This window comes from Bacteroides sp. Phil13 (genome assembly GCF_001940965.1).
Lineage (GTDB): Bacteria > Bacteroidota > Bacteroidia > Bacteroidales > Bacteroidaceae > Bacteroides > Bacteroides intestinalis.
Genome location: NZ_MSHA01000103.1, coordinates 288864 through 458791 on the forward strand (window position 1 = coordinate 288864; position 169928 = coordinate 458791).

The window sequence follows — 169928 nt, forward strand, 5'->3', positions numbered from 1 at the left end:
GGAGTTGGATTGTGTTCATAACCCTGCAAAAAGCGTGCATATCTGGCGGATATATATTAGGAAAAGAACAGGAGTTAAATGCATTTTCTCTCGAAGCGTTAACCTTAAACAAGCCCACTCTTCGAGAGAAAGGATTTTACAAGCTTATTCCACAGCCTTTTTATAACGCAACAATGCTTCTAAGAAATAATAATCGGCATAAGAAAGCGGTACATCTACTTCGCTATTTTCCGGAAGATTACCGACACTATGCTTTAGAATAAAATTACAGTTAGTTCCCGGTTCAGCAAGATAATGAGGTGAAGCTAGAGTTCGAAGTTGTTTTTCAGCTATTGAGAGATAATTTTGTCCTGTTTTCTCATCTGTAACAAAACCACTCAGCTCTACAAAAGCAGAGGCCATTATTGCACCGGCTGAAGCATCGCGATATTCATTACCGTTAGGAGCATCAAAGTCCCAATAAGGAATACCATCAACCGGAAGACGTGAAAGAAGCATATCGGCAATATTTTCTGCGTGTTCCAAATACTTTTCATCTCCGGTCATGCGAAACATCATTGTATAGCCATAAAGTGCCCAGGCTTGCCCTCTCCCCCATGATGATTCATTGGCATAACCCTGTACTGTTTGCTGGCTACGCACATGTCCATCTTCAGGATCATAATCTACCAGATGATAAGAAGAATAATCTTTACGGAAATGATTTTTAAGGGTAGTATTTGCATGTGTACGAGCTATATATTCCAAAGTATCATTATCAAAGGTTTTCGATGCAAACATCAGCAATTCCAAATTCATCATATTATCAATGATAACAGGGTATTTCCAACCACGGCGCAAGAAATCCCAGCTTCGGGTTACTCCAGTTACAGAACTAAAGCGGGTCGCCAATGATTGTGCCCCTTGATAAAGAACTTTCTTATAATCTTCATTTCCCGTGAGACGAAAACCATTACCATAACTACAATTTAACTGGAAACCTACATCATGGTCATTGGTTACGTATTGAATAGGATCCAGTTTCAACGTATTCTTTTCGGCCAATGTCTTCACGGCTTCATTTTGAGTATACTCATAAATATACCAGAGTGAACCGGGATAAAACCCGCTACACCACCAATAAATTGTCGAAGATTTGAATGTACTGTCCGGAGCTATAGACTGCGGTAAAGTAGTACTTTCCAAACGAGTATCCATTGTCAAATACTGCTGTTCAGCAACGGTAAATACACGTGCCGTCAATGCATCCATTGATTCCTGTTTCGAACACGAAACAAGGAAACCAATTAAACTTAATAAGAGCCATTTCTTTTTCATAAATCCTTTTTATAATTTAATTAACAAATAATTCATCTGATAAGATTTAATGTCACTTTCAACAAATTCTTCCGGTTTGCAGGAAGATAAGTTTCAAAACCTACACGCATACTTCCCGGATTAGGTTCATCAAAAACATGGAGGGGGGCATTTGACCAAAGTTTCATTTCAACATCATCCGGTGCAGCCACGGTAAGCAACATTCGGTGTCCATCCTTAGCCAATTCTATTTGATTCTTACCGATGATTTTTGCTTCAGTCGGTGTTACCATAATCCAAGTTACCAAAGCCTCTTTTTCTCCCGTAACCAGTTCATCTTTCACAATCAGATCATCTTCTTCATTCAGATAAATGATGCGAACAACTTTTTCCATATCATCAGCAAAAACGCTTGTAAGATTTACTTCTGCCCCTTTCCTATCTTCACTTTTATATATTCTGCTTATGGGAGCATAACTATTCACTAAATGCCGCTTATTATTTATCGTAAGCGTATTATGTGCCATATTACCAAGACGGAACACTTCCCACCGTTGGCCTTCTTGAGACTGATCCCATAAATTTACTCCTCTACTCTCCAGACTTAAATAATTTTGCATACCGAGATCTATCCCCCAGCGTATTCCCTCCCTTTCATAAATAAACGAACCGGCATCCATATGCGCATGAGAAGTTAAGGGAGAACCTCCTTTTACGGCCAGATAGCTATCCTTTTTACTATTCCATCCGCCACGATAAATAAAAACCGGTGTCTTTCCACCATTATGCCAAAAACGACAGGAAGGCGGTTGTATATTACTCAAATCCTGATGAGCACAAAAAATCAACAGACAGGGCAATAAACGATCTTCTGCAAAACTAACTGAAGGATCCTCTAAATATTGATTTTCTAACCATAGTAAAGATAAATCCCCCATTTTCTTAGCAAACCAAAACATCATCATATTACATCTCACTCCATTAACAGCATCCGAAAAATTAAAGTATTCGCCACTTGGAGCTGTCATAAATTCCATAAAGCGAGCTGATTCCAAAAAACCGGGATATTCGGATAGCCCGGCATCTGTCCCCAATGCACTTTCAAGGGCAGCAATAAGTAACACCTGAAAACTGGGTACCATATCCCCAATAATGAAAGCCCTCCGGATATCCTCCATCCGGTCCATAAGCCACTAAAACTTTAGGATTAGTCAACAAGCACTTCTCTATAATTTTTTTTGCCTTATCCGGCACATCCTCAAAAACTGCAAGCGCACCACACAATAAACCACCATTACAAACAGAATTCCAGTTAGATACCGCCCTGTAAAACCATTCATCAGGAGCAGCGGCATCCAGACCTTTTTCTACAATTGCGTCACGTACTATAGAACGTATTTCCGGTTCCAAATACTCATAAAGCCAATCATAACCTATGGATAATGCTAACACCATTTCTCCCACGTCCAAAAAGTGAGATGGATTCCAATCTGGAAAACGGCTTACCGAAAGCATTTCTTGTGTCGCACGATAAGCATACTTTTCTTCCTTCGTCATGCGATAGGCATATGAAAGATAGAAAATCCGTTTTAATGCCAAACGGGAAACACCCAGCAACCGCTTCCCTTCCATAACTCGTTCCGCCATTTGTTGGATGAGTATCTCATCAGATTCTTTCAAAATACGCTCATGAACCTTCAATAACGATGGGAAGCTTGTTATTGACCTCTTCACAGCTTCTTCTCCTCCTTGCGTTAATAATAAACGAGGATGAGGGTTCATTCTTTCATAATCCAAAGACTGCGCACACAGCACTAAAGAATAAAAAACTAAAACTGACAATAAGATTGTTCGCTGTAGACGAGGTTTACAAAAAAGGAATAAATATATCATCATATTAATTACTTAAAAGTTCAACAACATGACAAATATCACAATATTATAGAATAATATAGAATCATTATCTGCAAAATCGACGGGAACGTTTTCCTTAACTAAAGCTAACCATCTTTCTGTGCAAGGTATGCAAAAGTATGTTTTTACATAGGAATAATCAACTATATAACAAGCTATTAACATTAAAAAACTACAAAATCGTTCCCGATGATTTTCATCATTCTTTGCATAAGTTATCATATTATTTCAGAGATTTGCATGTGTAACTCAATATATAACATAAAACAAATCTAAAATGAGCAGAATAGAAACAACATTATTATCCAGCAATTTTGAGGTTGAAAATCATAAAGTTGCAATCAGTAAAAGCCTAATAAATATCTAAATACTAATTATTATTCAGTTATATGAAAAACAATTTATCACATCCATGCATGTGGCAGCAAGGTCACACACGATGCTATCGTCTGGCCCAATCAGTAGTTCTGACTGCTTTGTTGGGCATTGGCACAGTACAAGCTGGTCAGCCCTTCATTACGACATCCCTTTCAACGCAGATTCATAGTGTTGCTTCGGAACAACAAACGGGCAATATATCAATAAAAGGGCATGTAGTAGATAACAAGGGAGAAATCCTTATTGGCGTTACTGTCATGGTAAAAGGTACCAATAACGGTGTCATCACAGATATGAATGGTAACTTTACCATTACCGCAAAAAACGGCCAAACACTGGTTCTTTCTTATATCGGATACAAAGATGTGGAAGTCAAAGTGCAGCAAAGCAATCTGAACATTACAATGCAGGAAGACGCTCAAGCACTCGACGAAGTTGTAGTTATCGGATATGGTACAGCTAAAAAGAAGGATTTAACCGGTGCTATTTCAAACATTCGTCCGACCGACTTAAAAGCAGAAATGCCCCGTAATATGCACGACTTATTGCGTGCTAATGCTGCCGGTCTGAACATCTCAGTCAACAACGAAGCAAAAGGTGGCGGCGACTTCCTTATACGTGGTAAAGGTACTTTAAAAGCCGGTTCACAACCGTTACTTGTTGTAGACGGAGTTATTTATAATGGCGAACTTAGCGAATTGAACCCCAACGACATCATTTCAATCGACGTACTGAAAGATGCCAGTTCTGCTGCTGTATATGGTGCAAAAGCAGCAAACGGAGTCATTGCTATCACTACACAGAAAGGTATAGCAGGCAGCAAGCCAGTGATTAACGTCAATACAAGTTGGGGATTAGTCACTCCTATTAAGAGCCGCAAACTCAGAAACGCCGAGCAATTTCTTGATTTCCGTCAAGCATACGAAATCGGTAGGCAAACGGATGAATACCTTGAACAATATCCGGGAATGTATATCGATCCAAGGAAGCTTAATGGAATAGATAAAGTAGACTGGTACAATTATGACCAGAAGGATAAAGTTACGTCTGTATCAGAAGAAGAACTAATAACGAAATGGTTGTCACGTCTGGACCTATCTACCCCTGAAATCAATAATTATTTCAATGGTAAACTAACCAATTGGCAAGATTTGATGTTAAACAATGCAGTACAACAAAACTACAACGTCAGCATTAGCAAAAAAGGTGAAGATTACCAATACTATTGGTCCATTGGCTATATGGACAATGAAGGTATCAAAGATGGTGATGCGTTTAGCCGTTTCACTACCCGCCTGAATCTGGAATCCAATGTCAGCAAGTATATCACAGTGGGATTGAATATGAACTTCTCCAGCCGTGACGAAAGTGCTATTGCTGTCGATACTAAAGCTTTGACATGGTTTTCTCCGTATTGTAGTAATGATGTTAACAATCCAGAAAGTGCTAACCAGCACTATCCTAATGGTTCAAACACCATCGCCAACCCATTCTATGACCGTAAATATACAGATAAGAAACAGGTATACATGAATCTGGACGGAACTATCTACGGACGCCTGAATTTACCATTCGGTTTCTCTTACCAGATGAACTTTACTCCGCGCTTGGCCTGGAACGAAAGTTTTGAGCACAAATCAGCCAAGAATGATGCTTGGGCAGGAGAAGGAGGCTCTTCCTTCCGCCAGCATAATAAAGCTTTCAACTGGCAGGTAGACAATGTCTTCAACTGGAAATATGAGTTCTTCGATAAACATAAAGTAGAAGCTACTTTCCTAGTCAACGCCGAAAAATCACAAAGTTGGATGACTAAGAGTACTAACAAGGGATACAATCCGAGTGACGCATTAGGCTATCATGGTATCCACTTGGGCAACAATCCTACTGCATTGAGTACTGACCAATACACTACCGGTGATGCTTTAATGGGACGTCTATTCTACTCCTTTAGCAATAAATATATGTTGACTGCTTCTGTTCGTCGTGACGGTTACTCAGCTTTCGGTATGATGAACCCACGTGCTACATTCCCTGCCGTTGCTTTGGCATGGGTATTCACAGAAGAAAAATTCATGAAGAAAACCTCCTCATGGCTAAGTTATGGTAAATTACGCTTCTCTTGGGGTGAAAATGGAAATAGAGACATTGGTATCTATGCCGCTCTCGCGGAACTGACTTCTAATCCGACTTGTTGGATCGATGGAAGTGGTAAGTTTTATACCACAACTTATACGTTGAACCAAAAAATGCCCAATAGCAAGTTAAAATGGGAACGTGCTAAATCATATAATATAGGTTTGGACTTCGGACTCTTCGGAGATATCTTAAGCGGTTCTATCGAAGTATACAAGAAAATGACCAATGATTTGCTCATGGACCGTGCAATCCCACCCATCACCGGCTTCAGCAAAGTATTGAGTAATATGGGACAACTCCAGAATACAGGTTTTGAATTGACATTGAATGCCAACATCATGAGACGCAAAAACTTTGAATGGAGTGCTACAGGCAACTTTTCACTCAACCGCCGTAAGATTAAGCACTTGTACGGTAACATGAAGAATATTCTTGATGCTGACGGTAATATCATCGGTCAGGTGGAAGACGATGATATCACTAACAAATGGTTTATTGGTGAGGACCCAGACCGCATTTGGGATTATGTAGGAGATGGTGTATGGCAACAAGATGAAGCTGAAGAAGCTGCAAAATATGGTTGTCAGCCGGGTGACTTTAAATATCTGGACCTCAATGAAAATGGGAAATTGGATCAGGATGACAAGAGACATCAGAAATATACGACTCCCCGCTTCCGCTGGACATTACGTAACAATTTCCAATTGTTCAACGATTTGGATGTTTCATTCATGTTGTACTCTTTATGGGGACACCATGGTTCATATGCTGATGCCGCCAACAATAACTTCGATGCTTCTATCAGTTGCGGTTACGATCAGCCTTACTGGACACCGGAAAATCCGATTAATGACTATGCACGTATCGGTTCAAAGAATTTAGGAACACATTATGTAAACAAGTCATTTATCCGTTTGGACAATATCACAGTTTCATATCGCCTGCCACAAAAATGGACAAAAGTTGTGGGTATCCAAGATTTACGCTTCAACGCATCCATTCATAATGTAGCAGTCTTTGCTCCTCATTACGACGGCTGGGATCCTGAATCAAACAGCCCAATGGGAAGAACATTCAATTTCGGTATTAACTTTACACTCTAATTTGAAAGAACAATGAAAAAGAACAGAATATTCAAAACTATCAGTGGTGCCGCTTTATGTACGGCACTACTAACCGGATGTAGCGAAAGCTGGTTGGAACCTAAACCCCTCTCTTTCCTCACTCCTGAAAATGCATACGTTGATGCTGACGGTCTGCTCACTTCTCTGGCAGCAGCCGAGCGTTCCATGCGTCATGAATACTTTGGAAACGGAAGTGGATATACTTGTGAACTTATCTTCTCCGACCTCTGCATCAGCGGAACGACTGATAAAGCAGGACCCTTGCAGGATATGGATCGCCAATTAATGCCGGATGCGAACTTTAATAATGCAGAAAACTCCTATTTGACATCACATAACTGGGATGAGAACTGGAATCAAATAAAATATACGAATGTAGTACTTTCACGTATGAAAGATACAAAATTCGTGAATGAAGCTGAAAAGAACAAAGTATTAGGTACAGGTTACTTCCAACGTTGTTACAGATACTGGCGACTAATCAACCAGTTCGGGGATGTCCCCTTCATTGATGTCGAAGTCACATACCCACGGTATGATTTTAATACATGTGACCGTTGGAGCATCTTGCGTCGTATGAAAAAAGAACTGGAATTTGCATACCAATGGGTACCCGAACAAGTAGACCGTGGACACACCACAAAATCGGCCTGTGGCGTACTGTTGATGAAAGTCTATATGTCATTGGGAGAATTCGACAATGCTATCAAAGTTGGAAATGCAATCGTAGCTAAACACCCACTGATGGTCAACCGTTTTACTTCCACTAAAAACAATCATCCCAACCTGATGTTTGATCTGCATAGCGTAGAAGCCAAAAGTGATCCGGCCAACACAGAAGGTATATTATATGGTGTATCCGAACCGAATAATGCCAGTGGCACAGGTTCTGCAAAAACAGAAATCATGGCTAACTGTGTTCCTATGTGGAATAATAACGTAGTAAAAACTCCGAGTGGTAAAACTGGTTTCGCCGTCACTCCCGACAGCAAAGACGTTACAGCCGGCATTGTGGAAGACGTGAACAAAACATATGGACGAGGCATTGCCCGTGTACGCCCCACCAACTACTTCCAATATACCATCTGGACAGAGAAAGAGAAAAATGACTTACGTGGCCGCTACAACCACGATAGCTGGAGACGTATGGAAGACCTAATTTATAATGACCCGGCCCTGAAGAAAGCTAATGATCCCTGGTATGGAAAGAAGGCAGTAAAACCAGTGAATATGTCTTGCGGTGATTCAATCCGCTGCTGGTTTTCATGGCCGCACTACAAAGTTTATATTCCGGATCCGACAGCAGGTAGCGGTCAATGGAAAGGTGGTTCAAGCCCTATTTACCTGATGCGTAGTGCCGAAGTTTACCTGATGCTTGCCGAATGCTATTATTGGAAAGATAATCTGAGTGAAGCAGCCAATATGCTGAATATAGTCCGTAACCGTGCAGGCGCCAATCCGCTGACTGCTCAAAACATCAATATCGGTGAAATTCTGAACGAACGTGCACGTGAACTTTATTACGAAGAACATCGTCACATTACATTGGTTCGTATCGCTTATACATACGCACTGACAGGTAAACCTTGTGAAATATTCAACGGACGTACCTACAAAATGGAAAACTTATGTGGTCCAAAGGGAGCCAGCAACTTGAAAGATGCCGGATACAATTTCTGGTTCGACTGGATCAGTCAACATAACAATTTCTATAACAAAGGTGTAAAGAACAGATTTGCTGAATACACCATGAGTGTTCATCACATGTTATGGCCTATTCCTAACAAAGATATCAGAGCCAACACCAATGGGCACATTAATCAAAATAATGGTTATTTAGGTTGTGAAAATAATGTAACTCCCTTGCAGGTACCCGAAGAAGGCCAGTTCATGAAAGATTAATCGTGGATATCCACTTTTATGAAAAATTGCCCCTGCCACATAATATTTGTAGCAGGGGTAAATTTTATAATTTACAAAGAATAAAGATATGTATAAGCTTTTATATAACATTTCATTTGCCGAATTGAAAAGAGAATGGTTACTATTGTTAATAATCAATTTCTGTATAGCACCCATAGAAATGCTGGCAAACTATAAGATTGAATCCTCCAATTATATTTTAAGAATAGCATCCAAAGATAAAGGAAGGTTGTTGTTGCAAAACAAACAATCGGAGACATTGGTGCAACTCGGTGAGCTGAAGTTTGGTCGGTGGTCTCAACAGAAACTCGAAAACAATTGTAAATATGAAATAACTGAGGTGAATGGGGCAAGTGCCATTCGTATCCATTATTTTTTTCCTCCATCAGTACCGACTTCGATGAAACTTACAGGTACATTCATAGTGCATCAAGACCGGGTGGACGTACAGTATTTGCTTTCAGGAGTTCCCGAAAAGTACAAGGCTGACTGGAAAGGATGGCAGTTCCGTTTTTGCCTGCCCGAAAACGCCGGTACTCAAAAACTTCCGGAAGCCAAATTGGGGATATGGCAGCGGGATGCTAAAGGAGGACTTCCGTTAGAAACAGCCGATGCCAAAATATTCCCGTTTTTGATAAAAAACCGCTTGCTTTGCCTTACTTATGGAGCCGATAACAAAGTCGACTCAAATTGGCAAAGCGAGGACTACAGACATACGATTCTATCTCGTCAAGAAGACGGCAACTATTTCACTCAGTTCTCAATCCTATTTCCTCCTTATGGATGGCCTTACGAAGCTATCAGTGCAAAATGGCAGAAACGTCCATTTGCCTTAACACTCACCACAGAGAAAGTCTATAACTGGTGGGAGGACGCAACTGCTCCAATCGGCGTACAAGCTAAAATCATCAATACGTCACCAGTTCCACAAAAATGCATACTTAAGTATTGGATTCGTGACTATGACGGAAATTACATAGTGAATGACTCCAAAAAATACTTCTTAGAAACAGGAGAAGTACAAGTTCACCCCATTGAATTTACAGCAGACACAGAACGGGAAATTTATTTTGTAGAAGTCTCCGTTGAAGATGAAAACGGAAAAGAACAGATTTTCTCGAGGACAAGTCTGGCTATATTGCCTCCTCATGAGTTTAAAGCCACACCCGATGAAAACATTATGGGGCTTTCAGCCTATTGGGCCATTCCCGATTCCATGAATCTAAAACGTTTATTAAACCGGATGGGAGTCCGATGGGTACGTAACGGAATCACCAGCAGTTTCAAAAACATAGAAGCCACATTTCACAATAACATAGACTGGAAGAAGAAATGGAAAGATACAGAGCGGGAAGAATTGATACGTTCCTTTTTCCGAAAGATTGTGAAGAATGGGAACAAAATATGGGAATTTGGCAATGAACTGAACATGAGTTCACCGGACATTGCCGGTGCCGGTGAAGGCATTGGTAAGGCTAGTTTGGCCGAAGCATATATAGAGTGGTTGAAAGCCATACGCAAAGTTCAAAAAGAAAAAACTGAATGGCAGAACATTCAGATTATCTCATTCGGAATAGCAGGTGCAGATGAGGTCTTCCTGGAAAAGATTGTAGAATTAGGAGGATGGGACTTACTGGACGGAATCGCATTGCATCCGGGCAGAGGTAATTTTACACCTGATTTTCCGGTAATCGCTCCTTGGGAAGATTTCAAGAAGCCCGCTTTCGGATATCAATACTGGAATTATTACGGTTCTATCCGAGTAGTCAAGAACTTCATACAAAAGCATGGAGGCGACAAAGATTTGTACCTCACCGAAATATATGCGCTTGATTATCCCAATCATTCATGGAATGACACTCCTCGCGAGGCGGCGGAGAATTTATTATTATCATATGCGCTTGCAGCGGCAGAGGGAGTAAAGAATGCACTTTACTATCAGCTATTTAACTCCGTATGGTTCGACCATTTAGGAGTAAATGCCACTAACCGGGAGTATTTCTTTGGGATGATCAACCGAGATTTAAGCTTCAAGCCTTCTTTGATGGCCTTTTGCAACACGGCTGAAGTATTGGATAAAGCCACATTCAAAGGCTGGATACGGATGGACGAAAAGCATCCGTTCAGCAGAGGAATTTTATTTGATACTCCTCGGGGAAGCATGGCTGTACTTTGGGACAGGACAGAAGGAAATATCCTGACTCATCCCAACGGAGATATTTTTCCGGAACCTTGGGTAAGCTCATGGAAAACAAAAAAGAGACTGACATTGCCAAGCAATGTTCCAGAGGTCACCTTACTGAATGCCATCGGACAAAAACAGATAGTCCCTACTACCAATAATCAGGTAACTATAGAATTGACTGGTGCTCCTTGCGTAATATACGGAATAGATGCATCACGAATTCAGCTTTATCATTAATCAAGGATACCATAAAGTTTAAAAGATTAAGAATAATATAAACTATTTACTATGAATACTCAAAAAAAGATTACAGGAATATTGTGCTTCTTACAGTGTTTTGTACTTACGGTGTTGGCTGAAAGTCTTCCTAAAGACACTATCTTCAGATATCTTGCTTCTAAAGCAAATTATGAAGAAGAAAACATTCCGAATTACGACCTACCTAATCCATTGATAATGAAAAACGGAAGCACTATAAATACCCTGAAACAATGGAACCAAAAACGCAGGCCGGAACTACTCCGGCTCTTCGAAACGGAAATGTTCGGCAAAGCACCTAAACATCCGAAAGATATGCACTTCAAAATTCTGACAGAAGACAAAAATGCGTTAGGCGGTATAGCTACACGTAAGGAAGTTTCGGTTTACCTGACAAAAAGTGACAAACACTACTTTACAGTCCTCATATATATTCCAAACAAGCGTTCAGGAGCAGTTCCTCTATTCTTCGGATTAAACTTCAAAGGTAACCATACCATCAGCCTAGATCCCGGTATATCCTATCCAACTCCCGAAAAACAAAAAGAATTTTTATGGAAGAGACTGCCTCCCCGAGGCATTGCAGCTGCCCGATGGCCCATTGAGATGCTAATGGAAAACGGATACGCCCTTGCCACAATCTATCGCGGAGACATTGACCCCGATTTTGATGATGCATTTAAAAATGGAGTTCACCCTCTATTCTACAAAAAAGGACAACATCATCCGGCTAACGACGAATGGGGAACCATAGCCGCGTGGGCATGGGCCATGAGCTGTGCGATGAACTATTTCGAAACAGACAAAGATATCAACACATCCCAAGTAGCCGTGTTCGGACATTCACGGCATGGTAAAGCCGCCTTATGGGCAGGAGCCACAGACCAACGTTTTGCTATGATTATCTCCAATTGCTCCGGTTGCGGAGGGGCCGCCCTTTCCCGACGTGCAATCGGAGAAACCATTCAAGCCATCAACCAACAGTTTCCCCATTGGTTTTGTCGCAACTTCCGGAAATACAACAGCAAAGAGAACACGCTTCCTTTTGACCAGCATGAGTTAATAGCTCTTTTAGCCCCACGTCCAGTTTATATTGCCAGCGCCACCGAAGACCAATGGGCCGACCCTAAAGGAGAATTCCTATCCGGAGTACATGCTAGTCCGATATATGAGTTTATATTCGGAGCAAAGGGGCTAGATGCCCAAGAGATGCCTCCAAGCGATACTCCTCTACAAGACGGTAGTATCGCCTACCACATTCGTTCTGGCAGGCACGACATCACTCTATATGACTGGAAACAGTATGTGAAGTTTGCAGATAAATGGTTCAGAAAGTGACCTAACACCGAGGCATATGGGGCATGGCTCGCAAGATAGATAGAAATGTTACCCAAGCAAAAAGATTGCTTTGTGTAACACTTCTATCTTAAGGATAATATAAACTGTCCTATTGTTTGATAATCTTCTTGGTTATGCGTTCGACACCATTTATGTCGAAGACTGCGTAATAGATTCCTGCATTGATTCCAGTCACGTTTATGCTGTGTTCCAAGGCATTACCTGATACCGGAATTGATTGACTTACAATCTGCTGCCCGATTACATTATAAATATAGAGATGCATTTGCTCGATGTCCGACTGAAAATTAGCTTTGATGAACAATCGATCCTTTACTGGATTGGGACTTATTTGTATATCTTTCCCGTTGACGTAAAGATTCTCTACGCCGGTCGGTGCATCTCCGTGAAGCTGTATCTGAGAGGCATCCATGCCGTAAATAATAACAGGAGCTCCGGTTAGAGTTATTGTAGCTTTATGGTCTTTCACCGGGATTGATTCTTTTTGTCCGATGGCATTCAATACCGTAATGCTTTCTTCTTTGCAGGGCAAAGTCAGTTCCGTTTGTATATTCCATGAACTGATCCAAGGTTCCGGAGAACTGTTCCCATTGGGACGTGGAAGTATATCGCCTTCTATTCTATCCCAAATAATACTCATAGGACCTTTAGGCGTATCGAACATGATTCCTTTGCTGAAAGGATTATTTTCACTAAACTTGATCCATCCTTTGAAACGAGCCCCATCCAACGCTTCGGATATATTGCAGTAGGCCATGAGGGAAGGCTTGAAACTTAGATCGCGGTTGATTAGACCAAAGAAATATTCACGGTTGTCTTCTCTCACGCCTAATTGATTGTTCCATACTGAATTGAATAGCTGGTAATAGAGTGCATTCTTTACTCCTTCAGCAGCGGCAAGTGCAAATGAGAGGACCACGTTCTCGGCTGATTCGCGGGGAGTGTCATTCCATGAATGGTTCGGAAAGTCAAGTGCGTAGACTTCCGTCAGGTATAAATCTTTATCATTTCCATGTGCTTTGATGAAGTTTTTGAGAATACGGATGGAACCGTAGTAATTCCAGTATTGATATCCTGAAGAAGGTTTCTCAAATTCATTCCATGGAACTGTTACAGGATAATCGGGAGTAAAGTTACCTCTTCCTGGATGAAGTGCTATTCCATCCAGCAATTCCCAACCTCCTAGTGTGACGAGTTTTTCCAGGAATACTTCGTCAGTACCGGCAAAACCGAAAGATATAATTTTAATTTTTTGCCATTCCGTTTTTTCTGACTGTATCTTGCGGATAGCTTTTAACCATTTCACATAAGACTCGGCCAATAGTGCTTTTCCGATACCTTCACCGGCTCCACCTATATCAGGAGAACTCATATTCAATTCATTGCCAAACTCCCAAATTTTGTTTCCGTTCTTCACTATTTCTTGGAAGCAGGTTCGGATTTGTTTATCTCGTTCTATATCACTCCACTTTTTTGTCCAGTCGATATTGTTATGATACATTGCTTCGATATTCTTGAAACTGCTGTTAATTCCGTTTCTTACCCATCTGACCCCCATTCTGTTGAGTAACCGTTTCAATTCTGTTGAGTCGGGGATAGCCCAGTAAGCGGAAAGTCCCATGATGTTTTCATCAGAAGTAGATGTGAATTCGTGTGGAGGGAGGAGCCCTATATTCGTTCTGTGAAATACTTGCTCCTTGCCAGTTTCATCCTCGATGGAAGCCTCTACAAAGTAGATTTCTCTTTCGCTTTCGGGGGTGAACTCAATGGGATAGACCTGTAGCTGACCGGCTTCTAAAGTAAGTGAACGGCTTTCATTGACAACATAATTTCCGGCATAGTCTCTGATCCAATATTTGAGTGTACAATTTTTCTTCTCTTGGGAAGTGTTGGCCAGATTTACTTTTACGCTTAATGTTCCGGATGCATTTTCCCACCAATTGTAAGGTTTATCGGTGCTGAGAGTTAATGCAAAGGGACGTCCTTTCCATTGGGCACAGATGGCTTCGTACGGCCAGTCCGAAGAAGCCACCAGTACGGAGAACTTCGTGGAATAGGAACCGTCTTTATTATCAATTAAGACGGTATGCCTGTACCAGTCGTCCTTCCAACTGGAATTAGCCTTATTCTCAGGACCATAGGCCAGACATATTATTTTATCTTTTATGAGGAATGGGAAGAAATTGGAATCTGCGGCTTCAATGGGCAATCCTCCTTGTGCATCCCGTTGCCATAAGCCGAGTTTGGCCTCTGGCAATATTTGGGTATTTGCCTTGTTGGAGAGTATGAAGCGAAATTGTGAGCCTCCCCAGTTGGTGACATATCCGGTAGGAACACCGGAAACCCAATATTGGACGTCTACCCGGTCGGGACGTGCAATGAAGGTTCCGGTCAGTGTAATGGAAGAAGGTACAGATGAAGGAAAAGTGTAGGTGGCGCGGATGGCCTGATATCCGTTTACTTCAATGATTTCATAACTGCATGTATTTTCCATTGTGATGGCAGGTGTCCATCCGAACTTTAGTTTTCCGAGTTGAATCAGGTTTTCAGATTCCTTGTTTTTGATGTACAAAGTCTCTGTGTTTGTGCCTGATGCTTGCAGGATGTAATTGGGCATCTCAATTTTGTATAAAGTTTGCGCATTTAATGGTGCAATGCACAGACTTATCAAACATAATATCCAAATTCGTTTTAATTTGTGAACTGATTGAGGGAGTAGTGTCTTTTTCTGCATAAATTTTAGTAATTTAGTGATTATACAATTACAGCCGGAAACTGGCTGGCAAGACAAAACTAAGGATTTGAAACAGGTTGTTCAAAGAAACAGGGATAAATCATCGGAAACGATTTCATGAGAAAATGCAAGGATAAAAAAAAGAGGATGCATTTCTGTCTGCGCGTTTTCAACCAGGCAATGCTATATTTTTTTCATAAGTATTATGTATGAATTCAACAACATTGCAAATACCGAATCTTTACCAAACCCAATAATTTACAACTAAATCATCGGGAGCGTTTTCTGAAATACAGATTTGCAAAATATATCAAAAAGAAAGCAATTCAATAAACAATGCAATCTTCTTTTATGTACTTTTGTATGTACTACTGCCACATAGAAGCAGACATTACAAACTTGAACATTCCATAAGTATGAAAAAAATAATTCTAACCAGCATCTTACTTTTGTTGTATGGAACACTTCTTCCGGCACAAGACATCGAACAAAATGTAGAAGAACGGCTACAAGCTTTCTTTAAAGAATATACCACCAATACGATAAATATAGGTACTTGCAAGTTGGACAGTTTCCGTATCGACTTCCGAAAAAAGAGGTTGCTCATCTATACAAACGAACGCTTTGCCTACCAGCCCTTACGACCAGTAACAGTAGATGCCATTTATCGGCATTTGGGACAAATCTTGCCAGGACCGGTAAGTTATTTCAAAATAACCCTTTTTGCAAACGGACGAAGCATTGAAGACCTCATTCCAAATCTTTACCGGAAAGGGAAGGAAGACAAAACACGTCTATTTAATAAGCTGGAATACAAAAGCAATCCGTGGGTAACCCGCATCTCACGTCCATACGAAATTACCCGTGGATTGGAAAGAAGACATATCGCCCTTTGGCAAAGTCATGGAAAATATTATATCAACGACAAAAATACATGGGGATGGCAACGTCCACGCCTGTTTTGTACAACAGAAGACCAGTTCACACAATCATTCATTTTACCCTACCTCATACCCATGCTGGAAAATGCCGGAGCCAATGTATTCACCCCCCGTGAACGGGATACACAAAAACAGGAAGTCATCGTCGACAATGACGGAAGCCTGAATGGATATGGCGGACAAGGCTCCCTCTATTTAGAAGTCAAAAGCCGGAAAGCACGTTGGCAACAGACAAACCAACCAGGATTTGCCCAACAGAAAAGAGTATATCAAGATAACGAAAATCCTTTCATTACCGGGACAGCCCGCTATGCCCAAACCGAAAAGAAAAAGGACAAGGCTTTTGTCGAATGGGTGCCTGACATTCCTGAAACGGGGGAATATGCCGTATATGTGTCTTATCAAACTCTGCCAAACAGTGTAAGCGATGCCAAATATCTCGTATTTCACAACGGAGGTGTCACTGAATTCAAAGTGAACCAGCAAATCGGCGGAGGCACCTGGGTATATCTTGGAACATTTGCTTTTGATAAAGGCAAAAACGATTACGGCATGGTAGTACTAAGTAATGAAAGCAAAGAAAAAGGCGTTGTCTGTGCCGATGCCGTACGTTTTGGCGGAGGAATGGGAAATATCGCACGTGGTGGAGAAACCAGCGGACTACCCCGATATCTGGAAGGCTCCCGCTATTTTGCACAATGGGCAGGTATGCCCTACCGCGTTTATAGTGGACGTGAAGGGAAAGATGATATGTCCGATGATATAAACTCTCGTTCCAAAATGATTAATTATCTGTCGGGAGGTTCCATCTTCAACCCAGAAGAGCAAGGACTGGGAGTACCCTTCGAAATGGCAATGGCATTACACAGCGATGCCGGTACCAACAAAGAAGACAAAATTGTCGGAACACTCGGCATCTATACTACCAAATTCAATAAAGGATTGCTTGCCGGTGGTACCAATCGGTATGCCTCGCGTGATCTTTCCGATATCATACTCACCCAACTCCAGCGCGATATCCGCTCCAACTATGCCATAGACTGGACACGCCGCAGCTTATGGGACCGTAATTATAGTGAAACCCGCCTTCCGGCAGTGCCTTCTACTATCATCGAACTGCTTTCACATCAGAACTTTGCAGATATGCGCCTCGGTCACGACCCCAACTTTAAGTTCACCGTAGGACGTTCCATTTATAAAGCTATTCTGCAATACCTTTGCAATCAGCATGGTAAGGATTATGTGGTGCAACCACTTCCCGTAAGCAACTTTTCCATCCGCTTCGGCGATAAAAAGAATACATTGGAACTCTCCTGGAAGGGTGAGGAGGATCAACTGGAACCTACAGCCAAACCACGTGAGTACATTGTTTATACCCGAATCGGACGCGGAGGATTTGATAATGGCGTACGTGTCAGCAGCCCTTCTTATACAGCCAAAATAGAACCGGGTATTGTCTACTCTTTTAAAGTAACCGCAGCCAATCGGGGGGGAGAAAGTTTTCCGTCCGAGATTCTTGCTGCTTATAAAGCCAAGAAGGAAAAAGGACGTATACTGATTGTCAACGGCTTCGACCGTATCAGTGGACCAGCAGTCATCGATACTCCTATTGAAGCCGGATTTGATTTAACAAAAGATCCGGGCGTACCTTATCTATATGACATTTCTCTTTGCGGCGCTCAAACCGAATTCTCCCGCAAGCAAACGGAAAAGGAGTTGGGACGCAGCAGCGACGAGTGGGAAGGATTAAAAATTGCCGGAAATACCTTCGACTACTCTTTCATACACGGAAAAGCAATACAGGCAGCCGGTAATTATAGCTTTGTATCATGCAGCGATGAAGCTGTAGAAAACGGGCGCGTCCCATTGGAGGTTTATAATATTGTGGATTACATTCTTGGACTAGAGAAAGAAGATCGTCAAAGTAACCCGGCTCGTAACACGTATTATAAAACCTTTTCTTCCCCCATGCAACGCGCATTGACATCATACTGTCAGTCCGGTGGTAATCTACTTATTAGCGGTTCCTACATCGGTAGCGATATGAATAACTCGCAAGGCGACCGGGAGTTTACACAGAATCTTTTGAAATACGCCTACGGCCAATCTATCACTGACAGCTATTCAGGAAATATCAGTGGGTTGGGACGTACATTCAGTATCCCCCGCCTGCCCAACGAATATGCTTATCCCGTAACTGCTCCGGAATGTATTCTTCCTACAGGTGGTGCTTTCCCCGTATTCACGTATAATTCCGGCAATCAAAGTGCTGCCATTGCTTATCAGGGCAATTACCGCACCTTCGTCATGGGATTTCCTTTTGAAAGTATCGAGAAGGAAACGGATCGTAATGCTATCATGGCCTCTATCCTGCAATTCCTCACCACAGATTCACGCAAATAAAAATAAAAAAAGGAAGAATAATCAATGAAAGTATGCATAATCTGTGGTGAAAAACTTATCTTTGCTCTCAGAGTATAAACCTTTAAAACATAAAAAAACTATGTACACTATACAAGCAAACCCCAGCGGTACCCGCAGTTTAGAAATATCCGAAGAAAATCTGGCTACTATTGAGAAATACGGCCTTTTCCGTCATCTTATTGACAGTAACGGCATTGTAGACGAGTCTGTTCTGGAGAAACTGAGACTGAATATCCGCTCCCTCATCGCATCACAAGAGGAGGACAGCAAAGATCTGCTCGACCTCTGCATCGACGTGATATACCACAACAACATGAAAGCCTTCGGATTACAACAGTTGATCAAGCTCTATCTGGAATGGCTTTCCAAGCAGGAACCCATAGAAGAGGAATCATGAAATGAAAACAATCGATACCTGTGGTCAAAAACTTTACAGTCCTCTCATCCCGGCAGTCAAAGCTATGTGCGAAACCGCGCCGGGTGAGAGGTTGGAAATTATTATGAATAACGCTGAGGCTTTCCAGGATTTGAAGGAATACCTCGCGGAACAGAGCATTGGTTTCCGAGAAATATACGACGAAGAACGGATGATCTTGCAGTTCAAGATGTAATAGTTAATCCGCAACTTTTTTCATAAAAGAAATTTCAATGCCCCTATACAAACACAGACGGGATACATTGCAGTGATGTTTCCCGTCTTTTTTATTCGACTATACTTCAAGCTAATACATCAGAAACATGAAAACACTCTATTTTTTCCTTCCACTCCTGATAATAATTGTAGCCACCCCATTAAGCGCACAAGATATTCCCGAATGGCATCTTGCCAAGATGGACAAATTAGGATTTATAGCTTCTTTTTATCAAACTCCTACAGCAAGTACGCTGACTGAAGGAGAATCTACGTGTTATAGCTTTGAAAATATTATAAACGAAAAAGATCATCCTAATAAATTATATCAAATCACGGTGTGGGAATCCTCTAACCCGACTGACAGTACTTATGCTGAATACAAAGAAGAAGAACTGACAACTCTTAAACTTCATAGTCAAGGATTGCGACTCATAGAAAAAGATATCATGCAAGGAAGAATGATTCCATTCAATTGCTATGTACTGCAAAGTAAGACCGGAGAATACACTCATTTTTACATAGGATCGGGTAAGAACAAAGTTTACACACTAGAAGTTATATGCAAAAAAGATGAAAAATATAATGCTGACTTGATACAATTCATACGCAGTTTCCAGATAACTCTTTATAATAATCAGATCAAAAGCATCAGTACCGACAGCCTAAGCTATACCATGAACTTTCCCTTCACCCCTAAGATTCAAAAAACAGATTCTCCGGAAGCTGGAATCAAATATCATGTAGTAGTTTCTGGCGAAGCCCCAAAGAAATCCGAAACAGGATATATGGGAGAACTGGAGGTAATCTCTCAGGTAAGTGTATCTCCTATAGAGGTATATGAAATATCTGAAATATGTTACAATACAGACCAACTGCCAGAAGAAATATCTTCCGAACAAAAAGAGTATTTCTGGAGAGAATTGATGCACATGATTATCAATGCCACTTCCCAAGGTAAACTACTCAAAAAAGAAGAAATGAAATCCGGAAATCCCGAAGGCATAGCTTTTACTTACACCGGAATAAACGGGATTAATTACCGTACATTTCTTTGCCGTGCATTTTATATCAAACGCAAATTATATATTCTTCAGGTTCTACTTCGATACAGGGACGAAGCTAATCACCCGGATGTTATCAATTTTTTGGATTCCTTCCGCATAAAGTAAATAGTAGGCCCTATCGCATAAGCAAAGGCACTTCAAACCAAAATGTAGACCCTTTGTTTACCTCAGATTCCAACCCTACCTTGCCTCCCAGGCTTCGAATGATAGTTTGCGAAAGCGTCAAGTCTAAACCTGTTCCCGGCACTTCATGATCCAACTTCTTAAAGCTGGTAAATACTTCTTGTTGCTCTTCTTCCGGTATTCCAATCCCGGTGTCGGACACATAAAAATGAACGGTATCCGTTTCCTTACATGTGGCAACCAAAGCGTATTTCACCTGATTTGGTAAACTTAATCGCATTATGAATTAGGTTTGCCATTACCTGAATGATGCGCTGATGTTCAGAATACATGATAATAGGTTGCAAGGAGGCTTCACAGATCAAATCAACTGAAGGGTTATTGGACAGTTTCACTTTAAACATGCCTTCCAGTTCTCTCAACAAGTCAATTATAGTCTTTTACACGGTGGAAAACAAGCGTTTCCTGCAGGAGAAACAAGCGTTCCCATTAAGGGAAACGCGAGTTTCCATGAGGGGAAACTGCCGTTCCCCGTAGCGGAAACGGATCTAAATATAGGAGGGGTGCGGCTGAAAAAAGGGCTACACCATTTGCCCAAAAGGGTGTAACCATGTACCCCAAAGGGTGTAGCTATATGCCTAAAAGGGTGTAGCCCTACCGGATAAAAGGTTATTTTACCCGAAATATGAGCGTAAGTTTCCTCTGAAAAAGGTTTTATCCGCTACTTTCCGGTATATTCCGTTCGTTTCCGAAAAGTCTATTTGATTGAAAACGCACCTTAAACGGATATTTTGAATCTTTTATAAGAGCATCACTACGCAATATCCTTTTTATTTTCCACATACGCTTTCTATTTGCATTTTCCTAATAAGGATTCCTTGCATTCTTTTTCATCAAGCACCGCACGATGGGGAAATCTCAATCCAGACATCATTATCTCATATCTCTGCACAAAACGATAACTGACAAATAAATTCTACTAATGGAAGTAAATATGGAGAACAAACAGCAGATTTTAAAGCTACGCTATGTTTGGTGGAAGATAAGTTATCTGATGTACCAACTTATTTTTCTAAGTAGATATTCATTATTAGTTTGTACTATAAATGGGCATTTAGCGGTGTGAATTGATACGCGGACTACGCGGAATAGACAGACGAACACGAATCCTAATTTTTCATCCGCAGATGACTTGTACAGCATAGCACTTAACTCCGCGTTAGTCTGCTTTATCCGCGTAATCCGCGTATCAATTCACGCCCCTAAATTATCATTTAATTATGATACAGTACTTAATATAATAACACATAAAATGTAAAAATTGCACATTTTCTGGTTGAACCTCATTTTATGCGTATCTTTGCAGCATGAAAGAATATCGACTGACTGATTGGTTGCCCACAACCAAAAAAGAAGTGGAATTGCGCGGATGGAACGAACTGGACGTTATTCTGTTCAGCGGAGATGCTTATGTGGACCATCCTTCTTTCGGGGCTGCCGTCGTGGGACGCATCCTCGAAGCGGAAGGCTTGCGCATAGCGATTGTGCCTCAACCCAATTGGCGAGACGATTTACGTGACTTTAAAAAGTTGGGACGTCCCCGCCTATTCTTCGGTATCAGTGCCGGCTGCATGGACTCTATGGTCAATAAATATACGGCAAACAAGCGTCTTCGTAGTGATGATGCCTATACACCGGATGCCCGCCCGGATATGCGACCGGAATATCCGTCCATCGTTTATACCCAAGTCCTGAAAAAACTCTATCCCGACATTCCGGTTGTTTTGGGAGGCATTGAGGCAAGTATGCGCCGATTGACGCACTACGATTACTGGCAGGATAAAGTACGCAAAAGCATCCTCATAGATAGTGGAGCCGACTTACTGATCTATGGAATGGGAGAAAAGCCACTTGTGGAACTGGCAAAAAGAATGCAGCAGCAGGCTGATACCGGCTTGCCCCTGCAATATGACATCTCACAAATAGCCTATCTTTGCAAGACAGCGGAATTTGTGCCGGAAGAAGGAGATATCCGCCTTTACTCTCACGAAGAGTGTCTGAAAGATAAGAAAAAACAAGCTGCCAACTTCCGCCATATTGAAGAAGAGAGCAATAAATATGCAGCCTCACGCATTACACAGGAAGTGGATGACCTGACCATCGTTGTCAATCCGCCTTATCCTCCGCTGACGGAAGCAGAACTTGACCACTCCTTCGACTTGCCCTATACCCGGTTGCCTCACCCCAAATACAAAGGCAAACGTATTCCGGCTTATGACATGATCAAGTTTTCCGTTAATATCCACCGCGGCTGCTTCGGTGGCTGTGCTTTCTGTACTATCTCGGCGCATCAGGGAAAATTCATTGTCAGCCGTAGTAAAGAGAGTATCTTGAAAGAGGTGAAAGCATTAATGGAACTCCCTGACTTTAAGGGATACCTGAGCGACCTTGGAGGCCCTTCGGCCAACATGTACCACATGAGGGGGAATGATGAAGCCCTTTGTAAGAAGTGCAAGCGTCCGTCATGTATTCATCCCAAAGTATGCCCGAATCTGAACAGTAGTCATCGCCCATTACTTGATATTTACCATGCTGTGGATGCACTGCCCGGCATCAAGAAGTCATTTATCGGAAGTGGTGTACGCTATGACTTGTTATTGCATCGGAGCAAAGATCCGGAAACCAATAAAAGCACTGCTGAATATACCCGTGAATTGATAGCCCGACACGTCAGTGGACGTCTGAAAATAGCTCCAGAGCATACCAGCGAACGAGTGTTGAGCATCATGCGCAAACCCTCATTCAGCCTGTTCCAGGAATTCAAAAAGATATTCGACCGCATCAATCGCGAAGAAGGATTGCGGCAACAGCTCATCCCTTACTTCATCTCCAGCCATCCCGGCTGCCGGGAAGAAGATATGGCAGAACTGGCCGTCATTACCAAACGTCTTGACTTCCAACTGGAACAGGTACAAGACTTTACCCCTACCCCAATGACTGTGGCCACCGAAGCATGGTACACCGGCTTCCACCCTTATACTCTGGAACCTGTATTTAGTGCCAAAACTCCACGGGAAAAGTTAGCTCAACGTCAGTTCTTCTTCTGGTATAAACCGGAAGAACGGAAGAATATCATCAACGAATTGCGACGCATCGGACGGCAAGATTTGATTGACAAACTATATGTAAAACGATAAATACGAATCAGGCATGAAAAAATTCATCATTTTCCTTATTGTCTCCCTGAGTTGCACAAACTCACTCTTGCAAGCACAAGATCTTTTACCGCAAGAATTTAGTGTATCATTGGGAGGAGGACTGACCTTGCCGTATGTAGATGGAAATCGTAATGACTTCTTTAACAAAAACGGAAATCGTGCGGGATATAACCTAACGACTGAAGGACGCTATTACTTCATGCCGAATTTCGCTTTGGGACTTCAGTATGATTACCTGAGAATTGCTCATTCTCCGGATAAGATGCATTTACATTACATACATCCCAACATCACCTACCGTTACTTATGGAGTAATGGCAATCAAGGTGTTTTCCTTTCATTCGGTATCGGTTATATGAACTACGAGGAGCGTACATACCAGAGAAATACCAAGAAAGGATTTCTTTTCAATAGAGGATATTGCGGCCTGTCAATCGGCATGGGTTACGAATTCTATATTTCGAAAAAAATATCCGGAGTGTTTCGTGCCGATATTCTGACGGCAGACTGGTTTGCCAATCCGGATGCCCGACTTTACAATCCGGATGATTATGATGACGGAATAGATCACAGTTGGTTCAAGAACAATATTACGTTCTTCAATATAGGTTTCGCCATACAGTTCGGACGATAACAGAATCTCCCGCCAACACATAAGAAAAAAATCCCCTTCCACATCCATATAGTTCTATTAATAGAGAAACGTATGGGCATGGAAGGGGATTCTATTACTTAATCAGTTTGTATAATTCGCTGCCAGCCAATAGGAAAGCACCTACACCATATACATCAGTAGCATCACGTCCTGCAGCCTTGGGAGCAGCCCCTACAGGTTGTATATATCCCAACTTACCATCTGTATGTACGGCTTTGACTAATGACTTCCAACCTTTTTCAAGCACAGGCTTATAAGTACGTTTTGCCAGGTATTCATTTCTGAGTCCCCACGCAATTCCATAGCACATAAAAGCAGAACAACTATTTTCAGGCATATCGTAAGAATCCGGATCCAGCAAGCTTGTGCGCCAGTCACCGCCCTCGCATTGGGTTTTACGTACAGCCTCAGCCATTTTCACAAACAGTTGAATATAGTAGTTACGCGAGTCACAATCTATTGGGAGATTATCTATAATCAAAGGAAGTCCGGCAAACACCCAACCGTTACCACGTCCCCAAAATTGTTTGGCTCCGTTCTTCTCACGCATAGGAATCCGCTTATTGTCCCTATAAAAAAGTGAATATTCTTCATCATACAATGAATCTACACATTCTTTATATTCACTATTCATATAATTCAAATAAACATCATCCCCTGTCATTGTATACAGAGCCGCATATACCGGCGGTGCCATGAACAATGCATCCGCCCAAGACCAGCGTTCCAAAGTTCCCACTGCATCCGTTTTCAACAAAGGGGCTTTCGAAGGATGAGTTGCCACATAATATGCCCGCTCCATCACCGGCTGCAACATCCGTTTATCTCCCAGTTTGCGGTACATTTCAATAAATGCCTGTCCCACACAAATATCGTCTGCATGATAAACACGATCCCACATATTCCAATTGTATTTCTCACCAATTTCACGTACAAAGTCATAACATGTCTCATTGCCGGAGATCTTCCCCCATTCGGTCATCCCCCGGTATAATGCACCGTTTGTCCAATCCAAGGGATGATGTTTCACCTCTTTTTGATGATTGATCTGCCATTTGGCTACTGCATCGCAGACTTTCATAATATCAGTTTTCTTCATGTCAGCTGAAAACTGCTGAGCATATAAGCTACAACCTACTGAAAACAAAAACAGAACTAAAATTTTCTTCATGGTTTTAAATAATTTATTATTCAACTTCAAGCGCCGGTACATTCTGATCGGCTCCCGGATATCCTAAATTCTGATTTATACGACCTCTGGAGTTAGAAGCAATCGCATTCTCCGGTACAGGCCATAATATATGATAAGGCTTAATGGTATAAATATTGATGCCATTATGATTGATCTTTTCACGGAAGAAGTTATTATATCTCATCATTCGGTCATAGTAATAATTCTTCTCTGGAATATCGCTAAGTGAATACCCATTCAATCCCTTTTCTGCCATGATAAAAGCCACACGAGTCAATTCCGTCTTCCGAGGCTCTTCAAAAAACAATTCTCTAGCACGCTCATCCAGTATATATTCAATAGTTACTTGCTGAGAGTTCGTTAGCTCTTTTGCATTAGCACGCATCCGGATTTTATTAATATCATTCATGGCTGCATCCATATTTCCTTTCCAATAATAAGCTTCTGCTCTCAGTAAATAGGTCTCGGCCAAACGGAATACATACCAATCTGTATATCCTCCCTGAGGAGTATCAGGCTTATTATCTTCAGGTACAAAAGTCTTGTAATGCATCATAGGACTCCAAGCATAGATAGTATCTACACAATACTTTTTTTGTAAAGGTTGACCATAATATTTAGATGCCGGATTATTATAGACCATATCCTCCATATTCAACCAATTTGGAGCTGTATGGCGATAATCTTCTTTGGAGTCCCAAATTTCATAGTTAAAATAATTAGTCGTCCTGATTCTACCGATTCCGCGTCCCACTTGTCCTATTTGGGGTTGCCCTGCCGCTTTATCCATTGTGCCACGTTTACCATCCGGATCATTGTTAGTATTTGCATTCCACCAGCAAGGTACAAGATCTCTCATCCGATAAGACCCGGTAGAGGTTCCCCCTTCCGTCAATCGTTTATCCTCAACCAGGAAGATGCCTTCCAGATTTTCAGAAGAATTGATATTCTCCCGATTAAAAAGATCACTTATTATATTATATTGAGCATCCGATATATTGACCCCGAATCTTTTTTCCATCAGTTTATGTTGACTATGATCTATGACAGCAGTAGTAGCAGCGACAGCTCCGTCAAAATCACAACATGCCAAACATATTTTAGCTAGCAGATGATTTCCTGCTGCCTTGGAAACAGCACCATGAGGAGCACTCTCCGGCAGATAGCGGGTGGCAAACATCATATCCTCTCGTAAACGTTTCAAAATACTACTACGTGTATGCGAATAGAAATCTAATTTAGGAGTTGTGACTTCTTTATCAATAAAGGGTACATCTCCAAACTGATTCACCAGTTTATAATACCAATAAGACCTATGAAAATACCCTTCAGCCAGAATTGTATTTTTATCATTTTCAGTTATCTCATCCGCAGCCTGTACACGAGATATTATTGTATTTGCTTTCTGAATAGCACTATAGCCTTTACTCCAGAAAGTACCAATCTGAGAATCTCCATAAGCACCCGGCTTTAGCTGAATTTCAAAGTTTTTTAAAGTTTGAGCAACGATATTACCAGCTACAGCAACATCAGAAGTCATCAACTCTGTGCAGGCATAAGAATTATTGCCTATAAACTCCGGACGTATCATTGCACGACAAGACACCAAAGCGCCCTCTAATCCTTCTTTCGTCACATAGGTATTTTCAGGAGAATAGAATGACAAAGGTTCCGGCTTTAGCCAATCATTACAAGAAACCAAACATGCAGTACACAAAAATGCAGAGAATGCATAATGTACCTTCCTTAATATTATTTGTGTTTTCATATCTATACTTTTATAATGAGAAATTAATACCAAAAGTAAACGTACGCGGTGCCGGAGATAAGGATTCCGGATCCCAATAATTCCATCCTGTTATCAATAAAGGATTAGAAACGTTTATATAAACACGAGCATTAGAGACGCTCCATTTAGAAGATATTTTATTAGGTATTCTATAAGCTAACGAAACTTCTTGCAAACGTACATACGAACGGTTTTTATAAACATTGAATGACGGAGATTTTGTATTCGAACCTAAGCGTGCAAATTCATTGGTAGGATTCTCCGGAGTCCAATAATCATATTTATAAGCATTTACGCGGTCATAATAATAATCTGTTGGATGAGAATAATGACTATTAGAAGACTTATGTCCAAGATCTGAGCGAATAAAGAATGAAAAGTCCACGCATTTAAAGAACTCCATCGTATTACCAATACCGAATGAAAAACGAGGACGCTTATATCCTTGAAATACTTTATCATCTTCCGGAAGATATTCTCCGTCATTATTTACATCCCATATTTTAAAATCACCCGGCTCTTTACCATACTTGGCAGCCTCTTCACGTTCATTTTCTTGCCATACTCCCAAAACTTTATAATCATAAATTTCATCTAAAGCATGTCCAATATACCATCCATTCTGAATATCATCATCTTCTCTCTGTCCTATTACATTTCCATCTTTATCCAGCACATCTACCATTTCCCCATACAAATGGGCAATTTCATTCCGGTTAAGAGAAGCAATGAAAGAAGAAGACCATCTGAAATTCTTATGATCGATATTAACTGAATTTAAAGACAATTCAAAACCCTTATTACGAACTTCTCCCAAATTAGTTGTTACTCCGGAAAAACCAATAATATCCGGCAAAGAGCGAGTTAACAGCAAATCTTTTGTAGACATATAATAAGCCTCCACTGTTCCATTCAAACGATTACCCAGAATTGCAAAGTCAAAACCTATATTATATGCTTCAGTCTTCTCCCATTTCAAGTTTTCATTGGGAAGACGAGTGGCATAAATCCCAATAACTGTACTTCCGTTATGCAGATATTTCTCCGAATCCAAATTTGCCAAAGCAGCATAACGTCCGATGCTCCGGTTTCCATTGATACCCCAAGATAAACGAAGTTTCAAATTATCAATCCACGAAATCGCTTTCATGAAGTTTTCCTCATTCATTCTCCAACCAAATGCAAATGCAGGAAAATTAGCATATGGATTATTAGAACCAAAAGCCGAATAACCATCACGTCGGAAAGAAGCGGTAAACAAATAGCGATCCATTAAATTATAGTTCAGTCTTGCCATCATAGCATTTCCCGTATCTACTGTATCATCACTCCCTACAACCGGATTCGTACCATTTGCAACAGCATGCCAGCCCAGCACCTCAGAAGGAGTAAGATTGGAATTTTCTGCTTTATCAGACCAAGTTTCATTTTTTTCAAGATTAAACAATAGAGTCAAATCAAGCTTATGAATTTTATTGAATGTATGGTTCCACCTCAAAATATTGTCAAGCATCCAGGAATGTGCGCTATTATTACGCCGCACGGCATGCCCCTTATACTTTTCACCAGCCATGCTGGTAGACGGATCAAAATAATGATTTTTTTGCCAATTGTTATAGTCCGAATAGCTCATTTCATAAACAAATCCCCATGGCAATGTAATCTTTGCATTCAATGTAGCATTGAATGTCTGAGTCACATTGAAACGATCACGCTGTTCATAATTAGCGAAAGGATTCGTACTCATGTTATCGTCATTAGGATAGAACTTCAAAGAACCATTCTCTTCATATTTGCTGCCCCAAGGACTAGCTTGAATAGCTTCTTCCCAATCAACTTCATCTACACTTTCATTACGAGTGGCATAATGTGCTTGCAAGCCGACCTGAAGCCAATCTGTAACATTTACTTTCAAATTTAAACGCGAACGGATAGTCTTATATTGGTCTCCTACTACAATACCTTGATTATTAATGCTTCCTAATGACCAATAGTAAGAAACTCTGTCATTCTTTCCAGAAATACTTACATTGTAATCCTGACGCAAAGCGTTTTGAAAAGAAGCATCATACCAATCCGTTTCTCTACCTGCCAGATAATTATCTATTTCTGTAGTAGAAAAGGCCAAACGATTCAACCAAATCTCTGCCAGATTTGAATCTGCCGAAGCCCCTGTATACGATAACCAGGTATTCAGATCAATTCCTTGCGGCAAATTGTCCGGATTGTGGAAGTATCCCAAAGGACGAGATGGATTGCTCCGGATTTTTTCATCCCTTCTCATAACCATATATTCCTGCCCATTAAAAGGACGCTGATTACGAGTCAAATTCTGCATACCTATCTTCATATCAAAATTGATGACCGGCTTTCCTTCATTACCCTGTTTTGTTGATATGACGACCACCCCCGAAGCCGCACGTGATCCGTAAACAGCTGCAGAACTACCATCTTTCAAAATATCAATCGTTTCAATATCACTGGGATTGATATCCACCAAATCGCCATTAAAGATAACTCCGTCCAATACAATCAGAGGAGAATTACTGGCATTAATGGATTTCTCACCACGAATCAGCATAGAACCACCCCCTTTGGCAGAAGTTCCGAACCCTGCAGAAAATCCTGCCACCGTACCACGCAGCATTTCAGCTACACTAGTTACCGACTGCGTCGTATTTTCTGTAGAGATACGGGTTATTGCTCCAGTGAGATCTTTTTTTCTCATCGTTCCATAACCAACAACAACAACCTCTTCCAATTGAGCGACATCTTCTTCCAGTTCCACGTTAATCACATTCTTTCCATTAACTGTAACCTCTTTAGACTGATAACCAATAAATGAAAAAACGAGAGTCTCCTTGGAATTTTCCAATGTTAACCGATAGTTACCATCAATATCAGTGATAGTACCAGCTATTTTCCCTTTCACTTGCACAGTTGCTCCTATGACGCTTTCGCCATTGGATGTTACTTTTCCGGTAACTACAAAATTTTGCGCATAAACACCTGTTGACCAACTGATTAAGCTAAAAAACAGGCACAATTTCATAAACAATTTGTGTTTCACATGCATAGTTATTAATATTTAAATGGTTAATACTAAAACCCTGTGGTTATTTTATACTGTATCACATTCTTGTCAGATTCAAAATAAGCGATATCCGCATATCCATTTCTATAGGGAATTCGTTTCTGCTTCCTCTGTATGGTAGCATTTTGAGGTGATATGGCCTGAAAACAAATTTGACCATCACGAGACTGCAATATCACTTTCCCATTTTGAAAATCAATTTTAGTTTCTTCCATACCATCATTTATTAACATGGGGTAACATGCCCGCACCTTTTTCACATTCCCTTTCAGAATATCACGCACAGTAATTCCGGTATGATCAATATAAACACGTTGCGAAATCTGAGTAACTCCATCAAATCTACCAGTATAAACGACTTCAAATGCAACTCCGTCTACAGATTGTCTAACATTCCTCACATCTATTTCAGGAAGTTTACTGCCTTTGTATGCAGAAAAGTAAGATGTATCCGGAAATAATATGTTAGTATATTCCGCTAAGCGATATACTCCACCCGTAGCATCATGCCATTCAGGTCCAACTGCATACAGTTCTCCACCTAAATCCTGCTTCTTCTTGTTATCCCATTTATGAGGAATTCCATCCGAAGGACCTAACTGTGGATTTGAATTCTTCAGATGTATTCTGATGAGTCCTGTTGCATTATAACGAGGATCTCCACTGAGCTCATACTCAACATAGTTTCCGCCAGAATTAGCAAAAACCTTATGGAACACGTCTTTCATAACCAAAACATATCCACCGATATCGGCCGGAGACGGAGATTCTTTAATAGAATTATCAGTATATAAATAGGCAACACACATTAGCCAGCATGCCAACAGATTATACTGTGATTGCGCTGAATAACTTTCATACCCATGCATCACTTCGATAGGAAAACGGTTTTTCACAATAAATCCGCTTCCATCTTCTCTTATCCATCTTCCGATGCTCCTAAGTGCTAAATGCGCAGCTCGTTTAAAGGCGCCTGCTTCCTGCTCTTTTCCTAAAGCTGCATATTGTGAAGCGTAAATCTCATAAGTCACGGTTGCCGCTGCTTCATTCCAGATATGTTGAGCACTTCTGCCGCCTGTCGGCACCTCTCCATAAGGCGATTGCATGAAAAGAGAAGTCCATGCTCCCAAACATAATTTGCGGGAATAAAAATCAAAAAACGTTCCGTTATATCCTTCCGCCAAAATAGAAGCCATAAACTGCCTCGTAAACTCATCATACACCATTGGCGGATTAGTCTTATTATCTATATACAAGCCAAACTCAGACATATATTGCTGCTGGTGTTCCAGATGAATATGAAAGAAATCTTTGTGATCGTTAATCCCTTTTTTTAACCGTAAATATTCACCAGCTAAAGCCACAACATTGTGATTATAACAGATTTTCTTACGCTTCAAGTTATCCCGATATAGCACATACGGATCAATTTCAGCCATTTTTTCGTGCCAGACAATCATTTGTGCTTCAGAAACCAATCCTTTATAAAGATCCATCGCCAGCATGATAGGCTGAATAAAGAATTCACCATGGTGATGGGCACACCTGTTCTCATGCATCTCACTCACTGAACAATCCAAAGCCTTTATTCCACTCTTTACCAAGGCATCATCTTTCAAGTATCCCGTTTGAGCCAGTAACCCTATAGACAGAGCATAGCAAGGAGTCGAGTATTGCCATTCGATTTTATAGACCGGATCAATAATTGCTCCCGTCACTTTATCCTGACAAGACGCAAATGCACGAACCTGGCATTCTATCAATCTCAAATATTCATTATTATCTAATCCTGATGATTGAAAATCAACTACCCGCTTCTGATTCTTCAAAAAAGTTTCTACCAACTGCCCTAATTGAGGATTATCTTCCCGAATATTTTGTTCAGCCAATAACATATTATTTATATCTCTTAATGAAGCAGCATCTACCTTCGATGCGAATATCAAAAGACATAAACTGCCCCAAATGATTTTATATAAAAGCTCCGTTTTCATGGTTTTATAGCTTTATCAAGTTTCACATCTGGATTTCCACACCATATCTTCTTTCCAGTCCATTCGGCATACGAAGTATTCCAAAATTCATCAATAGTAGAAAGTCCCAATGCCGCAAAAGCTGCTGTACACAGATAGAGACTTCCCGTAGATATATATCTTTCAGCTATTTGTGGTTGATGACCTGCAAATCCTAATGTCAGCCATCCATCTGCATCAAAATTCCCTTTAACCGACATGTGTTTCTTTATAACAGCTGTCAGAGCACATCTAACCTGTGCCTTTGTAACCGATACCGGCAACAAATCTTTCAATGCAGCTTGGGATAGTACATGAAACGTCCCGAACCTATAAGCTATTGACCGGCCTATCACCGGATAAGCTCCATCCGGAGAAATCATTCTTTCTTGTTGTTCTGCATATCTGGAAAAGCGCTTTTTCTCCAACTGATAAAATTCTTCTTCACCTTTTGCATACTTTTGCATTACTTCCAGCACATCCAATAACATAGGATGGATCACATAGCTATTATAATAATCCATATGTAAATCTACCCCATCTCCATACCATCCATCACCTTTATACCATTCCTTGAAACGCATAATGGCATAGTTAACAGGTTCCATATTACATTCTCCTGTTAATTCCAGTAAAGTAGCTTCTACCATGGCTGAAAATAATAACCAATTACTCTCTATCGGTTTTATCTTACGTATCTGCTGCAATGCGTTCAATACGTTCTGCCGAGTCTTGTCCGAAAGATTTCCCCAAATTTGTTTAGGGGCACGTAATATCCCCTGACAGAAAAAAGCAGCATCCACCAACGGTTGTCGTGTCACCACAAAGTTTAAATAATCAGGAGACTCGGGATTGAAACCATTATCTATGGAGAGAAGCATCAGACGTATATACTTATTTCTCAATCTTCCCTCTTCTGTTTCATCAGGGCCAAGTTCCAGCCAGGGAGCCATACCAACTAACAAACGCCCCAAAGCTTCTAAATGAGTAGTACGTGTATTGGGAGGATTCAATGCACCGGATATAGTTTCTACCGGCATATTCTTCTTCAGTTCTCCCTTACTCATATTTTCTAATACCGGGTCCGCTATTTTTGTCAATACAGTAACCCAATAAGCACGATCCTCCAAGCCTGATGGATTTTGTGAATAACCACATAAGCTTATTAACAGGAACAATGCACAAGTAAGAATATTCTTTTTCATGATTCTATAGTATATTGATTATGGTTTCATAAATTTATCAATGGGAAACTCTTCCCCGGAAAAGGCTTTAATGCTGGTCCACGGGGAAAGAGGAGCTGTCCAGAAAACATCATCTGCCGGCAAACCTAGAGGAAGAAAACCTAAAGAACAGAGATAGACACAAGGAGTTGATAAATAAGAATCACCTAATTCTGGCTGTTCACCACACACTCCAATCGTTAACCAACCATTTTTATCAAAGGTACCCGGCTGTTCAAATAAACGCTTCAACATGGCAGTCATTGCCCCCCGTACTTGGCCCACTTTTAAACTTGATGGAAGTTGATGAAATAATGCACTGGCTCCCAGAACTTGAAAAGCTGCCGAACGATAACTTACTGAACGTCCCAATACCGGATAACTTCCATCCGGTGCAATCATGCGTTCCTGAATTTCCGCATATCTAACGAAACGTTTCCACTCTTTGTCTAAAAGTGTCTGATAAGATGAATCATATTTCACTACAACCTTTAAAACCTGTAACAACATAGGATGAATGACATAACTATTGTAATAATCCAAATGAAAATTCTCCCCATCTCCATAAACTCCGTCTCCCTTATACCATTGTTCGTGTGATGAAATAGCCTTCTCTATAACTTCAAAATTCCATTCATTACCGAAACTTTTCAATCCACATTCCACCATCGCAGAAAACAATAGCCAATTATTATTTCCCGGCTTCATTGTACGTGTCGATTTCCATTGTTCTATTAAACGTTGTTGAGTCTTATCATCAAGATTTCCCCATAACTGAGTGGGTGCCTGTAACAATCCTTGTATCAAAAAGGCACTATTCACCAAAATCTGCCGTGTGGCTGTGCTATTAAAATAATCATCAGCATGAGGGTTTACAGAATTCTTCAACCCCTTACAGACCATTTTAATATATTTATCACGCAATTGTCCTTCTGCTGTTTTATCTGGTCCCAATTCCAACCATGGTGCTATTCCTGCTATTGTTCGTCCCACCGACTCCATATGTGTAACAAACTCCCTGCTACTAGCTTTCGCAGATGAAGAACGTCCAACAGGAATATTCTTTTTTAACTGGTCCTTACTCAAATTACTCAAAACCGGATCTGCTATCTTTAATAGCGTATGTACCCAATATTCTCTATCACTTTGGGAAGCACCTTGCCCTTGTACAGCAGAAATTGCCATAAAAGAAAAGAAAAGAGCTGATGCAAATTTAATCAGTTGATGTGTCATAGCTTTATTTTTAGATTATAACTCGTGGTTACAAAACTATGGAAAAAAACAAATTTCAAATAAGATAGAAATTCTAATATATATCCATTTCATCCACAAAATCCCTCCTCCACTAAAAAGGACAATATTGCTATTATTTGAACGATTGTATTATCGAATCTAAAAGCGAAGCATTATTTTTGTACCACAATCAGTAATAAATATACTATGAGAAACGTCATACTGTTAACACTTTACATACTAATAGGAAATATATCCGGTACATCTCTTTATGCAAATAACAGCATAAAATTACATGCATCGCATATATCCATTAATAAAGGAATGCATCAGTCGACAATTCATGCCATGTATCAGGATGAGTTTGGAATGATATGGTTTGGTACCAAAAGAGGATTAGTAAGATACGATGGAACTCAAATGAAATTCATACAAAAACTTTATAATGACATTCCTGATGCAGAAGAGTTGGTACGTTCCATTACGGGGGATCAAAATGGCAATATTTATATAGAGACACGTTCAGGCATTATAGAGTATAACATAAAAAAAGATCATTTCCGTAAAATAACCCCTTATTCACAATGCATGTACTATTCGGACTCTTGCTTATGGATAGGGTATAAAAATACAATCTACCAATGGAAGAACAATATATTAAAACTGCATTTGCAGTTACCAAAGGAATCTTGCATTATAGATTGCATCACTGAAACATCTCAAGGAAATCTGTACATAGGCACCAGAGACGACGGTATATTCCTCATCAGAAGGAATAAAGACACAAAACAGATGTTGGCTAATATCAACCAGATACGCCAATTATACATTGATTCAGAACAAAAGATATGGGTCGCTACCCGAAGGAACGGATTATTCCTCATAGATAGTGATGAAAATATCAAAAATTTTAATTATTCAGAAAACAGCAATAATTGCATATCAAGTGACATTGTACGATCTATATGCGAAGACAATGCAGGTAACTTATGGATTGCCACTTTCAATGGATTAAATAAATATGATAAAAAAGAAAGAAAGTTCCTCCAATATGAGTTTATTAACGAAAATGCCTATACCCTAAATGATGCATCTATCTATTGCTTAATGAAAGATCAACAAGGAACTATTTGGAGCGGTTCGTTTTATGGTGAAATAAATTGCTTTCACCCGGAGCACAGTACATTCTCCTATCATTTTGTCACTAAAGATATAATGCCATCCTCCCCATCTAAACATGCAATCTTCGGAAAAACAGTAGAAGATAATGAAGGGAATTTATGGATGGCAACAGAACGAGACGGATTATATTTTTTCAATACACACACCAAAGCTTTGAAAAAGCTACCATTCACAGACAACGTGCAAACCTTATATCTGGATAAACCCAAAAACATCCTATGGATCGGAACATTACTTGGCGGACTAAAAAAATATGATCTGCAAACTCAATCCACTCAGGTATTTCTCAGAAACGTATTACACAACAATAGCATCAGAGAAATTATCCCTTATAATGATTCCCTAATCATAGCTACGCATAACGGCATCAGTATATTTGATACTCATACAAATAAAAGTACCATCCTCTCTTCAGAACAGATAGATTTACAGAGAATGTCTGTGACAACCATCCTATTAGACTCCCAAAAACAACTATGGATTGCTGTTCAGAATCAATTACTTTGCTATAACCTACTCAATAAATCATGGCAGCATATTTGTATTCGTAAATCAGAGAACTGTATAGTCAACAAGATTATTGAGAATCGGAATGGAGATATCTTAATAGGAACCTCCAGACATGGAATATTTCGGAAAAGAAAAGGAGAAGCAGAATTAGAACCTTTTGCCACAGATGCCATCTTGATGAAAGACATTATAGATATGTGTGAAGATAAGTATGGTGGTATTCTTATTGTTACCAATGAAGGACTCATTTATATAGATAATGAAGAAGAAATTACCAATATTGATAAAAACCGATTCTTATCTACTTTCCAGGTAAATAGCAACTGCTTATTTCTGGACCGAAACAATAATGTCTATTTAGGAGGAATCAATATGTTCTGTTCATTCCCTTTAAAGCAAATTTTCAACAAACCAGAACATTATCAAGTAGGTATATCTGAATTCTCCGTCAATGATACTCCCTTGGAGGTAGACTCAACCGGAAAAACACTTAAGCAATCCATTCTTTACACTAACAGGATTGAATTGCCTTACGATCAGCATGCCATAGGAATCAGAGCATATACCAATAACTATGCCGCCTCTTTTACCTGTGGCATTAAATATAAACTGGAACCTTTTGACAAAGAATGGAAACGCACCAATAGTTTAAATGAAATAAGCTATACCAATTTATCACCAGATAAATACATATTACATATTCAAGGAGATGTAGCCTTAGCCAACGGAGAATTTCCGGAGCGCAAACTCGATATCATAATAAATCCTCCTTTTTATCAAACCCCTCTTGCTTACATATTATATATTCTATTAACCATTCTATTACTATACGAAGCATACCAAGTAATCATCTTACGTTCATCTCTAAAAATAGAAAAGGAACAGAAGCGAAATATGGAACAACTCAATCAAAGCAAACTACGTTTCTTCACTAACATATCTCATGAATTCAAAACACCCTTAACACTTATATCCAATCAAGTCGAACTATTATTACAGAGTAAAAATATACCTCCAAAGCTAAATACTAAGTTACTAAATATTTGGAGAAACATCACCAGATTAAATCAACTCATCATAGAGCTGATGGAATTCAGAAAACAAGAACAGGGTTTCACTCCTTTAAAGGTAAACTGTTATAATTTAATAGACATAGTGAATAATGTGGTAGACTCTTTCAAAGAGTATGCACAAACAAGAAAAATAAACCTAACTTTACTTGCCGGACAAGATGATATTTCTTTTTATTTTGATAAACAGTTAATTGAAAAAGCACTGTTTAATTTGTTATCCAATGCTTTTAAATTTACTCCAGAAAATGGCAGTATTTTCGTACGAGTAAAATATGAAAGCATGAAAGTTTCATTGGAAATCTCAGATACAGGTGTAGGCATTAATACCAGAGAGCTAGAAAATATATTCATCCGGTTTTACCAAACAGATAATACTTGTTTCACTAATAATATCGGAACTGGAATCGGCTTGGCCTACACAAAAAATATAGTAGAGGCCCATAAAGGAGTAATCACAGTTAAAAGTATTAAAGGAAAAGGTAGTTGTTTCACTATACAACTGCCTACTGATATACAATATCCTCCCAGCAATATTCAGGAAAATTTGCCTATCATAGAAGATTACAACCTCAATGCAGTTGGTTTCATCTCCACAGATACACTGGAAGGAGCAGAAGAAGAAAGAAAGGAAAATAGTGAAAAGTATTATAAGCTATTAATTATAGAAGATAACCAGGAACTCAGGCAACTACTCACAGAAGTATTTTCTGACCTCTACAATGTCGAAACAGCAGAGAATGGTAAAAAAGGATATGAAAAAGCTCTCTCTGTTATACCCGACATCATTATCAGTGATGTTGTTATGCCGGAGATGTCCGGAACAGAGTTATGTCAGAAACTAAAAAACAATATAAAGACTTCTCACATTCCCATCATTTTATTAACATCACAAACAGCTTCTGAATACATTATTGAAGGTTTGAAAATTGGAGCAGACGACTATATCTGCAAGCCTTTCAGCATTAAACAATTGATTGTCAGATGTAATAACTTAATCAATCTACGCAGAACATTACAACAAAAATATGCTAAAGAAAGCAATTCCAGCAGTGAATTAATTGCCACATCTACATTAGATCAGACTTTATTAGATAAATCTATCGAGTTAATAGAAAATAACCTAGAGAATCCCGTGTTCAGTGTTGATTTCCTAGCACAAGAGCTCTGTATAGGACGTACCAAATACTTCACGAAGATAAAAGCAATCACAGGTATGACACCTAACGAATTTATTATAAACATCAAACTTAAATTAGCTTACCGGAGTATTGAACAACAACCGGATATCTCTATTACAGAACTCGCTATGCAATTGGGGTTCAGTTCTACCAGCTATTTCATCAAACGATTTAAAGAATTTTCCGGAATGACACCTAATCAGTACAAGCAAAAGATAAATGAGAATGGCACAGCATAGCAAATTATCCTTCCTCCACCTGCATCGCCACAATCTCCTGTAAAACGCCAACAGCCGTTTCTACATTCTTCACATCTTTTACCAGCATACTGCGACGGGTATTCTGCTCACGCAGATCGCAACGGCGGGTATATTTCATCATATAAGCAATGACTTTACCAAACGCCTGACTCTGATAGTACGGACTATCCGGATTAGAAACAAAGAACAATGACATACGTCCTCCCTTGAGAAAAACCTTCTCTGCACCAAGACGTGCAGCAAGGCGGCGTAAAGGTACAATCCGTAGTAGTTCTTCCGTTTCTGACGGGATAGGACCAAACCGGTCTATAAGACGGGTACGGAAATCCTCCACATCTTTATCCAACGTCAGACTATCTAATTCGCGGTAAAGCAACATACGTTCGCTACTACCTGTAACATAAGTGGCAGGAAGCAACAATTCCAGGTCACTCTCTACCTGACATTCATCTACAAATTGCTCTCCACTGATGACGCCACCCTCCGCTTTCAGTTCTTCGGCATAAAGTTCTGCAAATTCGTCCGTCTTCAGTTCATGTACAGCTTCCGACAGTATCTTCTGATAGGTTTCATAACCCAGATCGGCAATAAAGCCACTCTGTTCCGCACCGAGCATATTGCCTGCACCACGAATATCGAGATCCTGCATGGCTATGTGAATTCCACTGCCCAAGTCACTGAAATTCTCAATAGCTTGCAGACGACGCCTTGCTTCAGGAGTCAGGGAAGAAAGCGGAGGAGCCAACAAATAGCAGAATGCTTTCTTATTGCTTCGTCCTACACGACCACGCATCTGATGCAAGTCACTCAGTCCGAAATTCTGTGCCTGATTGATGATAATGGTATTGGCATTCGGAATATCAATGCCGCTCTCTATAATTGTAGTGGCTATCAGCACATCATAATCATAATTGACAAAGCCGAAAATAATCTTTTCCAATTCGGTTGGCTCCATTTGTCCATGCCCGATGGCTATACGGCAATCCGGAATATGCCGTTCAATCATCGCTTTTAATTCAGGCAAATTAGAAATACGGTTGTTTACAAGAAAGACCTGTCCGTTCCGGCTCATTTCAAAGTTAATAGCATCCACTATAACTTCCTCATTAAAGGTATGCACTTCAGTCTGAATAGGATAACGGTTTGGAGGAGGCGTTTGAATAACGCTCAGGTCACGTGCCCCCATTAATGAGAACTGCAATGTACGTGGAATAGGCGTGGCCGTCATGGTCAAGGTGTCTACATTGACCTTCAACTGGCGCAACTTCTCCTTAACGGATACACCGAACTTCTGTTCTTCATCAATAATCAGCAACCCCAAGTCCTTGAATTGTATGTCCTTACCCAAAATCCGATGTGTACCGATAAGTATATTCACATCACCTGCCGCCAGTCCTTTTACGACCGCTTTTGCCTGAGCTGCCGTACGGGCACGACTCAGGTACTCCACCCTACAAGGCAAATCTTTCAAACGCTCTTTAAACGTCTGGAAATGTTGGTAAGCCAACACGGTGGTAGGTACCAGAACCGCTACCTGTTTATTGTCCGCCACAGCTTTAAAAGCAGCACGAACTGCCACTTCTGTTTTACCAAACCCTACGTCTCCACAAACCAGACGATCCATAGGACGGTTACTTTCCATATCCGCTTTTACATCCGCCGTTGCTTTACTTTGGTCTGGTGTATCTTCGTAAATAAAAGATGCTTCCAGTTCCCGTTGCAAGAAACTATCCACACTGAACTGAAAACCTTTTTCCTCACGACGCTGAGAATACAATTTTATGAGGTCACGGGCAATATCCTTAATTTTGGTCTTAGTACGCTCTTTAAGTTTCTCCCAGGCTCCCGTACCCAATTTATTCAAACGGGGAGCTTCACCATCTTTTCCTTTGTACTTTGAAACTTTATGTAATGAATGGATAGAAACAAAAACTACATCTTCATTCTGATAAACCAGTTTCATCACTTCCTGCGTTGTATCACCGTTAGGAATACGCACCAATCCGGAAAAGCGCCCCACACCATGATCGGTATGTACCACGTAATCTCCCGGTGTAAACTGATTCAACTCTTTCAGACTCAGAGCAACCTTGCCACTACGTGCTTTATCACTTTTGAGATTATATTTATGAAAACGGTCGAATAACTGATGATCCGTAAAAATGCAAAGCCGCAAGGCATTATCGGCAAAACCTTCATGCAACGTGCGCTCTACAGCTGTAAAAGCAATCTCTTCTCCCCTGTCTTCAAAAATGGCACGAATACGGTCAGTCTGCTTCATGCTGTCACTACAAATGTAAAGCGCATACCCTTTCTCCATATACTCTTTGAAGCTTTCGGCCACCATATCAAAGTTTTTATGGAATATAGGCTGGGCAGATGTATCGAATGTCACCGTAGCATCCGGAGTTCCGGTTGGTTTGTTACCGAACTCCATACGGCAAAAGTCCAACGCACGAAGCGTAAACTCACTCCCATCAATCAGCTTTCCATCCAAAGTAATACAACCACTTTCTTCCGCTTCGCGGGCTGCAATCGCTTGTGGGGTAAGTGTTTCATCGTGTACAGTCTGGATACGTTCACGTAGCCAAAGCAGATCACGCATTGCCAATACAGTATTCGCCGAGAGAAAATCCAGGAAGGAAACCATACCGCTTGCATCCCCCTGTTCCAAACTACGGCTCAAATCCGGCACGATAACAATACTGTCTTTCTTTTCTTTAGAAAGTTGCGTTTCTACTTCAAACGTACGGATACTTTCTACTTCATCACCAAAAAAGTCTATACGATATGGAAATTCGGAAGAGAAAGAAAATACATCGATAATACTACCACGTACAGCATACTGCCCCGGCTCATAGACATAGTCCACATACTCAAAACCATAGCTACGCAAGACTTCCGTAATAAAATTCGTATCCACATTTTCCCCTGTATGTAATTTCAGAGTTTTATCTCCCAGTTCCTTCCGGGAAACCACCTTTTCTGCCAAAGCATCGGGATAAGTCACAACACAAAGTCCTTCCTCTCCTTTTTGTAAGCGGCTCAACACTTCTGTACGCAGAATTTCGTTGGCCGCATCTTTCTGCCCGTATTTTATTGCCCTACGAAATGAAGAAGGAAAGAACAAAACTTTCTCAGTCCCCAGTACTTGTGTTAAATCATGGTAAAAATATCCCGCCTCTTCCAGATCGCCCAGAATAAAAACAAAAGGAAACTCTCCGCGTTGCACCAGCACGGACGAAAATAATGAAGCGGCAGAGGCACACAGCCCCCCACAAAAAAGGGTGCGGACAGACGGATTCTTCAGCAGGCCACTTATTGCTTCCACATTGGGGTGAGTGGCATATCGTTGTTGTAGCTCGGTAATTGTCATCATAACGGGCGCGAAATTACTAAATAATCCTTAGATTTATTCGTATGTGGCAGAAAACACTTAACTTTGTTCCCAATTAGAACCCCCTTTTATGAATATGCAGACATCGGACAGCATCGTTATCATTCCCACATACAACGAACGGGAAAACATCGAAAACATTATCCGCGCCGTTTTCGCCTTGGAAAAAGTATTCCATATCCTTATCATTGAAGATGGCTCGCCTGACGGCACTGCCAGCATCGTCAAAACGTTGCAGCAAGAGTTTCCCGAACGCTTATTCATGATAGAGCGGAAAGGAAAATTAGGATTAGGTACCGCCTACATTGCCGGGTTCAAATGGTCTCTAGAACATAATTACGAATACATCTTCGAAATGGATGCTGATTTCAGCCACAATCCAGCCGACCTTCCCCGTCTTTATAAAGCTTGTGCCGAAGAAGGCGCCGATGTTGCCATCGGTTCGCGATATATCAGCGGAGTCAATGTGGTAAATTGGCCCATGGGACGTGTATTGATGTCTTATTTTGCCTCCAAGTATGTGCGCCTTATTACGGGTATCCCTGTACAAGATACAACTGCCGGGTTCAAATGCTACCGCCGCAGGGTTCTGGAAACGATTGATCTCGACGGTATCCGTTTCAAAGGTTATGCTTTCCAGATTGAAATGAAATTCACTGCCTATAAATGCGGCTTCAAGATAGTAGAAGTCCCGGTTATCTTTATCAACCGTGAACTGGGTACTTCAAAGATGAACAGTAGTATCTTTGGAGAAGCTGTCTTCGGGGTTATCAAATTGAAAGTACATAGCTGGTTCCACAAGTACCCGAAAGCTGTGAAAAACGGTTAGTGATTAACGATAAATGATTAGTAGAAAATGAAAAGAACTCTGATACATAACGCTACAATAGTTAACGAGGGACGTTCTGTGCAAGGTTCCGTAGTAATTGAAAACGGAAAGATTGCCGAGGTATTGACTTATGGCAAAGAACTGTCCGCCCCTTGTGATGAAACAATAGATGCCACCGGCTGCTGTCTGCTTCCGGGTATCATTGACGACCATGTACATTTCCGTGATCCGGGACTGACCCATAAAGCGGACATCTTTACCGAAAGCCGTGCAGCTGCTGCCGGTGGTGTCACTTCCATCATGGACATGCCGAACACACAGCCATTGACTACCACGCTCGATGCACTTGAACAGAAATTCGATCTTCTGAATGAGAAGTGTATTGTCAACCATTCCTGCTACTTCGGTGCCACCAATAATAATTACACAGAGTTCAGCAAGCTGGACAAGCATCGGGTATGCGGCATCAAACTCTTTATGGGTTCTAGCACCGGTAATATGTTGGTAGACAAAAGTAACAGTCTGCTGAACATTTTCAACGGAACAGATATGCTGATCGCAACTCATTGCGAGAGCCAGGAGATTATCAAAAAGAATACTGAATATTACAAGGAAATGTTCCGTAACGCACCGGGAATCCCAATCAGCAAACATCTCAACATACGTTCTGCAGCAGCGTGTTATTCCTCATCGCAACTTGCTGTACGTATGGCAAGCCTGGCCGGTGCACGCTTGCATGTGCTGCATGTTTCTACTGCAAAAGAATTGCAACTGTTCAGTGATGCTCCATTGGAAGATAAACATATTACAGCCGAAGCCTGCATTGCCCATCTGCTATATCGCCAACAGGATTATAAAGAACTGGGAACCCGCATCAAATGCAATCCTTCCATCAAGAAACAAGCTGACCGCGATGCCTTACGAAATGCAGTCAACACCGGAGTTATCGATGTCATTGCTACCGACCATGCACCTCACCTGCTCAGCGAGAAAGAAGGGGATGCCCTGAAAGCAATGTCGGGTATGCCAATGATCCAATTCTCCCTGGTCAGTATGCTTGAACTGGCGGAAAAAGGCATTTTTTCTATCGAAACCATTGTTGAGAAGATGTGTCATGCCCCTGCCCAGATATATGGTATCTGCAATCGCGGTTATATTCGCGAAGGCTATCAGGCCGACCTCGTACTTGTCAGTCATGGCGAACGTTGGGAAGTCAATACTGAGAATATACTCAGCAAATGCGGCTGGAGTCCGCTCGAAGGTAATTCTTTCCGTTGGAAAGTAGAAAAGACATTTGCGAACGGGCATCTGATATATAGTGACGGTCAAGTAGATGATACTTACCGCGGTGAAGAACTGAGATTCGATTATTAATACTAAAATTTAGCGATGAATAATTCAGTGGATAAGGTATTGACGTATACCATTCACGAGGTTGTTCCATATATCAACTGGATATATTTCTTTCATGCATGGGGTTTCCAACACAAGGAAAAAGAACGTGCCAAAGCGGCTGAAGCCATGCAGCTGTTTAAGGAAGCAAACCAGATGCTCAACCAACTGGATGAAAATTACCATGTCCACACCATTTTTCGTCTATGTGAAGCCAATGCCGATGGAGATAACCTGATACTGGATGGAAAGCTTTTTCCTCTACTCCGCCAGCAGATCCCACATCCGGATGGCAGTCCCTTTCTTTGTCTTAGCGACTTTGTACGTCCGCTATCTTCAGGTATTCCAGATACGGTAGGTATTTTCGCTGCATCGTGTGACGGAGAAGTGGAACTTCTATACGAAAACGATCCCTACAAACGCATGTTGGTACAGACACTTGCCGACCGGCTTGCCGAAGCAGCAACAGAGAAAATGCACGAATACATACGCAAGGTTGCCTGGGGATATGCTAAAGATGAGAACCTTTCTATTCCGGATTTGTTGAAAGAAAAGTTCCAAGGCATACGACCTGCCGTAGGCTACCCCTCCCTGCCCGACCAGTCTGTCAATTTCCTATTAAACGACTTGCTTCATATGGAGCAAATAGGTATTACTCTGACTGAGAATGGAGCTATGCGTCCGCATGCCACAGTCTGTGGACTGATATTGGCACATCCGGCTGCACGCTATTTCGCTGTTGGCAAGATAGGTAATGACCAACTGGAAGATTATGCACGACGCAAGAAGATGTCCGTAGAGGAAATCAGAAAATTTTTGGCTGCAAACCTGTGATTATCCGACTTCCTTTGCGACTAACAGTACAAAAGCAATTCAAGAAGCAAGAAAAAGACGATGGAGAATGTAGAACAAGAGTTCCTGTCCGTAATACGGGAGTATGAACGCGTCATATACAAAGTGTGCTATTTGTATACTACGCCGAATGCTACCCTGAACGATCTATACCAGGACGTTGTGCTCAATTTGTGGAGGGCCTATCCCAAGTTCCGACGGGAGTGTAAAGTCTCCACATGGATTTACCGCATCGCTTTAAATACTTGTATCAGCTTTATCCGTAAAGAAAAGAACATCCCTGAAATCGTGACCTTGAGTCAAGATTCCGACCGGATGGAAGAATTGGACGAGACACAAAACATGTTAAAGCAACTCTATCGGATGATCAACCGATTGGGACAACTGGAAAAATCCATAATTCTGCTTTACCTGGAAGAAAAAAGCTACGAAGAAATTGCTGAAATTACCGGTCTGACAATAACAAACGTCGCTACCAAAATCAGCCGGATTAAGGACAAACTTAGAAAAATGAACAAGGAGGAATAATATGGAACTGGATGAACTGAAGAAATCTTGGAACGCGCTGGACGAGCAATTGAAGAAAGAGCCGATTGCCGACGAAAAGCAGATTGCGGGCATGATTGCCGAATATAAGGCAAATGCACGCAAAAGCATAGGGCGTCTTACGGGTTGGCAGCGCTTCTCCATAGGCATCGGAGTAGTAGGGCTTGCTCTCCTTCTGGTTATTTGGTTATTGCCATCCATTTTTCAAATCACCGAAGAATGGCAACCTAAGATTAATACACTCGTAATCTTTGTTGGAATCAGTATTCTGATAGGTATCTGGTGGGATCATAAAAACTATCGCTGGATAAGGAACACAAGGATTGACGAAATGCCCGTAGCTATTGTCAGTAAGCGCATGGCCAGTTTCCGCCGATGGACAAGGTATGAGATTATCGCCATTACCGTATGGGTAATTATATTCAATGTTCTTAATTATTGGGTGATGGGATATTATAAGGCATCCTTTGGCGTCCAGGCTACCCTAATCGCATTCTTTGTGCTCTGCGATGTTGCCATCATTTACCTGTTATACAAGAAAGTAGCTTATAAACATCTTAACGATATCAAGAAGAATATAGAAGAATTAGAAGATATATGCACAGAATAACCTTACTCCTTATCCTTTTTCTACTGATCCCTGATGCGTACATCTATTTTATGTACATTATCCGGAAAACCAAAAACATCTGGTTACGTATTATCCACTGGATACCTACCCTCTTATTAATTTCAGGTTACTTTCTGTTGATGCAAGGCATAGGTGAAAATGCAATGGCACACCATGCCCAGGCCATTGGAAGACTGGCAATTGCCATTTTCCTGTTTGCCATCCCCAAAACGATATTTATGATATGCTCACTGGTGGGATTACCTTTCCATTATCTACTGCGCTGGCCCCGTTCGCCATTTACAGCCGTAGGATTGGTGCTGGGAGTAGTCAGTTTCTTCAATATCCTCTATGGCACACTGGTAGGCATCAGTAAGTTTGAAGTAAAAGAAATAGAATTCCATCATCCGAACCTGCCTAAAGCATTCGACGGATACCGCATCGTACAGTTATCTGATATACATATCGGCAGCTGGATAGAGAATGAAAAGCCTATCCATGAATTGGTAAAATTGGTCAATGAGCAAGAACCTGATTTAATTGTGTTCACCGGTGACCTGGTGAATCAACGCAGCTGTGAGCTGGAAGGTTTTCAAAATATTCTGTCGCAACTGCATGCCAAAGATGGAGTATATTCTATTTTGGGTAACCATGACTACGGAAGTTACTACCGTTGGAAAAACCTGAAAGAACAAGTGAATAACCTCGACAACCTGGTGCATATGGAAAAGGCAATGGGATGGAAACTACTGAATAATGAACATACTACATTATACCATCAGGGAGATAGTATAGCCCTTATTGGTGTGGAAAATGATGGAGAACCACCTTTCTCTCAATTTGCCAACTTAAAGAAGGCTTCTGAAGGAACAGACGGTATGTTTCGTGTTTTGTTGAGCCACAATCCTACCCATTGGTGGCGGGAAGTATTGCCGGACACAGACATTGAGCTAATGCTTGCCGGACATACTCATGCAATGCAGGCCATTATGTTCGGTCATTCACTCGCGTCACTGATTTATCCCGAATGGGGAGGAATGTATACAGAAGGAGACCGAGGACTATACGTCAATATAGGTATCGGCTATGTCGGATTGCCATTCCGCTTTGGAGCATGGCCCGAAATTACGGTGCTGACGTTGCGTAACTAATACGTAATAAGATTTTCATTCATACCCAACAAAACGTTGCTTACCTTCTTCAATATAGAAGACTTGTTCTTCTTTGCCCCGAGTAAGATTACGCAACCACAATAAAGCTCCATCCGGTATATTCGTATAAATCAATTCATAGGTAGTAGCTGTCTGTTTGCCAAGTGATTTCCAGCCCATCACACCATCTTGATAAAAAAGTTCATAGCTATTACCGGGCGTAATAAAATTATCGTCATTACGGGGAACAAACAATATTTTCCTGATCCAAGTAGGATCTTGTAAATCAAACGTTACTGTGCCATTTGCTTCCTCAGAAAAGAAAAATGTAAGCCAGTCACCATCATTCGCTTTATCCATAGCATGTGCAGGATTGCCATCAACAGGAGGACAACCTAATATAGCCTTTGAAGAAATTGCCACATCATCATGAATATTCTCATAAAAAGCCAACTCTGCAACCTCCGCACGCCAACCATCACGGGGAACAAAACGTACATAACGGTAAGGGCGTGAAGGATGGGATGGATAAAAGTTTACATTCACCCGAGGTGTATCCGCAATACAATACAAAATTTCCTTATTGCGGAAATTTATATCATTGCTTCCTTCTATTTTAGAACCGGTCATCCACGACATATACTCAAGAATATGATTCTGCAATGGATACTTTCGTTTAATAGACAGAGAAACATTCTTGTCCATATCCGGGACAAAAGTCCGTACCGTATCATCCTTTATCATAAACGGATAACCACATGGCTGGAAAAGCCCTTTCTCATTGCACAAAGGCTGGTAGATGACTCCCGGCTCAATATTCCTCACAATAGCCTGATCACCATCCCGCAAAGCTACGTCCACCGGAACATAACCGAAAGGTGTAAAAATTCCTAAAGCCACAAATTTACTTTTAACCTTCCCATCTATTCTAACTGGATACTCATTGCTCCCGAAATATTCTTCTGTCACGTCTTTCAACAAAGGATTCCGAACCACTGAAGGAGTACTATTATCCTTATATACTCCCTGATATTTCTCCTCTTGAACTCCATACTGCATACGATAAACCTTCCCCTTTTTACGCCCATCAGTCATCCCGACTGCCAGATCCCGGGAATCCATGTACCAAAATGAAAGGGTTTTCCCATCCGTATTTTTAAGTATATTCCAGACATGTGAATTCTGATTGGAAGGAGAATACAGATATTCGTCTATCCCCACAGGAAAACCCAACGACCGGAATATATATACTGTATGATCCGTCGTCTCCTTACAAGTGCCCAACCTGTATTTCAACAGATATTTAGCACCCAAATGCGGTAAATCAAAATCTGAATTAGGAGAAAAAGGGGTTTCATACTTCAAGAATTTATTCAAAGCATCGGCAGCTTCGAGGATATTCTCACCCTGATAAAGAGAATCCAGTATAGGATGGTAATGATCATAATAAGCCTTCCGCCAACTTTCCAAGGGCTCATCTCCCACACGATAAGGTAATATCCATTCACAAAAATCATCAAACGAATAGTATTTAGCCCAAGGTACCCTATTCCAAGTTTCGAAGGCTACGTCTATATTCTCTATCAAAAGAGCGGCTGTCATTCGCTGTACATCCTGTAATATGGACAATGATTTATAATTAAAAGACTTCCACTTTCTTTTCCTTTCACTATCCGGAATATACCCATCTCGCAACGGAGCAGTAGCCAGTACAGCCTTCACACTATCCAGCCGTGCATCCTCATAACCATAATGGTAAGGCATATTCTCAATCAGAAAGCATGCTGCTTTATACTTAAGACTATCATCTTTATAGTATTGGAGTACCTTTTCCAACTCGGTTCTATTTTCACCAGCCAAGGTCAAAGCCCATTCCAAACGATCTACAGTACCCATACATGAAAAAAGAGATAAAACTACAACTATCAGAAAAAAGTTCCTATGCATAATTCTGTCATTACTTAGATAATAATATAGAGGTTTCAATCGATATAAAAGTCTCAATGCCGCTGTATATATTCATCAAAACTATCTGTACCCGATAAAGACAGCTTCATCTTGATACGCTGCTTTGCTTTCAGTACAGACTTTGGAGTAATATTGAAAAGAAGAGAAATAGCCTTATTGGTTAACCGAGCACGCACCAGATAACACAACTTCAATTCTTGCTGGCTCAAATGGTTAGTCTCCAGATCAACCGGAAGCCAATTATCACCATAAAGCAAATCAATCACTGCAAATAAATTCTGCCATTCGTATTCATTCCTTATAATTCCATAGGCAGGAGTCAGATGCAGCTTGAGTAGTTGACTCAAAGCCAACATACGCGAAGAAGAACCGGACAAAGCGGAAAAGTCCTCAAAACGTTTTAATTCTTTAGTCAGTTGTTTATTCCTGAACAACAAGCAAGAACACCAGTTATCGTTGTATGTATCCATAGCTCATTTCATTTTTGTTATTTCACATTTATCTTTTCTAATATCTCCCTGACTTCACTACGCATTTCATCTATGGCAGTTGAGTGCACCTTAGGTTCTTTAGTCAGTACGCTGTCTGCCACTTCTTTCAGCTTGTCGGGTTTATAAAAATCCGGTTCTGCATAAAGTTTAGCTAATAGATAATAGGGGTAAATCCTACTTGGCAAGCGATGAACAGCCCTGTAAAAGAAATTCTCCGCCTGTTCATAACAATGTTGTTCCTGATAATTTTTGCCCATGACGTTCAGTATCATGGGATCAACGCTATGTTTACAAGCCTCTTTTAAATATTTATTGGACTCACTGTACAGAAACGACTTATGCAAACTGTGACCATACTCAAACAGAAATGCCCCTCGGTCTTTCAATATTGAATAGAGTTTCCCATAAGCCTCATTGGCAGCTTTATATGCACCCGAATGATAAAACATCCGCGCATACGTCCACTTTTGGCAAGCATTCTCTGTCTGTTGCCACTTTTCCATACAACCGCCTGCCCACACAATAAGGCAGATACATAAAACAAGAGGTTTACCTATAATATCTCCTACTCCACAAGCAAGAAGCAGACCTAGGCCAGCCACCACAAATGCCGGGAAATGCATTGGATAAGAAGAGAAAGAGAAAACAAGTAAAGACAAGATAGCGCCGCAAATGCCATAGCGCCCACGCTTTACTCCCATCCATAAACATATTCCAATGATTACCAAAACCACGACACAAACTATAATCCCTTCCATCAGTGCCAGTGACAGATATTCATTAAACGCATACTCCGGACTACCCGCTACTCGTTCTTCCCATTCAGCGTAATTCCCTTGTGCAAAATAATTTTCCTGTGCCTCTCCATAAGCAGAGACAAATCCCTTATCACTGCCCCAAGGATGGTTCATTATCGCCTGACAGGTTATTTTCCACATAAACAAACGTCCCAATGCAGAATCAAGTTTCAGAATAAAGGCTCCGCCCCCTCCTAATGCCACTATAAAAAGTACTCCCATGCTCCATAAAACATAACGTTTCCTATACCTTTTCCACAAAATACGCCATCTCCGCCTATCACGATGCATATACGACACCCAGCCGCATCCCATAACCGCTGCAATCCAAGCAGAGCGGCTCATTGTAGCAGGTAGTACACAAAGTATAAGGATACCAATTATGGCAGCAATCCCTCTCTTCAAATTGCGAATCACTGTTTTTTCTTTATAAGTGCATAAGTACAAATGCAGGCAGAGCGGCAACACCATTGCCAGATAACCCGCATACGGTCCCGGATTGAAAAAAGAACCCGTAAGTGCATAGCGGGAATGACCGGAAGCAGCAAAACCATACAGCTGACGCAATCCCCAAATAGCCTCAACAGCACCGCAGAATAAAATCCCCCATGAAACATAAACGGAAAAACCAGAAAACCATAATACATGTTTTCGGCTATCCTTTACCATCAACTGTAACAAGACTGCAATAAGAATACAGCTGCCCGAAAGCAATAGTGCTTTTCCCAACCATACCCACTGTCCCACATTCTCTTCAGCCGGAAGTTCAGGCGTGGTTATACATACTACACTCAGTAACAAAACAAGTGCTATAAAAAAAAATGTTTTATTTACAATATCCACTACCAACAACATAAAATACTAATCCATATAATATTTCATCAAAATAGAATGCAAATATTCATCAGTCAATTGTGGATCCTCTTTTTGTGGAATAAACATATTATTTATTCTTTTACTTAAAGTAGAATAGACAAATAGATATGGCATTCCGATATCAACCAATACAGAATCTAAAGCTTCATCAATATTATAGATGCCAAATGGAATCCTATTTATTTTCTTAAATCTTCTCATATAGCCAAAATTCTGTGAAGTAGTAAGCAACACTATATTTTGTAATCCTATAGAATCTTTATAAACATTCAACCGCTTCACTATACTATCAACACAAACTTCACAATGCATTTCTGAGTAACGTAATATCAAGGTATTATCCGAAATAACTTCAGATATTTTTTTCTTATTTTCCCCAATGTCCACCACGTTAAAATCTGCACTCATTTTGGTACCATTCAAAATGACCTCGTTAAATCTATATTCCTTCAATGCTTCTATCCGTCCAATCTGATTATCAGATTTTTGCTTTAATTCATTAAAAAATAGTCGAAACTCACACATTTTTTGTGATTGCATATAACCATAAAAGGTACTAAGAGCTAAAAATACAGCGAATAAACCGAACAATATATATTCAATCTTTTTCATATTCTACTTATTTTTAAAATGACATTTAAATAATACAGGATTAGCATCTTCATTTAAAGAGGCAACTATCGCATCCATTTTATTTTTAAAATGTTCATTCGTACTTTTTGCCCGCGTTAACTTCCAATTAGATGATAATACAGCTGCATACTGAATAAAATAAAGTTGATTATCAGTAGTAGTATAAAAGTCACTAAAAATTAATTCACTAAGTGAACCTATTTTCAACCATTGCCCAACACGGATATTGGAATTTCGTTTATTGTATACAAAATATTTAAAGCCATTATCAATATAATAGCCCAGCATATAATTTTGAGAATTTTGCATAAACTCCCATCCTTTCAGATATTTATTTTCATGAACATACCTATAGATATTTTCCTTACTAACATTCACTTCACTTGGAAGATTCCTTGAAGTATAATGTATTACATAAGAAGGAAACACTGTTTCTTTATTCAACGTATAGACAGTATCATTCAATGGATAAATAAGCATAGCTGTGCTATCACTTTTACTTGCATATCTCTTTAAACCATAACTAGATTTATCAATTCCGTCTTCTCCAAAAGGTACTTCCAAAGAAAGCACTTCAGAGGTATTTAAATTGAATCGAAAAAGATTATAATCTCCGTATTTCGAGTGTGAATAATTAGAAATAAAATAAGCTATCTCATCAAATGATACTACTTCCAAATGAAGCATATCATATGAGATTTCTCTAAATGCATTACTATATAAATCATAAACAATGTATTTATTGCGAGAACGATCTTGAACAACAACAGAATCTCCTTTTAATGTAAAATCACCCAAAAAAGAGTATTCACCAGGTCCTTGTCCTTGTTTTCCAATACTTTTCAAATACTTTCCTTCGGAAGTAAATACAAAAATCTTTACATTCGCTTTATCAGAGACTAATATCTTATCTTTATAAAACTCAATTCGAACAATTTGGGATATCAAACATTCTTCTTTCATTTCCAAAGGAATCACTTCTACCGAATCATCCAGGATCTCTGATAAGTCCAGAAAAGTTTCAAATTTATCAGGGTCAATTAAAATTTCTCTTATCTCATTAGTATGAGCGACTTTTTGGGTCCCTGTGTAGCACCCACAAAAAGTATAAACAATTAAAAGCAAAAGCAAATATTTCATAGTAATATTCAAATTTAAGAAGTGGGGCTGTTCTTTATTCAGCCCCATTCCTATTAATAATATCTAGTGCAATCGTACGGAGTACAATCTCCTATTGAACCAGCACAATAACCACTTTCTCCTGGATATGGAACCTCCTGAATTACAGGATTGCCATCCGAATCATATCCCATTATCGTTTTTTCTATTATTGTACATCCATATTGATAAAGAGGACCCAGATTACTGCCATGAGATTCATCAAAAGCCAATGCTTCTATTTTTAGAGAAGACAAACCTATAATTTCATTCCTATTGTACAAATTAAAAAAGACATTAACAGCTGCAACAACAGCAATAATACCAACAAGTACTTTTTTCATAATTTTCTCTTTAATATTAATAAATTTATTATTCATCCTCTATTTTCGGAAAGGACTTCCGCAGAATGAACAAATATATTACTTGCTCATCCGAAATATATTATTTTTTCATTCGATAACACCTCCTTTACTTTATCACTCTATCTTTTTAAATATCCTGTTCCACCTTATTTTATCCGTATTCCTATCTACAGACTTCCATATCCTGACAGCTTTCCCTACAATAAAAGGTTCGGGCAACAAGCCCCAATAGCGGGAATCCTGAGAGTTCATCACCTTATCACCTGCCACAAAATAATAATTCTCCTTGAAACGGTATGTGTGTATTACACTATCGTTCAACAAAACCGTATCTCCACGTAACAAAAGTTTCTTTTTCTGTTCCCATTCTATTGCATTCCGATACAAAGCAACATGTTTGGAAGTCATCCCTATCACATCGCCTTTTGCCGGGAGATATAAAGGACCAAAATTCATTATATCCCAATCCACAATATCACTATAAGGATAACCCCTCATCACAATTCCATAGTCCACTTCCCGACCACGCTCAACAATCCGCATCAAATTATCCTGTGACTCCACATTGCCCAATTCTGAGATATAGCCATGTACTTTATAATGCCCCCTACTTATTTCAAATGTATCACCGGGCAAAGCAACACAACGCTTCACATAATATTTCATTACCCTGAATGCGATACTGTCCCAACGTTGCTCCAAGTAGGGGAAATTAAAAACCAATACATCATTTCTTTTTACCTTGCCCAATCCGGGTAAACGGCATATGTCTGTTTCCTTATTGTCCAAAGCATCCCACACATTGAACAGACGCCCTCCCATCACGCATTTATTCACCAGAATATTATCGCCTGCGAGTAAGGCAGGCTCCATAGAGTCCGAAGGAATCTTGAATGAGGCAATGCTAGTTATTTGAAGTAATATCCCAAGTAAGACCACTCCGCAAATGATTAAGAATAAATTCATAAGTTTATCAACAAACCATTTCAAATTCTTTTTTTTATCAGAACAATCATTATTATTCATTCTTTTGACTTCCTATTAGCATTCAATCATGAAACACATTTACTCGATATCTCACTTTATTCTCTGATTTATCTCCAGATATGTGAATTGTGAGATACTATTGCGCATTTCCTTTTATTTCTAATAAGACAGGAGAATCTTCCGTATTACAAAATACGTTTATTTCTCTATAGAAGCTTTCCGGTTGTTCCGCCTGATAAGTGACAAGCACTTCAGTCTCTTCACCCGCAGCTATAGGATCTTTGGTAAATGTCGCTGTTGTACAACTACATGAAGTGGTAACATCTTGTATTACTAAAGGATTATCGCCACTATTCTTTAGCAGAAATTTCACGACTTTCTTATCCTTCCAATCGAAATTTCCTAATAAGATACAATTCTGATTTATCGTAACTTTGGTATGTTTTATTCCCTTGTCTTTATTCGTAACGATATTCCCCTTTTGAATGATACTCAAATACAATTCCCTGATATTAGGATTATGAATAGGATTTCCAACAAGCATAACCTTGTCATCTCTATCCAACAAGAATGTGCGAAAAGCATCTCCTTCCGGAAAGCAATTAAGTTGATTTAGAGAATCTTTTTCATCAATATATACATAATGCTTAAATTTATTGATCTTCAATGATTTTAACAACTCCTTCTTTCTCATAGGAAAGAAAGAAATTAAACAGTTAACATTATGATTACTAATCGAATCCAACTCTCCTATCAATTTATTCCATTCTGACAATCGAAGTTTACAGCTAACACAACCTATAGTATCTACATAATGTAATATCGTATATTCTTTCTTAATCTCACCAAATTTCACAACATTAGTGGTATCAAGATAAGATATTAGGTTCATAGCTTGTGGAAAACGAATCGTTTTTCCATTCCATTCATTAAGCAAATGAATAATTTTTTCTTCTCTCGTATCCTTACACGAAAATAACAAGGCAACAAGAAACAAGATTATGACAACAAGCTTTCTCATCGTTTCAAATAATATTTTATAATAACAGGATTATCATCTTCCTTCAACCGCTCCATTTTTGCAATCTCTTTTTCCGTCATGAATTGACAATCTACATATTGCGGTAATTCGGTAGGCTGACAAATGGCAAGCAAAACATTATCATCGATGCCAAAGCAATCATACATGCAAAAAGGAACATCTATTTTAATTAAGTATCCCTTTTTTTTCACCCGATTATAAATATAATGCCGTCCATATCGTTCTTGCCCTTTCACAATAAATATATATATATAATTTTCACTAAGGAGCGTTTGCATAGGGATAAAATGCGTAGTGGATTCTCTTAAAAAATTATGTCTGGCAGAAAAATCATCTGCAATTTTCATTCTTTCCTTATCATTGTCTGTTCTTTTTCCAGAAGCCCGTCCGGGTAATCCATCTTCTTTTATTTCTGCTTCTCCAAAATCAAGATAAATGATAGGGAAAATTTCTTTCTTCAAGGTATCAATCTGATAAATATTATAGTTAACGCCTCGTGGTATAAAATAAAAACGATCTCCAACTTTATGAAAATATTGATGTTTTAATCCATTACCCTCTGATATTGTTCCTTGATACTTTGCATTGACTGTATTACCGGTTTCAATATTAACAAACGCAACTTCTTGATCTGTCCAAATGAAAGGAAAAGTGAATGCGTAATTATTGGTGTCCAAAGCCATAAAATGATTAACAGGAAATTCCGGTTTAAAATTACGACGTGCCAATAATTCAAATGTTGGGCTATATGTATATATAATCCCATAAGGGTTCAGCAAGTCTATACCATTTAAGAAATGATTAAATTTCATATCTAATATCATAGAATATTCGTCCGGTCCCTGTCCTCTTTTTTTTGTTGAATTACCAATAGCCTTCCCTTCACCCGTAAATGTAAAAACATCCATTCGACTGGTAACAGCATACATATTAGTATTTTTATCATATATAACTTCTGAAGGATAATTAAATAGAACAGAATCGTTAGTCTCTAACGGCACTATTTCTATCTTTTCCAAAAAAGTACTTGCATCAGTAGTGGCGTCATCTACATTGACCGGAATTCGCAGTAAACCATCATGAACTTCTTGTATATTTCCACATGCTATACAAACAAGCAACAGTATGGTTAATGGTACTAGCTTTCTCATTTTGAATAATAGTTTAATAAAAGTGTGCCAATTTCTCGACACACCTTGAATTCTTAATATTATTAAAGGTTACAGATTGTAGTACAATACATATATTGATAACCTGTAAATTCACAATCTCTATAATACTGTCCCAACCTTCTACAATCTCCCAATTCTTTCCAACATTGTCCAGGTGAGGTATATTCATGTTGATTACAGGTTATTGTTACATCCGGTAGTTCATACCGCGCCAGCGCCTCAGCATTTGCTAAAACAAGTTCAGATATTTGGAGTTCATCCTTTTGTGACTGATAAATGCCAAAAGCAGCAATAGCGGAAAATACAGTAACAAAAGCAATTTTTACAAATTTGTTCATCCTATAAATTATTAAAAAAAACAAAACTCATTCAATCATCAATATCAAGCACACTATTATGCAGTCGAGAATTAAGATACAATATATCTTACTAAGCCCATCGTCCATACTGTCCTATCGTCACAGCTGAACCCAATTTCCGTTTTCGTTTAAAAATTCATATCTTTGCCAGGCTTCTAATTTTTAGGGGTTACGGAGCATTCGGTATTCTATTGCACCAACAAGTTGTTTACCGTCTGCTCCTTTAATAATTTAACTATCACTCTACATACAGTTTATACTGTATTCTATTATCGGTTCATCCTTATTCACATCTGTAGCTATGATAATTCCTTTCTGCTCATTTACCGAAATTCCATGAATATAATGATCTAAGACATACTTCCGAAGCGGTTCGCCTTTCAGACTGAATACATAGATATATTGTCCACCATCCGGTAATTTGTGTCCCTGCTTGGCGCTCTCCATAATATCCTTGAAGCTTTTCCCTTGGAAAACAGCATAAATAGCATTATCCGTCACTTGTACATCACCAAAACCCATAATCCCTGTCGGTATACCATAGCCCTCTGCGACCTGAAACTCCGGTTCGCCATGCGGACCGATGCAGACAACATGCGTGCTGTCTTTCAAGTTATAGATTTCCAGAACCTCACCCAACTGGGTAGCAGCAACCAACACACCCTTACGAGGGTTGTAGTCAATAAAACTACGCCAAGCCTGTGCCAATGCAGGACGGGAGTTCGCCAAAGCTTCTTCGTTGGCAGAAGGGATTGCCCCGAACTTCCGTAACAACTTTCCTTCTGAACTAACTTGACAGAAACGGTTATCGCCTGTATAGTCAGGAATGATAAAAGTGGAGTCCTCATATATTATAAAATCTAAAGCCCGGAGGATATCTTTATCCAGCTTCACCACTTCTTGGCGAAGTAATGTGTCGCCGGATAAAGCAAACCCTAACTCTGTTAATTCCGACTTATTTGCATCCAATGTCCACAAGCATTTTTCACCCCATCGGAAGTTTTCTGTCGAAAGCATTTCTTCGGGGGTATCTCCCCTCTTACCAAAGGAAGACAAATAATGAAACTCCGGATAACTGAATGCATGAAAATAATGATCCGTTCCATGCAAATCCAGCACCACAGCTCTATTGTCCCAAGCATGCACCCGGAAAGGGTAACGGAACAAGGCTGTATCCAATTGTATCGTCTTTGCCTTTAGTTCCCAGACTTCGGGGAAATCAACATATCCATTATTTATAGAGACAGTTGATTGGGAAGTACAGGAAAGAAGAAAAAAGAGGATACTAATAAAGTAAGCTATACGGAACATAATAAGAATCTACTTTGATATTATTAAACGGACAATCGACAGTTCCAATACCGAAACAATAAACCCCATCATACTCTCCCCTCGCCAAAGCTTCCACATTTTCTAAAAATAAATGAGACACCTCAAATGATGGCTGACTTTTTACAATATATCCACTTACAATAGCAACTACTATTAATACAATTACCAGATTTTTTTTAATTCTGTTTTTCATAAATCATACTTTTTATTGATTTTTCAATGTGGCAAATATAAAGATTACACAAATATTTCATATATGTTTCATTGATTTTATAACGCCTTAAGGGGGTAAGAAAATTCTTACCCCCTTAAAACGCCTTTTTTAATTAAAAATTAAGGATTTATTTATTTTGTGACCAACAAAACAAAGCCAACTTCATCTTTTTCATTTCGCATACGGACAATATTCACGCGCGAATTATCACTTTCAAGTAATCCCCGAAGCTTGGACATAGCAGTTTTTCTTTTACCTTCCAAACCAATATCATCCAAATTCCAATCACAAATTTCAGCGATTCTACCATCCGACAAAAAATGGTCTTTAGCATGGATAAAAGCAGATAATAACTTATACGGCTGCTTAGAACATTGTTTCACCTGCCCTTTATAAGTTATGGCCATTTCCTTTTCATCAAAAAGAATCTCACGTAGTTGGTATTTAGCATTACCAAGGCTACAAACTATCTCATCATCTGATACAATCGTATCAGCAGATAAAATTGCATCAGATAATAAAAATTCATCATGCTGGACAAGAACATCGGGTGACAGAACATCCACTTTATCATTTGGAACCCTATTCCTATTATATATAAGTAGAAATACCAAGATGCATATTCCTAATATTAACCCTCCAACGTATAAAACAAGATCCATACGCCTCCAGTCTGCACACCACCACACAGACGGTACAGATAAATAGGCTTTCACTTCAAGAAAGTACATATTATCCAAATAATAATCTCCGAGTTTATTTTCAGGCAGACAAAGGGTAGGATTTCCAGCAAGAGTTCGTTTCAGATTCTCTCCATTATTAGGCATTTGAGGTATGAATTCAAAAGCTGAATAATAATGAGGTAAACTCGCATTCAATTTCTTTTGCCATTGCTCATTCAATCCATCAATAGACGAAACACCAGACATAAGCAAATAACGAGCCATAGAAGCCAAAAAATCCGAAGAAAGCAATCTCTTTATTTCTTTTACAGAATCAATCTCTACAATTAATGTTCCTGTTGCTGTTACAATGCGACGTTTGGAAATCTTCTCTTCACTACTACCGCCTGCTGAATAAAATGGTACTCTTTGTTGTTCAAGCTCCTGACTCACCCAGGCTGTTGCTGCATCCTTCAACAGCATTTCAGCAGTCATTTTATCTTTCCTCTGATTTTCCACTCCACTTAGGTACAGCGAGTACACAAGCAAGCCTACAGTAGTCAGCAGCAATCCGCACAATATGTATAATGTTTGTTTATAGTATTTCATGGCATTTATAAATGTGTATGCCACAAAAGTACATAAAAAGAAGCCCATCATCAAGCAATTATACCGCAAAGTCACTACAGATTTAAAGACATCTTCTGAATATAGCCAGACATCATTTATGTGCGCTCAAGAAATCCCCTTTCAGACTACAGTTATAAAGTTTTTTCAGCCAGCAAATATAAAGAATACACTCTAATATTCCCTGAAAGACATACATCATTTAATTTAATAAACAGGAGTTTCAAACAGCTATTACCCACTGATTATCAATATATTAAAAATTTACAAATAAAAAACTAAGAGGCCAATTTAGGGTCAGGGTCACTTATAGCCCCGTATTTTAGCCAAATGAAGGAAGTGATTCTATTCCATGTCAAGAAAAATAGCATTCAAAAGCAATAGATAATGCGGATATGAACACAATCCAACTCCTGATCCGCATAAATAATATTAAGTTTCAGAGATTAAGCCGCTGCATCGCCACTTTTATCCCTTTTCGCTGCGACGGTTAAGGAAAATTGTAGTAGGTACTTATTCTTTCCACCATGGAGAAAGTTGCTTTCCATCACGGGGAAACTTTCTTTCCACCATGGTGGAAAGAAAGAAACTCCACGGTGGAAAGAATAAACGTTCGGATGGAAAAGGCTAACCGTTGGAAGGGAAAAAGCATAGGAATGCCTAAGAACGGAGTTAGCTATTGCATTTAGTTCATTGTATGTACCATTAAAAGTGCCATTGCCGGGTAGTATATCTAAATCAAAATATATATCTTTGCAGCAATAAAAATCCAACACCTATGAAGATATTCTATTATATCTACCAAATATGTTTTGCATTGCCAATTCTGCTGGTATTGACTATTCTTACGGCCTTGGTCACGATTGTCGGCTCACTGATAGGCGGTGCACACATCTGGGGATATTATCCCGGAAAAATATGGTCACAACTAATTTGCGTTTTCCTGCTGATCCCTGTTAAGGTGCGCGGTCGGGAAAAGATACATAAACATACATCGTACGTATTCGTGCCCAACCATCAGGGTGCATTCGACATCTTCCTGATCTACGGATTCCTGGGACGCAACTTCAAGTGGATGATGAAGAAGAGCCTGCGGAAATTACCTTTCGTAGGAAAAGCCTGTGAAAGCGCAGGACACATCTTTGTCGACCGTTCAGGCCCTAAGAAAGTACTGGAAACCATTCGTCAGGCAAAGGCGTCACTGAAAGATGGCGTATCATTGGTGGTATTCCCGGAAGGAGCACGTACTTTTACAGGACACATGGGATACTTCAAGAAAGGCGCTTTCCAGTTGGCAGACGAATTGCAATTGGAAGTAGTACCTGTCACTATCGACGGCTCATTCCAAATCCTACCCCGCACCGGTAAGTGGATACATCGCCATCGCATGATACTGACCATTCACGACCCTATCCCACCCAAAGGGCAAGGTATAGAAAACATCAAGGCGACGATGGCCGAAGCCTACGCCGCCGTAGAAAGTGCTTTACCGGAAGAATACAAGGGAATGGTGAAAAACGAGGATCAGTGATTGCTCTCCTCCATGCGTTGATGTTCCTCTATTAATTTCATATTCTCTTTGGCTTTATCGAGGAATTCCCTCACCAAAGGAGTACTCTTGAAAGACTGGGGAGCCGTACGGATAATATCCTCTATCTGTGGGGTCATGATGGGATAAGGCAGCGTGCTGCACATCATCATGAATACACTGGGACCAAGGACATTCTCATAATTGGCAGAAATAAACTCCTTTATATAGTCATTCATTTCTTTTATCAAGGCCTCTCCCTCCTGAGTCAGTTGCTCATGGATGTCATCCAATGCGGCGCCATCCAGAACCATACGTGCCTCTTTCTTTTCCAGTTCTTCAATCTTCAGCTCAAGCGCATTGCGCTTTTCGATGAATTCATACAAAGCATTGTTTAGCGGTGTACCTTTAGCGGTGAGTTGAGAGTTGGATATGGAGACTTCAACTTTACCGTTCTCAAGTACAAGAGGCATGATAGCCTCATCATTCATGTAGAGCGTCACCATCATTACAGAGTCTGACGGGCCACTCGTTGAGAACAAACCGTGTACCACTTCGGCAGAGTCAATTGTTATCCATTGCCCGTCGCGGAGCGTTTTCAGGTATAACATCTTACCGTCGAGACTGGTCACCGATGACACACCCTCCACTTTATACTTGCGACTGCACGAAGCAAAAAGCACGAGCAAAAGCATTAAGGGCAAAATACGGTTCACATTCATTCTAATCATGCAGGAAACGATTTTTAAGAAATACGATACAAAGGTACAACCTATTCGCGCTGTAAAGAAACTTTTTATCAATATTTAAATTTTGCTCTCTTTTTTCCATTAATAATCCTTATAAGGAGGGAGAAAAGAAAGGATATTTCATTTAGTTTACTTATTTTTGCAGTGATAAGTAACAAAATGTAAACCCTATTACTGAAACAAGATAGTCTCCTATGTCAACTTATGCTCCTTTTGCCAAGCCACTCTACGTCATGCTGAAACCGGTAGGGGCCGTTTGCAACCTTGCATGCGACTACTGTTACTACCTGGAAAAGAGCAAACTATACCAGAACAACCCCAAGCATGTAATGAGCGAAGAGTTGCTGGAAAAATTTATTGAAGAGTATATTAATTCGCAAACCATGCCGCAGGTAATGTTCACCTGGCATGGCGGGGAAACCCTGATGCGCCCGTTGTCTTTCTACAAAAAGGCGATGGAGCTGCAAAAGAAATATGCACGCGGACGCACCATAGACAACAGCATACAAACCAACGGAACCATGCTGACGGATGAATGGTGCGAATTCTTCCGTGAAAACAACTGGCTGGTGGGAGTTTCTATCGACGGGCCGCAGGAGTTTCATGACGAATATCGAAAAAACAAGCAGGGAAAGCCCTCTTTCGTAAAGGTGATGCAAGGCATCAATTTATTGAAGAAGCATGGTGTAGAATGGAACGGAATGGCGGTAGTGAATGACTACAATGCCGATTATCCGCTGGAATTTTACAACTTCTTCAAGGAAATAGGCTGCCACTACATACAGTTTGCCCCCATCGTAGAGCGAGTATTCGGACATCAGGACGGACGACACCTCGCCTCACTCGCCGACCGGGAAGAGGTGGCCGAACTGGCGGACTTCTCCGTCAGCCCGGAACAATGGGGCAATTTCCTCTGTACTCTCTTCGACGAATGGGTGAAAAAGGATGTAGGCACATATTACATTCAGTTGTTTGACTCTACCCTGGCAAACTGGATAGGCGAACAGCCGGGGGTATGCACCATGGCAAAGACCTGCGGGCATGCCGGAGTAATGGAATTCAACGGAGATGTATATTCCTGCGACCATTTTGTATTCCCCGAATATAAGTTGGGAAACATTTACCAGAAGACACTGGTGGAAATGATGTACAGTGAAAAGCAACAGGCTTTCGGGCAGATGAAACAGCAATCATTGCCCACTCAGTGCCGTGAATGTGAGTGGCTGTTTGCCTGCAACGGCGAATGTCCCAAGAACCGTTTTGCACGGACGGCAAGCGGAGAACCGGGATTGAACTATCTATGTAAAGGGTATCACCGTTTCTTCAGTCATGTGGCTCCGTATATGGACTTCATGAAGAACGAGCTGATGAATCAGCGCCCGCCTGCCAATGTGATGGATTTCATAAAAACAAAATCATAATAATCAAGTAAGAATGAAAATTAAGACCTATTTAGTGGCGCTCTCTGCGCTGGCGTTCGGTTCTGCAATGCGTGCCGACGAAGGAATGTGGTTGTTGCAGTTGATGAAACAGCAGAACTCCATTGAGTTAATGAAAAAGCAAGGGCTGAAACTGGAAGCAGACGACTTGTACAATCCGGGCGGAGTCTCACTGAAAGATGCGGTAGGTATCTTCGGAGGAGGCTGTACGGGTGAGATTATCTCACCGGAAGGTCTGATCCTGACTAACCACCACTGTGGCTATGCTTCTATCCAACAACACAGTAGTGTGGAACACGACTATCTGACAGATGGTTTCTGGGCTAAAAACCGTAGCGAGGAATTGCCTACTCCGGGATTGAAGTTCCAGTTCGTGGACCGTATTGAAGATATCACGGACATCGTAAACCAGAAAATCGCTGCCGGCGAAGTGACGGAAGTGAATGCAATGACTCGCCCGTTCCTCAACAAACTGGCTAAGGAATTATTCGAAAAAAGCGATCTGAAGGACAAGAAGGGCATCGAAGTACAAGCATTGCCATTCTATGCCGGTAACAAATATTACCTGTTCTACAAGAAAGTATACACAGACGTACGCATGGTAGCTGCTCCCCCCTCCTCTATCGGTAAATTCGGTGGAGAGACGGACAACTGGATGTGGCCACGCCACACGGGAGACTTCTCCATGTTCCGCATTTATGCTGACGCTAATGGTGATCCCGCAGAATATTCAGCATCAAACGTGCCCCTGAAAACTCCGAAATACCTGCCCATCTCAATCAAGGGGCTGGAGGAAGGTGATTATGCCATGATTATGGGGTTCCCCGGAAGCACAAGCCGCTACCTCACCGTATCGGAAGTAAAAGAACGTATGGAGGCACAGAACCAGCCACGTATCACCATCCGTGGCGCACGTCTTGCCGTACTGAAAGAAGTGATGGCTGCCAGTGATAAGACTCGCATACAATATGCCAACAAATATGCCGGCAGCAGCAACTACTGGAAAAATTCTATCGGCATGAACAAAGCGATCATTGATAATGATGTGCTGGGTACGAAAGCAGAACAAGAGAAAAGATTCGCAGAATTTGCCAAAGGCAAGCCGGAATACGAAGGTGTAGTAGAGAAGATCGATGCCATTGTAAACCAAACGATGCCATTAACCACTCAGTATTATTATCTGATGGAAGCATTCAGCGGCGCCATTGAATTCGGTAGCCCGTACATGGTTATGGACAACCTGAAAAAAGGTCTGGAAGAAAAGAATGACTCTCTGATCAATAAATCCATAGAACAGTTGAAAGAAGTTTTTGCTGATATCCACAACAAAGACTACGACCATGAAGTAGACCGTAAAGTGGCTAAAGCTATCTTCCCGGTATATGCTGAAATCATTCCGGCAGAACAGCGTCCGGCTTTCTATCAGACTATCGAAAAGGAATTCAAAGGTGATTACAATGCATACATCGATGCTATGTATGACAACTCCATTCTGGCCAATCAGGCTAACTTCGACAAGTTCTTAAAGAAACCTACGGTAAAAGCTATCGAGAAGGATATTGCAACCCAATATTCACATGCCAAGATTGAAAAGATGATGGCATTGGCAAAAGATCTGAACAGCACTTCCAAAGAACTGGCCTTGCTGCACAAAGCATATATCCGTGGTCTGGGCGAAATGAAAGAGCCTGTTCCATCTTATCCGGATGCCAACTTTACAATCCGTCTGACCTACGGAAATGTAAAATCTTACAATCCGCGTGATGCCGTACACTATAAATACTATACCACTACAGACGGTATTCTGGAAAAAGAAAACCCCGAAGACCGTGAGTTCGTAGTTCCTGCCAAATTGAAAGAACTGATTCAGAAGAAGGATTTCGGACGCTATGCATTGCCGAACGGTGATATGCCGGTTTGCTTCCTGAGCACGAACGATATTACCGGTGGTAACTCCGGTAGCCCTGTACTGAATGCAAACGGTGAACTGATCGGATGTGCTTTCGACGGTAACTGGGAGTCTCTGAGTGGTGACATCAATTTCGATAACAACTTGCAACGTTGCATCAATCTGGATATCCGTTATGTACTGTTCATCCTCGAAAAACTGGGAGGATGCGAGCATCTGATCAATGAAATGACAATTGTTGAATAACTGATCTATCTCCCCCTATTACAATATGAAGAAAGCTCTAATAACAACACTGGCTTTAGCTCTCACCCTTCCGAGTATTGCCGACGAAGGTATGTGGATGCTGACCGACCTGCAGAAGCAGAACGAAGTGGCTATGACAGAACTGGGATTACTAATCCCAGCTAACCAGATTTATAACCCCGACGGCATTGCACTGAAAGACGCAGTGATCCACTTCGGTGGGGGGTGTACAGGTGAAGTCATCTCTGCCGAAGGATTGGTATTGACCAACCACCACTGTGGCTATGGTTCTATCCAACAACACAGTACGGTGGAACACGACTATCTGACGGATGGTTTCTGGGCCATGAGCCGTGAAGAAGAACTTCCCTGCAAGGGACTTACCATCACTTATATTGATGAGATACTGGATGTGACTGATTACGTCAACGAACAGTTGAAGATAGATCCGGACCCGAATGGTACCAATTATCTCTCTCCCAAGTACCTGAAAGAAGTGGCCGAACGTTTTTCTTCCGAACAAGGCATTGCCCTGACTCCGGGACGCAAACTGGAGCTGAAAGCTTTCTATGGCGGAAACCGTTACTATCTGTTCATCAAGACTACGTATAGTGATATCCGCATGGTAGGTGCACCTCCTTCTTCCATAGGTAAGTTTGGTGCAGATACCGACAACTGGATGTGGCCGCGCCATACAGGTGACTTCTCCCTGTTCCGCATTTATGCCGATAAGGATGGAAAACCTGCGGAATACTCCAAAGATAATGTACCCTTGAAGGTAAAGAAACACCTTACGATCAGCCTTGCAGGCTACAAGGAAGGTGACTTCACGTTCGTTATGGGATTCCCCGGACGCAACTGGCGTTATATGATCTCCGACGAAGTGGAAGAACGTATGGAAACTACGAATTTCATGCGCCATCATGTACGCGGTGTGCGCCAAGAAGCATTAATGGAACAGATGCAGAAAGACCCCGCCGTACGTATTCACTACGCCAGCAAGTATGCTTCATCTGCCAACTATTGGAAGAATGCCATCGGTATGAACGAAGGACTTGTCCGCCTGAAAGTGCTGGATACTAAACGGGCACAACAGGAGCAACTCCTCGCCCGCGGACGCGAACAGGGTGACGACTCTTATCAGAAAGCATTCGACCAGATACGGGACATCGTCGCGCATCGCCGCCCTGCCCTTTATCACCAGCAAGCCATTCAGGAAGCATTGGTAACGGGATTGGACTTCATGCGCATTCCTAATACTTCTGCCATGCTGGCTGCTTTGAAGAACAAAGACAAAGCGCAGATTAAAACTGCCACAGATAGCTTGAAGATTGCCGCAGACAAGTATTTTGCCTCCGTACCTTTCCCCGAAGTGGAACGTATTGTTGCCAAAAAAATGCTGCAGACTTACATGCAATATATCCCCGCAGAACAACGTATCAGTATCTTTGAAGTGATCGATAAGCGTTTCAAGGGGAATAGTGATGCTTTTGTGGACGCTTGCTTCGACCACTCTATTTTTGGTAATAAAGAGAACTTCGAGAAGTTTATCCGCAAGCCGGGCTCTTATAAACTGGGCTTCGACTGGATGGTGTTGTTCAAGCATTCCATCACCGATGGTTTGTTGCAGACCGCCATCGCCATGGCAGAGGCCAACAAGAACTATAATGCCGCACATAAAGTGTGGGTAAAGGGAATGATGGATATGAAACGCAGTGCAGGCACTCCGATCTATCCGGACGCCAACTCTACCCTGCGTCTCACTTACGGACAAGTGTTACCGTATGAACCTGCGGACGGAGTGGAATATGGCTATTACACCACACTCAAAGGTGCCATGGAAAAGGAAGATCCCAATAACTGGGAATTCGTGATTCCTGCAAAACTGAAACAGTTGTATCAGGCAAAAGACTTCGGTCGCTATGCCATGCCGAACGGTGAAATGCCTATCTGTTTCATCGTGAACACGGATAATACCGGTGGTAACTCCGGCAGTCCGGTATTCAATGCCAAAGGTGAACTGATCGGTACAGGTTTCGACCGTAATTATGAAGGGCTTACAGGAGACATCGCTTTCCGCCCCTCATCACAACGTGCCGCCTGTGTAGATATCCGCTATACTTTATTCATCATAGAGAAGTATGCCGGAGCTTCACACATCATTAAGGAATTGACGATTGCGGAATAAAAGCAACTAAAAGTCCCTACGGACTTCCGATAATTCACCCCTACAAGTATCTGCATAGTACCTGTAGGGGTGTTTCTTTTAAGAAATCATTTCCATAGGAAAATGTTTCATTATAACAAGTATTCTAAAAAATAGCCAAAATATGCTCAAAACGGCCATAAAGGATAAAAGGGCGTGAACAATACATATCCGAAACTGTTTCTAACTACAGACAATAACACTAATTTTGTAGTAATAAAAAAACTTGTAGTACTAACAGAAAGGAAAAGATTATGGAAAAATTTGAAGAACTTATACAGTCAGAAAAACCCGTTTTAGTAGATTTCTTTGCTACCTGGTGTGGTCCATGTAAGGCTATGCACCCTGTATTGGAAGAGTTGAAAGGTCAAATTGGTGAAGCTGCCCGCATCGTAAAAATCGATGTTGACCAGCACGAAGAACTGGCTGCCAAGTATCGCATACAGGCAGTACCTACTTTTATTATATTCAAGAAAGGGGAAGCTGTTTGGCGCCATTCCGGAGTAATCAAAGGCAGCGAACTGAAAACTGTCATCGAACAAAATTCATAAGAAATAAAAAACATGAAGAAAATCTTAACAGTTGCCATTCTGCTATTTGCAAGTGTACTGACGTATGCCTGCACAGACAAGGCTCAGGCACAGCAAAAAGAACCGGAAAAAAAGGAAGCTAAGAGCGGGGAGGTCATCGTAATGAACAAGGATATGTTCATTAAGGATGTATTCGACTATGGGAAATCCCAGGATTGGAAATATAAAGGTGATAAACCTGCCATCATTGACTTGTATGCCGACTGGTGTGGTCCCTGTCGTATGACAGCACCGATCATGAAGGAACTGGCAAAAGAATACGCCGGCAAGATCGTGATTTACAAGGTAAATGTGGATAAGGAACGCGAACTTGCCGCATTATTCAATGCAAGCAGTATTCCTCTCTTTGTCTTCATTCCGATGGAAGGAGAACCGCAGCTTTTCCGCGGTGCAGCAGATAAAGCTACCTATCAAAAAGCCATTGAAGATTTTTTATTGAAAAAGAAATAGTAAAAGTCACAGGAGTCATGTATGAATGATGAGAGGCATATCTTTCCACTCATTATTGTACATCTCCGTGACAGTGTGATAACCGGACGCTTGCAGGACCGCCAAGGCTTGCAGGCGTCCGTTGTTTATACGCTCCGGGTAATGGGAATCACTGTTCACCTGCACGCGGATCCCCTTCTCCAGCAATACAGGGAAGTAGCGTTCGTTGGGATAGAAAGTACCCAATTCAAGATATGATTTCGTATTGACCTCTACAATATACCCCCTACGGGCAATGGCATCCAAATATTCTTGTATCAAATCATCGTACCAAGGCTCATCCAGCAGACCGGGACGGTAAGCAGCAGCATTATAATGCATTTTATCGGCATGCCCCACAACGTCAAATCCACCTAATTCTACCATACGCATCAGGCGTTCGTAATAGAGATGTACCACTCGTACCAAATTACCTCCGAACTCTTCGTCCACCAGTTTACGGAATTTATCCGCTGTAACATCTACATCCACAACCTCTCCTTTATCATTGTAAAGCAGGTGTACCGAGCCAATGCGATAATCCAATGGCAATTCTCGGAAACGAGCAACAGAAGGATTACTTTCTTCATTCAGATAGTCGATCTCCAAACCTATATACAATTCTATCTGTCCGGCATATTTAGCTTTCAGCCGACGAAATTCTGTCAAGTAATCATCCATGCAATCCCACTCCATGGTCCAGGCAGTAGGGAACGGCAACGGGGCATGAGATGAAAAGCCGTAAGACGTAAATCCTTCGCTCAGGGCAAAGCGGATGAAGTCTTCCATATTAGCACGTCCGTCACAATACAAGCTATGACTATGATAGTTAGTTAAATTTCCAGTTCTATTGCTCATAATCTTATCATTCTTCTATCTCACTAAGTTCCAGCCAACGCATGGTCTTCTCATCAATCAGATCGGTTACCTCAGGCAGACGTTTGGATTTCTCTGTCAGCTCGTCTACAGACAGGGTACCACTGCATAAAGCAGTTTCAATACTGGCCTTTTCTTCTTCCAAGGCAGCAATTTCCTGTTCCAGCTGTTCGAACTCTCTCTTCTCCTTAAAGGACATCCGTCGCTTTTCATTCAGACGTACTTTAGAAGTTTTGTCTTCCTGCGGTTTAGCAGCCTCTTTCTCTTTTTCTTTCTCTTGGCGGGCTTTTTCTTCTTTCCAGCTACGATACTGCGTATAGTTTCCGGGGAAATCACGAATGTCCGCCTGCCCATTGAACACCAACAAGTGGTCTACGACTTTATCCATAAAGTAACGGTCATGGCTAACCACAATCACACAGCCCTTGAAATTCTGCAAATACTCTTCCAGCACATTCAGAGTGATAATATCCAAGTCGTTGGTAGGCTCATCCAATACAAGGAAGTTAGGATTGCGCATCAGTACCGTACACAAGTACAGGCGGCGGCGTTCTCCACCACTCAATTTATAGACATAGCTATGTTGGGTTTCGGGGGTGAAAAGGAAATGCTGCAGAAATTGGGAAGCAGTCAGCTTCTTGCCATTACCCATTTCTATGACTTCGGCAATATCCTGCACCACATCAATGACCTTCATCTGTTCATCAAACTGCAAGCCATCCTGCGAGTAATAACCGAAACGCACCGTCTCACCAATATCGATTGTCCCACTGTCTGCCTTTACTTCTCCCATCAGGATTTTGATAAAAGTAGATTTACCGGTACCATTATTTCCCACAATACCCATCTTTTCATAACGGGCAAAGATATAAGAGAAATCTTCCAATATCTTCAGGTCACCGAATGATTTGTACACATGGTCCGCCTCGAATATCTTACTGCCGATATAGGACGCTTTCACATCCAGCTTCACATTGTCGTTATTGAAACGCTGCTTGGCTACTTTCTCCAATTCGTAGAAAGCCTCTTCACGATAGCGGGCTTTATGTCCGCGGGCTTGCGGCATACGGCGCATCCATTCCAGTTCTGTACGATACAGGTTGTTGGCGCGGGTGATCTCGACATTCGTTGCATCAATGCGTTCCTGCCGTTTCTCCAGATAATAACTATAGTTTCCTTTGTATTGATAAATCTGACGATTGTCTATTTCAATGATTTCGGTGCAGACACGATCCAGAAAATAGCGGTCGTGCGTCACCATAAGCAGGCTGAGGTTGGTGCGGCGCAAATAATCTTCCAGCCATTCAGTCATATCAAGATCGAGGTGGTTGGTAGGCTCATCCAGAATCAGAAAATCCGGTTCAGTGATAAGGGTATTGGCAAGTGCCACACGCTTCAGCTGACCACCGGAAAGGTGCTTTACTTGCTGGTCGAAATTACGTATCTTCAATTGAGACAGAATTTGCTTGGCCTTCTGCTCATAATCCCATGCTTTTTCATGGTCCATGCGTATCAGGATTTCATCGAGTCCCGGATGCCCTTCCGTCTCCATGCAACGTTCGTATTCCTTAATCAGTTCTACAGTACTGTTGCCATGATGAAAACAGGCTTCCAATACAGTCAGGTTTTCCGGATATTGCGGGTCTTGTTCCAAATACCCCACCCGGAGGTCACGGCGGAAAGATATATTCCCACTGTCATATCCCTCTTTTCCGGCAATGATATTCAGTAAGGTAGTTTTACCGCTACCATTCTTGGCAATCAATCCGATACGTTGTCCTTCTGCTACACCAAGAGCAACATTCTCAAGCAATACCAAATCACCAAACGATTTGGTCAAATTCTCTATCTGAAGATAACTAATCACAATTTAAGATTTATGATTTATAATTTATAGTTGGTGGGCGGATAATCAGAGCAAGGCTTTATAGGTTTCTGCCAAGTTGCAAGGCTCCCCTGCCTTCACTTTGCTCCACACTAATTTCATGGGGTCAATCCATTCTCCGGTAATAAGATTCTGTAGCACAGGAGCTTCACGATTACCATCTATCAGGGTCATCCACTCCAGGCCATCTACTTCATTGGCAAGAATCACACAGATGACAATACCGAAAGAGAGCCACGCTTCTTTCTTCTTCGGCCCGATAGTTCCACCATCGATGATCTGCTGCATACTGTCCAAATCTTCTTCCATTCCCTGGAAGTCTTTTTTCAGTTGCTCCTTCACAGTGGTTGTCACCCACTCAAAAGCTTCATTAATCTGATAGATTTCGGACAAACGGACAGGAATAATCTCTTCCGGATATTTCACTCCCTCTTTGCGTATTTCCAATGAAGCAATAACCGCCTCGGCTTCTGCCGCAGATGAACCCTTACTGACAGTAAAAGAACATTCGAAAGCAACATCGCCCATACCAGTAATCCAAAGGTGGGAAGTATAATAAGCTCCATCTTCCTCAAACATCTCTTTACTGTAAGCACATTCCATATTTCCTATCCTTACGGAAACAGCCGAAGGATTGTCTTTCAGTTCCTGCCGGATTACTTCCCTGGCATACGTCGCACTGCCTTTGTATGCAGAGATACGGAAATTTCCGGTCCATTCATTAGGATTATAGAAGAGAAAAGAGCCTTCTCCATCTTCAAATTCATTCCAGTCTGCGGGATACATCATGGAAAACCATGCCCCCGGAGAGATAAACTTCTTGCTTTGTGCCATTGTTATTCAGAGGTTAAAAACGAGGCCACCTGACCTCGTCCGGCAAAAGTAACACTACCGCCGTTGATATGCAAACAAACAGAAACAAAAAACAGCCGATTCTCACGAACCGACTGTCCCAATCATCATCTATGAATGAAGACCATTATAGTCTTCAATATCTTATTAAATCTCTATCAAATTTCAATGAAAATCATATTCTTGTTTTCGAGCGCAAAGATAATCAATGAAATACATCAGTTCCCAATATTTTAAGATATTTAAAATAACATTCTATAAACAAAGGAATTTTATAGACCAGTACAGCAAAAAAACAGCCGATTCTCACGAACCAGCTGCTTCAATCATCATTTATGAATGAAGACTCTTACTGTCTTCATTATATTAGCGGCTATCTAATATAACCGTAATATTCATCGTCTGTAGCACAATCCCACCAAATAGGATAGCACCAAATATTTGTTTCAAAAGCCTTTGAGTTGGCAGCTCCGGCATTCGTTGCATTATACTGTAATTCCAACGTGGCGGGCAACCTCCAACGACGCATCCAGTACATGGGGTCAGTAGGTGAAGTTCCGGTTATTTCCGCCTGTCCGGCAAATAGCGGTCCACGCTGATAACCGGGATATACAACACCGAAATTACCGATATTACCGGCACTGTAATTAAAACGACGCATATCATTCCAATTTTCAGCACTGCATCCCATTGCTAAGTACTTTTGTAACATAATGTCGGCCATAGTCAGACTGCCTTCATCCTGGCAAACAGCGTCACTCGCCATATAAGCAGCAATCTCACTGTTGTCCATCGGCCACATATCCTTATTATCATAACCGGCAGCTTTCCACTCTTCCAATTTTGTCTGCATCATATCTATGTGAACTTTAATGCCTTCTTTATAAGCAGCAAGAGCTTTCGTTTTATCACCTTTACGCATATAAACCTCAGACTTAATAAAACACATTTCATGATAAGTTAAAACTTCAAAGTCCGAATTAGGACGTATCTGGAACGACCCCGTAGAGCCAACAGCACCGGCAGATACAGCAGCCGTAGTCTGGAAATACCAATACATATCCATTTCACCTTGCCCACCCATGCCTGTAAGACAGGAGTTGTTACGCAAATTTACATAGATCGTATCCCCTGCATATATATAGTTAGTACTATTCACATAAGGAGAACCTTTAGGATAAGTCACAATAACCTTATTGCCATCCACTGTATACTTCTTACCTTTCAACGATGCAATAAATTCGTTACGCTTGCTTGCATCCGCAATCTCATACGAAATATCCTTATCGGCATCAGCGTAAACAGGAGATTGGATAGAGAGTTCTCCTCCAGCAGTCAAACGAGCCGATTCTCCATAGAAATCGACACCCACAGAACGTAACCAGTCATAGGACTGTACCTTACCATCTGCATTTAGTTTAATATTACACATGGCAGCCGGTACGATTTTAGTCATACGGGGATCTACCGTGCCTGCCCCACGCATATTGGTCAGCAAATCATAATAGTATTTCGAAAGCCTCTGGTTGGAACCGTAAGCAGCAACATTCCAATTGGAATTAGTCATCACAGGATCCTGAAGCAGATAATCTGTTACATCCGAAGAGCTATTATAGCATTTAACTAATATATTATCGCTGTTTGATTGAGGAGCTTTCGACAAACATTCTAAAATAGCATCCGGATTAAACAAATCTGCTTTTTTGGAAAGCTTCAATAAATAGCGAGCTTTCAAACCATAGCAAAGCTTTAACCACTTCTGGACATCACCAGCATTCCACATATCCCCATCTATCAATCTGGTAGCTGAAGTTTCCTGAGCCCTTCCAAAAAGTTCAATGGCCTCATCCAATTTGGCAATACATCCATTAAAGATTGTTTTCCCATCATCATAGGCAGGACTCGGTGAAGCACCTAATGCCTCTGTATAAGGTATCTCGCCATACAGGTCGAGCATTTCCATAAATCCCAAGGCATGGAATACATCGGCTGCGGCCATGTAGTGATAGGCTCCTTCCTGTTCTGCCTTCTTATACAAATCATTCAGATTGGCAGCAGTCTCCACAAACCAAGTCTGGTAAGGAGTGGTGGTGGTACCTGACGGGCATGCCCATGTGACACTCAACTTATTGTTATTACCATTATTACTATAAAAAACACCCGCCTGACAAGCTGTACGCATATTCACAGTACCGGCACTATACATATAAAATTTCTGAATCCAAGGTAAACGATTCGAAACCAAAGCGCTTTCATTATTGGGAGAATCCGGATCGACATTAACATCCAGCCACTCCTCACAGGATGTTGTGCTTAAAGTAAGCATACACCCCAGTGCTATATATTTAAAATACTTCATAGTCTTCAATTTTTTGCAGTTATTAGAATGTAAGATTAACGCCAAAAGAAAAACTGGATGTTGACGGAACGCTACAATAATCAATACCTGTAGCACCGGAACCGCCTGTACCACCAGCCGTACTAACTTCAGGGTCCATGCCCTTATAGTTTGTCCAAGTAAACAAGTTTGTTCCGGTAGCAGTTACCGATAATCTCTTAATAACATTCTGTCTTTTTATTAGCTTCGTGAAATCATAGCTGACAGATAAAGAGCGCAATTTCAACCAATTTACAGAAGTTATAAAGTTATAGGAGTTTGAACAATAGTTATCCCAGTATTTCTTTATCATGGCCTTACCGGAATATGTAACGCCATTGATATCATAACTTTGGTCAGCATAATAGGTCTGATTAATATCTGCTCCAGTTTTACTGTCTACTCCAGTCACCGTCACATATTCACGACCATTTTCCAAGGTGCGTTTGCTTAATCCATTTGACACCATATAGTATTCAGTACCGTTATATACATCACCGCCAATGCGGAAATCAAGCAAGAAAGAAAGCGTCAAATCCTTAATGTGGAATGTATTATTCAAACCACCTATAAATTTCGGTTCACGGTTACCGACAACTTCACTTGTAGAAGAATGAATTTTATATAACCCTGTAGTAGCATCTACCTGATATCTTCCGCCTATGATTTCTTGATTATCCTCTCCGGTAGTTTCATAAGCAAAACGACTACCAACCAATGCAAGGAATTTACCACCATTCGGAACAGAGGCAGCTTTTACCGTACCGAACTGCGCATCTGTCGGATAGAACATACTTACACCATCCAGAAAATCACCCAATTTACCACGGTTATAAGAAGTATTTAAAGTAATATTCCATTCAAAGTCTTTTGTTACAATAGGCTTACCGGTAATAGCTATTTCCATACCATTATTGATTACAGAACCTGAATTGATAGAAGACATTATGGAACCGTTTGCATTAGACAAACGAGGAGAAGCGATTTGATTTTTGGTCTGACTATGATAATAAGTATAGTCCAACCCTAAACGTCCACCTAAAAATCTCAATTCTGTACCTACTTCCCATGCCGTCTGGATCTCAGGTTTCAGATATGCATTGCCAAGCACATACTGATTTCCAACCCCGGTAAAAGAACCATAAGTAATAGGAGTTTCCAGATAAGTTAACGTGGCATAAGCGTTAGCATCCTTGCCGACTTGTGCCCAACTGGCACGTACCTTGCCGAAAGTAAGTATATCGTTCTTGCTAAACAGCTCGGTGAATACAAATGAACCGCTGACGGAGGGATAGAAATAAGAACGATTATCAATAGGTAAAGTAGATGACCAGTCATTACGACCTGTGACTGTGAGATAAGCAATATTTTTATAAGAAGCACGAAATTCACCATATACGCCTACCAGTCTTTTCTTTGATGTAGCATCTTTAAAGAATTGATTTTCTTTTGATATATTATTAAAGCTGATTGTACCTGCCGTAATAAAGTCATATCCCCAATGGGTTTGGTTATGACGCTCAGTACTTTCAGTAGTAGTACCTACCAATAAATTCAGATCGAAATCACCAAAGGTTTTATGGAAATTACTCATCACATTCGTTGAAATATAATTGTAAGTATAGTCACTCTTATTCAGACGACCATTCTGATACATTTCTTTTGCAACAGAGCCCGGAGCAATATAAGTATATGCTTCCGTCGTATATTGGTCGTAACCTACACGTGCTGAAACATCCCACCAGTCTGCTATTTTGAAAGAAGCATTTGCTGCACCGGTAAAGCGCTTTGTATTATCCGACAGCTTGTTTTTATTTATAATCCAATACGGATTTTCCTTATCGCTTGCCAAATCCAGACGACCATCAAACAAACGATATTTAGAACCATCCTCATTCAAGTACTTCGACATGTCTTCGGTCTGGGGCCAACTGTAAAGTGCAGTCATGGTACCATTACCACCACCGTCATATAAACCTGCGGAAGTTAATGTCTTATCTGTATCTGCTATAGAATAGGAAACGTTAGCACCTACCGTCAAACGACCATATTTCTGTTCACCATTAAAGCGGACTGTTGTTTTATTATAACCTGTTTTAGGAACAATACCCGTTTGATCATAATTAGATGCAGACAAAAAGAATGAACTATTTTTAGTTCCACCGGAAATGCTAACATTATTATCCCAAACAGCACCATTTTGGAAGAAGTCACCAATGTTATCATATAGTTGGGTACCGGAAGCGATTCTCTCTCCCCATGACAAGTAAGTCAAATCATCCAAAACACCATTATTTGAATAGTATCCACGGCCAAATTCCGTCTGAACTTCCGGTAGCTTAGTAGCCCATGAGCTACTCAACTTACTGGAAAAGTCAACTTTAACAGAACCTTCAGCGCCTTTTTTAGTAGTTATAATAATCGCACCATCGGCAGCACGCGAACCATACAAAGCAGCTGCAGCAGCACCTTTCAATATGGACATGGTCTCAATATCTTCCGGATTGATATCCATCACACGATTTGAGTAGGTTGTATTACTACGCGTCATACCATCAGTACCGCTATTCCCCACTACTTGTGTAGAGTTATCATAAATAATTCCATCCACCACAAACAAAGGCTGGTTCTCGCGACCTTCTGAAGTAGAATTACCACCACGAATGATAATACTTGCACCGGCACCTGCCGCACCACTACTCTGCGTAATATTTACACCTGGAACCTTACCTGCCAATGAATTAATAACATTGGTATTTTTGTTCTTCAATAATTCTTCTGAGTTAATATCAGATACAGCATAGCCTAAAGCCTTCTTTTCCTTTTTAATACCCATAGCAGTCACCACAACTTCATTCAAAGTCTGGGCATCTTCTTTCAAGGTCACTGTATATACATTTCCTGCACCTACCTTAACTTCAGCTGAAGTATACCCCACGAATGAAATTACTAATGTGCTACCCAACTGGGCATCTACAGAGAATCCGCCATCTACATTAGTAACAGTACCCGTGCCTGTACCCTTTACTAATACGCTGGCACCAATGATTGGCTCACCCGTTGCATCTACAACTTTTCCCGTGATTTTCTTTGCTTGTTGAGTACTTTGGGAACTTGGTGTATCAACATTTATATATAAGTACAACAAACGCCTATTTATTGTTATTTTTATATTATCTTCCGGAAAAGTACTTACTCTTTTTTTACTGGATACTGGACGACCTGATACTTACTTAATAATACATAACATCTCATTAATCTCACCGAAGAACCTGATATTGACTAAAAAGAATAATTGCATGAATAAATAAAAAATCAGCCAGCCTAATTATTAATAATCAAATATCAATATTCACATCAATTAAACCAGTTAAGTAATGAAAGTCTAATTGATTTCTATCTCAGCTTGATAATAACATTCTATATTTTTTAGAATTTATATATATAAAATATAAATATTACTATATTATTGTTTTAAGAGAATACAATCACATAGAAACTAAATACAACATATTCACCAATATTACAAACAATTATTTATAATATACTTTCAATATAACATATATATCAGCAGAAATAAATACAATATGATTTTTAGATAAAGTAGTATTTCATGTATTAAGAATGAAATATAAGTCTCAGCAAAGAAGAGAAATAAATATATTAGTATTCGTTTACATATTTTTAATACTTAATATAACACAAATATCAAACTAATTTATATTTTTGCAAACAAATCCAAATTATATAGCTTATGAAAAACAATTATCACTTATCATTAGTATTGCTTGTATTGTTTGGGATATCTTCTCCATATTTGGCTAAAGCAGCCGATCGAGAGAATACACCAAGTTCCCAAAGAACTTAACTTTACTATTCAATTTTACATTACTTTCCAATGGGCTGTATCTTCCTTCTCACATCCTTAGAAATCTCCAAAAACATGTAATTCAATTTCCCGGAATGTATTCCTTCTTCATTTTGCTTATACTTATTATTAGCGTATTGCTTTGACTTATCGAATGTTAGTCGTGACATTTGATTCTGTGATTTACCTACCATCGTTGAATCCAGCTTCTCATCCGGAAAGAAATCATCCAGATCCACATCTCCAATCATAGTAGTTTCAAGGAAGTTCATATTCTTGCGACCGGCATCTGTATAATACCCCACAAACATGTGTCCCGGAGTACGAACCAATATTGGTTCTATATTAATAGCACGAAGCAAGGAAGCAAACAGCACGCTACCATCCACACAGTTAATCTGCGAAGACTCCAGTGCATCATCAAACGTGCGAACACGCTGGGAAAAGACCACATTACTGGACAAACTGGTATTGGAAACAGAACTGTAACGGAAATTACGCTTTTGAAGCACGTTCCATAGAGCATAGACTTGCTTGTCCACCACTTCTGCATTGCCACCTTGATAGCCCAAGAAACGATTGACAATACGGGTATTCAGTGCTTCACGCAACAATTTGTCAATCATCGGATTCTCCTCATTAACGTATGCCGCAAAGAAAATTCCTGTATCATGAAACTTAGTCCCGTTCGTGACATACCCCAACAGACACTCATTGATGCTGCGAACTGAAAAAGTACGAACCCGCTGTCCCAAATCCTTATCATTCATTTCTACCTTAACAGCCACACTTACCGGTTCCGCCTGATTATTATTCTTCAGCGCTTCGTAATTCCAGATAATATCGGGATAGATCGTATATTCCGTCCGTGGTTTAGCCAACACAAACTCAGATACGGAACGGGAAAAGAACGGAGTTTCAGCAACTTCAATACGTACCCTGCTGTACGCCTTTCCTGAACGAATCCGGATAGAAATACAGGATTTAGAATTACCCACATATAAAGAATCAGCCGGAACAATGACCTGCACATCCGTTGTTGCTACAGAAAGGATACTGGAAGGAAAAATATTGCCTCCCAGCTCATCCGTTATCTCAAACCCGGAACGGAACGGAGCCGTATTCAGCCAAAAGGAACCTGCCACAACCACCACCAATAAAGCTATCAGAGCGGGCAAACGCCATTTATATCGCCGAAAATTTATATTAGTCAACTCTTTCATACCAATGTTATTTATATTAAGACAAAGGTAAGTATAAAAACTGGAATGCAAAAGTAATAGTTTACAGTTCTTCACTCTACCAAAACCGGATCAACTCCGTACCATCTCCGTACCTATACGTTTGGACTTGATACGGCTTTGACACGGTCTTGGTACGGACTTGGTATGTACCGGATGACCTTCAGCACATACTAAAATGTAACCGAATTGTAACACGTGTTTCACTTTCCCGTAACAAAAACACCGCATCTTTGTCGCTGAAAAGAAATAAAGTATAACTTTGTGGTAGGAGAATTTGTTTTGAATACCTCATATTAATTAGAAAAAGCAATGAACGATTATCGTATTTTAGTTGTAGACGATGAAGAGGACCTTTGCGAGATCCTGAAATTCAACCTTGAAAATGAAGGGTATGAAGTGGACACGGCCCATTCTGCCGAAGAGGCATTGAAAATGGATATCGGTAGCTACAGCTTGTTGCTACTGGACGTGATGATGGGAGAAATATCCGGTTTCAAAATGGCCAGCCTGCTAAAGAAAGATAAGAAAACCGCTCAGGTACCTATTATATTCATCACTGCCAAGGATACGGAAAATGATACGGTAACCGGCTTCAATCTGGGAGCTGATGACTACATCTCCAAACCTTTCTCTCTGCGTGAAGTCATCGCACGTGTCAAAGCTGTATTGCGCCGCACCCAACAAGGAGAACAGGAACGGGCACCGGAGCAAATCAGCTACAAAACATTAGTCATTGATATTGTGAAAAAGAAAGTTAGTATCGATGGGGAAGAAGCCCCTCTCACCAAAAAAGAATTTGAGATATTACTTTTACTCCTCCAGAGCAAAGGACGCGTATTCTCCCGCGAAGATATACTGGCACGGATATGGAGCGACGAGGTCTATGTACTGGACCGCACCATCGATGTGAACATCACCCGTTTGCGTAAGAAAATAGGTATTTATGGAAAATGCATCGTAACTCGCTTAGGATATGGATACTGCTTCGAAGCTGAATAATACCACACATTTCCTGTCGTTCAGCCGAAGGTTATTTCTTTCGGTCATTTCACTGTTTCTGGTATTTGCCGGATGCTTCTTGGCGTATCAATACCAACGTGAGAAAGAATACAAGGTAGATCTGCTGGATATACAGCTACAGGACTATAATGAACGGTTGCACCAGGAGCTTGCCCGCATTCCGGACAGCTTATGGAACACCACACTGGAACGATACCTGCAAAAATACATCAAACAGGATTTACGTATTACGGTAGTTAATGTACAGGGTGACGTATTATATGACAGCTACGAAAATCAGAAATTAGGCAATCATATCAACCGCCCGGAAGTGCAAAAAGCACTGGCAGAAGGAAAAGGGTATGATGTACGCCGTACTTCCGAAACAACGGGAGTGCCCTACTTCTATTCCGCCACACTCTATGAGGGCTACATCATACGTTCCGCCCTCCCCTACGACCTGAACCTTGTAAGACACCTTGCAGCAGACCAGCACTATATCTGGTTTACCGTCATCGTATCATTGCTATTAATATTCATCTTCTACAAGTTCACCTCTAAACTGGGGACAGCCATCAATCAGCTACGTGAGTTTGCCAAACGTGCTGACAAGAATGAGCCTGTGGAAACAGATATGCAATCCGCCTTCCCGCACAACGAACTGGGAGAGATTTCACAGCATATCATCCAGATATACAAGCGACTGCGTGAAACCAAAGAGGCGCTATACATTGAGCGGGAGAAGTTGATCACCCACTTACAAACCTCACATGAAGGATTGGGCGTATTCAATAAGGACAAGAAAGAAATCCTGGTCAACAACCTGTTCACACAGTACAGCAATCTGATTTCAGACTCCAACCTGCAAACAACAGAGGAAATATTCTCCATCAGTGAGTTCCAGAAAATCACGGATTTCATCAACAAAGCTCCCAAGCGTCCGGGCAAGGAAGAAAAGCGTATGTCTATCAGCATCAATAAGAATGGACGTATGTTTATTGTGGAATGTATTATATTCCAGGATTTAAGCTTCGAGATATCCATCAATGACATCACTCAGGAAGAAGAGCAGATCCGCCTGAAACGCCAGTTGACGCAGAACATCGCACATGAACTGAAGACTCCGGTCAGTAGCATACAGGGATATTTGGAAACCATCGTCAACAATGAAAACATTTCCCGGGAAAAGATGCAGACATTCATAGAGCGATGTTATGCCCAAAGCAACCGGTTAAGCCGACTGCTACGCGACATCTCCGTATTAACGCGTATGGACGAAGCCGCCAACATGATCGACATGGAGAAAGTAGACATCAGCCTGTTGGTAGGCAATATCGTAAACGAGGTATCCCTGGAACTGGAAGAAAAGCATATCACCGTAGTCAACTCCCTAAAACCGAAGATACAACTACGGGGAAATTACTCCCTGCTATACTCCATTTTCCGCAACCTGATGGACAATGCCATTGCTTATGCAGGCACGGATATACGCATCAACATCAGCTGTTTCCGCGAGGACGAGAACTTCTACTACTTTAGTTTTGCCGATACCGGCGTGGGCGTCTCTCCCGAACATCTGAACCGCTTATTCGAACGCTTCTACCGGGTGGATAAAGGACGTTCACGCAAACTGGGCGGTACAGGATTGGGATTGGCTATCGTAAAGAACTCGGTAATCATCCATGGAGGTACCATTTCGGCCAAGAACAACCAGAGGGGCGGATTAGAATTCGTATTCACCCTGGCAAAGGAAAAGTAAGAAACGGTTTGCACTAATCACTTTTTTCCTTATCTTTGCGATGCATTGGTTTACTGTCTTTGTTCGGAGACGGTAATTAAAAGGGAATCAGGTGCAAATCCTGAACAGTCCCGCTGCTGTAAGTTTCATGATAGGTTGCAGGCAAACTACCAATAGCCACTGGAAGTCCGCTTCCGGGAAGGCGCCTGGCAACAGAAACAAGTCAGAAGACCTGCCATGCACTGTTTCTATCACTGCTTTCGAGGAAAAAGCGTTGAGTCTAAATGAAACGGGCAAATCGTCCCCTCATTTCATTCATCCACTCGGCTTCAAAGAAAGTAAGGAACAATAAACTCTGCCAAGTTTATTTGAATGGTGTCCGGTCGAAGGGATTTCGCCCGGACATTTTATTCTGTAACTTTCCCAAAACAAATTTCATCATCCGCGTGTTATACATGCAGTAAACAATCAATACGAAGAGTTATGGAAGCAGATTATAAACTGATCGACAATGAAGAACGTCACCAATATGAGTTCCATGTCGATCAATATACTCCAAAGATTGAGTATATAAAATCAACGAATGGGGAGATTTACCTGACACACACCGAAGTACCCACTCAACTGGGTGGTAAAGGCATCGGCAGCCAGTTAGTAGAAAAAGCATTAAAAGATATAGAAAAACAAGGACTAAGGTTAGTACCTCTCTGCCCGTTTGTAGCGGGATACATTCACAAACATCCCGAATGGAAAAAAATTGTAATGAAAGGTATTCACATTCAACAATAAATAGTTATGAATATAAAAAAAGAATATACGAACGGGGAAGTGACCATCATCTGGCAACCCAGTCTGTGCCAACATGCGGGCATTTGTACCAAAACCCTTCCGAATGTGTATCATCCGAAAGAAAAACCGTGGATAACGGCTGAAAATGCAACGACGGAAGAATTGATCGCTCAAATCAAGAAATGCCCGTCGGGAGCATTAAGTTACAGAATGAATAACGAGAAAGAAGATAAATAAAAGAAATGAGGTTACCCCTTCAATATATGAATCCGGGTAACCTCATTTGTATTATGAAAAAGAAAGCAGTTATGTACGTTCCAATTGAACAGTGAAATGACGCATCAGGGGAGCCTCCCAAGTAATACGGACTCCATTAGTAATACTTTCACGACGGTCGAAAACATTCTTCAACGCTACTGCTATCACGTTCATGTGATTATCCGTATATACGCGGCGGGGAATAGCAAGACGCAATAAATCCAATCCGGTAAAACGGTTCTCACGAGTAACCGGATCACGGTCTGCCAGAATATAACCGATTTCACATCCTCTGATACCGGCTTCAAGATACAATTCAACCGTTAGAGTCTGTGCCGGGAATTCATTCTTCGGTACATGCGTCAGTACCTTCGTTGCATCCACAAAAATGGCATGTCCGCCTGCTGGACGCTGATAAGGAATACCGTATTCATCCAACTTCTTTGCCAGATATTCTACCTGACGGATGCGGGTTTCCAGATTATCAAATTCCGTATTCTCATCCAGTCCTGTGGCAAGTGCATTCATGTCACGACCATTCATACCACCGTAAGTAAGATACCCTTCATATTGCACGCAAAAGCCTTTGGCACCTTCGTACCAATCTTTTTTTCGTGTAGCAATGAAGCCTCCCATATTGACGATACCATCCTTCTTGGCACTCATAGTCATACCATCTGCCAGTTCGAACATCTCTTTCGTAATTTCCTTGATTGTTTTACCGCTATAGCCATCTTCACGCATTTTGATGAAGTAAGCATTTTCCGCAAAACGTGCGGAGTCAAATAATACAGGTTTATGATACTTATCCGCAAGAGCACGGACTTCACGAAGGTTCTGCATGGATACGGGCTGTCCGCCGGCCGTGTTGTTCGTAATGGTAACGATGATAAACGGTATACGGTCAGCATGCTCCTGCAATGCTTTTTCCAATTTCACAGGATCGACATTGCCTTTAAAAGGTATTTCCAACTGAGTATTTTTCGCTTCATCGATGGTGCAATCCAAAGCAATGGCCTTCCGGCCCTCAATATGCCCTTTGGTGGTATCAAAGTGAGAGTTACCCGGAACAATATCTCCCTCATGTACCAGGTAAGAGAAAAGCACATTCTCGGCTGCACGTCCCTGATGGGTGGGAATGACATATTCAAAACCAGTCAGACGGGTGATCACTTCTTTCAGGTTGAAGAAGGAGGAAGCACCTGCATAACTTTCGTCGCCCAACATCATCGCTGCCCATTGGCGATCGCTCATTGCTCCCGTACCGGAGTCGGTTATCAAATCGATATATACTTGCTCGGATTTCAGCTGGAACACATTGTAATGGGCTTCTTTCAGCCACTGCTCACGTTCCTGGCGGGTACTCTTCCGAATGGGTTCCACCATTTTAATTTTCCAAGACTCTGCAAAAGGTAATTCCATAGTGCTTGCTTATTATTTTGACATTTAGTTAACAAAAAGACCCGTAGAAAATCTTCCACGGGTCGAATATAAGCATTTATACAGGATTAAACAAAAGTTTTACTATCTTTTTGTCAACAGTTCATTCCTTTGACAGAAATTTCTTCTTCTCCTTCTTACTCATCTCCCGCACAACAATCGCGACAGGATGCCAGGACTTATACATCACACGAGGTTCAGGCTTGCCTACTTCCTCCTGGGAAAGACAAAAATCAGGTACATACGAGTAATCCGGCCTATCAGGACAATAGATACTGAAACGCAAATGGGAACCTTGCTTGTAGTTCTCACCGCCAATGATGCCAAGCGGCTGTCCCGGAATCACCTCTTCACCCGGAGAAACAAAGATCCCTCCATTCTGGAATAATTTATAACGGGCAAAAGTTCCGTCCTTATGGAAAACTTCCAGATAATTTTCCGTTGCATGAAACGATGTATTTTCAGAAGTGGAAGCGGCATTATCAACAACCTCGGTCACAAGTCCGCCACGGGAAGCAAAAATGGTATCACCGGCAGTAGTAGAAAAACCAAGTCCCGTAATTCGTTTCTCTCCTTCCTTCCCAAAGAATTTCTCTAAAGACACCATCCGGTTAACCCGAACCACCTTACCAGGCGCTAAAGGGAAAAGGTATACAAAGTTAGTATCTGCCTTCAAACGGTTATTTCCTTTTCTATAGGTATAGCGATAGGAGAATCCAATCGGAACATTTTCCGTAGACGGACGCAAAGTCAACAGCCGTGTTTTGCCATAATGAATGACGGCATCATAAATCTCCCCCTCGGTGGAAGTCGTATTACTCAACCGGGAAAAAGTCATAGATACCGTATAAGGCGTATGCGACTGAGTTTCGGAATAGAAAGTCACTTCCCCCTTGGCAGACCGTTCATAACTTACCGTAACAGTCTTATTCGACTGTGCATAAACCAACAGAGGCAAGCCAAAAAGAAGAAGACAGAAATAGCGTTGTAGTTTCATAGTATCATGTTTTTAAAATTAATCGACTTGCCAGGTCAGCACAAAGTCCGGATGCAGGAGATATCGGATCTCAAATTTACGCTGCTCCGGCGTTCTGTACTCTTCAGCTGAGAAAGCTCCTTTTTCAGTAACCGTAAAAGGGAAAATACGGAGATGTTCACGGAAATCAACCTCCGGCGTGTTCATGCACTTGAACATCACTTCTTTGGCCGACCAATGGAGCAACAACGCCCAGGTATCCGTTCCCTGATACGAAGAAAGGGGTTCATCAGCACGCATATATTTATGCGCCACCTTATGCACCCGTTCACCGTATTGCTCTATATCAATACCCACTTCCTTACCAGCTTCACCGATAATCACCGATACATATCCACGCGTATGAGAAATACTGATAGATGCAGATTTATCTGCCAGATACGGCTTCCCGCTGGGATAGTAAGCAATTTCCTTTTCCTCTCCCAATAGAGTGAACAGCAACACACGAACCGACAGCCACTCCAAACGGCGATGTTCAGCAGAGAAACGCTGCAACCCTTCCAGGTATGTTTCCTGTTGCGGAAGCATATTCAGCAGTTCATCCAGCGTTTCATCCATCTTCCAGACTCCCCACTTGTAGGAAGGATACGTATGTTGTATGAAAAGAGGCATCTTATTTTATAAATCAATCTTTCTTATCGGAATCCGACGGAGGAGTATTGATGGTGAACTTCACTTTAAGAATACGGCGGTTATCCATCTCCAAGACTTCAAACTCATAGTGATCGTAAGTAACCTTTTCATGCAGGGTCGGAAACTCGCCTTTCAGCTCCAGCAATAATCCTGCAAGCGTATCGGAATCACCCGCCACCTCATCAAAGACTTCCTCATCCACCTTCGTAATCTTATAAAAGTCCGTCAACTGCGTTTTGGCTTCAAACACCCACGTATGATCGTTCAACACTGCATACGTACGTTCTTCGTCATCATATTCGTCGTGAATCTCCCCGACTATCTCCTCGATGATATCCTCCATCGTCACAATTCCCGACGTACCGCCAAATTCATCAACCACAATAGCTATATGAATCTTATTGGCCTGAAAATCACGCAGCAAATCGTCAATCATCTTAGTTTCCGGAACAAAATAGGCCGGACGTATCAGCGATTGCCAACGGAAGTCTACCTTATTCAAATGGGGTAACAAGTCCTTGATATATAAGATACCTTTGATATTATCCCGGTTCTCGGAATAAATAGGAATGCGGGAATAAGCATTTTCGATAATACATTGCAATACATCCTTGAAAGGCGTGCGGATATCCAGATCGACTACGTCCAGACGGGAAGTCATCACCTCCTTCGCCGTTTCACCGCCAAAACGAATGATACCTTCCAGAATATTATTCTCTTCTTTCAGTTCCTCCTTATCCGTCAATTCAAGGGCATGGGAAAGTTCGTCTACCGAAATATTATGGTTTTTACGGGCAAAATGCTTATTCAGGAACGAAGTGGAACGTACCAGCATAGAAGCTACCGGATAAAAGAGGGAACGAAACATCCATATACCCGGAGCGGAAAAACGACAGAAAGCCAACGTCTTCTGTGCTGAATAAATCTTCGGCATGATTTCGCCGAAAAGAAGCAGAAGGAAAGTCAGGATGACGGTCAGTATCAGAAATTCCGCAATAGGAGAATGAAACTCAAACACACTCATGAAAAAGAAGTTGCAGAGCATGATGATAGTCACATTCACAAAATTGTTTGTTATCAGAATGGTTGCCAGCAACCTTTCCGTATCCTCCAAAAGTTTACTAATTTTCTCATCCGATGGGTGTTTCTTCTCATCAATGGCACTCAAGTCGGATGGAGAAAGAGAGAAAAAGGCTATTTCTGAAGCTGAGGCAAAGCCTGATACGAGCAACAGCAAACCTGCCAACACAATGGCGATAATTGCCGAAATAGTAGGGCTATGTACGGATATACCATTAAAAACATCTGCCAATTGGCATAAATAAGCGTCTGGGTCCAAAGATCTTGGTTTTAGTTAAACAATTAGAACGGTAAATCGTCCGTTGTATTATCTTGTGCAGGGGTTGCCTGCGATTGTGCCATGGGTTGTGCGGGAGCACCTTGTGACATCCCCGGTTGCGGAGCGGCAGCACCCGGTGCAACAGTTCCTCTGGGGCTCAGCATCTCCATAGAGTCCACAAAGATTTCCGTAACATAGCGCTTTGCACCAGTCTGATCATCGTATGAACGGGTACGGATTTTGCCTTCCACATAAAGTTTATCCCCTTTATGCACATATTTTTCGGCTGTTTCTGCCAGTCCGCGCCAAAGTACCAGATTGTGCCATTCCGTCCGTTCGGGTACCTGCGTACCGTTAGCCAATGTGTATGCACGGTCTGTAGTAGCCAAAGGCAAAGAAGCCACAGCGATACCGGAATCCAGGTATCTTACTTCAGGGTCTCTACCTACATTTCCAATCAATATTACTTTATTTACTGACATAAGCCTTTTTTCTTTTTATTTGAATTTGCTGCCAAAATTAAACAGAATAATCACACAATGCAAGAGTTAGCGCAACTTTTATAGATATTTCTCCAGAAAGGCATGCACCAGGCGAGAGACTGCATATTGCTCCAAATCCTCTGTTTTCACCCGCTGGAAGGCAGAAAAAGAAGTGGAATTTTCCGGTAAAACAACTTCATAGAAATTGGCATAAATCACCCTGTGAGAGAGCACATGCTTCACATTTCCACTGATTAAGCGTAGTCCCGAAGCCTCCCCGTCTGCAAAAAGCGCACATACCTGCGGCAATTCACGAAACTCTTCTTCCGTCACAGGCACTTCCGTTTCTACCAGCGGAAATTCGAAAAGATTTTTCCAGATATCATCCCCTGTCCGCTTATGTAAATAGGTACACGCGCCCACACGTACATATATATAGTTAAAATAACGATTGGTGGTTTTCGTCTTATGCTGTTTTACGGGCAACTTCGTTATCGTACCCTCCTTCAGGGCGGAACAACTGTCCGCCAAAGGGCAAAACAGGCAATTCGGCGATTGCGGTGTACACTGTATGGCACCGAAATCCATTATCGCCTGATTGTAAACGGCAGGCTGCGATTTATCCATCATCTCCTCTGCCAAAGCAGCAAACAGCTTCTTGCCTTCCGTACTGTCCACCGGCGTATCGATGCCGAAATAGCGCGAAAGCACACGATAGACATTCCCATCCACCACAGCATAAGGCATACCGTAGGCAAATGAACAGATAGCCGCAGCAGTATAGTCCCCTACCCCCTTCAGCGCACGCACCCCTTCATAAGTAGTCGGAAAAACACCATTCATGCTTTTTGCCGCCGCATGCAGATTGCGCGCACGGGAGTAATACCCCAGTCCTTGCCAGCATTTCATCACCTCATCTTCCGGTGCTTTGGCCAAGGCTGTCACATTAGGAAAACGATGGATAAAACGCAAAAAATAATCATAACCTTGCACGACCCGGGTCTGTTGCAGGATAATCTCCGAAATCCATATAATATAAGGGTCGATGGTATCCCGCCAAGGCAATTCACGCTTGTTTTCGGCATACCAGGCTATCAATTTCTCACTGAATATATTCATCTCTATTACAGATAGTTATAAAAACACAAAAAGGGCTACACCTTTCGCCCCGGATGACTACACCCTTTGCCATTCAGGGCTACACCCTTTGTACAAAAGGGTGTAGCCCTTTCAACGACACAAAATTAGCTCTTTTTCCCCCTAACAAACCTTAATCAAAAGACTTTTTTAGAAAATTGTCCAGAATATATTTTTTAGAGAGCGTAAAAAGCTATATATTTGCAGTCCAAAAAATTAGGAAACTATAGTAATAATATTTTTTTTTAAGAAAAATGACTAAAGCTGATATTGTAAACGAAATTACAAAGAACACCGGGATTGACAAAGTAACAGTGCTTACTACGGTTGAAGCGTTCATGGACACAGTAAAGGCATCTTTATCGAAAGATGAAAATGTTTACCTCCGCGGGTTTGGTAGCTTCGTAGTGAAGAAAAGAGCACAGAAAACTGCTCGTAACATCTCCAAGAATACTACGATTATCATTCCGGAACACAACATTCCGGCATTTAAGCCTGCAAAAACATTCACCATCTCCGTGAAGAAATAATAAACAAGAGTATTAACCTATTAAATTATTGAAGCTATGCCTAGCGGAAAGAAGAAAAAAAGACATAAAATGTCTACGCACAAGCGTAAAAAAAGACTAAGAAAGAACAGACATAAAAGCAAAAAGTAATTTTTAGTCTGGAGGACAGAAATAAAGAACAAACTTGTGAAGCTATTTGTCTCGCGGGTTTGTTCTTTGTTTAAGTAGTAATTTGTAGTCAACAAGGTTACTTATAACCTCGTTGACTTTAGAACCTAAAAGCAAGAAAAAATTGTGACAAGCGAACTCGTTGTAGACGTACAGCCCAAAGAGGTCTCCATCGCCCTTCTTGAAGACAAGAGCCTAGTGGAACTTCAAAGCGAAGGAAGAAATCTTTCTTTCTCAGTGGGCAACATGTATTTAGGACGAATCAAGAAATTGATGCCCGGCCTGAATGCCTGCTTCGTGGACGTGGGTTACGAGAAAGATGCTTTTCTTCATTATCTGGACTTAGGTCCTCAATTTAACTCGTTAGAGAAATACGTAAAGCAGACTTTAAGCGATAAAAAGAAACTACCGCAAATCACCAAAGCAACCATACTTCCCGATCTTGAAAAAGATGGTACCGTTGCCAATACACTCAAGGTGGGACAAGAAGTAGTGGTGCAAATTGTCAAGGAGCCTATCTCTACCAAAGGTCCGCGCCTGACTTCCGAAATCTCATTTGCCGGAAGATATCTGGTGCTGATACCTTTCAACGACAAGGTTTCCGTATCACAAAAAATTAAATCGAGCGAAGAACGCGCCCGCCTCAAACAATTGCTGATGAGCATCAAACCGAAGAATTTCGGAGTGATCGTCCGCACCGTTGCCGAAGGGAAACGCGTAGCCGAGCTCGACGGAGAGCTTAAAGTTTTATTAAAGCACTGGGAAGATGCTGTTACCAAAATACAGAAAGCTACTAAATTCCCGACATTGATTTACGAAGAAACCAGTCGTGCCGTAGGCTTATTGCGCGACTTATTCAATCCTTCTTTCGAGAACATCCACGTCAACGACGAAGCCGTGTTCCACGAAATCAAGGACTACGTAACTCTTATCGCCCCTGACCGGGCAGGAATCGTAAAACTGTATAAAGGACAACTCCCCATTTATGACAATTTTGGTATCACCAAGCAGATCAAGTCTTCGTTTGGCAAGACGGTTTCATACAAGAGTGGTGCCTACCTGATTATTGAGCATACTGAGGCGCTTCACGTAGTAGACGTGAACAGCGGTAACCGCACCAAGAATGCCAACGGGCAGGAGGCCAACGCACTCGAAGTGAATCTGGGAGCTGCCGATGAACTGGCTCGCCAGCTGCGACTGAGAGATATGGGTGGTATCATTGTGGTGGACTTCATTGATATGAACGAAGCCGAAAACAGACAAAAGCTTTACGAACGTATGTGTGCCAACATGCAGAAAGACAGGGCAAGACATAACATCCTACCGCTCAGCAAATTCGGACTGATGCAGATTACCCGCCAGCGTGTGCGCCCGGCAATGGATGTCAATACCACAGAAATCTGTCCCACCTGTTTCGGAAAAGGCACCATCAAGTCCTCTATCCTCTTTACGGACACTTTAGAGAGTAAAATTGATTACTTAGTCAACAAACTGAAGATTAAGAAATTCTCGTTACACATCCACCCGTATATTGCTGCTTACATCAATCAGGGACTCGTTTCCCTGAAACGGAAATGGCAAATGAAATACGGATTTGGTATCAAGATTATTCCAAGCCAGAAACTCGCGTTCCTGGAATATGTATTCTACGACCCGCAAGGGGAAGAGATTGACATGAAGGAAGAATTCGAAATTAAATAAGAAAATACGGCGAAGTAAATCAGAAACTTCGCCGTATTTTTTATTTTTATCGCCAACTTTTCAAAATTATTGACCGATATTTTAAAGCAACTCACCCTTTATACAGAAGCGAACCATCACTCACTCCTCTGCACATGCAAGGCGATAAATCTCTTTGCTGTCCTGCTTCGTCAGCTTCACATAATTCCCTACCAACTCTCCCTTATTGCGGTGCAGACTATCCGCCAGACGGTCAATATCAGGGTCTTCAACACCCAGTTCTTCAAATGTCACAGGCAGACCAAGAGAACTAAAGAAAGCTTTTAGCTTACCAATACCCTCCAAAGCAACCGCTTTCTTATCTTCTGATTCAGGAACACCCCATACCCGAACGGCATATTGAGCTATCTTTCCCACATTATGTTCTACCATCCACGTCATCCAGGCAGGAAAGATAACAGACAACCCGGCACCGTGGGTAACACCATAAATAGCACTGATTTCATGCTCCAGGAAGTGCGAAGCCCAATCTTCCTCACAACCTACGCCACAGGTACCATTATGCGCAATCATGCCCGCCCACATCAAGTTGGCACGCGCACCGTAATCTTCAGGATTTCTCATTACCTTGGGAGCTTCATTGATGATAGCCATCAAAGTGCCTTCACAAAGACGATCTCCAATTTCCACCTCCTGAGTGTTCGTAAAATAACGCTCCATGATATGAGCCATCATATCAGCCACACCGCAGGCAGTCTGAAAGGGCGGCAAAGTATAAGTAAGTTCCGGATTCATAATAGAGAATACCGGACGCAAAACTTCCGGTACACGCAGACTGAGTTTCTGCAAACCGTCCAGTTTCGTTATAACCGTATTACCGGAACCTTCACTTCCGGCAGCAGGAATAGTCAGCACAACGGCTACCTTCAACGCTTTGGTCACTTTAGCCTTTCCGATATAGAAATCCCAGAAGTCACCCTCATAAAGCACACCTGCTGCTATGGCTTTGGCCGTATCAATGACAGAGCCTCCACCCACAGGCAACAGCATATCAGCCTGTTCACGACGGCAGAATTCAATGCCTTCATACACTTTCGTATCTACCGGATTGGGCTGCACACCACCCATCAGGCAATATTCAATCCCTGCTTCCTGCAAGGATTGCTTCACCCTATCCAGCAAACCACTCCGTACAACAGAGCCGCCGCCGTACACGATCATCACTTTCCGCGCACCATGCTTCCGCGCCAGTGCACCGACTTGCATTTCCGTAGCCTTACCGAATACAAATTCGGTAGGACTGTAAAAAACAAAATTATTCATTAACGGATATATTTACTATAACGTTCGAAGAAGCGCTTGAACACTCCCCATTTCATCAATCCTTTTTCAAAGACAAAGATACCCAGGAGAGCACAGAATATTCCCAATAATACATCAATCAGATAATGATGCCCCGAATAAACAGCCGTACACCAGATACCCACCATGATAAACGCAAATAATGCTATCAGCCAGCCCTTGCAGCGGTTCATAACAGCATAAGCCAACGCCACAACCATATATGCCGCATGCAGCGAAGGGACGGCTGCAAATACATTTGCATTACGCCCATAGATAGAGTCGAAGATCGTGCATCCCAGCAGTTCGTCAAAGCGTCCCAACCCTGCCACATTTCCCGGAGTATCCAGCATCGCCTCAAATCCATAGTTCATAGCGTACCAGGGGGGAGCGGCAGGATGAATATAATATCCTGCAAAGCCAATAAGATTAACCAGCAGGAAGACCATAGCAAAACGGAGATACATCTGGCGATCTCCCCTCAGATAAAGCCACAAACCGAAAGCTATAGGCACAGGCACCCAACAAAGATAGAACACGCCTGCAAAGAAGTCAGCAATCGACCAGTGATGTATGGCAAAGTATTCGCAAGGAATAAGTGTCGTCCCATTCACAGATATACCGAAAAGGGATTTCTCCGCTTCATACAAACCCTGCACATCAATAGGATTCACCTGATAATTGGGATACACCCGCATCCAGTCGTATGAAATTCCGAAGATAACAAAAGGCAGTAAAGCCACTGCCAGCTTACGGGTTGTCTTTCCTGCAAAAAACAGAACCAGGAACAAGCCCGTCATTAGAAAATGCTCCGTACGAAGCCCGATACAAGTAGCTGTCAGCAACAGAAAAGCCAACGTAATGACTACCAGCAATACCGTCTCTCTTACCGGAGGGAAATATCTTTTTATCATTTATTCAAAAGTTTATAGCAATGTGCCAGACGGACAAAAGCCGTCAGATTAGCCAATACGGCAATGATTGCCAGAGGAACAATCAGGATCAACATCGGGTCGAAGAGTGTGCAATCGGAAAATATACCACAGAACAAAGCTCCCAGACTGGTCAGCACCACTCGCTCAGGACGCTGCATAATACCTACTTTACATTCCAGTCCCAGACCTTCGGCACGTGCGCGTACGTAACTTACCATCAGCGAACCGATCAAAGCAAGAAAAGTGATAATGGAACCCCAGAAATAACCTTGTAATATGAGATAATAGGATATACCGAACAAGGTAAACAGTTCACTGTAACGGTCGAGCACCGAATCGTACAATGCCCCGAAAGTGGAAGACATATTGCCAAGACGCGCCACACGGCCATCCATCATGTCAAACAACCCGGCGAAGAGTATCAGTCCGCCTGTCCATCCCACCAAAGAAAGATCCTCTTCCGAATCTGTCACTAACCCTGCATAAATAAATATACCGGCAGCCACAATGTTAAGTATCAACCCGGTAGTAGTAATAAAGTTAGGCGTAATGCCAATTTTAATCATGCCGCGCACAACGGGATTGATAATCTTGTATATCACCTGTTGCAGCCAATCTCTGTAATTCATGTTCATTCTATTTTTTTCTCCAAACGTTGTTTCAGAAATCTTTTTAAGTTGTGGTTCCGGTAGACGAAGACCCGTTGCAAATAGTAGTTCCAGAAAAATGCAACCAGCAAGGCCACAGAAATTTTGGACAGGATAAATACATCATAGACATAATATCCCAACAGTCCGTTCACCCACTTCATCCGTGCCAGCCACTCCGTCAAAGCAAAAGTACCCCAAGTGTTTATAAGGATGCTCCCACCCCACACTACAAAATACTTTATTGCTACGTGCAGTCTCTTGCAGTCCTCTGCCTTAAAGACCCACTTGTAATTCATGACGCAATTCACGATACCGCCAATCACGGAACCTATAAAGGTGGCATATAAATAGTATATACCAAATAATTTCACCAAAAGAATAGTTATCAGAAAATCGATTACAGTAGCTATCTGTGCAGAAAGCTGCGCTTTCATAAAAAGCCACACTTCCCTGCGCCAACCTGCAAAACGACTCCGTTCTTCTACTCCATCAACCATCTTGTCGCAATTAAAACAATAAAACCATACACTCCTGCCAATACATCGTCCATCATCACTCCCACTCCACCCGGCAGTTTTTCCATCCGCCGGATGCCCAGCGGTTTCAGAATATCAAAGAAACGGAACAATACAAATGCTGCCAGTCCATACCAGACATGACCTGCCGGAGCTGCCAGGAGCGTAATCCACACACCTACCATTTCATCCACCACCACGCGCGACGGATCTTCACCCCAGTAAGGTTCCAGACGGTCGGTAGCCCAGATTCCGGCTACGGTGAACAGGGATATCAATGCAACAGTCGTCCACAACAGACAAGTTTCTGATATGAGTAAAGAAAGTCCGAACCAGATTAGCGTAGCGAGTAAAGCGCCCACCGTGCCCGGAGCAAAGGGAGAAAAGCCTGAGCCGAAGCCCGTGCCTATCAGGACAGGGAAGAAGGAAGGTCTCCTCATAGAAAAAAGATATAAAAAAAATGATAAGATGATAAATGGTAAAATGATAAGATAGCGCGATACAATCTTACCATCCTATCATTTTACCATTTTATCATCCTACTACTATGATTAATCCAGATAGCTCGGTGATTTTTCACCCACCATCGTACGGATTGTTTCTTTCACCATTCTCCATTGAGTGAACAGATCATGAATCGGTTCATGCTCAAAGTCGTGCATCGGGCTCTTGCAGAAGAATGACAGCCAAGTCTGGATTCCAGACATACCTGCACGCAATGCCAGGTCACTGAAAATAACGAGGTCAAGTGCAATAGGAGCTGCAAGAATAGAGTCACGGCACAGGAAGTTTACTTTGATTTCCATCGGGTACCCCATCCATCCGAAGATGTCGATGTTATCCCATGCTTCCTTATTATCTTTACGGGGAGGATAGTAGTTGATACGAACCTTGTGGTAAACATCGCCATAGAGATCGGGGAATTTTTCAGGTTCGAAGATGTTATCGATAACAGACAACTTGCTAACTTCTTTTGTTTTGAAGTTTTCGGGTTGATCGAGCACTTCGCCATCACGGTTACCCAAGATGTTAGTAGAGAACCAACCGCTTACACCCAGCATACGAGTCTTGAACATCGGAGCGAGCACTGTTTTCATCAGTGTCTGTCCACTCTTGAAGTCCTTACCGGAGATGGGCACATTCATCTTCTTAGAGAATTCCCACATTGCCGGAGTATCTACACACAAGTTAGGAGCACCCATGATGAACGGAGCACCTTCTGCAATTGCAGCATAAGCGTAGCACATACTCGGAGAAATCACTTCCGTGTTATTAGCCTTCATTGCTTCTTCCAAAGCAGCAAGCGACTCGTGTTCTTTACACAACGGAACGTAGATTTCAGTACTTGCAGCCCACAGCACAGCAATACGCTCGCAGTTGTTGGCAGCCTTGAAGTTACGGATATCCTCACGCAGTTGCTCCATCATTTCCCAACGGGTGGCAGCCTGCTTGATGTATGTACCATTCAGACGTTTTGCAAAGTTGTGGTCAAAGGCAGCAGGCATCGGTTTGATGGCTTGCAATTCCTCTTTTACCAGATTTAAGTCTTTTTCTTTCAGGACTTCCGCATACATCGCGGCTTCGTATGCATTATCAGGGAAGATATCCCATCCGCCGAAAACAATGTCGTTCAAGTCTGCCAAAGGCACTACGTCCTTAATCAGCTTTTCGTCGTTGTTCTCCATGCGTATTGTGGCCATCTGTGTAATAGACCCAATAGGTTTTGCCAGTCCCTTACGAGCAGCCAATGTACCCGTTATCATGGTGGTTGAGACCGCGCCACCCACTCCGACTACCAGTACACCCAAACGACCAGTTGCCGGCTTAATGTTTTCTTTCATTGCCATTGTATCTTTTAAAGTTTAAAAAATTGCTCAAATTTAGGCTATTTTGTTCAATTGAGACTCGTCATTTTATCCGATTTAATGTTCTGTTAGTAAGATTTAAGTTAAAATGTCATATGCAGACTGATTCTAAGACCGGATTTATCAATTCCAGGCAGATTTCTGTAAGTTAATCGCCATACATAATCGAAACGGAGAACCTTCAAAATATTCTCTACACCGATACCCACCTCCATATAAGGGGTATCCCCCATATAAGAGGTTGTGACGGGAAAACGAAAAAGGTCATTGCTGACTGTCGGATTATTTTTGTCGCTCAAGTTCCCGTACAATCCCCGAAACGAAAGGACTTCACGCCATTTCAACTTTTTCAGCAAAGGTACGCGGTTGAACAAAAAGCCATTTAGATAATAAGTAACGTCCCACGAAGCATATTCATCGTTCATAAACTCCATGGCATTCATCAGGGAGTAAGACTCCGGCTGAATAGTATAAGAAAGGTTGGCGTTCGGGATAATCAGTAACGGGAAAGGTACTTTATTCCAAACTTTCCCGGCTTTCAGGATAACGTCGGTATAGCCGAAGGCCGAAAACCAGAAACGTTTCTGGAAACCTGCCTCTGTATATTGATAGGTATAATCACCACCCAACACTCCTTTTGCAGCCATCGTATGTGAAAGCGAGAAGACCGGCGCATCCAGCGATACTGGGAAGCGGTTCCATTGCGTCTGAAAGAATTTTTCATTCGGCGCATAACGCAATTTTACTTCAAACTCGGCATTCGATATTTTCTTCACGGGCGTTGCCATCTCATCCTGCTTCAGGAAAGGGATAAGATACGAAGACTCATCCTGCCGGAAGCGGGAAGTGAGCTGAAAGGAGAAACCGGAATGGAACTCATTGGTATAAGTCAGTTCCGCCTTGCGCTGATAGCCTATCCGGTCGTCCTTCTGGCGCTTTAAGCTCAGAAATACGTTGTCCTGACTGGTATAGAGGTAATGCTGTCCGTATTGGTTTACATCCGAGGTATATCGTGCTTTCAAAGAGTGGATAGGAAATTCGTTGGCATACTCCTTCTTCTTATGGAAAGAATATTCCACTTCCGCCATTCCCTTCATCCGATGGTCTTTGAAACCGTAAGCCATGTATCCTTTATAGAATAGGTGCGGATTGAGCCACGCCGTAGTCATACCTCCCGCACGCAGACGCACACCTTCCAGGGTGTTGCCGCTTATGGTGGTATTCATCATACCTATATAGAACAGGGGTTCTTTCTCTTTAGGCGCGGGTATATATCCGGTAAACAGCACTTTCAAGGTCTTCTCCGTCCAGTAATAGACAGGATACGTGCGAAGCTGCGCCATCATTTTATCAACGGAAGTTTCCTTCTTGCTGACTTCCACCTGACGGTTATCGTCCCAGTAAGCTTCCGTGCGATGCGTTGCTTCGGCCGGCTCAATCACTTTTTCCGGCTTCTTAAAGGCCGAAAGGGCATCCGCAGAAGGTTCATACACATAGTTCCTGTAATATACATCCCGCTTGGCATAGATACCGTCACTGTTGTCCACCAGCTTGAATTCGGTGGTGATATGTTCGTCAACCAACTGGCGCGTACCGTCTGCCCCACGGGTAAAGTTCTGTTCAAGAGACATATAATCCACAAAATTCAGATTGATTTTCTGTGGAAAGTTCATGGTGGCACGACGCACGAAATAGGTACTATCCAAAGTAACGTACAAGTGTCCCGTAAAACCGAATGACTCGGAATTGAAGGGTACGAACGTCAGGTCCACACAAGGCTGACCCGCTATCGTAAGTGTGTCCATCAGATAATATTTATAGAATGAAGGGCCCAGGGAAGAGAGTGGACTTACGAACTTATTGGTGAACAGCGTGATGTTGTTCTCATAAATATCTACATCCGTCATCGTCACACTGATGGCTTGCTCCATGCCTTGCTGCGAAAGCATTTCATCCACACCGGCCTGTCGGCGGGCATGTACGCGCTGTTTCTGACTTTTGGGAGATTTGCGGTAATAGTCCGTAGCCAGCAGCTCACGGTTAGAAACGGCAAGCACGGGCTTTCCCGTAACGGCGGAAGTATCCACATAGTCCGTCAGGAACTTGAATTTACGATAAAGCCACTTCTGCTGCTTTACGCTGTCGAAGTTGTTAATGGCAAAGGTCATCTTCTCATAACGATCCCGTTGCCAGAAGTCCAACTCTTTGGGCGAATAGTCATCCCGATGTTCTATCATTTGTCGCACAAATTCCACGGCGGGATTATCTTTTTTCTTATATCGCTCCCGTTTGGGCTTTACCACCACTTCATTTAGGGCATACGTTGCCGGCGAAAGGGCGATGGTAAGGCGGATACCTTGTGCCGGATGAATAAGGCGGGTGTATTCATTATATCCAATGGCAGAAATAACCAGCACGGCTTGGGGGCGGTAGGTCTTGAAAGAAAACTGTCCTTTGTCATCGGTCATACCTCCTTCGGTAGTACCTTTCAGATACACAGATGTATATGGGAGAGGCTCACGGGTTAACGAGTCTGTAACAACACCTTGTACCACATATTGTGCTTGCAGGGGGAAGCTCATCCAGCAAAGGCTGATGAACAATAAAATCCTTAAAAAAGTAAACCTCATACCTATTTATATATTAAGTGACAAGCTACGAGCTACAAGCTACAAGTTGCTGCGATACCGACAGGCACAAGTTCTGCTTCCTATAAGCAAATGATACAGCAAGCAATCTCTTGCTCCCCCCAACTATTACACCGAAAGGAACTTGTAGCCTGTAGCTTGTAGCTCGTCACTTAATTCAGCGCTCTGCACTGAATTAGCAAATGTGCTCGCAAAGGTACACAAGAAAACTTTTTTAGAAAGTCCAGTTTTACTGAATAAATGTTCTAAAAAACCACTTTTGCACAAAACACTTCCTTTTGCAGGCTGTTGTATATGTCTTAAACGACGCCAAAAGCATCGAAAACCAATTAATAACCTAAACAACTTAATTATGGAATGGATAATAAACCAGCTCAGGGAGCGCCCCGAACTTGCCATATTCCTCACCCTGTTCCTGGGGTTCTGGCTTGGCAAGCTACGCATCGGGAAGTTCAGCTTGGGGACGGTCACAAGCGTACTGCTTGTAGGCGTATTGGTAGGACAGTTGAAGATTGACGTGCCAGGCCCCATCAAATCCGTGTTCTTTCTTCTCTTTCTGTTCGCCGTCGGGTATAAAGTAGGGCCGCAGTTCTTCCGCGGACTGAAAAAAGACGGACTCCCCCAGGTAGGCTTTGCCGTACTGATGTGTGTATCCGTATTGGTAGTGACCTGGCTTCTCGCCCTCGTGATGGGCTACAATCCCGGTGAAGCCGCCGGATTACTGGCAGGTTCGCAAACCATCTCCGCCGTCATCGGAGTAGCCGAAGACACCATGGCAAACATGGGGCTGGACGAAGCGCAACGCCAAAGCTATATCAATATCATCCCCGTATCATACGCTGTGACTTACGTTTTCGGTACGGCAGGTTCAGCCTGGGTGCTCTCCTCCCTCGGCCCCAAACTATTGGGCGGACTAGAGAAAGTGAAAGCCGCCTGCAAAGATCTGGAAGCCAAAATGGGTAGTTCCGAAGCAGACGAACCGGGATTCATGCACGCCGCACGTCCCGTAACCTTCCGCGCCTACAAGATAGAAAACGAATGGTTCAAACAAGGCCGCCGGGTGATAGACCTGGAAATGTACTTCCAGAAAGATGGTAAACGCCTGTTCGTAGAGCGCCTGCGCAAGCAAGGAGTCGTTCGGGATGTAGCCCCGAATACCGTATTGAATATAGGAGACGAAGTCGTTCTCAGCGGACGCCGTGAATTCGTTATCGGCGAAGAGGACTGGATAGGCGAAGAAGTACAGGACGCGCAGTTACTCGATTTCCCGGCAGAAACGTTACCTGTCACGGTCACAAAGAAAACGTTCGCCGGAAAGACTGTGGCGAATATCCGCCGGCATAAATTCATGCATGGCGTCAGCATCCGCAGCATCAAGCGTGCGGGAATTGAAATACCCGTACTGGCACAGACCAAATTGGATGCCGGTGACGTCATCGAAGTAGTAGGCACCAAGCAGGAAGTGGAAAGTGCCGCTGTACAAATAGGATATGTGGACCGGCCTACCCACCAAACGGATATGATATTCGTCGGATTAGGTATTCTGATAGGTGGCTTGTTCGGTGCATTATCCATCCACATCGGTGGTGTTCCCATCAGTCTGAGTACGAGTGGAGGCGCATTGATAGCCGGATTATTCTTCGGTTGGCTGCGCAGCAAGCATCCTACGTTCGGACGTATCCCCGAACCTTCCCTGTGGGTACTGAATAATGTAGGGCTGAATATGTTCATCGCCGTAGTGGGAATAGCCGCCGGACCGAGTTTCGTACAAGGTTTCCGGGATGTCGGACTCAGTTTGTTCATTGTAGGTGCCATAGCCACTACCCTGCCGTTGATTATCGGTCTGCTACTGGGTAAATACGTCTTCAAATTCCACCCTGCAATAACACTGGGATGCTGTGCCGGAGCACGTACAACGACCGCCGCACTGGGAGCGATACAAGATGCAGTGGAGAGTGAGACGCCTGCGCTGGGTTATACGGTGACGTATGCCGTAGGAAATACCTTATTGATAATATGGGGTGTTGCCATTGTGCTCATGGTTTAAACGATAAATCTTCATCAGATGAAAAGCTAATATCTGCGATATGGAGAACTAATATCTGCGATGCATGAAACTAATCCCGGAGATGCATATAATTATTCATACAACAATTGTTGTAAGATAGTATAACAGCTATTGTAAGAAACAATAATAATTATAGTATGAATAATTTCTTGCAACGCAGAGATTAGTTTCCTGCAGCCGCAAGATTAGTTTACCGCACCCGAAGAATTTATAAGATACAAACTTAAACTTAACAATATGGATACTAAGAATTTTGAAAAGAAAATGGAGACCATCAGCCCATTCGAGCTGAAGAATCAATTGATCGATATGGCTGATGAAAGCCTGAAGAAAACTGCCCGCACCATGCTGAACGCCGGACGCGGTAACCCTAACTGGATTGCTACCACCCCTCGCGAGGCCTTCTTCCTCCTGGGACAGTTCGGACTGGAAGAATGTCGCCGCGTCATGAACCTCCCCGAAGGCATTGCCGGCATTCCCGAAAAGTCCGGCATTGCCTCCCGCTTCGAAGCATTCCTCAAAAAAAACAATACCGCCCACGGCGCCAAACTCCTGGAGCAAACCTATAACTACCTGTTAATGCAACATGCCGCCGACCCCGACTCCCTGGTACATGAATGGGCAGAAGCCGTCATCGGCGACCAGTACCCTGTGCCCGACCGCATCCTGCACTTCACCGAAATACTGGTGCAAGATTATCTGTCGCAAGAAATGTGCGATAACCGCCCTCCACGCGGCACATTCGACCTCTTTGCCACCGAAGGCGGAACCGCCGCCATGTGTTACCTCTTCGATTCCCTCCAGGAGAACTTCCTGCTGGATAAAGGTGACGGTATCGCCCTGATGGTGCCCGCTTTCACCCCCTACATTGAAATTCCGCAACTGAGTCGCTACCAGTTCAACATGATAGAACTGCATGCCGACCGCATGACGGACGACGGATTCCACCTCTGGCAATACAATGACAAGGACATCGACCGCCTGAAAGATTCCGCCATCAAAGCGCTCTTCGTGACCAATCCCAGCAATCCGCCCAGTTACGCCCTCAGCCCGGAGACGATGGCACGTATTGTTGATATCGTGAAGAATGATAACCCCAACCTGATGGTTATCACGGATGATGTATACGGCACATTCAGCCCGCACTTCCGCTCATTCATGGCTGAACTGCCACACAATACGCTTTGTGTCTATTCCTTCTCCAAATATTTCGGAGCTACCGGTTGGCGTGATGCTGTCATCGCCCTGCACGAAGACAACATCTACGACAAGCAAATCGCCCGCCTGCCGGAAGATAAACGCAATGCGCTGAACCGCCGTTACTCAAGTCTGACTCTGCATCCCGAAAAAATGAAGTTTATCGACCGCATGGTAGCCGACAGCCGACAGGTTGCACTAAACCATACCGCCGGCCTGTCATTACCCCAACAGATGCAAATGAGTTTATTCGCTTCCTTCGCCCTGCTGGATAAGGAAAATAAATATAAACTGAAGATGATGGAAATCATTGAAAAACGTCTGCATGCCTTGTGGGATAATACGGGATTCACGTTGATAAAAGACCCACTCCGTGTAGGGTATTATACAGAGATCGACATGCTGGTATGGGCAAAGAAATTCTATGGAGATGATTTCGTAGAATACCTGAAACGTACCTACAGCCCGCTGAACGTCGTATTCCGCCTGGCGAAAGAAACGTCTCTCGTCCTGCTGAACGGCGGTGGTTTCGATGGACCGGAATGGAGCATACGCGCCTCGCTTGCCAACCTGAACGAAAGGGACTATGTGGTCATCGGCCAGGGCATCAAGCGGATTCTTGACGAATACGCAAAGGCATGGAAAAAGACTACGGAAAAATAATGCGGAACCGTGTCAACCCATCACTATACGTGCGTAGAGAGAACGTACACCCATGACGGGTAAGCACCTCGCGAATAAACACCAGACCGATTCCCTGCCCGTTCGGTTTAGTGGAAAAGAAGGGACTGAAGAGCTTTGCTTCAGTCTCTTTTGTTATACCGGGGCCATTATCTACCACTTCAATCGTGGTAGGAGCGATTGTACGGACTACAACCCTACCCTGCTGGATCGTTCCTTCGGGCGCATGTTCGATACTTTCCGCAGCATTCTTGATAATATTCACCAATACCTGTTCCAGCAATGCCGCATCAAAGCGTACCGGTTCCAGCTTCGGATCACATTCCAGCCAGAGAAGGATATTCCGGTCGTTGCACATACCCTCCATAAAGCGTTTACATGTGGAAGCCAGTTCATTCAGTTTGCCCGTAACCAAGGTGGGCTCAGGAATCTTCACGACATCGGCAAAACGGGTGATAAAGCGACTCATAGAGAAGCAACGCTCGGTACAAACGCGCATTACATCGCAGATATCCTCCATATCCTCTTCGGTGGAAAGGGCTTGCTCCACAGTATCGAGAGTAGATGTAATACCCGCCGTCGTATTGTTCACCTCGTGCGCAATCATGCGGATCACCTTCTCATACGCTTTCTTTTCAGCACGCATCACCTCGTCCGTCATCTTCTCTATCAGATAGAAAGGATGATGAAAACCTCTGTCGATAAAGGAGGAATGGGTACATTTATAGATATTCGAGTCATTCAGACGCACTACTGCCGTCTGATCTTTTGAGATATTCGCCAGTTCTTCAGCCAAAGGAGAGTCTATATTCTCTATTTTCTTTCCCATAATCTCTTCCAGACGTACTCCCATCATCTTCAATCCCATCGGATTAAGCTGGGATATTTCACCGTTCAGTGTGGTAATGACAACTCCCATCGGCGAAGCCTGGATTAGCAAGTCCAGAAAATGGTTTTGCTCGCGCAGACGCAAACGTTCGTTCTTCAATTGCTCCATCATACGGTTGAACACATTTACAATGCGGTCCGACTCGTATTGCCCTACTTTGCTGAGCCTGCTGCTGAAGTCCTGTTCGCGCAGTAATTCCATGCCGCTGCCGATAATATTCATCGGCTTCACGATCTTACGGTAAAAGACAACCAGAAACACCAGGATACACGCAATGATCCCCTCTACAATGTAAAGATGCAATAGCTGCATCCCCTTCGCCAAGTAGAGAAGAGCACCACCTAACCCCAGGAGGAAGAGGACAAGTATGGAGAAATAGAACTTTATTCTCACGATAGTAGTGATTAGGAGTTAATGATTAAATCACTTTTCATTAACTGTTATATTAAACTTTTCCAGTCGGCGATAGAGCGCGGCACGACTGATGCCGAGTGTCATAGCTACCTGACTGAGATTTCCCTTATGGCGATCGAGTGCCTGCAAAATAGTCTGACGCTCTATTTCATCCAGCGTCATGCCTGCCAGAGACGATGATTCCGAGGCCTTCATCGGTTCATCATGACGCAGATATTGTGCATCGAAATCCGAAGCATCCAGTGTCGGCTTCCCGCTGACGAGAATCGTACGCTCCACAAGGTTCTTCAATTCACGGATATTTCCCGGATAAGGCAAACGGGAAAGGAAGTTCAGGGCATCTGCCGAAAATTCCGTGCGGGGTAGTCCGTTGATCTCTGCCTGACGGTCGGCAAAGTGACGTGCCAGCAAAGGAATATCTTCACGGCGTTCGCGAAGGGCAGGCAGCTTAACGGTTATCAGATTGATACGATAGAACAAATCTTCGCGGAATGTACGTTCCGATACCATCTTGCGGAGGTCGGCATTGGTGGCGGATACCACACGGATATCCGTCTTGCGGGGACGGCTGTCACCCAGCACTTCAAACGTCTGATCCTGCAATACACGAAGCAGTTTCACCTGGCAGGAAGGATCAAGGTCACCAATTTCATCCAAGAAGATAGTACCCTTGTTGGCAAGTTCAAAGCGCCCTACACGGTCTGTTGTCGCATCCGTAAAAGCACCTTTCTTATGACCGAACATTTCACTTTCAAAAAGACTCTGCGAGATACCACCCAGGTTGACTTTTACAAACGGCTGTTTCACCCGCTGGCTGTTGATGTGGATGGCTTCGGCAATCAATTCCTTACCTGTTCCACTCTCACCGGTAATCAGCACCGAAGCATTGGTACGCGCAATGCGTGCCACCGTATTCAACACTTCCATCAATCCCTGAGATTTTCCGATGATATGGCTGCGGTTCAACGTCTCACTCTGTTCTTCCGGTGCATCTTTCGGGACGGCAGTCAGTTCAAGGGCTGTCTCGATGCGTTGCAGCAAAGCAGCATTGTTCCACGGCTTCGTGATAAAGTCGAACGCGCCTGCCTGCATACCCTGCACGGCAAGTTGTATACTACCCCATGCTGTCATCAGGATAACGGGTACATCAGGGCGGAATATTTTCACTTGCTTCAGCAAAGTCAATCCCTCTTCTCCCGTTGTGGAAAGGGTGAAGTTCATGTCCATCAAAATGAGGGCAGGTGCCTCGACACGCACCACATCCATTGCTTCGCGCGGTCCGGGAACAGTTTGCGCCTCATATCCTGCACGTTTCAGCATAAAACTGAGGGAAGAACGTACGGCACTATCATCATCGATTATCAGTATCATAAGATTTCGTTGTTTTATGGTTTGCAAAAATAAACGATTTCACACAGAAAGCACAGAATAACACTGTTTTTTTCAATAACAAGCGAAAAACGGTTATGAGTTATAAGTTATTATTCATAACTCATAACTCAAACTCAGTCTCTCACAATTTCTTCAAAGTCCGCCTCCAGTTCGCAATTCCGTTCAAAATCCCAAAGTGTCAAACTGCGGATTTGATAGAAATAGTACCAATAATAATAGAGCTCGGAAATATGTTTCTGTCTTGCTTCATCTTTTGATTTCTGTGCGTCGTTCAGGTCCAGCGTACTGATTTGTCCGATCATAAAGGTTTCCACACTGGTTTTATAACGTTTCTCGGCAATGCCGTCAGCTTCCTGTGCAATACCCAATTGTTGTGCCTGATTATTGAAGTTCGCTACGAGCAGGAAGATATCCTGATTGAAGTCCATCTGTTCTTGCCGGATTCTGGAAAGCACCACTTCACGGTTACTCTTTGCCACACGCACTTTTCCTCGGCGTTTTCCCCAGTCCAAAATAGGAACTTTCACACCTACCTGTACAATCTGGTTATCGAGCAGATCTTTGTAAGCGGAAGTAAAATCACGATTCTGCCCCGTATACCCCACGCTGGCAAACAAGTCTATGCTGCGCAGATTTCCACGGGCCGTAGCCACTTCATAATCTGCTTCCAACTGGCGGCGACGGATATTCTGTGCAAACGAGTTCCGATCCAAAGCCTTGTTCAATACAAGATTATATTCCATCTTCATATCCGGTGCCGAGCTCGGCAATATCGGATTCAGATTCTCGTCCTCCGACAAACCGAGGAAGGAACGCAACTGGAACATCTTCGCATTCAGGTTACTCTCCGCTTCCGTCACGTCCGCCTTGCCCTGCAAAGCATTTAACTTCAACTGTAACAAGTCATTTTCTGAAATCTGCCCCATCTTGCGCTTTGCCATCGCCACTTCATAGAGGCGGTCGGCATTCACTTTATTCTGGTGAGCAGTTTTCAGATTTTCTTTAGCCAGCAGCAGATTGAAGAAATAAGTGATTGTCTTCATCGTCACCTGTTCCGTAGCCGTGATAAAAGCGGCTTTTGCTTCTGCATATCTCACCGGTTCGATACGGCGGTTCCACTTCAAGTTATTCACTCCAAAGATAGGTTGCGTCAATTCCAGGCTTACGGGGACGGACATAAACCGTTTATCTCCTCCGGAGCCTAATTGCTTGATATATTCAAGAGAAGAGGCCAGTGACAGTTTACCGCCCGTAAACCATAAGTTCTGGTCTATGGAGAGCGTTCCGGAAAGTCCCAGCGTATTGTTACGCACGAATGAGTAGGAACCATCCGAGTTTTGATATCTACTGTAAGATTTATTGTAATTGGGTAAAGTACCGTTCAGATTCACTTCCGGTAACAGGTCGGCACGGAAAGTACGATATTCCCAGTATGAAGTCTTCAATTCATTCAGCGCTACGGCGGCATCCACTGACTGGGTACGTGCCAAAGCTATCGCTTCATTTAAAGTGATGAGACGTTCACGTTCGTTTGTCAATGTATCGTTCTGTGCAAAAGCGGCGAACGGAAATAGCATCCAAGCTGCGAGTAAAATATTCCTTTTCATGTTTATCAAAAAATAGTTGTAAACAGAAAAGCAAAGAGCGTGCCAAAGCGCCAGGATGCTTCTGGGCAGGGATAGGTGTTCATTATCGGACAGTGGGGATGTCCATTTCTGAACGGTGAGAGAAATATGAAGTATTAAGTATAAGCTACGCTGTGACTCTGCATAGCTATACTTAATATTTAGATTAAAGCACTCCCTTCGAACTCGGCAATTCAAAGTGATAGATATCCCTCTTCACCGCCATCTTTATAGCGCGGGCCAGCGCTTTGAAAATGCCTTCTATCTTATGGTGCTCGTTCTGGCCTTCCGCTTTTACATTCAGATTCATCTTGGCAGCATCGCTCAGGGATTTGAAGAAATGCAGGAACATTTCTGTCGGCATTTCACCAATCTTTTCACGAATGAACTCTGCATCCCATACCAGCCAGGGACGTCCGCCGAAGTCCAGGCAAACCTGGCAAAGGCAGTCATCCATCGTCAGGGCATAGCCATAACGCTCGATACCACGCTTATTTCCCAATGCCTGATAGATGCAATCGCCTAATGCAATCGCAGTGTCTTCTATGGTGTGATGCTCATCCACTTCCAAATCACCTTTCACATGGATCGTCAGGTCCAAACCGCCATGCTTGCCTATTTGTTCCAGCATGTGATCGAAGAAACCCAGTCCGGTATGGATGTCACAGGCACCGTTACCATCCAGATTCAGAGACACGAAAATGTCCGTTTCCTTTGTTGTACGGCGTACTTCCGCTTTCCGTTCTCCGGCAAAAAGGAATTCGGCAATTTTATCCCAATCTTTCGTGACAAGGGCACATACCTCTTCCAGACCTTCGCAGGCAGCAGTTCCACCTTCGGATTCCGGTTTCAGCAATGCAGTATCATTCTGCAAAAAAATAGCCCGGCAACCCAAGTTCTTAGCCAGCTCCACATCCGTCGGACGGTCACCGATAACAAAGCTTCCAGCAAGATCATACTCCGGATTATTCAGATACTTCGTCAGCATCCCTGTGCGCGGCTTCCGGGTAGGTGCCATATCTTCCGGCATGCTACGGTCGATGAAGATTTCATCAAACGTAATCCCTTCACCTTCCAGCGTCTTCATCATCAGGTTATGCGCAGGCCAGAAAGTTTCTTCCGGGAAAGATGCCGTGCCCAACCCATCCTGATTGGTCACCATCGCAAATTCGAAATCCAATTTGCTACGGATGAAGCCCAAGTTACGCATCACTTTGGGATAAAACTCCAACTTTTCCAGCGAATCCAACTGGTAATCTACGGGCGGTTCAATCACCAAAGTCCCGTCACGGTCTATAAATAATACTTTTTTACTCATAGCTTTTCAACGCTTCTATCAGTTTATCATTCTCCATTCTCGTGCCTACCGTCACACGCAGGCAGTTGCCACAAAGTGATATTGAATTACGATTGCGGACGATGATCCCCTCTCCTACTAGATAATTATAGATTTTCACCGCATCCGTCACCCGTGCCAGGAAGAAATTGGCATCAGACGGAAAGACTTCCACCGTCAACGGCAGTTCGGAAAAACGTTTCTCCAAATCCTCGCGTTCCTCTTTCAGCCTCTTCACCCAACGCTCTATCTCATAGTACTTATGCAACATTTCTATTGCCTGTTTCTGAGTCAGTTGGTTCACATTATAAGGGTACTTTATCTTGCTCAGGATACCGATGATTTCCGTAGAAGCAAACGCCATTCCCAGGCGGATAGCCGCACAGCCCCATGCTTTAGAGAAAGTCTGGAACACAACAAGATTCGGATATTTATCTAAATCCAGCAAGAACGACGGGGATTCTGAAAAGTCACTGTACGCCTCATCCAGTATCACCAGCCCTTCAAACTCACGCAGCAACTTCTCTATCTCACTGCGCAACAAATCGTTTCCGGTCGGATTATTAGGCGAACACAGGAAAATCAGCTTCGTCCGTTCATCCGCAGCTGCCAGCAACTTATCTGCCGAGAACTGGAAATGCTCGTCGAGCAGGACTTTGCGATACTCCACATTATTCACATCAGCACATACCTGATACATGCCGTAAGTAGGATCGATAGCCACCACATTGTCCACTCCCGGCTCACAGAAAGCACGGAAGACAAGATCAATAGCCTCGTCACTACCATTGCCCAGGAAAATATGATCGGGAGACACCTTCTTTATTTTGGAAAGTTCCGTTTTCAGCTCCCACTGCATCGGGTCAGGATAGCGATTGTGCGGCAGGTTGTACGGGTTCTCGTTTGCATCGAGAAACACCGATGCCGTTACACCTTTATATTCATCACGTGCCGAAGAATAAGGTTTCAGCTTCCAGATATTCGGACGGGTCAGTTCTTGCAATGTTTTCATGATCTATAATATGATAAAGTATTGAACACTATTTACGCGAATTACACAAATTTCATCTTTACCCTTATTCGTGTAATTCATGTAATTTGTATTCTATATTGTTTTTAATCTCACTGTTACCGCATTTTTGTGCGCATCCAGATGTTCGTTCGCCGCCATCTCTTCAATAGCAGGACCGATATTCCTCATACCTTCCGGACGGATTTCCTGAAACGTTATCTTGCGGATAAAGCTGTCCAGGCTCACACCGCTATAAGCTTTCGCATATCCGTTCGTCGGCAAGGTATGATTCGTTCCCGAAGCATAGTCTCCCGCACTTTCCGGTGAGAGTGATCCCAAGAAGACGGAACCCGCATTCACCACACGTTCTGCCACCTGCATATAATCCGCAGTTTCCACAATCAGGTGTTCGGGCGCATATTCGTTCGTCAGTTCGATGGCCTCTTCCATATCCTTCACCACAATAAGCTTACTGTTGGCAAGAGATTTCTCCGCAATTTCCTTACGGGGCAGAAGTTCCAACTGACGTTCTACTTCCTCTTTCACAGCCTGTTGCAAAGCCTCCGAAGTGGTAATCAGCATTGCCTGACTGTCCACACCGTGTTCAGCCTGGCTCAGCAGATCCGCAGCTACAAATACCGGATTCGCCGTTTCATCCGCCAGCACTTCCACTTCCGACGGACCAGCAGGCATATCAATCGCTACATCACGCAGACTGACCAACTGCTTCGCTGCCGTCACATACTGGTTTCCCGGACCGAATATCTTATAAACCTTCGGCACGCTTTCCGTTCCGTAAGCCATCGAAGCAATAGCCTGCACACCACCTGCCTTGAATATCCTGTTCACCCCTGCCACCTGTGCGGCAAAAAGAATAGCAGGATGCACCCTTCCTTCCTTATCCGGCGGCGTACAAAGCACAATCTCCTTGCAACCCGCAATTTTCGCAGGCACAGCCAGCATCAGCACCGTAGAGAACAGAGGAGCCGTTCCTCCGGGAATATACAATCCCACCTTTTCAATAGCCACCGCCTTTTGCCAGCACGTCACGCCCGGCATGGTTTCCACCTTCTTGCCCTCAAAGCGCTGTGCAGCGTGAAAAGTCTCTATATTCTGTTTAGCCAGGCGGATAGCCGCCTTCAGCTTTTCATCCACCAGCGTCTCCGCATCTTTCAGTTCCGCCTCCGTCACCGCCAGTGATGTCAGCTCCGCCTTATCAAACTTTGCCTCCATCTCCAGCACCGCACGGTCACCGTCCGACTTCACGCGGTCTATAATCTCCCGCACTGTATCGAACAGATTCTCAGTATTCATCACCGGACGTTTCAATATCTCCGCCCACTGTGATCTATCCGGATTATTTATTAATTTCATACCCTATTCCATTTTTATATTCATTCTACACCATCATCCCTACACCATCACCCCGAATGATCCCCCGGCCTCACTGCAGGAGCGTCAAACGCAGGTAGTATTTTCAGCGTCAAGAAGGGCAGGCTGTTTGAGCGTAGCGAGTTCCTGCCCTTTAGCTGAAAATGCTACCGGAGTAGCTCCGGAAGTGCAGCCTTGAGTTTTTCTTTTGGTATCTTTTCTTTTGTCTCAAGACAAAAGAAAAGTACATCACAATATCATTTTTTCAATCGGCAGCACCAAAATTCCTTCTGCCCCCAGCGACTTCAGTTTTCCGATAATCTCCCAGAAGCACTTTTCATCCAGCACCGTATGAACTGAGCACCAGCCCTCCTGTGCCAACGGCATCACCGTCGGACTCTTCATACCCGGAAGCACCTGGATAATCTCTTCCAAACGTTCTTTCGGTGCATTCATCAGCACATACTTCTTATCTTCCGCTGTCTTCACAGCATCCATACGGAAAAGCAACTCTTTCAGGATTTCCTTTTTCTCGTCACACAGATTCCTGTTACCAATCAGCAGTGCTTCCGATTTCATCACCACTTCCACTTCTCTCAACCGGTTGCTCACCAGCGTAGACCCCGAACTTACAATATCAAAAATCGCGTCCGCCAGTCCGATGCCCGGTGCCACTTCTACGGAACCCGTAATCACGTGTATCTCCGCACTCACATTCTGTGTTTTCAGAAATGTACTGAGGATACCCGGATACGACGTCGCAATCTTCCGTCCTTCAAACCACTGCACACCCGGATATTCGATATCCTTCGGAATTGCCAGTGACAAACGGCATTTGCTGAATCCGAGACGCTTTACAATCTCTGCATTTTCATTCTTCTCCACATATTCATTCTCACCTACGATACCTATATCTGCCACGCCTGTTGCCACTGACTGCGGAATATCATCATCACGCAAGAATAATACCTCTACAGGGAAATTAGACGATTGTACCAGCAATGAACGTTTCACTGCATTCAATTTGATATCCGACTCTCCCAGAAATGACATCGTCTCGTCATAAAGACGACCTTTAGCTTGTACTGCAATTCTTAATAACATAAGATTTATGATTTTTAATTTATGATTTATTCTTGAAAACAAAAAACGAGGCTTGCCATTATCCGGCAAGCCTCGTCATTTATATGTTTATTCATTATGCACATACAATCATACGCCTACCGATTATTCGTCAGGTAATGATGATGGTGATGATGTGCAACAATATTTTTCATACAATTCTTTTGTTTTGATGCGACAAAAGTAAACTATCTGTTTGAAACTTCCAAAGATTTATCACAAAAAGTTTCGTTTTCCTATCATTTTCTTAGTTTCATCAATCAAATCAGCGGCAAAATTTCCTCCTTCTCCACATCGCAGTGATGAAAGTGCATTTCCTGTTCCGCCTTCTCCTTCGGGAAAGTGAAGTAAGTGCATACCGCCTCCGAGCACACCTCTCCCGCCTCATTATAAAGTTTCGCGTCGATAATCACGATATTTCGCTTCTGCTCGCGTATGGAAGCCCGCAACACTACATGTGAGTCTGTAGTCGACACCGGTTTACGAAAACGAGTTTCCATCTTCGAAGTCACCCCGCTTGTCTGCAACTTACGCACTACCACCCATCCGCAAATTTCATCCAGCAACACCGACTGAATGCCACCATGCAGCGTATTCAGCCAACCCTGATACTCAGGACGCGGTTTCCAGAGGCTTACCACCTCATCGCCATCCTCGTAAAACTCCATTTTCACACCGGACTCATTATTGGGAGCACAACCGAAACAATTGTATCCTTCCAAATCTTTCCACGGGTTAATAATCTTCTTCATACAATTTCGTTTTTATTTTTAATGGGTACGCGGACGACGCGAATAAAGCGGACGAACGCGGATTAATTATAATATGTATATTCACGCTCTTCGTACACCACAGGCACATCGTCTATATACTTAATTCTGATTTTCCAGTTCCCCTGATCGTCATTATGGAATTTATAGACATATTTCACTTCTTCGGTTTGCCCTTCCGGACGCTCTGTTCCGGAAATCAGTTCCCCTTTGGTATTGTACCGGTACGTATGCTGGCTTTGAGGTGTACCATCCGGTGAAAAATATTCCTCGAACACTACACGCCCCTGAAAATTATAGCCTCTCCGGACAGAGCCAACCGAATCAACTCCTTCGGGTTGCAACAGCACTTTCCGCTCTATTTGCTGCCCATAGGAATCATACATATAACGGAACTCACTGCATTTTGTTCCATTCGTCAGGTAACCGGCTTCCTGTACCATATTACCTTCTATGTCGTAGCGAAATATATCCCGTTGCATAATTTCACCCTTATCATCCAGTATCGAACAATGTCTGAGACGCCCTTCTTTATCATATCCATAATTCTTGTTTACCGTCAGTACCCCCGCCGGTGTATAATGGCTTTCTTTCAACAAATTCCCAGTCTCATCATATTCATACTGAATCTTTTCCCGGCATACTCCCGCTTCCGTAAACCGTTCCTCTTTTATTTTCCGTCCGTTTTCACCAAACTCGTAAACAAAGAACTGTCCTTTCTTCTCTCCCTTATCCACAGCCTGCGGACCTTTGGCGATAGCAACGTACGACCTTTGCTGTACCTTCTTCAATTTACCGCGCACGGGTATTTTCTCCCAGTCATTTCCACCGTCTGCATACTCTATATCTCTACGGATAATGAAATTCGGTTCTCCATACTCATTGCAACCTTCAAAACGCTCTGTCCAGTTACCCGCTTCATCTATCTTCCGAATCGGATTCTTCTGATTATCCTCTTTTACCACCCGCATCTTCCCGAACCGTAGTGCGCCCATTCTTTTCAGAGTCAGTGTATCCCAACTTTCAACCCGGTATTCTCCCACACGTTCCATATTTCCATCCGAACCATCTATCAGGATTACTTTTTCCGGCATTCCCTCCGCATTGTACAGCACTTGTCTGCCCCATGACCTGTTTTTCACATAGTCTTTGGAGTACTTTTTCAACACCTTTCCCGCTTCATCGTACAGCGCAGAAACAATCTGAAGCGTATCTTCCTGCCCGTTCATAGAGACAATGCTATTCAAACGCCCCTTTTCATCATACGTATAATTCCAGCAATCGCTGACTCCCCTGTCCGCAGTCGCATAAATCTCGCGCGACACCTGTCCGGCAGAGTTATACACATACACCAGCTTGCCATGCGGACTGCCATCCGGCTTCAGCCTGTTCTCTACCATCGTACGGCCTTTGCTGTCATACTTCACGAATGTGATATAATCCACCACCTTACCGGTCACCCACACAGTGTCCTTCAGTAGCGGCTCATACACCACCGTACGTATGTTTTTAATGCCCGGCTGATCCTGGGCGCGAAGTGCAGTCGAACCAGCTGCCAACAGAAGAAGCAAACCCAATATTTTACATCTCTCAGAAATAAATCGGTATCTCATATTCAATAGTGTTTTTCAATATGTTGCCACAAATGTAACAATACTTCGGCACGCACAAAAAAAGGCGGGGAGTTTTTTACTCACCCGCCTTCATTCAAACGTTGCCTAAACCTAAAATTCCGCATTTACGTCAAAACAAGGGCACTCTTTCGTCCTTTCCCAAGGATCTACAATACCGTTGTAGTTTCTATCAGGGCTCAGATCCCGGTGCCCCACCACCCGAGCCTCCGGATAACTCTGCAAAAGGTCCGCCACCAGTCTGTGCATCGCCTCTTTCTGCCGCAAAGTCCGCGTGTCGGCGGGACGTCCGTTCACATCCAAACCGCCCTCATAACACACTCCCAGACTGTTTGCATTGTATCCGCGGGCATGCGCTCCGGGCACATCTTCCGGTCTCATCAACTCCACCTGTCCCGACTTTCGGATATAATAGTGATACCCCCACGATGAAAAGCCCCTGTAACGGTGCGCCGTATCCACGTCCTGCGCACTGAAATCACTGTCCGCCCTTGTGGCGGAACAGTGAATAATAATCAGATCGATCTTTCTCATAACCGGTATGTCCATTTATATCGTCATAGCATGTGCGCTCAGCGCACCCAACAAAGCAGAAGCCATCGCAATTACAATTTTCAATACCGTATCCCAAGTAATCTTCTTCATAACGATCAGTTTTTAGTGATTGATTTTTTTATTCTTTAATTTCTAACACCTCTGGCGTTAGAATCTATCCCAACGGATCATCTTCAATTCCTCCGTCACCACTGCCGGAGCCTCCTCCCTCCGAACCATTGCCGCCCGAAGCCGAACCCTGCAAACTCCGGGTCAGCACACGGGTATACGCCATCGTCTTGGCAATATCCGTCAATCCCTTGCCCGGGCGAAAGTTCACTCGTGACTTCTTGATCATAGACGCAGTAAAGTCTTCCGCTTTTTCCACCCCCTTACTGCTGAGTCCCATCTGCAAGGAACCCAAATCTCCCAACCTCACGATGCGTCCCGCTTTCAGTGCACGTTTCGCTTCGTAAATGATGCCCGCCAATGCAGCACGTACATCAGTTTCCGTACACGTGGTACGTCCCGTTATCGCCTCGCACATTTCGTCGAAGTCCAACTCGCCTGAAGCTTGCGCCAAGGCATAATACTTACTCGGCTCATCCTTCTTAGAAGGATTTTTACGAGCCACCACCGAATAATTCATGGATGTTGCCATATCGATTAAATTTTAAAGTGAGTGTAAACCATCTATTTACACTGCAAATATACCAGATCGAAGGTACCCCTCAATCGCCAATGAAGTTTTACGAATATTATTGAAACAAACACATCCCAAAACTTTTACAGACCGTTTATTTTCAGTAAATTTACATCATATAAACAATCAATAAATACCAAAAAATGAAAGAAGAAAAAGGCACTTTCACAGTGCGCAGTTACACTAAATCGGAACTCGCTCATCTCTACAATCCACAACTGACCCTTAAAAATGCCACCCAAGTACTTCGCCGCTGGATACTCCACAACGCCGAACTGCATGCTGAACTGATTCTGTTGGGTTATCAGGACCGGAACCGTATTCTCACTCCCCGACAGGTAAAAGTTATAGTCGACCATCTGGGCGAACCTTAAACTTAACTTTACGTGAAAAGCAAAAAGTTACTCCCCGTTATCGGACACATTCGTTAATTTGCATCAAATTTTTTATAAACAATGAAATATTCGTATTATCAAAACAAGAAAAAACCGCCTGTCGGCGAAGTAACCGACGAAGAAGGGGTCAACATCATCCGCCACGATGAAAAACTGGCACACATGACCCTTGACATCCGACAGCACCTCACTGCCAATGACATCGCAACCGCTGATTTCATAAAAGGAGAACTCCCCTCCGTCACCTTCTCCGCCCGCTTCATAGGTGGGCGCCGGTATGACAAACTCATAGAGTACAACGGAGAAATCCCCATCGACCTCGACAAGAAAACTCCCGAAGAACTGGCACGCATTTCAGCAGCCGTCACGGGAAGTCCGTTCACCCATATCAGTTTCACCAGTCCGAAAGGCAACGGCTATAAACTAACCGTACAAACCAGCCTGCCCGACGGCACCCTGCCGCAGTCTCCCGAAGAAGTGCGCAACTACCATGCCCACGCTTACGACCAGGTTGCTGCACTCTACGAAGAACTTTGCCAAACGGATATCGACGAATCGGGCAAAGACATGACACGCATCTGTTATCTGCCCCATGATGAAAACGCCTACTTGAATCCCGCCCCGCAGTTTCTGATTGTCGACCTCAACCGTCCGCTCAGAGAGAAGAAAAAGAAAACTCCCGGACGAAAAAAGGCTGCCGCAGCAACGACAGATACCACCCGGTGCAAAAAGCCTTCGGACAACATCTCTTATCCCCAAAGCGAAAGCCGCTCCCTGCTTGCTCTCCTCCTTTACTACCACGATCACAAAAACAAGTACGAAGAAGGCAACCGCAACAACTATCTGTTCCGGCTGACCTGCACATACAACGCTTACGGCATCCCAAAAGAAGAAGTCGCCCCTTTCCTGCGCCTCAACTTCACCGATATGCCGCCCGAAGAGATAGACTCCCTGACGGACAGCGCTTATCAGCATACGGATGAATTTAACACACGCAAGTTGAGAACCTCGCAATGGAACTTCCTCCGCATCGGACAGTATATCAACAGTCATTACGAAACGCGCTACAACCAGATGAAGCACCGCATGGAATGCCGCAAAAAGGGTGAAGATGATTTCGTCATGCTGGATGACATGGTAAGTAACAGCATCTGGATGGAACTGAACGAAGCCGGTTATCCTTGCAGCGTCAAGAACATGGAGAACCTGATCTACTCCGATTTCAGTTTCTCCTACCACCCCATCCGCGAATATATGAATCATCTGCCTCCATGGGACGGCATCGACCACATAGGCTGCCTTGCCGAAAGCGTCCACACCATCCCCGCCCAGAGAGAATTCTGGCTGAAAGGTTTCAGGCATTTCCTGGTAGGTATGGTAGCCGCCGCCACGCAAGAAGAGGTAGTGAACCACCTTTGCCTCCTGCTATGCAGCAAACAGAACCTGGGAAAAACCACTTTCATCAACAACATTCTGCCACGTGAGTTGCGAACCGATTATCTCAGCACCGGCATCATCTCCGCCGGAAACAAGGACGACCTCTCCCGCATGTCGGAATATATGCTTATCAACTTCGACGAATTCGAAGGCATGACGGGGCATGAACTAAGTCTGCTGAAGGACCTCATCACCCGGAAGTTCATCAGCATCCGCCTGCCTTATGCCCGCCATACCCAGAACCTGCCGCACTGGGCTTCCTTTGCCGGCACCTGCAACTATCCGCAAGTGTTGTACGACCCCACCGGCAACCGCCGTTTCCTCTGCTACGAAATTGAAAAGATCGACCGCCTTGATATCGACTATCCACAGCTTTATGCCCAGATCAAGCATCTGCTGGACAGTGGTTACCGCTACTGGTTCGAAGCCTACGAGAACGATGAGATAGAGCTCAACAACAAGCCTTTCCTCTTCCAGACTCCCGAAGAGGAAATGGTACTGACGCACTTCCGCAAACCGGAACGTTTCGAGAGTTTCAAGTACATGACGGTAAGTGAAATGGCGGAGGAAATCCGGAACAGAACCGGCTATCAATACAACCATGCCGGAAAGATTCTGATAGGAAAGATCCTCACCAAATACGGTTTCCAGTATGTGACAAGCAAGAACATGAGGCGCTACGAGGTGATACTTCTGGAGGCGGAAAGTGTGAGAAATAATCAGTTGTATCAATAAAGATATACCATTAACCGGATATGTACATCCATAGATGAACCGTTAAATAATTCCCAAAAAGAGAAGAAAAAGAAAGAACAACTTCTCTTTTCGGGAATTATTGACTATATTTGTACTTAAATAAAGAAAACATGAATATTACAGGATCTGAAAAGTTTGAGAAATTCTGCAAAAAGCACAATGATGCACAAACTGCTTTAGAGAAGTGGGTTGAAGAGGTAACAAAAGCTTCTTGGAAGAATCATAACGAATTGAAAAACGATTATTTGTCTGCGGACTATGTAGGGAACAATCGTTATGTATTCAATGTCAAAGGCAATAAATATCGCCTTATTGTTTTGGTTGTATTTTTTGCAGGAAATATCGATATTCGTTTTGTTGGAACCCATTCAGATTATGATGCAATTGATGCAAATAAAATAAAAACTATATAGGAGGCATATATATGAAGATTAAGACAGAAAAAGAATTCCGCGCTTATCAAGCAGAAATGGAAAGCATTATCACTAAAGGTACATCTTTAGGTGATATGGAATTATTGAGTGAGGAAGACAAAACAAAATACATAGCCCTCTCTCAAGCCATCAGCGAATGGGAGGCTGCCTATCATCCACTACCCGGAAGAGTTTCAACTTTGATTATTGATGCTATTCGGGCAAAAATGGAAGCGAATAACTTAAAGCAGAAAGAAACAGCTAAATGTCTGGGAATATCAGAATCCAGAGTCAGCGATATCCTGAATGGTCGTCGTTCATTGAATCTTAATATCGTGAAAAGGTTACGTGATAACTTAGGCATACCGGCTGATTTCATCTTAGATAATATTTCATAAAGTGAAATCATTCTACACTTTCAAACGCATCGAATGGTTAGGTCGAAGTGGGTTATTTCTATAACTTCCCGAATATGTTTAACTATAGTAAGTAATCACTTTCTATTTTTATCTTCCTCACAAAAGTTTTAGAAAGTAACCTATCTCTACCTAACCATCCCAATAAAAAAGACATCGTTACCATTATTCATAAACAAAAAGTATGATGAAATAAAAGCCTGAGAAACAGAGTTCAAAAAGTTGGCGGAAAGTCTCAAAAAAGCGGCGAAAAATTTGAAAAATACCACCATGTTTTCCAAATCTTTCGCCACTTTTTACTATAACCTCCTTATGAGATTTTCTCTATAATTCTTTAACTGTTATGCCAAAACTGCGGCAGGATTGTTCGTATACTGCTTTCAGATCTAAGTTCATCAGTTGTTCAATCACAGAACGACCTTTCGCACTAATGCCTTCATCAAACAGAAGTTGATTTTCTATTTCAGTGACGGTAGATCCTTCAATAACTGTTGAATGGGTAATAAGAGAATACATACAGTTACAGTATACGAGCATAGAGATTTCCTATTCTTTAAACCTTATCTCATAACTTTTAGTTACTGCTGAAAAGCGTTTATTATTCAAGAGGTCCTCCCCTTCTTCAAACATAAAAAGATTTCCAAGATATTTGATTCTTCTTAGTTCTTCATTTAGCGTGTTAGTCACAAAAATAATATGGTAAAACTTCTTCTCCTGCTTGGCTTTTTCTATCTCCGGTATCGTTATTTCAAAACAATTCTGATTATCTGCTTTTCCCTTAACCTCAACGAAATTTTTATTTCCAGTTCTGTCAGTATATTCGATGTCATACCCCAATCCATCAGTCCCATGCGGATTGTAACCAGAATAAGCAGGTTCGACACGGGCAGCATATCTTGATACCCATTTAACATTTTCTATGTTCTGATCTTCCTGCAATTTCTCATAAACGATCATTTCAGCTACCATTCCTATGATTAGCTTCTGCCTATTATTCTTTTGCCCATCATATTTGAAAGAGCCATCGCCTGTTCCATATTGCTTGCCTGTTAATTGCATTTTTTCCGGTACACGACTAGGTTTGATATTCTCAATAACTGGCTTGCATTGATTAGCATATTTCATAGCTACCTGTTCCGGAGGAAGCTGTAATTCTTTAGTAGATATATTTTCTCCCTGCTCTATTAGCCATTGCTTCATTTCCACTTCCGGATACAGATGCAGATTAATCTGCTCTCTTGACATGCCAAGTTTGTGAAATAAAGAAGATAACAGCGGAACATTTTCGTACCGATTGATATTATCAAAATTAACTTCTTCATTTATCTTTCTTACAGTCTCAAGTTCCAATCCCGCCAATGAAGCTATTTCTTTTATATCGACCGTATCATTCACAATAATCCGATCAAAATTAGGTATTTTTTTTGTGATAAAAACAGCTTGCCAGAACTTCTGTAGCTGGGTAAAATCCGAAGCATACAGTATTTGCCGGATTTCCTCTATCCGAGTAACTGATATGTCATAGTCTGCAAGGTAATCTGCTTTATTTTTTGATTTTATAAATTTCCACAAATCAATATTGAATCTTTTTAAATCACGATCCAGCATACTCATAAACAATTCTGTCAAACAGGCAGCAATAAGTTTCGGTTGCCTTAAACTGTCGTTCTTAATATGGAGAATAAAATTTCTTCTGGTTTTCTCAATATAATAATCAGATTCAATAATCAAACCAGACAGTTCGCCAACAAATATTTCGGTCTCTACTTTTTCTTTTTTCCAGACCTCTACAAGCTTCAGCGCTTCAAGGTATGAAGACATAGAAATATCAAAATTATATTCCAGCAATGCAATTGCTGGCGGCAAGTCAGTAAAAAACTCTATTAAAAAAAATTCCTTTAAGGCAGGAGATTCAACTAAGTTTTTAGTTATTGAGTTAGAAAAACGTCTCCCTATTTTTGCCGCAATTTTCCCAAATGTATTCCTATCCCGATTGGTGAAATGCGGTTGTATTTCTGCTCGGACAGATTCAGGTAACAAGTCATAGTTAAGTTTATCGTCAATATAATAGATATTTTCCGGATACTCCCATTTTGACCTTCCAATGGTTTCATTAATGGCCAACATAGGTGTATTGCAAATTGTCCTCACCTCATTATCCGAAATCTCATTCTTGTCATAGAAATCGAAAACCTTACTTAATATGCGATTATAGAAATCTGTAAAGTCCTTCCCTTCAGGTATATATTTATGGTATCTATTATAAATATGTTTGAGAAGCCGATTAAAATTATCCACAGTATTTCCATCCAGATGACATAACCCCACCGACTCTATAAAATCACGGTTATTTTCAAAATCAATTGGAAACAGCCTGAGATATTTAGATATAACTTTATTATGAACTTTTGAAATATCAGCTAAACGCATTCCTACAATATACGCCAGTGAATACACTTTTTCATCGTCATCCAAGACAATCCACCGTATCCTGGACAATTCTTCGCAAAATGATGAAAATTTCATTATTGCAGAGGATTGGGCATCGTGCTTATAGCTAAAACCATTGGAATATTTCATTTTAGGCAACCACGTAGCGCTCATAAGAGACTTATAAAGTTCCCAATTTTCTACAATAGTATCAGTAAACCATTTTGTATACTTTACGGGTTTGTCCAGCATACGGTCATTCTCAATATAAAAAGGCGTATCATTAAGGTGCGTGTTACGCTGGATATGCTTCACCCGGATATTACCATCTCCACGGGATGCGGTCTGCACATCACTGCTGATATAAAATGCCGGTATCTCCCATACTCCACACAACTTAAGGAAATCTTCGACACGATTTTCCGCTTCTATTTCTTCCTTTCCCGGTTCCTCTTGCTTAAATACGGTTTCATCAACAAAATAGCCCTCAGGATATAATTCCCGCAATTCTTCTTTATCAAAATAGACCGGATGCTTAAAAGGTGATACCCAATCTTTTTGGCCTTTGACAGGAAGCTGTATCTTTTCTTTTATATCCAGCTCGGATCGTGCATCTTGTGGGTTCAGATGATAGATAGCATTCAGTATATCTACATTAGGAACAGTCTTTTCATCGAATAATTTTAGCAACCTTCGGATCAACTCATTAGTATTAAACTCTTTCACCGCAATACGTGTCTCTCTAATTTCGAGTTTTATACCATTATGCATAAAGTGCACATACTTCTGGATGCTGGCAGGTAGTGAAACCGGATTCCTCCGCCCCCCATAAAAAACATCCTCTTCGTCGGATATCAATTTCCAGTGATTGGTCAACAATATCCTCTTGCCTGAGACATTTAAATCTTTATGTCTATCAATATATCGGTAAAGATTCTGAAAAAAGTCAAGATTCTTAGATTTTGCCTGTTTTTTAGCCTCCTGCTCGATGCCACTGGCAATATCTTCATAATTTAAGTAATATATATCAAACTCAGCTCTCAGCCATTCAACAACAGGGGCCGACCCAATATAGATAATTGGTTTACCATCAAACCGATCATCAGGAAAAAGTCCTTTATCGAATCCATCTGCAACAATCACTTCTGATGTTTTATAATATTTCCGTGAGTGTTGATCATAAATGAATTTTTGCCCCTTCAACGTCTCAACCAGTCCATCATAAAGTTCTTCCAGTCCGGCGTCTTCATTCCTTTTAAAACAAAGAATTTCGTTTGTATTGTATTTTCCCCTCTTTAATAATTTCAGCATACCACTCCCAATATACTCACCTATTTTACGAAGCAGGTATTGGTTCAAAGATGACTTGCGAAGCCGTGTTCGTTCCGGATTAACTAAAAAATAACTATGTATCATAAAGCGAAAGCCGGAACGAATATTGAGAGGGTAAAACAAGTACAGTTTTGCATTTGCATCAGGTACAAATAAATTCTTCTCATCAAGTTCAAGCACAATATGAATATCAATAGATGTGCTATTACTGTATATTTCCTTTTCTTTTCCTTCAAGACTATTCAGAATATCGTCAGGAAGAAAGTTTTTTTCATTTGGGACGTAATACCTGAATCGGTTCAGTATTTCCTTACCATTATCAACAACTATAAGATTTTTCCGGATATCCTTCTGGATATTATATATCGTCCTTTGAGTTGGAGTTGTAAAATCTACTTTCTGTATGTTACCCAACAACACAAGTTGCCTGGCTTTAATTTCTCCGAAATCAGCACAAATTTTTTCTTCTGCAAAACTTTCTTTAAGAGGAAGTTCAATCTTTGTGAGAATACCTTTCTCGCGCTCTTCGCTTGTCAATGCTCTTGAACGGTAATGAGGGAAAAAGAATAATGGCAATTGATTTTCAACAAGGTTACTATTATACTGACTCAGCACTTCCATCGTAAGCTTCCTATCAAAATATATAGCCCCTTCAGTGGTAACGATACGAGGTGTATCTGAAACTTCCAGCGTCGATTTAAAACCAATACCTTTGAATCCAATAAAGTCTAGGCTTTGTTTCGGACTCTGCCCAATGGAAGTGATCGATGCAATCCCCTCCTCACTGAAAGGAGCACCTGTGTTTGCTATTGACAGTACATTGTCTTTAAGTTCAATATAAATATCCCCCTCTTGTGATGCCTCCTTGTTGGCGTCTCTCACATTTTGTATTAATTCGAAGAAGTAACGACCTTCATACGCTTGTTGAAGATATTTTTCTGCTTCACAGATGGTTTTCAGTCCCCGTTCAGAATTCCTACAGGAATCTTCAAACAATGATAATGTTTTTTCCTTTATACCCATAAAACCAGTTTGTCTCAAGATTTATTTTCCCCTCACGACTATTCCACAAGATTAACTAACGAGGCAAAGATAATAAAAGCAAAACTAATTTAACAATAAAGAGATAAAAAAGATAGAGAACACATCAATTATGACTAAAAATCTGACTCACAAAACATTGAGGGGAAAAGGCGGATTACTCCGCCTTCCATCACTCATCCTCCGGTAACTCTCCTGCCCGTATCCACTTTGCATACGTCAACAACGTCTCTCTGCTCACAATTTTTCCCGTATCCACACTCACCACATCTATCACCGAAGTCAGCGAACGGATAATCTGTGTATAATTTTCTACTCCATTGTAGCGCAACTTCCCTTGCTCTATCAACTTTACAATGACTTTGGCAATCTCCTTCGGATGGCCGTAATACTCTAACCTTGCAGGTGTATCATGCTTTTCTACCTGCCGAAGCTGCCGGAGCAGACTTTTTTTTCTCGACACTAACCAGCAGCTCTTCAACGAGTGTGTACTCACGTTCACTGATAATTTTCAGTTCATCGCGCAATTCTTCTAATTCCATAAATATTATTTTTTAATTTTTATCCTCAGGTAAGCACGGTCATCAAAAGAGCAGTTTCCTTTCTTTATCCCTTTTGTACTCTTATACAACCGCATACACAGAGGATCTTTTTCCAAAATATCTGCAAGATAACATTCCGACTCATGCAAAGTAGAATACAGATGAGGATAACCGTCGGAAGACAATACCACCTCCTCCGCATCGCCCACAGGGAAAATATTCACCTGCTTCATCTGCACGGGAAAACCATCGAATACAGGAAATGCAAATCGTTGCCCTTTTACCGGACAGTTCTGCAAAACAGCCTGTTTTTGCAGAAAAGGATAGATAAACTCCCGTCCCAGATCGTGAGATTCCAAATCTTTCAGCGTAGCCCCATCCAGCAAAGCAACTTCATTGACTACCGCACGTGCATTTGCCATGATAGCATCAATCTCTTTCTCATTAGAGGAATATAGATTACCAATGATACACTGACAATCACCCACCTGCCAAACTTCATTCCGGGCATAGCTATAAATCACGCCATTAGCCGTAAAACGTTTCCTCGGCTTTGCCTTCAGTTCATCAAGCAAATTATGCTCCACATAAAAATCATGTATTTTCTCTGTTATGCGGCTAATGGCACCAGCAGCATCAATATCCTTCGGAAAATCGTGTATAGCCTCCAAAGCAAGTTCCATAGCCAGGCGACCGGTTTTCTTACCCTCATAAGTGAAGGTAGATTTAGCCGTAGCCCCATCAATCACCGCCGCAAAGTAGGGAGTAACAATAATGCCATCCTCATTGGTCTGCGGACTCTTCTTGCCTTTCAGAAAACACTCCTCAACCATAAAGTGAGGAACAGAAGGAGCCTGATATTCATTTTCTGACTGTAGGTATGTCCAATCGCGTTTACAATCCATTACTTTCGATTTATGTTTCAAATAATCAATCAGGTATGCCGGACGGTCTGTCTGCAAGATCGTTGCACCCAGATTATCTATCAGATATCCGTAACCTTTATCCCGATTGGCCAGTGAACAATCATCATCATGTCCGCCCGCATGTGTATCCCACAAGGTATTATACCAAATATGGGATTTCCCGGTCATTATCTTCTTCACTTCGTAAGGTAACGGATTGGTATCATGGGCGAACTTAAATTCAATAGCCACCGGTTTCAATACCCGAAGATAATCATTTAACTTCTGAATGGCATCTTCTTCATCCAAATTAACTTTCGGCATGAAAACCACCTTATCCAGATATTTCCCGTAATCACGCTTCACATCTTCCGCCGGAGCATTACTTTTCATGATTACCAGGTTGGTAGTTCCCGTCTTCTCTAATAATTCATACACCTGGTCGAAGTAATCAAAAGCCTTATCCAAATTCAACATCACTTTTCCTTTGGCTGCCAATAACGCTTCTTCCAAGGTGGGAACCTTGTAAATGGTCTTAATATGACACCCATTCCGCAAACGCAACGCTTTAATTTCGGCTAAAGTATGATCTTCAGGTTTTCCTTTTCCAGTAGTAGTACGATCGAGGGTATTGTCGTGCAGTAAAATCAGATGCCCGTCTTTGGTACGGGCAAGATCCACCTCCACAATATCCACTCCCATCCGAATGGCATTCTCTATGGCTTCCAATGAATTTTCGCAGGCATTGCGCCAATCGCCACGGTGAGCGGCAACAAGTACTTCCTTACTATTCGATTCAAATAATTTAGAACGTATCTGTACCAATCTTGAAACCTTTTCCCCTGACAGTTCCAAATATTTCTTCGCATACCGTTTTCCTAATTCTCTTTGCGACCGTGTATCAAAGTGGAATTCATCAATATTAGTCAACCCTTCGGAAGAAACAAGTCCAGCATAAGGTATGCTATCGGGAATCAAAGCAATTTTTTCTACGATATGCGAATAGTCCGGATTCCAGCGTCCTATTTCTCCTGCAATAAATGGCAAATCCGGAATCCCCAAATCACTACGCAAATCAGCAACCAATGTATTCAGATGATTCAGATAGCTCTGATAATCATCCCGGTTAGACTCCCCTTGATGCCAAATGATAGTTGCCGGTTTCAGGTCAGGGCGCTCGCGCAAAGCTTGTTTGATACGGAACAATGTTTTCTCATAATATCCGGCAGTATCGTTTTTCATAAAACGCTCTAAAGCGGTTCCTCCACGTGCATTGACCACAAAAAATATAGTATCCTGTAATTGCTCGGACAATGTTTCAGCAAAAGTATATCCGGGGCCCAACTTCTGCATAGCGATATCCTTGCGGATATTCGAAAAACGATTCAATGGGTTTCGGAGCACTTCAAAATGCCCATCCGCATTCAGCAGTTTTACCATTGGGCAAACTGCCATGTCCGCATCTTCTATTGGTGCCCTGCCCGACATATTAGATTGTCCGAGCAGAATAAACAAACGCTTATGGGCACTTGCTTGGGAAGCGACCAAGGTAGTAATCAATAGAAATAAAAATATATATATTTTCTTCATACTTATTTTAGCTTAAAAACAACATTCTATTTTTCTACAGATATAAATCATCTACTCACTACTTTTTTGATTCCTGCAATTGTGCTTTTAACGAATCTATTTCTTTCTGCTGCCGAATAGTATAAAGAGTTAGTTCTTCGATTTTTTGCAGAAGTATCTTATTCATATCATGTTGAGAGTAACCTTCCTCAGCAACTTGCTCTGCAGAAGGAACATCGGATAAATGATTATTATCTTGTATAAAATCAGCCACCTCATAGATAGTTGGCAGACTATAGTCTTTGCTGAAAACAAAATCCGACCAAGAGGAGTTAGGAGCAATAGCGTAATCTTCGGAGAGAATACCCTTTTTTACAAATAATCGATACTTATTTTTTAATTCCGCACGAATTTTTGACACATCATCGTGTGACAAATCCACATACAGGTTACGATCAGCACTAATAAATAATGCAGAACCATTATTTGTTCCAAGATGAAGCCCATGATTCGAGTATGTGCCTATCCACCCATCATCATGATTCACCGCATATCCTAAAAACAAATTAACATGATTATCAAAAAGTAGAGACATCGGAACAGTAGTACTCACCTCATTAGCTTTTACTGCAAGTTGTGGATTATCATTTGCTTCAACACCTGCAGTTCCCCAAAAGCCCAAACCTCCGTTACTCCCAATACGCATCATCTTATTATTATTAGCATTATTTATAGTTGGGTCATTATTACGACCAGGCCCCAGACTTGTCCAATATTTATCATCAAAATAAACCTTATCGTACAAATAAATCTTATGTCCGATGGCAGACCTTACATGCAAACCTTCACTATCGCCATTTGATGTAATAGTAGATTTGCTACCAGTTGTGAGCAAATCCAAAGTATTACTATTTGAAGGATCCAAGGCTCTGACAGAAAAGCCCTCAGCGCAAACCCACCCCTCTACACCAATAGTAAGATTGCTAATTGTTTTTAGAATATTATTAAACATTGCAGGAGATATTTGATAAGCACTACTTGGTTTCAAAAGTCCCCATTGTCCCGAATTATTTATAAATCCTCTGGTTATACTTCCCGCACTAAAACGAATCCCCCACACATCGTCAGGCGCCAATGGCGCATTTCTAAGATTATCAATATACTCACCAGCGCCTGATCCGTTGGAATACATTCTATATATAGACTGTGCATGAATATTAAAACCACACATTAAAACAGTAAGTATCAAAATAACTTTTTTCATATCACCTATCTTTAACTATTAACAAAAACTTTTTTATTTATCCGATAATTATCCGATTCAACAATAACCAAACATACACCATTAATTTGTAATCGGATATCTCGTTCCAAGAGTTGTACATTACTAAAAAGTAATTCCTTCAACAACATTCCCTGAGAATCGGTCAGACGAATCCTAACATTTTCCCCTTCAGGAAAACGAATGTGAACTCGAATGACTCCTGCACCTTTATCAAAATAGATTTCTTCAAATAAAAGGGGAATATCGTGGCTTTCTCCTATATCACTTTTTATCTGCTTTTTACCTTCCCATTGCCCAATACACCATCTTTGAGAATCAGCATTATCCGGCACTTGCTGAAACACTCCTTCACGTGTATCTGACAAACTCATCCCAGTCGCAATATTGATAATAGTGTACAATCTCCCTTTCGCCGTATCTTTCATTGGATAAATAGACCACTTCTGATTATCAGATTCCACATCAGATGTCATTGACAAAGCATATCCGGCATCTGCACTAAGAAAAGACAAATCACTTTGATTTTGCAAAGTATGCTGTAATGCCCCTTGAAATCCTACGCAATGAAAATACCAGGTAGAAGAATAAAGAGGAATGCCTGTTTCTACATTAAACAATGATTCACTTCCCATACTGAACTGTGATTCGAATTGATATAATATTGAAACTTGCTCACCAGATAATGCAGTATCATAAATTTTGAAATCATCTATTCCAGTACTGGGAATATGATCTACCGCCCCAATACACATTGATGTAAACAAATTCCAGTCCGGTATAAAAGCAGAATAACATTCCGTCATTTTTCCTTTAGGCGTAACTAAATAAAAGTGAGTGCCATCGTCAGAATAAGTGAGTGCCACAAAATACCATCCCTTTCCTTCATTAAAATTCGAATCATCCCACATCCATTGCTGATCCGGTAATACATTCTTCTGATTATCCGTGTGATAAATATCCAACACAGCCCGTACACCTTTTCTTTTCATTCCAAACAACAAATTTCCATCTTGATCTTTTGTCCAAAAAGCCTGAGAAATGGAGTCTTGACCAACATATAACCAGTAGGTCAAAGTCAGCTCCCTTTGTCCCTGTTCACCAGACGTAACAAGAGGAAAAGACAAATAACTATCTTCTTTATCAAAAGATATGGCTTTTCCATTTGTCCCAACCCTATCGGCAAGTGCATGAACAGCTCCATGAATATCCGCAGTCTGACCAGACATAATATCTTCTGAATCAGTTCCGTTCAGAGGAAAACATTTTTGCGGTAATGGAATCTCCTGAGCACATAAACAAGACGAAAAGCACAAAGTCATCATTAATATTATATTTCTCATAAGCACCTCTTTTAATTATCCTTACTAAATTCATTATTCAATGTCGAACGTAATTCAGAATACTTAAACTCATAAATACCTATTTCCTCTGGCATCGTAAATGTTGTTGAAGGATTTGGATCACCAAAAACCAACTTTGCCAGTGGAGAACGAGTAAGAAAGCCATTCATTATATGGAAGCGGGGAGAATCAATTCCAATAAAAAGAGGTGCATGCCACCTATTATTAACCGATTTGCGGGTATCACGCGTCTCTATCCAAAAAGAAAACCCTGTAAAGAAGAGATGAACTTCCCACATTACAGCACCGGAATCAATTGTAAACATTGGGTCATATAAATGATAATCATAATAATACTCCGAACCCGGATTATATTTCCGGCGAACAGTAAAAGTGCCTGCATTATAAAATAAATCCACATAAGAATTATTTTCCGTACTATTAGTAAATGACAATAACTTCAAAGGCTTAGTTACCTGACTTAAATTTGCAGTGAAATAAAAAGTCACTGTCAACCCATCCATTCCTTCTGTTACAGATCGAATCTCATTCATACCTAAAACTGTTCTATTAGCATCATGCACCTCTCTATAAAATAAATTAGTACCCAATTTTGTAATATAACTATGTTTATCCTGAGAAAAAACAGAAGAAATAAATAATCCTTCAAATAACAGAAGAACTATCATTGATTCAACATATTTAATTATTTTCATATTGATGTCGCTTTATTGAGGCATATTATTAAATAAATCATTGACGGCCTTACACACATCCGGTCTATCAGTAGTAAGTACCATTATTTTTCCATAAGGGATATTCATTAAAAAATAATGATCGCCTCTCATATCATCTCTGGAATCCTTCATTCTAAACTCTCCATATCTTCCTGCTACCCCGCGTTGTCCCGCTGGTTCTTCCGGATAAATGCCAGGTCTTAACCCGCTGTTTTCGTATACATAATGAAGTAAATTTTCATACGATACTCCATATCGGGTAAACCGAGTTAAATAAGGATCCCCCGCTTTTCTGAAATTTGTCTGCCATGCCACCAGTTCAGTCTTTGCCCTACGAATCCATGTATCAATAAAATCCAGATAATTCTCCCTATCCGGATGAATAACAGGCATAAACATTGTTTTTGACATTTGTTCTTCTGTCAAATATTGGCTTATCTCTGCATAAGAGTAATTAACCTTAAAAGCCAGATATTGAAGAGCATTCTTTTGTTCTGCAATCTCAACGCACTTTTTCAAAATGTTCATAAAGCTTTGCGTCATCAGCCGTTTTGCAGCTTCTCCATGCTGTTTGACATCATATTCACAAGCTGCAATGCAGTTACCATTTTTATCGTATCTCGACCTTATTTCTTTAATATCCACAGTAAGAACTAGTTCATATTTCTTCAATGCATCAACCATATCTCCAAACGTCAAATATTTGTATTCAGAGATTTCCATATTCCTTTTCCTCAAATGCAGATTCTTTATTTGACTTGCATTCATATTATATAAATAGTCTTCATCAGATCCTGAATAATCTGATAATCTTCTCAAATTATAATCATGAGAAACGATTAATTCGCCATCTTGCGTATTCATCACATCAGATTCCAACACATCAGTATATATCTTTGTATCCCGAATAGCAGCTATAGAATTTTCAGGATTACCAGCTCCCAAATTATCTCCCCATACTCCACGATGTGTAGCAATAATAAAGTCTGCTCCCTTATCCATTCTTGGCTGCTTCACTTTCGTCCATGCCCTTGTTACGAAATCAGCGGCATGACTCAAATCATGACAATAATGATTGGGATGAAACAAAGCATTTCCTCCTTTTCTATCTATCAAACCTATTCCCGGGATCTTACAAACAGCCATTTCTGCATTTGTTTCATCAATCTGGACTTTCAAGTCAATATTATTAGTAAACAAATGATATGGTTTGATAGTAACAGCATCATATCTTTTTCTATCTATCGAGCCTAATGCAGTCTTAATATCCTTGCTTTTCCATATATTAGGATAGTAAATAGCTCCGCTCCCTAATGAAGACCTATTATAATTAATTTCTGTCCCTGCAAAACTTGTCGAAGAAGAAGTAATATAAGTGTGATAAACCAGCGTATTGGTTGATTTATCAAAAACCTTCACTTCTATCTTTCCCCCTGAATTTACAGTTCCTGTAATTCCATTTTCCATATCGGCATACGGATTGAAGAGTTCCTGTAAACTCATCGTAGCTTCCACTTCACTAGCCTTTACTACAAGATTAAAAAGCAGAAGAAACAACAATACAAAAGCAAATCTGCCATAATAAAAGTTTTCCATACTAGCCCTAATTATAAGATCAATAAAATTAGAAAAGTGAATAATTTACGCGAATAAATAAAATTCATATTATTCGCGTAAATTATGTCTTACTCATTTAGAAGAGAACAAACCACAACCATTATCAATAAATGATTTGTTACATAGAAAATACCTTAATGAAATAACAGTTAACTCTTCCAAATCATCAATAGTAACCTTCATTTTGTTCTTCTTCAATCTTTCCTGCCGGTTTCAAACGGTCAATATGATTCTGGGGGATAGGACGCAGTTTATGAAAAGGCTTCATTGTACCGGCCGCTTTGGCTTCTTTATTAAATTTCATAACCCAATCATATAAAACGCCACAACGTACCAAATCTTCCCAACGATAAATTTCACCTAATAACTCACGCCCTCTCTCATCTAAAATAAAAGTAATGAAATCCGTTTTCAGATCATCTGGGGTGACTTTTATCAAATCATAGGTACTTTCCATATTTCCCATCTCTCCACCTTCCTCTTTCCAGTATTGAGGAGCTTTCACTTCACCGGTAGCCCATGCAGCACGTTTTCTGACAACATTAATATATTTAGCCGCCAACTCATAGTCTCCTTTTCTTCCTGCTGCCTCAGCCGCTATCAAATAGGTTTCTCCCAAACGCATACGTATCCACTCCCGTGCACCAGCTTGTGTATTCTTATCCGGTCGTGTAGGATCAAGATGTTTAACTAATACGGGATGACCTTCTATATCATGCATTTCATAGGGCATATATACATATTTAAAATTGGCGAGATACTTTTTCATTTCTAATGTCCCCGGTTGCAAACCACATTTTTGTACAGAGAAATAAATGGCAGTATCTCCTAATTCGATTTTATTTTTTCCCTCTTTTTGACCTTTTGCCGGATCTGGAGTAAAATAAACCTCCCCATCATAGGATAAAGTTTCCCATTTAGACAGCGTCTTTTTATTGTTCGCATAAAAAACCATCTTGAAACTCTTATAAAAACGAGAGTCATTTTTACGGTCGAAAAGAGTGAGTAAAGTCTTATCTGTCGGACGAATCATTCCATAAGGACGTCCATTTGCAATATCACGTATCATACCCGGTTGTAACTCATACATGGCCGCATTCCAATAAAGATGAAACCAGTTTCCGTCATCATTATACAATGGATTATTTGTAAATTGCACTGCATAAATTACTTCTGAGTTACCCTGATTCTTCATATCCCATAAGTCTGCATAGTTACTCATCAATTTGTGTGTACCTCCATTCTCCGGCAATACACTCTCTGCGTAATAAAGACAACTGTCCAAGTCTGTTGGTTTCATGCCACGAATATCAGTTTCTGCACTGGCACGGGTCAAATATACTTTCGCAAGAAGGTGTGCAGCAGCATCTCTTGAGGCTTTCCCTCCATTTGCAGGTTTCGTAGGAAGTAATGGTTCTGCAAATCTCAAATCACTAATAATCTGGTTGTAAATATCTGCTACAGGCGCCCGCTTATAATCAGTCCTCACTTCAAAATTTCCTTCTGTTTCCAAAGGTATTTTACCAAAATGTTGTACCAAATCAAAATAAAAATAAGCACGCAGGAAATGCAATTCTCCCAAACTCAGATTTCTTTTTGACTCGGATAGTTCTGAACTTTTTTCAACCTGATTTATAGCAATATTAGCCGTACTAATTGCTTTATAGTGGTTCTCCCAAAATTCATAAAGAACTTTCAAGGACGGATTCATAAACCCGGATTCATAACGATTAAAAGATTCACGGGTTTTACCGTCACGAGCTTCGGTAAACAAATCCACCCCCATCTCCGTCATCATATTATATCTGGCTTTATTACCAGCCCCCCATCGCATATATGAATAAGTGGCAACTAATGCAGCATCGATTCCCTGCTCAGTAGAATAAAAATCATATGTCAATTTCGAAGAATCATCTTCATGCAGCCAATCACTACAGCCAGATACCATGAAGGTAAATATCAACATGATACTAATATATCTTACTTTCATATTTCAACAATTTTAAAGATTATAATTCCATTTAATTTTAGAAAGAAAGGTTTATGCCTCCCATCCATGTTGAGGCACTTGGCGCAGTATATCCTCTTGCTCCTTCAGGGTCGATACCGGAAAATCCTGTAATAATAAAAGGATTATTAGCGGAAAGGTATACACGTATTTTACGGGCATGTACTTTTTTTAATAATTTCTCCGGTAAAGTATATCCCAAAGTTATATTCCGTACTCTAAGAAAATCGGCTTTTTCATACTGAAGAGATTTCACATAGGCTGGTGAAGCATTATCAACACTTGGACGCGGGTAGGCGTTAGTAGGATTATCAGGAGTCCAATAATCAATAATAATACTGTTGGCGCGTCCCGGCTTATTTAAGTATTCAATATTATTATTGAGCATGGCCCCTGCACTGGCATACAAGAAAATAGAAAAATCAAAACCTTTATAGGTTATGTTATTGACCATACTTGCAATAAACTTCGGACTGGTAGAGCCCAATATTTTTCGATCAGCTTCTGTTATCTTCTTATCACCGTTATCCCATATTTTTATATCTCCCGGTTTAAAGCTTGCGCCATTTTTATTGAACTCAGACATTTCAGCCAAGTCTTCCGAAGTATTCTGCCAGATTCCTATTTTTTCATAATCATAATGCACATTTATAGGATGTCCGATGAACCATTTATTACCCACATCATCAACTTTTCCATTATACAAAGATTCAATGGATTCTTTATTAGCGTAGAACATTACATCTGTAGTCCATTGGAATGCTCTTGTATTCACATTTAAGGTAGATAAAGATATTTCAATACCCTTATTCTTTGTTTCTCCTACATTGGAAAGAACACTTCCGAAGCCTGAAACGACCGGTATCTGACGTTCCAATAATAGATCAGAAGTATGTTGAAGATACAAATCAACAGTTCCACTCAATCTATTATTTAAAAAACCGAAGTCAATGCCGACATTCCACTGTTTCGTTGTTTCCCAAGTCAATTCACTATTAGCCATAATACTAGGTGCATATCCTAATACTTCGGAAGCGCCATTATCCCATACATATTTAGACAAACTAAGTCCTCCTCTTGTCATATAAGGATCTATAGCCGAATTTCCTGTTTTGCCCCAACCAGCTCTCAATTTTAAGTTCGACATTACATTCTGCCTCTTCATAAACGCTTCTTCACTAACTCGCCATGCCAAAGCCACAGACGGAAAAGCAACCCACTTATGACCTTCTGCCAAACGGGAAGAGCCATCATAACGTACGGAACCTGTAAAAAGATATCTTTCTTTATAACTATAATTCAAACGTCCCATAAAAGATGCCATAGTCCATTTTGTCAGATTACTGCCGATATTATCTATAATGGAAGAAGAAGCCAAATCATTATACAGCAGCTTATCAGAAGTTATATCTTGTACACCTATCTTATTCGATTCTGTTTTATCCTCTTGAATAGATTGCAACAGGGTTACACCTACAGTATGATCCTTACCAAAATCACGGTTATAGAATAGCATATTCTCAAGTGTCATCATCGTATATTTACTCATACCATTGTAAGCATAGGAAGTACCTAACTGCCGGGTACTGGTATTGGAAGAGTAAAACTGATAATCCTGTTTGGTACGAGCGTCAAGACCTAAGTTACTCTTAAATTTTAATCCTTCTACCGGAAAAGTCACTTCAATATAATAACTTCCCAAATATCGGCTAACTTTTTCTGGTGCGGATACAGCTCCTTTTTCGAGGTTCATTAAAGGATTCCACATCTGAGCATCAGAAGCAACCAGTTGCGTAGGAGTGCCATCTTCATTACGCAACGCCCCCAAAGGGCTGATACGGTACATATAGGCATCACTTTCCATGCCACTGCCACGTTCCTTTACAGAGTGCGAGTATTGTGTTTGAAGACCAAACTTAAACCATTTATTAATTTCATGATTTAAGTTTAAACGTATAGAATAACGTTCGTAACTTTGATCTTTCATTATACCTTCATTCTTATTATAAGTGGCAGATGCCAAAAAGTTCGTCTTCGCATTTCCGCCGTTGACGCTTATCTGATGATCGGTTATAATACCATCGCGCGTTACATGATCAAACCAATTATCAGAACGTATTCTTGACGGATCGTAATTTCCATTTTCATCATAAGCCATCATCAATGATTCAAGTACATAAGCATCTTGCTTAAACATTGGATTTGCCATATCAGCCGCTTTGTCGGGGTGATCCATAGGATATTTATTCGAACTATTTGTATTACGATAAGCTTCACGCACATATTCGGCATATTGGGCGCCGTTCATTAAATCCAGTTTATTCTGCATAGTCTGAACACCAAAGTATCCGGAATAGTCAACCTGCGTTTTTCCGTCCTTTCCTTGTTTTGTCGTAATCAGTACAACCCCATTAGCACCTCTGGAACCATAAATAGCTGTAGCAGAAGCATCTTTCAAAACCTCCATTGATGCAATATCTGAAGGACTAATTTCACGAAGACCACCTGTAATAGGAACGCCATCAACCACATACAATGGTTCATTACTTGCATTGATTGAACGCTTACCGCGAATTAAAACTGATGGAGAAGTACCTGGTGCCCAATTATCTTGAGAAACCAACACACCGGAAGCACGCCCTTGCAGAGCTTCAGAAGCAGAAGTAACAGGTACAGAAGCAATTTTTGTTGCATCTACGGAAGTCATAGCACCTGTTACATCCCTTTTTCTTTGCACACCATAACCAACTACCACGACTTCATCAATCAACTCACTATCTTCCTGAAGTATTATATTGGAGAGATTTTTATCGGATGCTTTCAGTTTAATAGTCTTATAACCAACATACGAAATAGTCAGAGTAGAATTCTCAGGAACACCTGTCAAAGAATATTCACCATCTATATTAGTTATCGTACCATTAGACGTTTCATCTACTAAAATACTGGCACCAATTACAGGTTCGCCTTTTTCATCAAGAACAGTACCTGAAATCTTCTTTGTTTTCCTCGTTTGCTGCAGAGAATCCGAAGTCTTCTTCTCTTTCAGATAGATTTTCTTCTCACCAATTTCAAAAGCCACATTCGTACCAGTGAACAATTTACTAAGTACATTGGACAGATCTTCATCTTTTGCTTCAATGGTAACCATTCTGTCCGGATCAACCGTAGGACGACTGTATGCCACAGTGAGCCCGGTTTGCTGCGTAATGGCATCAAAGACTTTTGTTAACTTAACTTGCCGGAATTGCAAAGTCACTTTCTGAGCAGAGACCGTTAAACAAGTCATAAAGCCTAAAAGAAGTACAAGTAAAATCTTGTGTTTCATAACTTAAATTTTAGATTAACATTAGTATAAAAATTCGCTTTATACTAAGTAGACACACAAGATTTTGGAGCGGGTGAGAGAAAATAGATTTTTTTTCGATAAATGAGGAAAAAGACCCTTAAAAGCAAAGAATCGTCATTAGCGGTCCAAAATGTAGCTCGTCATCTTGTATTTTATGTATCTGCACATAAATGTCCAATCATCTATGATGATTTGTACAAATCTACGACTTTTATTATATTCGTGCAAGAAATCTGAGGATAATGTAAACTGTTCTATTTGATAAAGAGACTTCGTTCATAGAAAGCAGAAAAGATAAAAGGCGGCTATTTCTTGCCGATACCGGCAAAAATCGCTGTCTTTGAGAATAGAATAAAAATATTTTAATAGAAAACCACGTACGCCCAACCATGAGAACATATGAGAGAAAGAAAAAATTTTGCGTGCGTTAGACCTACTTGTGACAGAGGATAAGATACCACATCACTATATTAAATTCATTAGAGATGGGGTTTATGAGTTTCGTTCTAATTATGGAAATACAGAATTTCGTGTATTTTTCATTTATGATGGAAATACTATCGTTGTCTTATTCAATGCCTTCAAAAAGAAGACACAGAAAACGCCTGATAGCGAGATAAAGAAAGCGATAAAGTTAAAGGAGGAATATTATGCAACTAAAAGAAATCAGTAAAGACATTTACGATGTCAGTGCATTGCTTGATGAAGTATTGGGAAAGGAAGGGACTCCCGAACGTGAAAAGAGCTGCGAAAAGGCATGGGAAGAGTATAATGCCCAGATCCTATTGGATGCCCGTAAAAACGCAAGACTTACGCAGGCAGAACTTGCCAAGCGTATAGGGGCTGACAAAGGTTATATCTCAAGAATAGAGAGAGGTCTTACAGTTCCAACAGTATCTACTCTATATCGGATTGCAGCAGCTATGGGACTAACCGTAGAGTTACGACCTGCGTAAAAACAAAACCAGAGTACTAAACTCTGGTTTTGTTTGTTTGAAAACGTAAATTAGCATAAGCGTAATTAGAGGCTTTTTTATATATTGCCTACAACTCAAATCCGCATAATCAATGCATTAGACGGGAATCCTCTTTTTTTCTTGTGACTATCACTTCCTTTTCAGCCTCCTTATATTCAAACCGTAGCGGCGCAATCTTCTCCAAATCCTGAAGAACTTTTTCGAGAAGCGTATTCTCTGACGTAATCGTAAAGTATACATCTCCAACTGCCGCGTCTTCTATCTTGAAGCCTACATCATACCAGCGATTCAGCACCTTGATAACCTCGGACAACGGGGCATCTTTAAAAGCGATCACATTCTTTTTCCACAAAGAAGAAATCTGTGCATCCATGTTCCGGATAATAGTGCAATGTTCACTCTCTTTGTTATAGACAAGTTTCTCACCGGGCTTCAACGGATATTTCTTATCTGAAGCAAGTGTCAGATTAACACGACCTTCGTCCAGACAGACCGTGATATCCTTATTCTCCGGATAGGCCTGAACATCGAACGAAGTTCCTAGAACATGCACGGCAGGACCGTTAAGATTGACAATAAAAGGTCGGTGAGAATTCTTTGAGACTACAAAATAAGCCTCACCTTCCAAGTAGACTTCACGACTGGACAGCGCAAACTTTTTAGGATACTTCAAACGCGAATCCGAATTGATATACGCACGCGTACCATCCTGAAACATCATTTGCAGACGCTCACCTTTGGGTACATAGATTTCTTCGTAACCAGAATCGCCCAGCAGATCGACACGGGTATTCACCTGAACAAACAGTCCTATCAGCAGCACAAACGGAATGAGTACGGCAGCCACACGGAAAGCAATCCTGCGGACGCGCTTCTGCCGGATATTGCGACGGATATGGGCAAGCATCTCTTCGGACGGGATTTCGTGATCGACATAGAGTTCTTCGAATCCCTGTTTGATCTCTACGGCATCACGATCCATACTTTTAGCCAGATAGGCCGCACCCTCATCGGTAGCAAACCAAGCCGCTACGATCCGGGCAATTTCAGGAGTAGATGTACCTGTCAGCACTTCCTGTATCTGTTTTTCTGTAGGTATATTCATATTCTCTGTACTCATACTGTTAAATAGACACTTAAATACCTTAACAAGGTGAGGTACGTAACAAAAATTAGCAATTTTCCCAGATGGACGCGCAACAATTTCAGCGCATCGGAATAATGGGTTTTGATTGTATTGATAGAGAGTTTCAGGCGGTCGGCTATCTCCTGGTTGGAGAGTTCTTCACACACTTTCATCAGACAGATTTCCCGCTTTTGGGGTGGCAACATATCGACAGCTTTATAAAAGATAGACATCAGTTCTTTCTTTTCCAGACTGTCAACAAGGGTATCTTCGTAAGCAGGGATGCCTTGGGCTATCTCATAATTCTTGGTAAGGGCAGTATTCTCATTGCGTATCACATTGAGTATATGATTTTTAGTCATTGTTATCAGGTAGTTTCTCAGGCTGATGCCTACCCGAAGCTCCGAACGGAATTCCCAGAAACGGGTAAATACGTGTTGCACAGCGTCTTCTGCCATCGCGGAACTCATCAAATAGCGATAAGCCAATGCATAAAGCAGTTTGTGATATTTATTGTAAACCGCAGTAAATGCCTCTACATCTCCCCGCTCCACTTTAGCAAAAAGTGTTTCATCGTCAATATCAGATGTTTGCGGGGCTTTACGCTGCATTTAAACTGTGTTTTTAAGGTTAAACGATAGAATGATGCGGGCAAATATACTCATTTTTGATAAAGGTGGGGTATGGATGGGAGGTTTTTTATGGATGAGGAGATGGAAATGAAGAGGTTATTGATCAATCCTGCACATCAGTTACCGGATCTGAAAGTAGGCGAAATGTATGCGGAAGTGGCAGAGTACACACAAGCCGGCAACTTTTGGGATTTCATCTGGGGGAACGTTACTTTAGGGCAGAAAGCAACTTTTCGTTACGACAGAAAAGAATCTCCATTTCTGAATAAAGATACTGATTATCTCCGCAATCTCTTTTGCTCCTCTCTATGCTCTGAAATAGTGTCAGCAAAGGCAATCAGAATCGGTAAATCAACTCCCACCCCAGAATATGCCTGTCCAAGTCACTCTCGTGCTGATAGCAATAGAAAACATCTGACGACCAGGAGGACGACAGTTTAGCTTCCACCCCACCGCGGGCACGGAAGCGGGAGGCATGAAACCATTCATCTTTACCCAGACCGTGATATTGCTCCAAAGAGATATACGGTGACCATGTAGTTACCTTATAAGCAGCTTTCAGGCGGGTGCGGAGACGGAATTCATCCGCTCCGCGTCCGTCGAAAGTATGCTGAAAACGTTCGCGTAGGGTGAACGTCCATTGTCGTTTTTTGAGAGTGAAAGAGACACCTGCATGATAACGGTGCCGGGATTTCCAGCCGTCTTCACCACGGTTGCGGTAGTGGTATTCGTAGCCGCCCTCAGCTTTTAGAAACGGAAGAAGAAGAACGGAAGTACCTACGCCGAAGCCCCAACGGTCTATCTCATCCAATGCGTCACGGGTACGCATCTCGACATCTCCGTAAAGTTCCACTCTGGAGGATATATCGTGCCGGGCTTTCATCTTGTTCCAAGTCACGAAATCACTGTCCTGTGCCTGCAAAGAAGGCAGACTGAAGACAAGCAGTCCTACACACAAAACGACAAATCCCCGCAATACAGAATATTTCTTTAGCATATCATTCTCAAAGGTTTACTTCAACTTATTTTCTTAGAAAATACAAAGCTAAAGAAAGATTCTGTAATAAATCTGTAATACGAATGTAATATTATCAAATTTTCGACTTACAAAGTTCCAGATAACAAACAGACAATAACAATTATTCCCGTGAAATTCGTTTCAGGTGTTCTTCTATCTTTTGAAAAAATGATGCCAGATGCGAACCATCTACAAAGGCATGATTCACATAAATGGATAAAGGAAATACCAGACGTCCCTCACGGGTTACCGCTTTACCGGAAGTCATCAAAGGGTAACTGCAACCATTACCGACTTCGGCCAGCGTATAAGTAGTAGCAGTGAAATACATCTTGGGGACAGCGCTTAAATGCACTACATCATAATCTCCCTGTTTTGCCAACTCCTCTTCGGCACCATAAGGATTGCCATCTTCGGGGATATTGGTTATCAACTCATACGCTTCAGCATAAAAGCGTTTGAAATCTTCGTGGTAAGGAATCCGAACCGTATAAAAAGTCTTTCCAGGAACAGCTATCGGAGAAATGATATCCACTTCATCATGAAAAATAACTTGTCCGTTCTTGTCGGTACGATAACGAAGTTCCGGAACTTCATTCGCCGAACGCACTACGGCATACAGATAATAGAGAAAAAAGGAATGGCCCGAAGCTCTCGCTGCGGCACTGGCTTCGGTACAATCAATCTCTGTGGTAATGGAATACCAGGAATTTACAAAGCCCCGGAAGAAATTGTAATTGTCCCGGCGCTCCCAGGTCTCGATGTCTACAATATGTCTCATAAAGTTATTGATTAATGAAAAATGCCCGGTCGCATATATCAGCCGGGCATTCGTTCGTTTATTTTCCTTTCTTATAGTTTTCCAATCCTGTTTGCAAGAACTCGATATACTTAGGAATGTCCTCGTCATACGAATAAGATTTATTCAAAGGGCGACCTTCATTATCTATCAGCACATAGAAGGGCTGTGCATTGGCACCGAATTTAACGCGTTGGAGATAACTCCACTTATCGCCCACTGTACGCAATGTACGCTCCCGTCCGTTTTCTGTCACTTTAACAGGTGAGGTCAACGGGGTTTTATTATCTACATAAAGTGTAATAAGTACGTAGTCGTTGTTGATAATGTCACTTACCTTAGAGTCTGTCCATACGGCAAGCTCCATCTTACGGCAGTTTACACAGCCATAACCGGTGAAGTCGAGCATTACAGGTTTGCCATGCTGACGGGCATATTCCATACCCAGATCGTAATCATCGAACTTGGCATGCACTTCATTATTATAGAGGTTGAAGTCCTGAGTCTGCATAGGCGGTGCAAAAGCACTGACTGCCTTCAACGGAGCACCCCACAAACCGGGAACCATATACACGGCAAATGCCAGCGAGAAAAGTGCCATAAAGAAGCGGCCCACTCCCACTTTCGTATCGTCATCATCGTGTGGGAACTTGATCTTGCCCAACAGGTAGAAGCCCAGTAAAGCAAACAGAACAATCCACAATGCCAGGAACGTTTCGCGGTCGAGGATGCGCCAGCCGTATGCCAGGTCGGCTACAGAAAGGAACTTCAGAGCGAAAGCCAATTCCAGGAAACCGAGAGTAACCTTAATGACATTCATCCAACCGCCTGATTTCGGCATAGACTTCAGCCAGGACGGGAACAGGGCGAACAATGTGAACGGCAATGCCAAAGCAATAGCAAACCCGAGCATACCGATAGCCGGAGCTACCACACTACCCGTTGTAGATACCTGTACCAGCAAGAAACCGATAATAGGACCTGTACAAGAGAAAGACACCAGTGAAAGCGTGAATGCCATCAGGAAGATACTGAGCAAACCGCTTGTTGCTTCTGCCTTACTATCTACTGCGTTGCTCCATTTAGAGGGTAGCGTCAGTTCGAAAGCTCCGAAGAAAGAAGCTGCAAACACAACCAGCATCAGACAGAAAAGGATATTGAACACGGCATTCGTGGAAAGTGCATTCAATGCACTGGCACCGAAGATCAACGTAATGGCCAAACCTAAAGTTACGTAAATCACCACAATGGAAGCGCCATACGTCCAGGCATCACGAATACCTTTCTTTTTATCTTTGGAACGTTTCAGAAAGAAACTTACCGTCATAGGGATAATAGGCCACACACAAGGAGTAAACAATGCCAGCAGTCCACCGAGAAAACCGGTGATAAAGATATAGAACCATGACATATCTTCCTGTGAAGTGGTCTCACCGTATGATTGCAGATCATTGATGACAGGTTTCCACAAATCAATGTTGCCCGCCACATTTATATCCGTCGGACCATCTGCACCACCTATTATACCGGTGGAAGCTGTATCAGCAGATGTTTCAGTTTGGGAAACAGGCTGAGTTTCCGGTTTCGTTTCCTCTGCCGGAGCTGTTACCTTTTCAGCCGGAGTTGCAGCTGCTGTACCTTTAGCGGCTTCTGCCTTACCTGAGAAATTAAACTCTACCTGCGTAGGAGGCAAACAGTTTTCATCATTACAAGCACCGTATTCCAGAAAACCTTCTATCTTATAATCCCCTCCTGTGAGCTTTAGTTTCTGAACAAATTGTGCCGTGGACTCAAAATAGCGTACGTTCATCTCGAACAACTTATCATAAGAAGCTATTTCTTTTCCTTTCGGCTGCAACTTTCCTACAACTGTAGCACCGGATATCTTCTCTACATTGAAGGTAGCCGAGATAGGACCACCGTCGCCCAGGTCGGTAGAATATACATGCCAACCCTTATCGATAGTAGCGGTAAATACAATTTCCGCCTCTCCCGCTGCAAGCGTCTTCAGTTCCGACTTAAACTTGACGGGCTCCTGTATCTGCGCTTGTGCCACGACAGCAATCAGCAACAGACAAATGGATAATATTTTCTTCATATAATCAATGATTAATTACTAATTGTCAATTGTCAATTGTTTCGTAGTCAACACAAGCGCGATTCTCCTTTACATCAGCAATCAGCTTGCCTGCTGCCACATGTTCGGGATGAGTAGCATAAAATTTCACGTCGTCCAACGTATCAAATTCACTGTAGAGGGCAATGCTCCAAGTTTCGCCAGGATTCATATTGAGTCCAACTTCTATCTTACGTATAACAGATATTTTAGCAGGCAAAGCCTCGATAGCGGCCTTGAATTCTTTCATTGCTGTCAGCTTTTTGTCAGCCGGAGCTTCGTCTTTTAATTTAAATAATACAATGTGTTTGACCATAACTTTGCAATTTTAATGATTTATCTATATATTTGTCAACCGAAGCGATTAATATTAACCGCAAAAATACTCGTTTTGTTTTAAATATACACTTAAACGGATGTTAATAATAGGAATTGCAGGCGGAACTGGCTCGGGAAAAACCACCGTCGTACGTAAAATCATTGAAAGCCTGCCGGCAGGCGAAGTGGTACTGTTACCGCAAGACTCTTACTATAAGGACAGTAGCCATGTACCTGTAGAAGAACGACAGAACATCAACTTTGACCACCCGGATGCCTTCGATTGGGGGCTTTTATCCAAACACGTAGCCATGCTGCGTGAAGGGAAAAGCATTGAACAACCTACCTACTCGTATCTTACCTGTACACGAGAGCCCGAAACGATTCATATCGAACCGCGGGAAGTAGTGATTATTGAAGGGATTCTTGCCCTGTGCGACAAGAAACTGCGTAGCATGATGGACCTTAAGATCTTTGTGGATGCTGATCCGGACGAACGTCTGATTCGTGTCATACAACGGGATGTAGTGGAGCGCGGACGTACGGCAGAAGCTGTTATGGAACGTTATACCCGTATCTTAAAGCCTATGCACCTGCAATTCATCGAACCGTGCAAACGATATGCGGACCTGATCATACCCGAAGGGGGAAACAATCAGGTGGCAATCGATATTCTGACGATGTATATAAAGAAGCATCTCTGATAAATGAACAACTGAGGCGTCTCAGTTATTTATATATTTGAATGAATAGAAGTATCTTAATATTCTTGCTATGTCTGTGCTGCCTGTCGGGGTGCGGAAATAAACGGCATGGTTCCATGCCCGATGAAGCTGTGGGCGATTTGCAACAGATAAAAGATAGCGGTGAACTCGTTGTACTGACGCTATACAGTTCTACTTCTTACTTCAACTATCGTGGCCAGGAAATGGGGTTCCAGTACGAGTTGAGTGAACAGTTTGCCAAAAGTCTCGGGGTAAAACTGCGCGTAGTGGTGGCAAGGAATGTACAGGGACTTATAAACAAGTTACTGGCAGGCGAAGGAGACATCATTGCCTATAATGTCCCCATCACGAAGGAATTAAAAGACAGTCTGATCTATTGCGGTGAAGAAGTAATCACACACCAAGTTATTGTGCAACGCGCAGGCGGGAAAACAAAACCGCTGACGGATGTAACGGAACTGATAGGCAAGGATGTATATGTAAAGCCCGGGAAATATTACGACCGTTTGGTAAATCTGGATAAAGAACTCGGTGGCGGCATCCATATCCACAAAGTGACTAATGACAGCATTTCAGTAGAAGATCTCATCACACAAGTATCCCAGGGAAAGATTCCTTATACGGTAGCCGATAATGACGTAGCCAAGCTTAACACAACGTATTACCCCAATCTGAATATTAAATTATCCATCAGTTTCGACCAAAGGGCTTCCTGGGCAGTGCGCAAGGATAGTCCGGAACTGGCAGCAGCCGCTAATAAATGGCATGAAGAGAATATGACTTCTCCCGCCTACACTGCCAGTATGAAAAGATATTTTGAGATCAGCAAAGCAACTCCACACACTTCCATCCTTTCTCTTCGTGAGGGAAAGATTTCACACTTCGACGAATTGTTCAAAAAGTATGCTTCAGAAATAGACTGGGATTGGCGGTTGCTTGCCTCTCTGGCCTATACAGAGTCCAACTTTGATACAACAGCCGTTTCATGGGCCGGAGCCAAAGGACTAATGCAACTGATGCCTGCCACAGCGCGCGCCATGGGAATCCCTGAAGGAAAAGAACAGAACCCGGAAGAGAGTGTGAAAGCTGCCGTAAAATATATCAATGCTACCAGTAAGAGTTTCTCTTCAGTACCGAGCGAAGAACGGCTCAACTTTGTACTTGCTTCCTACAATTCGGGTATCGGGCATGTGCTGGATGCAATGGCACTGGCTGAAAAATATGGAAAGAACAAATATGTCTGGAAAGATAACGTAGAGAACTTCATCTTATTGAAAAGTAATGAAGAATACTTCACCGACCCTGTCTGCAAAAACGGATACTTCCGTGGAATAGAGACATATAACTTTGTAAGGGATATTATGGGGAGGTATGAGACATATAAGAAGAAAATAAAAGAGTGATAGGGTGGTAAGGTGATAAAGCGATAGGATGGCAGATCTATCACCTTATCACTCTACCACCTTAATCTTCCTTTTCATTAAAACAAATTCAGCTTATTCTTCTGCGCCTCCTCCAACGAAACTGTCTTTGGTGCTTGCGCAGCGTTCTTTTCACGCAACTGCTGATATTCTGAACTTAATTTTTCTTTTAATTCTTCTTTGGCTTTCGGATTCATCAAGCGGGCAGCTACTGTTGCATTCTGCGAAGCATCTTTCAGATGAACAACAGGAGCATGATAGACAGGAGCTATTTTCAATGCTGTATGCAGTTGAGAGGTAGTAGCGCCACCTATTAATAAAGGAATATCGGCACCTGCCTTTTCCAGTTCCATAGCCACGTGTACCATTTCTTCCAATGATGGGGTTATCAGACCACTGAGTCCAATCATATCCACCTTTTCTTCCAAGGCACGCTGAACAATCGTTTCAGCAGGTACCATCACACCAAGGTCTATGATCTCATAACCATTGCAGGCCATGACCACGGAAACAATATTCTTACCTATATCATGCACATCACCTTTCACCGTGGCAAGCAGGACTTTTCCGGCAGAAGCGGAGCCTTCCTGTTTTTCCGCTTCAATTACAGGCTGAAGAATGGCAACGGCTTTCTTCATGGTACGAGCAGTTTTCACCACCTGGGGCAAAAACATTTTTCCGGCACCAAAGAGCTCACCTACATAGTTCATACCTGCCATTAAGGGACCTTCGATGATATCCACTGCTTTCGGATAGAGCTTCAGGGCTTCTGCCAAGTCTTCCTCCAGATAGTCACCAATTCCTTTCGTCAAAGCATGTTTCAAGCGTTCTTCCACACTAGTTCCATTACGCCATGAAAGAGGGGCAACTTGTTTATCAGTGGCATTACCTTTCTGTTGTTCGGCAGCAGCTTTCAGTTGTTCAGCAGTTTCTATCAGACGCTCTGCAGCATCGGGACGACGGTTTAAAACCACATCCTCTATACGTTCCAGGATATCGGCAGGGATATCGGTATAAAGTACAGCTGTAGCCGAATTTACAATTCCCATATCCATTCCTTCACGGATGGCATGATAAAGGAACACCGCATGCATGGCTTCACGGATATAATTGTTGCCACGGAAAGAAAATGACAAATTGCTGACGCCACCACTGACATGCGCACCCGGCAAGTTCTTACGTATCCAACCGGTAGCCCGGATGAAGTCTACAGCATAATTATTATGTTCGTCCATACCCGTAGCCACAGCAAGGACGTTGGGGTCAAAAATTATATCATGAGGATTGAATCCCACTTTCTCAACCAAAAGCTGATAAGCACGTGCACACACTTCAATCTTACGTTCGTACGTATCCGCCTGTCCTTTTTCATCAAAAGCCATTACTACAGTAGCTGCACCATATTGCCTGATTGTACGGGCATGTTCCAGAAACTTTTCCTCTCCCTCTTTCAGAGAGATTGAATTCACAATGGACTTTCCTTGCAAACACTTCAATCCGGCAACAATTACATCCCATTTGGAAGAGTCAATCATCACAGGAACACGGGCAATCTCCGGCTCGGAAGCAATCAGATTGAGGAAAGTAGTCATTTCAGCCTGTGCATCCAGCAGACCGTCGTCCATATTTACGTCGATAATCTGCGCCCCGTCTTCTACTTGCTGACGGGCAATGCTGAGGGCTTCATCGTATTTCTTTTCATTAACCAGACGCAGGAACTTGCGGGAACCGGCCACATTGCAGCGTTCTCCCACATTGATAAAGTTCTTCTCAGGAGTCACCTCCAGCAATTCCAAGCCGGAAAGCCAAAGACTTTCGGGTTTCGGAGCAGGAGCATGGGGAGCAGCACCGGCTATCAGGGCAGGATATTCGGCAATGTACGCATCGGTCGTACCACAGCAACCGCCAATGATGTTTATCAGCCCTTCTTGGATATATTCTTTCACTTCATGCGCCATATCGGCAGGCGTCTGGTCGTATTGCCCCAGGCTGTTGGGCAATCCCGCGTTGGGGTATGCACTGATATAATAAGGAGCACGGGCAGCAAGCTGTTCCAGGAAAGGTTTCAACTGACGAGCACCAAAGGAACAGTTCAAACCTACCGAAAAGATATTGGCATGCTGAACGGAGGCAAGAAAAGCCTCCAAAGTCTGTCCCGACAGAGTGCGTCCACCTGTATCGGATACAGTAACGGACAGCATAACAGGAACTTGAACGCCTGTAGCCTCCATCGCCTTTTCGGCGGCAAAGATAGCTGCTTTGGCGTTCAATGTATCGAAGATAGTTTCTATCAGCAGAGCGTCTACTCCACCTTCCAGCAAGGCTTCCATCTGTTCCCGATAGGCATCGGCAAGTTCATCATAAGTCAGCGCACGCATAGCCGGATTATTCACATCGGGACTCATGGAACAAGTCTTATTGGTAGGTCCGATGGAACCGGCTACAAAACGTGGTTTATCAGGTGTGGAAAATTCATCAGCTACTTCACGTGCCAGTCTAACGGCAGCCAGATTCATCTCACGTACATACTCCTGCACATGATAATCGGCCATACTGACACTGGTAGAGCTAAACGTATTGGTTTCAATGATATCGGCACCTGCCATGAGATATTTACGGTGTATATCCTGTATCACATCAGGGCGCGTCAGACAAAGCAGGTCATTGTTTCCTTTCATCTGCCCGGGGATACCGGCAAAACGTTCTCCCCTAAAATCTTCCTCTGTTAAGTTGTACCGTTGTATCATGGTGCCCATAGCACCGTCTAAAATAAGGATGCGCTCACGCACCGACTTTTCAATAGAAACCATTTGTATTTAGTGATAGAATGGTAATGTGATAAAGTGGTAAAGTGATATTACTCTATCACATTATCACTTTATCACATTACCACGTTAAACAATTATCTCTTAAACATACGCGCCATATCGCGTTTGTCATCTTTTTCTTTTAAAGCCTCACGCTTGTCGTATTGTTTTTTACCTTTGGCAAGGGCTACCACCACTTTGGCAAGTCCTTTTTCATTAATAAACATACGAACGGGAACCATTGTAAAGCCGGGATCTTTCGCCCCACGCGCCAGTTTATCAAGTTCTTTTTTGGTAAGTAAGAGTTTACGCTCCCTGCGTGCCGAATGGTTATTGTACGAACCGTAGAAATATTCGGAAATATGCATATTCTTCACCCACAGCTCGCCATTGGCAAAGTAACAGAAGGTATCCACAAGGCTTGCTTTACCCATGCGGATCGATTTAATTTCCGTACCCGTGAGCACAATGCCCGCGGTATAAGTGTCTATCAATTCGTAATCGAATGTAGCGCGCTTATTTTTTATATTAACAGGAGCTTGTTTCATGATTTCAAACGTTAATTAAGCACCATCGTCAGCTTGTTGAATATAAACTGAATGAGCATAGGACAGGCAATGAGTAGGATGGAAGAAATGATTGTAAACCGTAACCGATCTTTTTCTTCTACTTCCATCAACGTGGAAGCCCCCTCCCACACCACATACACAATATAGAACTGCAACAGCAATCCGATGATATAAAAGTCCGGCAATATGCCGATAATAATCCGGAGCAAGAAAAGAACAACCAGCGCATAGCCCGCAAACTGTTGCGTCAAGGGCATGTCACTGTCCATCATAAACATTTTAACGCGCATCCCATTTATGAGATACGCCGCCAGAAAATACCCTCCAAAGAGGGATACTGCCACCGCGCAACATTGCGTCATGGCATATTGAAAACTTTCGGGACCGCCCCAACCCTTCGCCAACAAAGAGCCGATAAAGACGGACAATCCGCATAAACCAATCATAGGATAGACAAAAGCAGTAAATACTTTTCGCCTATCCTCCTCCAAACGAATTTCCTCCCAGGCCTTGGCCGGAGAGGAAATCAGTAACATTGCTATATGGAATAATGCTTTATAATCCAATTATTAATCTTTATATGGGTATTCTACAGAATAAGGAGTCAACTCAGATTTAGCCTTATCTAAATCATCTGTTTTGAAATCAGTCGTCTCATTTGCATAGATAGTAACTTTTGTAGGAAGTTTTTTCGTTATACCTTTAAAAGCAGACAAAGCTTCTGTTATCCTATAAATTCTATTATATCCTGTTTGCTCTGCCACTTCTTCCTCTTGAGAATAATGACGTAAATAGAATTTCAACTCTGTATCTGTATCTTTGATTTCTTCGACATTACAGTATAAAGAACAAGAATGACTATCTTTTTCTTTCTTTGCCAAGAAATATATAGGAACAACCAAAGTGTTCTTATCATAATACATAAACTGAGCCTGAGATGCATTTTGAGAACCATATCCTATCTGAAGGATAGTAGCATTTTCCTCTTCTTCTCCTTTACTATTGCCTACTATTACATTTCCAGTCTTTATAACTTCGATATAAGGAATCGTCACATTAATATTCTTCGTATTTTGATCTACCTGTTGTTCATCTGAATTATATGAGTATTGGAATTGTACATAATCACCATAAGTTAAATTCTTATCTACTAAAGAATTTACTGCAGTAAATTTAATGCCATAAGGAGCAGTAATAACAGTACTTGGAAATATTTCTGTCACTTGTCCTAATGTTATATCCGTCACTGTCGGGTCACTATCCATGCAAGAAGTAAACGAAACACCCATTATTAAGGTCAGGGCAACCATCCAGATTTTAAACTTAGCCATTTTCATTGTTCTATAAATATTAGAGTTTGCAAATTTAGATAAAAGAATCGAGTAACACCGCACTCTCTCCATTTTTTCATTGTTTTTAAGAGTAAATGAAATATTAATCTAAATACTGCAAACCCTACTATTTATTTAACCTTTATTTAGTTTTCATCTTCAAGAACTCGAGTATCCAGTAATTTATTATCTTCATCTCGATAAATATTGTAATACAAGAAAGTCGTTACTATGCCCTCCCATTTTCCTTTAATTCTAAATTTCTCACCGGCCTCTGCACCATCTGCTTTTTCTAAGGTCGCAACATAAGTGAGAGTTGTATTATATGACATTTTTAAGACCTCAACTCTGCAGGTTGTATTCGCAGGAATAACCACCTTAAAAGCCTGGGATACAACCACATCATATCCACCTGTAGAAGTATAGTTAGTTGAATGAGATGAAGTTGTCGAAGTACTAAGATCACCACTAATACTTACTACAGGTAAAGGGGCTTGCCCAGATTGACTACTCCAATGAAATGCACTTTGATTCTGAGTAGAAACACCATTAGTTTCATTGAAAGTACTACTTTCTCTTACTGTTTCAGAAACCGTAAGAGTATGCTCCACATCAAAAGGTTCCCCTGGGAAAATAGCTCCCATTATAAATTGATCTCTTCGATTTATAAAATCACCATCAAATTCAGATTTCACATATTCCACATCAATAAGACGAAACTCCCCAACAGGAACCATTCTCCACAAAGCAAGATCTGTAGAATGAGGTGTTTTAAACTTCAATACAGTTCCATTTTGTGTATCTGATTGTAAATATAGCTCTGGAGAAGATAACGAAAATGTAGCATATTTTATATAATAATTATTCCCCGAAGGAATAAATGAGAAATTAGCAGGAATAAAACTACCAATCGCTCCAGCTAAAATAGGCTCCGTTTTGCTATCATTAGGTTTAACTGTAGGTGTAAAAGGAGGAGAAGAAATAGAGCTATTCCCTCCAACAAGAATTATATTTCCAGACCGTACATACCATCGCTGTCGCAAACTTCCATCATCTTCTGTATATAAACTCATTTCACTTCCAGATGGTGCACATGACAAATATCTACGACTAGTATTTCCTACATTCAAAATATTCACAGGAATACCATCCAATTCAGTTATCTGATTAAAATCTGCAGTAGATGACATTGTCGCCCTTGTCTGTACCTGCTCCGTATCACTTTTCACAATCCCTTCCAAATCTTCTTGTTCGCAAGAAAACATTGCCAACAATCCTACTAATAACAAACTAATTTTTTTCATAAGCATCACATTATTAGGTTAAACAAATTATATCATGTATCATAATTCAAATTGTCCACACGCATAAGCGCCATTTTTCCCTTCTATTTCTATAAGGAAATTACCAGAAGCACCAGAATTCAATTGAACAGTCTTTTGCATAGAAGCCTGTATATCTTCTGAAGAAGAATAAACCACAACACCATTCTGGGAAATGGTAATATCAGCCTCCCCTATAGCTTGTTCAAAACATACTTCCAAAGAATAATTACTACCATCTAACAACACATAAATTGGAATCAATGGCCGTACAGAACGGTGATCTCCCAAATTACCTTTTGTTAGAATGTCAAAAGGAACATCATTTCCAGTCATTTGAATAAGAACCTTCTCGAAACCTCCATCATTACCTTCCGGAGAACCAGCATTTACCTTTCCAAAGAGCAATACCCCTAATAAACATAGAATCAATTTTAATTTCATAGCCTATCTTTTTTAAATTCAGAAACAAAGTTAGTGCTATAAAACCTAATAACAGGAATGGATATGTGGACACACAATTAGCAACTAAGCTGCTATTAATCAATAAAGTAACAAATTACATAGTGGACAAAAACAAGATATTATTTTCAATAAAACGCTATCATTTGCTCCAAAGCATCGTCTTTTCTTAACAATAAATGCGATTTTAGTCTTTGCTTGTTCTTATAAACAGACTTCATCTCACAATCAAAAACAATCATCAACTGCTGATTTGAAAAGCCTAACTTTATCAATGCTGCCAATAATAATTCACCTTTAGTTAAATCAAAATCAGCTTTTATCCGAGAAATAAAGTTAGCATAAACCAAGTCCAAAAAGTCGAATATATTCTGGCGTTCGGTTGCTGACATATTTTCCGCAATCAACCTACCTTGTTTCAATTCTCCTAATATGAATAATGCTTCAACACATGAATTATCACGTATTTTTTTATTTTCAGATGTCAATTCCAGAATTTTTCTATTCAATTTTCCAATCGTTTCCTTCTTTGCCTTTTGCTCCCATTCCTCTTTCTGCTTAAATTCTGTTATCCTACAAGCATATTCTTCTATAATCTTCTCATTTATTCTTAAAGCTTCTATATTCCGTAAATTTTTCTTTTTATATCTTTTAATAAGACTAAAACTCACTCCACTTATCAGAAGCACTACAACCAAATAAAAATAGGCTTGCTTCTCTTTTTCCAGTTTTATCTGTTTATTTTCAAAAACAAGCTTATCAGCTTCATACTTCTTTTGTAAAGCCAAAAGTTGTTCCCTCAATTCATTATTACGCACAATCTCTAATAGTGAATCAGACTTTTCTTTGTACAAAAAAGCTTGTTTATAATTTCCTTCCTCCCTTTTCAGAAGACATAAATAATAAAATGCACCTGATAAAATAAATTCATCATCCACATTTTTACAATGATTGAAACACTTTTCAGCTAAACGAAACTTCCCCATATCCATATAAGTACGTCCCAAAGATAAATAATAACGTAATCCATCATTCCTATCTTTACTCGATCCGATAGCAGAAACAAAATAATTAATAGCTTCTGTATACTGTTTATTATCCTTAGCTATCAGTCCCAACAACTGAAGAAGGGAAGACTTTACATGATCGGTAGTGTCCACTAACAGAGATAATCCTTTATTTGCATACCAATGGGCACTATCATAATCCTGTTTTGCCAAATATCCCCGGGCAACATTTCTACAACCGTGCACCTCTCCTATATTATCATCTGCCAATTCATAATATCGAACAGACTCCCGGTAATTATCTATCGACTGTTCATACATACCTTGTCCCAAATTTAAGTACCCGATATGTTCAAATACCAATCCCTGCAATTTATACTCCTTTGTGTCTTTTAAGAATGTCAATGCTTTCAAATAAGCTTCCATAGTTTCGGATTCCTTACCTTTCACAAGCATTGTTTTGCCATAATAATAGTAAGCCTTTCCAGCTTTCACAGGATCATTCTTTCCCTTGTAATAATCTATAGCAACCCTAATCAAAGAATCTGATTGCAAGCTATCCAAATTGTTTTTATCCAGCACCTGTGTCCACAATAAAGCATAGTCAGCACTTTCTTTGTCATGAAGCCTTTCAGGATACTGTATCAGATTCAATAATTGCATAGCACTATCAGGATATACTTCTACATACCTTTCAGCCCGTTCCAGTAAATCGACATTTGTATGAGTCTGCATACATGAAACAAGTCCTCCCCCAAGAAATAAAAAAAGCAGAAACAGATATTTATTCATTTTTCTAAACTAAATGAATACAAAGAAACAGAAAATAGTATATTTTCACTAACGTTTTAACACCATTTCACAAACAAGAAACATACATGAAAACAACAACGAGGTTAAGGTAAAACACGACTATGCCTTAACCTTTTTATCACTATGCCTTATTCCAATCCTTATTTTCCAATTGCAGGCTATTCAGCCCGCAATTGGAAAACAAAGAGCCCGCAGATGGAAACCAACGGACTCGCAGTTGTGGGATGGAGTTTTAAATTAAGGGTACGTACATTTAGGAGTAAGGGAAAAGAAGTCTTTCCTTAGTCATTTACGAATAACCCCTTAGAAAGAAAAGGAGAGAATACGACTTTGGGAGAGGGAAAAGCCTCCATTCAACATTTATCGAATAATCAACTGCAATACAACAAAATATTTTTTTTCGTAGATATTCCGTACAAAATGAACTCTCTTATCAGACGATTTTAGCAAACAGTTCCAAATGCTCATCTACATAACCGGCTATCAAAGCTGTTATGCCTTCCTCTTTTTCCAAGAATTCTTCTTCCAGTTCATCGAAAGCTTCATATTGCTCGTACATAGCCATGAATTCATCATCTGTACGCTCCCGTTCCAAATCTTCACGATGGGCATCATAAATCTTTTTAGCTCTATATACCAGTTTACCGAAATCTTCTGCTCCCCACAGACGCATCACTTTAGCAAACGGATTGGCAAAAATATACCCCCCATACCCATTCTGTATCAACTGGCAGAAACCGCCATCCATTACTTCATCACGGAATATCTGGTAAGCAAGCAAAGTGTGCTGCTCACCTGTCAGCAACGGCATGGACTCAGCGGTCAGCTCACCACCTATCACTTCTTTATATCTGTCGGTAAATACCTGAATAAAAGTATCCATTCCCTCGCCTGCTGCTTTGCGCAAGGCGGCATCAGTAATTTCTATCATAGTCTTCTTATTATGTCTTTTTCTAATTATTACGACAAAGATATGGAATTAAAAGATAAAGGTATAACAAGAAGACTAAAAACAATGAAAAGTGTTCCTACAATTTCCGCAGAATGCCTTTATCACCCACAACGAAGTAAGTATTCTTATCAATCAGCAATGCACGGCCCCGTTTCTTCTTCTGATTTTCTTTATTGTCTACATTAACGCCGATAACCTTGCCATCATAGAAAGTAGAAATATCCTTGAAGATGGTATGCCCTACGATAATGTGTTTGACTTTATAGCGTTCCATCACCATTTGCAGGCTGTCCTGCGCCATTGGATGATACTTGGCATCTGTACGCACAAGCCCACGATACCAGATGGGACCGTCGTTACCATACAGAAATGCGGTCAATGGAGAAAGAGCCCTGCGTTCTTTCTTATTCATGAAAAGGGCTTTACTCATTTCTTCGTTCACGGTAGGGATACTTAGATTACGATCATAAAAATTCTTGCCTAACCCGGCATGAACATAAAGATCACGACCTATAATCTGCATCGTATTACGGGTACCTAACCATTTACCCAATTCAGTATCGGGTCCAAAAAGTTCAGGGTAATTCATATTCAATTTCTGTGCCAGCACTTTATATTTATCTTTCGTATAGCGTAAGTCATTAGCCAGCACCAGCGGCTCATGGTTCCCTAACAGGAAAGAAACAGTTCCACCTGCTTTTGCAGCCTCATCTTCTAACTTATAAAACAGCCAGAATATTTGCGGTACATCTTTTCCACGATCGAAAATATCACCGATAACCATCAGATGATTATTACCAAAGCTCCAATTGTAGTTTTTATCAATAATCCCATTACCCTGCAACAAACTAATAACACAATCCAACTTACCATGCGGGTCGGACATAACAAACACTTTTTCCGGTTGCCGATATTTCCAATCGGGACGTTTCACCGGATGCAATCTCACATCAAACGGAAACCGCCCCTTATGATCTACCACATGCAAGATAAAATCTTCAGGTAGTGCAACATAAGTCGTATCGGTAATTTTCCCTTTCTTATCGACACTGATGACACACGTTTTACCATCAGGCTGATAAAGCACATACGGTCCGTCAGCCGATAACTCTTCTTTTTTCTCTTTATCTTTCTTATTACCGTCTGAACCAAAAGTTCCGGCACTAAGGCCGGAACTGATGAACATTAGAGTAAATGCGATAAGAAAGTACTTCGTGAAACTTGTTTTACTCATCATATATCATTTATTAAAATTATCTTCCACCATATCCAGGATTCTGTTCCATATTAGGATTGGCATCCATTTCCTTCTTGGGAACAGGAAGTACAATCATATAGAAATTCCAGTCATAGGTCATATACTTCGTATCATGTTTGGTTTTACTCAGATTGCTGTCTTTTACATCCTTACGCTCTACTGTCAATCCATTTCTGATAGCGTCATACATGCGGTGTCCTTCGGCAACCAGTTCTTTACGGCGTTCATCCAGCACTCTTTCCAGAGTAATGGTCTGTCCCACTACTGTGTTTTCCGGATTAGCGCGCTTCACAATCGGATCGAGATACTCAATCGCTGTGGCATTATCGCCCAACTTGACAGCTGCCTCAGCCGCAATCAGATAAACTTCTGACAGACGAACAAGCGGAATATTGGCATCCGTGATACTTTCATTCTGCTGCGGTTGATACTTAAAGACATAAGCATAATATTTCTTATCGAAACTCAACAATTTAAGACGTATATCTTTAGGATCTTTCTTCAGGAACTGATAGAAGGAACAAGTGATGCACATGTCATCATAACCATCCTTAGAATTCAGATAGCCCATACTCTCCTTACCCGGGCTATCAGTAGTAAGGTTCACGATTTCGAACAAGACTTCACCCGGATTGGAGGCAGACGCATCATTACTCCATGCTGTGGGATATTCTTCATTGGTCCACAAGGCATAGCCTTCTTTTTCCGCTCCCTTAATGGCATCTTTCGCCATTTTCAGTGCATTAGTGTTATCATTCTTGTAGAGATATACGCGGCTGAGTAATGCCATTGCTCCCCATTTATTAATTTTACCCTTATTAAAATCACCGCTCAGCAAACCAATGCTTTCGGTAAGATCGGAAATCACCTTCGTATAGCACTGAGCTACGGTGTTTCGGGAGGGTTTACTTTCAATAGTGGACAATCCTTCCACAATGGGCACCCCCAATGATGCTCCGTTATCTTTGGTATAGGGATAGCCGAAGATACGGGTCAAGTCGAATAAGGCCAGCCCACGGATTGCCAAAGCTTCGCCTTTCAGGTCATCTCTGTATTCGGTATCTTCTTCATCAATGACAAGTTTGTCAATGTTCATCAGAATCAGATTACAATTCTGAATGATAGAATAAAGATAAGACCAGTGAGAAGTGGGGCCATTATCTTTTGTAAAATTGAAACGATAATAGTCGGCCACACGTTTGGTAGAACTAACCGCCTGCATATCATCTCCCGTCACGTCTCCATAATATACCAGCCGACCGGAGTAGGCATCCGAGCTTTGCATCGTGCTATAAATACCATTCAAGGTAAACTCAACATCCGACAATATCTTAATACTGGTTTCAGTATCTATCGAAGTGGAAGGATCCAGATCCAACCAATCGTTTCCGCAAGAACTTACGAAGAACAATACAGAACTGATAAATAAATATTTTAATAGCTTCATAATATCAAGTTTTTTAACGGTTAGAAATTAATGTTTACGCCGAAAGTCACAGTCTTTAAAGGAGGGGTTCCCCAGATAGCAGTACCACCGCTGACGGCTTCCGGATCGTAATAATCGTATGCTGCCCAAGTCCAAAGATTATTGGCTGATGCATACAAGCGTACATTCTCAATACCGATTGTACGGGTCCACTCTTTCGGGATGGTCACGCCGAATGTCAAAGTCTTCAGACGGATAAAATCAGTACTGTGCAGTCTGCGCGTCGTTGTCACCTTATTCATAGCTACATTCGGCTTTTCGTAAAATAATTCATACTTGGTAACATCTCCCGGCTTCCTCCAACTGTTCTTATAGTAAGTCGGAATATTAGCCTCCAGATCGTTGCCTCCGTGTTCGGTCTTTTGTGCCCAAGTATCATAAGAGTAACCACCAAACTGGTAAGAGAACATAAAGTTGAAATCAAACCATTTATAGCGTAAAGTATTTGACAAGCCGCCTATCACATTAGGCTCCGCATGCTTGTCCAACACAATGGCATGTGCCTCATCTATAACTTCAGTAATCTCTTTTTTATAGTTACCATTCTCGTCCACGTCATTCGTATAGAACTGCGGAGCACCGGTTTCCGGATTGATACCGGCAAATTCTTTCATATAGAACGTACGGAATGATTTGCCGACTTTGCGAATCTGAGTTCCTTTAATAATTTCTGTTTGCATGCCATCGAGTGTCACAATCTCATTCTTATTGTGTGAAATGTTGAATGTGGTGTTCCATGAGAAATCTTTTGTCCGGATATTAGTAGAATTAATTTCCAGTTCCACTCCTTTATTCGAAACTTTACCGATATTCATCAGATAACTGCCGAAACCAGTTGTCATAGAGATAGGACGGTCCATCAACAGATTTTTAGTGGTACGGGTATAATATTCCAACGTAACATTCAGACGGTTCCACAGACTGAAATCCAACCCCAGATTCAGGTTATAGTTGGTTTCCCATTGCAAATCATCGTTCTTAAGTTGCGACTGAATAATGCCCGGCTGTTCCAAATATCCATTGGTCAGACTGCTCAGTCCTCTGTATCCGAAATAGTCAGTAGGAAGAGTACCATTCACACCATAAGAAGCACGTATCTTCAGGTCAGTCAACCAATCCTTGACAGAGTCCATAAAGCTTTCCTCAATCACACGCCATGCGGCAGATATCGACCAGAAGCTACCCCAACGATTATCTTTGAGAAAACGGGAACTGCCATCCATACGGAAACTGCCACCCAGATAATATTTGTTTTTATAGTCGTAATTCAGGCGGAACAGATAAGATACCATACGGGTACGCGTATCGCTGCCACCCACCGATTCGGTCTTCATACCATTACTGATCTGGTTTTTGTCGTAAGTGGCAAAATTAGTGGCATAACCGGATAAGTAGTCGCGATACTGGTCATCAATCTCATATCCTGCCAATGCATCAAGATGATGATCCGCGGCTATAGACATTTTATAACTCAACTGGTTGGCCCATACCATTTTCTTGTACTCATAGAACTTCTTGCTCATGCCACCATTGATGTCATCGCCGTTAGAGGTACGCGGGTCCTTCCAGTCATTGCCTTTCGTGTTAACATAATCATAGCTCAAGGTAGACTTGAACTTCAGATCCTTGATGAACTCATATTCACCGTAGATGGTATTGAACGTGCGGGTCACATATTCGCGCTGATAATCATAAGTTGCCGCCAATGCCGGATTACGGTCACTGTTGCGGATAAAATCACGGTTCCAACTACCATCTTCATTGTAAACAGGATCGGAAGGGACAACGGCGTTACGCGAAGTATAGAAAGGAGAAGAATAAGAAGTACCTTCGCTATACACATCCTGATTGACAGTGGCAAACAGAACATTGGCACCTAACTTAAGCTTGTCAGTAGCTCGAAAATCAACATTCAGCCTTCCACTGATACGTTCCAGACCGGAATTGATAGCAATACCGTCCTGTTTCAAATAAGAAAGCGAAGAGTAGTACTTAAATCTGTCCGTACCTCCTGAAAGAGAGGCTTCATAGGACTGATGATTTCCTTTCTGAAACATAATATCATCCCAGTCCACATATCCACACCAAGGAACCGGAGCATAGTTATCAATCTTTCCGTCGGCATAAGCCATTGCATCAGCTTCGCTCTTACCTTTCTTTATCTGACCTGCCACCAAACCGTCATAAATATATTGGCGACGTTCCTCTCCACCCATGACAGGACGATAATCCATAGCAAAATCAGAACTACCCCAATCAGCTTTCAATGAGATGGAGGCTTTGCCCGCCTTACCTTTCTTTGTCGTAATCAATACAACGCCGTTGGCAGCACGCGAACCGTAAAGAGAAGCGGCAGCGGCATCTTTAATGACTGTAACACTCTCGATGTCGGAGCTATTGATAGTCGACATGATATCAAGCCCCGCATCCGAACTCATCGTATTAATAGTACCTGAGCGCATCGGTACTCCGTCTATCACATAAAGAGGAGAATTACTGGCGTTAAAAGACCCCATACCACGAATCCTCAATGAAGAAGAGGCACCTGGCTGGCCGGAAGATGATGTGAACTGCACACCCGGCGCATTGCCTTGCAACAGGTCCTTGAAAGAAATAGCAGGAACATCTTTCAGTGTCTCTCCTTTTACACTGGAAGCAGAACCGGCATAAGCAGATTTCTTGAAGGTACCATAACCAGTAACGACCACTTCATCCATCAAATTGTTATCCGGTACCATTTCCACTTTAACCATCTTTGCAGAAATAACTTTAACTTCCTGACGGATATAGCCTACATAAGAAACAATCAAAGTAACAGGCAGATGATCCACATCAAGAGAGAAATGCCCGTCCAGATCGGTGGTACAACCGTTGGTAGTACCTTTTACCAGTACATTGGCTCCGATAACAGATTCACCCGTCTCATCTACAACGCTTCCGTTCACTTTAACCTCTTGCTGGGGAGCAGCTACAGCTTCAACCTTAGAAGCAGGCTTAATAGCGATGACACCTTCATGAACCGTATAAGTCAGCCCACTACCTTTCAGGCATTTATCCAGCACATCAGCAATCTTTTCATGATTCACAATCAACTTTTCTACTTTTACATTTTTCACCTCTTCAGTGCTATACACAAAGGTGAAATCAGTTTGTCTCTGAACTTCCCACAGCACTTCGTTAAGAGTGGCATTCTTAAAAGTTGCTGTGACAGTGGTTTGTGCAAACACTGCATTGGCAGCCTGCATAAAACCGGTAACTGTGAAACAAAAAAATAGTAACGTTATCCATAAACGTCTACTACTTCTTTCAGCTTGATTCTTGTGTTCTTTCTTGTTCATAGTAATCTTTTTTGGGTTAATTATGGAATGTTATTGTATTACCTTCGATTTTCACGTGTACTTCTTCTGTCTTTTCCAGTAACTTGACGAAAGGAGTTATTTCTTCATAACGATTCAGATTACAACCGAAACGTATATTCTTGAGTTTTTCATTTTCGTAAACTACGTTCATGTCATACCAACGTGAAAGTGTCTTCATGATATCTTCCAAGCGTTGATCTTTGAAGTTGATCTTCCCCTTCACCCATGAAGTATAGAATGAAGTATCTACCGTTCGCACCTGTATGGAATTACTTCCCAAAGCGATGGTAGCTTGTTGCGACGGTTTCAGTATAAGGCTTTCACCCTTTTCGGCACTGACCTTTACAGATCCGTTTACTAAGGTGGTCTGGTACTCCTCATCGGGATAAGCGGAGATATTGAAAGTCGTACCTAATACTTCAACCTGTATGCCATTGGCATTTACAATAAAAGGCTGCCCAGTTTTACTCACTTCAAAATAGGCTTCACCTTGTAGCTCGACTTCTCTCTTACCCGTAGTAAATGCTACCGGAAAACGGAGGCTACTCATTGAATTTAAATGCACCTTTGTTCCATCACTCAACACTAATGCATACTCACCGCCACGGGGAATCTCTACTTTATTATATACAGGTTTTGGAGAGACAGATGTACTCTGTGCCAACTGATAATTCAGGGTGGTTGAATCTATCTGAATATTTGTTCCCTCTATTGTTTGTAAAGCATCTGCCGTTTCTTTATTCAGATTGATAGTCTCTCCATTATCCAAAGTCAATATTGCTTTGGCCGCTCCCGGCAATATAGGTTGGGCTATCAGCACGGACTTGTTAGAAAAATAGTCGTGAGTAGTGTATTTTAGTGAGATGCCAACAAAAAAGACCGGTACTAAAACAGCAGCGGCATAACTGAGGATTTTTATCATCCGTTCCCAGTTATTACTCTTTCTGATGCGCTTTTGCACCTCCATCCAACCGGTTGCAGTGTTGAAAGACGTACCACTTTCCACATGCTTTTTCAAATTCTCTTTACTGCAAATTTTCTGAAAGAGTGCTTCGTGAGCGGAATCTGCTTTTCGCCATTTCTCCAGTTGAGCGTTTTCTTCAGGAGTGATTTCACCCGATAAGTGTCTGGCAATAATATTAGATATATGAAAATCCTGTTTTATCATAAATTGAACTTTTTTCGTTGTCTTTTATAATAAAACAGGCGTAATTAAAATCATGGTGAATCGAAAAGCATTTTTTTCCTAAGAAAATTCAAAATGCCGATCTTATTATACAATTTTTAGGTTTATATCAGTAGTTTATTCCTTCTTTATCAAGAATTAAACTACTTTTGCCACTCAATTTTAATACATCTATTTTATGCCGATATTCTTCATTATGCTCATCACCATATATCTTGGCGGAAACACCTATGTATTCTATAGAGGTGCACAAGCGTTATCCGGACTTCCTGTTGGAATCAAAATCCCGTTGGCTATTTTGTTTTGGCTCGCAGCTCTATCCATCGTGGGGACGATGCTGACCCGTAACATAAAAATGCCGGTTTTCTTATCTCATACAATGTATGAAATAGGCACTGGCTGGCTGATATTCACCTTATATATGGTCTTATTCCTACTCGCATTCGATCTGTTGAAACTATGCCGTATCCCTTTCAACTACAGCTTCGTCGTCTCTTTGCTATTTACAGTCATCTTATTAGGATATGGGTACTATAATTATCGCCACCCTAAAACGAACATAGTCAATATCGCCCTCAACAAACCTTTGACCGGCGACCGGCAACCTATTAAAATAGTCGCCGTGAGTGACCTACATCTCGGATATGGAACCGGGAAAACGGCTTTAAAGCGATACGTGAAGATGATTAACGAGCAAAATCCGGATTTAATTCTGATCGGAGGTGACTTGATTGACAACAGTGTAGTGCCTCTTTATGCTGAAAACATGATGGAGGAACTGTCCGAATTAAAAGCACCGTTAGGTATTTACATGGTTCCCGGTAATCACGAATATATCAGTGGCATGAATGCAAGTGCACGATTTATACAAGGCACTCCCATACAGTTGTTGCGCGATTCAATAGTCACACTCCCCAGTGGTATACAATTGATAGGACGCGATGACCGATCGAACACTGCCCGCCGTTCATTGCAAGAACTGATGGCAAATGTAGATAAAAACAAGCCTATTATCTTGTTAGACCATCAGCCCTATAAACTGACTGAAAGTGAAACAGCCGGTGTCGACCTGCAATTTAGTGGACATACCCATCGAGGACAAGTATGGCCTATGAGCTTGGTAACAGACTACATCTACGAACAAAGTCATGGCTATCGCCAGTGGGGAAACAGCCATATATATGTTTCCAGTGGATTATCTCTTTGGGGACCTCCTTTTAGGATAGGAACGGAAAGTGAAATGGTTGTGTTACAATTATCCACAAAAGAATAAGAGGCATAGTACTCTCGCGGAAAAAAGATAATTTGTTCTATTTTTCCTGTTCCTTATGATTAAAACCGTATCAAGTCCGTGTTTGCTCCGTACCTATACAGAAGGAGTTGGTATGGGCTTGGTATGGAGCAGACAGGGAGAGGGTATGAAGGTGATAAGAAATTAGTCTAAAATTCTGTTTTCCTCTAATGCTATAGAGAGAAATCAAAGTGACAGGTTGCACGTTTATAAATAAAAAAGTATAAGGAAATAGTAATACTCTTTCAGATATATACGAAGCTTTTTGTATGCAATCTTTTTAAGAGTATGTACAGTTTCAACAGATACATTTAATTGCTCAGCTATTTCAGCATTCTTTTTTCCTTCCATAGCCAATCGCATAATAGCCCGCATCTGATCAGGAAGTTTGTCAATAGCTTCTGCCAGAATCCGGTAAGTTTCTTCTTCCACTACTGCATCATGGAAGAAAGAATCCTTTTTCTTTTCAATAACTTTTTGAGCATATTCAAATACTACCTTAGAATGCTCCAATTCATTCAACGCCTTATTGCGCACGGCTGTATAAAGGAAAGCTTTGACTTGATGCAAATAGAAAAAATCATCTCTAATTTGCCATAATTTTGCAAAGGAATCCTGTACAATATCAGCAGAGGTTTCTTCATCTTCAGTATATTGGTTTGCAAACAAACAAAGTGCCACATAATATTTATCAAAAACATTATGGAACTCCCGTTCATTAAGCCTAATACTAATGAGTGTATGAGAAGTTTCTGTAACCACCAGCGTTCTTTTTTCTCTATTCTACTGCGAAAATAGAAAAAAATATTAAAAAAAGACACAGTAAGACCTAAACTTCCACATAGAAAAAGAATTTGTCGACATCCGCCACTCAGGAAACCCATACTTTTGTCCCATCAGAATATTAATCTTAAGACCATGAAGAAAAACTACACGATTCTATTTATCATGCTTTTATGTGCCGTTTTTGCACAAGCTCAAACCACTCCGGCCTTCCCCGGTGCCGAAGGTTTTGCACGCTACACCGTAACCGGCGGACGTGGAGGTATCGTATATCACGTCACTAACCTTAATGACAGCGGCGAAGGATCACTGCGTGCAGGAATTGAGATGAAAGTTCCCCGCACCATTGTTTTTGATGTGTCGGGCATTATTGAACTGGAAAGCAGGCTGGTCATAAAAAACGGGAATCTTACTATCGCCGGACAAACAGCTCCGGGAGATGGGATTTGTATCAAGAACTACACCCTGCACATTGCCGGATACAAGGAAGAAGATAAAAAGGACCAATGCGCCACTAATATTATTATCCGCTTCATTCGCTGCCGGATGGGAGATGAAAAGAAAGCGGAAGACGATGCCATGTGGGGACGTTATACCTCGGATATCATCATAGATCATTGTAGTATGAGCTGGAGTACGGACGAATGCGCTTCTTTTTATAGTAATAAGAACTTTACTATGCAGTGGTGTATCTTGAGTGAAAGCCTAACCAAATCGGTACACGTCAAAGGAAACCACGGATATGGAGCCATTTGGGGAGGTGAGGGAGCAAGTTTTCACCATAATCTGCTGGCTCATCACAGTAGCCGCACTCCTCGTCTGGATGGCAGCCGATCCATAGGAAGATGGGAAGAGGAGCTCACCGATCTGCGCAACAATGTATTCTATAACTGGGGCCCTACCAACGGAGGATATGCCGGAGAAGGCGGACGGTATAACTTTGTGAACAATTATTATAAACCAGGCCCCTCTACTGCCACAAAGAAGAGTATCGTCAACCGTATCTTTCAGCCCAATGCCGATGATGGTACACAAAGTAATCCTGCAGGTATATGGGGAAGCTTTTATGTGGATGGTAACTACTTTGACGATACTTGCTCCAAATTGAGTAATGACATGAAAAAACTGGTGAGTGAAACCAATGCAGATAACTGGGAAGGCATTCATCCGCATCTGGGTAACGGTGAACTGCCGGGAGGAAGTAAAGACGGCATAAAAAGTAAGACAGAATTTGAAGTCGCATCCGTTAGTACGCATGCTGCAGCACAGGCTTATGAAAAAGTACTGGCACAAGTAGGCGCCAGCCTGAAGCGTGACGCCGTCGATGAACGGATCATCTCTGAAGTTAAGAATGGGAATTACACTTATGAAGGTAGCAACGGCAGTAGTAACGGACTGATTGATTCACAAGCCGATGTGGAAGGGTGGCCTCTGTACAATAATGAAGAAAAGCCTGCAGATTCCAATGGGGACGGTATTCCTGACACTTGGGCTACCCAGTATCTTCCCGTCGGCAAAACCTATAAGGACATAGAACCATCTACCGGTTACTCATACCTGGAACTTTACATCAATAGCCTCGTTGACGACTTGATGAAAGCCTGCTACGAAAACAGCAGTAATTCCCCAAGCATCCACGATTTCGGTTTATATGGCACTACCACAGGGATTTCTTCTCCTTCTGCCCAAGAAACAGATGCGGTAAAATGTTTCCGGCAGGATAAGCAAATTGTCCTTAAGGGACTTTGCGCAGGGGCACGCATCGAAATTTATGACTTGTCGGGAAGAATCATGGCTTCCTATCAAAGCTCTGACGAACAGGCTGTATACCCCCTCACCCAACCTGCCATTATTAACATCCTATCGGGAGGGAAAAAGTACAGTTTCAAAAGTCCTCGTTAATTTTATTGTAATGTGGAGATTGCAATACACAGAACCACTGTCTCTTATTATTTATTTTTATAAAAAAAGTCAGATAACTCGATTTGCATAAATAAAGAAAAGGAGTAACTTTGCGAGCGATTTTAGAAAGTAGATTACGTTTTTTAATTTATATAACTTAAAAAAAGAGCTAATTATGACTTATTCACACGAAGTGGAACACATGTGTGTTGTAAAGAAAGGTCCTAACCACGGACCGGCTCCCATACCCGAAGAAGGCAAATGGGTAAAATCAAAAGAAATAGTTGATATTTCAGGTTTAACACATGGTGTAGGTTGGTGTGCTCCTCAACAAGGTGCTTGTAAACTGACTTTGAACGTAAAAGAAGGTATCATTCAGGAAGCATTGGTTGAAACAATCGGCTGCTCCGGTATGACTCACTCAGCTGCTATGGCTGCCGAAATCCTTCCGGGCAAGACAGTACTCGAAGCATTGAACACTGACCTTGTTTGTGACGCTATCAATACAGCAATGCGCGAACTTTTCCTGCAAATCGTTTACGGACGTACTCAGTCTGCTTTCTCTGAAGGTGGTTTGATTATCGGTGCAGGTTTGGAAGACTTGGGTAAAGGTCTGCGTAGCCAGGTAGGTACACTGTACGGTACTCTGGCCAAAGGTCCTCGTTACCTGGAAATGGCCGAAGGTTACATCAAGAATATCTTCTTGGATAAGAATGACGAGATCTGCGGATACGAATTCGTTCACATGGGTAAATTCATGGATGAAATCAAGAAGGGTACAGATGCTAACGAAGCATTGAAGAAGGTTACCGGTACTTACGGTCGCGTAACACCTGAGCAGGGAGCAGTTAAACATATTGATCCACGTCACGAATAATATAAGGAGGAAAGAAATTATGATTAGAGAAGTAAAATTTGAAAGTCAAGACCGTCGTATCAAAGGTATCATTGCTGCCTTGAACGCTAACGGCATCAAAGAC

The 169928-nt window shown here is 41.7% G+C and carries 127 protein-coding genes, 3 pseudogenes and 1 riboswitch; of the genes and pseudogenes, 43 read left to right on the forward strand and 87 right to left on the reverse strand.

What is annotated here, in order from left to right; translation table 11 throughout:
• Positions 1 to 144: 144 nt before the first annotated feature.
• The 3 genes from BWI44_RS21250 to BWI44_RS21260 form a co-directional block, all read right to left on the reverse strand.
• Positions 145 to 1317 (reverse strand): glycoside hydrolase family 88 protein, encoded by a 1173-nt coding sequence (locus tag BWI44_RS21250; RefSeq protein ID WP_025831479.1) that lies wholly within the window; start codon positions 1315 to 1317, stop codon positions 145 to 147.
• A 32-nt stretch (positions 1318 to 1349) separates the two neighbouring features.
• A complete protein-coding gene (locus BWI44_RS21255) occupies positions 1350 to 2333 on the reverse strand; it encodes a heparinase II/III domain-containing protein (protein WP_286816354.1) in 984 nt (327 codons plus the stop codon).
• Between the two features lie 64 nt (positions 2334 to 2397).
• A complete protein-coding gene (locus BWI44_RS21260; RefSeq protein ID WP_286816358.1) occupies positions 2398 to 3078 on the reverse strand; it encodes a DUF4962 domain-containing protein in 681 nt (226 codons plus the stop codon).
• A 521-nt stretch (positions 3079 to 3599) separates the two neighbouring features.
• Here BWI44_RS21260 and BWI44_RS21265 point away from each other — a divergent pair.
• The 4 genes from BWI44_RS21265 (at position 3600) to BWI44_RS21280 (ending at position 12552) form a co-directional block, all read left to right on the forward strand.
• Positions 3600 to 6827 carry a SusC/RagA family TonB-linked outer membrane protein gene (locus BWI44_RS21265; protein WP_229036253.1) on the forward strand — a complete coding sequence of 1076 codons (3228 nt, stop codon included), beginning with the start codon at positions 3600 to 3602 and terminating at the stop codon, positions 6825 to 6827.
• Positions 6828 to 6839: 12 nt separating this feature from the next.
• Positions 6840 to 8750: a RagB/SusD family nutrient uptake outer membrane protein gene (locus BWI44_RS21270; RefSeq protein ID WP_195209953.1), complete on the forward strand. Its 1911-nt coding sequence runs from the start codon at positions 6840 to 6842 to the stop codon at positions 8748 to 8750.
• A gap of 88 nt (positions 8751 to 8838) precedes the next feature.
• A complete protein-coding gene (locus BWI44_RS21275) occupies positions 8839 to 11193 on the forward strand; it encodes a T9SS C-terminal target domain-containing protein (protein ID WP_138291128.1) in 2355 nt (784 codons plus the stop codon).
• 51 nt (positions 11194 to 11244) lie between these two features.
• Positions 11245 to 12552 (forward strand): glucuronyl esterase domain-containing protein, encoded by a 1308-nt coding sequence (locus tag BWI44_RS21280; protein ID WP_195209954.1) that lies wholly within the window; start codon positions 11245 to 11247, stop codon positions 12550 to 12552.
• A 109-nt stretch (positions 12553 to 12661) separates the two neighbouring features.
• Here BWI44_RS21280 and BWI44_RS21285 read toward each other — a convergent pair whose 3' ends face one another.
• On the reverse strand, positions 12662 to 15307 hold the full coding sequence (locus tag BWI44_RS21285) for a T9SS type A sorting domain-containing protein (protein WP_138291130.1): 2646 nt from the start codon (positions 15305 to 15307) through the stop codon (positions 12662 to 12664).
• 416 nt (positions 15308 to 15723) lie between these two features.
• On the opposite strand from BWI44_RS21285, the gene BWI44_RS21290 reads away from it, so the two are divergent.
• The 4 genes from BWI44_RS21290 to BWI44_RS21305 all read left to right on the forward strand — a co-directional run bounded on the left by BWI44_RS21290 (position 15724) and on the right by BWI44_RS21305 (position 20475).
• The gene (locus BWI44_RS21290) at positions 15724 to 18651 is read left to right on the forward strand and encodes a golvesin C-terminal-like domain-containing protein (protein WP_195209955.1); all 2928 of its coding nucleotides are present in this window, start codon (positions 15724 to 15726) and stop codon (positions 18649 to 18651) included.
• 100 nt (positions 18652 to 18751) lie between these two features.
• Positions 18752 to 19069, forward strand: coding sequence for a DUF8442 family protein (locus tag BWI44_RS21295; RefSeq protein ID WP_007663951.1), 318 nt, complete (start codon positions 18752 to 18754; stop codon positions 19067 to 19069).
• 1 nt (position 19070) lies between these two features.
• Positions 19071 to 19283 carry a sulfurtransferase TusA family protein gene (locus tag BWI44_RS21300; protein ID WP_007663956.1) on the forward strand — a complete coding sequence of 71 codons (213 nt, stop codon included), beginning with the start codon at positions 19071 to 19073 and terminating at the stop codon, positions 19281 to 19283.
• Between the two features lie 127 nt (positions 19284 to 19410).
• Positions 19411 to 20475: a hypothetical protein gene (locus BWI44_RS21305; protein WP_195209956.1), complete on the forward strand. Its 1065-nt coding sequence runs from the start codon at positions 19411 to 19413 to the stop codon at positions 20473 to 20475.
• 10 nt (positions 20476 to 20485) lie between these two features.
• Here the strand turns inward: BWI44_RS21305 and BWI44_RS21310 are convergent.
• Positions 20486 to 20921: pseudogene (locus BWI44_RS21310) on the reverse strand (sensor histidine kinase); the annotation flags it as partial.
• A gap of 939 nt (positions 20922 to 21860) precedes the next feature.
• On the opposite strand from BWI44_RS21310, the gene BWI44_RS21315 reads away from it, so the two are divergent.
• Both BWI44_RS21315 and BWI44_RS21320 read left to right on the forward strand, forming a co-directional pair.
• On the forward strand, positions 21861 to 23690 hold the full coding sequence (locus tag BWI44_RS21315; protein WP_195209957.1) for a YgiQ family radical SAM protein: 1830 nt from the start codon (positions 21861 to 21863) through the stop codon (positions 23688 to 23690).
• 13 nt (positions 23691 to 23703) lie between these two features.
• The gene (locus BWI44_RS21320) at positions 23704 to 24345 is read left to right on the forward strand and encodes an outer membrane beta-barrel protein (protein WP_007663965.1); all 642 of its coding nucleotides are present in this window, start codon (positions 23704 to 23706) and stop codon (positions 24343 to 24345) included.
• Between the two features lie 94 nt (positions 24346 to 24439).
• Here the strand turns inward: BWI44_RS21320 and BWI44_RS21325 are convergent, their stop codons facing one another.
• The 6 genes from BWI44_RS21325 to BWI44_RS21350 are packed head-to-tail and all read right to left on the reverse strand — an operon-like array spanning position 24440 to position 34861.
• Positions 24440 to 25537 (reverse strand): glycoside hydrolase family 88/105 protein, encoded by a 1098-nt coding sequence (locus BWI44_RS21325; RefSeq protein ID WP_044533468.1) that lies wholly within the window; start codon positions 25535 to 25537, stop codon positions 24440 to 24442.
• Between the two features lie 16 nt (positions 25538 to 25553).
• The gene (locus BWI44_RS21330) at positions 25554 to 27326 is read right to left on the reverse strand and encodes a RagB/SusD family nutrient uptake outer membrane protein (RefSeq protein ID WP_195209958.1); all 1773 of its coding nucleotides are present in this window, start codon (positions 27324 to 27326) and stop codon (positions 25554 to 25556) included.
• 10 nt (positions 27327 to 27336) lie between these two features.
• Complete coding sequence (locus tag BWI44_RS21335) at positions 27337 to 30423, reverse strand: SusC/RagA family TonB-linked outer membrane protein (RefSeq protein ID WP_195209959.1); 3087 nt, start codon at positions 30421 to 30423, stop codon at positions 27337 to 27339.
• A 26-nt stretch (positions 30424 to 30449) separates the two neighbouring features.
• A complete protein-coding gene (locus BWI44_RS21340; protein WP_195209960.1) occupies positions 30450 to 32435 on the reverse strand; it encodes a hypothetical protein in 1986 nt (661 codons plus the stop codon).
• Positions 32432 to 33658 carry a DUF2264 domain-containing protein gene (locus BWI44_RS21345; RefSeq protein ID WP_022392583.1) on the reverse strand — a complete coding sequence of 409 codons (1227 nt, stop codon included), beginning with the start codon at positions 33656 to 33658 and terminating at the stop codon, positions 32432 to 32434. Before BWI44_RS21345 ends, BWI44_RS21340 begins: the two co-directional genes overlap by 4 nt.
• Positions 33659 to 33676: 18 nt before the next feature.
• Entirely contained in the window at positions 33677 to 34861 is a 1185-nt protein-coding gene (locus BWI44_RS21350; RefSeq protein WP_390393091.1) for a DUF2264 domain-containing protein, read from the reverse strand.
• A 255-nt stretch (positions 34862 to 35116) separates the two neighbouring features.
• On the opposite strand from BWI44_RS21350, the gene BWI44_RS21355 reads away from it, so the two are divergent.
• On the forward strand, positions 35117 to 39091 hold the full coding sequence (locus BWI44_RS21355) for a hybrid sensor histidine kinase/response regulator transcription factor (RefSeq protein ID WP_229036255.1): 3975 nt from the start codon (positions 35117 to 35119) through the stop codon (positions 39089 to 39091).
• A gap of 4 nt (positions 39092 to 39095) precedes the next feature.
• On the opposite strand, the gene mfd is transcribed toward BWI44_RS21355, so the two are convergent.
• Positions 39096 to 42488, reverse strand: coding sequence for a transcription-repair coupling factor (gene mfd / locus BWI44_RS21360; protein WP_138291321.1), 3393 nt, complete (start codon positions 42486 to 42488; stop codon positions 39096 to 39098).
• Between the two features lie 97 nt (positions 42489 to 42585).
• On the opposite strand from mfd, the gene BWI44_RS21365 reads away from it, so the two are divergent.
• Genes BWI44_RS21365 through BWI44_RS21390 form a run of 6 tightly spaced genes read left to right on the forward strand, consistent with a single transcriptional unit; the run spans position 42586 to position 47889 of the window.
• On the forward strand, positions 42586 to 43338 hold the full coding sequence (locus tag BWI44_RS21365) for a polyprenol monophosphomannose synthase (RefSeq protein ID WP_022392587.1): 753 nt from the start codon (positions 42586 to 42588) through the stop codon (positions 43336 to 43338).
• A gap of 27 nt (positions 43339 to 43365) precedes the next feature.
• On the forward strand, positions 43366 to 44712 hold the full coding sequence (locus BWI44_RS21370) for a dihydroorotase (RefSeq protein WP_118422823.1): 1347 nt from the start codon (positions 43366 to 43368) through the stop codon (positions 44710 to 44712).
• 15 nt (positions 44713 to 44727) lie between these two features.
• Positions 44728 to 45564: a vitamin B12 dependent-methionine synthase activation domain-containing protein gene (locus BWI44_RS21375; protein ID WP_195209961.1), complete on the forward strand. Its 837-nt coding sequence runs from the start codon at positions 44728 to 44730 to the stop codon at positions 45562 to 45564.
• A gap of 60 nt (positions 45565 to 45624) precedes the next feature.
• A complete protein-coding gene (locus BWI44_RS21380) occupies positions 45625 to 46110 on the forward strand; it encodes an RNA polymerase sigma factor (protein ID WP_007663982.1) in 486 nt (161 codons plus the stop codon).
• 1 nt (position 46111) lies between these two features.
• Positions 46112 to 46738, forward strand: a complete 627-nt coding sequence (locus tag BWI44_RS21385) for a hypothetical protein (protein ID WP_007663983.1) — start codon at positions 46112 to 46114, stop codon at positions 46736 to 46738.
• Positions 46726 to 47889: a metallophosphoesterase gene (locus BWI44_RS21390; RefSeq protein ID WP_195209962.1), complete on the forward strand. Its 1164-nt coding sequence runs from the start codon at positions 46726 to 46728 to the stop codon at positions 47887 to 47889. Before BWI44_RS21385 ends, BWI44_RS21390 begins: the two co-directional genes overlap by 13 nt.
• 15 nt (positions 47890 to 47904) lie before the next feature.
• On the opposite strand, the gene BWI44_RS21395 is transcribed toward BWI44_RS21390, so the two are convergent.
• The 13 genes from BWI44_RS21395 to BWI44_RS21455 form a co-directional block, all read right to left on the reverse strand.
• Positions 47905 to 49785: a hypothetical protein gene (locus BWI44_RS21395; protein WP_195209963.1), complete on the reverse strand. Its 1881-nt coding sequence runs from the start codon at positions 49783 to 49785 to the stop codon at positions 47905 to 47907.
• A gap of 104 nt (positions 49786 to 49889) precedes the next feature.
• Entirely contained in the window at positions 49890 to 50327 is a 438-nt protein-coding gene (locus BWI44_RS21400) for a helix-turn-helix transcriptional regulator (RefSeq protein WP_138291147.1), read from the reverse strand.
• Between the two features lie 17 nt (positions 50328 to 50344).
• Positions 50345 to 52000, reverse strand: a complete 1656-nt coding sequence (locus BWI44_RS21405) for an O-antigen ligase family protein (RefSeq protein ID WP_195209964.1) — start codon at positions 51998 to 52000, stop codon at positions 50345 to 50347.
• A 6-nt stretch (positions 52001 to 52006) separates the two neighbouring features.
• Entirely contained in the window at positions 52007 to 52633 is a 627-nt protein-coding gene (locus BWI44_RS21410; protein ID WP_195209965.1) for a hypothetical protein, read from the reverse strand.
• A gap of 3 nt (positions 52634 to 52636) precedes the next feature.
• Positions 52637 to 53842, reverse strand: coding sequence for a DUF4934 domain-containing protein (locus tag BWI44_RS21415; protein ID WP_229036256.1), 1206 nt, complete (start codon positions 53840 to 53842; stop codon positions 52637 to 52639).
• Positions 53843 to 53847: 5 nt separating this feature from the next.
• A complete protein-coding gene (locus BWI44_RS21420; RefSeq protein ID WP_138291150.1) occupies positions 53848 to 54156 on the reverse strand; it encodes a hypothetical protein in 309 nt (102 codons plus the stop codon).
• Positions 54157 to 54291: 135 nt separating this feature from the next.
• Complete coding sequence (gene lepB / locus BWI44_RS21425) at positions 54292 to 55203, reverse strand: signal peptidase I (RefSeq protein ID WP_138291151.1); 912 nt, start codon at positions 55201 to 55203, stop codon at positions 54292 to 54294.
• A 97-nt stretch (positions 55204 to 55300) separates the two neighbouring features.
• Complete coding sequence (locus BWI44_RS21430) at positions 55301 to 56185, reverse strand: DUF1573 domain-containing protein (RefSeq protein ID WP_195209967.1); 885 nt, start codon at positions 56183 to 56185, stop codon at positions 55301 to 55303.
• Positions 56182 to 57357 (reverse strand): DUF4934 domain-containing protein, encoded by a 1176-nt coding sequence (locus tag BWI44_RS21435; protein WP_138291153.1) that lies wholly within the window; start codon positions 57355 to 57357, stop codon positions 56182 to 56184. The genes BWI44_RS21430 and BWI44_RS21435 overlap by 4 nt, the downstream gene beginning before the upstream one ends.
• 62 nt (positions 57358 to 57419) lie before the next feature.
• On the reverse strand, positions 57420 to 57716 hold the full coding sequence (locus BWI44_RS21440; RefSeq protein WP_138291154.1) for an NVEALA domain-containing protein: 297 nt from the start codon (positions 57714 to 57716) through the stop codon (positions 57420 to 57422).
• A 264-nt stretch (positions 57717 to 57980) separates the two neighbouring features.
• A complete protein-coding gene (locus tag BWI44_RS21445; protein ID WP_195209968.1) occupies positions 57981 to 59048 on the reverse strand; it encodes a BF3164 family lipoprotein in 1068 nt (355 codons plus the stop codon).
• The gene (locus tag BWI44_RS21450; RefSeq protein ID WP_138291156.1) at positions 59023 to 59262 is read right to left on the reverse strand and encodes an NVEALA domain-containing protein; all 240 of its coding nucleotides are present in this window, start codon (positions 59260 to 59262) and stop codon (positions 59023 to 59025) included. The genes BWI44_RS21445 and BWI44_RS21450 overlap by 26 nt, the downstream gene beginning before the upstream one ends.
• Positions 59263 to 59414: 152 nt before the next feature.
• Positions 59415 to 60554: a hypothetical protein gene (locus tag BWI44_RS21455; RefSeq protein ID WP_229036257.1), complete on the reverse strand. Its 1140-nt coding sequence runs from the start codon at positions 60552 to 60554 to the stop codon at positions 59415 to 59417.
• A 796-nt stretch (positions 60555 to 61350) separates the two neighbouring features.
• On the opposite strand from BWI44_RS21455, the gene BWI44_RS21460 reads away from it, so the two are divergent.
• Positions 61351 to 62103: a lysophospholipid acyltransferase family protein gene (locus BWI44_RS21460; RefSeq protein ID WP_007664008.1), complete on the forward strand. Its 753-nt coding sequence runs from the start codon at positions 61351 to 61353 to the stop codon at positions 62101 to 62103.
• Here BWI44_RS21460 and BWI44_RS21465 read toward each other — a convergent pair.
• Positions 62097 to 62831, reverse strand: a complete 735-nt coding sequence (locus BWI44_RS21465; RefSeq protein WP_007664011.1) for a DUF4369 domain-containing protein — start codon at positions 62829 to 62831, stop codon at positions 62097 to 62099. The genes BWI44_RS21460 and BWI44_RS21465 overlap by 7 nt on opposite strands.
• A gap of 212 nt (positions 62832 to 63043) precedes the next feature.
• Between BWI44_RS21465 and BWI44_RS21470 the strand changes: the two genes are divergently transcribed.
• From BWI44_RS21470 to BWI44_RS21490, 5 genes are all read left to right on the forward strand, one after another.
• Complete coding sequence (locus tag BWI44_RS21470) at positions 63044 to 64270, forward strand: anaerobic sulfatase-maturation protein (RefSeq protein WP_007664013.1); 1227 nt, start codon at positions 63044 to 63046, stop codon at positions 64268 to 64270.
• A 13-nt stretch (positions 64271 to 64283) separates the two neighbouring features.
• A complete protein-coding gene (locus tag BWI44_RS21475) occupies positions 64284 to 66443 on the forward strand; it encodes a S46 family peptidase (RefSeq protein WP_195208153.1) in 2160 nt (719 codons plus the stop codon).
• Positions 66444 to 66468: 25 nt separating this feature from the next.
• The gene (locus tag BWI44_RS21480) at positions 66469 to 68631 is read left to right on the forward strand and encodes a S46 family peptidase (RefSeq protein WP_115501672.1); all 2163 of its coding nucleotides are present in this window, start codon (positions 66469 to 66471) and stop codon (positions 68629 to 68631) included.
• Between the two features lie 272 nt (positions 68632 to 68903).
• Entirely contained in the window at positions 68904 to 69200 is a 297-nt protein-coding gene (trxA, locus tag BWI44_RS21485; RefSeq protein ID WP_007664018.1) for a thioredoxin, read from the forward strand.
• Positions 69201 to 69212: 12 nt separating this feature from the next.
• On the forward strand, positions 69213 to 69689 hold the full coding sequence (locus BWI44_RS21490; protein WP_007664019.1) for a thioredoxin family protein: 477 nt from the start codon (positions 69213 to 69215) through the stop codon (positions 69687 to 69689).
• Between the two features lie 15 nt (positions 69690 to 69704).
• On the opposite strand, the gene BWI44_RS21495 is transcribed toward BWI44_RS21490, so the two are convergent.
• From BWI44_RS21495 to BWI44_RS21520, 6 genes are all read right to left on the reverse strand, one after another.
• The gene (locus tag BWI44_RS21495) at positions 69705 to 70565 is read right to left on the reverse strand and encodes a histidinol-phosphatase (RefSeq protein ID WP_195208154.1); all 861 of its coding nucleotides are present in this window, start codon (positions 70563 to 70565) and stop codon (positions 69705 to 69707) included.
• 7 nt (positions 70566 to 70572) lie between these two features.
• The gene (locus tag BWI44_RS21500) at positions 70573 to 72450 is read right to left on the reverse strand and encodes an ABC-F family ATP-binding cassette domain-containing protein (RefSeq protein ID WP_286816377.1); all 1878 of its coding nucleotides are present in this window, start codon (positions 72448 to 72450) and stop codon (positions 70573 to 70575) included.
• A 45-nt stretch (positions 72451 to 72495) separates the two neighbouring features.
• On the reverse strand, positions 72496 to 73302 hold the full coding sequence (locus tag BWI44_RS21505) for a DUF3805 domain-containing protein (RefSeq protein WP_044534236.1): 807 nt from the start codon (positions 73300 to 73302) through the stop codon (positions 72496 to 72498).
• Between the two features lie 391 nt (positions 73303 to 73693).
• Positions 73694 to 75679: a SusD/RagB family nutrient-binding outer membrane lipoprotein gene (locus tag BWI44_RS21510; protein WP_044534235.1), complete on the reverse strand. Its 1986-nt coding sequence runs from the start codon at positions 75677 to 75679 to the stop codon at positions 73694 to 73696.
• A 22-nt stretch (positions 75680 to 75701) separates the two neighbouring features.
• The gene (locus BWI44_RS21515; protein WP_229036026.1) at positions 75702 to 78842 is read right to left on the reverse strand and encodes a SusC/RagA family TonB-linked outer membrane protein; all 3141 of its coding nucleotides are present in this window, start codon (positions 78840 to 78842) and stop codon (positions 75702 to 75704) included.
• 743 nt (positions 78843 to 79585) lie between these two features.
• The gene (locus tag BWI44_RS21520; protein WP_195208155.1) at positions 79586 to 80788 is read right to left on the reverse strand and encodes a hypothetical protein; all 1203 of its coding nucleotides are present in this window, start codon (positions 80786 to 80788) and stop codon (positions 79586 to 79588) included.
• Positions 80789 to 81118: 330 nt separating this feature from the next.
• Between BWI44_RS21520 and phoB the strand changes: the two genes are divergently transcribed.
• The 4 genes from phoB to BWI44_RS21540 all read left to right on the forward strand — a co-directional run bounded on the left by phoB (position 81119) and on the right by BWI44_RS21540 (position 84572).
• Positions 81119 to 81808: a two-component system response regulator PhoB gene (gene phoB, locus BWI44_RS21525; RefSeq protein WP_007664025.1), complete on the forward strand. Its 690-nt coding sequence runs from the start codon at positions 81119 to 81121 to the stop codon at positions 81806 to 81808.
• Positions 81783 to 83567, forward strand: coding sequence for a two-component system sensor histidine kinase PhoR (gene phoR, locus BWI44_RS21530; protein ID WP_195208156.1), 1785 nt, complete (start codon positions 81783 to 81785; stop codon positions 83565 to 83567). The genes phoB and phoR overlap by 26 nt, the downstream gene beginning before the upstream one ends.
• A gap of 28 nt (positions 83568 to 83595) precedes the next feature.
• Positions 83596 to 83800, forward strand: a riboswitch (cobalamin riboswitch).
• Between the two features lie 229 nt (positions 83801 to 84029).
• Positions 84030 to 84335: a GNAT family N-acetyltransferase gene (locus tag BWI44_RS21535; RefSeq protein WP_195208157.1), complete on the forward strand. Its 306-nt coding sequence runs from the start codon at positions 84030 to 84032 to the stop codon at positions 84333 to 84335.
• A 6-nt stretch (positions 84336 to 84341) separates the two neighbouring features.
• Positions 84342 to 84572, forward strand: coding sequence for a (4Fe-4S)-binding protein (locus BWI44_RS21540; protein WP_195208158.1), 231 nt, complete (start codon positions 84342 to 84344; stop codon positions 84570 to 84572).
• A gap of 69 nt (positions 84573 to 84641) precedes the next feature.
• On the opposite strand, the gene tnaA is transcribed toward BWI44_RS21540, so the two are convergent.
• The 6 genes from tnaA to mutY form a co-directional block, all read right to left on the reverse strand.
• Complete coding sequence (tnaA, locus tag BWI44_RS21545) at positions 84642 to 86015, reverse strand: tryptophanase TnaA (protein WP_007664030.1); 1374 nt, start codon at positions 86013 to 86015, stop codon at positions 84642 to 84644.
• Positions 86016 to 86136: 121 nt separating this feature from the next.
• Entirely contained in the window at positions 86137 to 87030 is an 894-nt protein-coding gene (locus BWI44_RS21550) for a M23 family metallopeptidase (protein WP_044533393.1), read from the reverse strand.
• 18 nt (positions 87031 to 87048) lie between these two features.
• Positions 87049 to 87681 carry a 4'-phosphopantetheinyl transferase family protein gene (locus tag BWI44_RS21555; RefSeq protein WP_195208159.1) on the reverse strand — a complete coding sequence of 211 codons (633 nt, stop codon included), beginning with the start codon at positions 87679 to 87681 and terminating at the stop codon, positions 87049 to 87051.
• Between the two features lie 13 nt (positions 87682 to 87694).
• Entirely contained in the window at positions 87695 to 89041 is a 1347-nt protein-coding gene (locus tag BWI44_RS21560) for a gliding motility-associated protein GldE (protein ID WP_195208160.1), read from the reverse strand.
• 23 nt (positions 89042 to 89064) lie between these two features.
• Entirely contained in the window at positions 89065 to 89523 is a 459-nt protein-coding gene (locus BWI44_RS21565) for a single-stranded DNA-binding protein (RefSeq protein ID WP_007664042.1), read from the reverse strand.
• 78 nt (positions 89524 to 89601) lie between these two features.
• A complete protein-coding gene (mutY, locus tag BWI44_RS21570; RefSeq protein WP_195208161.1) occupies positions 89602 to 90642 on the reverse strand; it encodes an A/G-specific adenine glycosylase in 1041 nt (346 codons plus the stop codon).
• Between the two features lie 272 nt (positions 90643 to 90914).
• Between mutY and BWI44_RS21575 the strand changes: the two genes are divergently transcribed.
• Positions 90915 to 91190: an HU family DNA-binding protein gene (locus BWI44_RS21575; RefSeq protein WP_007214495.1), complete on the forward strand. Its 276-nt coding sequence runs from the start codon at positions 90915 to 90917 to the stop codon at positions 91188 to 91190.
• Positions 91191 to 91463: 273 nt separating this feature from the next.
• Positions 91464 to 93038: an Rne/Rng family ribonuclease gene (locus tag BWI44_RS21580; protein WP_007214496.1), complete on the forward strand. Its 1575-nt coding sequence runs from the start codon at positions 91464 to 91466 to the stop codon at positions 93036 to 93038.
• A gap of 120 nt (positions 93039 to 93158) precedes the next feature.
• Here the strand turns inward: BWI44_RS21580 and BWI44_RS21585 are convergent, their stop codons facing one another.
• The 7 genes from BWI44_RS21585 to BWI44_RS21615 form a co-directional block, all read right to left on the reverse strand.
• Positions 93159 to 94340 (reverse strand): iron-containing alcohol dehydrogenase, encoded by a 1182-nt coding sequence (locus BWI44_RS21585; RefSeq protein WP_195208162.1) that lies wholly within the window; start codon positions 94338 to 94340, stop codon positions 93159 to 93161.
• Positions 94340 to 95272, reverse strand: coding sequence for a phosphoinositol dihydroceramide synthase (locus BWI44_RS21590; protein ID WP_195208163.1), 933 nt, complete (start codon positions 95270 to 95272; stop codon positions 94340 to 94342). Before BWI44_RS21590 ends, BWI44_RS21585 begins: the two co-directional genes overlap by 1 nt.
• The gene (locus BWI44_RS21595; RefSeq protein ID WP_044155256.1) at positions 95269 to 95922 is read right to left on the reverse strand and encodes a CDP-alcohol phosphatidyltransferase family protein; all 654 of its coding nucleotides are present in this window, start codon (positions 95920 to 95922) and stop codon (positions 95269 to 95271) included. Before BWI44_RS21595 ends, BWI44_RS21590 begins: the two co-directional genes overlap by 4 nt.
• A 2-nt stretch (positions 95923 to 95924) precedes the next feature.
• Positions 95925 to 96440, reverse strand: coding sequence for a GtrA family protein (locus BWI44_RS21600; protein ID WP_195208164.1), 516 nt, complete (start codon positions 96438 to 96440; stop codon positions 95925 to 95927).
• The gene (locus BWI44_RS21605; RefSeq protein WP_195208165.1) at positions 96425 to 96898 is read right to left on the reverse strand and encodes a phosphatidylglycerophosphatase A family protein; all 474 of its coding nucleotides are present in this window, start codon (positions 96896 to 96898) and stop codon (positions 96425 to 96427) included. Before BWI44_RS21605 ends, BWI44_RS21600 begins: the two co-directional genes overlap by 16 nt.
• A 111-nt stretch (positions 96899 to 97009) precedes the next feature.
• A complete protein-coding gene (locus BWI44_RS21610) occupies positions 97010 to 98299 on the reverse strand; it encodes an inositol-3-phosphate synthase (protein ID WP_138291167.1) in 1290 nt (429 codons plus the stop codon).
• Between the two features lie 107 nt (positions 98300 to 98406).
• Positions 98407 to 100953 (reverse strand): DUF5686 and carboxypeptidase-like regulatory domain-containing protein, encoded by a 2547-nt coding sequence (locus BWI44_RS21615; protein ID WP_195208166.1) that lies wholly within the window; start codon positions 100951 to 100953, stop codon positions 98407 to 98409.
• 370 nt (positions 100954 to 101323) lie between these two features.
• On the opposite strand from BWI44_RS21615, the gene aspT reads away from it, so the two are divergent.
• Complete coding sequence (gene aspT, locus BWI44_RS21620; RefSeq protein ID WP_195208167.1) at positions 101324 to 103018, forward strand: aspartate-alanine antiporter; 1695 nt, start codon at positions 101324 to 101326, stop codon at positions 103016 to 103018.
• Between the two features lie 258 nt (positions 103019 to 103276).
• A complete protein-coding gene (aspD, locus tag BWI44_RS21625) occupies positions 103277 to 104899 on the forward strand; it encodes an aspartate 4-decarboxylase (protein ID WP_286816386.1) in 1623 nt (540 codons plus the stop codon).
• Here the strand turns inward: aspD and BWI44_RS21630 are convergent.
• The 12 genes from BWI44_RS21630 to BWI44_RS21685 form a co-directional block, all read right to left on the reverse strand.
• Positions 104886 to 106199, reverse strand: coding sequence for a sensor histidine kinase (locus BWI44_RS21630; RefSeq protein WP_286816388.1), 1314 nt, complete (start codon positions 106197 to 106199; stop codon positions 104886 to 104888). The genes aspD and BWI44_RS21630 overlap by 14 nt on opposite strands.
• Positions 106200 to 106229: 30 nt before the next feature.
• Positions 106230 to 107591 carry a sigma-54-dependent transcriptional regulator gene (locus BWI44_RS21635; protein WP_044534331.1) on the reverse strand — a complete coding sequence of 454 codons (1362 nt, stop codon included), beginning with the start codon at positions 107589 to 107591 and terminating at the stop codon, positions 106230 to 106232.
• A gap of 134 nt (positions 107592 to 107725) precedes the next feature.
• Entirely contained in the window at positions 107726 to 109219 is a 1494-nt protein-coding gene (locus BWI44_RS21640; RefSeq protein WP_007664060.1) for a TolC family protein, read from the reverse strand.
• 184 nt (positions 109220 to 109403) lie between these two features.
• Complete coding sequence (gene hisB / locus BWI44_RS21645; RefSeq protein ID WP_286816391.1) at positions 109404 to 110555, reverse strand: bifunctional histidinol-phosphatase/imidazoleglycerol-phosphate dehydratase HisB; 1152 nt, start codon at positions 110553 to 110555, stop codon at positions 109404 to 109406.
• Positions 110548 to 111585: a histidinol-phosphate transaminase gene (gene hisC, locus BWI44_RS21650; protein ID WP_115501652.1), complete on the reverse strand. Its 1038-nt coding sequence runs from the start codon at positions 111583 to 111585 to the stop codon at positions 110548 to 110550. The genes hisB and hisC overlap by 8 nt, the downstream gene beginning before the upstream one ends.
• Before the next feature lie 93 nt (positions 111586 to 111678).
• A complete protein-coding gene (hisD, locus tag BWI44_RS21655; RefSeq protein WP_286816392.1) occupies positions 111679 to 112959 on the reverse strand; it encodes a histidinol dehydrogenase in 1281 nt (426 codons plus the stop codon).
• A gap of 246 nt (positions 112960 to 113205) precedes the next feature.
• Positions 113206 to 114060, reverse strand: a complete 855-nt coding sequence (gene hisG, locus BWI44_RS21660) for an ATP phosphoribosyltransferase (protein ID WP_007217624.1) — start codon at positions 114058 to 114060, stop codon at positions 113206 to 113208.
• Positions 114061 to 114338: 278 nt separating this feature from the next.
• Entirely contained in the window at positions 114339 to 114830 is a 492-nt protein-coding gene (locus BWI44_RS21665) for a PaaI family thioesterase (RefSeq protein ID WP_138291176.1), read from the reverse strand.
• 62 nt (positions 114831 to 114892) lie between these two features.
• The gene (locus tag BWI44_RS21670) at positions 114893 to 116461 is read right to left on the reverse strand and encodes a hypothetical protein (RefSeq protein WP_286816395.1); all 1569 of its coding nucleotides are present in this window, start codon (positions 116459 to 116461) and stop codon (positions 114893 to 114895) included.
• Between the two features lie 111 nt (positions 116462 to 116572).
• Complete coding sequence (locus tag BWI44_RS21675) at positions 116573 to 117013, reverse strand: N-acetylmuramoyl-L-alanine amidase (RefSeq protein WP_118294530.1); 441 nt, start codon at positions 117011 to 117013, stop codon at positions 116573 to 116575.
• 15 nt (positions 117014 to 117028) lie between these two features.
• Positions 117029 to 117124 carry a smalltalk protein gene (locus BWI44_RS21680; RefSeq protein WP_021968155.1) on the reverse strand — a complete coding sequence of 32 codons (96 nt, stop codon included), beginning with the start codon at positions 117122 to 117124 and terminating at the stop codon, positions 117029 to 117031.
• A 64-nt stretch (positions 117125 to 117188) separates the two neighbouring features.
• Positions 117189 to 117674 (reverse strand): HU family DNA-binding protein, encoded by a 486-nt coding sequence (locus BWI44_RS21685; protein ID WP_007664074.1) that lies wholly within the window; start codon positions 117672 to 117674, stop codon positions 117189 to 117191.
• A 185-nt stretch (positions 117675 to 117859) separates the two neighbouring features.
• On the opposite strand from BWI44_RS21685, the gene BWI44_RS21690 reads away from it, so the two are divergent.
• The 4 genes from BWI44_RS21690 (at position 117860) to BWI44_RS21705 (ending at position 121115) form a co-directional block, all read left to right on the forward strand.
• Positions 117860 to 118090, forward strand: coding sequence for a DUF4248 domain-containing protein (locus tag BWI44_RS21690; RefSeq protein WP_021968156.1), 231 nt, complete (start codon positions 117860 to 117862; stop codon positions 118088 to 118090).
• An 81-nt stretch (positions 118091 to 118171) separates the two neighbouring features.
• Positions 118172 to 120283: a BT4734/BF3469 family protein gene (locus BWI44_RS21695; RefSeq protein WP_286816397.1), complete on the forward strand. Its 2112-nt coding sequence runs from the start codon at positions 118172 to 118174 to the stop codon at positions 120281 to 120283.
• Positions 120284 to 120414: 131 nt separating this feature from the next.
• Positions 120415 to 120717: a type II toxin-antitoxin system HigB family toxin gene (locus BWI44_RS21700; protein ID WP_007664079.1), complete on the forward strand. Its 303-nt coding sequence runs from the start codon at positions 120415 to 120417 to the stop codon at positions 120715 to 120717.
• An 11-nt stretch (positions 120718 to 120728) separates the two neighbouring features.
• On the forward strand, positions 120729 to 121115 hold the full coding sequence (locus BWI44_RS21705) for a helix-turn-helix domain-containing protein (protein WP_007664081.1): 387 nt from the start codon (positions 120729 to 120731) through the stop codon (positions 121113 to 121115).
• A 378-nt stretch (positions 121116 to 121493) separates the two neighbouring features.
• On the opposite strand, the pseudogene BWI44_RS21710 reads toward BWI44_RS21705, so the two are convergent.
• The 11 genes and pseudogenes from BWI44_RS21710 to BWI44_RS21760 form a co-directional block, all read right to left on the reverse strand.
• Positions 121494 to 121649 (reverse strand): annotated as a pseudogene (locus BWI44_RS21710) (Fic family protein); the annotation flags it as partial.
• A 30-nt stretch (positions 121650 to 121679) separates the two neighbouring features.
• Entirely contained in the window at positions 121680 to 125918 is a 4239-nt protein-coding gene (locus BWI44_RS21715) for a protein NO VEIN domain-containing protein (RefSeq protein WP_286816399.1), read from the reverse strand.
• A gap of 190 nt (positions 125919 to 126108) precedes the next feature.
• The gene (locus tag BWI44_RS21720; protein WP_007664095.1) at positions 126109 to 126399 is read right to left on the reverse strand and encodes a hypothetical protein; all 291 of its coding nucleotides are present in this window, start codon (positions 126397 to 126399) and stop codon (positions 126109 to 126111) included.
• On the reverse strand, positions 126347 to 126478 hold the full coding sequence (locus BWI44_RS21725; protein WP_259297078.1) for a hypothetical protein: 132 nt from the start codon (positions 126476 to 126478) through the stop codon (positions 126347 to 126349). The genes BWI44_RS21720 and BWI44_RS21725 overlap by 53 nt, the downstream gene beginning before the upstream one ends.
• Positions 126479 to 126483: 5 nt before the next feature.
• The gene (locus BWI44_RS21730) at positions 126484 to 128973 is read right to left on the reverse strand and encodes a sialate O-acetylesterase (RefSeq protein ID WP_007664099.1); all 2490 of its coding nucleotides are present in this window, start codon (positions 128971 to 128973) and stop codon (positions 126484 to 126486) included.
• A 58-nt stretch (positions 128974 to 129031) separates the two neighbouring features.
• Positions 129032 to 130216 carry a hypothetical protein gene (locus BWI44_RS21735; protein ID WP_007664101.1) on the reverse strand — a complete coding sequence of 395 codons (1185 nt, stop codon included), beginning with the start codon at positions 130214 to 130216 and terminating at the stop codon, positions 129032 to 129034.
• Positions 130217 to 130227: 11 nt separating this feature from the next.
• Positions 130228 to 131577 (reverse strand): LamG-like jellyroll fold domain-containing protein, encoded by a 1350-nt coding sequence (locus BWI44_RS21740; protein ID WP_286816403.1) that lies wholly within the window; start codon positions 131575 to 131577, stop codon positions 130228 to 130230.
• Between the two features lie 11 nt (positions 131578 to 131588).
• Positions 131589 to 132293: a hypothetical protein gene (locus BWI44_RS21745; protein ID WP_021968164.1), complete on the reverse strand. Its 705-nt coding sequence runs from the start codon at positions 132291 to 132293 to the stop codon at positions 131589 to 131591.
• Between the two features lie 12 nt (positions 132294 to 132305).
• Entirely contained in the window at positions 132306 to 133910 is a 1605-nt protein-coding gene (locus tag BWI44_RS21750) for a glycerophosphodiester phosphodiesterase family protein (protein ID WP_115501646.1), read from the reverse strand.
• 187 nt (positions 133911 to 134097) lie between these two features.
• Positions 134098 to 135921, reverse strand: coding sequence for a RagB/SusD family nutrient uptake outer membrane protein (locus BWI44_RS21755; RefSeq protein WP_115501645.1), 1824 nt, complete (start codon positions 135919 to 135921; stop codon positions 134098 to 134100).
• 37 nt (positions 135922 to 135958) lie between these two features.
• On the reverse strand, positions 135959 to 139267 hold the full coding sequence (locus tag BWI44_RS21760) for a TonB-dependent receptor (protein WP_115501644.1): 3309 nt from the start codon (positions 139265 to 139267) through the stop codon (positions 135959 to 135961).
• A 439-nt stretch (positions 139268 to 139706) separates the two neighbouring features.
• On the opposite strand from BWI44_RS21760, the gene BWI44_RS21765 reads away from it, so the two are divergent.
• Both BWI44_RS21765 and BWI44_RS21770 read left to right on the forward strand, forming a co-directional pair.
• Complete coding sequence (locus BWI44_RS21765) at positions 139707 to 139961, forward strand: type II toxin-antitoxin system RelE/ParE family toxin (protein ID WP_007664113.1); 255 nt, start codon at positions 139707 to 139709, stop codon at positions 139959 to 139961.
• Positions 139939 to 140244 (forward strand): helix-turn-helix domain-containing protein, encoded by a 306-nt coding sequence (locus tag BWI44_RS21770; protein WP_007664115.1) that lies wholly within the window; start codon positions 139939 to 139941, stop codon positions 140242 to 140244. The genes BWI44_RS21765 and BWI44_RS21770 overlap by 23 nt, the downstream gene beginning before the upstream one ends.
• Before the next feature lie 109 nt (positions 140245 to 140353).
• On the opposite strand, the gene BWI44_RS21775 is transcribed toward BWI44_RS21770, so the two are convergent.
• Positions 140354 to 141370, reverse strand: coding sequence for a FecR family protein (locus tag BWI44_RS21775; protein WP_502688843.1), 1017 nt, complete (start codon positions 141368 to 141370; stop codon positions 140354 to 140356).
• Between the two features lie 11 nt (positions 141371 to 141381).
• A complete protein-coding gene (locus BWI44_RS21780; protein ID WP_286816409.1) occupies positions 141382 to 142002 on the reverse strand; it encodes an RNA polymerase sigma factor in 621 nt (206 codons plus the stop codon).
• Between the two features lie 120 nt (positions 142003 to 142122).
• Here BWI44_RS21780 and BWI44_RS22415 point away from each other — a divergent pair.
• Positions 142123 to 142285, forward strand: a pseudogene (locus tag BWI44_RS22415) (DUF418 domain-containing protein); the annotation flags it as partial.
• A gap of 75 nt (positions 142286 to 142360) precedes the next feature.
• Here BWI44_RS22415 and BWI44_RS21785 read toward each other — a convergent pair.
• From BWI44_RS21785 to BWI44_RS21800, 4 genes are all read right to left on the reverse strand, one after another.
• Positions 142361 to 143020: a DUF2490 domain-containing protein gene (locus BWI44_RS21785; protein WP_007664125.1), complete on the reverse strand. Its 660-nt coding sequence runs from the start codon at positions 143018 to 143020 to the stop codon at positions 142361 to 142363.
• Positions 143021 to 143162: 142 nt separating this feature from the next.
• The gene (locus tag BWI44_RS21790; RefSeq protein WP_195208175.1) at positions 143163 to 143822 is read right to left on the reverse strand and encodes a chloramphenicol acetyltransferase; all 660 of its coding nucleotides are present in this window, start codon (positions 143820 to 143822) and stop codon (positions 143163 to 143165) included.
• A gap of 58 nt (positions 143823 to 143880) precedes the next feature.
• Positions 143881 to 145938, reverse strand: a complete 2058-nt coding sequence (locus BWI44_RS21795; protein WP_117693427.1) for a protein-disulfide reductase DsbD family protein — start codon at positions 145936 to 145938, stop codon at positions 143881 to 143883.
• Between the two features lie 25 nt (positions 145939 to 145963).
• Entirely contained in the window at positions 145964 to 146272 is a 309-nt protein-coding gene (locus BWI44_RS21800) for a Dabb family protein (RefSeq protein WP_007664136.1), read from the reverse strand.
• 100 nt (positions 146273 to 146372) lie between these two features.
• On the opposite strand from BWI44_RS21800, the gene udk reads away from it, so the two are divergent.
• Both udk and BWI44_RS21810 read left to right on the forward strand, forming a co-directional pair.
• Positions 146373 to 146978, forward strand: a complete 606-nt coding sequence (gene udk, locus BWI44_RS21805) for a uridine kinase (RefSeq protein ID WP_007664137.1) — start codon at positions 146373 to 146375, stop codon at positions 146976 to 146978.
• Positions 146979 to 147094: 116 nt separating this feature from the next.
• Entirely contained in the window at positions 147095 to 148402 is a 1308-nt protein-coding gene (locus tag BWI44_RS21810; protein WP_374937540.1) for an MltF family protein, read from the forward strand.
• Between the two features lie 77 nt (positions 148403 to 148479).
• On the opposite strand, the gene metH is transcribed toward BWI44_RS21810, so the two are convergent.
• The 12 genes from metH to BWI44_RS21870 all read right to left on the reverse strand — a co-directional run bounded on the left by metH (position 148480) and on the right by BWI44_RS21870 (position 164954).
• Positions 148480 to 151230 (reverse strand): methionine synthase, encoded by a 2751-nt coding sequence (gene metH, locus BWI44_RS21815; RefSeq protein WP_286816415.1) that lies wholly within the window; start codon positions 151228 to 151230, stop codon positions 148480 to 148482.
• Positions 151231 to 151322: 92 nt separating this feature from the next.
• On the reverse strand, positions 151323 to 151775 hold the full coding sequence (gene smpB, locus BWI44_RS21820; protein ID WP_021967717.1) for an SsrA-binding protein: 453 nt from the start codon (positions 151773 to 151775) through the stop codon (positions 151323 to 151325).
• A gap of 11 nt (positions 151776 to 151786) precedes the next feature.
• Positions 151787 to 152332: a Yip1 family protein gene (locus tag BWI44_RS21825; protein ID WP_021967718.1), complete on the reverse strand. Its 546-nt coding sequence runs from the start codon at positions 152330 to 152332 to the stop codon at positions 151787 to 151789.
• Positions 152333 to 152365: 33 nt separating this feature from the next.
• On the reverse strand, positions 152366 to 153127 hold the full coding sequence (locus tag BWI44_RS21830; protein ID WP_182427893.1) for a hypothetical protein: 762 nt from the start codon (positions 153125 to 153127) through the stop codon (positions 152366 to 152368).
• Positions 153128 to 153273: 146 nt separating this feature from the next.
• Positions 153274 to 154431, reverse strand: a complete 1158-nt coding sequence (locus BWI44_RS21835) for a hypothetical protein (RefSeq protein ID WP_195208178.1) — start codon at positions 154429 to 154431, stop codon at positions 153274 to 153276.
• A gap of 39 nt (positions 154432 to 154470) precedes the next feature.
• The gene (locus BWI44_RS21840; protein ID WP_118423472.1) at positions 154471 to 154893 is read right to left on the reverse strand and encodes a DUF3244 domain-containing protein; all 423 of its coding nucleotides are present in this window, start codon (positions 154891 to 154893) and stop codon (positions 154471 to 154473) included.
• Positions 154894 to 155039: 146 nt separating this feature from the next.
• Positions 155040 to 156710, reverse strand: a complete 1671-nt coding sequence (locus BWI44_RS21845; RefSeq protein ID WP_195208179.1) for a tetratricopeptide repeat protein — start codon at positions 156708 to 156710, stop codon at positions 155040 to 155042.
• Between the two features lie 454 nt (positions 156711 to 157164).
• Positions 157165 to 157662, reverse strand: a complete 498-nt coding sequence (locus BWI44_RS21850) for a DMP19 family protein (protein ID WP_007664151.1) — start codon at positions 157660 to 157662, stop codon at positions 157165 to 157167.
• Positions 157663 to 157759: 97 nt separating this feature from the next.
• Positions 157760 to 158920, reverse strand: coding sequence for a metallophosphoesterase (locus BWI44_RS21855; protein WP_044533931.1), 1161 nt, complete (start codon positions 158918 to 158920; stop codon positions 157760 to 157762).
• A gap of 16 nt (positions 158921 to 158936) precedes the next feature.
• Positions 158937 to 160388 carry a RagB/SusD family nutrient uptake outer membrane protein gene (locus BWI44_RS21860; RefSeq protein ID WP_044533932.1) on the reverse strand — a complete coding sequence of 484 codons (1452 nt, stop codon included), beginning with the start codon at positions 160386 to 160388 and terminating at the stop codon, positions 158937 to 158939.
• A 20-nt stretch (positions 160389 to 160408) separates the two neighbouring features.
• The gene (locus tag BWI44_RS21865; protein WP_007664162.1) at positions 160409 to 163765 is read right to left on the reverse strand and encodes a TonB-dependent receptor; all 3357 of its coding nucleotides are present in this window, start codon (positions 163763 to 163765) and stop codon (positions 160409 to 160411) included.
• 16 nt (positions 163766 to 163781) lie between these two features.
• Positions 163782 to 164954, reverse strand: a complete 1173-nt coding sequence (locus BWI44_RS21870; protein WP_007664163.1) for a FecR family protein — start codon at positions 164952 to 164954, stop codon at positions 163782 to 163784.
• Between the two features lie 196 nt (positions 164955 to 165150).
• Here BWI44_RS21870 and BWI44_RS21875 point away from each other — a divergent pair, with 196 nt between their 5' ends.
• The gene (locus BWI44_RS21875) at positions 165151 to 166245 is read left to right on the forward strand and encodes a metallophosphoesterase (RefSeq protein WP_044533933.1); all 1095 of its coding nucleotides are present in this window, start codon (positions 165151 to 165153) and stop codon (positions 166243 to 166245) included.
• A 225-nt stretch (positions 166246 to 166470) separates the two neighbouring features.
• Here BWI44_RS21875 and BWI44_RS21880 read toward each other — a convergent pair whose 3' ends face one another.
• Positions 166471 to 167025, reverse strand: coding sequence for an RNA polymerase sigma-70 factor (locus BWI44_RS21880; RefSeq protein ID WP_085930039.1), 555 nt, complete (start codon positions 167023 to 167025; stop codon positions 166471 to 166473).
• Between the two features lie 156 nt (positions 167026 to 167181).
• Between BWI44_RS21880 and BWI44_RS21885 the strand changes: the two genes are divergently transcribed.
• Together BWI44_RS21885 and BWI44_RS21890 are read left to right on the forward strand one after the other, a co-directional pair.
• Entirely contained in the window at positions 167182 to 168948 is a 1767-nt protein-coding gene (locus tag BWI44_RS21885) for a polysaccharide lyase domain-containing protein (protein ID WP_138291207.1), read from the forward strand.
• A gap of 175 nt (positions 168949 to 169123) precedes the next feature.
• Positions 169124 to 169825, forward strand: coding sequence for an iron-sulfur cluster assembly scaffold protein (locus BWI44_RS21890; protein WP_007664170.1), 702 nt, complete (start codon positions 169124 to 169126; stop codon positions 169823 to 169825).
• The last annotated feature ends 103 nt before the right edge of the window (positions 169826 to 169928 follow it).

Coding starts and splice junctions, on each gene's coding strand:
- BWI44_RS21250 (WP_025831479.1), bottom strand. CDS start 1,317: ATGAAAAAGAAATGGCTCTTATTAAGTTTAATTGGTTTCCTTGTTTCG.
- BWI44_RS21255 (WP_286816354.1), bottom strand. CDS start 2,333: ATGGAATTTATGACAGCTCCAAGTGGCGAATACTTTAATTTTTCGGAT.
- BWI44_RS21260 (WP_286816358.1), bottom strand. CDS start 3,078: ATGAACCCTCATCCTCGTTTATTATTAACGCAAGGAGGAGAAGAAGCT.
- BWI44_RS21265 (WP_229036253.1), top strand. CDS start 3,600: ATGAAAAACAATTTATCACATCCATGCATGTGGCAGCAAGGTCACACA.
- BWI44_RS21270 (WP_195209953.1), top strand. CDS start 6,840: ATGAAAAAGAACAGAATATTCAAAACTATCAGTGGTGCCGCTTTATGT.
- BWI44_RS21275 (WP_138291128.1), top strand. CDS start 8,839: ATGTATAAGCTTTTATATAACATTTCATTTGCCGAATTGAAAAGAGAA.
- BWI44_RS21280 (WP_195209954.1), top strand. CDS start 11,245: ATGAATACTCAAAAAAAGATTACAGGAATATTGTGCTTCTTACAGTGT.
- BWI44_RS21285 (WP_138291130.1), bottom strand. CDS start 15,307: ATGCAGAAAAAGACACTACTCCCTCAATCAGTTCACAAATTAAAACGA.
- BWI44_RS21290 (WP_195209955.1), top strand. CDS start 15,724: ATGAAAAAAATAATTCTAACCAGCATCTTACTTTTGTTGTATGGAACA.
- BWI44_RS21295 (WP_007663951.1), top strand. CDS start 18,752: ATGTACACTATACAAGCAAACCCCAGCGGTACCCGCAGTTTAGAAATA.
- BWI44_RS21300 (WP_007663956.1), top strand. CDS start 19,071: ATGAAAACAATCGATACCTGTGGTCAAAAACTTTACAGTCCTCTCATC.
- BWI44_RS21305 (WP_195209956.1), top strand. CDS start 19,411: ATGAAAACACTCTATTTTTTCCTTCCACTCCTGATAATAATTGTAGCC.
- BWI44_RS21315 (WP_195209957.1), top strand. CDS start 21,861: ATGAAAGAATATCGACTGACTGATTGGTTGCCCACAACCAAAAAAGAA.
- BWI44_RS21320 (WP_007663965.1), top strand. CDS start 23,704: ATGAAAAAATTCATCATTTTCCTTATTGTCTCCCTGAGTTGCACAAAC.
- BWI44_RS21325 (WP_044533468.1), bottom strand. CDS start 25,537: ATGAAGAAAATTTTAGTTCTGTTTTTGTTTTCAGTAGGTTGTAGCTTA.
- BWI44_RS21330 (WP_195209958.1), bottom strand. CDS start 27,326: ATGAAAACACAAATAATATTAAGGAAGGTACATTATGCATTCTCTGCA.
- BWI44_RS21335 (WP_195209959.1), bottom strand. CDS start 30,423: ATGCATGTGAAACACAAATTGTTTATGAAATTGTGCCTGTTTTTTAGC.
- BWI44_RS21340 (WP_195209960.1), bottom strand. CDS start 32,435: ATGAAAACGGAGCTTTTATATAAAATCATTTGGGGCAGTTTATGTCTT.
- BWI44_RS21345 (WP_022392583.1), bottom strand. CDS start 33,658: ATGAAAAAGAATATTCTTACTTGTGCATTGTTCCTGTTAATAAGCTTA.
- BWI44_RS21350 (WP_390393091.1), bottom strand. CDS start 34,861: ATGGCAATTTCTGCTGTACAAGGGCAAGGTGCTTCCCAAAGTGATAGA.
- BWI44_RS21355 (WP_229036255.1), top strand. CDS start 35,117: ATGAGAAACGTCATACTGTTAACACTTTACATACTAATAGGAAATATA.
- mfd (WP_138291321.1), bottom strand. CDS start 42,488: ATGACAATTACCGAGCTACAACAACGATATGCCACTCACCCCAATGTG.
- BWI44_RS21365 (WP_022392587.1), top strand. CDS start 42,586: ATGCAGACATCGGACAGCATCGTTATCATTCCCACATACAACGAACGG.
- BWI44_RS21370 (WP_118422823.1), top strand. CDS start 43,366: ATGAAAAGAACTCTGATACATAACGCTACAATAGTTAACGAGGGACGT.
- BWI44_RS21375 (WP_195209961.1), top strand. CDS start 44,728: ATGAATAATTCAGTGGATAAGGTATTGACGTATACCATTCACGAGGTT.
- BWI44_RS21380 (WP_007663982.1), top strand. CDS start 45,625: ATGGAGAATGTAGAACAAGAGTTCCTGTCCGTAATACGGGAGTATGAA.
- BWI44_RS21385 (WP_007663983.1), top strand. CDS start 46,112: ATGGAACTGGATGAACTGAAGAAATCTTGGAACGCGCTGGACGAGCAA.
- BWI44_RS21390 (WP_195209962.1), top strand. CDS start 46,726: ATGCACAGAATAACCTTACTCCTTATCCTTTTTCTACTGATCCCTGAT.
- BWI44_RS21395 (WP_195209963.1), bottom strand. CDS start 49,785: ATGGGTACTGTAGATCGTTTGGAATGGGCTTTGACCTTGGCTGGTGAA.
- BWI44_RS21400 (WP_138291147.1), bottom strand. CDS start 50,327: ATGGATACATACAACGATAACTGGTGTTCTTGCTTGTTGTTCAGGAAT.
- BWI44_RS21405 (WP_195209964.1), bottom strand. CDS start 52,000: ATGTTGTTGGTAGTGGATATTGTAAATAAAACATTTTTTTTTATAGCA.
- BWI44_RS21410 (WP_195209965.1), bottom strand. CDS start 52,633: ATGAAAAAGATTGAATATATATTGTTCGGTTTATTCGCTGTATTTTTA.
- BWI44_RS21415 (WP_229036256.1), bottom strand. CDS start 53,842: ATGGGGCTGAATAAAGAACAGCCCCACTTCTTAAATTTGAATATTACT.
- BWI44_RS21420 (WP_138291150.1), bottom strand. CDS start 54,156: ATGAAAAAAGTACTTGTTGGTATTATTGCTGTTGTTGCAGCTGTTAAT.
- lepB (WP_138291151.1), bottom strand. CDS start 55,203: ATGAATAATAATGATTGTTCTGATAAAAAAAAGAATTTGAAATGGTTT.
- BWI44_RS21430 (WP_195209967.1), bottom strand. CDS start 56,185: ATGAGAAAGCTTGTTGTCATAATCTTGTTTCTTGTTGCCTTGTTATTT.
- BWI44_RS21435 (WP_138291153.1), bottom strand. CDS start 57,357: ATGAGAAAGCTAGTACCATTAACCATACTGTTGCTTGTTTGTATAGCA.
- BWI44_RS21440 (WP_138291154.1), bottom strand. CDS start 57,716: ATGAACAAATTTGTAAAAATTGCTTTTGTTACTGTATTTTCCGCTATT.
- BWI44_RS21445 (WP_195209968.1), bottom strand. CDS start 59,048: ATGTTCCGTATAGCTTACTTTATTAGTATCCTCTTTTTTCTTCTTTCC.
- BWI44_RS21450 (WP_138291156.1), bottom strand. CDS start 59,262: ATGAAAAACAGAATTAAAAAAAATCTGGTAATTGTATTAATAGTAGTT.
- BWI44_RS21455 (WP_229036257.1), bottom strand. CDS start 60,554: ATGAAATACTATAAACAAACATTATACATATTGTGCGGATTGCTGCTG.
- BWI44_RS21460 (WP_007664008.1), top strand. CDS start 61,351: ATGAAGATATTCTATTATATCTACCAAATATGTTTTGCATTGCCAATT.
- BWI44_RS21465 (WP_007664011.1), bottom strand. CDS start 62,831: ATGATTAGAATGAATGTGAACCGTATTTTGCCCTTAATGCTTTTGCTC.
- BWI44_RS21470 (WP_007664013.1), top strand. CDS start 63,044: ATGTCAACTTATGCTCCTTTTGCCAAGCCACTCTACGTCATGCTGAAA.
- BWI44_RS21475 (WP_195208153.1), top strand. CDS start 64,284: ATGAAAATTAAGACCTATTTAGTGGCGCTCTCTGCGCTGGCGTTCGGT.
- BWI44_RS21480 (WP_115501672.1), top strand. CDS start 66,469: ATGAAGAAAGCTCTAATAACAACACTGGCTTTAGCTCTCACCCTTCCG.
- trxA (WP_007664018.1), top strand. CDS start 68,904: ATGGAAAAATTTGAAGAACTTATACAGTCAGAAAAACCCGTTTTAGTA.
- BWI44_RS21490 (WP_007664019.1), top strand. CDS start 69,213: ATGAAGAAAATCTTAACAGTTGCCATTCTGCTATTTGCAAGTGTACTG.
- BWI44_RS21495 (WP_195208154.1), bottom strand. CDS start 70,565: ATGAGCAATAGAACTGGAAATTTAACTAACTATCATAGTCATAGCTTG.
- BWI44_RS21505 (WP_044534236.1), bottom strand. CDS start 73,302: ATGGCACAAAGCAAGAAGTTTATCTCTCCGGGGGCATGGTTTTCCATG.
- BWI44_RS21510 (WP_044534235.1), bottom strand. CDS start 75,679: ATGAAGTATTTTAAATATATAGCACTGGGGTGTATGCTTACTTTAAGC.
- BWI44_RS21520 (WP_195208155.1), bottom strand. CDS start 80,788: ATGAAAGAGTTGACTAATATAAATTTTCGGCGATATAAATGGCGTTTG.
- phoB (WP_007664025.1), top strand. CDS start 81,119: ATGAACGATTATCGTATTTTAGTTGTAGACGATGAAGAGGACCTTTGC.
- phoR (WP_195208156.1), top strand. CDS start 81,783: ATGGATACTGCTTCGAAGCTGAATAATACCACACATTTCCTGTCGTTC.
- BWI44_RS21535 (WP_195208157.1), top strand. CDS start 84,030: ATGGAAGCAGATTATAAACTGATCGACAATGAAGAACGTCACCAATAT.
- BWI44_RS21540 (WP_195208158.1), top strand. CDS start 84,342: ATGAATATAAAAAAAGAATATACGAACGGGGAAGTGACCATCATCTGG.
- tnaA (WP_007664030.1), bottom strand. CDS start 86,015: ATGGAATTACCTTTTGCAGAGTCTTGGAAAATTAAAATGGTGGAACCC.
- BWI44_RS21550 (WP_044533393.1), bottom strand. CDS start 87,030: ATGAAACTACAACGCTATTTCTGTCTTCTTCTTTTTGGCTTGCCTCTG.
- BWI44_RS21555 (WP_195208159.1), bottom strand. CDS start 87,681: ATGCCTCTTTTCATACAACATACGTATCCTTCCTACAAGTGGGGAGTC.
- BWI44_RS21565 (WP_007664042.1), bottom strand. CDS start 89,523: ATGTCAGTAAATAAAGTAATATTGATTGGAAATGTAGGTAGAGACCCT.
- mutY (WP_195208161.1), bottom strand. CDS start 90,642: ATGAATATATTCAGTGAGAAATTGATAGCCTGGTATGCCGAAAACAAG.
- BWI44_RS21575 (WP_007214495.1), top strand. CDS start 90,915: ATGACTAAAGCTGATATTGTAAACGAAATTACAAAGAACACCGGGATT.
- BWI44_RS21585 (WP_195208162.1), bottom strand. CDS start 94,340: ATGAATAATTTTGTTTTTTACAGTCCTACCGAATTTGTATTCGGTAAG.
- BWI44_RS21590 (WP_195208163.1), bottom strand. CDS start 95,272: ATGATAAAAAGATATTTCCCTCCGGTAAGAGAGACGGTATTGCTGGTA.
- BWI44_RS21595 (WP_044155256.1), bottom strand. CDS start 95,922: ATGAATTACAGAGATTGGCTGCAACAGGTGATATACAAGATTATCAAT.
- BWI44_RS21600 (WP_195208164.1), bottom strand. CDS start 96,440: ATGGTTGATGGAGTAGAAGAACGGAGTCGTTTTGCAGGTTGGCGCAGG.
- BWI44_RS21605 (WP_195208165.1), bottom strand. CDS start 96,898: ATGAGGAGACCTTCCTTCTTCCCTGTCCTGATAGGCACGGGCTTCGGC.
- BWI44_RS21610 (WP_138291167.1), bottom strand. CDS start 98,299: ATGAAAGAAAACATTAAGCCGGCAACTGGTCGTTTGGGTGTACTGGTA.
- BWI44_RS21615 (WP_195208166.1), bottom strand. CDS start 100,953: ATGAGGTTTACTTTTTTAAGGATTTTATTGTTCATCAGCCTTTGCTGG.
- aspT (WP_195208167.1), top strand. CDS start 101,324: ATGGAATGGATAATAAACCAGCTCAGGGAGCGCCCCGAACTTGCCATA.
- aspD (WP_286816386.1), top strand. CDS start 103,277: ATGGATACTAAGAATTTTGAAAAGAAAATGGAGACCATCAGCCCATTC.
- BWI44_RS21635 (WP_044534331.1), bottom strand. CDS start 107,591: ATGATACTGATAATCGATGATGATAGTGCCGTACGTTCTTCCCTCAGT.
- BWI44_RS21640 (WP_007664060.1), bottom strand. CDS start 109,219: ATGAAAAGGAATATTTTACTCGCAGCTTGGATGCTATTTCCGTTCGCC.
- hisB (WP_286816391.1), bottom strand. CDS start 110,555: ATGAGTAAAAAAGTATTATTTATAGACCGTGACGGGACTTTGGTGATT.
- hisC (WP_115501652.1), bottom strand. CDS start 111,585: ATGAAAACATTGCAAGAACTGACCCGTCCGAATATCTGGAAGCTGAAA.
- hisD (WP_286816392.1), bottom strand. CDS start 112,959: ATGAAATTAATAAATAATCCGGATAGATCACAGTGGGCGGAGATATTG.
- hisG (WP_007217624.1), bottom strand. CDS start 114,060: ATGTTATTAAGAATTGCAGTACAAGCTAAAGGTCGTCTTTATGACGAG.
- BWI44_RS21665 (WP_138291176.1), bottom strand. CDS start 114,830: ATGAAGAAGATTATTAACCCGTGGAAAGATTTGGAAGGATACAATTGT.
- BWI44_RS21670 (WP_286816395.1), bottom strand. CDS start 116,461: ATGAGATACCGATTTATTTCTGAGAGATGTAAAATATTGGGTTTGCTT.
- BWI44_RS21675 (WP_118294530.1), bottom strand. CDS start 117,013: ATGAGAAAGATCGATCTGATTATTATTCACTGTTCCGCCACAAGGGCG.
- BWI44_RS21680 (WP_021968155.1), bottom strand. CDS start 117,124: ATGAAGAAGATTACTTGGGATACGGTATTGAAAATTGTAATTGCGATG.
- BWI44_RS21685 (WP_007664074.1), bottom strand. CDS start 117,674: ATGGCAACATCCATGAATTATTCGGTGGTGGCTCGTAAAAATCCTTCT.
- BWI44_RS21690 (WP_021968156.1), top strand. CDS start 117,860: ATGAAAGAAGAAAAAGGCACTTTCACAGTGCGCAGTTACACTAAATCG.
- BWI44_RS21695 (WP_286816397.1), top strand. CDS start 118,172: ATGAAATATTCGTATTATCAAAACAAGAAAAAACCGCCTGTCGGCGAA.
- BWI44_RS21700 (WP_007664079.1), top strand. CDS start 120,415: ATGAATATTACAGGATCTGAAAAGTTTGAGAAATTCTGCAAAAAGCAC.
- BWI44_RS21705 (WP_007664081.1), top strand. CDS start 120,729: ATGAAGATTAAGACAGAAAAAGAATTCCGCGCTTATCAAGCAGAAATG.
- BWI44_RS21715 (WP_286816399.1), bottom strand. CDS start 125,918: ATGGGTATAAAGGAAAAAACATTATCATTGTTTGAAGATTCCTGTAGG.
- BWI44_RS21725 (WP_259297078.1), bottom strand. CDS start 126,478: ATGGAATTAGAAGAATTGCGCGATGAACTGAAAATTATCAGTGAACGT.
- BWI44_RS21730 (WP_007664099.1), bottom strand. CDS start 128,973: ATGAAGAAAATATATATATTTTTATTTCTATTGATTACTACCTTGGTC.
- BWI44_RS21735 (WP_007664101.1), bottom strand. CDS start 130,216: ATGAAAAAAGTTATTTTGATACTTACTGTTTTAATGTGTGGTTTTAAT.
- BWI44_RS21740 (WP_286816403.1), bottom strand. CDS start 131,577: ATGAGAAATATAATATTAATGATGACTTTGTGCTTTTCGTCTTGTTTA.
- BWI44_RS21745 (WP_021968164.1), bottom strand. CDS start 132,293: ATGAAAATAATTAAATATGTTGAATCAATGATAGTTCTTCTGTTATTT.
- BWI44_RS21750 (WP_115501646.1), bottom strand. CDS start 133,910: ATGGAAAACTTTTATTATGGCAGATTTGCTTTTGTATTGTTGTTTCTT.
- BWI44_RS21755 (WP_115501645.1), bottom strand. CDS start 135,921: ATGAAAGTAAGATATATTAGTATCATGTTGATATTTACCTTCATGGTA.
- BWI44_RS21760 (WP_115501644.1), bottom strand. CDS start 139,267: ATGAAACACAAGATTTTACTTGTACTTCTTTTAGGCTTTATGACTTGT.
- BWI44_RS21770 (WP_007664115.1), top strand. CDS start 139,939: ATGCAACTAAAAGAAATCAGTAAAGACATTTACGATGTCAGTGCATTG.
- BWI44_RS21775 (WP_502688843.1), bottom strand. CDS start 141,370: ATGAATATACCTACAGAAAAACAGATACAGGAAGTGCTGACAGGTACA.
- BWI44_RS21780 (WP_286816409.1), bottom strand. CDS start 142,002: ATGCAGCGTAAAGCCCCGCAAACATCTGATATTGACGATGAAACACTT.
- BWI44_RS21785 (WP_007664125.1), bottom strand. CDS start 143,020: ATGCTAAAGAAATATTCTGTATTGCGGGGATTTGTCGTTTTGTGTGTA.
- BWI44_RS21790 (WP_195208175.1), bottom strand. CDS start 143,822: ATGAGACATATTGTAGACATCGAGACCTGGGAGCGCCGGGACAATTAC.
- BWI44_RS21795 (WP_117693427.1), bottom strand. CDS start 145,938: ATGAAGAAAATATTATCCATTTGTCTGTTGCTGATTGCTGTCGTGGCA.
- BWI44_RS21800 (WP_007664136.1), bottom strand. CDS start 146,272: ATGGTCAAACACATTGTATTATTTAAATTAAAAGACGAAGCTCCGGCT.
- udk (WP_007664137.1), top strand. CDS start 146,373: ATGTTAATAATAGGAATTGCAGGCGGAACTGGCTCGGGAAAAACCACC.
- BWI44_RS21810 (WP_374937540.1), top strand. CDS start 147,095: ATGCCCGATGAAGCTGTGGGCGATTTGCAACAGATAAAAGATAGCGGT.
- metH (WP_286816415.1), bottom strand. CDS start 151,230: ATGGTTTCTATTGAAAAGTCGGTGCGTGAGCGCATCCTTATTTTAGAC.
- smpB (WP_021967717.1), bottom strand. CDS start 151,775: ATGAAACAAGCTCCTGTTAATATAAAAAATAAGCGCGCTACATTCGAT.
- BWI44_RS21825 (WP_021967718.1), bottom strand. CDS start 152,332: ATGTTACTGATTTCCTCTCCGGCCAAGGCCTGGGAGGAAATTCGTTTG.
- BWI44_RS21830 (WP_182427893.1), bottom strand. CDS start 153,127: ATGGCTAAGTTTAAAATCTGGATGGTTGCCCTGACCTTAATAATGGGT.
- BWI44_RS21835 (WP_195208178.1), bottom strand. CDS start 154,431: ATGAAAAAAATTAGTTTGTTATTAGTAGGATTGTTGGCAATGTTTTCT.
- BWI44_RS21840 (WP_118423472.1), bottom strand. CDS start 154,893: ATGAAATTAAAATTGATTCTATGTTTATTAGGGGTATTGCTCTTTGGA.
- BWI44_RS21845 (WP_195208179.1), bottom strand. CDS start 156,710: ATGAATAAATATCTGTTTCTGCTTTTTTTATTTCTTGGGGGAGGACTT.
- BWI44_RS21850 (WP_007664151.1), bottom strand. CDS start 157,662: ATGATAGAAATTACTGATGCCGCCTTGCGCAAAGCAGCAGGCGAGGGA.
- BWI44_RS21855 (WP_044533931.1), bottom strand. CDS start 158,920: ATGATGAGTAAAACAAGTTTCACGAAGTACTTTCTTATCGCATTTACT.
- BWI44_RS21860 (WP_044533932.1), bottom strand. CDS start 160,388: ATGAAGCTATTAAAATATTTATTTATCAGTTCTGTATTGTTCTTCGTA.
- BWI44_RS21865 (WP_007664162.1), bottom strand. CDS start 163,765: ATGAACAAGAAAGAACACAAGAATCAAGCTGAAAGAAGTAGTAGACGT.
- BWI44_RS21870 (WP_007664163.1), bottom strand. CDS start 164,954: ATGATAAAACAGGATTTTCATATATCTAATATTATTGCCAGACACTTA.
- BWI44_RS21875 (WP_044533933.1), top strand. CDS start 165,151: ATGCCGATATTCTTCATTATGCTCATCACCATATATCTTGGCGGAAAC.
- BWI44_RS21885 (WP_138291207.1), top strand. CDS start 167,182: ATGAAGAAAAACTACACGATTCTATTTATCATGCTTTTATGTGCCGTT.
- BWI44_RS21890 (WP_007664170.1), top strand. CDS start 169,124: ATGACTTATTCACACGAAGTGGAACACATGTGTGTTGTAAAGAAAGGT.